This is a genomic window from Enterobacter sp. EC_50, from assembly GCF_019584525.1.
In the GTDB taxonomy this organism is placed as follows: Bacteria; Pseudomonadota; Gammaproteobacteria; order Enterobacterales; family Enterobacteriaceae; genus Enterobacter; species Enterobacter roggenkampii.
This window is the reverse complement of record NZ_VDAF01000001.1, coordinates 1-229,819: the sequence shown is the minus strand read 5'-3', so window position 1 is coordinate 229,819 and position 229,819 is coordinate 1. Positions and strand designations below refer to the sequence as shown.

Here is a 229,819-nt window from a genome sequence, read left to right as displayed (position 1 = left end):
TTCTGTAACGAAAAAACTTGATCTGTGTCAACATATGACGCATATTGCGTGCGGTTATTTTTTCGGCTCTGGTATACAGAATGACGTTGTATCAAAAGATGTTGGTTTTTTACGCAATTATGGCTTCCATCTGCGCGTTAATCACCTGGTTCCTCTCAAAAGACCGCAAACGTATCCGCCTGCTGAGCGCTTTCCTGGTGGGGTCAACCTGGCCAATGAGCTTTCCCGTTGCGCTGCTGGTCTCGCTTTTCTGAAGCACGCTTCCAGTTTTAAAAGATGAACATAGCATTCCTGATGTGATAGCTGTATAAATATACAGTTCATCATAAAAGGAGTGCTTATGAACAGTTTTTACTCGCAGCAGGCCGGTTGCACCGTGCGCTGGCACGACTTGCCCGGCTCTGGCGATCCCGTGGTGTTCATTCACGGGCTGGGCTGCGCCGCTTCCTATGAATATCCCCGCGTCGTTCGTGACCCGCTGTTTGGCGCACGCAGAGCGATTCTCATCGACTTGCCCGGCAGCGGCTACAGCGATAAGCCTGAGCACTACAGCTACAAAACCACCGACCAGGCGCACGTTGTGGCGGAGCTGATTGACCATCTTAAACTGGATTCCTTCTGGTTATACGGCCACAGCATGGGCGGCAGTATTGCTATCGAAACGGCGGGGCTTTTGGCTACGCGCGTGAAGGGGCTGATGGTGTCAGAACCCAATTTTCACGCGGGTGGGGGCATGTTCAGCCGGTCAATCGCGGCGCAAAGCGAGCAACAGTTTCTGGAACAGGGTTACGACGCCATGCTCAGCGCAGAAAAAACGGCGTGGGCAGGGTGCCTGCAGAGCAATGCGGCTTATGCCGTCTGGCGCGGTGCATCCAGCCTGGTGGCGGGCGTTGAACCGGAATGGGAAGCGCAGTTCCTGTCACTTCCTTGCCCGGTAACGTTGATTTTTGGCGAGCTCTCTCTGCCGGATGACGATGTGGAAAATCTGCAACAGAAAGGCGTTGAGGTAAAAATTATCCCTGCGGCGGGGCACTCTATGTCGTGGGAAAACCCCTCTGCGCTGGCGCAGGCATTAGCCGGGTGTATGACGATGTAATTATTGTACAATTTATCATCGTTGCGAAATGTAGGCCGGGTAAGCGCAGCGCCACCCGGCAAGAAGGCGGCTACATTATTAAAGCCCGTAGTGCCTGACGAGCGTCAGGCTGAACATCATGCGGGTGCTGGTAATCAATGTTCTCGATCGCGCGGCTATAGAGCGCGACCAGCCAGTCGTAAACGTACGCGGTAGCCGCATGGACCGGCTGTTCACCCAGACGCGTCAGGCGGGGCTCGGCGCTGCTCACCACCGGGGTGACGAAGATGGCCTGCCCCTTGCGGATGCGGCTTGCCGGGCGCGTCGCCACGGGCGTCTTGTCGTAACCCAGCCAGCCAATGAAATTGCCCATCACGGCATGCAGTTGCGCAGCGCTACTCTTATCCGCTTCGACAATTCGCTGCAGCTGCTGAGGCAGATCCAGCCGGTAGCTGGTGACCACCAGCACATCCGCAATTTGCTGCAATACCGCAGGATCCATCCCAAGACGGGCGGCTGTCGCCTCGTTGCGGCTCCACTGGCGCAGATGATTTATCCAGACTTTGTGCGCCAGGCGCGCTTTGTCTTTGGTCTGGTACAGACCGGCGCTTTCCTGGGCGTTCTCGGCAAACAGGTCAATGGTATCCGTAAATAGCCCGTTAACCTGCTCCTCGCGCGGCTGCTGAACGGCCAACAGCGTTTCAAAGGCCTTCAGCGGCGGCAGCAGGCCTTCAAGCAGCTCGCCGTGGCGGGCGGCACTGCTTTGCAGCGTGCGCACCATGTTTTCTGCCTGAGTGCGTCGGATACCTGGCTCCTCAACCAGCGGTGCCAGGTAGCTTTGCATCATCGCCGAGAGCTCCAGACGCAGCGCGTTTTTGAGCGTGCCGAGACGCTTCTGTCGCTGCGCGGGCAGCGTGGCCTGAGACAGCCACTCAATGACGCGCTGCATGCTGTGGCTGTCCAGAGCCTGCAGCGTGCCCCAGCGCAGGCCGGGCTTCCCGAGCAGATGCTGTACGGCTTCATCGAGATTCTGCCGGGTGGTAAAGCGAGCGTCGTGCGGGGTGATCGCCCATACCAGACCCAGCAGGGCAGATTCTTCCGCAGGCTGCGTCTCCCTGACCCAGTTCATTAACACTTTTGCTTTTTTGGCCGTCTGTTCGTGCTGCGCCGTCGCGTTGCAGATGACCAGCACATCCGGCTGGAGCTGTTGACGGTAGTGCTCAAGCAGCCACTGGGATTTTGCCTGGCGTAGCGGATCGGCATGGCGGTCTTCAAACACCGGGATATCAATGATATCGACATTATCCAGCGCGCCGTTCTCAACCGGAAGCACCAGCTCGCGGGTCAGGAAGGCCAGCACATCGACGGGGAGGCTGATGGCGTTCAGCATTTCACCGTTGTTCAGCGGATGGAGAAGCGTCTCTTGCGTATTCTGCAGCGCTACCGAGCCGTCGTGCGTCAGGAACTCTTCGCCAGGCAGCCCGAAGCTGTCCACCAGCAGGCTAAGGGGGGCCGCAATCTCGCTGGCATGGCTGGTCTGGTGCAGCACATGGGCCAGATTTAACCACTGCTGGGTCAGTTCCTGCTGCTCGCCCCACAGCAGCGACCAGACGCTGGCGCGGGTGCTGAGATCGAGCGAAGGCACCAGTTGGGCGAACTCGTGCCACAGGGCATCATCAATTTGCTGTTTCGCGGCGGGTACCGTGCTCTGCCAGAAGCGGGCAATCGCCCCCACGTCCTGCGCCGTGATGCCGGGCACGCTCTGCGGCTGGCGCAGACCGCGCCATTTCTCCAGGCGGGTCTCAATGACCGCCTTATCCACCGCGCGCATCTGCGGATGCAGCGTCGTGCGGGCAATAAACAGCTGCACCAGCTCGGCCTCGGTGACCAGGCTCAGGCGCAGCGGAAACGCCTCGTCAAGCGCTTCCGGGGTTTCCCGGGTGAAGCGGACGGCCATGTTGGTCAGGGCATGTCCCGGATTGATATGCGAAAAATAGTCAAAGGTGCGCTGGCCTGGCGTCACGTTCAGGCGTCCATTGCCGCTGCCGCACAGCGACAACAGCAGGTGCGCTTTCGCGCTCTGCGAATGGCCGTAAAGCCCGATGCTGCTCTGGCGGGTCATGGCGCGTTCAATGGCCTGCTCGCGCGCCTGCGCCGCGTTGATGCGGGCAAGCAGGGCGTCGGCATCGTTATCCAGCACGGGGGCGTTCAGGCGCGTCTCGTTGATCCACCCGATTAAGGCCTGAGTGGTGGTGGTCGTCGCTGTCATTTCAGGTATACGCTCCCGCTGTCGATCCAGTAGTGGCTGCCGCTGTGTCGGCGGTCGGCCAGGGTATTCAGTTTGAAGGTTAAGGCGTCAGGCGCCACCGGCGTGCCGTCCTGCAGCCAGGCATCGCTCAGCTCGAAGGCCTCCGGGCCTTCATGCTTGCTGCCGCCGCAGAGTTTGAGCCGCACGTTCAGCACGCCGTCGCCGGCAATCGCTTTTGCCAGTTCGGCCGAGTTAATGCTGAGCGTGTAGAGCGGCGTGGCCGGCCAGCGCGCGTTCGCCAGCTGGCGGAAGCCGAGGGTGACGTTACCGCGCAGCGGGAAGTGCAGACGCGCGTCAAGCTTCGCACCGGGTTTATCAAGATCGATATCCTGATACCAGACGTTTTCCTCGCGCAGGGTATTGACGGTGTTATCCAGCACGCCCAGATAGCGCACGGTGGAATACGCGCCAATGTCCGCGGCCTTAAAGTTGAAGCGCGGCAGACGCAGGTCAAGCGCCAGGCTGCAGAGCATGGCCCCCACGGCAGCGGTCGATTTCGGGTTGCCAATGCGTCCCTGCTGGCTGAACGGATACCACTCATGCACCTGGTATTTATCCAGCCAGACGATGCGGTTGACCGGCACCGGCTGCAGGTGGCGAATCAGCGCCTGAACCCCAGGCAGGCAGCCCGGGCGTCCGGTGATCAGCAGAATGTCGCAGCTATAATGGGAGATCGCCTCACACACCGCGTGGAGCGGGGAGGCCAGCGTAAACTGCCCGGCCAGCATCGCATCCTGCATTTCGCGGAAATTGACGTGCAGCGGCACGGCGAACAGGTCAAAAGCGTCAGAACCCGCAGGCAGGGCATGGTCGATCGCCTGCTGCAGATAGTTCATCACGTTGCGGGTCGGCTTCTGCGGCAGGAGATCGCCAAAGGTGGCGTGCAGACCAGCCAGCGGATCGTCAACGTCGCTGGACTCCCACCCGGCAAGAATCGCATGGCCAAGCGGCATAAACAGCTGCAGCGCCGTCTGCTGGCGCAGTACGGCCTGGGTATCAATGCGCCCGGAGTCGCCGAACAGCGAGGCCATCAGCAGCGAGGCGTCTGCGATACCGGATTTTTGCAGCTGCGTTTGCAGGGCGGGCAATACGTAGCGCTGAATCACGTCCAGAAGCGTGTCGTCGCCCGCCACCTTAAACCCTTCCCGGAACAGCAGCTGCGGGGTGATTTTGACGTTATTGCCGGAGCCGTCGTCCAGTTGGTAATGGGTGATCGCCATATCCGTTGTGCCGCCGCCGATGTCGATGGACGCGACGCGCAGCGCGCGTCCCGGCTGGCTGCCCGGCTCAGGCTCACGGTCCGGACGGGCAAGGGAGGCGAAGAAGGCCTCGGTCTGGCCGCCAAAGCGGGAGATGGCTTCGTTATACAGCCAGACCAGCTGACCGCAGCTGGCTTCATCCCACTCCATCTGGATTTCCGGTACCGGCACCACGCTTTTTTCCTGCTGTTTGCGGGTGACAAAATCCTCATCCTGCGGGTGCCAGCCCATCGCTTTCCAGACAATGGCGATGGCTTCAAACATGCGGCGTCGGAAGATCTCGCGCTCCTGCTTTGGCATGGCGGAGGGCAGCGTCAGGATCAGCGTGCGCAGCTGGCGCGGCGACGCCGGGAAGCCCAGGCGCAGGCGCGTGGCGACGCTGTTGATCTGCCCCAGCGCCTGTGCCAGCAGCTCGCACAGCATATGGGTCATCAGGGTGCTGCGGCTGTACTGCGGCGAGAAGACCGGCAGGCGCTCGTCCTGCGGCAGCGTGAAGAGCGGCTCGCCGTCATCGTTCATCAGGTTCATCAGCGGGAACGCGGTGGCAAGCGGTTCACGCTGGGTCTTGCTGTTCATCTGGCTAAAGCGCCAGTCCTGCACGACCGGGGTTTCATCCCACAGGTAGCGACGCGGGCTGGAGATACCGCTGTTGCCCTCGGTGCCCAGACGCTGCATCGCCAGCTTGCGGGCTTCATCACCTACGCGGACAATCGACGGCCAGACAAAGGCATCTTCGCGACCGCTTTCCACCGAGAAGTGCTGCTTGCCAAAACGCGCTTCCGAAAACTCGAGACGGCTGGTGAACAGCGGTTCGTTCAGAAACTGCGGCTCGCTGAGCGAGCGGACCTGCAGCTCGGCGGTCTGGCGCAGCCCATCGTTGGCATCGCCGTGGTCTTCAATAATGACGCCGCAGGTGTGGGTATTGCCCACGTCGAGGATCAGGTCGACCGGAATGGCAGGCGTGCTGAGCGTATGGGTGACAAATTTCACTTCCGGTACGGTGAGCTGTTCACCGAGCATGGTCAGCAGGTTAAGCCAGTGGGCCTGATATTCAAAACTGCGCATCGCCTGCTGCAGGTCGCGTTCAGAGCGGTTCTCAACGCCGTCGGCATACTGGGTAAACGCCTCGCGCAGCCAGCCGTCAATCCAGGTCTGATCGAGGAAACTGTCTACCTCGTTATCGCGCCACGCCAGCGCGAAGCGGGTCCCGTTCAGAATATCGTTTTCCACCGGAGAGAGCGCGGATGTGGCATGGTCGGCAATCTGGCTGTCAAGCGCGAGCGTGACGCGGTGCGTATTGCCTGCCGTGTCCGGGGTGTCAAGCTTGCGCACCTGAACGCGCGCCCAGTTATCCGGCCCTTCAACAAAGGTCCGCGGCGGGTTGAAGCGCAGGAACGGAACCGGAAGCCAGACGCCATCCAGTACCGCCAGCGACTGATGCAGCGGGATAGTGGTTTCCGGCTTGACCACTTCAGGCTGGCCGCCGTTCATGCCCGGCAGGGTATAGCGACCGTTGACCAGGTCGAAATCGAGGCGCAGTAGCGGGCCGTTCGCGGTTTTACGTACGAAGCGCCCGTTGCTGGCGGAGTCCTGCGGCGTCAGACCGAAATCGAGGAACTGCACGCCGCTGTTGGCAATAAGCGTGACGCTTTGTTTATAGTCGCAAAGATTTACCAGCATAGGATCAGGCACCTGCTTTCTTGAACGTCAGTGGGACGACGGTGTTGGCATCATAACGGGCGCGACATTCTGCGATATCGCTGGTGCCTGCTTTACAGGCCACTTCCGGCATCGGGTAGCGGGAACCGTCGGTGCAGCGGGCAGTACCGCGACTCTTAATCATCAGTTCGCCATTGCTGTGTAGGCCGGAGAAGACCTCCGCGCGGCAGACAATGTTGTCGCCGTGGACAACGCGGGCGAAACCTTTATTGTTCTGGATTTGATAGCGCAGCGAAGGCGGCTTGCCGGTCACCGGATCCTTCACGTCGAGGATGGCGCGCCAGGTGCCGTTCAGGAAGCGCGTCGATCCCGCTTTCACCTGATTCGCTTCCATCACCATGGCGTCTTTCGGAATGGCGACAATCACCACCGGAGCGGGTTGTGGCGCAGCTTCAGCCGGAGCCGCTTCTTTTTCTTTGCTGGCCACGACCTCCGCCTGATGCAGCGGTAGCTTCATCGCCAGCGGCTCAACCGCCTTGATCGGTTTTGGCGCAATCTCCACGGGTTCAGGTGTGGGAGCCGGAGCAGGCTCAGCGGAAGGCGCCTGTTTTGGCCACAGCAGCGGAGCGGCAACGGCGGCGACGATCACGGCGGCAACCGGCAGGGTCCACAGGGGAACGCGGCGCTTTTTCACGACGTTCGCTGGAGCAGGCGCCTGAACAGGTTGTGCAACGGCAGGGGCCGGTTCGGGCTCATACAGCTCCTCCGGCGTAATACGCACCACCGTGGATGGAGCGATCAGCGGCTCGTCAGCGTGCTCAAAGGTCATCACCGGCTCTGGCTCAGACTCGGGTTCAGGATCGTCAATCACAACGGGGGCTGGCTCAGGGATCAGCGATTCACGCAGGCAGTCGAGGACATCGTCGCGCGCGTTCTCGTTGAGGTTTACAAATCCCCAGAAACTGATGACCGGCTTTCCGTCCACCAGGAAGAGGAAGTTTTCGCCCGGGAACTGAAATGCCTTCGACAGCAGAGAGCCAAAAAGCTGTTGCGCGGTTTTAGGCGACTGCAGGCATTTCTTGCTTAATGACTCGACGCTGGCGAGCGTGTTTTCCAGATAGCGCAGGGCGCGATAGCGATCATCTTCATCGGCCGCTTTCCAGCTGGTTACGCTCCCTTCAACCGGGGAATACCAGTCCACGCGGTCGCCGCTGTCGTTGACCTGAGGAATCGCCAGACAGTCGACGATGGCCTGTTGTTTGCGCAACCGGAGCGCTTCCCGGATTTGCAACGCTGATTCGAAAACGGCTTGTCCGCCGCCGCCAACGGCCTGAAAATCATCCAGATTACCGCTGCGTAAAAGAGTTTTTGCCACGATTTGATCCCATATACTTCTTCACACCATTACTTTAACGAACCGAGGACGCAACCAAACGGAGGAAGAGACGCTAAAAGCGCCGATTTCTTGAGGCATAGAAAGTGACGGTTGTGCTTGACGAATAATGGCACTTAAGGCAAATCGGCTTTCTGGGCGCTGGCGGTTAAAACAGCAAAAACCGCGGCTTTAGAATAACCTGATAGTGTTTCGTTATTTGCCAGGTCAAAACGCCTGTGCTGTTATTACTGTCCTATATAATAAAACTGTCAGGGTTATAACCATGTCTACAGGGAAAACACTGCTCGCCCTTGCGCTGAGCGCGCTGTTACCAGCCGGTGCCGCATGGGCGGCAAATAACGACACCCTTATTTACTGTTCAGAAGCCTCCCCCGAGTCCTTCAACCCGCAAATCGCCAGCTCTGGCCCGTCTTTTGTGGCCAGCTCTCAGGTGCTGTATAACCGTCTGATCAATTTCGACCCGGTGAAAAACACCCCGGTGCCGTCGCTGGCGGAGTCCTGGACGATTTCGCCGGATGGCAAGACCTATACCTTTGCCCTGCGTAAAGGGGTGAAGTTCAACAGCAACAAATACTTCAAACCGACGCGCGACTTTAATGCCGATGACGTTATTTTCTCGGTCATGCGTCAGAAAGACCCTAAACACCCGTACCACAACGTGTCGCAGGGCAACTACGAGTACTTTAATGATGTCGGTCTCGATAAGCTGATCCAGGACGTTAAAAAGGTCGATGATTATCACGTCCAGTTCACCCTCAGCGAACCCAACGCCGCGTTTCTGGCCGACTGGGGGATGGATTTCGCCTCGATTCTCTCCGCGGAATACGCCGACGCAATGCTGAAAAAAGGCACGCCTGAAAACGTTGACACCTGGCCGATTGGTACCGGGCCTTACGTGCTGCAGCAGTACAAAGTGGATTCGCTGATCCGCTACGTCGCGAACCCTAACTACTGGGAAGGCGAGGTGCCGACGAAGCATCTCATTTTCTCCATTACGCCAAACGTGGAAACCCGCCTGGCGAAGCTGCAGACCAACGAGTGCCAGATTATTCCTGCGCCATCCCCGGTACAGTTTGACGCCATCAAGAACAACAAAGACCTGACGCTGCACGCCGTCGATGCGCTGAACGTTGGTTATCTGGCGTTTAATACCGAGAAAAAACCGTTTGATAACGTGCTGGTGCGTCAGGCGCTCAACTACGCGACTGACAAGAAGGCTATCGTTAATGCGGTGTTTATGGGATCGGGCACGGTGGCAAAATCACCGATCCCGCCAAATATGCTGGGCTTCAATAAAGACCTGAAGGACTACAGCTACGATCCTGAAAAAGCGAAAGCCCTGCTGAAGCAGGCGGGTCTGGAGAAGGGCGCGGAAGTCACGCTGTGGTCAATGCCGGTTCAGCGTCCGTATAACCCGAACTCGCGTCGTATCGCGGAGATGATCCAGAGCGACTGGGCAAAAGTCGGCGTGAAGGCCAAAATTGTCTCCTACGAGTGGGGCGAATATCTTTCCGGAATGCGTAAAGGCGAGCATGACTCCGCGCTGTTTGGCTGGATGTCCGACAACGGCGACCCGGACAACTTTGCCGACGTGCTGCTCGGCTGCAACAGCATTAAAACCGGCTCAAACGCCGCGCGCTGGTGCGATAAGGGGTATGATGGTCTGGTGCAAAAAGCGAAGCTGACCAGCAGCCCTGCCGAGCGCGCGAAGCTCTATGGCCAGGCGCAGGAGATTTTCTACCAGCAGGCGCCGTGGATTGCGCTCGCAAACGGGAAAACGTTCTACGCGACCCGCAGCAACGTGACCGGGTACAGCGTAAGCCTTATGGGCAGCGATTTCTCGAAAGCGAAGCTGAACTAAGCCTTTTTAGCCGGGTGGCGGCTACGCCTTACCGGGCCTACATTTGGCACCCGTAGGCCCGGTAAGCGTAGCGCCACCGGGCACATAACAAGGAGTGACAATGTCACATTTAAACGAAGTTATCGCCCGCGTCGATGCTGCCATCGAAGAGAGCGTGATTATCCACATGAACGAGCTGCTGATTGAATTAAGCGATGATGCAGAGCTCAGCCGTGAAGATCGCTACACCCAGCAGCAGCGTCTGCGCACCGCGATTTCGCACCACGGTAAGCAGCATAAAGAGGAGATGGACGCGCGTGAGGAACTGCTGACGAAAGGCGGCACCATACTGTAACCATCAAAACTGGCGTCGCGCCACCAGCCAGGCCCCGACCACCAGCATCACCGCGCCGCACACCGGGCCGATCAGGGCGCGCAGCGGGATGCCCTGGCTCCTCAGCACGTCCAGCACCAGCCCGCCAATCAGCTGGCTTGCGACCAGCACGGCGATGGTCGTCGCCGCGCCAACGTTCTGATAGCCGCTGATGCTGGCAAACACGAAAAACGACCCCAGCAGCCCCGGGATAAGCGTCCACCAGCGCACCGTTGCGGCGAGCTCGCTGAACCCGGCGACGCCCTGTTTTAGCAGCAGAATGCTGACAAACAGCACGATGCCGACCAGCGAATTCAGCAGCATCGCGATAAGAATGGTGGAGGAGGACTGGGTGATACGCACCATCAGGGTGTTTTGCACCACCAGGCCAATGCCCGCCGCCACCAGAAACGCCAGCGTCAGTGACTGATTCATGGGATCGCGTCCGGGTCGCTGCGCTCGTCCAGCTGCAGCTGCATAAAGGTTAAGTCCAGCCAGCGGCCAAATTTGGTTCCCACCTGCGGCATTTGTCCGGTCGTCACAAAGCCGAGCGTTTCATGGAGATGAATCGAGGCATGGTTTTGCGCTTCAATCCCGGCCACCATCACGTGTTTCCCGATGGCGCGGGCCTCGTTAATCAGCGCCTTCATCAGCGTGCGGCCAATCCCTTTGCCCTGATGGGCCGGGTGGACGTAGACCGAGTGCTCAACCGTATGACGGAAGCCGTCAAAGGCGCGCCAGTCGCCGAAAGAGGCGTAGCCGGTGATTACGCCGTCTTCCTCGCTCACCAGAACCGGGTAGCCCGCAAGCGAGCGCGCCTCAAACCAGGCGATGCGGTTATCGGTATCGACGGTTTTATCGTTCCAGATCGCGGCAGTGTGCAGCACCGCGTGGTTGTAAATCTCGCCTATCGCAGCGCAGTCTTCTTTGCAGGCATGACGAACGATCATGATGAAGCCTCTGTGTGTTGTTCACTATAGTATTACGTTATCGCTACGATATTACACAACTGTATCGCCCGATCGCTACGGCATAAGCCATATTTTTTTGTTATCAAAAGCCCATTGAATTGCCGTTCATACACTATAGTATGACGTCATGAACACCATAACAGACACAATGAATCAACGGATTAGCGCAAGAATTCGCCTTGAACGCGAGTCTCGCGGGTGGTCCCTGAGCGAGCTGGCGGACCGGGCAGGCGTCTCCCGCGCCATGATCCATAAAATCGAGCGCGGGGACAGTAGCCCGACAGCCACCTTGCTTGCCCGCCTGTCGGGCGCGTTTGGCATCAGCATGTCAACGCTGATTGCCCGGGCCGAAATGCAGGAGGGCAAGCTGCTGCGCCTGGCAAATCAGCCCGTCTGGCGCGACCCGCAGACGCACTACCTTCGCCGCCATGTTTCTCCCCGTACCGATCTGCCCATCGACCTTGTTCAGATTGAACTGCCTGCGGGCAGCGATGTTCCGATGCCGGCCTCTTCTTACGCGCTGGCGCGTCAGCTTATCTGGCTGCAGTCCGGTGAGCTGGTGTTTCAGGAGGGCGACACCCGCCACGAGATGCACGCCGGAGACTGTCTGGAGCTGGGGCCGCCTAATGACTGCCGGTTCATCAACGAGACGAATGAAACCTGCATCTATCTGGTTGTACGCCTCAATCAGTCTGGCTCGTAATGCTAATGCGATAACGCCGAACGTGAGCCAGGCTGTAATGACATTTGTACCAGAAGGAGATCCTGATGAATCACTCTGTTTCGCATAACCGCCGCTGGGTGCTGGCCTCTCGTCCACAGGGCGCACCGGTCGCGGAAAATTTTCGTCTGGAAACGCAGCCTGTTCCGGAACCAGGGGCGGGGCAGCTTCTGCTTCGTACCGTCTGGCTGTCGCTGGATCCTTATATGCGGGGTCGCATGAGCGACGCGCCATCCTATTCACCGCCGGTTGAGCTCGGTGCGGTGATGGTGGGGGGAACGGTCAGCCGCGTTGAACAGTCAAATCATCCCGACTACAAAGCCGGTGAATGGGTGCTGGGCTACAGCGGCTGGCAGGAATATGAACTCTCGGACGGCAGCGGCCTGGTGAAGCTGGGCGAAAATCCGTCTCATCCTTCCTGGTCGCTGGGCGTACTGGGTATGCCGGGCTTTACCGCCTATATGGGGCTGCTGGATATCGGGCAACCGAAAGCGGGTGAAACGCTGGTGGTGGCGGCGGCGACCGGCCCGGTTGGCGCGACGGTTGGGCAGATCGGCAAAATCAAAGGTTGCCGGGTGGTCGGCGTCGCCGGTGGCGCAGAGAAATGCCGCCATGCCGTTGAGGTGCTCGGGTTTGACGAGTGTCTGGATCACCACGCCGCGGATTTTGCCGACCAGCTCAAGCAGGCCTGCCCGAACGGCATTGATGTCTACTATGAAAACGTCGGCGGGAAAGTGTTTGACGCCGTGCTGCCCCTGCTGAACACCTCCGCGCGCGTGCCGGTGTGTGGCCTGGTGAGCGGCTACAACGCGACGGGCTTGCCTGACGGGCCGGACCGCCTGCCGCTTCTGATGGCGACCCTTCTCAAGAAACGCATTCGGATGCAGGGCTTTATCATCGGCCAGGACTATGGACATCGCATCCATGAGTTCCAGGAAGAGATGGGGCGCTGGGTGCAGGAGGGAAAAATCCACTATCGCGAACAGGTCACGGACGGGCTGGAAAACGCCCCCGAGGCGCTCATTGGCCTGCTGGAAGGACGAAACTTCGGCAAAGTCGTGATTCGCGTCGCGAGTGACAATAAATAAAGCGCAATATGGCGGGGTTTCCCGCCATATTTATTTGTGAAGATACGATATATTGTCTTTAATTACTGGACATGACTTTTCGCGCCATCATCCCCGATGAGCCCGAAAACGATAAAAAAAATGACGTTTGCTTTTTTTGCTGTTTTTTGTACTTCCCACCACCAGGCATGACGATACAGGATATATCGTACCGGCGCCGTTTTATTAAAACTGGCGTTTAAAAATAGCATTAAGTTTTAGCTACAGGAATTCCACATGCTTGATTTGGATCACTTAGAAAAAGCCCAAAGGGTTAGCCTTACCATGCAGGTTGAACACAGTTTGAAAGGGGCGTTAATTACAGGCTCTCTCAAACCAGGAGCACGACTGATTACGAAAGAGATTGCTGATAAATTAGGCACCAGTATTACGCCGGTCCGCGAAGCGCTGTTGCGCCTGGTCTCCTCAGGCGCGCTTCACGCCACGCCCGCATAGGCATTTCTGGTCCCTGAAGTGACGCTGGAGCGTTATAACGAGATTAACGCCATCAGAAAACAGCTTGAGCCAATGGCGGTCGCCGCAGCATGCCAGAAGATGTCAGACGGCAAGCTGGAGGCGTTGCGCAAAATGTCAGAGGCTTTCCATGAGGCCATGCGCAATGGAAACGTTCAGCAGGCATTGCATGCGAATCGTATCTTCAGGTTTACGCTTTATCAGTATGCGGAAATGCCTACGCTTAATGCCTTAATTGAACAGCTATGGGTCCGCATCGGGCCCTGCATGAACTACCTGCATCACGAACTTAACGACATCAAAACGGCAACGTATCACTATGACGAGCTTCTTTCGGCCCTTGAGCGGAGAGATGTTGATGCGAGCCAGAAGGCGATTGATAAGTTGATTGATGAAGCAGATTCTCTTTTACAGCGACAATATTTTAACTGAGAGATTATTTATTAGAGCGACTATATACCGCCGCTAATTATTTATCTGGTGAATAACTCCTGATGGCTTAATGCCATCAGGAGGGTTATTTCATTTATAAAATAAACTTTTCTTTTTTGCTTACTCGAAGCGATAAGAGACCGACAGCCCGACGCCATAGTTTCGGCCCGGTGCAGGCTCGTAATAACGACCGTTGGACTCGTTGACAATTACCGAGCCCGCGTACTCTTTGTCGAACAGGTTATCGACGCGGCCAAAGACGTCCATTCCCCAGTTGCCGTAGTTAAATTTATACCCGGTATTCAGTCCGACTACCGTATAGGACGGCGCTTTCGCGGTGTTTTCGTCGTCGGCCATGATATCGCTCATGTAGCGCACGTCTGTCCCCGCATACCAGCCTTCCTCCGGCTGCCAGCCAAACGAGGCGAAGCCCATGTTGCGCGCAATCCCCGGCATACGGTTACCGTTACAGTCTGCGTCGCTGCAGACGTTAGTCCGGTAGGTGGCATCCAGGTACGTCCACGCCATCTTCAGCTTCCAGCTCTCAGCGAACTGCTGATCCAGGGAAACTTCGACACCCTGACGACGGGTTTTCCCGGCATTTTTATAGGTTGTACGGCCGCCAGAACTGGAGTCCACCACGATCTCGTCATCCGTATCGGTGCGGAACAGCGCCGCCGTCAGCAGGCCGTTGCCGATGCGGGTTTTGCTGCCCACTTCATACGTATTATTCGTGGACGGCTTCAGGCCAATATTCAGACCGCCCTGGTTATCGGCGCGATAGGAGAGCTCGTTGATGGTTGGCGTTTCAAAGCCACGCCCTGCGGCAGCGTAGAGGTTCCACGCATCCGTCACCGCATACTTCACGGCGCCCGCCGGGAGCCACTTGTGGTAGCTCGCGTCACCGCTGTCATCGCCGTTGCCCGGCGTAACGTAGTGGTCGTTGGAATCAAACCAGACCGAACTGTAGCGGACACCCGCGTCGACAGAGAGTTTCTGCGTCAGCTGCCAGCTCGTTTGCAGATAAGGATCGACGTTCCACATCAGGTTGCGTTCGTCACGACGTTTATCGCCTTTGACGCCGTAGTCCGGCACGCCGTTGCGCATCACGAAGTTCTCGTATCCGCGACGGTCTTCGCTCATGTTTTCGTAGTTCAGACCGGTGGTGAAGGTCACCGGAACCAGCAGCTCGCCGCGGTGCGTCCAGCGGGTATCCACGCCCTGATAGTGGCGCTGCATATCAATCACCCCGCCGGAGTGAGTGGCTTTTAGCTGCGGCTGATACGGAATCGACTGGTACTGCGTCATTTCACGCTCGCCGGCGTACATCATCACGCTGAGGTCGTCCTGAGCGCTGAGCTGGCGATCGTAGCGCAGGCCGGCCTGGGTCTGCTTGATGGTCTTACGGGTGTTGTACTGATCGCCGCGCGGCGACTGACGCGGGTTGTCCCGCCACTCCTGGTAATTCAGTCCACCCGGATCGTTGGCCTTCATGTCCACGCTGTTGAAAATCAGCGTCAGCTTGCTGGCGTCGTCAATGCGCACACCCAGTTTGGCGTTAGCGAGATTTTTCCGCGCGCCGCTGTGGTCGCGGTAGCCTTTGGTGGTGAAGCGGGTGGTGGAGACGGTGTAATCCACGTCCCCGGCGTGGGTGCCGTCACCCATCGCGCCGGTGGCTTTCATGCCATAGCGCCAGGTCCCGTAACTGCCGTAATAGCTGCTGGCTTCAATGGTCGGCGGCTGCTGCCCGGTCTGGGTGTTGATGTTGATTACGCCGCCAGAGGCGTTGCCGTACAGGGCAGAGAAGGGACCGCGCAGCACTTCAACGCTCTCCACGCTGGAAAGGTCGATGTTGGAGGTCTGACCCTGTCCGTCCGGCATGGTGGCTGGAATACCATCGACGTACATACGGATACCGCGCACCCCAAAGGTTGAGCGGGCGCCAAATCCGCGCATCGAAAGCTGGAGATCCTGGGCGTAGTTTTGACGGTTCTGAATTTGCAGCCCGGGTACGCTGCCAAGGGATTCAGACAGGTTAATGCGGGGCGCGGCCTGGCGCATATCGTCGCCATTGACGACGCTGACCGCGGCCGGAGTATCGAGCTCCGATACGGTTTGCGGCGTGGCGCTGACGATCATGGTCTGTTCCTCTGCGCTCACGGCGGTGAGCGGCGCAAAAATAACAGGAACCAGCAGCAGCGGGAGAGAAGCCTTACGGGCAGAAATGATTTTCATGAATAAAACCGGTTGTGGTGTATAAACGAACCAAATGGAACATGTCCATATATGTTAAAGGTTTTGTAAAAGTTTTGAAAACTATAACCGCACATTGCGTTAATGGAAGGCGAAGCGGGAAAGAAAAACTCCACATTTAACACATTAATGATTACTATTCTCATTATCAAAAGACAATGCCATGACGTTGTCTGCCGGAAGTGATGTCAGCCCAACCCCACTTTTCAGAAAAGGAATTGATATGTCTTTACGTCAACTGTGCTCGCCGCGTCTGAGCCTGTCGCTGCTGTCTGCCACTTTACTGCTTGCCGGGACGTTCCAGGTGCATGCCGCCGAAGAGGTGCTGCGTAAAGCGGTGGGCAAAGGGGCGTATGAAATGGCCGTGAGCCAGCAGGAGAATGCGCTGTGGGTGGCAACCTCGCAAAGCCGTAAAACCGACAAGGGCGGGGTTGTCTACCGTCTTGATCCGGTCACGCTGGACGTGACGCAGGCAATCCATAGCGATCTGAAACCCTTTGGCGCCACCTTTGACAAGGCGACTCAAACGCTGTGGTTCGGCAATACGATCAACGGCGCGGTAACCGCGATTGATGCAAAAACGGGTGACGTAAAAGGGCGGCTGGTGCTGGACGGGCGTCAGCGCAGCGAAACCGTCAAACCGCTGCAGCCTCGCCAGCTGGTGGCAGATGACGCGAGCAACACGATTTACATCACCGGTGTCGGTAAAGAGAGCGTGATTTGGGTCGTGGATGGCGCCACGCTGAAGCTGAAAGAAACCATTGCCAATACGGGCACCTACAGCACCGGCCTGGCGCTGGATGCGCAGGCGAAACGTCTGTACACCACGAATGCGGACGGCGAACTGGTGACGATTGATACGGCCAGCAATAAAATTATTGCCCGTAAAAAGGTGCAGGATGACGGGAAGGAGCACTTCTACCTGAACCTGAGCCTCGACACTGCCGGTCAGCGCGCGTTCCTGACCGATTCAAAACAGCCGGAAGTGCTGGTGGTGAGCCTGAAAGACGGTAGCGTGATCGAGAAAATCGCCGCGGCGGAATCCCTGGCGGTCCTGTTTAACCCGGCCCGCAATGAAGCCTACGTGACGCACCGTGAAGCCGGCAAGGTAAGCGTCATTGATGGGAAAACGTATAAGGTGACGAAAACCTTCGACACTCCGGTCTACCCGAACAGCCTGGCGCTCTCTGCGGATGGCAAAACCCTGTACGTGACGGTGAAACAGAAATCCACCCGCCAGCAGGAAGCCACCCAGCCTGACGATGTGATGCGTATTGCTCTGTAAGATGGGATTGCCCGGTGGCGCTGCCGCTTACCGGGCCTACAAAACCATGAAATGTAGGCCGGGTAAGGCGAAGCCGCCACCCGGCTTTTTTATTAACGCGAGGTTTCTTCTACCAGCGGGGCGTCGTGTTTTTCATCGTCAGGATGAACCGGCGCGGTGCTGTGAATTTCATGAACGCGTTTACGCACGCCGAACCAGCCCGCAATCAGCAGAACGGCCAGCAGCGGAATGGTCGCGATGGTGTAGGTGCCGTTCGGGTAGTCGAAGGCCATCAGCACCAGCACGCTGAACAGGAAGAGCAGGGTGAGCCAGGAAGTCACCGGCGCGCCAGGCAGCTTAAAGCTGACGTCAGCAGCTTTGCCTTCTTTAATCGCTTTGCGCAGACGCATCTGGCAGACCACGATAAAGCCCCAGGACGCGATAATCCCCAGTGCCGCCACGTTCAGAACGATTTCGAATACCTGAGACGGCACCAGATAGTTCAGGAACACGCCGAAGACATAGACCACCAGCGTCGCCAGAATACCGGCGTACGGCACGTGCTGCTTGCTCATCTTGGACATGAACTTCGGCGCAGAACCGCCCATGGACATGGAGCGCAGGATACGGCCGGTCGAGTAAAGACCGGAGTTCAGGCTGGAGAGCGCTGCGGTCAGGACCACGATGTTCATGATGCTGCCCACGTACGGCACGCCCAGCTTCGAGAAGAAGGTCACGAATGGACTCTGGCCCGCCTGATAGGCGTTCCACGGCAGCAGCAGCACCAACAGCACCACGGAACCGACGTAGAACAGACCGATACGCCAGATCACGCTGTTGATGGCTTTTGGCACCATCGTCTGCGGATCTTTACATTCACCTGCTGCGGTGCCCACCAGCTCGATGGAGGCGAAGGCGAACACGACGCCCTGAACCAGCACCAGCGCAGGCAGCAGACCGTGCGGGAAGAATCCGCCGTTATCGGTTATCAGGTGGAAGCCGGTGGCATTGCCATCCAGCGGCTTACCGCTGCCGAGGAAGACGGTACCCACGACCAGGAACACCACGATGGCCAGCACTTTAACCAGCGCAAACCAGAACTCCATCTCCGCGAACCACTTCACGCCGATCATGTTCATGGTGCCGACAATCGCCAGCGCGCCAAGCGCAAAGACCCACTGCGGCACATCGCCAAACGCGCCCCAGTAGTGCATATACAGCGCAACGGCGGTGATGTCGACGATACCGGTCATCGCCCAGTTGACGAAGTACATCCAGCCCGCCACGTAAGCGGCTTTTTCACCGAGGAATTCACGGGCGTAAGAGACGAAGCTGCCGCTGGAAGGGCGATGCAGTACCAGCTCGCCCAGCGCGCGGAGAATGAAGAAAGAGAAGATCCCGCACACCAGATAGACCAGGGCGAGAGCCGGGCCAGCCATCTGCAGACGTGCACCCGCACCTAAAAACAGACCCGTTCCGATAGCGCCGCCGATGGCGATCATTTGAACCTGACGGTTGCCCATCGCTTTGTGGTAGCCCTCTTCGTGGGAGTTCAACCAGCGACGTTTAGCAGCGTGATGATCGGCTGCGCTTTTATTGCTTGTTTTCATTGAGTTACCTGTTTGCCTGTCTGAACCATTATCGTGATAGTCCTGCCTGGCAGAGCGCAATACAAACGATTGCTTCTGCGCAAACACATGTCGCCTTCCCAGTCATTCTGCGTATGGATAAGGCGAAACATGGCGAGGCATCCTACCTGCAATTCATAAGCGACGCAAAATATAACCGTGCCGAAAGTGATGCACGTCGAAGGAAATCGTGTGGTCAGAGCAGACGGGGATCACAACACGCTGAAACGTGATGAGTTTTTAGTCAAAACAATGGCGGGGTTGATTATTTAATCATCAGATTCTCTTAATTATTACCAGATGGTATAAATTTTTGCTGCTGCAGGGCATCGAGAAGTAACCTGAACGCGGTTGTGTGCTGCCGACGGCTCGGATAATAGAGGTGGTATCCTTCAAACGTGGGGCACCACGATTCAAGGACCCTGACCAGCCGTCCCTGATTCAGAGCGTCCAGAACCGAGGACTCGGGCACGTAGGCTAATCCGAGACCATTCTCCGCGGCGTCGATGCGCTGCGACAGGTTATTCAGCGTAAGCTGTCCGTCAACCCGCACGCGAAGCTCGCGCCCGTCGCGCTCAAATTCCCAGTCATACAATCCCCCTCGGGTGGGCAGGCGGAGATTGATACAGCGGTGTTCACCCAGCTGCTCCGGCACGAGCGGCACGCCAAAACGAGCCAGGTAATCCGGGGAGCCGACAACCGCCATGCGCATGTCCGGCGCAATCCGCACCGCAATCATGTCTTTTGCCACCTGTTCACCCAGGCGAACCCCCGCGTCGAAGCGGCCATCGACGATATCTGTCAGGCCATTGTCGACCGTCACTTCGACGTTAATGTCAGGATACTGCAGCATAAAAGCCTTCAGTACCGGCCAGAGGACGGCGTCCATCGCGTGCTCGCCGGCGACGATGCGGATAGCGCCTGCGGGTTTGTCGCGGGTGCTGCGAAGCGCCGTGAGTTCCTGTTCGATCTCCAGCAGATGCGGGCTGAGGCGCGAAAAAAGCTGCTCACCCGCGGGTGTCGGAACCACGCTGCGGGTTGTGCGGGTTAACAGGCGAACGTCTAATCGTGCTTCAAGCTTGCGCATCGCATGGCTCAGTGCCGATTGCGAGACGCCCAGCTGCGCCGCTGCGCGCGTAAAGCTGCGCTCGCGGGCCACCACCATAAAGGAGAGCAGATCGTTGAAATTATCTTTTAGCATCGCGGTTCTATTTATGAGTTTCAGTCATGTGTCCTATCTGATTATGCACCCTAATGCTGCGGAGTGCTTTGCGCTACTGTTAACGCAACAGTCAACGAGGAGCAAAAGATGAAAATTATCCGCAGCGGTTCATTACCTTCAGTACGAGGACCGGAAGCCTGGTTTACCGGGGCTGTTCGCATTGACGCGCCCTTTCAGGCGACCGAACCTGCCAGCGTCGGCGGGGCAACCGTAACCTTTGAGCCGGGCGCGCGCACGGCCTGGCATACGCATCCCCTGGGACAAACGCTGATTGTGACGCAGGGGCGCGGCTGGTTACAGGCGTGGGGCAAAGAGGCGGAAATCCTGAATCAGGGCGATATCGCCTGGATCCCACCCGGCGTGAAGCACTGGCACGGCGTAAGTGCGCAAACGGCGATGACGCATCTTGCCATCGCCGAAGCGGTAAACGGCAGCCCGGTAACATGGCTGGAAAAAGTGACCGACGAGCAGTACCCGAACGGCTAACCGCCATAAACGGCAATCGCCTGCTGCAGGCGCGTCGTCCGCTGCGTCAGGTGATTCGCCGCGTGAGTGACGTTATCTACCATCCCCGTATTGCTCTGGCTCATTGCGCCGATACGGGAGAGGGAGGCGTTGATCAGCGTCAGCGCCTGGGTTTGCTCCTGCGTAGCGTGGCCGATCTCCTTAATCAGGGAGGAGACCCGCAGCACGTTGTCGATCATAACCGTCAGCTGTGATTCGGTTTGTACCACCTTCTCCACGCCAGCGTTGACGCTGGCAACGTTTTTCTCGATCAGCGCTTTGATCTCTTTCGCCGCCGTCGCGGAGTGCTGCGCAAGATTGCGCACCTCAGCTGCGACCACGGCAAAGCCGCGGCCGGCTTCACCCGCGCGCGCCGCTTCCACGGCGGCATTCAGCGCAAGAATATTGGTCTGGAAGGCAATACGATCGATAACGCTGATAATATCGACGATCTGGCCGTTATCCTGCGAAACGGACTGCATCATACCGATGGTCTCTTTCATCATCGCTTCCCCGCAGTGGGCGCTGTCGCGGGTGCGATCCGCCATCTGAATCGCCTCGTTCGCGGTTTCGACCGTCTGCTTCACGGCGCTGGCGATCTCTTCCACCGCAGATGCGGTTTGCTGCAAGAAATCTGCGGTTTCTTCAGAACGCGCCTGCAGCGCCGCGCCTTCTTTCGCGACCTGCTGGCTGATGGTGCCAATACCGCTGATTTGCGCCCCGACATCATCAACCAGCGAGTTCAGGTTTAAACCAGACTGATTCACCAGGCGCATCATCAGCCCGATATCATCGATTCTGTCAAAATGGTAATAGTCCGTTTTACGTCCTGAAACCACGCGCTGCATCTGTTGAACAATGGATTTTACCGGCCGGGCGATCTGCGCATGGAGATAACAGGACAGCGCAGAAAAAAGCAGCACCAGAGTGGCGGCCTGAACGAGACGATCGCGGAATAAATACATCGCCAGGCAGGAAAGTAACGCCGTCGCAGTAATACCAAGCTGAATTCGTTTTCCGGTACTGAGACATTTAAAGAGCGACAAAAAGGAAAATATACCGCGCCGAACGAACAGTCCTTTATAAAAACGATGATGTTTTAATTCGTTATTACGCACTTTTGCATACAGTTTTTCACTGGCCGCGATCTCTTCCCGTGCGGGGATATTGCGCACCGAAATATAGCCGGTCAGGGATTCCCCCTGCCAGACCGGCGTCACGTTGGCCCGCACCCAGTAGTGATCGCCATTATGACGACGGTTCTTCACCAGACCTGTCCAGGTCTCACCCTGCTGGAGGGTAAACCACATGTCGCCAAACGCTTCGGCAGGCATGTCGGGATGGCGGATGAGGTTATGCGGTTCACCCAGAAGATGCTCTTCTTTATATCCGCTGGCTTCTATAAACGCGGAGTTAGCATAGGTAATATGACTTTTTATATCGGTGGTGGACATTAACGTCGAACCGGCGTTAAGCAAATACTCGTTTTGTGTAACGGGGGTGTTACGCCTCATGAGTAACTCCATGATGTTGTGCAAGAATAAAAAATCCGGAAAGCGCTCCGGCAAGATAAGTATGATTATTTTAATAACGGCCTGGATATATTCTCGCTGAAATTGAGACTCTCCGAAATACCCGGCATTCATTATTTTTAATCTGTTAATGTTGTCGAATGTAATAAAATTGAAAATATTTTAGTGAGTGTTATTTTGAATCGGCTTAAATAAATGACATAAGCCAAACTGCAAGAGGGAGATCGTCTCTCTGGAAAAATTGTCATGCTGAAATAGCGTTTCGTTAACAGGATGAAAACGCTATCATTTGGTCACATTTTCGTAAATACAGGGAGGCTGAGGTGAAAATTAACGTCATCGGTACCAGCGGGAGCGGAAAAAGCACGCTGGCGAAGCAGATTGCGACCGCGCTGTCTATTCCCTGTATCGAGATGGACAGACTCTACTGGCAGGCTAACTGGCAGGGCACGCCGGACAACGAGTTTCAGGCAAAGCTGGCGCAGGCGCTACAGGCTTCGTCAGACTGGGTGCTCGACGGTAACTACAACCGCACGCGACCGGTGAAATGGCGCAATGTCGATGTGGTGGTCTGGGTGGATTATGGGTTTACCCGCACCCTCTGGCAGGCCGTCACCCGAGCAATAAAGCGGGCCTGGCATAAACACGAGCTTTGGCCGGGAACGGGAAACAAAGAGAGTTTCCGACGCGCGTTCTTCAGCAGAGAATCCATTATCATCTGGACGATGAAAACCTGGCGTAACAACCGTACGCGCTATGAAGCCGACCTGCAAAACCCGCAATATAGCCATATTCGCTTCGTCCGCATTACCCGTCGGGAGCAGGTGGAAACGCTGATTGCCTCCTTAAAGTCTTATTCTTAGCAGGGTTTTATATATCTGTTTTCCGGCAAACCAAATGTAAATTAATTGTTTCTCAGTGGTGAATTGCGCCTTTAATAATGTCGACATGTTAAGTCAAACGAGAACGCAACATGTCATGGCGAATCAGCATTCTGGATAAAAGCCCCATCGCTGAAAACGAAACGGCTGCCGATGCACTGGCGCGTACCCTGGCGCTGGCGCAGCAGGCAGAAAATCTGGGCTATCACCGCTTCTGGATTGCCGAACACCACAACACCCCACAGCTTGCCAGCCCCTCGCCGGAGCTGCTGATTGCCTGGATCCTCGGGCAAACCACGCGCATCCGCGTCGGGTCTGGCGGCGTAATGCTTCAGCACTACAGCCCCTATAAAGTGGCCGAGAACTTCAACGTGCTGGCCGCGCTGGCGCCTGGCCGCGTCGATCTCGGCGTCGGGAAAGCCCCCGGTGGATTACCGCTCTCAACCCGCGCGCTGCAGCAGGGCCTGAATCAACAGGAAAAGGGCAGCTTCGCCGAACAATTGGCCCAGCTCGACCGCTGGATCCGTCCTGAGCATCACGCTATTGAAGAGGCCGTCCGCGCCACGCCGCTGCCGCCGTTGCCTGCTGAGGGTTTCCTGCTGGGCGCGAGTACCGAAAGCGCGCTGCTCGCCGCCAGGCTCGACTGGCACTTTGTGTTTGCCGCACACCTGAACGGTGACCCGGACCTGCTGCGCGAGGTGGTATCGACCTGGCGTGAGAACAGCGCGCGGGACGTGATAGTGGCGGTGCAGGCGATTGTCGCGCCGACGCAGGCCGAGGCAGACGCGCTGGCGCAGAAGGTCGAAGTGTGGGGCGTTGAGCTGGCAAACGGGCAGCGTGTCACCGTGGCCAGCGAAGAGCAGGCCTACGCGTTTGCGCGCCAGGCGGGCAGTGAGCCGGTGCGCATTGCACGCCGGGCGCAGTCGCTGCTGGCGGGCACCGCTGAGTCGGTAGTGGAACAGCTCAACGCGCTGCACCAGCAGTGGGGCATTGACGAATTTATCATCGACACGCCGGTGGCGGAGGGGGCAACGCGCGTCGCGTCGCTGCGTCTGCTTGCCGAGGCGCGTCTTAACAGGGAGGTCACCGTATGAGCTTTAGCGAACAGCTGATAGCCTGGCGCCGCGAGCTGCACCAGAACCCTGAGCTGTCCGGTCAGGAAGTGGAAACCACGGCACGCCTGCGCCAGTGGCTGACGAATGCCGGGATTACCCCACAGCCTTACGACCTGTCGACCGGGCTGGTGGCAGAAATCGGCTCGGGCAACAAACTGATTGCGCTGCGGGCAGATATTGATGCTCTGCCGATTGAGGAGCGCAGCGGCGTACCGTTTAGCTCACAGCATGCCGGGGTGATGCACGCCTGCGGACACGATATCCACACCAGCGTCATCCTCGGCGCCGCGTTAAAGCTGAAAGAGCGGGAGGCCTCGCTTAACGGCCGGGTGCGCATCCTGTTTCAGCCTGCTGAAGAGAACTTTGGCGGTGCGAAGAGCATGGTGCGGGCCGGTGCCCTGCGCGATGTCAGCGCGATTTTCGGTATGCACAACGAGCCTGGCCTGCCGGTCGGTGAGTTCGCCACCCGCGGCGGGCCGTTCTACGCCAACGTCGACCGCTTCGTGATCCGCATTACCGGTAAAGGCGCGCACGCCGCACGTCCTCATGAAGGCAACGACGCCATCGTGCTGGCAAGCCAGCTGGTAACGGCGCTGCAAAGCGTCGCCAGCCGTAACGTCAACACGCTGGATTCGGTGGTGCTGAGCGTAACCCGCATTGCGGGCGGCAACACCTGGAACGTGCTGCCGGAAAGCGTCGAGCTGGAAGGCACGTTGCGAACCCATCGCACGGAAGTGCAGCAGAATGTGAAAGCCCGCGTGGGTGAAATTGCCGCCGGGTTTGCCAGCGCCTTCAGCGCACAGATTGATATCACCTGGTATGCCGGGCCTACCGCGCTGGTGAATGACGAACGCTGGGCTGATTTTGCCACCTCGGTCGCGCGTGAGGCCGGATATGAAACCCGGCACGCGGAACTGCATATGGGCGGGGAGGATTTTGCGGTCTATTTGCAGTCTGTTCCCGGCGCGTTTGTCAGCATTGGCAGCAACAGCCCGTTTGGTTTACATCACCCGGCCTTTAACCCGGATGAAGCACTGATTGAGCCCGCCGCCCGCTATTTTGCACAGCTTGCGGAAAAAGCCCTGCAACACGTTTAATTCAGGAGAGGTAAAGATGTCTGCAACCCGACAACTGCGGCTGGGCACCATTCTGCATGGTGCATCCGGGAATATGTCCGCCTGGCGCCATCCTGCGGCGATTGCCGACGCCAGTATTAACTTTGACTTCGTGAAAGCGACGGCGTTAAAGGCCGAGGAAGGGAAGCTCGATTTTCTCTTCGTGGCCGATGGTCTCTATATCAACGAGAAATCGATCCCCCATTTTCTGAATCGGTTTGAACCGTTAACGGTGCTTTCCGCTCTGGCCAGCATCACCTCGCGTCTGGGGCTGGTGGGAACCTTATCCACCTCCTACAGCGAGCCCTTTACCACGGCGCGCCAGTTCGCCAGCCTCGATCACCTGAGCAACGGCCGGGCGGGCTGGAACGTGGTGACCTCACCGCTGGAGGGGTCGGCGAAGAACTTTTCCCGCGAAAAACACCCCGAGCATGCGCTGCGCTACCGGATTGCCGATGAGTATCTCGACGTGGTGAAAGGGCTGTGGGATTCCTGGGAAGGGGACGCGTTTATCCGCAACAAAGAGAGCGGCCAGTTTTTTGACCCGGCCAAACTGCATACGCTCGATCACCACGGTGACTTCTTCCAGGTCGCCGGTCCGCTGAATATTGGCCGCACGCCGCAGGGTCGCCCGATTGTCTTTCAGGCCGGGGCGTCGGACGACGGGAAAAAGCTGGCGGCGAAACATGCCGACGCCATTTTTACCCACCACGAGACCTTCGACGAGGCTAAAGCCTTTTATCAGGACGTAAAACAGCAGCTGGAAACAAACGGCCGCCGCGCGTCGGATCTCCATATTTTCCAGGGCGTTAGCGTGATTGTGGGGAAAGATGCCGATGACGTGGAACACCAGTACCAGACCACGGCGGCGCTGGTGTCGATTAATGACGCCCTCAATTACCTCGGGCGTTATTTCGAACATCACGACTTCAGCCAGTATCCGCTCGACGAGCCGTTCCCGGATATCGGCGACTTAGGCAAAAACAGCTTCCGCAGCACCACGGATGAAATCAAGCGTAACGCCCGCGAACGCAGCTTAACCCTGCGTCAGGTGGCGCTTGAAGCCGCTTCGCCGCGCCCGCGCTTTTCCGGCACGCCGGAGGAGGTGGCTGACGGTCTTCAGGCCTGGTTTGAAGGTTATGCCGCAGACGGCTTCATCATTCAGGGCGGTACGCCGGACACCTTCCCGCGCTTTGTTGACCAGGTGGTACCGATTCTGCAGTCTCGCGGCCTGTTCCGTACCGACTACCCGGGCACCACGCTGCGCGAAAGCCTTGGCTTAGATCAACCGAAAAACCAGTACACACAACAATAAAAGAGAACCCCGCTATGCAGAAATCATCGCTTGTTCTGGCGCTCGCGCTGGCCTTTACCCCTGCCGTCTGGGCAGAGAACGTCAATATTAACGGCACCGGCGTGAGCATCGAGGCCAATAAAACGCCGATTAACACCGCGAAAAATAGCGAGGCAGTGGCGCAGCTGCCGAAAGACTATCGCTTTGCCGTGCCGGGGAAATTTACCGTGGCGGTGGCGGGACTCAATCAGCCGCCGCTGACGGTCTTCTCCGACGACAACAAAACGCTGCTGGGGAGCGAAGTTGACGTCGCCCGTCTGGTGGCCGACAGCCTCGGGCTGGAGCTGAACGTGGTGCCCACCTCCTGGGAAGACTGGCCGCTGGGCGTCGCGTCCGGGAAATACGATGCCGCCATCAGCAACATCACCGTCACTAAAGAGCGCAAACAGAAGTTTGATTTTGCTACCTATCGTAAGGATTCCCTCGGCTTTTACGTGAAATCCACCAGCTCGATTACGTCGCTGCAGAAGGCGGAAGACATCGCCGGGCTGAAGATTATTGTCGGCTCCGGCACCAACCAGGAGGCCATCCTGCTGGCGTGGAATGCCGAAAACCTGAAGAAGGGACTGAAGCCCTTTACCCCGATCTACACCAAAGACGATGCGGCCCAAACCCTGGCGCTGCAGTCCGGGCGCGCGGATGCCTACTTTGGCCCGAACGTGATTGGCGCCTGGAAAGCGGCGCTGAACGGGAAAACCAAACTGGTGGGCAGCGTCGACGGCGGCTGGCCGAAGGCGGCGCACATTGCGGTGACGCTGAAAAAAGGCAGCGGGCTGGTTGAGCCGGTGCAGACCGCGCTGAACGGCGTCATCAAAAACGGCGATTACGACAAAGTGCTGAACCGCTGGGGTGAAGGGGTTGAGCGCATTCCGCAGTCCGAAGTGAACCCGGCGGGCCTGGGCGATTAAGGAGGCGTGATGAGCGAACGATTTCGTGATGTTTCACCGGAAGATGCCGAACTTCAGCCCATTATCGAGGGGCTGTTCGGTGAATATGCGGCCCGCTACGGGGACTACTTTTCTAAAGACGCGGAAGTGGAGCTCACCGAGTGGTATCTGGCGCCGCAGGGGCTGTTTATCGTCCTGGAGCGCGACGGGAAGATTATCGCCACCGGCGCGTACAAACCGTTCGACGAACGCACCGCGGAAATCAAACGCATCTGGACGGACAAAACCCTGCGTCAGCAGGGGCTTGCCGGGCGCGTGGTGCAGGAGCTGGAGCGCAGGGCGGTGCTGGCAGGGTACAGTCAGATCTACCTGACAACCGGCTTTCGCCAGCCGGAGGCGGTCAGGCTCTATCTCAGCCAGGGCTATCAGCCGCAGTTCGATCTGAACCGCGATCCGGAAGAGTATAGCCAGCCGCCGTTTGACGGTCGGCTGCGTTTTACCAAAACGCTGGTACGTGAAGCGTTCAGCAAAACCGCATGAGGAACGACGATGAGCAACGTTGAAACCATTAAGGTGGTCCCGGCGCGTTATCCGCTGCGGGCCGTCGGCGCCGCGGTGGCGCTGTTTGTCCTGGCGGTCGTGATTCAGTCAGTCGCCTTTAACCCGCGCTGGGAGTGGGCGGTGTTCGCCCGCTGGTTCTTCGACCCGGTGATCCTCGAAGGCGTCGGGCAGACCCTGCTGCTGACGCTGATCGGCACCGCGCTGAGCGTGGTGTTTGGCGGCATGCTGGCGCTGGCGAGACTCTCGTCATCCTGGCTGCTGAGCAGCCTCGCGTGGGCGTACATCTGGCTGTTTCGGTCGCTGCCGCTGATCGTCGTGCTGATCATCCTGTACAACTTTTCCTATCTCTACGACACGCTCTCGCTCGGCGTGCCGTTCACCGGCATCACCTGGGGCAGCTTTGAAACCATCAACGTGCTGGGGCAGTTCTCTACCGCCGTGGTGGGGCTAACGCTGGTGCAGAGCGCCTATACCGCCGAGATCATTCGCGGTGGTTTCCTCGGGGTCGATCACGGGCAGTATGAGGCCGCCGCCGCGCTCGGTCTGCCGGCCTGGCGCCGCACGGTGCGCATCATTTTGCCTCAGGCGCTGCGTACCATTCTGCCGTCGGGGTTCAATGAAATCATCAGCCTCGCCAAGGGCACAGCGATGGTCTACGTCCTGGCAATGCCGGAGCTGTTCTATACCATCCAGATGATCTACAACCGCACGCAGGAGGTGATCCCGCTGCTGATGGTCGGTGCCGCCTGGTACCTGGCGATCACCACCGTCCTGTCCGCTATCCAGTACGGTGTTGAACGCGCACTTGCCCGCAGCGAACGCCGCTCAGCGGTTAATCAGAACCGTGCCGCCCGTCGTACCCGTTCCGTCACCACCACGCCAGCACAGGAGCCTATCCATGCAAGCCTCTCCTGAAGGACATATCTCGATTACCGGCGTCAGCAAATATTTTGGACGCCATAAGGCGCTCGACAACGTGTCGCTTGAGATCCCGCCGGGATCCGTGACGGTCATCCTCGGGCCGTCCGGGTCGGGAAAATCGACGCTGCTGCGCACCATAAACCACCTGGAGCGCGTCGACGAAGGCTTTATTCAGATCGACGGGGACTACATTGGCTACCGTCGTCAGGGAGACAAGCTCTACGAGCTGAAGGAGAAAGAGATCCTCAAACAGCGCGTCAACGTGGGCTATGTGTTCCAGAACTTCAATCTCTTTCCCCATCTCACGGTGCTGGAAAACCTGATTGAGGCGCCCATCGCGCATAAAAAGCTCAACAAAAAAGAGGCGGTGGAAAGCGCGTACAGCCTGCTGGACGTGGTCGGGCTGCGGGATAAAGCCGACGCCTGGTCCCGCCATCTCTCCGGCGGCCAGCAGCAGCGCATTGCCATTGCCCGCGCGCTGGCGTTACGTCCCCGCGTGATGCTGTTTGATGAACCCACCTCGGCGCTGGACCCGGAGCTGGTAGGGGAAGTGCTGGACGTGATCAAAAAACTGGCCCGGTCCGGTACCACTCTGGTGGTAGTGACCCACGAGATCGGCTTTGCCCGTGAAGTGGCGGATCAGGTGGTGTTTATGGTCGACGGAAAAATCGTCGAGCAGGGCAGCAGCGACGCGGTGTTGAACCGTCCGTCGCACGCGCGAACGCGCCAGTTCCTGTCAAAAGTGCTGTAAGGAGCGCAGATGAAATACGGACTTCTGGCGGGACTGCTTTTTACGACGGCGAGCCACGCCAGCATCGATCTGAAAGCCAACGAGCAGCCGCTGCCGGTGACGGAGGATCGGCAGGCCGTGGCGAAGATCCCCGCCGGCTATAAATTCGTTGAGCCAGGTACGCTGACGGTCGCCGTCTCGATGCTGAACTCCCCGCCGCTGGCGCTGCTGGCCAGCGATAACCGCACGCGGATCGGCAGCGACCCGGATATTGCCCGCCTGCTGGCGGGCAGCCTGGGGCTGAAGCTAAAGCTGGTGCCGACGGCGTGGGAAGACTGGCCGCTGGGGATCGCTTCCGGGCGCTACGACGTGGCGCTGGTGAACATTGCGGTGACCGAACAGCGTAAAGAGAAGTTTGATTTTGCGACCTACCGCGTCGATTCGCTGGCATTTTCGGTGAAATCCACCAGCGAGATTCAGTCAATCAAAAGCGCGGAAGATCTGGCCGGGAAAAGGGTGATTGTCGGCTCGGGTACTAATCAGGAGCGCATCCTGCTGGGCTGGAACGAAGAAAATAAAAAGGCGGGGCGGGCGCCTGCGCTGCCGGTCTATCTTCACGACGATGCCTCGGGCAATCTCTATATCCAGTCCGGCAGGGCGGATGTGTTCTTTGGCCCCCAGTCGGTTTCATCCTGGAAAGCGGCGCTCACCGGCAAAACCCGCGTGGTCGGTTTAGGGCCGAAGAAAGCTTATGTCGCCACCACGACCAAAAAAGGCAATCAACTGGTTTATGCCCTGCAGGCCGCGCTGAACGGTGCGATTGAGCGCGGAGAGTACCAGAAGTTGCTGGCGCGCTGGGGCGAGCAGGGCGAAGCGGTGACGCAATCGGAGGTCAACCCGCCTGGGATAACCTACTAATGGTGCTCTACACTTAGGATTTTCACTCCTGAGGGGGCAACATGATTAAACTCTATGGCGTACCCGGCTGGGGCTCGGCAATCAGTGAGGTGATGCTGACCCTGGCTGATATCCCTTATCAATTCATCAACGTGGACGGGTTTGACCAGCCCGGTCCGCAGCGTGAATTGCTGCACAAGCTCAATCCGCTGTGCCAGGTGCCGACGCTGGAGCTGGAAAATGGTGCCATCATGACCGAAACGGCGGCGATTGCCCTGATGGTGCTCGACAGATGTCCCGATCTTGCTCCACCCGTGGGGCAGGCAGAGCGTCAGCAGTTTCAGCGTTTGCTCATCTGGTTCGTAGCCAACGTCTATCCCACGTTTACCTATGCAGACTATCCCGAACGCTGGGTGCCGGATGCGCCGGAACAGCTTCAGAAAAACTGCATCGAATACCGGAAATCTCTTTATTTGTGGTTCGAAAGCCAGCTTAAGGCTACCCCGTTTGCGCTGGGGGAACGGCTGACGCTGCTGGATGTGTATATTGCGGTAGCGCGCACCTGGGGGCCCCGTTACGCCTGGTTTGCCGAAAATACCCCTAAATTCACGGCGATTGCGGACGCCGTATGCCAGCGACCGGAACTGCACAAGGTGTTAAAGGCAAACAAAATTATCTGATAACGTGGAACCCACATTCACAACCGGAAGCCTGCACATGCCACACGTAGATATTAAATGTTTTCCCCGTGATTTAAACGACGAACAGAAAGCTGCTCTGGCGGCGGATATTGCCGACGTGATTATTCGCCATTTCAACAGCAAAGACAGTTCCGTGTCGGTGGCGCTGAAGCAGATCGCGCCTGAAGACTGGAAGGCGCAGGTCTGGGATACCGAAATTGGACCGAAGCTGGAGGAGCTTATTAAGAAGCCCGGGTATTCGATGTAAGATCTTCTGCCGGGGAGCGGATAAATCCTTCCCGGCTCGACTTCCCGTTTTTCGCAAAAATCGATAAAAATGCGTTTTGTCTTATCCGCTACAATTAACGTTTCTGACTGGCATATTATTCATCCTTAGGAAAGATCTCCAACAGAATCAATTAAGGACAGACACGTTAAAGGATCATTTTCTGATGACAAAATTACCCCGTTTTTCATTCGCCTTTCTTCATCCCCGTTACTGGCTAAGCTGGGCTGGCATTGCGGCTCTGTGGCTCATCATGCTGCTCCCTTATCCGCTTCTGTTCAGAATCGGTCATGGCCTGGGTCGACTGGCGATGCGCTTACTGCCTCGCCGCGTCGAGATTGCCCGCCGCAACCTGGAGCTTTGTTTCCCGGAGATGAAAAAGGATGAACGCGAGTCATTGCTGCAGCGTAATTTTGAATCGGTAGGAATGGGGGTAATCGAAACCGGAATGGCATGGTTCTGGCCTGCGTGGCGGGTAAAGAAATGCTTTACCGTGCAGGGGTATGAACACATGGAAAAGGCGAGGGCGCAGGGAAAAGGCGTGGTGCTGGTAGGGATACATTTTCTGACCCTTGAGCTGGGCGCGCGGATATTTGGCATGCTTAACCCCGGTATCGGGGTCTATCGTCCTAATAACAATGCTCTGCTGGACTGGCTTCAGACGCGCGGGCGCCTGCGCGCCAACAAAACCATGCTCGATCGCCATGATTTAAAGGGCATGATCCGCGCGCTGAAGCAGCATGAAATTTTGTGGTACGCCCCGGATCACGACTATGGCAAAACCAACAGCGTGTTTGTGCCGTTCTTTGCGGTGCCGGATGCCGCGACGACGGCGGGCAGCTATATGCTGGTCAAAAGCGCTAACCCTGCCGTTATCCCCTTTGTGCCGCGCCGCAGGGCGGATGGCACCGGTTACGAGCTGATTATTCTGGAGGATATCAGCGAGGCGCTGCAGGGCGGCGATAAAGAAGCCGTGGCGACGCAGATGAACAGGGCAATTGAGCAGGCCGTACGCATGGCCCCAGAGCAGTATATGTGGCTGCACCGTCGCTTCAAAACCCGTCCTGAAGGGGTACCTGACCGGTATGCCCGTCTGAAGCAGGCGGCAACTCGGGGTGATAGTCTCTCCGCCAGCGATTTTTCTGACCGCTCAGGTGTACAGCACTGACACCACAGCGATGCCCTCACCCTGCGGTGAGGGCATGACCGGCGCTACAGCGCGGATCGGCGGTACGGCGCATAGTCCGCCTGCCACCAGGTTTTCTCGATACGCGCCATCAGGGTTTCATCATCTAACGCTGGCGCCACGCCTTGTTCAATGGCGGCCCGGGCGACGGCAACGGCAATCTGGCGTGAGACCGTTTCAATCTGATCTACCGGCGGCAGCAATCCTCCTCTTTCCGTGGTCACGAGCGGAGACTGCGCGGCCAGGCTGCGGCTTGCTGCCATCAGCATCTCTTCCGTCACCCGGCGCGCGTTACAGGCCAGCACGCCAAGCCCAAGGCCCGGGAAGATATAGGCGTTGTTGCACTGGGCAATCTCATAGTGCGCATTCTCCCAGAATACCGGGGCGAACGGGCTGCCGGTGGCCACCAGCGCGGCCCCCTGGGTCCAGGCGATAAGATCCTGCGGCTGGGCCTCCGCCCGCGACGTTGGGTTCGAGAGCGGCATGATGATTGGGCGCGGACAGTGGCGATGCATCTCTTTGACGATCTCTTCACTGAACAGCCCCGGCTGGCCTGTAACGCCGATCATCACCGTGGGATGCGCGTTCTTCACCACGTCCAGCAGGGAAATATTCTTCGCGTCTACCTGCCAGCGGCTTACGGCGTCGCGCGCGGTAAGCAGGTTTTTCTGGAAATCGAGCAGGTTGGTCATGTCGTCGGTCAGCAGGCCGAAGCGATCGACCATAAAGATCCGGCTGCGGGCTTCCGGCTCGCTCAGGCCGTCATCGACCATCAGCGCGACAATTTTTTCAGCAATCCCGCATCCGGCAGAGCCGCTGCCCAGGAACACCACGCGCTGGTCGCGAATGCGCGTCCCCGCCGCGTGCGCCGCCGCCATCAGCGTGCCGGCGGTGACGGCTGCCGTGCCCTGGATATCATCATTGAAGCAGCACAGCTGGTCGCGGTAGCGCTGCAGAAGTCGGGTGGCGTTTTTCTGCGCAAAGTCTTCAAACTGCAGGAGAACGTTGGGCCAGCGCGCCTTAACCGTGCTGATAAACATATCCATAAACTCAGCGTACTGGTCGTCGCTGATGCGCGGGTGACGCCAGCCCATGTACATTGGGTCGTCGAGGTGTTGCTGATTATTGGTGCCGACATCCAGCATAATCGGCAGGGTGGAGGCCGGATGGATCCCTCCGCAGGCGGTATACAGCGACAGCTTGCCAATCGGTATGCCCATACCGCCGATACCCTGGTCGCCGAGGCCTAAAATGCGTTCTCCGTCCGTTACCACAATCACCCGAACGTCGTTGCGCGAGAAACTTTGCAGCATCTCATCAATGCGGTGGCGGTTAGGCCATGAAATAAACAAGCCGCGCGCGCGGCGATAAATCGTGGAGAAATGCTCGCAGGCTTCACCCACCGTCGGGGTATAGATAATCGGTAACGTCTCTTTCAGATGCGAACGCAAGAGGTTGTAAAAGAGGGTTTCATTGGTGTCCTGAATATTGCGCAAATAAACATGGCGGGAAATGTCGCTTTTAAAATGGCAGAACTGCACCCAGGCGCGCTCCGTTTGCTCTTCAATGGTTTCAACGTTATGCGGCAATAACCCATGCAGATTAAAATTATCCCGCTCTTCCTTAATAAAGGCGAGGCCTTTATTTAATAACGGATTTTCCAGCAGTACGGCGCCATTATAAGGCGTGTACAGAACGTCTTTACGAGACATGGTTAACTCCTGAATATTTAAACGAAACAGAAATAAGACGAGCAAAAACAGTGACTTTAAGGATGATAAAGACACGGAGTTTTCTGTGTTTTGTTGGGGAGCTAATTTAGCGCTTAGCTAACGGAGCAGGAGTGATAAGGGTCACATTATTTCTGGTTTTATTAATTTCAAAAGAATTGCATTGAATGTCATGAATAACTTTAGTTACATAATAATGAATTAAATTATTTAAAAGGAAAGGGCTGTTGTGTTCACATTTCTCTTCGAAAGCCCATGTTAATTTCACGCTGAGCCTGTTTTTGAGAAAAGGCCACCAAAGTCATTATTTTCTATTTAAGAACATTTATTCGAATCAGGAATAGTTTTCCGCTTATTCCTTTCTCTGTATATCCGAACACAAATTTCAGGTGATTATATGAAAGATAATCCTGTACCGACTTCCGCGCTGTCGACCTCGCGTTTTGCTTTTGGGCTGAACACGACCGAGGTGGGCGCGGTTCCGCTGATGCTGTTCGTCGGGATTGCCGCGATTGTGGCGACGTCCGCCTGGGCAGGGCTGCTGCCGAAAAATATGATTGGCGGACTGGCGGTCATCATGACCCTTGGCTTTGCGTTTGCCAAAGTGGGCCGTCAAATCCCCGTGCTGAAGGACATCGGCGGCCCGGCGATCCTGTGTCTGATGGTGCCTTCCGTGCTGGTCTATTTTGGCGCATTCGGGAAACAAACCCTTGATACGGTGCATCTGCTGATGAAGGAGGCGAATCTGCTCTATTTCGTCATCGCCTGCCTGGTGGTCGGCAGCATTCTGGGGATGAACCGGGTGCTGCTGATCCAGGGCATGATGCGCATGTTTGTTCCGCTGGTGGCGGGAACACTGATGGCCGTGCTGAGCGGGCTTATTGTGGGAACGCTGTTTGGGTATACGCCTTACCACACCTTCTTCTTTATCATTGTCCCTATTATTGGCGGTGGAATTGGCGAGGGGATTTTGCCCCTGTCTCTGGCCTATTCGGCAATCCTGGGGCAGACGCCGGACGTCTACGTGGCGCAGCTGGCTCCCGCTGCGGTCGTCGGAAATATCTTCGCCATTATTTGTGCCGGCTCGCTGGCGCGTCTCGGGACGAAACGTCCTGCGCTTTCAGGAAACGGCATGCTCACGCGGAGTAAAGACGACGCCAGCCTGTTCGCCGGGGCGCCTGGCGCTCAGCAGACGGATTTTCATTTGATGGGCGGCGGATTGCTGATGGTGTGCGCGTTTTTCATCGTCGGAGGCTTGTTTGAAAAACTGGTCCATATTCCCGGCCCGGTGCTGATGATCCTGATTGCCGTCCTGTGTAAATACTTCAGGGTGATCCCGGCCTCAATGGAGCAGGGGGCGCACAGCTGCTATAAATTCGTTTCGGCTGCGCTGGTCTGGCCGCTGATGATCGGCCTCGGGATGCTATACGTGCCGCTCGAAAGCGTGGTGTCGGTCTTCTCGGTGGGCTATGTAGTGGTATGCGGATCGGTGGTGATTGCGATGGCGCTGAGCGGCTACGTGATTGCGTCGCGTCTGAATATGTATCCGGTGGAAGCGGCAATTGTGACCTGCTGCCACAGTGGGCTGGGCGGCACGGGAGATGTGGCCATTCTGTCCGCCTCCAACCGCATGTCGCTTATGCCGTTCGCGCAGATCGCGACGCGTATTGGCGGTGCCTCAACGGTGATTTTCGCCACGCTGTTGATGGGCTGGATTATGGCGCACTGATTCGAATCGTCAGGATACTGAATCGCAACGACATTTACAGCGTGTGGCTGCGGTTCAGTCCTTTATAAAACTCACCGCGCTGTATAGAATTACCGCAGCCACAGCGACGGGATACCACACGATGACCGGAAGAGTTGATTATCAGATTGAAAAATATCTCCTGACCGAAGCTGCCGAACCGGAGCGCCTGACGCGCCAGTGGGCAGAGGTTCTGGAGGAGTGTCGTGAGCAAAAGGCCGGTGCAGAGGAGCGGCTGCGCCTCGCGTTGCTTAATGTGGATTACGTCACCAGCTTCGAGCTGCCCTTCAGGCTGCTTCTCACCCGTGCGCCCCAGTGGATGATGCCGTCAGAAAAGAGCTTCAGCTCAGTCAGAAAAATGTTCTGTTTAACGGCAAGCGCTTTGGCTGCGTCTACAGCCTTAAACGGGATCTGGACGGCATACCTGACGAGTTTACCTATCACCTGAAGACGCGGATCCAGCGCAGTGACGCCACGGGTGCGACGGAAGCGTCCTACCGGCAAATTGCCCAGCAGGTGAAAGCGCCAAAGGAACGCCTCAAACTGGCGCTGGACAACGGGCTGTCTGTAACCGCGCTCGACGGGCTTTTCTGGTTTGGCATTCAGCGCATCGCGGCTGATGTACAACGGTTACGCAAAACAGGGATGCGGATCGTGACGTCCAACGCCGAGGTGTTCGATACGCTTACCAAAACAACCCGGCAGGTCCCGGTCTATCGCCTGGAAGGGACTGAAATTACTTAACCTGCAGCAGGATCGCCATCAGCCCCGGAAAGCGGGTATCCAGATCGTCTCGTCGCAATGAAATCATGTTTTCGCGTCCCTGCGGACGCTGCCAGATGACCCCGCTGTCGCGCAATACGCGCCAGTGATGGGTCATCGTGGACTTCACCACATCTTCCGGGCGCAGCGCGTTACAGCTCAGTTCGCTGCCGTCGGCGAGCCGGCGAATAATCGATAGCCGGAGCGGGTTGCCGAGGGCAAAGAGCACATTTTCCAGCAGTATTTGTTCAGTTTCAGGGTGGTTAGGGATCATCGTTTTCCTGCGTATGGCGTCAGATTGAGCTATATCAACAATAGGTCAACCCTTAAAAAATAGTTCGATAATACTCGTACAATAGGACTATTATAGCAAACGAACGAATGCACGACCATCCTGGTCGTCACAAACACGTCATACTGACTAAGGAAATATCATGCCCCGACCCATTCCTCTCGAACGTTATCGCAACATCGGTATCTCCGCGCATATCGATGCCGGTAAAACCACCACCACCGAGCGCATCCTGTTTTATACCGGGATGAGCCACAAGCTGGGTGAAGTACACGATGGCGCGGCAACCACTGACTGGATGGCGCAGGAGCAAGAGCGCGGGATCACCATTACCTCCGCGGCGGTTAGCTGCTTCTGGCCAGGCATGGACAGAGGCTATGAGCCGCACCGGATTAACATCATCGACACCCCGGGGCACGTGGATTTCACCATTGAGGTGGAACGTTCCATGCGCGTCCTCGACGGTGCCGTGATGGTGTATGACTCCGTGGGCGGCGTGCAGCCGCAGTCGGAAACCGTCTGGCGTCAGGCCAATAAATATCACGTACCGCGTCTGGCCTTCGTCAACAAAATGGACCGTCCGGGTGCCGACTTCTTCCGCGTCGTGCGGATGATGCAGGAACGCCTGAAGGCCAATCCGGTGCCGATTGTCATCCCGGTGGGGGCCGAAGATCATTTCACCGGCGTGGTGGATCTGATCAAAATGCGCACCATTCTGTGGGACGATGCGACGCAGGGCATGGTGTTTACCTATGCGCCCGTGCCGGACGATTTAGCCAGTACCGCGCAAGAGTGGCGCGAAAAAATGGTCTCTGCGGCGGCGGAAGCCAGCGATGAACTGATGGACAAGTACCTGGAAACCGGCGACCTGACGGAAGCGGAAATTATTAAAGGGCTGCGTATTCGCACCATATCGGGCGAAATCCAGCCGATGCTCTGCGGCAGCGCGTTTAAAAACAAAGGGGTGCAGCGCATGCTCGATGCGGTGATCGAGCTGATGCCGTCGCCGCTGGACGTGCCGGCCATTGATGGCGTGGATGAAAAAGGGCAGCACGCGGAGCGTCACCCGAGTGATGATGAGCCGTTCTCGGCGCTGGCGTTCAAGCTGATGAGCGATCCGTACGTCGGGCAGCTAACCTTTATCCGCGTCTACTCTGGCGTGCTGCGTAAAGGCGACGCGGTGTATAACCCGGTGAAAGGGAAGAAAGAGCGCATCGGGCGAATCGTACTGATGCATGCCAACGATCGCCACGAGGTGGACGAACTGCGCGCCGGGGATATCGCGGCCTGCGTGGGGCTGAAAGACGTAACCACCGGCGACACACTCACCGATCCGAACGCCGTCATTACGCTTGAGCGCATGGAGTTCCCGGACCCGGTGATCTCGCTGGCGATTGAGCCGAAAACCAAAGGCGATCAGGAGAAAATGGGCATCGCGCTGCAGCGTCTGGCGGCGGAAGATCCGTCTTTCCGCCTGCACACTGACGACGAGTCCGGTCAGACCATTATCTCCGGGATGGGTGAGCTACACCTTGAGATTATCGTCGATCGCATGAAGCGTGAGTTTGGCGTCGAGGCAAATATCGGTCGTCCGCAGGTGACCTACCGTGAAACCCTGCGTAAAACGGTGAAGGACATCGAAGGCAAATTTGTCCGACAGTCCGGCGGTAAAGGCCAGTACGGCCATGTGGTCCTGAGTCTGGAGCCGCTGGAGCCCGGAAGTGGTTTTAAATTTGAAGATGCCACCAAGGGCGGCGTGGTGCCGCGCGAGTATATCCCGTCCGTTGAGAAAGGGCTGCGGGAAGCGATGAACAGCGGCGTGCTGGCGGGCTATCCGGTCGTCGATGTTAAAGCGACGCTGACGTTTGGCTCGTATCACGACGTCGACTCTTCGGAGATGGCGTTCCGCATGGCGGCGATCCTCGGCTTTAAAGAGGGCGCCCGCAGGGCGGATCCGGCGATCCTTGAGCCGATCATGCACGTGGAGGTGGAAACACCGGAAGAGTACGCCGGTAACATCATGGGCGATCTCTCTTCCCGACGCGGCATGGTGCAGGGGATGGCAGAACAGTACGGCAGCCAGATTATTCGCGCTGACGTGCCGCTGGCGGAGATGTTTGGTTATGCCACGACATTGCGCTCAATGTCCCAGGGACGCGCGACGTATACGATGGAGTTCCATCATTTTGCGGAAGCCCCGCGGAATGTTGCGGATGAGATTATTGCACGGCGTGCGAAGTAGTACGGTCACCCTCTCCCAATAGGGGGAGGGTTTTCTCAATCCAGCGCCTTCACCATCTTCCCGCTCGCCACAAACGTCCCGGCTCCAAGATGATGCAGGGTATTGAGCTTATCCCCGTCAAACTGCCAGCGTCCGGCAATAAACGCCCGCTCATCCGCTGCCGCTGAAACCACTTCACCAAACAGCGTGTCGTATTTCTCTGCCGCGGAGGTCACGGGTAATAACCGGCATTCCATCCACGCCAGGCATTTCTCTTCAATGACCGGCAGGCCGAGCTCCGGGCCATTCACGACCGGGATCCCGTAACAGTTGAATTTGTCCTCGTCGCGCCCGCTGACGCTGCCCACCGCGTAAGTCCAGTTGGCCGCCGCCACGCCGGGAATGACGATGCCAAATTTCCCGCTGCGTTCGATCAGCTCGCGTGACCAGGTACTTTTATCCACGACTATCGCGATGCGCGGCGGTTCAAACTCAACGGGCATGGACCATGCGGCGGCCATAACGTTACGTCTGTCGAGCGTTTCATCACGACTGGTAATCAGTACGGTAGGACCGTGGTTCAGCAGACGGCTGGCATGACGTAATTCAACAGGGCGAAAGTGGCTCATAGGATCTCCTCATCTGTAACGATGAGTATGACGAAAAAGCACGTAAATCAAAGTGAGCGCGTAGAATTAGTTTATAAACACAGCATCACTATCAAAGGAAACTGATATATGTCCCCCTTTCTGACCGCCTATTTCGCCCGCATCGGCTGGAAGCAACCGGCTTCTGCTGATATAGAGACCCTGCGCGCACTGCATTTACATCACAACTGCGCGATCCCGTTTGAGAATATCGATGTCGTCCTGCCGCGCGAAATTCATCTCGAAGACCAGTGTCTGGTCGACAAATTGCTGATTGCCCGTCGTGGGGGATACTGCTTTGAGCAAAACGGCCTGTTTGAGCGGGTATTGCGTGACGTCGGGTTTACGGTGCGCAGCGTGCTGGGACGCGTGGTATTAGCGAGCCCGCCGCAAATGCCGCCGCGCACGCACCGCCTGCTGCTGGTGGAGCTTAACGGTGAGCGCTGGATTGCGGACGTGGGGTTTGGCGGCCAGACGCTGACGGCGCCGATTCGTTTACTCGCTAACGAGGAGCAGGAAACGCCGCACGGTCTGTATCGTCTGCTGAGCGAGGGCAACGACTGGGTGCTGCAGTTCCGCCACCACGAGCACTGGCAGTCGATGTACCACTTTGACCTGACGACGCAGTATTTCAGCGATTACGTGATGGGGAATTTCTGGTCGGCGCACTGGCCGCAGTCGCATTTCCGCCATCATCTGCTGATGTGCCGCCATCTGCCGGACGGCGGCAAGCTGACGCTGACCAACTTCAACTTTACCCACTGGCAGAACGGTCATGTGGAGGAGCAGATCCATTTGCCGGATGCGGAGGCGCTGTATAAGCTGCTGCAGGAGCGGTTTGGCCTGGGCGTTGATGACCCGAAGCACGGCTTTACCCTGGCCGAGCTGACGGCGGTGATGGCGGGCTTTGATACACATCCGCAGGCCGGGAAATAGCCCGGTGGCGGCTACGCCTTACCGGGCCTACGGGTGACCGAACACAGGCCGCCACCCGGCAGGTTAGTTTAAACATCGTCAAAGGCATGCTGATATGGAAATCTTGTTGCGGAATAAATTCAGTTCAGTGGGAATGTTACTCGGGGTTATTGCACTGCTTCTCTCATTAGTGCAGTTCACCTTTGGTCCTTTTTCGACAAAGTCGACGGCGCTTGAAATTGTTGTGGCTGAAAAGGTTTCGGCGGTAAAAAAAGGGATCATTGCTGGCATAAAGGGAGAACAGCCGGCCGTTGAGGCAAAAAAGAAAGCGTTCGATATCGACAGCATTCTTATCAATAGCGGAATCATTTTATCCGTTGTGGCATTAGGGCTTGCCTTCACGGCTGGGATGCGCAAAGAGAACAGATGGGGGGTGAGTGGTGCACTGTTTTTTTCCGGGGCCACGCTCGCTTTTCATGCGGCGTTACTGGCTTTTGGTCTGATTGTCGCAGTGTTGCTTCTGCTGTTGGTTATTTCAGTCGTCAGCGGAAGTACTTTGTTCTGACATTGCGGCCCGGTGGCGTCTACACCTGACCGGGCCTACGTGCGTGTGAACGTAGGTCGGGTAAGGCGTAGCCGCCACCCGACAAATCAACGGCGCGATCTCACCACCTGATACCGCCGCGTAAAGTACTCAAACGGCGCGCTCCACACGTGCACCAGGCGGGTGAAGGGGAAGATGAGGAAGATCGTCATCCCCAGCACCAGATGCACGCGGAAGATCGGCGCCACGCCGCTCAGCATTTCTGATGAACCGCCCTTAAACGTCACAATCCCCTGCGCCCAGCCCACCAGCTTCATCATCTCGCTTCCGTCAGGATATTGCGCGGAGAAAGGAATGGTCGATAGCCCCAGAATGCACTGTATCAGCAGGATACTCATAATGATGATATCCGGCGTGGTGGAGGTGGCACGCACCCGCTGGTTGAACAAGCGGCGAATCAGCAGCATCGACCCACCAATCAGCGTCAGCACGCCGCAGATCCCTCCCGCAATCATGGCCAGCTGCTGCTTAACCGCGACGGGTAAAAACCAGGCGTACATCCAGTGTGGGGTTAACATGCCGAACAGGTGCCCGAAGAAGATCCCCAGAATCCCGATATGAAACAGGTTAGAGGCCCAGTTCATCCCGCGCTTGCTGAGCATCTGGCTTGACGAGGCGCGCCAGGTGTACTGCCCGTAGTCGTAGCGCAACCAGCTGCCGAGGAAAAACACGGTGGCGCAGATGTACGGATAAATGTCATAGAAAAACACGTTCAGGTAGTGTGTCATTTTGGGCCTCCGGCGCTGACGTCCACGTACTGCGGCGCGACGTCCTGGCTAAAGCGTCGTTGATATTGCTGCATCGGCGAGCTGTCGCACGATGTGGCGTTGTCTTCGATAAACTTCACCTGTTCCTCTTCCCACACGGCGTCAAGCGCCTGACGGGTATCATCCCGTTTTTCACCGGACACCTGTTTCGCCACGCTGTCGCTGGAAAGCCGCGTTCCCGCCAGCGCCAGCAGAGCGTCAAACAGCTGATAGTGCGCCACGCCGCGCTGCTTCAGGCGGCCGCCGATCAGCGCCAGGATCGGTGCGACGTTTTGCAGCCCGTCACGCGCTTCGTCGTCGGTGACGATGCTGAGATATTCCAGGTAGAGCGGCAGATAGTCCGGCAGCTCGCGGCAGTCCAGCTCAAGACCCGCTTTCTCATACTGGCTCATCAGGTCGACCATCGCCTGGCCGCGATCGCGGGACTCGGCGTGAACGTGCTCGAACAGCAGCAGCGACGTCGCGCGACCGCGCTCAAACACTTCGCACCATTCGGCCTGTTTATCCAGCAGCGGGGCGCTCAGGTGCTGGCGGGCAAACGGCAGCAGCATGGGCGCGTCCTGCGCAATTAACGAAAGCGCTTCATCACGGTTTTCCCACAGGGTCTCATCGGGATACTCGATCAGCAGCGCGATGATTTTGAGGATCTGCATTACTCTCCCTCCCCATGTTCGCGCACCTCGGTGATGTTGATCGCGTCGATGCGGCTGCTGTTGAAGAGGTTGAATTTCGTATCGGAGCCGTGGCAGCCGTCGCCGAAGGTGAAGCCGCAGCCGTTTTTCTCCGGGAAGGCGTCGCGTGCCATTTCGCGGTGGCTGGTCGGGATCACGAAGCGGTCTTCGTAGTTGGCAATCGCCAGATAGCGGTACATCTCCTCAACCTGCGCTTCGGTCAGGCCGACCTCTTCAATGGCGCGGGTATCGGTCACGCCTTCCACGGTCTGGGAACGCTTGTAGTGACGCATTGCCATCATGCGCTTCAGGGCGCGCAGCACCGGGCCGGTATCGCCCGCGCTGAGCATGTTCGCCAGATACTGCACCGGAATGCGCAGGCTTTCGACTGCGGGAAGAACGCCGTCGCTCTGCGGCAGGCCGCCGGCGTCCGCGTAGGACTGGATCGGCGACAGCGGCGGCACGTACCAGACCATCGGCAGGGTGCGGTATTCCGGGTGCAGCGGCAGGGCCAGCTTCCAGTCCATCGCCATTTTGTAGACCGGGGAACGCTGGGCGGCGTCAATCACGTTCTGCGGAATACCCTGCTTCAGCGCTTCCTCAATCACCGCCGGATCGTTCGGGTTGAGGAACACGTCGCACTGGCGCTCGTACAGATCGGTTTCATGCTCGGTGCTGGCCGCCTCCTCAATACGGTCCGCGTCATACAGCAGCACGCCGAGATAGCGGATGCGCCCGACGCAGGTTTCCGAGCAGACGGTCGGCTGGCCGGATTCAATGCGCGGGTAGCAGAAGATGCATTTTTCTGACTTGCCGCTCTTCCAGTTGAAGTAGATCTTTTTGTAGGGACAGCCGCTGATGCACAGGCGCCAGCCGCGGCATTTATCCTGGTCGATCAGCACAATGCCGTCCTCTTCGCGCTTGTAGATGGCGCCGCTCGGGCAGGTGGCCACGCAGCTCGGGTTGAGACAGTGCTCGCACAGGCGCGGCAGGTACATCATGAAGGTATTTTCGAACTGGCCGTACATCTCCTTCTGGATCTTCTGGAAGTTACGGTCGCGGGCGCGTTTTTCGAACTCGCCCCCCAGCAGCTCCTCCCAGTTGGGTCCCCAGACGATTTTGTCCATCCGCTTGCCGTCAATCAGCGAGCGCGGGCGGGCGGTAGGGAGGTGATCGCCCTCCGGCGCGCGGTGCAGATCCTGATAGTCAAAGGTAAAGGGCTCATAGTAATCGTCAATCTGCGGCAGGACGGGGTTGGCGAAAATCTTCGACAGCACGCCCATTTTGCCGCCGAGGCGTGGGGTCAGCTTGCCGTGAATGCCGCGGATCCAGCCGCCTTGCCACTCCTCCTGATCCTCCCAGTTTTTCGGGTAGCCGATCCCCGGTTTGGTCTCCACGTTGTTGAACCACGCATATTCCATCCCTTCACGCCCGGTCCAGACGTTCTTGCAGGTGACCGAGCAGGTGTGGCAGCCGATGCATTTATCGAGATTCAGAACCATGCCAACCTGTGAGCGTATTTTCATTTTTTCGCCTCCTGGACCTGATCCCGACCTTCGCCGTCCAGCCAGTTAATGTTTTTCATTTTGCGGATCATGATGAACTCGTCGCGGTTGGAGCCGACGGTGCCGTAGTAGTTGAAGCTGTACGCCAGCTGGGCGTAGCCGCCGATCATGTGCGTCGGTTTCGGGCAGACGCGGGTGACAGAGTTGTGGATCCCGCCGCGCCGTCCGGTCACCTCTGAGCCCGGAATATTCAGGATGCGCTCCTGAGCGTGGTACATCATGGTCATGCCCGGCGGCACGCGCTGGCTGACCACCGCGCGGGCGGTGAGGGCGCCGTTGGCGTTGAAGGCCTCGATCCAGTCGTTGTCCTCAATGCCCAGCTCGCGGGCGTCGGTTTCGCTGATCCAGACAATCGGCCCGCCGCGCGACAGGGTCTGCATCAGCAGGTTTTCGCTGTAGGTGGAGTGAATGCCCCATTTCTGGTGCGGCGTCAGGAAATTGAGCGCTTTTTCCGGGAAGCCGTTCGGCGGGATCTCGCGCATATGGGTGACGCTGCGGGTGTCAATCGGTGGACGATAGGCCACCAGACTTTCGCCGAAGGCGCGCATCCAGGGATGATCCTGATACAGCTGCTGGCGGCCAGACAGCGTGCGCCACGGGATCAGCTCGTGAACGTTGGTATAGCCCGCGTTATAGGAGACGTGCTCGCTCTCCAGGCCGGACCAGGTCGGGCTGGAGATGATTTTACGCGGCTGCGCCTGGATATCGCGGAAGCGGATCTTCTCATCTTCCTTGTTCAGCGCCAGATGGGTGTGATCGCGCCCGGTCAGCTCGCCGAGCGCTTCCCAGGCCTTCACCGCCACCTGGCCGTTGGTTTCCGGCGCGAGGGCGAGGATCACCTCGGAGGCATCAATGGCGGTTTCAATGCGCGGTCGGCCTTTCGCCGGGCCGTCGAGCTTGACGTAGTTGAGCTTGCCGAGGAAATCGACCTCGTTCTGGGTGTTCCACGATATGCCTTTTCCGCCGTTGCCGAGCGTGTCCATCAGCGGGCCGAGGGCGGTGAAGCGTTCGTACGTTTCCGGGTAGTTCCGCTCGACGACCGCGATGTTCGGCGCCGTTTTACCGGGGATCAAATCGCATTCCCCTTTACGCCAGTCCTGAATATCAAACGGCTGCGACAGCTCCGCCGGGGAGTCATGCTGTAGCGGCTGTAACACCACGTCGGTTTCGGTGCCGAGATGCCCGACGCAGACCTCGGAGAAGACGTTGGCGATGCCCTTGTAGATCTCCCAGTCGCTGCGGGACTCCCACGCCGGGTCGACGGCGGCCGAGAGCGGGTGAATAAACGGATGCATGTCCGAGGTATTCATATCGTCTTTTTCATACCAGGTGGCGGTCGGCAGGACGATATCCGAGAACAGGCAGGTGCTGGACATGCGGAAGTCGAGCGTGACCAGCAGGTCGAGCTTGCCCTCAATGGCGGCGGTCTGCCACTCCACTTCCTCAGGCTTCACGTCATCGGTTGAGCCCAAATCCTCGCCCTGAATCCCGCTCTCGGTGCCGAGCAGGTATTTCAGCATGTACTCGTGGCCTTTCCCGGACGAGCCGAGCAGGTTAGAGCGCCAGACGAACAGGTTGCGCGGGTGGTTCTTACCGCTGTCCGGCTGCTCGCAGGCGAAGCGGATCTCGCCCGATTTTAACGCCTGAACGGTGTACTCCTGCGGCGTCATGCCCGCCGCGTCCGCGCGGGCCTTTATGTGCAGCGGGTTGAGGTTGAGCTGCGGCGCCGACGGCAGCCAGCCCATGCGCTCGGCGCGGACGTTGAAATCAATCAGGTGGCCGGTGAACCTCGAGGCGTCCGCCAGCGGGGAGAGCAGCTCCTGCGCGGTCAGCTTCTCGTAGCGCCACTGGCTGGCGTGGTTGTAGAAGAAGGAGGTGCTGTTCATCTGGCGCGGCGGACGGTTCCAGTCCAGCGCGAAGGCCAGCGGCAGCCAGCCGGTTTGCGGGCGCAGCTTCTCCTGGCCGACATAGTGCGACCAGCCGCCGCCGCTCTGCCCGACGCAGCCGCAGAAGACCAGCATGTTGATCATCCCGCGGTAGTTCATGTCCATGTGGTACCAGTGGTTCACCCCTGCACCGAGAATGATCATCGACCGGCCGTGGGTTTTGTGCGCCGTGTCGGCAAACTCGCGGGCGATTTTTTCAATCAGCCGGGCGGGCACGCCGGTGATCTGCTCGCCCCAGGCGGGGGTATAGGCTTTGACCTGGTCATAGCTCTCTGCGGCGTTGCTGTCCTCCAGACCGCGATCGAGACCGTAGTTCGCCAGCACCAGATCGTAAACGCTGACTACCCGTTTCTCGCTGCCGTCGGCGAGGGTCAGGGTTTTGCTCGGCACGCGGCGCGTCAGCACCGGCTCCTGCTTCACGCTGCGGAAATGCGGGTTCTCGTTGCCGCCAAAGTAGGGGAAGGCGACATCGGCCACGCTGTCGTGGGTAATGAGCAGCGACAGCGTCAGTTCGGTGTCGTGGCCCGCAGCCTGTGGCTCCAGGTTCCATTTGCCTTTTTCTCTCCAGCGGAAGCCGATGGAGCCGTTTGGCACCACCAGGTTTCCGGCAATATCAAAGGCGACGGTCTTCCACTCCGGGTTATTGGCTTCCCCCAGCCCGTCGACAAGGTCCGAGGCGCGCAGCATACGCCCAGGCACGACGCGACCGTCTTCCTGCTCGTCCAACAGCACCAGCATCGGCATATCGGTATAGCGGCGGCAGTAGTTAAGGAAGTAGTCGCTCGGGTTATCGAGGTGAAATTCTTTGAGGATCACGTGGCCCATCGCCATGGCGAGGGCGCTGTCGGTGCCCTGTTTGGGGGACAGCCACTGGTCGCTCAGCTTCGCGACTTCCGAGAAGTCCGGCGTGATGGCGACGGTTTTGGTGCCCTTGTAGCGCACTTCGGTGAAGAAATGGGCGTCCGGAGTACGCGTCTGCGGCACGTTCGAGCCCCAGGCAATGATGTAGCTGGAGTTGTACCAGTCGGCGGACTCCGGCACGTCGGTCTGCTCGCCCCAGGTCATCGGCGACGCAGGCGGCAGGTCGCAGTACCAGTCGTAGAAGCTCAGGCAGGTACCGCCCAGCAGGGAAAGATAGCGCGTGCCGGCGGCGTAGGAGACCATCGACATCGCCGGAATAGGGGAAAAACCGGCCACGCGGTCCGGACCATAGTTTTTGATGGTCCAGACGTTGGCGGCGGCGATCAGCTGGTTCAGCTCTTTCCAGTTTGAGCGGATAAACCCGCCTTTACCCCGCGCCTTCCTGTAGCTTTGCGCCTTTTGCGGATCGCTCTGGATGGCGTCCCAGGCCAGCACCGGATCGGTATGCTGCGCCAGCGCCTCGCGCCACAGCTCAATCAGCCTGCGGCGCACCAGTGGGTATTTAAGACGGTTGGCGCTGTAGAGATACCACGAGTAGCTTGCGCCACGCGGGCAGCCGCGCGGTTCGTGGTTGGGCAGGTCAGGGCGGGTGCGTGGGTAATCTGTCTGCTGGGTTTCCCAGGTCACGAGGCCGTTTTTAACGTAAATCTTCCAGCTGCAGGAGCCGGTACAGTTCACGCCGTGGGTGGAGCGCACGATCTTGTCGAACTGCCAGCGCTGACGGTAGCCGTCCTCCCAGTCGCGGTTGGTGTTATATACCTGCCCGTGCCCGTTGGCGAAGCTGTCCCCCTTTGTTTTGAAATAACGAAAGCGATCCAACAGTTTGCTCATGACATTTCTCCTGCTTCGGACGTGTAGTTATTCTTGTTTTGCGGATTTGCGGCCATACACCAGCCAGGTAACGAGCACGCAGACGATGTAAAACACGAGGAACACCTTCATGGCGCCGACCGGCGATCCGGTCATTGCCAGCGAGGTGCCAAAGGCTTTGGGAATGAAGAACCCGCCAACGGCGCCGATAGCGGAGATAAAGCCCAGCGCGGCGGCGGTCTCTGTCACCGCTTCGTGCTGCGCCTGCTCGTCCGTGCCGCCCTGCTTTTTGACGCGGTCGAGCGTGATTTGGCGGAAAATAATCGCGATCATCTGGAAGGTCGACCCGCTGCCGAGCCCGGCGGTGAGGAACAGCCCCATAAAGACCAGGTAGAACGCGACGAAGCTGCCGGAGCCAGAGCCTGGGAGCGTCAGGAAGATCAGGGCGCTGAAGAGGGCCATAAAAACGAAGTTAATCAGCGTGACCCGCACGCCGCCCAGTTTGTCAGAGATCATCCCGCCCGCTGATCGCGCCAGCGCACCGATTAGAGGGCCAAAGAAGGCGAGGTGCAGAATGTTGACGTCCGGAAACTGGGTTTTTGACAGCATGGCAAAGCCCGCCGAGAAGCCGATAAACGAGCCGAAGGTCGCCAGATAGAGCAGGCTCAGCAGCCAGAGATGAAAGCGCTTCAGCACCGGGAGCTGGCTGGCGATAGAGGCCTTGGAGCTGGCGATATCGTTCATTCCAAAGAAGGCCGCAAGGGTGGCCAGCAGCAGCAGCGGCGCCCATATCCAGGCCGCATTGGCCAGCCACAGGGTGGAACCGTCATCCTGCGGTACGCCCTCCACGCCCAGGAAGGTAAACATCGGCAGGAAGATCACCAGCGGCGCGACCAGCTGCATCACGCTGACGCCCAGGTTGCCGAGCCCGCCGTTAATACCGAGCGCGCTACCCTGTTTTGCCTTTGGGAAGAAGAAGCTGATGTTGCCCATGCTGGAGGCAAAGTTGGCGCCTGCAAAGCCGCAGAGCAGGGCAATCACGATAAAGATCCAGTAAGGCGTCGCGGTGTTCTGAATGGCCATCCCCAGCCAGACGCAGGGAATGATCAGGATGACGGTACTCAATACCGTCCAGTATCGTCCGCCAAATATGGGCACCATAAACGAATAGGGGACGCGCAATATCGCGCCGGAGAGAGAAGGTAATGCCGTTAGCATAAAAAGTTGATCGGTGGTGAAATTAAATCCGACTTTATTCAGATTGACGGCAATGGCGCTAAATAACATCCAGACGCAAAATGCTAACAGCAAACAGGCGACAGAAATCCACAGGTTTCTTCGCGCGATATGTTTTCCTTTGTTTTCCCAAAATTGCACATTTTCCGGTTTCCAGTTACTTAACAGATGCGGATTACTCTTCTCACTTTGTTGTGACATATCACCCTCTTGCTCGCCAGAATGAAGAGAAAACAAATGAAAACAGCTAGATAGATGTGAGTGCGCTGGTTGGTTTATTGGATGTTTTTGGATACAACTGAAAGGATAGATAAAAAAGCGAACCCCTGAGATTCGAAAGGAAATATGGGTTCGCTTAATGTGTTACTAATTGTAAAACTCGCGGTAAATAATACTCCGTTGGGAGTATTAACCCAATTCGAGGGAGATAAGTTTATCGAGATGCTTATTAAACGCCGCATCGTCCATTTCGGGCATATTTAAAATCGTGATCCCATCAAGCCCGCAAACCAGCCCGATCAAACGCCAGGCAATATTTTCCGCGCGATCGGTAAGCGTAAAGGCGTTGGCCTCCGCCCCGGCGCGGATAATCGCCACGGTCTCCTGATGCCACATCTCCATGGTCAGGGCGTAAGCCGCGTTGATTTCAGGATCCCGGCTGGCGAGAATTTGAGCTTCCCGCCAGAGGCGAATGTAAGGCTCAAGCCCGCCGTCGTCACTGCCGAGCATGCTGTGCAGCCGTTCCCGCCAGCTGGCGTTTTCACCCACCACGTCGGCATCCAGCAGCTCGCGGATCACGCGCACAAAGGCCAGCGATTTTAGCTCGCCGCCGGAGGCGAAGTGGTGGTGGACCTGTCCGGTCGCGACGCCCGCTTCTGCGGCAATTCGCCGTACCGTCATGGCTGCCAGCCCCTCGGCCAGCGCCACGCGCATTGCGGCCTGCAGGATCGCTTCCCGTCTCTCTTCCTTGCTCAAATATTGCATTTTTTCACTACTCTCAATAGGAATGAAACGAGTGTAACAAAAAGCTGGACACGCGTTCAACTTTACGTAGGATCGCAATCTGGACATGTGTCCAGGTTTGAGATGAAAAGGAAATTTATGTTTCGTCAGTGGTTAGCGTTAGTGATTATCGTGCTGGTGTATATCCCGGTGGCGATTGACGCGACGGTGCTGCACGTAGCGGCGCCGACATTGAGCATGACGCTGGGCGCCAGCGGCAATGAATTATTGTGGATTATCGATATTTACTCGCTGGTGATGGCGGGAATGGTGCTGCCGATGGGCGCCCTGGGTGACCGCATCGGTTTTAAACGGTTGTTGATGATCGGCAGCACGCTGTTTGGCCTGTCATCGCTGGCGGCAGCGTTTGCCCCCTCAGCAGGGTGGCTGATCGCGGCGCGCGCCTCGCTGGCGATCGGTGCGGCCATGATCATTCCTGCCACTCTGGCGGGGATCCGCACGCTCTTTACCGACGCGAAAGATCGCAACATCGCGCTCGGCGTCTGGGCGGCGGTCGGTTCCGGCGGGGCAGCGTTTGGCCCGCTGATTGGCGGTATGCTGCTGGAGCATTTTTACTGGGGATCGGTGTTTTTGATCAACGTACCGATTGTGCTGGTGGTGGTGTCGCTGGCCGCGCGTTTTGTCCCCCGTCAGCAGGGCCGACCAGAGCAGCCGCTGAATATCAGCCATGCCATCATGCTGATTGTGGCGATTTTGCTGCTGGTCTACAGCGCCAAAACCGCGCTTAAGGGCGCTCTGGCGCCGTGGCTGGTGGCGTGTACCCTGCTGACGGGTGCCGTGATGCTGTTTATTTTTGTGCGCATCCAGCTGCGCGCCCGCGTGCCGATGATCGACATGCGCCTGTTCTGTCACCGCATCATTTTAAGCGGCGTGGTAATGGCGATGACGGCGATGATCGCCCTGGTGGGCTTTGAATTGCTGATGGCGCAGGAACTGCAGTTTGTCCATGGCTTTACGCCGTTCGAGGCGGGCATGTTTATGCTCCCGGTAATGGTGGCCAGCGGGTTCAGCGGACCGATTGCCGGTGTGCTGGTGGGCCGTCTGGGGCTACGCATTGTCGCTGCGGGTGGCATGGGGCTGAGCGCGGTCAGCTTTATCGGCCTGTCGACGCTCGACTTCAGCACGCAGCAGTGGCAGGCGTGGGGGCTGATGGTGCTGCTCGGCTTCAGTGCCGCCAGCGCGCTGCTGGCCTCGACCTCGGCCATTATGGCGGCCGCGCCGAAAGAGAAGGCGGCTGCCGCCGGAGCCATTGAAACCATGTCCTATGAGCTGGGGGCCGGGCTGGGGATCGCCATTTTTGGCCTGCTGTTGACCCGCAGCTTCTCGGCGTCGATTGCGCTGCCGCAGGGGCTGCATGCCTCGCTCGCCGATAAAGCCTCGTCATCGATTGGTGAAGCAATGAAGGTGGCGCAGGATCTGACGCCGTCCCTCGCGGAGCCGGTGATTGAGGCGGCGAAAAGCGCCTTTATCACCTCTCACAGCGTGGCGCTGGGGAGTGCGGGCGGAATGCTGCTGTTGCTGGCAGTGGGGATCTGGCTCAGCCTGGCGAAAGTGCCGAAGGGGTAAAACACGCCCGGTGGCGCTGCGCTTACCGGGCCTACGGGCGCGGTTGTCCGAGCCGCGCCACCCGGTTTATTGTTCCTGGGCCGCGGCCAACACGCTGTGCAACAGCACGTTTGCCCCTTTCTCTGACCACTTCGGCAGGATCCTTTCCGCTTCGTTATGGCTGATGCCCTTCACGCAGGGGATAAAAATCATGCTGGCAGGGGCAATTTTGCTCACATAGCAGGCGTCGTGTCCCGCGCCGGAGACCATCGGTTTCGCCGAGTAGCCCAGTTCCGCCACGGCCTTCTCCGTGCGGGCCAGACATTCGGCATCAAACGCGATGGGCGCGTAGTCAAAGATGCGCTCAACGACAGCCGCCACCCCGCGCAGGCTCAGGCTTTCAGCCACCTTATGCAGCGCTGCCTCCATGGCTTCCAGCGCCGTCTGCGCCGGATGGCGAAACTCCACGCTGCAGACCACCCGAGACGGCACGACGTTGCGCGAGTTTGGCGTAACCTGCGCCATACCGATCGTCGCCCGTCCGTCCGGCGCATGCCGATAGCCAATCTCCTCCACCTTCAGCGCCAGCTCCGCGAAGGCGGTCAGCGCGTCGCGGCGGCTGTGCATCGGCGTCGTTCCTGCATGGGCGGCAAATCCGTCCAGCGTCAGGGTGAACCAGCGCTGGCCCATTGCCGCGCGGACGAGCCCGATATCCAGACCTTCGTCCTCCAGAATCGGGCCCTGCTCGATGTGCAGCTCGTAGCAGGCGTGAACCGGAAACGCGCGGGCAGGGGCTTCACCCCGGTAGCCGATGCTTTCCAGGGCTTCACCCACGGTGATACCGTTGCTATCCGCGCGGGCATGGGCGTACGCTTCGCTAAATTGCCCCGTCCAGACCCCTGAAGAGAGCATGGCTGGCGCGAAGCGCGCGCCTTCTTCGTTGGTCCAGTTGACCAGCACAACGTCACGTTCTGTCTCAATGTGATGGTCGTTGAGGGTTCGCAGCAGCTCCAGCCCGGCCAGCACGCCGTAAACCCCGTCGTAGTTCCCCCCCAGCGGCTGCGTATCCACGTGCGAACCGGTCATGACCGGGGCAAGCTGCGGATTTTTCCCCGCACGACGGATAAACATATTGCCCATGCTGTCGACGTCACAGGTAAAACCGGCGTCCAGCGCCCAGTCGCGCAGCAGATGACGCGCAACGCGATCTTCCTCGCTCAGTGCCAGACGGGTGACGCCACCGGCGGGCGTGCCGCCGATCTGCGCCATCATCTCAAGCGTTGACCACAGCCGTTCGGCGTTGACGCGGATCATGGCTTGTCCTTACCGCTGCGGTAGCGGAAATCACAGCACGCGCCGCCCTGCATAATGGTGGTGGTGCGGGTTAGCTCTACGTCGGGTGCATAGCCCACGATGAATTTTTCATCGCGCGCGCAGGAGAGCAGGTGACCAATTTCGCCCAGCCCCATCTCGTGGTACATCTCCGCGTAGCGACAGCGGGTCACGTTGTAGTTGTACTGCTGGTCGTCGGCGTCAATCACCTTCACCTCCAGGGCGTTATCTTTCTCCCACAGATACTGCAGGGCGATAAAGCTCTTGATGTTTGCGCCGTTGGGTTCTTTGCTGGCAAACCCTTTGCCAGCGTCAATCGCGGCTTGCTCAATGGCCTCACCAATCACCGCCTGGGCGCGGTCTTTCCCTATCTCGCGCACCAGGATTTCATAAATTGGCTTAATAATTTCGGCTTCAATTTTGCGGCGGGCGAGAATGCCCAGCTCGTTATTATCACTCATCACATTGCCTCGCTGCGTTACTTCGCTTTTGCGCCGCCCAGCACGGTCTGCGGCTGCCATTTGCCGTCGACAACCTTATAGACCGTGAACGACGGCGATTTCAGGTTGCCCTCTTTATCAAACGCGATCTGTCCGGTAACCCCGGAATAGCTGATGGCGCGCAGGGCGGGCAGATAGTCGGACGGCTCAACGGAGTCTGCTTTTTCCATCGCCGCCACCAGCACGCGGGTGGCGTCATAGGCGAACGGGGCGTGCAGTTCGATATGGGTGTGGTAGCGGGACTGGTACGCCTGCTCGAACGCTTTACCACCCGGCATCTGGTCAACGGGCAGACCCGGCTCCAGCGCCACAACGCCTTCGCCTTCTTTCTGCGCCAGCTTGAGGAACGTCTGGCTGACGAATCCGCCTGCGCCCATCAGCGTGGCGTTCATGCCCAGCTGTTTGATGCGGCGCGCCAGCGGTGCGGCCTGGCTGTCGACGCCGCCGAAGAAGATCAGATCGGCGTTTTTACTGCGGATGGCGGTCAGTACGGCGCTGAAATCGACCGTTTTGTCATCCACGTACTGACGATCGACAATTTTCACGCCCTGGGCTTCCAGCGATTTTATAAACTGGTCTGCCAGACCCTGACCGAAGGCGGTACGGTCGTCGATCACCGCAATGCGTTTGGCTTTCAGGGTGTTAACCGCGTACTGACCGGCGAGCTGACCGCCGTCATCGTCGTGGCCCATCACGCGGAAGCTGGTGTCAAAACCCTGCTGGGTATAGGCATGACCGGTTGCGACCGGCGCCACCTGGGCAATACCCGCATCGTGATAAATGCGGGCTGCTGGAATGCTGGTGCCGGTGTTCCAGTGGCCGACCACGCCCGCCACGCCGCTATCCACCAGACGCTGCGCGACGGCTAGGGCAGTGCGCGGGTCGGACTGATCGTCTTCGGACTGCAGTTTGAAGGTCACCGCTTTGCCGCCGATGGTCGGGTGCTGCTTGTTGATGTCATCGATAGCCAGCTGCGCGCCGTTCTCCAGATCTTTCCCGATACGGGCAGACGGGCCGGTCAGCGGGCCTGCCAGACCGATGACCACGGTTTCACCGTCAGCGGCCCACGCGGACGTTGAGGCAAAGCTGCCGAGCAGAATAGCGGCGCTGAGCGCGCTGATTTTTACTGTTTTCATTGTATTTCCCTGATGTTGGCTGGTGTGGTTAAACGGGCATTTCGCCCAAATAAATCTGTGCAATCTGGTCGTCGTTGAGCAGCGCTGTCGATTCGCCATGATGAACAATGCTGCCGCTGTCCATCACCCACGCGCTGTCGGTCACCTCCAGCGCGAGCCGGGCGTTTTGTTCGATAAGCAGCAGGGCGACGCCGCGCTCGCGCAGCCCGGCGATCACTGCAAAAATGTTCTCGACCATCTTCGGGGCAAGGCCCATTGACGGCTCGTCGAGGATCAGCAGGCGCGGGCGGCTGAGCAGGGCGCGGTTAAGGGCCAGCAGCTGTTGCTCGCCGCCGGACAGCAGCCCGGCAAGCTGATGCTGGCGTTCGCCCAGACGCGGGAAACGCTCGAAAATTTCGTTCATTTCGCGCCTGACGGTGACAGTGTCACGCCTGAGCCAGGCGCCCATCTGCAGGTTTTCCAGTACCGTCATGCGGGAGAAGATCCCGCGGCCCTCCGGGACCATCACCAGCCCGTCGCGAAGCAGGGTCTCCGGGCTCTGTTTACGCACCGCTTTACCGCTGAAGTCAATGCTGCCGCTAAAGCTTTCCAGCCCGGTAATGGCGCGCACGGTGGAGCTTTTCCCCGCGCCGTTCGCGCCGATCAGCGTAGCCTGTTCGCCCTCGCGCAGGGTAAAGGAGACATCGCGTACGGCCTGAATGCCGCCGTAATGCACGTCCAGACGTTCCACCTTAAGTAATTCAGACATGAGCGTTACCTCCAAGCCAGGCGGCGACCACTGCCGGGTCGCGCCGCACGCTTTCCGGAGTACCGCTGGCGAGCGTTTTGCCGTAATCGAGCACCGTCAGGCGATCGCAGATGCCCATCACCAGCTTGACGTCATGCTCAATCATCAGCAGGGTTTTGCCGTCATCGCGGATGCGGATGAGCAGCTCGCCGAGCGCCACTTTTTCCGCCGCGTTCATCCCGGCGGCGGGTTCATCCAGCGCCAGCAGCAGCGGATCCGTTGCCAGCGCGCGGGCGATTTCAAGCCGACGCTGATGGCCATAGGCCAGGTCGCAGGCGCGATAGTGGGCGAACTGCGCAATGCCGGTATAGTCCAGCCAGTGCCAGGCCAGCTCGCGGGTCTGCTTCTCTTCTTCGCGAGCGCGTTTATGGCGGCTCAGCGCGGCCCACAGGCCGTTACGGGTGCGCACGTGGCGGCCCACCATCACGTTTTCCAGCACCGACATCTCGTTGAAGAGGCGCACGTTCTGGAAGGTGCGGGCAATCCCGGCGGCGGTCACTTTCTCTATCTGCTTCGGGAAGTAGGGCTTATCGGCAATCGAAAACTCGCCGCTGTCCGCCGGATAAAGCCCGGTGATCAGGTTAAAGCAGGTGGTTTTTCCCGCGCCGTTGGGGCCGATCAGCCCGTAGATCTCGCCTCTGTTCACGGTAATCGAAACGTCATCCACGGCAGTCAGCCCGCCGAAGCGTTTTGTCATGTTGCGTACGGTTAACAGACTCATGCCTTCACCTCCTTGTGGCGTACCGGCCAGATGCCGGACGGGCGCACCAGCATCACCAGCACCAGTGCCAGACCGTAAAACAGCTGTCGCAACACTTCAGGATCAATCAGCACCGTACCGAACAGCGCCTGCTGCACCGGCGCTGCCTGGCTGCGCAGCAGTTCCGGCAGGGCGGTAAGCAGTACCGCGCCGAGGATCACGCCCGGAATGTGCCCCATACCGCCCAGCACCACCATCGCCAGTACGGCAATCGATTCCTGTAACGTGAAGGATTCCGGGGAGACAAAGCCCTGAAACGCGCCGAAAAGCGCACCCGCCACGCCGCCAAAGGAGGCGCCCATCGCAAAGGCGAGCAGCTTATAGTTACGCACGTTGATGCCCATCGCACGGGCCACATCTTCATCCTCGCGGATGGCGTGCCAGGCGCGGCCGATACGGGAATGCTGCAGGCGCAGGCAGACGAAGACGATCGCGATAATCACCAGCATCAGCAGGTAGTACCACAGCCACAGCGCGGGTACTTTGAAACCAAACCAGTGGTATACGCCGCTAAACTTCAGGCCGAACAGGTTCAGCGTATCCACTCCGGTTATGCCCTTTGCGCCGTTGGTGATGTTCACCGGACGGTCGAGGTTACGCATCAGGATGCGGATAATTTCGCCAAAGCCGAGGGTCACTATCGCCAGGTAGTCCCCGCGCAGCTTGAGCGTAGGAGCACCGAGTAACATCCCGCAGACGGCCGCGACGAGGGCGGCCAGCGGAATAATGAGCAGATACGAGGTGTGCAGCCCGTCCGGGAACCAGACGCTGAGGATCGGAAACACCTCCAGCAGGTGCGGGGAGGCCATCAGTGCCGCGAGGTAGGCGCCGACCGCGTAAAAGGCGATAAAGCCCATGTCCAGCAGGCCGGTATAGCCGACCACAATATTAAGCCCGAGCGCCAGCATGATGTAGAGCAGGGCGAAGTCGATAACGCGCACCCAGTAGTTGCCGCCAAGCTGCGTGGCCACCACGGGCGCAATCAGCAGCGCGAGGCAGAACAGGCTCATGCCTGACCAGAATTTGCGCGTCGTCGCCGGGGTCTGGAGTTGAAGTGTTGTCATGGAATTCCTTACGCCCTGTTCGCCACGCGCTCGCCCAGCAGGCCAGCCGGACGGAAGACCAGCACCAGGATCAGCACCATAAAGGCAAAGACATCCTGATAGTTGCTGCCAAATACGCCGTGGGTCAGTTCACCCAGGTAGCCTGCGCCCAGCGCTTCGATAATGCCGAGCAGGATGCCGCCAATCATGGCGCCACGAATGTTACCAATGCCCCCCAGCACGGCGGCGGTAAAGGCTTTTATCCCGGGCAAAAAGCCCATCGAGAAGCTGGCGTTACCGTAATTGCTGGCCATCATCACGCCTGCCAGCGCGGCAAATACGCCGCCAATGGCAAACGTCAGGGTAATAATGGCGTTTGGGTTAACCCCCATCAGCGTGGCCACGCGTGGGTTTTCCGCTACGGCGCGCATGCCGCGCCCCAGACGGGTGTATTCCACCAGCAGCCACAGCCCGGTCATCACCGCCAGCGCAAGGACAACGGTGACGATACCGGTGACGGTGACGATGGCAGGAGGATGCGCTTCGCTGCCTGACGTGACGGCGATAGGGTCCATCGGCAGGATCTGCGGGAACATCAGCGGGTTGCGCGTCCAGATAATCATCGCCACGGTTTGCAGCAGGACCGAAACGCCGATACCCGAGATCAGCGGCGCGAGGCGCGGGGCGTTGCGCAGTCGACGGTAGGCAAAGCGTTCCACGGCCATCGCCAGCAGGGCGCAGACGGCCATGGCAATCATCAGGGCAACGCCGAGCTGCAACAGCTGCGGCATATGCGGGAAGGTGGTATTCAGGGCGTTAATGGCGGAGAGCGTGGTGAGCGCGCCGACCATCAGAATATCGCCGTGAGCAAAGTTAATAATGCGCAAAATGCCATACACCATGGTATAGCCCAGCGCGATCAGCGCGTAGATGCTTCCCAGCATCACACCGTTGATCAGTTGTTGTATGAGTGTATCCAACGTCTGTACCCGCAAAGTGCTCGTTCTGCGGCTACCATCCAATAAATGAATAAAATTGTAAAATACGCATCTATTATTTCTTATGATAAATAGATATTGTTCTATCTTTATGATTTATATAAATATAATGAAGACCTGTTTTTGTGTGAAAAGCCTAAAGAAATCAACATATGAATAAAACAGAACAATTGGTTGGCCTGCCTGCGTATGCAGAGAGCCGCCTTGCAAACGATCCGCCGCTTCGGGCTGTGCGTGCCTTTGAGGCCATCGCCCGGCTGGGCAGCGTCACGCTGGCCGCGCAGGAACTGGACATTTCTCCGTCGGCCGTCAGCCATCAGCTCAGGGTACTCGAAGGGTACCTGCAAATGCCGCTGACGGAGCGTCAGGGGCGCAGGCTGGTGCTGAGCCAGCACGGGCGTGAATACTACCGCTCGATCCGTGCGGCGTTTAACGTGCTGCGCCAGGCGACGGAGCACCTGGCGGAGCAGGCGCAAACGCGTCAGGTCACCATCAGCCTGATCCCGCTTTTTGGTATGGGGTGGTTTATCCCGCGCTTGCCTGCGTTTATGCGCGCCAATCCCCAAACCGAGATCAACGTGGTGTATGCCAACCATCGTAACTATCTGAGCGACGCATCGGATATGTCGATTCGTTTTGGCAACGGCCAGTGGGCGGGCTATCAGAGTGAAAAGCTGATTTCCGGACAGATGGTGCCGGTGTGCAGCCGCGCATTTTTGCGCATTCACGGCCATATCGACACGCCTGAGCAACTGCTGCAGATGCCGCTGCTGCACGATGAGGAGCGCACGACGTGGGCGCAGTGGTTTGTACAGCAGGGGGTGAAGCGTCCCGTTCGCCGTAGCGGTCCAATGTTTGAGGACGGTCTGCTGACGCTGGCGGGCGTACAGGCGGGTCTGGGGTGTGCGCTGATGCGGGAGCCGCTGATTGCGCCGTATCTTGAGAGCGGCGAGCTGGTGAAGATCTTTGACCTACCGATTGATGACGGACGCGACTATTACCTCTGCGTGCGCTCAGATTCAGAGATGACCGAGGACGGCAAGCTGCTGCAAAACTGGCTGCGACGGGCAGCGGGCGGGGAGTCGTCTGGCGGGTAAAAGAGGGCGATAAAAAAGCCAGCTGTTCAGCTGGCTTTTGGAGAGACAAGATTTAGAACTGGTAGGTCAGACCCAGCGCTACGATGTTGTCGGTACCGATGCCTGCCTGGCGAGTGAACGTGTTGTCATCGAGCAGGTTGATTTTGTAATCCACGTAGGTGGACATGTTTTTGTTAAAATAATAGGTCGTGCCAACATCGATGTATTTAACCAGATCCTGGTCGCCGAAGTTTTCGATGTCTTTGCCTTTAGACTGCAGGTAAGCGATAGACGGACGTAGGCCAAAGTCGAACTGATACTGGGCCACAACTTCGAAGTTTTGCGCCTTATTTGCAAAGCCGTAAATGTCGGTACGCTTGTTGTTAGAGGTACCGAAACGGGTTGCATTGTAGGTCTGAGAGTATTGCGCCGCGAGGTAAATGTTGTTCGCGTCGTATTTCACACCACCGCTGTATACTTCTGCGCGGTCGCCTTCACCGTATACGCCAGCCGCATTCTGGTCAGCGGTACGACGGGAGGAGGACATTGCACCACCTACGCTGAAGCCTTCGCCCAGATCGTAAGTCAGGGATGCGCCATAGCCGTCACCGTTCTGGTTCAGCAGGCTGCGGCCGCTGGTGTTTTCACCACTTACGCTGCCGTTTTTACCCTGATACTGCAGAGCAAAGTTCAGGCCGTCAACCAGACCGAAGAAGTCCTGGTTACGGTAGGTTGCCACGCCGTTAGCACGAGACTGCATGAAGTTGTCGGCACCATAGGTGTCACCGCCGAATTCTGGCAGAACGTCAGTCCAGGAGGTCACGTCGTAAATCACGCCGTAGTTACGACCGTAATCGAATGAACCTGCTTCCGCGAACTTCAGACCTGCAAACGCCACACGAGTCCAGGACTGGTTGTCGCCTTCGTCTTTGTTGCCCTGAATCTGGTATTCCCACTGGCCGTAACCGGACAGCTGATCGTTAACCTGGGTTTCACCCTTGAAGCCGATACGCATGTAGGTTTTATCGCCATCTGCGCCAGCATCATCAGAGAAATAGTGCAGACCTGTCACTTTACCGTACAGATCCAGCTTGTTACCGTCTTTGTTGTAAATTTCGGCAGCGTTAACAACGCCTGCTGCCAGCATGGAAGTGACTGCCACTGCAACTAATTTAAGTTTCATCTTAAATGTTCCTTATAATTTTTTTCGGTATTTCCTGAACCACTTTGAACGATTTCTAAACGAGGCTGTTCGTCAATGGCATGCTATTCTTAAAAATCTCGTAGTCTTATTTCAATAATAAGTTTCAAAATATTAGAGATAATTTCAATTAGTGTGATCTCGATCGTCTGAGAAGGCGATCATTCAAACAATGTGGTTGGAATTTATACGATTAATAGCTATTTAGTCAGTGGGATTATTGCTTTTACTATAATTTCTGATGGTTTTTGTTTATCGCGTTAAATTTCGCAATTTCCGAGGGTTTAATGAGGGTGGTATTGCTACTTTTCTTTAAAAACAATGGGTTGTTTTAATTTTTCAGCGTCTATTCCGCATATTATCATAAAACTGTCAGAGCTGAATTATTGCACGCCATGCTATCCATGGCGTTAATATTCATCACTCACTAATTTCACTGGGTTGTCAGTTTGTGTCAACTCGCTTCAGATGGCTTTACAGAAGGCGTTCAATATAAACCGAACTTAAACAGACGCTCTATTATCATGATAAATATTCTGATGCCTGATCACATTTTAAATTTATGTTAATTATGTTGCCGGGTTGAAATTCCCCCGGCCAGTCGAGCAGCGTTATTTTCGTGTGGCGTACCAGCAGAGCAACGACCCGGCGCAGACCATCAGCGCGCCTTGCCAGAACGAGAATGACAGGGGGGAGCTTAGCACCGCGGCGGCAAGCGCGGCAGAAAGCACGGGGGTAAAATAGGATACGGCAGCCAGAACCGTGACGTTACCGTGCAGGATGCCAATATTCCAGGCGGCGTAACCAAACCCAAGCGCGATACCGCACATAACCAGCTTCACGACTACCGGAAGCGTGAACACCATGTCGGGCTGATCGCTCAGGGCATATTTCACCCACAGACTCAGCGCGGTCAGCAAAACAAACAGGGTGATGCCGTTTTGCCCTTTCGCAAATTTGCTGGTGACGGTGCAATAGGCGGCCCAGATAAAGGCCCCGGCAAACGCCAGCGCATAGCTCAGAGGGCTGGAAACGACATTCCGGGTTATTTCCTCAAGGTGTAATCCTTCTTCGCCGCCCAATACCCAGCACACGCCCAGCAGCGAAATGAGCAAGCCGGGGATCACCCACAGGGTAGACTTTTGCCCGTTGAACAAAATCGCAAATACGATCGTCAGGCTCGGCCAAAGGTAATTGACCATGCCCACTTCAATCGCCTGCGATCGCGTTGCGGCATAGCCCAGCGACAGCGCCAGACATATTTCGTAGCTGACAAATAAAACGCTGCCGGCAATAAGATAGCGGGGAGAAAACCGTCGGATATCAGGAAATCCTACCGTCACCAGACACAGCAATCCGCTGAGGGTGTAAATCATCGCTGCACCGCCAACAGGGCCCAATCCCTCACTCACGCTGCGAATAAGGCCGACCATGGTGCTCCATAACAGTATTGCCGCCAGCCCAATAAGCGTTGCTCTCTTTCTGTCCATTACTCGCCATCACAATAAAAATTAAAGGAAAAATGTATCGCATTACGCCTGTCGCTGTCGTGAATTATTCTCTTAAGCCGTTAATCAAAAAGGGGTAATGAAACGTTGCGGAGGTGACTATTAAGGGGGGGAAGGCTGATGACCTTGATTTGACGCAAAAAAATCAGGGGCTTTGCTGTTAGTTTGCGGCGCGAAGTCTTTTCAGATAACGAGGACAGCAATGGACGTCAGCCGCAGACAATTTTTTAAAATCTGCGCGGGCGGTATGGCCGGAACAACAGCCGCAATGCTGGGATTTGCTCCCAAAATGGCGCTGGCTCAGGCACGCAACTATAAACTGCTGCGCGCCAAAGAGATCCGTAACACCTGCACATACTGCTCCGTGGGTTGTGGGCTTTTAATGTATAGCCTGGGCGATGGCGCGAAGAACGCCAGAGAAGCGATTTATCACATTGAAGGGGATCCGGATCATCCGGTGAGCCGCGGGGCGTTATGCCCGAAAGGGGCGGGGCTGCTGGACTACGTCCACAGCGAAAACCGCCTGCGCTACCCCGAATACCGCGCGCCTGGCTCCGACAAATGGCAGCGTATCTCCTGGGATGAGGCCTTCTCCCGTATTGCGAAATTGATGAAAGCCGACCGCGACGCCAACTTTATTGAAAAGAACGCGCAGGGCGTGACGGTCAACCGCTGGCTTTCCACCGGCATGCTATGCGCCTCGGCGGCCAGTAATGAAACCGGCATGCTGACGCAAAAATTTGTGCGCTCGCTCGGCATGCTGGCGGTAGACAACCAGGCGCGCGTCTGACACGGACCAACGGTAGCAAGTCTTGCTCCAACATTTGGTCGCGGTGCGATGACCAACCACTGGGTTGATATCAAAAACGCGAACGTCGTGGTGGTGATGGGCGGTAACGCCGCTGAAGCCCATCCGGTGGGGTTCCGCTGGGCGATGGAAGCGAAAAACAACAACGATGCGACGCTTATCGTCGTCGATCCGCGCTTTACGCGTACGGCATCGGTGGCCGATATCTATGCGCCGATCCGCTCCGGTACGGACATTACGTTCCTGTCCGGCGTGCTGCTGTACCTGATCGAAAACAACAAAATCAACGCGGAATACGTTAAGCACTACACCAACGCGAACCTGCTGGTGCGGGATGATTTTGCCTTCGAAGACGGGCTGTTTAGCGGCTATGACGCCGAAAAACGTCAATACGATAAAACGTCCTGGAACTATCAGTTCGATGAAAACGGCTATGCGATGCGCGATGAAACGCTCACGCATCCGCGCTGCGTGTGGAACCTGCTGAAGCAGCACGTCTCCCGCTATACGCCGGACGTCGTGGAGAACATCTGCGGCACGCCGAAAGCGGACTTCCTGAAGGTGTGTGAAGTGCTGGCTTCCACCAGCGCCGCCGACAGAACCACCACGTTCCTGTACGCGCTGGGCTGGACGCAGCACACCGTGGGCGCGCAGAACATCCGCACCATGGCGATGATCCAGCTGCTGCTCGGCAACATGGGCATGGCAGGCGGCGGCGTGAACGCGCTGCGCGGCCACTCAAACATTCAGGGCCTGACCGATCTCGGTCTGCTCTCCACCAGCCTGCCGGGCTACCTGACGCTGCCGTCTGAAAAGCAGGCCGATCTGCAAGCATATCTTGAGGCCAATACGCCAAAAGCGACGCTGCCGGATCAGGTGAACTACTGGAGCAACTATCCGAAGTTCTACGTCAGCCTGATGAAATCCTTCTACGGAGATGCGGCGCAGAAAGAGAACGACTGGGGCTTTGAGTGGCTGCCGAAGTGGGATCAGGCTTATGACGTCATCAAGTATTTCAACATGATGGATAAGGGCGACGTCACGGGGTATATCTGCCAGGGCTTCAACCCGGTGGCCTCCTTCCCGGACAAAAACAAAGTCGTTCGCAGCCTGAGCAAGCTGAAGTTCATGGTCGTTATCGATCCGCTGGTGACCGAGACCTCCACCTTCTGGCAGAACCACGGGGAGTCGAACGATGTCGATCCGGCCTCGATTCAGACCGAAGTGTTCCGCCTGCCGTCCACCTGCTTTGCGGAAGAGGACGGCTCTATTGCCAACTCCGGCCGCTGGCTGCAGTGGCACTGGAAAGGCCAGGACGCCCCGGGCGAAGCGCGTAACGACGGCGAGATCCTGGCCGGGATTTACCACCGCCTGCGCGAAATGTACCGCACCGAAGGCGGCAAAGGCGCTGAGCCGCTGCTGAAGATGAGCTGGCACTACAAGCAGCCGGATCGTCCTGAATCCGAAGAGGTCGCGAAAGAGAACAACGGCGTGGCGCTGGCGGATCTGTATGACGCGAACGGCAATCTGGTGGCGAAGAAAGGCCAGCTGCTGAACAGCTTCGCGCTGCTGCGTGACGACGGTACCACGGCATCATCCTGCTGGATCTACACCGGCAGCTGGACGGAGCAGGGTAACCAGATGGCCAACCGCGACAACGCTGACCCGTCAGGCCTGGGTAACACGCTGGGCTGGGCTTGGGCATGGCCGCTGAACCGTCGCGTGCTGTACAACCGTGCGTCCGCCGACGTGAACGGCAAGCCGTGGGATCCGAAGCGCATGCTGATCCAGTGGAACGGGACGAAGTGGACGGGGAACGACATCCCGGACTACAGCACCGCCGCGCCGGGCAGCAACACCGGGCCGTTTATCATGCAGCCGGAAGGGCTGGGGCGCCTGTTTGCCCTCAACAAGCTGGCGGAAGGGCCGTTCCCGGAACACTACGAGCCGATGGAAACGCCGCTCGGCACCAACCCGCTGCACCCGAACGTGGTCTCCAGCCCGGTGGTGCGGATCTACGAAGACGACGTGCTGCGCCTGGGCAAAAAGGACAAGTTCCCGTACGTAGGGACGACCTACCGCCTGACCGAGCATTTCCATACCTGGACCAAGCACGCGCGGCTTAACGCCATCGCGCAGCCGGAACAGTTTGTGGAGATAAGCGAAACGCTGGCGAAAGCGAAGGGCATCGCCAACGGCGACCGCGTGAAGGTGAGCAGCAAGCGCGGCTTTATCCGCGCGGTGGCGGTGGTCACCCGCCGCCTGCAGTCGCTGAACGTGCACGGCCAGCAGGTGGAAACCGTCGGTATCCCGTTGCACTGGGGCTTTGAAGGGGTGGCGCAGAAAGGCTACATCGCCAATACCCTGACGCCAAACGTCGGCGATTCCAACTCGCAAACGCCGGAGTATAAAGCGTTTCTGGTCAACATCGAGAAAGCGTAAGGAGCGATTAAATGGCGATGGAAACACAAGACATTATTAAACGCTCCGCGACCAACCCCATAACGCCCGCGCCCCGCGCGCGGGACTACAAGGCAGAGGTCGCCAAGCTTATCGACGTCTCCTCCTGCGTGGGCTGTAAGGCCTGTCAGGTGGCCTGTTCGGAGTGGAACGATATTCGCGACGAGGTGGGGCACTGCGTTGGGGTCTACGACAATCCGGCGGATCTGAGTGCCAAATCCTGGACGGTGATGCGCTTTAGCGAAACCGACCAGAACGGCAAGCTGGAGTGGCTGATCCGCAAAGACGGCTGCATGCACTGTGAAGATCCGGGCTGCCTGAAGGCGTGCCCGTCTGCCGGGGCAATTATTCAGTATGCCAACGGGATCGTCGATTTCCAGCAGGACAACTGCATCGGCTGCGGGTACTGCATCGCGGGCTGTCCGTTTAATATCCCGCGCCTCAATAAAGAGGATAACCGGGTATACAAATGCACCCTGTGCGTGGACCGCGTCAGCGTCGGGCAGGAGCCTGCCTGCGTGAAGACCTGTCCAACCGGCGCCATTCACTTCGGCACCAAAAAAGAGATGCTGGACGTGGCGCAGGAACGCGTCGATAAGCTCAAAGCGCGGGGCTACGACAAAGCGGGCGTTTACAACCCGCAGGGCGTGGGCGGTACGCACGTCATGTATGTGCTGCATCATAGCGACCAGCCGGATCTGTACCACAACCTGCCGAAGGATCCGGCGATCGATACCTCCATCAACCTGTGGAAAGGGGCGCTCAAGCCGCTCTCCGCGGCGGGCTTTATCGCCACCTTTGCCGGGCTGATTTATCACTACATCGGTATCGGGCCAAACAAAGAGGTGGATGACGACGAGGAGGAGCATCATGAGTAAGTCGAAAATGATAGTGCGCACCAAATTTGTCGATCGCGCCTGTCACTGGACGGTGGTGATCTGCTTCTTCCTGGTGGCGGTATCGGGAATTTCGTTCTTCTTCCCAACGCTGCAGTGGCTGACCGAAACCTTCGGTACGCCGCAGATGGGGCGCATTCTGCACCCGTTCTTCGGCGTGCTGATTTTTGTGGTGCTGATGTTTATGTTCGTGCGCTTCGTCCATCACAATATTCCGGACAAGCAGGATATCCCGTGGGTGAAAGGGATCGTTGAAGTCCTGAAGGGTAACGAGCACAAAGTCGCGAAGGTGGGGAAATACAACGCCGGGCAGAAGATGATGTTCTGGACCATCATGAGCATGATTTTTGTGCTGCTGGTGACCGGGGTGATGATCTGGCGTCCGTATTTTGCACACTACTTCCCGATACAGGTGATTCGCTACGCGCTGCTGATCCACGCGACGTCGGCCATCATTCTGATTCACGCCATCCTGATCCATATGTATATGGCGTTCTGGGTGAAAGGATCGATTAAAGGCATGATTGAAGGGAAGGTGAGCCGCCGCTGGGCGCAGAAACACCACCCGCGCTGGTACCGTGATGCGGAGCGACTGGAAGCGAAACAGGAAAGTACGGAAGGGATGAAGTAAGACCTGCGCCGTCGGCTTTGCCCGGCGGCGCTGCGCTTGCGCGGGCCTACTCTTCAAATCAGAACCGCTCTTCCACATACCGGAACGGATATTTTGTGGGTTTGACCTTGCCGATTTTGCGCTTCGGTAAATCCACCTTGTCGACGTGAATTTCTTTATACGGGATCTGCGAAAGCAGATGCGAAATAATATTCAGGCGCACGCGTTTTTTATCCTCTGAACGCGCCACAAACCACGGCGCCCAGGCGGTGTCGGTGGCTTCAAACATGGCGTCGCGGGCGCGGGTGTACTCGTCCCAGAGGTTAAAGGATTTAATATCCATCGGCGACAGCTTCCAGATCTTACGCCCATCGTTAATACGGTCGCGCAGGCGGCGCTCCTGCTCTTTCGGCGTCACCTCCAGCCAGTACTTCAGCAGGATAATGCCGGCATCGACCATCGCTTTTTCCATAACCGGCGCGCCGTCCAAAAATTTCTCCGCCTGTTCCTCCGTGCAGAACCCCATCACTCGCTCAACGCCCGCACGGTTATACCAGCTGCGATCGAAGATCACGATTTCGCCAGCCGAAGGCAGGTGGGGCACATAGCGCTGGAAGTAGAGCTGGCTTTTTTCTTTTTCCGTTGGGGCAGGGAGCGCAACAACGCGAAAGACGCGCGGGCTGACGCGCTCGGTGATCGCTTTAATGGTGCCGCCTTTGCCGGCACCGTCGCGTCCTTCAAAAACAATACACACTTTTAACCCTTTGGCGACGACCCACTGCTGGAGCTTAACCAGTTCGACGTGCAGGCGGCGGAGCTCTTTTTCATACTCTTTGGTCTTAAGCGGTGCATTCGATACGACATCAACAGCGACAGGGGTTTTCTTTTTGCTTCCCATGATTGTCATCCTCAGGTTGTCCGGTGCGGAAAAAGCGAGGCCGCACTATGAAGTGTAATCCACCTGAATTAATGGATTAACCTGTCAGCCATCTGATTTGAACTGGCTCACCATACAAGATTATTCAATAATGCCCGCTGCGAGTGATTAACCCGTGGTTGAGGTATGAAAAAGACAATATTTTCGTTGGCGCTTGGCACATTTGGCCTGGGCATGGCTGAATTTGGCATCATGGGCGTGTTAACCGAGCTGGCGCATGACACCGGTATTTCGATTCCCTCCGCCGGGAATATGATCTCGTTTTATGCCTTCGGCGTGGTGATTGGCGCCCCGATTGTGGCGCTTTTCTCCGGCAAGTTCTCGTTAAAAACCACGCTGCTGTTTCTGGTGGCGATGTGCGCTGTTGGCAATGCCCTGTTTACGTTTTCTACGTCTTATTTCTGGCTGGCGCTGGGGCGCCTGATTTCCGGTTTCCCGCACGGTGCGATTTTCGGCGTCGGGGCGATTATTCTGTCTAAAATTGCGCCGCCGGGAAAAGTGACGGTCGCGGTGGCCGGGATGATCGCCGGAATGACCGTCGCCAACCTGGTGGGTGTGCCGCTCGGCACCTGGCTGGGGCACCAGTTCAGCTGGCGTTATACCTTTTTCCTGATAGCCCTGTTCGATGCGCTGGTGATCCTCTCGGTGCTGATCTGGGTGCCGGACATTCATGACAAATCAGAAATTAAACTGACCGAGCAGTTCCAGTTCCTGAAGAAACCGGAGCCCTGGCTGATTTTTGCCGCCACCATGTTTGGTAACGCCGGTGTATTCGCGTGGTTCAGCTTCGTCAAACCGTTTATGGTCAACGTTTCTGGCTTCTCCGAAGGCATGATGACGATCATCATGATGCTGATGGGCCTTGGCATGGTGTTGGGCAATCTGTTGAGCGGCAAACTCTCGGGACGCTTTAGCCCGCTGCGCATTGCGGCGACTACCGACATGGTGATTGTCGCCTCGCTGCTGCTGCTTTTTGCCTGCGGTGAACTGAAAACGGCCTCGCTGGTGATGGGCTTTATCTGCTGCGCCGGGCTGTTTGCGCTCTCTGCGCCGCTGCAAATCCTGCTTCTGCAAAATGCGAAGGGCGGCGAGATGCTGGGGGCGGCCGGAGGGCAGATGGCGTTTAATCTCGGCAGCGCGATCGGGGCGTACTTTGGTGGGATGATGATTACCCTCGGCTTTAGCTGGCGCTACGTCACGCTGCCTGCGGCGTTACTCTCGTTCTCGGCTATGAGTGCATTACTGATCTACGGTTACCTGCGGGCCAGGCAGGCTCAGGCTAACGCTCGCGCGCTAGCCTGATGGAAGTCAGGCAAGCCAGGGCTCGCCCAGGGTCAGCATCAGGCGGTTGGCCCAGGCGAAGAACGCGGCGGACTGCACCAGATCAAGCTGGGCTAAGGTGTCCAGCCCCTCTTTTTCCAGCGCGGCAAGGTGCAGCGGCGTGGCGGCCGGCGGCGTAACCGACAGCGCTGCCGCAAAATTAATCTCCGCCTGCCAGCGCGCAGACTGCCCCTCGCTCAGGGACTGTCCCGGACGCACGGCCAGCAGGGCCTCTACCGCCGCGTCATCCTTAGACAGCTGGCTGGCTTTCCGCGCATGGACAGATGCGCAGTAAATGCAGCCGTTGATTTTACTGGCGACCGTTGCCGCCAGCTCGCGCTCGGCGCGCGGCAACCCCCCCGGCGTATAAAAAATCCCCCTATCCGTTAGCGTGCGCTGTTCAAGCACCGGCAGGTTGCGCCCCAGCAGGCGGAAATAGTCGGAATCGGTGTGGCCAAACTTCGCCAGGATCGCAACCTCGTCATCACGAAAATCCGCCAGCGGTTTGGCGGCGATCCACGGCTCCCAGCCCAGCTCCTGCTGGGTGAAGGCGACGGGAGCCGCCTTCCCGGTGGCCGTGGTGGCGGTCGTGTGCCAGACGCCAGCCGCCACCGGCGCATCGCTTTTGGCGACGGGCCTGTCGTTCAGCAGCCGCAGCCCGGCAATCAGTCGGCTCTGGAAGCTGACAAAGGCGATAAGCTGCGCCAGCGTCACGATGCCTTCCTTGCTCCAACCCGCCTGGGTCAGCGCCCTTAACGATGTCGGCGTGGCTTCGACGGGGGAGAAGGTCAGCAGGCGCGCGAAATTGAGCGCCGGGGTCAGACGGTCTGAGGTCGGGTCTGCCAGGCCAAACCCCGCATAGTGTGCGGCCAGCGCCTCCGCGTTGTGCCACCTGGCGACTTTTGCCGCGACGGCGAAGCGCTCGTCCAGCGCAAAATCGCTATCCTGCTGAGTGAATAAGATTTCGTAGCTGCCCTGGGCGTGGCGCGTGGCGGCGTCCCGCGTGGCGCGCGCCTCTGCCAGAGGGGAACCGAGTTTGATTTCCGCCAGCTCGGCGAGAATGTCGTGACTTAATGACATAGGTGTCTCCTCAAAGGATGTGGGGGGCAATATGTTCGGCGATCAGTTCGATAGAGCGCAGGGTGTCGCGATGGGTGGGCTCGACCGAATGGACCTGGAATGAGATGTCCGTGGCGCGCCGGAGAACGGAATCGGCCTGCAGCGAACGCAGCACCGTCTCGGGCGAACCGATGTGGGCGTCGAACTGGCGACGAAAATCGGTGACGGCGTCACCTTTAACCGTATGTCCGGCAGCGCGATGCTGCTGGGCCTGTCTGGTGAGACCCGGCGTCGCAACCTTCAGCGCGTAGTCATCGCTGTCGGCGACGAATGCCGTACGGGAGGCCAGAATACGCGGTGCGATACCGGCAGGCAGGGCCTCAAGGTAGGCATCCACAATCGGGTTCTGGATCGCGTCGAGCGTGAGATCCAACTGGTCTGCCGGACGCGGCTGCGTGCGGGAGAGCATCAAACCGTGTCCGGCCCGCGCGGCGCAAATGGCGCCGTCGACGGAAAAGGTGGCAATCCAGATCCTGTCAGCCAGCTGTGGCGCTGGCGGGTAGAGGTGGTTATCCGGATGGGTAAGCGAATCCCCGCGCCAGGCGCTCTGGATCACATGTAAATGGTCGGCAAAGGCCGCGCCGCGTTGTTCAAACGTCAGTCCGAACGGCAGGAAAGAGGTCGGCGTGCCGCCCGAACCAAAACCGACTTCGAGACGTCCATCGGCGAGTAAATCCAGCACCGCCGCATCTTCCGCCACGCGGAGCGGGTTTTCCATCGGCAGGGTGATGATGGCCGTGCCCAGCCGAATGGTTTCGGTATGCGCCGCCACGTGGGCCAGAAACAGCAGCGGCGACGGCAGGCCGCCTTCACTTTCGTGGAAGTGGTGCTGGGCAATCCAGGCGCTGTCAAAACCGTGGCGTTCGGCGTGGCGGATCTGTTCAGTTGCCAGACGATAGCGCTCTTTCGGCGTGGCGTCGTCAAGCAGGCGGGTGAAAAATCCCAGGCGTTTTCGCGTCATGCGAACTCCTCCGTAGCGGGTGAAAAATGGGGAATGGCGGCAATCAGCTCGCGGGTATAGTCGTTCTGCGGTGACGTGAATAAGGTCTCGACGTCACCGTGTTCGACCACCTGACCGCTGCGCAGCACCGTGACGCTGTGGGCGATCCGGCGAACGGTAGAGAGATCGTGCGTGATGAACAGGTAGGTTAATCCCAGCTGCTGCTGCAGCTGCTGAAGCAGCGCCAGGATCTGCGCCTGGACGGTGACGTCCAGCGCGGAGGTGGCTTCGTCCAGCACCAGAATGGTCGGCTCCAGGATCAGCGCCCGGGCGATGGCTACGCGCTGGCGCTGCCCGCCTGAAAGCTCTCTGGCGGTGCGGGTCAGGAGTTCGACGGGCAGGGCAACCCGCTGCGCCACGGTTTCCACCCGGGCCTTTCGCTCCGCCTTAGCAAGGCGAGAAAAGTTCTTCAGGGGCTCTTCGATGATCTCGAACAGCGTCTGACGCGGGTCGAGAGAGGCGAACGGGTTCTGGTAAACAAACTGGATCTTCTGGCGCAGCTGACGGCGGGCCTCGCGGCTGAGGTCGGTGGCATCAATATCATCAATAATGACCTGTCCGCTGTCCGCCTGTTCAAAACCCAGCAAAATACGGGCGAGGGTGGTTTTCCCGGAGCCGGATTCACCGACCAGCGCGTGCGTGCTGCCGCGCCTGACGTCAAACGTCACCCGATCCAGCGCCTGCAGCTGATGACCTTTACCCAGCGAGAACCGTTTGCTGATGGTGCGGGCGCGAATGGCCGGTGACGCGAGCGGGAGACCGGCTACCGGGGCGATGGTCAGGCGCTGGCCCTGAAGATCGCTCAGCAGCTGACGGGTGTAGGCGTGCTGCGGCGTGCGGACGATATCGGCGGTGTCGCCGTGCTCCTGAACCTCACCGTTGCGAAACACCAGCAGCCTGTCCGCGCGCTGGGCTGCCAGGGCCAGATCGTGGGTGACAAACAGAACGGCAGTACCCGATTCCCGGCGCAGGATATCCAGCAGGTCGAGAATGCGTTTTTGCACCGTCACGTCCAGCGCGCTGGTGGGCTCATCGGCAATGATGACGTCCGGGCTCAGGGCAATGGCGATGGCAATCAGCACGCGCTGTTTCATCCCGCCGGAGAGCTGATGCGGATACTGCTTCATGCGCTGTTCGGGGTGGCTCAGGCCGACCTTTTTCAGCAGGGCGAGCACCTGCTCGTCGCGTTGGGCGTGAGTCATCTTCTGGTGCAGCTGAATAATTTCCCCGACCTGCGCGCCGATCGTCTTTACCGGATTGAGTGAATTACCCGGATCCTGCGGAACCAGGCTGATTCGCGCGCCGCGAAGGGTATCGAGACGCTTCGCTGACCACCGGCTAATCTCCTCGCCGTTGAGCACGATTTTCCCCGCATCCCGACGGGCGTTATCCGCCAGCAGGCCAATGATCGCCTGCGCCGTGGTCGTTTTGCCGGAACCGGATTCGCCGACAAAGGCCAGCATTTCCCCCCGCCGAAGGGCGAAGCTGACGTTATGCACCACCTCGCGCCACTGGCGCGCGGTACGGTAGCTGATGGTCAGGTTTTCTACCGAGAGTACGGTCATTTCAGGCCTCCGCTGAACTGCTGGCTGATACGGTTGGTGGCCAGCACGACGGCGATGACGACCACGCCGGGGAAGGTGGTTAGCCACCAGGCGGTAGAGAGATAGTTACGGCCTTCGGCGATCAATAAGCCCCATTCCGGTACGGGCGGCGGGGTGCCGTAGCCGAGAAAGCTCAGCGTGGAGAGGGCCAGAATGGCCTGACCAAACTGCAGCGTGGCAAAGGCAAGGACGGCGGTTAAGGCGTTGGGCAGGATGTGTCGCCACAGCACCGCCAGGAACGTCCCGCCGCTGCCGAACGCCGCCTCGACATAATCCGTATGGCGGATGCGCACCACTTCACCGCGCGCGAGGCGGGCGAAGCTGGCAATAGAAGCCACGCCGACGGCAATGGCGGCGTTAACGGTGCCAAACCCGAGCAGAATAATGACCGTCAGCGAGAGCAGCAGAGACGGAATGGACAACAGCACGTCGACAAAACGCATCAGGAAAGACTCGACGCGTCCTGCGAACGCCCCGGCGATCACCCCGAGACCGGTGCCCACCACCAGCCCCATCGTGACGGCAGCGAGCGCCGCGCTCAGGGAGTGGGCCGCACCGTACACAATACGGGTGTAAACATCGCGGCCAAGCTGATCGGTGCCGAGCCAGTGGCCCGCCTGCGGTGCCAGACGTTGCGCTCCGGCGATGCCCTCAATCGGGCTGTAGTGGGTTAACAGGCCGGGCGCCACGGCGGCAAAAACCGCGAGAATAATCACCGCCCACGCCAGCCACAGTCCCGGCTGCCACGCGACGCCCTGCCAGCCGGGAACGCGTTTTCGCGCCGCGGCAGCGTAATCGACCAGGCTCATGATGCACCTCCGGTAACGGTTTGCAGGCGGGGATCCAGCAGCGGCATCAGCAGGTCCACCAGCAGATTGATCAGGACAAAGCCGAGGGCGGAAATCATCACCACCGCCTGAAGCACGGCGATGTCCTGGTTATTTACCGCCTGCTGGGTCAGCTGCCCGAGCCCGCTGCGGCCAAAAACGGTTTCCGTGATCAGCGCTCCGGCAATCAGCTCGCCCAGCAGCAGCCCGGCAATATTGAGTACCGGCAGCAGGGCGTTGCCGGTGACGTGACGCCACAGGACGGCGGTTTCACTCAGCCCTTTGGCGCGGGCCACGGCGACAAACGGCTGCGTCGCCACCTGGTCCAGGCTGCGCATCAGGATTTGCGCCAGCGGGGCGGAGATCGGGATCGCGACGGTCACGATCGGCAGGATCAGCCCCTGCAGCGGCGTCGGGTTAATCACCGGGATCAGCCGCAGCTGGAAAGAAAAGAGCTGGATGAGGGCAATCCCCAGCCAGAACGTCGGTAAGGAGATAAACAGGACCGGTAGAGACTGTAGGGTATTACTTAGCCAGCGCAGACCCGGCAGGCGCGACGCAAAGGCCAGCGCAAACGCCAGCAGGACCGCGAGTAAAAAGGCGGGCAGGGCGAGGCTCAGGGTATCCGGCAGATTGCTGGCAATCAGCTCGCTGACCGGCACGCCTGCCTGTAACGAGTAGCCGAAATCCCCGCGCAGCATCGCCAGCAGCGTGTGGCCGTATTGCTGCCACAGCGGGCTGTCCGCGCCGTAGGCCACGCGCATCTCCTCGATTTGCTCCGGGCTCAAGCCCAGGTCGGGGTTCTGAAATTTAATCAGCACCGCGTCGCCCGGCAGCACCTGGAGCAACACGAACGAGAGGGTAAAGGCGGCCCACAGCACCAGCAGCCCGTGCCCAAAGCGTTGAAGAAGTGCGTGGCGCATCGTCAGCTCCTCAGTGTTTCTCAAGCCACGCGCCGTAGAACGACGGGCGGCCGACCGCTTCAAAATTCACGCCTTTTAGCCACGGCGCACCGGCAAAGACCTGCGGCTCCTCGAAAATCGGAATGACGTAGGCGTTATCCAGCAGGTAGCGCTGGGCATCGCCGGTCAGCTGCAGGCGTTTTTGCGGGTCGACTTCGGCGGAGATATCCACCAGCAGCGCATTCAGCTTGTCGTCACGGAAGCTTTTGACCTTGTCGCTGGAGCCGCCTTTTTGCAGCAGCGCGTCGCGGTTAGCGGGGTAGAACATGCTTTTCACCACGTCAGGATCGGCGCGGCCCACTTCGGAGACGGTTAACGGGGTTTTCAGCGGATCAAGGTTATCCAGCGTGCGGCTGCCTGCGTCACCGGCTTTCACGCTCAGCGCCACGCCCACCTTACGCCACTGCTGGGCAACCAGCTGCAGCACCTCTTTGTTTTGCGGCTGCGGCAGGGATTCATACACCGTCAGCGCCAGCCGCTGGCCGTCTTTGGCGCGGATCCCGTCGCTGCCCGCTTTCCAGCCCGCCTCGTCCAGCAGCTGGTTAGCTTTAGCCGGGTCAAAGGTCAATTTGTCGCTGAGATCGACAAAGCCAGCGGCGGAATCGGCAATCACCGACTTCGCCTGCGTATAGTTAGCCGAGAAGAGGGTCTCAACCACCTGTTTTGCATTGGTGGCGTGCAGCAGCGCCTGGCGCACGCGAATATCGGAGACCAGCGGGTTATCCGGGCGGAAGCTGATGCTGTCGTTCACCCCGCGCGTTGGGGCGGCGTAGATTTTATAGCCCTGATCGGTCGCCTGCTTTTCGTCATACGCCTGCACCTGGCGAATAAAGTCGGCCTGACCGGCCAGCAGGGCGCCGACGCGCACGCTGTCTTCCTGAGTCACGATAAACTTGATGCCGTCCAGATTGGCCGGACCCTGCTGCGGCAGATTTTTTGGCCCCCATTGGTAATCTTTGCGGGCTTCCAGCGTCACTTCGCGACCCAGCTTCTCGTCCTTCACCACAAACGGGCCTGAGCCAATGATATGCCGGGCGTCACCCAGCTCTTCAAAATTGCGCTTGAGCGTGCTGAGCGAGACCAGGCCCGACCCGATGGTGGCGGTGCCCTGCAGGAATCCCGGTGACGGTTTTTTGAAGTAAAACTTCACGGTCAGCGGGTCGACCACTTCGCTGCGATCGTAGTATTGATCACTTCTGACACCGGCAGGCGCTGCGCCTTGTTACCTAAGCCGTAGGTATCAAAGTTTTTTGCTACGGCGTTGGCGTCCAGCGGCGTGCCGTCGGAGAAAGTGATCCCCGGGCGAATTTTGAAGGTGTATTCGGTTTTATCGGCGTTGGTGGTCCAGCTTTCGGCCACCCACGGTTCGACCTGCAGCGTCTTTGGATTTTGCCACGTCAGTTTGTCGGTGATCTGGTTCAGAATGCCGCCGTTCGGGTAGAAGCCGCCGGCGGGCGGATAGAGGTTGGTGTGCGCCTGTTGTTCCAGATAAATCAGCGTGCCGCCTTTGACCGGCGCATCGGCGGACCAGGCTGCGGTGGTCGTCAGAATCAGCGCCGTCAGCAGCGGCAGACGAAATGGGGTTTGCATGGTGAATTCCTTTGTTATCTTCTTGTTAGCGTCGGATTCATCATCGGGCGCGGGGGAAAACAAGGGAACAAAGGAATTAAGATAAGGATTGCCGGAAACTGAAAATATAAACGCCCCGTGAACGGGGCGAAAGCGGGAGCTAAACGAATTTCGCCAGCGGGTCCGCGGCGGCAAACGCGACCGCTTTATCCGCCGCTGGGGGGTAGATCAGCTCGTTAGTGATGGCGATCTTGATCTTTTTGGCGTCATCCCTGACTGACTTAACGACCTGATCCCAGCCCTCGGTATAAACCGCACCCCATCCGCCTAAATCCAGGCAGGTGACATAGCTCACCTGACGATAAGGGTAGGGATCAACGTTCAGCAGGCTGGCGGCAGCGTTATGTCCGGCAAATTTCCCTAGCTGGATCGCGTGCTGGCAGGTCATTAGCGCCGTGTTGCCCGCATCGTCTGTTTTGGCGTGAGCCATATCGCCGGTGGCATAGACGTCAGGATGTGCGGGGATCTGCAACGTCTCTGTCACAACCAGGCGGCCCTGGCTATCGCGTTCACCGTCTATCTGCAGGCTGAGGGGATTTGCCTCGACGCCTGCGGTCCAGACGACGGTCGCAGCAGCAATACGTTCACCGTTTTTCAGCGTTACGCCGTGAGCATCAATGGCTTCAACTTCACTCTTCAGCCGCCATTCAACGCCCAGCGCCTCACTCGCCTCTGCAATTGTTTTACGCAATGCGTCGCTATAACGGCCGCCAATGACTGGTCCTTTTTCAACTACGACTATTTTAATCTCCGTATTGTCGCCAAAACGGGCACGCAGTCGGGCAGGTAGCTCCGTTGCCAGCTCGATGCCGGTAAAGCCGCCTCCGCAGACTACCACGGTGTTGCGCTCGGGCGTGGAGGGACGTAACGCCAGTGAATCAAGGTGGCGCTCAAATACCTGTGCGGATTCCAGCTGGTCGATGTCAAAGGCGCAGTCAGCCAGGCCGGCAATCGGTGGGCGTTTGGTCTGGCTGCCCGTGGCGAGGATCAGCCTATCGTAGGAAGCCGTAGCATGAGCGCCATTGGACATCCGGTATAAAACGGTTTTCGCCGTGGTATCAATTTGTTCCGCGTGTCCGGCAATGAATGTGATATCAAGCTCGGCAAACAGGTCAGTCAACGGGGCGACCAGCGTTGACACCTTCTCCTCATAGAAGCGTGGCCGAACGCGCAGTTCGGGTAAGGGGGCCAGTACCGCAATCTCCAGACTGTTATTACCCTGCTGCTCAGAGAGACGTGCCGCGCTCACGGCTGCCCACATACCCGCAAAACCACTGCCTACGATTAAAATCTGCTTTTTCATATTCGATCCTTTCTCCCGCCAGGCTTCGTGCCTGACATAACTGCCACTATACTTGTCGGAGTTAACTCCGACAACTTCTTTCTGAGTTAAAAATCGTTATAATGCTCCGAACACTAATTCGGAGTTAACCATGGCGTTTTACAGTTCCGGTGTGGAATACGGCATTCACAGCCTGATGTGTATGGTGGATGCGAAGGGCAACGAGCGTGAGATGAGCGTCCGGGAGATGGCTGCCTTGCAGGGTGTCCCGTATGACTACCTCGGCAAAATCTTCACGCGCCTGTCACGTGCCGGGCTAGTCATCAGTACGGAAGGCAAGGGCGGGGGCTTTAAGCTGGCGCGTCCGGCGGAGCTGATCAGCGTGCTGGATGTGGCGCATGCCATTGACGGCGAGAAAAATATGTTCGAATGTCGTGAAGTGCGCCAGCGGCTGGCCGTGTTTGATGAAGCTCCGCCTGCCTGGGTCTGCGACGGCCCGTGCGGAGTACGTTCAGTCATGGACAGCGCGCAGCAGCGGATGGAAGAGGAGCTCGCGCGTCATACTATTCTCGACCTGGCGCGTAAAATGTACCGAAAAGCGCCGGACACCTTCCAGATTGAGGTTCAGGAATGGATTTCAGTTCGTCGTTCGTCGTAGCAATGAGCCGGGTAAGGCGTAGCCACTACCCGGCAAAAGGTGTTTACGAGCGTAAGTCGATCACCATACGGCCACGGATCTGGCCCTGTTCCATCTCTTTAAAGATGGCGTTGATGTCCTCGATAGGACGCATCGTCACTTTCGGCACCACTTTGCCCTCGGCCGCAAACTGGAAGGCCTCCTGTAGATCCTGACGGGTGCCAACCAGCGAACCCACCACCTGAATACCGTCCAGCACCAGGCGCGGAATGTCGAGGCTCATCGCTTCCGGCGGCAGGCCAACGGCGACCACGCGGCCACCGGCACGCACGGCATCTACCGCCGAGTTGAAGGCCGCTTTTGCGACGGCAGTGACGACTGCGGCATGCGCGCCGCCGGTTTTTTCCTGCACAATTTTAGCGGCATCTTCGCTGCGAGAGTTGATGGTTAAATCCGCACCCATGCTGGCTGCCAGCTTCAGCTGTTCGTCGTTCACGTCAAGGGCGATGACTTTGGCGTTAAAGACGTTTTTGGCGTACTGCAGCGCAAGGTTGCCCAGCCCGCCCAGACCGTAAATCGCAATCCACTGGCCCGGTTTAATACCCGACACCTTCACCGCTTTGTAGGTGGTCACGCCAGCGCAGGTAATGCTGCTGGCCGCCGCCGAATCCAGACCGTCCGGCACTTTTACCGCGTAATCCGCGGTGACGATGCACTCTTCCGCCATGCCGCCGTCGACGGAGTAACCGGCGTTTTTCACGTCACGGCACAGGGTTTCGTTGCCGGAATTACAGTATTCGCAGTGGCCGCAGCCTTCAAAGAACCAGGCCACGCTTGCGCGGTCGCCGACTTTCAGCGACTTCACGCCAGGGCCGACTTCTTTCACGATACCAATTCCTTCATGGCCCAGGATAACCCCGGTCTTGTCGCCAAAATCACCGTTCTTCACGTGAAGATCGGTATGGCTTACGCCACAGCACTCCATCTTCAGCAGGGCTTCCCCATGCTTAAGCGGGCGTAAGGTTTTTTCGGTGACGTTGACCTGGTGGTCCTGAGTGACAACAGCAGCCTTCATGTGTATCTCCTTGTTCATGATAAGAATCTGCATAGCAGGTGTAATACCCCTTAAGGATTAATACATTAGCCTGGTAATGCAAGGCTGCGGCAACATAATGTCATCATTTGATTCGATTTCAGATTAAGAATACGGCGATCCTCTAATAATTAAGGGGGGAAAATGCTGGCCCGGCGAGGCGCTCGCCGGGCGCAGACTTACAGCTGGGCTTCTATCTCCTCTATCTCTTTACGCCATTGTGCCTGGAGCTGCGGCTTTTGATGCTTCGGCTTGCGCGCCAGATCGTCTTCCAGCAGCGTTTCCAGCGCGACCAGGCGCTCAAGCAGATCGTCATACGGCGAGGGGGGAACTTCCCCAGCGGTGACGACGGGCGCGGCGGATGTCCCGAGCCCCGCGCTTTCACGCAGCCGCTCAAACACCGCTTGTGCATCGTGCCACTCGCTCAGGGTTCCCTCTTCAATCAGCCAGAAGCGGTTGCAGCTTTGGCTGATTAACTGACGGTCATGGCTGACCAGCAGCACGCCACCTTCGAACTGCTGAAGGGTGTGCGCCAGCGCCTCTTTGCCTTCCATGTCCAGGTGGTTAGTGGGCTCATCCAGCATCAGCAGGCTGTAGCGGGCAAGCGTCAGGCCCACGAACAGCAGGCGCGAACGCTCGCCGCCGCTGAGCGTGCTGACTTTCTGCCCATGGCGGGACCACGGGAACCCTGCGCTGATGAGCGCCATTTTGCGGTTCTGCGGATCCGGTGCAAAAGGTTCCAGCGCGTCGAGCAGCGTGGCGTCATCCGGCAGCTGATGCAGCGTCTGGTCGTAATAGCCCGGCGACACGCGCGGGTGCAGCTTCAACCCGTCGTGGGTCAGTTCATCGGTAAACTGTCGCCAGATAAGCTTCATCAGCGACGATTTACCGCAACCGTTACGACCGACAATCGCCACGCGATCGCCGCTTTTTAACCGCGCAACGTCGACGCTGAACAACGCAGGCAGGCCCGGGGCAGGGGGCACGTCAAGGTTTTCCATCTCCAGTAAACGGTCGGCCCGCAGCGCGTCGCCGCGTAGGGTTAGCGTCCACGGGCTACCTGCCGTGAGTTCCGTCTGGCTCTCCCTGAGCCGTTCGACCTGTTTTTTCATCTGTTTGGCTTTGCGGGCCAGGTCTTCGTTGTCGTAAACCTTACCCCAGGTCGCCAGACGTTTGGCGCTGGCGGTCACGCGGTCGATCTCCTTTTGCTCCGCCTTGTGGCGCTGCGCGTCGGTCTCATCTTTGGCTTCCAGCGCCTGACGTGCCGCCGTGCAGGGAAGGGCAAAGTAGTGCAGCGTTTTATCGCGCAGGATCCAGCTGCCGTTGGTGACGGCATCCAGCAGCTGTCTGTCATGCGAGACCAGCACAAAGCTGCCCGACCAGGTCTGTAAAAAGTGCTCCAGCCAGAGCATGGTCGGCAGGTCAAGGTGGTTGCTGGGTTCATCCAGCAGGAGCAGGTCCGGCTCGTGAATCAGCGCCCGGGCCAGCAGCAGGCGGGTGTGCTGCCCGCCGCTCAGCGTGGCGGAGTGCAGCGCCATATCCTGCGGCGTAAAGCCCATGCCTGCCAGCAGCGTTTCGGCTTTCCAGCGCAGGCTATCGCGCTCAGCAAAAGGCAGCTGTGCGAGTACGGCATCCAGCATGGTGAGCGGTAAAATAGCGTCCGGGAGATGTTGCTCCACGCGCGCCATCAGGCAATGCCCGGCTAGCGCTACTGTTCCGGCAGCAGGGGAATCCGTGCCGTCCAGCACCTTCAGCAGCGTACTTTTTCCGCAGCCGTTATCGCCCAGCAGGCCAATGCGGTCGCCTTTTTTCAGCGTAAAGGAGAGTGAGTCGAAGAGCGTGCCAAACGCCGTATCAACGCGTAAAGATTGTGCAGTGAGTAAAGTGCTCATTGTTGCTTACCCAAGAGTTACAGGCATGTTTATGCCTCGTCAAACATCGCTGACGATAACTCAGTAAGCCCGAGAGAAGGGATTTCAGGGGGTGGTGTCTTCGCTCAAGCCGAAGTTATCGCAGCACGATACCGATAACGCTTGAGCGGGTGCGATCACCAAATGTATGTGAAACATTGAAAATTTCACGATACAGCATAATTGGCCTCCTTATATATTCAGTGGGTTAATGGATGAAAGGAGTGTAGCGGGGGAAAAGGGGTTTGGCTAGTGGGTATTCGAGGGTGCGGTTTGTTGCCCTCACCCTGACCCACAGAGAGAGAGATATGCAAACTCGCTGGCTATAATTTAATCGCAGAATTGTTGTAACACGCTGATTAAAAAGAAGAGTAAAAATAGCATTTTGAAGTATATAAATTCCGGATTGCAAAATTCAACAATTCGGATTTTATTTAAGTTAATCCAGCATGATATGCATCATAAAGCTGATATTTATTTCCTCTATTGCTGTAGTCATTTATAACGATTAAAAAATAGAGGGATACTATGTTCAGATTATGTGAGATCTATGACTTTGAGCGAGATGCTACTCTTTTGGACTTCGAAAATATAGTGAGTCCAAAGCGGGGCTTGGAATTGGCATGTTATTACTATGTGTTAGACTACAGCGCGTATAAGTCAAGGTTATATTTTGATATACCTAATAGAAAATGGAATGGCGATAGGCATTTTGGTGAGAAATTTAAAAGGCAACCTTTAACGTACTATGATCCGATTTATGATGATTTAGAAAGGGAGTTGTTGCTCGGTCGAATAGTTGCTGTAGATACAGATAAACATTGGACTTGGTATAATAACCCTTTTTCTTTTGATGATAACGGTGAAATAGTTTACGAGCCGTTTATGCCTGGTTCTTGGGAATGTTCATTCCGTGATTCAGTGTTGAGCGCATATCATGTAGTGCTGGAGCGTAATCAACGTATCAAACCACGTCCTACACAGAAAATACAGTATGGCGCACCTGGATATGTTGAACCTGAGCAACATGCTCAGTCAGCAAAGACCATAAATAACAAGAATGTAGGGCGTCTGTTAGCCGCTGGCGGCGTTTATAATGGTAACGTTGAGGGATTTAGAAAGACTGCTGAACAACTGGGTGGAGAAGCTTTAGAAGGTTATAAAGGCGTTATGACCGATACTAACATTGGAATGGGTATAGCTGCTGCATCAATTCTTTTGGTAAAAAATCCTGCGATGGCTGAAGAACTAACAGGATTTTTAGGGAAAACAAAAAATACAAAAGTCTTCTTACAGAATGTAAAAGTTGAACAAATAAATTACTTACGCAGACCACGTGATGAATATTTATCACTTAGAAAAGAATTTGATAATACAGTCAGAAAAAATTTTATGAAAAGCTTATCAGTCGAACCAGGTATTGATCATTACTTTAATACTTCTCAAATTGAATTAATGGCACATGGAGGTGTTCCTGATTCCTGGCAGGTTCATTATAAATTACCTCTTGATGATGGGGGCGACAACAGTTTTGGAAATTTGATACTAATACAAACAAAGCCATATCATAATGCATTAACTGGGGCACAAAAATCCGTTACTAAAGATTTGATGCCAGGTCAAAGCATTGATACATTATGGCCTATGCCAAATGGAACATTTTTCAGTAAATAGGTGATGGAAATGGAAAATATAAGTTTTCAAGATATTGATAAATCAGTTGAAATTTTAAAAAAGAATATGATTAAATATCATTATAATATTGCAGCACCGCTTCCTCAAGAAATACAGGAATTTATTCAAAGCGACGTGCCTCCCGCAGACTGGAATGAAATAAAGAAAAATATACACAAAGACATAAAAACATTATTTGACGAAGTGGAGGAGGTTAAATATTTTTATACAAAAATTGATGGTTTAGAATTTAATGCAGCGACGATATATGGGTTCAGTCAGATTGCTGATGGGGAAATGCTGTGGTCAAATATCTATACAATGAACTTTTATAATAGAGATAATGAAATATTCATTGATCCGGACTTAAAAGATAACATTGTTATTGGTGAAGATAGTATGTCATATTTTTTATATAATATGGAATGTAAAACCTTTGAAATTAGAGATAAGATTGCCCCTGGCGTTCTAGAATCATTCATTGAATTCAACGGCATTCTGAAGTATATAATTAGAACGACAGAACTTTGAAGATAAAAAGGGACTCTATTGAGTCCCTTTGCTATTTTATTCCAGCGCACCATATATTGGTTCAGCAATCCAGCCATACGTAGCTGCCGGAAGCAAGCCACTAACCCCGTAAGGACGCAGCAGGGAACACTCCTGGGCTGGCGTGAAGATGAGTATCAGAAATTTGTTTTAACGGGCCAGGTTGAAGGTTAATAAAAATCCCGCCATTTTGGCGGGATTTTATTTTTTCAACTTTTAATAGAAGCTTTAACTTCTCAACATCATCATTGCTTAAAGCTCTTTTGAACTCCACACTTCCACATCATAAACAATCATAATGCTCATTTAGTAAACCGTTGCAGTGGGGACTTACCGATTTATGTACACTAATTGTTTGTTGCTTCTTCCAGCAAGAAGAATGAATATTCACTAAGATGAATGCATACGATAATGAGGCATTACAACACCCACAACAGCAGCCATTCAATTTTTTTTCAATGACTATTATTCGAGTAAGTGATTAAAAATATAAGCCTTTGTTTTAAATTTGTCTTATACGACCCTCTCCCACCGGGAGAGGGAACGGTCAAAGCGGATCAAATCGACGTACGGCGATAGCTGCGGTATTCAGGCTTCCAGAAGTTGTCGTCGATGGCCTGCTGCAGCGCGTCGGCAGAGGTTTTCACCGCCACGCCCTGCTGCTGCGCCATTTTACCCACCGCAAACGCGATAGCGCGCGACACCTTGTGAATGTCCTTCAGCTCGGGCAGAACCAGACCTTCGCCGTCGTTGACCAGCGGCGAGTGGCCCGCCAGGGTCTCGCTCGCCGACATCAGCATTTCGTCGGTGATGCGGGACGCGCCGGAGGCGATAACGCCCAAACCAATGCCCGGGAAGATGTATGAGTTGTTGCACTGGGCAATCGGATAGGTTTTATCCTTCCACACCACCGGATCGAACGGGCTGCCGGTGGCCACCAGCGCATTACCTTCGGTCCAGGCGATGATGTCCTGCGGCGTCGCCTCCACGCGGGAAGTCGGGTTAGACAGCGGCATCACGATAGGGCGCTCGCAGTGCTTGTGCATCTCGCGAATAATCTCTTCGGTGAAGAGACCGGTTTGCCCGGAAACGCCGATCAGAATATCCGGCTTCACGTTGCGCACTACGTCCAGCAGGGAAAGGACTTCGTTGTCGGTATCCCAGTTTTTCAGGTTTTCGCGTTTCTGCACCAGCTTCGTCTGGAACGGCAGCAGGTTGGGCATGCCGTCGGTCAGCAGGCCGAAACGGTCCACCATAAAGACGCGGGAGCGGGCCAGTTCTTCGCTTAAACCTTCGCGCTGCGTCTGGGCGATAATCTGCTCGGCGATACCGCAGCCCGCGGAGCCTGCGCCCAGGAAGACGATTTTCTGGTAGCTCAGCTGGCTTCCCGCCGCACGGCTGGCGGCGATGAGCGTACCCACCGTCACGGCCGCGGTGCCCTGGATATCGTCGTTAAAGGAGCAGATCTCATCGCGATAGCGGTTCAGCAGCGGCATCGCGTTTTTCTGCGCAAAGTCTTCAAACTGCAGCAGCACGTCCGGCCAGCGGTGCTTCACGGCCTGGATGAAGTCGTCGACAAACTGATAGTACTCGTCGTCGGTAATACGCGGATGGCGCCAGCCCATATAGAGCGGGTCGTTGAGCAGCTGCTGGTTGTTGGTGCCGACGTCCAGCACCACCGGCAGGGTATACGCCGGGCTGATGCCGCCGCAGGCGGTATACAAAGAGAGTTTACCGATGGGGATCCCCATCCCGCCAATGCCCTGGTCGCCGAGGCCGAGAATACGTTCGCCGTCGGTCACCACAATCACTTTGATATTGTGGTTCGGCACGTTCTGCAGAATATCGTCCATGTTGTGACGGTTCTGATAAGAGATGAATACCCCGCGGGAGCGGCGGTAGATCTCGGAGAAACGCTCGCAGGCGGCACCCACCGTCGGGGTGTAGATCACCGGCATCATCTCTTCGAGATGGTTTTGCACCAGGCGATAGAAGAGGGTTTCGTTGGTGTCCTGGATGTTACGCAGGTAGATGTGCTTGTCGATTTCCGTTTTGAAACCCTGGTACTGGATCCACGCGCGCTCTGCCTGTTCTTCAATGGTTTCAACCACTTCGGGCAGTAAACCCAGCAGGTTAAAGCTGCTGCGCTCTTCCATGCTGAAGGCGCTGCCTTTGTTGAGCAGGGGGAATTCGAGTAAAACCGGTCCGGCGTATGGGATGTATAAGGAACGATGTTTTTTCAGTTTGTTGTCCATGTCACTCACTCTTTTTATGAAGATCCGTCCCTGACACTGCTGTTTGTCATCTTTCTGGCCTGTGCGATGGGGTGCGGTCCGGCGGTATTATAAAGGAGCTAAATATTAATTACCGCAACACATAAACAAAAACACCACCGGGATTACCGATGGTGTTCTGGATCTCAGTCTGGAACTTACTTGCCCGCGTGGCGTTTTCTGCCGGTGGCGTGAGTGACTTGGGTTTCGTGGTCGCCTTCAATCACCACTTTGCGCTGATTAGAAAGCTTGTAGTTCAGTCCCAGAATATGGCGTGCCTGACGGTTCGATTTCATATTAACTCCTCAATCCTGTTGATAGTTTTAAGGACCACTTTGCTTACGCAAACGAAATGTAACCCCTTAGGTTGCAGATCCAGCTTAGCAGGTTTTTACAAGGGTGCGTTTTGCCCGCTGACGACGTAGTTAATGGTCTGCTGGTAGATGTCACTGAGGATGTCATTATCTGTGGATTCCACCCACTTGGTGAGTTCCATCAAAATGTCATCTTCAGTCACAGCACCGTGCTCGGCGTGAAGACCCTGTGCAATCGCGTTAACGAGTTCAGGTTGTGCTGCTGCGGTATTTGCCGGGTAATAAGTAAACATGCTGCCTCCGTGTCGTTGTCTGTTTAATGGTACGGCTCGCAAAAAATTTAATTCACAAACAGAATGGCAAATATTTTCACGGTTGTGGCTCAGATTCATCTTAGAAATAAAAATGACATAAGTGTATGCTTTTGTGTGCTTTTGAAATGCGGGGGTAAATCGACGTGGCGCTGAGAGAATATTATGACGGTGCTCCTGCTATCTCGAAAAAATAGCAGGAGCAGCGTTTAAATTACCACTTCATTTCGCCGGTATTCACCTTAGCGCTTAATTCCAGCGAGCTCTCTTCAGCCAGATTCGGATACTGTTTTTTCAGGGTGCTGATGACGCCCGCAGAATCTTTATGAACGGATAAGGCCTTTTCAAAGCGCTGGAGATAGTCACGGGTAAAATCAATCGCACCCGTCCCGGCTGGCGGGGTACCCAGATAGTGACCCGGGATCACGCGCTCGGGTTTGTGCGCCGCCATGTTCACCAGCGTTTCCTGCCACTGCTTACGGCTTTCCGCTGTCTGGGTGTCCGCCGTCCAGACGTGAATCCCCCAGGCTACGCCAGTGCCGCCGAGGATGGTCTTTGCGGACGGGATCCATACATAGGCCGCATAGCTGTCAGGCTGTTCGATGTCGATCTTCTCCCCGTCAACCATAAACGTGGTGGAGGCGAGAACCTGCGGGACGACCAGCTCCGTTGGCGCGCCGTCTTTCATCTGCGGACCCCAGAAGGCGAGCTTGGCGTCTTTGGTAGCCTTGATGTGATCAACCACGTGCTGCGTGGCCACCACTTTGGCGTTCGGGAAGGCTTTGACCAGCGGCTGCAGGCCAAAATAGAAATCCGGATCGCCGGAGGTGATCACAATCTTGTTCAGGGTCTTACCGCTTTGACGAATTTTCTCTACCAGCGCTTCGCCATCCTTCACGCTGAACTGCGCGTCAAACAGCACCGCCTCTTTCGGGCCGGAGACCAGCGTGGAGGAGACCGCGAAAATGCCTTTCTCCTGCGGGTTATAGGTATCAATGCTTAACGGCGCGGCAAAAACAGCCGGCGTGAAAAGGGAGGAAAGCAGGGCAAGGTGAGTGAATTTCATGCTGTTGTCTCTGTTGTTCAGGAATATCTCTATTGTACGGAAATTCGCATTTGCCAGAATTCCTGAAACAAGACATGCTTAGTTTCATAAATCGAGCAGATGGAGTTGATATGGATCGCGTGATTGCCGCTCAGGTTTACAACCGCATATGCGAGCTGGGAAGTTTGAGCGCGGCGGCCCGGGCGCTGGGTATTTCCCGCCCAATGGTGAGCCGCTACCTTGAACAGATGGAGAAATGGGCGGGCACGCGGCTGGTAAACCGCTCCACGCGCAAGCTGACGCTGACCGCGGCAGGCGAAAAGGTGCTGCAAAAAACGCGCACGCTCTCGCAGATCTCGCAGGAAATTGAAGGCCAGTCGGAAAAAGATCTCCCGTCTGGCACCCTGCGGGTGGCCTGCGCGCACTTTACCGCCATGCACCTGATTGCGCCGGTCCTGCCCGGTCTGCTCTCGCGCTACCCGCAGCTGCGCATCGAACTGGATGTGAACAACCATCCGGTCAGCCTGGTGGGAGAGCGCATTGACGTCGCCGTACGCATTACCGATAACCCTGAACCCGGCATGATTGCCCGTCGGCTGGGGGAGTGTCGCTCGGTCCTTTGCGCCTCGCCGGACTATCTGGCGCAGCATGGTACGCCCGGCAGCCCCGAAGAACTAGCCCGGCATAACTGCCTGCACTACAGCTTTTTTGCCGGGCAGTCCTGGCACTTCCTGACGCCGGAAGGCGAAAGCCTGAGCGTGGCCGTCAGCGGCAACCTGAGCGCCAGCATCTCTTCGCTGCTGATGGACGCGGCGATTAAGCACTGCGGTATCGCCATGCTGCCGGAGCGTGAGGCGCGAACCGCGCTGGAGCAGGGATGGCTGGTGCCGGTACTGGAGGCGCTGGAGCCGAAGCCGCTGGCCATCCACGGCATTTATCAGTCCCGGGAATACCAGCCTGCCGCGCTGCGGGCGTTCCTTGATGAGCTGGCCTGCTATCTGGCATGAGCGCGGCGTTTGCCGTCGTTTACTTAGCCTTTAGCCAGGGGGAGGCCGTGCTCCAGAAAATAATATCCGCCCCGAGATAATTTTCCGCGAACCGATCAAATTCTGCTTTGGTGAAGGGCTTGCCGGTCTCAGGGTTCTTATAGGTCAGGGTCGGTTCCTGAACCGCCATGGCGATAAGCGGCAGCGTCTGTTTATTTTTATGGAAGAAAGGATAGGCATTCTTCATATGCGCCTTGCGGTTGGGAACAATGTCCGGCCCACCGAGGCCGACACTGTTGGCGCTGGCATACGCAAAAAGACGCCCCATGTAGTTGTGGTCATTATCCCATTCGCACGGCCAGAAGTTCACGTATTGCACCACGTGTGATTTCTGAAAAGCCTTGCGCGCAAAGGCCAGGTTTTCCATTTCTCCCGCAAAATAGCTGTCGCAGGTAAATCCGGCGGGCAGATTTTTTTCGTCAAGATCGATGGCGGTTTCAGGCAGGTTTACGCCATATACCTCGCCATCAAAGCGTTTCGCGAGGGCGGCCAGCAGCGCCTGGTAGCGCTGGCGCACCTCGGGATCCCACTGACGCGCCACCCAGCCTGAACCGACCGGCTTGCCTTCGCCGGGGTTATCGAACTGCGGCGCAATCCCGCCTCCGTATTGCTTATCGTGCATCAGATAATCCGGCACGTAGCGCGCGTCCGCCTCAAAGAAACGGTCCTGAATCTGGATAAAAAGCTTTTTCCTGGCAGCCTTAAGACGCGCGAGATCCCGTTCAATGCGCGAGAAATCGTAGCGATCCTTCTCAGGCTCAAGCGCGCGCCAGTTGTAGACGATCTGTACGCCGCCGATATCGCTTCGCATAACGAGCGGGAACGCCGCGTCGAGCTCGCCGGAGCTGGTATAGATAAAGTTCTCGGGCGTTTTCGCCTGCAAAGACAACGATAGAGCGAGGGTAGCGATCGCAACGGCCATCCTGATTTTTAGCGCCATAGGTTTATCCTTTTTGTCGGTACAGCAGGTGTAAGTCCCGGAATTGTCTGTGTTCCAGGGGCAGTCAGATGCGTAGTCTATACTTAACCCTTTGTAAGCCAAAAGGAGAGCAAGAATGACTATTCATAAGCACGGTTCGGCACACTGGTCTGGCGACATTAAGCGCGGTAAAGGAACGGTTTCCACCGAGAGCGGCGTTCTCAATCAACAGCCTTATGGCTTTAATACCCGTTTTGAGGGTGAAAAGGGGACCAACCCCGAAGAGCTTATCGGCGCGGCACATGCGGCCTGCTTCTCGATGGCGCTGTCGCTGATGCTCGGCGAAGCGGGCTATACCGCCGACGCCATTGATACCACCGCGGATGTCTCCCTCGATAAAACGGACGGTGGTTTTGCCATCACCAAGGTTGCCCTGAAGAGCAAGGTGACCGTTCCCGGCATCGCCCCTCAGCAGTTCGACGGTATTATTCAGAAAGCCAAAGCGGGCTGCCCGGTTTCGCAGCTACTGAAAGCCGAAATTACGCTGGACTATACGCTTAACTAAGCCTCAGCCGGGCTGGTGCCCGGCTATCCCTTCAGCGCGGCGGGAAACACCTCCGCCAGCCAGGCAATAAACACCTTAAGACGGTGCGTCAGATGTCGATTCTGCGGGTATACCACGTGAAACGGGTACGCGGCAGGGCGCCAGTCGCCCAGGATCGGCGCCAGCGTTCCCGCCTGTAAATACGGCTTTGCCGAATACTCAAACGTCTGCACGATCCCCAATCCTGCCACGGCCGCCGCCAGGTGGGCATTACTTTCATTTATGCCGAGATAATGGGGGATATTGATTTCCATCGCCTCGCCATGCCGCCTGAAGCGAAAGGGAAACGCACGCCCGGTGACGGGCGAGAGGTAGCTAATGAGCTTGTGGCCGTTGCACAGCTCCTGTGGATAGGCTGGAACGCCATGGTTTTTCAGGTAGCCCGGCGTCGCGCAGGTGACCATTTCGGCGTTACCAATATGGCGAGCGATAAGGGTCGAATCGTCCAGCGGGCCGCCGCGGATCACGCAGTCTACGTTACCGCCGATCAGATCCACCGGACGATCGGCCACGCCAAGGTCGATGCGGATATCCGGGTAGCGCCGCATAAAGTCCGGCAGCAGGGGGATGAGCACGTCCCGGGCGGTGGAGCCGCCCACGTCAACCCGCAAATGCCCTTTGGGCGTCGCGCGGGAAACGCGAAACGCGGTGTCGATGTCTTCGATATCTATCAAGACCCTGAGCGCTTTTTCATAGTATTCCATCCCTTCCGGCGTCGCGACCACCCGGCGAGTCGTCCGGTGCAGGAGGCGTATCTCCAGATGCGTCTCAAGCGATTTCACCAGCTTACTCAGCGTGGCGATCGGCATGTTCAGCGAGTCCGCCGCGCGGGTAAAGCTGCCGGTTTCCACCACCCGGGTAAAGGCGCGCATCGCCATGAGCTGATCCATGAGATTCCCTCTGATTATTTCTGTATGTGAATAGTCATTTTCATTTTTGCTGGTTTTTCACTAATCCCGCAAGGGCTAAAGTTTGTCCAACGCAAACCCAACAAAAGGTAAATGACATGAACACGACTCTCTCAGGAAAAATCGCACTGGTCACAGGCGGCAGCACCGGCATCGGTCTTGCCACGGCGCAGGAGCTGGCGGCACAGGGCGCGAAGGTGTACATCACCGGACGACGTCAGGCCGAGCTGGACGCGGCGGTGGCTGAAATCGCTTCAACGGCAGTGGGCATTCGCGCTGACGTGTCAAAACTGGCGGACCTGGACGAGGTCTATGCCCGGATAGCCAAAGAAGAAGGCCGCCTCGATATTCTGTTCGCCAATGCGGGTGGCGGCGATATGCTGCCGCTGGGCGCGATTACCGAAGAGCAGTTTGACCGGATTTTCGGCACTAACGTCCGCGGGGTGCTGTTTACGGTGCAGAAGGCGCTGCCGCTGCTCTCCGCCGGATCCTCGATTATTCTGACCGGCTCGACGGTGTCCATTAAGGGGACGGCAAACTTTAGCGTCTACAGCGCCAGCAAGGCCGCCGTGCGCAACTTTGCCCGCTCCTGGGCGCTGGATTTGCAGGGCCGCGGGATCCGCGTCAACGTGGTGAGCCCGGGCCCGATCAAAACCCCGGGGCTTGGCGACCTGGTGCCGGAAGAACACCGTCAGGGGCTGTACGACGCGCTGGCCGCTCAGGTGCCGCTCGGCCGTTTAGGCGCGCCGGGTGAGGTGGGTAAAGCGGTGGCGTTTCTGGCCTCCGATGCGGCCAGCTTTATTAACGCCACCGAGCTGTTCGTGGACGGCGGGATGGCGCAAATCTAACCCAGACTGCGCCAGCAGCGGACGTCACGGCCCTCGCGAGAGGGCTGTAACGGCTGAGGACGCTCGCAGCCCTGCGCGGCCATCGGGCATCGGTCGCGGAAAAAACAGCCTTCGGGCAGACGGCGGTTGCCGGGAAGCTCCGTTTTGCGTAAGGCCAGCGTTTCATCCAGCGGTTCACCGGTGCGCGGAACCGAATCGAGCAGCAGGCGGGTGTAAGGATGGCGCGGCTCGCCAAGCACCTGCGCGGCGCTGCCCAGCTCCACAATCTGCCCAAGGTACATCACCGCCACGCGGTCGCTCATGTGCCGGACCACCGAGACGTTATGCGAGATCAACACGTAGGTCAGATTCCGCTGCTGTTGTAGCGTCACCAGCAGGTTGAGGATCTGCGCCTGCACGGAAATATCCAGCGCGCTGGTGGGTTCATCGAGCACGATGATATCCGGATCGGACGAGAGCGCCCGGGCGATGGCGATGCGCTGGCGCTGCCCGCCGGAGAAGGCGTGCGGAAGCCGGTCGAGATATTCCGGGCGAATGCCCACCTGCAGCGCCAGGTTTTCAGCCAGCTGGCGGCGGTCGCGCTCGCTGCTGCGCTTTTGCACCCACACCGGCTCGGTGATGATTCGCCAGACCGGCAGGCGCGGGTCAAGCGAGGAGAGCGGATCCTGAAACACCATCTGCATGCCGCCCGCGTGGTGCGCCCGCTGGCAGGCGCCGGTGCTGGGCTTAAGCATGCCCATCAGCAGCTGGGCCAGCGTGCTTTTCCCACAGCCGGATTCCCCGACAATGCCAAGCGTTTCTCCCCGACAGATCTCAAGGTCGAGCCCGTTGAGCGCATGGACCCGTTCCGTCACGCGGCCCAGCCAGTTTTTGCGCGCCGCAAAGTTCACGTGCACGCTATCCAGTTCCAGCAGTACATCAGACATGGGCTTTCTCCCGTTGTGGATACCAGCTGGCGGCCTGTTGGCCCTCTGCGCCGGTGGGCGCTAGGTGCGGCGTTTCGCTGCATTTCGCCCCGGCGGCAAAGCAGCGCTCGCGGAATGCGCATCCCTGCGGAAGCTGGCTGAGGTTGGGCACCGTGCCGGGGATGGCGGGAAGCAGGGCGCGCGGCTGGCCGTTTTCCGGCGCGCACTGCAGCAGACCAATAGAGTAGGGATGCACGGGCTGGTGGATCAGCGTTTGCGTGGTGCCGCTCTCGATCACGCTGCCCGCATACATTACATACACTCTGTCGCAGAGCTGGGACACCACGGCCATATCGTGGCTGATAAACAGCACCGAGGTGCCGCTGGCCCGCGCCTTGTGCTTCAGCAGGCGCAGCACCTGCAGCTGAACGGTGACGTCCAGCGCGGTGGTCGGTTCGTCGGCGACGATCAGCTCCGGCTCGCAGGAGAAGGCAAGGGCAATCATCACCCGCTGGCGCATGCCGCCGGAGAGTTCAAACGGATAGCGTGCCATGACCGCTTTCGCGTCCGGGATTTGCATCTCTTCCAGCAGGGTAATCGCCTTCTGCTGCGCCTCACGCCGGGAAAGCGGTTGATGCTGGCGGATCACCTCGACCATCTGTTTGCCAATCCGCCGCGTCGGGTTGAGGGCGGTCATGGGCTCCTGAAAAATCATCGCGACCTTTGCACCGCGCCACTGGCGAAGCTGTTTCTCGGACGCCGTCAGGACATTTTCGCCGAGTAATTTCACCTGACCATGATGAATGCGGTAGCTGCCTTCCGGCAGCAGACGCATGGCGAGCATGGCGGTCACGGATTTACCCGAACCGGATTCGCCCACCACGCCGACAATTTCACCCCTGCCGATCTCCAGCGAGACGTGGTTCAGCGCGTGGACCTCGCCGCGGAAAATCGGGAAGCTCAGATGCAGGTCTTCAATCTTGAGAACCGGGTCGGTCATCACTGTTTACCTCCTGACTTCGGATCCAGCAGATCGCGGATGCCATCCCCAAACAGGTTAAAGCCCACGGCGGTAATCAAAATCGCCGCTCCGGGAAACGCGCAGTACCACCACTGGTCCAGAACGTAGTTACGGCCGACGGCCACCATCGCGCCCCATTCGGCGGTCGGCTGCTGCGCGCCCAGGCCAATAAACCCCAGCGTGGCGGCCATCAGGATGGCGCTGCCGATGTCCAGCGACGCCTGCACGATCAGCGGCGGCAGGGCGTTGCGCAGGATATGCCAGCTGATCACATGCCAGCGGGATGCGCCAAAGGTGCGGGCCGCCTGTACGTAGGTAAACTGGCGCACCACCAGGGTTTGGCCGCGCGCCAGGCGGACGTAAAACGGAATGCGGACAATCGCAATCGCCAGCATGGCGTTAAACAGGCTTGGCCCGAGCGCGGCGGCCAGCGCCATGGTCAGCACCAGGGAAGGTATCGAGAGCATAATGTCCATCACCCGCATAATAATGGCGTCGCCGCGCCCGCCCAGCACGCCGGACAGACAGCCCAGCAGCGAACCGATGCCGCCCGCAATTACCACCACCGCCAGCCCGGCGGTAATGGACTGCTGGCTGCCCGCCAGCACCCGGCTGAACAGATCGCGGCCCACCTCGTCGGTACCAAACCAGTGCTGCGCGGACGGCGCCTGCAGGCGCGCGGTCAGATCCAGCGCGTTCGGGTCGTGCGGCGCGATCCACGGTGCGGCCACCATAATGAAAAGCATCACCAGCATAATGACGCCGCCAACCATCGTGAGCGGACTTTGGCGCAGCATCCAGAACAGCTTTGCCCAGTTGATGCGTTGTCTGGCGGTTTTCACCGGGACGGGCGTTTCCTGCGTTAACATCATTCGGCACCTCCGCGCCCGATTCGCGGGTCAATCCACAGGTAAAGCAGATCGACCACCAGATTAACCAGCACGTAGGCCAGCGAAACAACGACCGCAAAACCCATCACGGCGGGGAAATCGAGCGCCTGAATGGACGTCACCACCCAGGCGCCCATGCCCGGCCAGGCAAAGACGGTTTCGGTCAGCACGGCCCCATACAGCAGATCCCCCAGCGCCAGCCCGAGCACGGTAATCGACGGGATCATCGCATTCGGCAGGGCGTAGCGCAGGACGATATACCAGCCGGGCAGGCCGCTGGCGCGTGCCGTGCGGATGTAGTCCTCGCTAAGCTGCTCCAGCATCGCGGAACGGACCTGACGCGCCACGATGCCGAGATGCACAAATGCCAGCGTCAGCGAGGGCAAAATCAGGTGCTGCAGCGCATTGAAAAAGACCTCGCCGTTGCCTTCCAGCAGCGCGTCCAGCAGATAAAAGCCGGTGACGTGCGTCGGCGGATCGAGCCAGTCGTCCAGCCTGCCGCCGCCCGGCAGGATTTGCAGGTGCCCGTAGAACAGCACAATGACGCCCAGCCCAAGCCAGAAGGCCGGGGTGGAGATCCCGGTCATCGCCATTAAACGCACCAGGTGATCCAGCCAGCGGTTGCGGTACACCGCCGATAAAATTCCCAGCGGCACGCCGATGACCAGCGCCAGCAGGAGGGAACAAAAGGCCAGCTCCAGCGTGGCGGGGAAAAAGGCCTTCAGGTCTTCCGCAACCGGGCGTCCGGTCCGGATGGAGGTGCCTAAATCACCGTGGGCCAGGGCGTCCACGTAGCGGCCAAACTGAACGTAGAGCGGCTGATCCAGCCCCAGCTGCTGGCGAATGTTCTGCACGATGTCGTCGCTGGCGCGGTCGCCGGCCAGCAGACGGGCCGGATCGCCGGGGATCAGGTGTGAAATAATAAAAGTGATAATACAGACACCGGCCACCACCAGGAGTAACCCCCAGCAGCGCTGGCGCACGATGCTCCAGAACGTCATACACTTTCCCCCGGCGAAACGGTTACTTGCTCATGGTGGCGATGTTAAACACCTGCTCGAGCATCGGATTAAAGGTGAAGCCTTTGACCTCTTTGTTCATCGCCAGCTGGTAGTTCTTCTGGAACAGATAAACGTAGGCCGCCTCGTCGATGACCACCTTTTGCGCCTGCTGGTAATCTTTGGTGCGTTCCGCCTGGTCCGTGGTTTTCAGCGCGGCCTGCAGCAGGGAATCGACCTCTTTGTTCTCATAGAACGAACGGTTGCCCGGCAGACCTTTCTTGTCCGATTCGAACCAGTAGTTCATAAACATGTACGGGTCGGCAAAATCCGGGCTCCAGTTGCCGATGGCGATGTCGTAATCGCCTTTGCCGACGCGGTCTCGCATGGTGGCGTTGGCCAGTTTCTCCAGCTTGACGTTAATGCCGATCTTGCCGAGGCTGGCCTGAGTCGAAAGGGCGATAGGCTCCCAGTTTGGATCGTTGTCCGAGTAGAGGAAGGTCAGGCTGGCGGGCTTGTCTTTAACCTTCTCCAGGGCCGCTTTGGCTTTGGCCTCGTCGAGGCTGTACTGCATTGCCGTGGCGTCAAATCCCCACATGCCTTCCGGGATCGGGCCGCGCATCTGCTTGCCGTTGCCGCTCAGAATGCCTTTCACCATCCCCTCATAGTCCGTCGCCCAGGAGACCGCGCGGCGTAAATCCACCTGATTGAGCGGCGCTTTGCTGTTGTTGAGATAGAGATAGGTCACGCGCAGGGAGGGGTATTCCGCGACGGCGACTTTGCCTTCCTGCTTCAGGGCCGCCAGCTGATCGACCGGCAGGGAGTCGGCAATGTCCAGATCGCCGCGGGAAAGCTGCAGACGGCGCGACGCGCTCTCACCGATAATTTTCACCGAGACGCGCTTGAAGTGAGGCTTGTCGCCCGACCAGTGCGGGTTCGGCACCAGGATCAGCTGCTGGCCTTTCTGCCAGCTCTTCAGCATAAACGGCCCGGAACCGGCGGTGTTTTGCGCCAGAAAGCCGCGCGCGTCGTCCGCGGCATTGGCCTTCAGCACCGTCGGGTTAATGATGGAGGCGCCGTCGTTCGCCAGGGTGTAGAGGAAAGGCGCGAACGGCTGGCTGAGGGTGAATTTCACCGTGTGCTCATCAACGGCCTCCACTTTCAGATCTTTCGGGAAGGCCTCAGACGGCCCCTGGCCGAGCTTCAGCAGGCGCTCAAAGGAGAGTTTGACCGCCTCGGCGGTGACCGGCGTGCCGTCGGAGAATTTGGCGTTATCCGCCAGGGTAAAGGTCCACTCTTTCTGGTCGTCGGACGCCTTCCAGCCCGTCGACAGATCGCCCTCCACCTCGGTAGAGCCGGGCTTGTACTTGACCAGACGCTGGTAGGACGGATAGGTGACGGTCCAGTCGTTGTTATCGATGGTGATGGCAGGGTCGAGCGTTTGCGGGTCGGCGGCTTTACCGATCGCCAGCATGTCTTTCGGGACGGCGGCCAGCGCCAGCGGGGCGCTCAACGTCAGCGTGGCGGCAATCAGGGTCGTGAGAAGCGATGTTTTCATGGCAGTGCTCCATGTTAAAGAGGGGTGTGCGTCAGGGGAAAACAGGCAAAACGGTCATCAAGCAGCGGGTAGCTGGCGGCGTTCGGCAGTTCGAAGTGCCACCATTCGCTGCCGATCCCGACAAAACCGCCGCCGAACATGATGGCGTTCAACAGCAGACGGTTGCGCTGGGCGTGCGGCGGCACGGAAGGGTGATACGGATGCGAGCGGTCATGCATTTCGTCAAAACCGGCGCCCATATCCAGCACGGCGTTATGCTCGTCCATCAGGGTCACGTCGATGGCCGTGCCGCGGCTGTGGTTGGAGCCAATCGCCACGTCGACCACATATTCCGGGTTCGGGCAGGCCTCCCACAGCTGGGCCTGCGCCTGCTGCGGGCGATAGGCGTCGTAGACCACCAGCTTCAGCCCGGCCAGCGTGGCAATGCTGATGGCTTTTGCCAGCGCGGTAGCAGCATCGGTATGCAGCAGGCACAGCGCCTCCTGATAGATCGGGCGGCCTGTGATGTTGTCGGCGGTGGCGTACTTCAGATCGATATGCAGCGTGGGGAACGTCTTCGCCACATCAATCAGTTCACTCTCTACGGGCATAGCTCCGCTCCTTTAGCGTTCGAATTGACCAAACTCTTGTTGTAATTGTCGGTTTACCGCCAGGCGCGCCGGGAGCGCATCGCCCAGCGCTTCCACCACGCCCGACAGCAGCAGGTTGAACAGACAGCTCACGGGGGCAAGTGAATCCCAGAAATGACCGGTATCGGTTTTCACCTGCAGTAAATCCATCGGGTAATCCCGCGCCCACGGGCACCAGATGTCGGTGATTAAGGCCAGCGGAATGCCTTTCTCACTCGCGACGCGGCAGTACTGGCGGGCCATCGTGGAGTAGGTGCGCGTATCGGTCAGCACGACATAAGGGTGAGCAAACCCGGAGTTAAGGGATTCTACCCAGCTGCCGGAAGCGCCTTCGGCATAGCTCACCCGCGGGCGGAGGTATTCAAGGTGGCTGAAGAAGGCGTTGGCGATCCCGCGCGTGGACTGGATCCCCAGCACAAAGACCGCGTCCGCGTGGGCCAGATGGTGCACCACCTGACGAAAAGCGTCCGTTTGCGCCAGCTGATACACCTGCGTGATGGCGTCCACTTCCAGCGACAGGGCGTGCTGAAGGCGGTTGGGCAGGGGGCGCTGCTGCTGCCAGGAGTCGAGGCGCTCGTTCATGCCCCAGGGCTGATACGGATCGCGCAGGCTCTTTTTGGCATCTTCCAGGTTGCGATATCCCAGCTTGCGCAGGAAGCGTCCGACGGTGATCCCGCTGGTCCCGCTTGCTAGCCCGACGCTCTCCGCCGTTTCAAACGGGATTTGCGCGGCGTGCGCCAGCAGCCAGCTTCCGACCCGCTTTTCGCTGGGCGTGAGCTGGCTGAAGGTCGCCTCGATACGGCTTAACATCTCGGGTTTCGTCGTCATACCGCCTCGCTGTTAACAGGCTGTCAAAAGCTGAATATGTGTTACCGGGTTAACAGTGCATGACGCGTGCCATGTTCACAGAAGGGCGAAAACCCGCTGCGCAGTAAACTTCATGCAATATTTGGTTAACCAATGATCAACATTTGTGCAGCGTAGTTCACTTTTGGTGCACTGGCTGACCTGGCAGGGATGAATTTGGTGAATACGTCAGCCCGTTCACATTTTTGATAAGATAGAAATACAGTGAACATAAAAGGGATCCCGGCATGGCGAATTGGCCCTGGCGAGTCAGCGTGCGCCTGGTGGCGCTTGCAAAGAAAACAGGGATGGTCGTGGGGATCGTCCTGGTCGTCCTGCTGGCGGTGCGGGTCTATCTCTCGCAGCAGGGGCCGGAACTGCACCCGTGGCACACCTGGCGGGGAGATGAGATGTCCGTTCGCGAGCTGGATAACGCCGATTTTGCCGGGTACCTCGCCCGTGAAAAGGCGATTTTCACCGATCTGGATAACGCGGTGACGGCGAAAACAGCGGGCGAGGATCAAACTCCGTTAAACCGCTACTACCGCCAGAGCCTGGTGTGGCCCGGCCAGTTTGCCCCCGATGCCAACCGCTCCTTTGTGCTGATGCCAGCCGGGAAGCCGCGCGGCGCGGTGGTGCTGCTGCACGGCCTGACCGACTCGCCTTACAGCGTCAGGCACCTTGCCGTGAACTATCAGCAGCGCGGCTTTGTGGCCGTGGTCCCGCGTCTTCCCGGACACGGCACCGCGCCCGGCGCGCTGACGGACGTGGACTGGGAAATGTGGCTGGCAGCGACGCGGCTTGCCGTGCGGGAAGCCACGCGTCTGACGGGGAATAACGTGCCGCTGCATCTGGTGGGCTACTCCAACGGCGGGGCGCTGGCGATGAAGTATGCCCTCGATGCGCTGGAAGACCCTGCGCTGCGTAAGCCTCAGCAGATGATCCTGCTCTCACCGATGATCGGCGTGACGTCCTTTGCGCGGTTCGCCGGATTCGCCGGGCTACCGGCGCTGTTGCCGCCGTTTGCCAAAGCGGCCTGGCTGAATATCTCCCCGGAATATAATCCGTATAAATACAACTCGTTCCCGGTGAACGCCGCCCGCCAGTCGTGGCTGCTGACAAAGGCCCTGCAGGAGCAGATTGGCCGTGAGGCGCGGGAAAACAGGCTGGCGAATTTGCCGCCGGTGCTGGCGTTCCAGTCGGTGATGGACTCCACGGTCAGTACCCGCGCGGTGGTCAGCGGCCTGTTTGACCAGCTTCCGGCAAACGGCAACGAGCTGGTAGTGTTTGATATCAACCAGGCGGCGAGCTTCCGTCCACTCTTTAAACCGTCGTCCTGGACGGCCACCACGGCGCTGCTGCCGGTCGCGCAGCGGCGTTACGGTGTCACGATTATCACCAATGCCGGCGAGCACAGTTTCTCGACGGTGGCGAAAATCACGCCGGCAGGCAGCACGCAGGAGACGGTCGTGCCGCTTGCCCAGTCCTGGCCGCAGGATGTTTATTCCCTGTCGCACGTTGCGGTGCCGTTCCCGCCGGATGACGATCTCTATGGTCGTGAACCACGCGTGAAAAACCGATATGGCATCAGCCTGGGGACAATTGCGCTGTGGGGAGAGACGTCCGTGTTGAGCGTCGGGAAAGAGGCGCTTATGCGGGTCACCTCGAACCCGTTCTACGACTATTTGCAGGAGAGGATTAACAGCCGGATCGGGGACCAGAAAAAGTAATGTTCCCTTGTGGCGTGAATATGTTAGGTCGCATTGATTAAGTATGTTACATAGTAGCTTCAAGGCACCTCTCTTTATCACTGGAACCCCTTTTTGTGCTGACGACGCTGATCTACCGAAGCCACTTGAATTTATCCCGCCCGTCCACCGAACTGCGGGAGCTGGTGGAGCGCGCCAGGGGCCGCAACGTAAAACTGGACATTACCGGCGTCCTCCTTGCTAAAGGCAACGACGTTCTGCAGATCCTCGAAGGGTCGGAAGAGAGTGTGGTCAAACTGTTCCATAAAATCCGCGAGGACAAGCGGCACAGCGGGGTGGTAGAACTGCTGCGGGACTATGGTCCGCGCAGACGCTTCGAAAACGTCGGCATGCTGCTGTTCGACCTGCAAACGCAGTCGCCGAAAGAGGTGCTGCAGTCGGTGCTGCGCTATAGCAAGCTGGACAGCTATCTGACCTCCGACGATCGGGTGTTCAAATTTATTCAGACCTTTATAACCGGTAAACGTCCGGCCCCGTCGGGGGCACGCTACACCGCGGACAAATGGACGCTCTCGACCGAAACGCTACCCTTTGGCGAACATCTGGGCCTGATTGCCGGGCAAACCTGTCAGTTTGCGCTGCAGCCTATTGTCGAGCCCTCGGAAGGGAAAATCAGCTCCCTTGAGGCGCTTATCCGCGGCAACGACGGCGGCAGCCCGGAGCATTTCTTCAGCACCGTCGACCCGGACAACGTCTACGAAGTCGATCTCCAGACAAAAGCCTATGCCTTTGCGCTGGCGGAAAAGCTGGGCATTGGTAGCCATAAAATCGCGGTCAACCTGCTGCCCATGTCGCTGGTGAATGTCCCAGGCGCGGTGGAATTTCTGGTCGATCAGATTAAAAAACATGGCCTTCAGCCGGAGCAGGTGGTCATTGAAGTCACTGAAAACGAGATGATCTCCGGGCTCAACCAGTTTAACAGCGCCATCAAGCAGCTTCGCGGCGAGGGGATTGGCCTGGCGATCGATGATTTTGGCTCGGGCTATGCCGGACTTTCGCTGCTGACCCGGTTCCAGCCGGATAAAATTAAAATCGACCGGGAAATTGTCAGCAATATCCACCTGAGCGGCCCGAAGCAGGCGATTGTGCGCTCCATCATCAGCTGCTGCTCCGATCTTGAAATCACCCTGGTGGCGGAAGGTATCGAGAAAATTGAGGAGTGGTGCTGGCTCGAATCGGCCGGAATCCGCCGCTTTCAGGGATTCCTCTTTGCCCGGCCGCAGCTTAATGGCGTCGGCGATATCCACTGGCCGCATCTGGTGCGGTAAGCCAATTTTCCCTCCCGTTATTTCCCCTTTGCCCGGCCTGTGCTTAAATAGCTAAAACGGTTTAACATGGTTTAGCTACGAGGATCACATGAAGAAAATCTGGGTACTTGGCGATGCGGTAGTGGATTTGCTGCCCGATGGAGAAGGTCGATTACTGCAGTGTCCCGGCGGCGCGCCGGCGAACGTCGCGGTCGGTATTGCCAGGCTGGGCGGCCAGAGCGCCTTTATCGGCAGGGTTGGCGACGATCCTTTCGGGCGCTTTATGGCGAAAACGCTCGCTGACGAGCGGGTTGACGTGACGTGGATGCGCCTTGACCCGGCGCACCGCACCTCAACGGTGGTGGTCGATCTCGACGACCACGGCGAGCGCTCGTTTACCTTCATGGTGCGCCCGAGCGCCGATCTGTTTCTCGAACCCGCCGACCTGCCGTCGTTCAGCGCCGGGGAGTGGCTGCACGTCTGCTCCATCGCCTTAAGCGCCGAGCCGAGCCGGACTGCGACGTTTCAGGCGATGGCCGCCATTCGTGAGGCGGGCGGTTACGTCAGCTTCGACCCCAATATTCGCCCGGACCTCTGGCCGGATGAGAACGCACTGCATGGCTGCCTGGAGCAGGCCCTGCAAAGCGCCGACGTGGTGAAACTTTCGGTAGAAGAGCTGGCCTTTTTCACCGGCAGCGCGGAGGTCAACGTTGGTCTGGAGGTGCTGATGCAGCGCTGCCCGGCGCGTCTGGTGCTGGTTACCCAGGGAAAAGCGGGCGTAACCGCGTGGCATGAAGGTAGCGTAAAACACTACCCGGCAACGCCTGTGCAGTGCGTCGATACGACCGGTGCGGGCGATGCCTTTGTGGCGGGGCTGCTCTACGGGCTGGCCGCCGGACAGGACCTGACGCCGGTTATCGCGCTCGCCCAGCGCTGCGGCGCGCTGGCCACCACCGCCAAAGGGGCGATGACCGCGTTGCCCTGGCAGCACGACCTGTAATTTCTCCTCTCCTGGCCGCCATCCGGCGGCCTGAATTGTCGCCTCGATCACACTTACTAAATCGGTTTAGCAAAAAAGATTGCCGATCCAAAATTCACAGGTTTAGTATCAGCAACCTAAACCGGTTTAGCAATTTAGCACGTTTAATGACTTCTTTTAGGGATGCGACAAAATGTATAAAAAACGCAGACTTGCCGTGATGATAGGCATGCTGGCCGGAAGTACCTCTGTTTTTGCCCAGACGGATATGTCCAGTATTGAAGCGCGTCTTGCCGCGATGGAGCAGCGCCTTCAGGACGCGGAAACGCGCGCGCAGGTGGCCGAGAAGCGCGCTGCGGCAGCAGAACAAAAAACGCAGCAGCTGGTCGCCGCCCAGCAGCAGACGCAAACCACAACCCAGGCGGTGGCGCAGCGTACCGCCGCGCTGGAGAAAAAAGCGGATCAGAGCAGCGGGTTTGAGTTCCACGGCTATGCCCGCTCTGGCCTGCTGATGAACGATGCCGCCTCCAGCAGCAAAAGCGGCCCTTACCTGACCCCAGCTGGTGAAACCGGCGGTGCGGTGGGGCGTCTGGGTAACGAAGCCGACACCTACGTCGAGCTGAACCTGGAGCACAAGCAAACCCTGGATAACGGGGCGACCACGCGCTTCAAGGCGATGCTGGCCGACGGTCAGAGAACCTATAACGACTGGTCAGCCGATACCAGCGACCTCAATATTCGTCAGGCCTTCGCGGAGCTGGGCAACCTGCCTGATTTTACCGGCGCGCTGAAGGGCAGCACCTTCTGGGCGGGTAAACGCTTCGACCGCGACAACTTTGACATCCACTGGCTGGATTCCGACGTGGTGTTCCTGGCCGGTACCGGCGGCGGCGTTTACGACGTGAAGTGGAACGATTCGCTTCGCAGCAACTTCTCCATTTACGGCCGCAACTTCGGCAGCGTGGAGCAGACCGACAACAACGTTCAGAACTATATCCTCAGCATGAACCACTTCGCCGGCCCGTTCCAGCTGATGGTGAGCGGCCTGCGGGCGAAGGATAACGACGACCGTAAAGACACTAACGGCGATCTGATTAAAACGGATGCCGCCAATCACGGCGTTCATGCCCTGGTAGGCTTGCATAATGAGAGCTTCTACGGCCTGCGTGAAGGGACCGCCAAAACGGCGCTGCTTTATGGTCACGGGCTGGGTGCGGAGGTGAAAAGCATCGGCTCCGACGGCGCGCTGCTGTCTGAGGCGGATACCTGGCGCTTCGCAAGTTACGGTGTCACGCCGATCGGCGGTGGCTGGAGCGTTGCGCCCGCCGTTCTGGCACAGAGCAGTAAAGATCGCTACGTCAAGGGCGATAGCTATGAGTGGGTAACGCTCAACACCCGCCTGCTCAAAGAGGTCACCCAGAATTTCGCGCTGGCGTTTGAGGGAAGCTACCAGTACATGGATTTAAACCCGGAGGGCTATAAGGACCGCAACGCCGTGAACGGCAGTTTCTACAAGCTGACCTTTGCGCCGACGTTAAAAGCGAGCAAAATCGGCGATTTCTTCAGCCGTCCTGAACTGCGCCTGTTTGCCACCTGGATGGACTGGAGCAGCAAACTGGATAATTACGCCAGCGATGATGCCTTTGGCAGCAGCGGCTTCAACGCCGGCGGGGAATGGAACTTTGGGGTCCAGATGGAAACCTGGTTTTAACCCATCACGCTCCCGCCAGGCGGGAGCGTTTCGCACATCATAAAAAGAAGTCAGGCAGAGGTATTTATGGATTTTAATCAAATCGCCCGCGAGCTTATTCCGCTGCTCGGTGGCAAGGAAAACATCGCCAGCGCGGCGCACTGCGCAACGCGTCTTCGTCTGGTGCTGGTTGATGACGCGCTGGCGGATCAGCAGGCGATCGGCAAGGTCGACGGCGTAAAAGGTTGCTTCCGTAACGCCGGGCAGATGCAGGTGATTTTTGGCACGGGCGTGGTCAACAAGGTGTACGCCGCATTTATTCAGGCGGCGGGGATTAGCGAATCCAGCAAATCGGAAGCCGCGGATCTGGCGGCGCGCAAGCTGAACCCGTTCCAGCGCATTGCCCGCTTACTCTCCAACATCTTTGTGCCGATCATACCCGCGATTGTGGCGTCCGGTCTGCTGATGGGCCTGCTCGGCATGGTGAAAACCTACGGCTGGGTCAATGCGGATAACGCCATCTACATCATGCTGGACATGTGCAGCTCGGCGGCGTTTATCATTCTGCCTATTCTGATTGGCTTTACCGCCGCGCGCGAATTTGGCGGTAACCCGTACCTCGGCGCGACGCTGGGCGGCATTCTGACCCACCCGGCGCTGACCAACGCCTGGGGCGTGGCGTCGGGCTTCCACACCATGAACTTCTTCGGCCTTGAGATTGCGATGATTGGCTATCAGGGCACGGTATTCCCGGTGCTGCTGGCCGTCTGGTTCATGAGCATCGTCGAGAAAAACCTGCGCCGCGCGATCCCGGATGCGTTAGACCTGATCCTGACGCCGTTCCTCACCGTGGTTATCTCCGGCTTTATCGCCTTGCTGATTATCGGCCCGGCGGGGCGCGCTCTGGGGGACGGTATCTCCTTTATTCTGAGCACGCTGATCGCCCACGCGGGCTGGCTCGCCGGGCTGCTGTTCGGGGGACTTTATTCGGTGATTGTGATCACCGGTATTCACCACAGCTTCCACGCGATTGAAGCCGGGCTGCTGGGCAACCCGTCGATTGGCGTTAACTTCCTGCTGCCGATCTGGGCCATGGCGAACGTGGCGCAGGGTGGCGCCTGTCTGGCGGTGTGGTTCAAAACCAAAGATGCCAAAATCAAAGCCATTACCCTGCCGTCGGCGTTCTCTGCAATGCTGGGCATCACCGAAGCGGCCATTTTTGGTATCAACCTGCGCTTCGTTAAGCCGTTTATCGCCGCGCTAATCGGCGGTGCGGTGGGCGGGGCCTGGGTGGTCTCCGTGCACGTGTACATGACCGCCGTCGGGCTGACCGCCATTCCGGGTATGGCCATCGTGCAGGCCAGCTCGCTGCTGAACTATATTATCGGCATGGTGATTGCCTTCGGCGTGGCGTTTACCGTCTCACTGCTGCTGAAATATAAAACGGATTCTGAATAATGACGTTACCTTCCCGCTGGCCTGCGATCCTGCAGGCCGTTATGACAGGTCAGCCGCGGGCGCTGGCGGACAGCCACTATCCGCAATGGCACGCCGCGCCGGTGACGGGGCTGATGAACGACCCGAACGGGTTTATCTGGTTCGCTGGCCGCTATCACCTGTTCTATCAGTGGAACCCGCTGGACTGCGAGCACCGCTTTAAGTGCTGGGGGCACTGGAGTTCGGCGGACCTGGTGCACTGGCAGCATGAGCCGCTGGCGCTGATGCCCGACGAGGCGTATGACCGCAACGGCTGCTACTCCGGTAGCGCCGTCGATAACCAGGGCGTACTGACCCTGTGCTACACCGGCAACGTCAAGTTCGATGACGGCAGCCGCACCGCCTGGCAGTGCCTGGCCGTGGAGCAGCCGGACGGGACCTTCAGGAAGCTGGGGCCGGTGCTGGCGCTGCCGGAAGGCTACACCGGCCACGTGCGCGACCCGAAGGTGTGGCGGCACGACGGGGACTGGTACATGGTGCTCGGCGCGCAGGATGTGCAAAAGCGCGGCAAGGTGCTGCTCTTTAAATCAGCCGATTTGCACGCCTGGACATCCTGCGGGGAGATCGCCGGTCACGGGGTTAACGGCCTGTCGGACGCGGGCTATATGTGGGAGTGTCCGGACCTGTTTGCCCTCGACGGGACGCACGTCCTGATCTGCTGCCCGCAGGGGCTGGCGCGCGAGCCGCATCGCTACCTTAACACCTATCCGGCTACCTGGATGAGCGGGGCGTTTGACTATACAAGTGCCGCATTCGATCACGGCGAGCTGCACGAGCTGGACGCTGGCTTTGAATTCTACGCCCCGCAAACCACGCTGGCGGAAGATGGACGCCGCATCCTGATCGGCTGGATGGGCGTACCGGACGGGGAAGAGATGCTTCAGCCCACGCGGGCGCACGGCTGGATGCACCAGATGACCTGCCCGCGAGAATTGCGCTTCCGCGACGGCAGGCTCTGGCAAACCCCGGCGCGCGAGCTGGCGGCGCTGCGTGAAGATGAGCAGCACTGGCAGGGGTGCGCCAGCGACGCGCCCGAACTGGACGCGACGCGCCTGGAGTTTGAACTGGGCACCGCGCACGTGAGCGTCGATTTTGGCGGCGCGCTGCGCCTCACGCTCGATGAGCAGGGCGTGCGCCTGGAGCGCGCGAGCCTGAAAACCGGTGAAACATTGGCCCGCTACTGGCAGGGCGACGTCCGTTATTTGCGCGTCCTGTGCGACCGCTCCAGCGTCGAAATCTTCATTAACCACGGCGAAGGGGTGATGAGCAGCCGCTATTTTCCTGACCATCCGGCTCGGGTGCGATTCGAAGGTGCGTCCGATATCACATTACGCTACTGGTCGCTGCGCGCCTGCATGATAGAATGAGGGTTTTGGCAGCCGGATCTAAGTCGTTGTGAGAAAAACAAAACGCGTCACCATTAAAGACATCGCGGAGCTGGCGGGGGTGTCAAAAGCCACCGCCAGCCTGGTCCTGAACGGTCGCAGCAAAGAGCTTCGCGTGGCGGAAGAGACGCGCGAGCGCGTGCTGGCAATTGCAAAAGAGCACCACTATCAGCCCAGCATTCACGCGCGGTCGCTGCGCGATAACCGCAGCCACACCATTGGTCTGGTGGTCCCGGAGATCACCAACTACGGTTTTGCCGTCTTTTCTCACGAGCTGGAAACGCTGTGCCGCGAGGCAGGCGTGCAGCTGCTGATCTCCTGCAGCGATGAAAATCCGGGGCAGGAGACGGTGGTGGTGAACAACATGGTGGCGCGTCAGGTGGACGGGCTGATTGTGGCCTCCAGCATGCTCAACGACGCGGACTACCATAAGCTGAGCGAGCAGCTGCCGGTGGTTCTGTTTGACCGTCACATCAACGACAGCGCGCTGCCGCTGGTGATCACCGATTCCATCACCCCGACGACCGAACTGGTGGCGGACATTGCGCGCCAGCATCCGGATGAATTCTACTTCCTCGGCGGCCAGCCGCGCCTTTCTCCGACGCGCGACCGCCTGGAAGGGTTTAAGCAAGGGCTGCGTGAGGCCGGCGTGGCGCTGCGCCCCGAGTGGATCATTCACGGCAATTATCACCCGAGCTCCGGTTACGAGATGTTTGCTGAACTCTGCGCCCGCCTGGGGCGTCCGCCGAAAGCGCTCTTCGCCGCCGCCTGCGGGCTGCTGGAAGGGGTGCTGCGCTATATGGGCCAGCATAACCTGCTGCAAAGCGATATCAGGTTAGCCAGTTTTGACGATCACTATCTCTACGATTCGCTGACGATCCCGGTGGATACCATCCGCCAGGATAACCGACAGCTGGCGTGGCACTGCTTTGATTTGATTAGCAAACTGATCGAGGGAGAGGCTCCTGAACCGTTGCAACGCAAGCTGGCGGCCACCCTGCAGCGGCGCTATAAGTGAGCAATATAGCCCGGACCGATACATCAATAACTTTAATTAATTTAAGTTTTGGAATGGCCGATAACCATAAGGAATAATTCTCCTTGAGGTATTGGTTTATGTCGTTGAAAAAGTCGTCCCTGATAGTCCTGTTCTCGCTGCTTTTCTTCTTTGTTGTCAGCACCGTCACCAGCGTTGGCATCATCATTAAAAGTAATAATTCCCTGGATAACGTCAACAAAGAGATCCAGGTTGTGCTGTCCATTATTGACCCCATCAACCACAGCCGTACGCTGCGCGTGCGGGTGATGGAGTATGTGAAGATGGTGGAAGCGGGCAACGCGGCGGACGGCGCTGCAAAGCTGACCGCCGTGAAAGAGGCGCTGACCAAAGCGGACCACGCCTTTGCGGCCTTTATGGCGTCGCCGCGCCTGAGCGATGAAGCGCCGCTGGTCACTGCCTATCAGGATGCCTGGCAAAACTACCGCAACCAGGGGCTGGCGCCGCTGATCGACGCCGCCGAGGCGCACGATGTCGTCAAATTTAACGCGCTCATCCCGGAAGTCTCCCGCCTCGACCGCCAGTACGAGATCGTTCTCGACCAGGTGCTTTCCGTCCACCAGAAATACGCCAAAAGCCTGAACGAAGATGCGAGCAGTAGCTTCGTCTCCGGCCTGGCGATCGTTGCCGCTATCGCCAGCCTGTTTGTGGTGGTGATTATCGCCGTTAGCCTGCTGATGAAGCGCTTTGTCTTTGCGCCGATCAACCTGGCGCGCGAGCACTGCAGCCAGATTGCGGCAGGCAAGCTGGACATTCCGGTGCCGGTGAAGGGGGGGACAGGCAACGAAATCGACCATCTGATGGGCTCGATGGAGCAGATGCGTCAGGCGCTGCTGGCGACCATCGCCCAGGTGCGCGATGCGAGCCATACCGTGACGCACGCGGCCCAGGAGATTGCCTCCGGGAATATCGACCTCGCTTCACGCACCGAGCAGCAGGCTTCCGCATTAACCCAGACGGCGGCCAGCATGGAAGAGCTGAGCGCGACGGTGGCGAACAATACCGATAATGTGTATCAGGCCGGGAAGCTGGTGCAGGACGCGGTGAAAAATGCCCACACCGGTGAAGCGGTAACCCGTGAAGTCATCGACACGATGAATACCATCGCGGCGAACTCGAAGCGCATTGAAGACATCACCAGCGTGATTAACAGCATTGCCTTCCAGACCAACATCCTGGCGCTGAACGCGGCGGTTGAAGCGGCGCGTGCGGGCACGCAGGGCCGCGGCTTTGCGGTGGTGGCCAGCGAAGTGCGCACTCTGGCGCAGAAAAGCGCGGTGGCGGCGAAAGACATCGAAAGCCTGATCGCGCAGTCCGTTTCCAGCGTGAAAAACGGTGCGGAGCTGGTCAGCAGCTCGGGCGAAGTGATTGATTCGATCATTTCGTCGGTGAACAAAGTGAATACGCTGATGGAGCAGATCTCCGTCGCCTCTGAAGAGCAGAGCCGCGGGATCGGCCAGGTCGGGCAGGCGGTGACCGAGATGGACGGCGTCACCCAGCAGAACGCCGCGCTGGTGCAGCAGTCCGCGGCGGCAGCGGCCTCGCTGGAAGAGCAGGCGCAGCAGCTTTCACGGAGTATTTCGAGTTTTAGTTTGTCGGTGCAGGCTTGATGGTATTAAGGAGGCTCCTGAGGGAGCCTTTTATATTACTGTCATACATAAAGTCTTGCCTGCTTACTCTTTGAATTTGTTTCAGTACCACTTATTGTATTTCACATATATAACAGAAATAACAATCACCCAAACGACGCTGAGTAAAGCAGCATGCCCCGGTATAAACCGTACAAACAGATATATTCCAATTACAATAAGCAACGCAGGAACCAGATAAAAAAACGACTTCAAAAGCCATAAAATTGCTTGTTTCATTTCCGCAGTATCTCGTACAAGGCGTCGCCTATCACTTGCTCGTTATTATCCCCAGAGTTTACCTGATAAATGATTTCAGACATTTGTGGTTCGATTAAGAAGTATAACATCTCGATATTTTCTTTATAAAGTGCCTGGTAGTACTGCGGATCCTGAAATTTGAGTCGATTAGCCGCAGATGCTGCTACCTGAGCCTTTGAGTAAAGCGTTGCACCATTAACGAACCAAGTCGAGAATGAGTTCACAAGCCTGATATGATTTTGCTTAAAATCTTTGCTGTTGATGATCAGGTTCGCAAGAGTAAAGGAGAGGGCTAGCTTGCTGGCTTTAGCCGATGCATGGTCAGCAGCTTTACCCAACAAGTTATGGATATTAGTAATCAGGTCTGTGCTCTTTTGTTCGCCAAGTCTAATAAGAGTTTTCCTAAAATAGATTTCAACCATGTCTAAAGTGACATCTTTTCGGTTGTAAATTTCACCTAAGGCAAGGACTAAGCGTTTGTCTTCACGCCAGGTATCACGGCATGCGTTACGATAATACTCGTCTGGCATCAAACATGCCCCGTAGCTAACCAGGCGCTGCGTTCCCTGTTTCACCTTTTCCAGAGTTGCCATATGATCTTCATGCATGTCTCTAAGCGAGTTTGTTAGTGCAATAGCTAACTTTTTATTCGACTGCATTTTCAGTTGCAAATAGTTTTGTGCCATTTTATATAACCTTGCAGTATCATTACCTTATTATCATTGATCATGTTTGATAGAGGGGCAACATCGAAAATGGGAAAGCGCAAGAGTGCTCTGGTTTATGTCCTGACCGTCATTATTTTTTTGCTTATTATCCCTGAGATCATTCTGCGTGTATGCACGTCCGAGCAACTTGGCCGTCTCAGCGACTTCACCAGTTTAGGTGGCTTGTTAAATCCACTATTATCCTTGCTCATCTTCCTGGCACTGTTGTCAATCATACTGGCCGTCATTGCTATTGCATTGGTTAAGCGACTTCTTGGTACGCGATGATTTTCCTGCAAGCGACTCATAGCATCCGTCAGCCGTTACCGCTATGAGTCCAAATTCTGCAGCACAAAAAATTTTATTCTCCCCAGCAATATTTCCCTTCCTCATCCGTCTACCTCATCACACGCCATAATCAATTACTGTAAACGAGGTAAACACCATGAGAGATTTTGAACTGCACGGCAGAGGTCACGGGCGCGGATTCGGTCGCCACCGTATGGGTAAGGGCTTAATCATCGGCGCGGTAATTTTCATCGTGCTCGGCCTGCTGGTGATGTCCCTGTGGAACGCCTTGCTCCCGGCTATCCTCGGCGTGAAGGCCATCGGGTTTTGGCAAGCGCTGGGCATTCTGGTGCTGAGCCGCATTCTGTTCGGTGGGCTGGGGTTCCGCCCGGGGATGTTTGGCGCGCACCGCCGGATGCACGAGCGCTGGATGAACATGACGCCCGAGCAGCGTGAGGCGTTTATTCAGCAGCGCCGCGAAGGGTTCGGTCGCCACGGACGCGGCCACTGCGGCTGGCACGGTCATCGTGACGATAAGCGCGATGACGCTACGCCAAAAGCGCCGGACGCGGAGTGAGCGAGATGAAAGCCGGGGAGGCGGGCGGATCCATGCTGATGTCGGCGCTAAACGCCTGTCGCGCCCGGCTGAAAGCCTTCATTCGCGGACGGACGTCCGTGCGCGATGATGCCGACGACATTTTGCAGGAAGTGACGTATCAGCTGATGAAAGTGGAGCAGCCGGTCGAAAACGTTGCCGCCTGGCTGTTCCGCGCGGCGCGTAACGAGATGACCGACCGGGCGCGCAAAAAGCGTGAGGTGTCGCTCTCCGGCTATTTTACGGGCGAAGACGAGGGTTTTCCGGAAGACGAGCTGGCCGAAACCCTGTTCGGCGTACCGCACACGCCGGAGGAGGAGTACCTCAAGACGCTGCTGTGGGAAGAGCTGGGCCAGGCGCTGTCAGAACTCCCGCCGCCGCAGCGGGAGGCGTTTGAAAAGACCGAGCTCCACGGCTACAGCATTAAAATGCTGGCAGAGGAGACCGGCGCCAGCGAACAGGCGCTGTTATCCCGCAAGCACAAGGCGGTGCTGTTTCTGCGCACGCAGCTGCGGGACGTCTATGACGCGCTGACGGGCGAATAGCGGCGGCAGACAAAACCTTACACTTCCGGCACTTGTAGATTCATCACTATCGTTTATGATCGGGGCGTCTTGTCACTCTGGAATGTTATGCGCAACCGTCAGCTCCTCGGAAAATGGCTTTTGATTATCACCTGTCTCGCGATGGCGCTTTGCCTCGTGCAGCGTGCGGTGATGCTCAACCATTTTTTACAGGGACTGGATCCGCAGATTTCGCTGAGTACAGATGCCCCGGCTCAAACCAGCAACACTGAACAACCCGGCCCGTCGCCGTGTCAGCTCGGCGCGCACTCGCTGCTTTGCGCCCAGCCGCTGTTCTTCGACGGTGCGTTACCGGCCATTATTATCTTCTTCGCGCTGCTGCAGCTGTTGACGCAAGGGCGGGCACTGGCTCCCGCGGAACAGCCCGTTCAGGCACCACCTCCCCGAATACACCTTAAAAACTGCGTTTTCCGTGAATGAAAAACATCGTCACCACACGATAATTTTTCACTGTTCACGGAGTACAACATGGTTAACCTCTTCAGGGGATTCGTCTTCCTGTGGCTGTCCTGCATCGGCATTGTCCATGCGGCGGACACCGGCTGGCTGGTCTCCCCACAAAACGATCACGCCCGCATCCGCTTTCAGGCGGAGAGGGAGCAAACGCACATTAAGGGTCTGCTCACCGTTGAGCTAAAGCCCGGCTGGAAAACCTACTGGCGATCGCCGGGCGAGGGCGGCGTGGCGCCGAAAATCACCTGGCCGGACGGCGTAACGGACAGCTGGTCCTGGCCGGTACCGTCGCGTTTCGATATCTCCGGCATGACGACGCAGGGCTATCACGATAAGGTCACTATCCCGATCGTTCTCGACGGGGTGAAGAGCGACGCGCTCAATGGAACGCTCACGCTCTCCACGTGCAGCAACGTCTGCCTGCTGACGGACTACCCGCTGCATCTCGATTTTACCCAGCCGGTGGATGAGGGCTCCCGCAGCGCCTTCGAGCAAGCGATGCGCGCCGTGCCCGGCACGTCGGGCGTGTCTTCCAATCTGTCCGCCTGGCTTTCCGACGGCAATCTGGTGATTACCGGCACCACGGACGGGAAATGGGATAATCCGGGGATCTACTTTGACCCGCTGGAGGGTGACATTCTGCCCGGCGAGCCGGTCATTAAACATGACGGCACTGCGCTTCGGGTGACGGTGCCCGTGACCGACGAATGGGGCGATAAACCCGCCTCGCTGGCAGGCAAGTGGCTGTCGTTTGTGCTGACCAACGGCGATCGGGCGCAGCAAACCACCATGACCGTTGGGACAACGCCCGAAGAGACCTCCGCACCGGACGGGACGGGAAAAATGGTGCTCTTTGCGCTATTAGGCGGGCTGATCCTCAACCTGATGCCCTGCGTGCTGCCGGTAATGGGCATGAAGCTTAACAGCATCCTGCAGGCGGGCTCGGACAGGCGTGCCATCCGGCTGCGCTTTCTGGCCACCAGCGCCGGAATCCTCACCTCCTTCATGCTGCTGGCCGGGATGGTCACCGCGCTGAAGCTGGCCGGAGCGTCGCTGGGGTGGGGCATTCAGTTCCAGAACCCGTGGTTTATCGGCCTGATGGTTGCCGTGACCTTCCTGTTTGCGCTGAACCTGTTTGGGGCGTTTGAGATGCTGCTCCCTTCTGCCGCCGCAGGACGGCTGGCGACGGCAGGGGGATCGGGGATTGGCGGCAGCTTCTGCGAAGGGATGTTCGCCACGCTGCTGGCAACGCCGTGCTCCGCGCCGTTCCTCGGTACGGCGGTCGCCTTTGCCCTTGGCGCGCCGCTGCACGCCCTGTGGCTGATCTTCCTGATGCTCGGCGTGGGCATGAGCCTGCCGTGGCTGTTCGTTGCCCTGGTGCCGAAAGCGGCCATGCTGCTGCCGAAACCCGGCCGCTGGATGAACACGCTCAGGGTCATCCTTGGCCTGATGATGCTGGCCTCCAGCCTCTGGCTGGCGACGCTGTTGAGCGTGCATCTGGGCGAGGCGGTCAGCCAGATCGTGATGCTGGGGCTGACTGCCGTCGCGCTGGTGCTGTTTGCGCTAAAGGGGCAAAAATCTTCGCCGCTTTTCTGGGTGGTGGTCATCGCGCTGTCGGCGTTCGGCGGGTATCAGGTGCGCGGTCTGCTTAACGCGCCGCCTGACGCTCCGGCACAAAACGTTGCGCAGACTATCCCGTGGCAGCCGCTCAGCGAAGAGGCTATCGAGAACGCGCTGGCGCAGGGGAAACGGGTGTTTGTGGATATCTCCGCGGACTGGTGCGTGACGTGCAAAGTTAACGAGCACCGCGTACTGAGTCAGCCGGACGTGATTGCCGCGCTGCGCCAGCCGGACGTGGTGGCCCTGCGCGGGGACTGGAGCCAGCCGTCCGCGTTTATCGCGGATTTTCTGGCGAAGCGAAACCGCTACGCCATTCCGTTTAACGCGGTGTATGGCCCCGGCCTGCCTGATGGCGAGATCCTCTCGCCGCTGCTGGACAAGCGCACCCTGGTCACCACCCTGAACAACGCAAAAGGCTAACTGTGTCATGAAAAAATTCCTTATTACGCTTCTGCTCCTGCTGGCCCCGCTTCAGGTATTTGCCGCGCAGCCGCTGACGCCGGACCAGGAGCAGCGCGCGCAGAAGACAATCGCTGATTTCCTGTTTAACGATCCGAACTCCCCGCGCATCGGCGCGAAAAACCCAAAGCTCACCCTGGTGGTGTTTACCGACTACAACTGCCCGTACTGTAAAAAATTCGATCCGTACCTGGAGAAGATTGTCGAAAAACATCCGGATGTGGCGGTGGTCTTTAAGTTTTTACCTTTCCGCTCGGAAAGTTCGCTGACCGCCGCGCGCGACGCGCTAACCGTCTGGCGTGCGCATCCTGAGCAGTTTATGAAGCTGAACCACACCCTGATGGCGAAAAAGGGGTACCACGATGACGCCAGCATTCAGGAGGCGCAAAAGCGGGCGGGCGTGAGCGTGACGACGCCGGACGAGGAGAGTTTTCTGACGATCAGGCGCAGCCTCATTGTGGCGGAAAAAATGGGGATCCAGGGCACGCCTGCCACGCTTATCGGCGAGGGGCTGCTTCCCGGCTGGGTGCCGTTCGAACAATTCGACGAAATGGTCAGTGAAGCACTGAAAAACCGCTAACCTGAAGGGGGCGTAATGCCCCCGATAAACCGGAGAGGGAAATGAAAAAATTACTGTTACTTTCGGCGCTGGCGACGTCAGGGCTGGTACAGGCGGCTGAAGCCATACCGGAAGTGGTGAAGCAGTTCAGCGAGCAGCAGCAGATCAACATCATCAAGAAGCTGGATGCGCCGGGCGGGGCGCCAGCCTGGCTGGGGCAGTATCAGGATATGGGCGTGACGCTCTTTTTAACCCCGGACGGCAAACACGTCATTTCGGGCTATCTGTACGATGACAAAGGAAAAAACCTCAGCGAAGGCTATTTCCAGAACGAGATCTACGCCCCGATGGGACGCGAGATGTGGAAAAACCTCAACGCGGCGCATCCCCTGAAGGAAGGGGCGGATAGCGCCCCGCGCAAGGTCTTTGTCTTTGCCGATCCGTTCTGTCCGTACTGCAAGCAGTTCTGGTCCGAGGCGCAGCCGTGGGTGAAGGCCGGTAAGGTGCAGCTCAATACGCTGCTGGTGGCGTTCCTCAACCCCAACAGCGGACGCAACGCCGCCGCCATTCTGAATGCGAAAGATCCGGTTTCGGCCTGGCGCGAATACGAGCTTACCGGCGGCAAAAAACTGCCCAAGCCTGAAGGCGAGGCTTCCCGCGAAACGGTTGCGATCCTACAGAAACATCAGGCGCTGATGGACAGCCTCGGCGCTAACGCCACGCCTGCAATTTACTATCTGAATGCGGAAAACGAGCTGCAGCAGGTGGTGGGGATGCCGGATGCGCAGCAGCTCGAGGCGATGTTCGGGCCGAAGCCGTAAAAAACAGGCAGAAACGGGCGTTTCTGCCTGATCGTTACTTAGCTACCCCAGCGTCCACGGAGATAGTTTACCGCCTGCTGGGTCTGCGGCTGGTTCAGGTAATCTTCCCGGAACAGGATGGTGCCGTTGACGTTGGGCAGCGAATCGTTGAGATCGAGCTGCTTTTTCAACTCCGGCACGCCGCCCTGAACCGTCCAGTCCGGCTCTTTTTTCGACGGCTCGCCAACCTTGTAGAACGCAATGCCGATATACAGGCGAGTGTGGGTCGGCTTCACCACGTCGGCCCACCATCTGGTCAGCACGTCGTAGCGCGCGGCATCCCGGGAGAAGGGCCAGTAAATCTGCGGCGCGATGTAGTCCAGCAGGCCCTGCTGCACCCACTGACGCGTATCGGCGTAGGATTCATCATAGGCCGCGGCGCCGCGGGTGTCGGAGCCTGCCGGGTCAAAGGAGCGGTTGCGCCACACGCCCGCCGGGCTGACGCCAAACTCCACGTTGGGTTTTGTCTGCTTGATCGCGCGGGAGACCTGGACAATCAGCTGCTGCGTATTGTGTCTTCGCCAGTCGGCTTTTGAGGCAAACCCCTGGCCGTACTGCCGCCAGCTCTGCGCGTCATTGAGCGCGGATCCCGGCGATTCGGCATAGAAGTAATCATCAAACTGCACGCCGTCTACCGGGTAGTTCGCCACCACTTCGGTGACCACTTTGGTTATCCAGTCGCGCACCTCCGGAATGCCCGGGTCGAGCACAAAGCGGTCACCCGAGATGCGGACCCATTCCGGGTGCTGGACATAAACGCTGGACGGCGTCTGGTATGACGTCCGGTTCAGGGCGGCGATGGTGGACGGTTTGGTATTGGTCGATACGCGATAGGGGTTAAACCAGGCATGGACCTTCATGCCGCGCTTGTGCGCTTCATCAAGCATAAACTGCAGCGGATCGTACCCCGGATACTCACCGATGTTGCCGGTCAGCATATCTGACCACGGTAAAATTTTGGATGACCAGAGCGCCGTGCTGTCCGGCTTCACCTGAAAAAATACCGTGTTGATGCCGAGCTGCTTAAGGTTGTCGAGCTTTGCGATCAGCGCCTGCTTTTGCATCGCGATGCGCTGGTCCGCGCTGCGGCCATTCACCGAGGCCACCGGCGGCCAGTCGAGACGCGAGACGGTCGCCAGCCAGATCCCGCGCATCGGGGCGTTTGCCTGCGGCGTCGGTTTACTGACGGTGGGAAGAGGGGTAACCAGTGATTTGGGTGGTTTTGAGGAGCAGCTTACAAGTAAAAGCGCGCAGGCAGCCAGCGCACCAATCCGTTTTACGTGTCGCGTCATTTGCGTATTAGCTCTTGATAATCCTGCTGTTGGCCCAGGGATTAAAGGCGGGCGCCGCCTGCTCTGTATTTCCCTCATCGCTGAGAGAGTCCAGATACAGGGCTTCAACCTCCGCGCGCGCCCACGGGGTGCGGCGCAGAAATTTCAGGCTCGATTTAACGCTGGGGTCTTTTCTGAAACAGTTAATTTTGATGCGGTCACCCAACTCGCTCCAGCCATATTTCGCCACCAGGGCGTTGACCATCATCTCCAGCGTTACGCCATGCAAAGGATCTTTGGAAATATGTGCAGTCATAGGCGTCCGGATGTCTCGATTTTTAGGGGATTGGGGTAAACGCTGAAAGGGTACAAGAAAGCAGGGGAAGCGGCAATTTTCCTTTTCCCCTCGCTCACTTTATGACGGACTCCGTGCGCTGATTTTCGCCGACAATTTTTCCCGCGCTGTTTTCAATCGTAAACCGAATCGACACGTCGTCCTGGCCCGCGGGCGTGGCCGTGACCGCTTTTAGCATCGTTCCCGAGTCTGCTGCGATCGTCATCGTCGTCGTGCCTTTTGCCAGCACCTTATCGCGCTGGGTGATGCGCCAGCTCAGACGGCATTCGCGGCACGGTTTCCAGGTGTCGTTGATGGCCCACAGACGCACGGTCGCCGCCGCCCCGGATTGCCACTGCGCCGTGACGGGTTCAATGGACGGCAAAACAGGCTGGTAGGCGCGTTTTAAGGCGTAAAACCCGGCTTTAGGCTTACGCAGGTAGTCCACCACGCCCCAGTTGATGGAGGGCCAGGTTTCTACAAACATGAAGTGGAACAGGGCCGTCACCGGCTGGTAGCGCTGTCGACGGTAGCTCTCTGCCGCCGTGGCCACCAGCTGCGACTGGTACGCCTGAGTATTGCGGATCATCGCCTGAATGTTGTCCCCACGCGAAATACCGGCAAACTTAAAGGTCTGGAAGGGCTGAAAATTATGGTATTTCCAGACGGTCCAGCCGGGATCGTCAGCGGCGGTCGTTTTGGGCCAGAGTGACGCCGCCGGGATGATGGTTTTTAGCGTCGATAAGCGGGGAAGCGCCTGCGCGCCGAACTCGGTGATGATCCCCGTTTTGGCCGGAGCAAGCAGGTCGCGTACGGTACCAAAGTACCAGCCTGCCCAGTAATGCTCCTCAACGGCGGAGAAGCGGTGCACGATGCGCGAGGTATCTTCGACAAGCGTATCCGCCACCTTTTGCGTGAGTTCGCGATTCAGATCTTTATTCCAGTCCGGGAAGCGTTTTTCCATCCACGGCGAGTTCCACGGCGGTTCGTTATGCCCGCCCCAGACGATGATGGCGGGGGAATTGCCAAACTGTTCGATCATCTCCCGCGTCTGTCGAACCGCATTTTCCGTGAAAGCCGCACTGTTGTTGTAGCCCCACTGCAGCGGAACATCCTGCCAGATCATCATGCCCATCTCATCGGCCACGTCATACAACGCACGTCCGGCAACGTGTCCGTGCACGCGTATGGCGTTGGCATTCATGGCTTCCACCAGACGAAGATCGCGACGGTATTTTTCTCGCGTCATGGTGCTGAGCCAGGGGGAACCGATGTAATTACTGCCCTTAATGAAAAGGCGTTTGTCGTTAATGAGCCAGCCCTTATTGTCGGGCTGCTCGACGATCTTGCGCAGCCCGGTGCGGGTGACCGCCGTATCCATCAGGCCGTTTTCATCCCGAAATGCCACGCGAATGGTATACAGGTGGGGTTTTCCGGTACCGACGGGCCACCACAGTTTTGCCTTCGGCATGGGCAGCGTCAGCTGCACGGAATGGGCGCCGCTTTCGAGGGTAACCGGAAAGTCAGCCTGATAGCGCCTGCCGCTGAAGTTGGCGGGCGTGGCGGTGAGCCGCACGGTCGCCGGGCCCTGACCGAGCGCGCGATAGCGAATGTCTGCTTTCAGCGCGGGGTGCGTCAGCCCCTGTGACCAGTCTGGCCGCAGGATGGTCTCATCAAGGGTAGCGCCCCGGCTAAGATGCAGCCTCACCGGCGCCCAGATGCCGCCCGAGTTGGCGTCCTGTCCTTGCGGCGACCAGGCCCCGCCGGGACGCGTGTCATGCTGGTTAAGGATCCCCTTCATGACCGTTTTATGCAGCGGCCAGACCTTAGTGGGATCTTCGTAAGGGCTGTCCACCCTGACCACCAGTCGGTTGTGACGTTGTAACGCTTGACCGGCATCCAGCGAAAAGCGCTGAAAATAGCCCTCATGCTGGCCCAGCGGTTGGCCGTTCAGGGTGACCTCGGCCAGGTAGTCGACGCCGTCAAACACCAGGGTGCTCATTACGTCGGGCGGCTGCACGGGCAGGGAAAACGCGTGCTTGTACCACAGCGCGCCCTGGTGATCGTACCCGGCGCTGTACCAGTTGGCGGGGACCTGAAGCGGGCGCCAGCCTGATGCGGCAGGACGCGCGCTATCATTGGCGTCCTGAACCTGCCATTCTCCGGCCAGAGACCAGCTGACCGGCGCAGCGTTCGCCACCGTGTGGGTGGTCAACAGGGCAACGAGCAGCGCGCAGTTGCGAGTCATCATGCGTTTACCCCGCGCGCGTTGAGCCACGCCATCAGGCGCAGCGATTCCTTTTGAAGCTGCTGGTTTAGCGCCGCAAGCTGTTGCCCCTCCAGCGTGTGCGCCTCGCTCTCCAGCACCTGCAGCTGACGGGCGAGTCGCCCGAAATCCAGCGTGACGGCTTCTCCTCGCAGCTTGTGGGCGGCGCGGCGCAGCGCTTCACGATCGTCGCTGTCGATAGCCAGGGTGATGGCCTTCATGGCCTCCTCCAGCCCTTCGCCAAACAGGGCCAACAGCTCCTGAACCAGAACAGGGTCGTCAGCACACTGCTTCAGCAGGCGTGCTTCATCCGGGAAGGCGGAAGGGTCATCGTGGCGCGGGAGCACGCGAGCAATCTCCTCAGCGAGACGCTCCTGGCTGATGGGTTTGGCAATGTAGCCGTCGAACCCCATCTGAAGACAGCGCTCTTTATCCCCCTGCATGGCGTGTGCCGTCATGGCGACGGTGGGCTGCGCCGGTCCGGGCCGGGCGCGTTCTTCTTCACGCAGCAGGCGAATGGCGGTTTCACCGTCCATCTCTGGCATCTGAAGATCGATCAGCAAAACGTCCCACACGCCCGCGCGCCAGCGTTCCAGCAGTGCGACGCCATTATCGACGATCTGACAGGTGTGCCCGAGCCGCTCAAGCAGGCGCGCGGCGACCTTCTGGTTGACCAGATTATCTTCCGCAAGCAGGACCCTGAGCCCGGCTGTGTCCGGCGCGACGGTGGGCGCGGGCGCGCTTTCACTCACCGTCTTTGGTGCACGTTCAAACGCCGCGGCAATCGCCTGATGCAATTCATTCTGGGCGATAGGTTTGTGCAGGTAGTTCTGGATACCGATCCGCTTCAGCATATTGATATCAAAATGTCGGCTCATGGAGCTCAGCATGATGATATGGCTCTCAGCAACCTGCGGCAGCACCGAAAGTTCGAGAGCCAGCGACACGCCGTCCATATCCGGCATCTGCGCGTCCAGCAGGATCAGGGGCCATGCCGTTCCGGTTTTAACCCGGTTGATGGCCTCGCTGGCGTTATTAACGCAGGTGGGTTTCAACCCCATCTGGCTAAGCATGGCGGCCAATAGCCGCAGGTTGGTCGCGTTATCATCAACCACCAGCACGGGTTCCCCGTTAAAGCGATGGCTATGCCGGCGTTCCTCCGGGCCAGGCGCCTGGGCCGCAAGCGGTAGCACGAAGGAAAATTCGCTGCCTATCCCCGGCTCGCTGGAGACCGTTAATTCGCCGCCCATCGCCGCGACCAGTCGCGCTGAGATGGTTAGCCCGAGCCCCGTACCGCCATAGCGTCGAGTGGTGGAGTTATCCGCCTGGCTGAAGGCTTCAAAAATGGCTTTCTGCTTATCTGCCGGTATGCCAATGCCGCTGTCGCACACCCGGAAACGCCATCGATCCGCGCTATCGTCGGGCTCAACAATCAGGATAACTTCCCCTTGATGGGTAAATTTCAGCGCGTTACCCAGCAGATTGGTCAGGATCTGGCGCAGCCGCGCGCCGTCGACCAGCAGCACGTCGGGAACGTCGGGCGCAATATCGACCAGCAGCTCAATGCCTTTTTCGCTCGCCCCCGGCATGTGGGGGCGAATAAGCGACTGAATGAAGGGGCGGACCGGGACGGGCTCCGCCTCCAGCTCCACTTTGCCGGCTTCGATTCGGGAAAAGTCGAGAATGTCGTTGATGATATGCAGCAGAGACTGGGCAGAACTCATCACCAGCGTCAGGTAATCGCGCTGATCGGCACTGAGAGAGGTATCGAGGCACAGCTGGGTCATGCCAATAATGCCGTTCATGGGGGTGCGAATTTCATGGCTCATATTCGCCAGGAACGCGCTTTTCGCCTCATTGGCTTTTTGTGCCTCAATGGCCGAGGCGAACGCCTGAATTTCAGCCTCCTTGCGGCGCGTAATATCCTGCAGCGTGCCAATCACGCGCTCGGCGTTTCCCTCAATGGAGAGCGTGACCACCTGGCCGGAGAGCAGCATCCAGCGCAGACCTTCGGTAGGGTGATGCACGCGAATTTCGCATTCAAAGACCGGACGATGATCCTGCTTCGACGCGTGCAGCGCCTTGCGCAGCGCAGCGCGATCGTTCTCGTGGACCTGATTGAGCAGAAAACGCACCGGATATCGCCACTGGGTGCGCGACTGGCCCAGCATGGCAAGCAGGGTATCGTTGACCTGGAGCGTGTCGCCAGACACCTGCCAGTCCCAGATCCCGATATGGATGGATTCTGCCGTCAGCAGAAAATCGTCATGCAGCTGATGACGCGCCCGCTGTGCTTCATCCAGCTCCGTAACATCGCTGTGCAGGCTGACAATGCCGCCGTCCGCAAGGCGCTGGTGCTGGACGAAGATCCGCCGCTGGCCTGCCTGCCGCACTTCGCAGTGTTTATCCTGCCGACAGTTGCGCACGATCGACTCGCGCAGCGTCTGACGAAGGCCAGGGTCGACGTTGTAAACGGCGTCGATAAAGCGTTCCGCCAGCGACGCCAGCGTTGTGCCCACCTTCAGCCACGGGGTAATGACCGGATAAAAAAGGGCCACGTTGTGATTCCAGGCCTGCAGGCGTTCCTCGGCGTCATAAATCATGACGGCGGCCGGCAGCGCGTTAAGATCGTACGTGAATGCGCTCATCGTGATCCTCCTACGCGCGGTAGTGCAGTTCTGCCTGTCGGCGCAGGTATTCCAGCCCGGGCGCGATCGCCATGGCCCAGGCCGTCAGGATCTCATCGTCGCACTGCGGATCGCGCAGGCTCACGGTGTTCAACATCGCTTCGCGCCACAGGGCGAAAAAACGCGGCGGGAGGTGGAGACCGTCGTCACTTTGCTCCCGCGCCAGGCGCTCGAGAAAATCAGGCACGATTAACGCGCCGTCTACCGCAAGCATGGCGAAGAAACTCTTAAACAGAGTCTGCTGACCCTCGCTATCCGGCAGGCGAGAAAAATGCTGCTCCGTCTCGGGTGACATATGGACGAAGGCGTCATAGAACGTCTGAAAAAACGCCGTTTTATCATTATCCGGAAAGACGCGGTTCAGACTGGATTCAAACAGATCGCGGTAAAATTTCACGGCGTCCTCCTTACGGCATTTTCGCCCGGTAGACAGTGCCCGACGGGCGTATAGTCATCTGCCACACGGCGCGTAAAGTAGCTCTCTTTTTTAGCCCGGCGGGCGTCAAACAGGGGGCCCGCGTTGTGTTTAAAGAACAGGGCTTCCAGCACCGTGGCATTGGTAGAAAGGGTGAGCGCAGCGTTAGTATCGCCCGTGGCTTCCTGGCGGCCTTCGTACCAGCCTTTTTGCGGATCGTTAAGATGCTTTGTCACCGCCATCAGCACGTCGGTGTACGGGGTGTCCCACAGGGCCCACAGGGCAAAGACCGCTTTGGTCGATACCTGCGCGAAACGGGTGTAGTCCCGGCCATCGTCGCCGACAGAGTTCCAGGCATAGCCATTTCCCCAGACCGTATCCTGGATATGCCAGGGCGCCTGCGGGAGCGAGAAATCTGCCCTGGCCGTCAGGATCTTATCGGTCTCCCAGCGGCTCTTCTGGCTCAGCCAGACGTTTTCGGCCTGCTTGCGCAGGTGCTTTTGCCGATCGGCCGCAACGCCTTCGGGCTCCCAGCCAAACTCCAGGCCCGGCAGCATATAGGGAAGGGTGGTGATCAGGGAGGGCTGCCACGTGGTGCGCGGATCCCGGGCATCAACAGCCAGACGCCGTTGGGCGATGATGACGTGGTGCGCCGGGGGCGTAAACGCTTTCTCCGGGGAAAACCCCCACAGCTGAAACGCCGTTGCGGCATATTCGCTCTCGCCCAGGCGCAGCTCCTCGCGCACCACCGGCTGGCCGTTTTGCAGGGAAGATGACCACAGTTCGCCTTCACGATCGATGACCGGGCAGAAATTCCAGCGCAGGATGATTTTATCGAGGTATTCGCTGTACTGCGGTTCCCGCTCTGCGGTGAGGCGCAGGGCGAGCATCAGACGCGCCATGTCGCGCGCGGACCAGCCATTTTTAACCGGCTTGCCGCTAAAGTCGATCGGCGTCGCCGTCTGGCTGGAATAGAGTCGCCCGGGCGTCCGGGCCTCGGTCAGCATCAGGCGGTTGAGGGTGCCCATCAGCCGCGTCAGGCGAGCGTCATACTCGGCCTCCTCAATCAGCCCCAGCTCTTTGGCCGCCAGCAGGGCGATAAGCGTATCGCCCATTTGCCAGAGCGTGACGCGAGGCTGTTTGTCGCTGCCGTTGACCAGCCCGGTTTGCGGCTGGGTATTATTGACGAAATAGCGCCAGGCGATCGCCGCCCACGTCTGCTCTTCCGGCGTCAGGGCGGCAATGCGCGCGCTGGAGTGCCAGCCGCCACTGATGAGCCAGCGCCAGCCTGCGCCCTGATGGGCAAACAGCGCAAAGACGATCGCGCCTGCAAGGAGTAATCCCGCAAGCCCTCTGGCTATGGTTTTAAGCATTGCGCAGTCACCGGAGGCAGTTTAACGGGCTCGTCCACGCTGCATGACGCGCACTGACAGGCCTGGCAGGCGGGTTTGGTGCGCTGCGTGACGCCGGTCCGGTCGCACCAGCTTTTTACGGCCGGGGTGCTGGCAAGGAACGGGCGGCTGCGCAGCGCGTTGTTCTCTTCAAACTGATCGAGCAGCTTTCGATCCCACAGAGACGGGGCAAAATCCTTGCTCTTCGGGTTGTCGGTGTTGAAGGCCAGCAGTTTTCCCTCTTTTTTGAACAACAGGGCCTCCAGCATGATGCCGTTATTGTTCGCGGTGAACTCTTTAATCGGCCCGTCGCCGTTTTCATACAGCCCTTCGTAGTAGCCTTTTCCCTCTTCGTTGGCATTCTCAATGGTGTTCAGCAGGCGGTCGGTATAGGGGGAGTTCCACAGCACCCACATGCCCAGCGCCGCCTTCAGCGAAATCGCGGCAGCGTTAGGGACAAACTGGCCTTTATCGGTAATGGTGTTCCAGTTGTACCCGTCGCTGAAGACGGTGTCATAGACGAAGTAAGGGGCCTTATCGAGCTGGTGCTCGGAGCGCGCGGTCAGGACGCCGGTAATGGTATAGCGGTTCTCCTGAGCCTGATAAACGCGGTCGGCAAAGTTTTTCATCCACGTCAGGGAGTAGTCGCGCGGGGCGTTATCCCGGTCGGTCGGTTTATCAAAGCCGAACTCCAGCCCGTAGAGCAGGTAGGATTCCGTCACCACGTAGTTATGCTGCGACGTGTTGCGCGGGTCGCGCGTATCGTACGGGACCAGCACGCAGGAGATCTCGGCCAGCTCGTAAGGCTGCGGACGGCTGGCTTTGCAGGTATTGAACCCCCACAGCTGGAAACCGGCCGCGCCGTACTCTTCATAGCCCAGTCGACCTTCCTGAACGTACTTTGGCTGGCCGTTCTCCAGATAGGCTCCGTACAGTGTGCCGCAGGGGTCGATCGCGTGGCTGAAATCCCAGCCGAGCACCACGTTATCAATACTGTTGCCGTATTCCGGGTAACGCTCCTTGATGATTTTCAGCCAGACCAGCATTCGCCCGATATCCAGCGCCGAGAAGCCAATTTCGCCGGGCTTGTTGGTGTAGTCCACCTTCTGACCGCTGATGGTGTTATAGGCCTTGTTGGGCAGCTCGTTGCGGAACAGCACCAGGGTGTTTAACGTGGCGAGAAACTTCAGCATCCGGCGGTCAAATTCCGCTTTATCAATGATCCCCAGCTCGCGCGCCGCCGTCAGGGCGGCCAGATAGGAGGCGCTGTCCCACATGGTGGTGGAGGGATATTTGTTGACCGCATTCACCAGGCCCGTCGTGGGCTGATAGTTGGTGACGAAATACTGCCAGGCGTTTTTGGCGATGGTCATCTCCCGGGCCGTCAGCTCGCCGCTGCGCGGGGAGTAACCTGATGCAGGCAGCTCGGTGTCCGCACGCACGGTCGATAGCGCCAGCCAGCAGATCGTTATTCCCGTGAGCAGGTGGAAAAGGATCGGGGATCGTGGCTTCATGGCGTTGCTCCTGCTGAGGGGGATGTGTAGAGGCAGGCCAGACAGAGCATCTGGCCATGCGCGATGTAAGACAGACTTTCCAGCACAATGGCATTGGTATCGGCGTCCACGACGCCATTGACGCTGTTGTTGAGATTTAACCCGCGCTGCCAGCCTTTACCCGGCACCTGAAGCGGCAGAACCTGCTGGCGCAGCGCTTCGCTCCAGCTGTTGCGGAACAGGGCATACCAGGCAAACGCGGTGCGGGTGGAGGTCATCGCCACTTTCTCCGGCGCCTCGTCGCGCAGGTTACGCGCCTGTACCGGCTGCCTGTCCGGCAGATCGTTAACGTAATCCGGCGCGGGTTCGGCATAATCCGTGCTGACGGGGGGTTTTGGCGCGCGCAGGCCGTGGCGCCGCTGCTGGATCTGCATAATCCGCCACGCAATTTCAGCGCTCTGCGCATCAAAGCCCAGCTCAAGACCGGTTAACAGATAGGGGAGACTGATCAGCGAGGTTTGCTTGCCCCAGGGCGTGCGAAGCCCTTCATCGGGCACCATTACGCCATCCAGATCGATCATCTTTTGCCCTTCCGGCGGGTTGGTCACCGCGAGTCCTGCCGCGCTGTCAATCAGGCGCAGCGTATGGCTGGCATAGAGACGGTAGCCAAAAGTGTCCCGCTGTTCATCGTCGGCCAGCGTCCAGTGGTGGAGCGGCACCGCAGCCTGGCTTTGGGTGTTATTTTCAATCAGCGCCGCGGTGCGCCACACGCTCAACAAATCGCGGATGGCCGCCGCGTGCTGGGGATAGCGCCACAGCAGGGTCTGTAATGCCGTCAGCAGCCGGCTCAGACCGATTGCGGAGGCGTCAGGTTTGCCCAGGATCTTGAGCGTGTCCGCATGGTAATAGGCGGCGGGGAGACCTTTGTCATTGAGCGGCAGTTGCCCCAGCGTGAACACGGCGGTGCTGACCCTCTCGTCAAACTCATCGGTGGAAATGATATTGAGCTGCTCTGCGGCAGCGGTCGCAAAGAGGTAGCTTCCCACGCTCCAGAGGCTCAGCCAGGGTTCACCGTCGCTGGCGTTCGCCAGGCCGTTTGGCTGGGTATTATTCACGTAGTATTGCCAGGCGACCCGCGCCCAGATGGCTTCGTCATAGGTCAGCGCCCGTTTTGTGGGCAGCGGCGGGAAGTCTTTACTGAGTGCGATGCCGCCGCTGCTTTCCACGCGCGTGGGCATCTGTTTCTCCACCCAGACCACAATGGCAAAGCCGATCAGGAAGCCGAGCAAAATGGTGAGGTAGCTGCGCGCGGGCAGCAGGGCGTCACGTATCCTCATTGAGTGACCTCGTCCTCTTCAGCGGGCGTCCACATGGCCGCGAAAATCAGCGGCAGCATGGCGGCGATGTTCACCCCTCCCCAGAAAATATTGGTGACGTAGCCGGAGGGGTCGTCCACCTGCCCACGCGCCACCTGAATACCGCCCCAGATAAGCCCTGCGAGGGTCAGCACCACGATGGCAATCTGCGGCTTCACCAGGTAGAGAAAACGGCCCGTCTGCCGCTCTTTTGGCGTGACGTGAAATTTGATCTGCTCGCCCCGCAGCACCGTATTAAGCGCGCGCAGGTTCATGGAAAAGAAGGAAAGGTATGAGGCCCTGCCGTCCCAGGCCGAGATCCCCCAGGTGCCGAACATAAACGCCAGTTCAGAGAAGATAAAAAAGGGGAGAAAGTGGAGATAGAACGGCGTCGACCAGGCGGACACCGGCGGAATGCCGGTAAACAGATAGATAATGGGCGAAATCAAAAACACCGTGTTCCACACGCAGGCCATGTATGACCAGAAGGTGGTGGCATACATCAGCGTCTGGGGGAGTGAAAGCCTGAAGCGGCGACGGCTGAAGATGTTGTCATGAAACAAAATATCCAGCGAACCGGCGGCGTACTTAAAGCGCTGGATCATCCAGGTTAGCATATCCTGCGGAGAGAGCATCTTCGACTCAACCCGCGGATGCATAACCGAGCGCCAGCGCCGTGCGGCGTCACCGTGCAGCAGCACCGAGGTGTAAATATCTTCCGAGACGTGGAATTTGTAGGGGGTAAGCTCGGTGTCAAACGCCACGTGCGGACGCATTGCATTCTGCAGCGCGTCCCGGGTCTCCTCATCGCGAATGTCGCGCGTATGACGATGGATCTCCTCTTCGACGGACCAGACATAGCTTCTCAGCGCGGCCTGCATGACCGCCTCGCGACGGTGAATGGACGCTGCGCCGCAGCAGAAAGCCGCGTTCGCCCAGTTGCGCCGCCGCAGGATCACGTCATAGAACATGCGCGGATCGTTAAAAAACGGGTCGCGGCCAATCGTGATCGGGCCAACACACTTTTGAATCAGCCAGCCCAGGCCGTAGCCCACTTTTCCGGCTTTTCGCTGGCCCCAGCGCGACAGGTTTTCTCCTTCCGGAAGATCGAAGAACCACTGCGGCGTCTGCACCCAGGCCACGTCCGGATCGCGAAAATAGCCCAGCGTATGGCTGAGCAGGGTGGGAAATACCCGGGTGTCGGCGTCGCAGATAACAATAAAATCGCCGTCGGTTTGCTCAAGGCCGTTGCGCAGGTTGCCGGCCTTAAAGCCGATGTTGGTCTGGCGAGTGATATAGTTAACGCCTTCCTCTTCGCAAACGGCTTTCATCTCCGGGCGGCGGCCGTCATCAAGCACGTGGATGCGGTAGTCAATCGGGAACGGGTACGTCATCTTCAGGGCATCGCGAATGGACAGCCTGACCAGCTCGGTGTCTTCCGAGTAGGTGGCAATGAACAGATCCACCTTGACGGGACGGGGCTCTACGGCCTCCTCAGGCGACAGGCATTCGTTAATTTCGCCGGGCGGCGGACTCTGAGGCGGATCCTGTTCTTTCCACAAATTGATGGTAAACAGCACGGTGCCAATCCACGCCAGGGTTTCGGCGAGGACCAGCGGAATGGCATACCATAATGCGTCAGTATTCAGGGAGGCGGTCCAGCGCCAGTAAATATAATTAGCACCCAGAATAAGCGCCGCGACCGCTAACACCTGCCAGGTGAACATGACCCAGCGCGGTGTTGTTAACGGTTCCGGAGGACGACGATGTTCAAAACGGGAAAAATAAAAATCCATAGTTCCGGCGTTCCTGATTCCGTGAAAATGCAGACCCATTCTGCTGCGCAGACAGTTGCCCAAAAGCGAAAGAAAATAGCGATTAAACAAGATTTAAGATAAGTGTAGAACGCCGAATAAAAGTGTCCAGCCACGTTTTTATTAATATTTAGCGATGGTTAATTCAGCTTAAATTCTGCTTAATGATGTTTCATCGGTCGTCGATAAATTTCGGTTACTATTCCTTTAGGCTATCTACTTTATTTAGACCTTAATTTTCGTTTTCAGGCAAAGGACACCCTATGAGCCATGTTGCGCCGTCGGTAGCGCAAGAAGATGACGCTAAATCAACAGCATGGCGGTATGCCGTTGCAGGTGCCAGGGACCTGAGAATCGACTTTATGCGCGGCATTGCCCTCGTCATGATGGTCGTGGCGCATACGGAGGTGATGTCGGTATTTAATATATTCTCCTGGGAGCGTTTTGGGTTAACAACCGGTGCAGAAGGTTTTGTTATTCTCTCGGGGTTTATGCTTGGCATGCTGAACCGCGCGCGTCTGCAAAAAGTGGTTTTGCTCACGGTTTCCTGGGGGCTTTATCTCAGGGCATGGAAAATATATCGTGTAAATATCATTATCATAGTGTCGTTTATTCTTCTGGCCTATATCCCACATATTAATGTTTTCGAGGTCACCCATTTTACCGACCGTTTTTCGGGTGAAAGCTGGTCGCTTTATCCGGTTACGCCGCAAATAAAAGAGACCTGGTTCAACATTATCCTCTATTTGCAGATTGGCCCTCATCAGACGCAAATTCTGGGGCTGTATATCTTTTTGCTGCTACTCAGCCCGCTATTTTTGGGGATGCTGCAGAAAGGAAAAGTCTGGTGGCTGCTGGGGCTGTCGCTGCTGGTGTACAGCCTGTGGCAGCGCTGGCCGCTTCGGCTGACGCCGTCGGAATTCGAATTTGCCTTCCCGCTGCTCGCCTGGCAGTTCATCTTTGTGCTGGGCATGGCCAGCGGCTGGTATAAAGCCGAACTGCTCTCTTTCGCCCGGACGCCTCCGGGGAAAGGGGTGGTAGTGGCGCTGGTCATGGTGTCGCTGGTGCTGGGATTTGTCGCCCAGAACCATACCAACCCGTTTATGCCGCCCGCGCTGCTGATGCACGTCATCCCGCCTGACAGCTTCAATTCGTTTTATCACACCTGGGCGGCGAAGAACGGGCTGGGCCCGGTGAGGGTGCTAAACGATATCGCCCTGATGGTCACCGTCTACCTGGTGCTGACGTATTGCTGGACGCCGCTCAATCGCCTGCTGGGATGGTTCCTGATCCCGCTCGGCCAGCACTCGCTTTATACCTTTATTTTGCATGTGTACGTGGTGCTGCTGGTGAGCCAGTTCATCACCTTCGACTTATGGCGACATGCCTGGATAGAGAACACGTTAGTGCATGCGGCGGCACTGGGTATTTTGTGGCTGATGGCAAAATACGACGTCGGCGCACGCTGGATACCTAACTAAGGATGGCGGTTATGCGCGAAAAATGGCTTCTGGCGGGCGTGCTGCTCGCCGCGATCCCCGCCGCAGAGGCGGCGAAAAGCAGTGAAAATGAATCCCTGCGCGATAAGAACGGTGAACCTGTTCAGGCTGGCGTCTTTACCAGCCGCTGGGGGCGCCTGTTCTCGGGTAACGACAAGAAATTCTCAGGTGCGCTGAGCTTTAGCTCGGGACTGAAAGAGCAGTGGATGAGCATTCCCAACAGTTCAGACACCGCCACGGAAAAGAAAAAGATTAACCAGACGCTGAATCTCAGCCTTCAGTATTCCCCCTACAGCTTCTGGTTTGCCAACATTACGTCCCGACTGCCGGTCAGAGACACCAGCCGCTACACCGCCGATTTTCGCTACAGCTTCGGCTACGATGACTGGCACGCCAACACCGTCAGTCTGGTTTACAGCAACTACGGCGATAACCATTTCTGGACATCGGGCAGCCGACGACACACCTATTTCGAACAGGGCGCCTTCACGCTGGCCTACAAGTTTTCGCTACCGAAACCGGTCGAAAACACGCTCCTGATTAATAAAGGGGATTCTATCATTTGCCAGGTCGGGTACAGCTGGGTGCCGCGCTACTACGACCTCAGCAGCGATGACATCCGCAAAAATAAAAACGTCATGCTCGGCGGCTGCGGCTACACCTTCAAACAACATTTCTTCGTTCGCGCGACGGCATTCTGGTTCCCGGACAGCAGCCAGCAGCAGCCCTGGAACGGCGATTACAGCTACAGCTTCGGTTATGCCGGCTATACGCCGGGTTCGTTCTCCATCCAGTACGCGAACTATGCGGGAACGCGCTATCCGGGGCACGGCAACGGGAATGCAAAATTCAGGGAAGGGACCGTGAGCCTCATCTGGTTCTTACCGCTTTAGGAGGGATGTATGTCGGCGCTGCACGTGTTAATCGTTGAAGATTCGCTGATTTATCGTCGGTTACTCTCCCGAATGCTCACCCAGTGGGGGTATATCGTGAGCGAGGCGGAAAATGGCGTCGCCGCGCTGGAAATACTGTCCAGCCAGCCGATCAGCATGGTGATAAGCGACTGGGACATGCCGGAAATGGATGGACTCACGCTCTGTCAAACCATCCGCAACCGTCAGTTTGGCCACTACGTCTATGTCATTCTGCTCACGGCACGCGAAAATGCCGGGGATTTAACGCAGGGCTTTGATGCCGGAGCCGATGATTTTTTAAGCAAGCCGGTCGAGCAGGATGAACTGCGGGCGCGTCTGCACGCCGGGGTCCGTATTTTAACGCTGGAAGCGACCCTCGCGGCGCACAACAAGCGCCTGAGTGAAGCGTTGCACCAGATTGAACAGGATCTTGAACTCGCGGCGCGCGTTCAGCACTCCGTGCTGCCTTCGCACCGCTTACGCTTTGGGAACTACTTTTCCGACTGGCTTTTCATGCCGTCTGCGTGGGTCTCAGGCGATGTGTTCAATATTTTTCCACTCGATTCTCACATTGGGTTCTATTGCGTGGATGTGTCCGGTCACGGCGTGGGGGCCGCGATGATGTCCCTCGTGGTGGCGCGTCAGTTCTTACATGGCCGGGTGGTAGACCGTTTTTTGTTTACCGATCAGGGCGGCATTCAGTCGCCTGCGGAGGTGATCGGAATCCTGAACAGCCGCTTTTGCAGTGAAGAGAGCGACATTACCAGCTATTTCACCATTATCTACGGGGTGATCGATCCCGAGAGCGGACGAGGGGTGTTGTGTCAGGCCGGGCATCCTACTCCCGTCATTGTGAACGCAGACAGCGCCGTCACGTCCGTGGGCAACGGCGGCCCGCCGGTGGGGCTGATGCCTGACCTCAGCTGGGAGGACGTCGCGTTTACCCTCAATCCGGGGGATCGCTTATGCTTATTCAGTGACGGTATTACGGAGTGTGAGAACGTCAGCGGCGAGCAGTTTGGCCCGCAGCGTCTCGAACGCTGGCTTCATGACCATGCGCGACTTCCGGTTGACCAGCTCCTGGCGCGGTTCGGTGACCACCTGACCGGCTGGCGCAATGCAAATCGTGATGAACCGACCGCCTTAACCGATGACGTTTCACTGCTCGTGATCGAGCGTCAGGGAGAACAGAATGATTATTAACACTGAACGACTACCGCATGCCAACATCCTCACGCCCGCAGTCCGGCGGCTGGATGCCTCCGTTGCCGCGACGTTTAAAGCGTCCGTGACGGAAGAAATTGGCGACGATCGCAAGGCTTTGATTGTCGACTTCAGCAAAGTGGATTTTATCGACAGCAGCGGGCTGGGAATGCTGGTGTCGTTGTTTAAGCTGATGAACGGGAAAGGCGACATGGCGCTGTGCTCCCTGAACCCCGGGATCATGAACATGTTCACCCTGACCCGCATGGACCGCATATTCCGCATCTATCCGGACAAAAGCAGCGCGCTTGCGCAGCTGGGGCAGTAGATGCAGACGCCGGTGCAGGCAGAATTTCCGGCGGTGCTCGGTTCCCTGACGCCGCTGGCCGGCTGGCTGGAAGCGCGGCTGAGCGCGCTTCCCGTAGATGATGAGTGGCGTTTCGCGCTCGATCTCGCCGTCTGTGAGGTGGCGACGAATATCATCCGGCACGCGCTGCATGAGGATGCCTCACGCACATTCAGCGTACGCTTCGATATCCGCGACAGCGACGTCTGCATTGTTTTTACCGACGCGGGCGACGCGTTCCCGCTGGCGCGGCTTGAGGCCGCCAGGCGAGACCGTTTTTGTGAAATCTCGCCGCTGCTGGAGAGCGGTAGGGGGCTGATGCTCATTTTGCTGAGCGTCGATCGTTTCTCGGTGGAGCGCGCGGCGGGTGAAAATATTGCCACGCTTGAAAAGAAAATCAGCGTATGACCCGCGGGCCATACGCGCGTGATTTTATTTCTTATCGGCAAACAACTCCGGTGCCCACGGACGTGGATCCACTTCCATAAACGGCGCCCGTTCGAAGCGATCCTTCAGCGCCCACGGCACCGTGCAGTCGAAGATCGTCTTGCAGGAAATGCCGTTGCCGCGAATCGAGGTGCTGTAATCCGGCGACTGGGACGGATCCAGCTGGTGGCCGCGGATCCCAGGAATATTGGTGATGCTCACATCGCCCTGCATGCGGGTGGTCATCGCCCACAGGATGTCGTCGCTGTCGAAAATATCCACGTCCTCGTCGACCAGAATAATGTTCTTCAGCTCCGAATAGGTGGCTAAGGCTATAAGCGCCGCCTGGCCCTGACGTCCTTCGTCTGACGGCTGGCGTTTTTTCACCTGCAATATCCCGAGGAACTTGCCGCCGCCCGCGGTATGGGCATAGACGTTTTGCAGGAAGCCCGGAATAGCCTCCTCTACGGCATTGCGGATGCTGGCCTCAGTCGGCAGTCCGGCCAGCGTGGTATGTTCTTCCCCCGGTCCCACCAGCGTTTGCAGGATCGCGTGGTTGCGCATGGTCACGGCTTTCACTTTGATCACCGGCAGGGAGGGATTCGCCTCGCCGCAGTAGCCCGGGAACTCCGGCATCGCGTGGCCGGTGTTGGTGTGCTGATCCTCTCTCACGCGCAACCCCGGCAGCAGTTCACCTTCGATGATGATCTCCGCTCGCGCGATGGCTTTCTCTTTGACCGCCACGCCCTGCACCAGCTCAACCGGCTGCTGGCGCAGCGCCCCGGCGACGCCCAGCTCGTTGTAGCCAAACGGCGTGGTAGGGGCCTCAAAGCACGCGCCGATGTAGATGGCGGGGTCGAGACCCATGTTGATCGTCACCGGCAGCGGTTTTCCTGCCTCCTCCGCTTTTTTGCGGAAGACTTCGATATGGCGCCCGGCGGCAAGGAACATGGAAAGCTCGTCGCGCTCCTGAACGCAGAGGCGGTGGATGGTGACATCCGTCAGCGAGCTGTCTTCCGGATCGCTTGCCAGCACCAGCCCCAGACAGAAGAACGGACCCGCATCAATCGGCGTGTTGGTTGGGGCCGGAAGCAGCTTGCGCAGGTCGAAGTCAGGATCGTCAGCATAAAAGACCTGCTCCTGGCAGGGGGCCTGCGAGGCCGGAACGACAACCGGCGCAACCGGCTTTTTCACCGCCTGGCCGACGTGTTTTGCCAGTTCAGAGGGCTCGCAGCCTAACAGCAGCGCCGCGCGCTCGCGGCTGGCGTGCATGCCCACCAGGATGCGGGAGTGCGGATAGCCCTTCACGCTGTTGAACATCATGGCCGGGCCCGTACGGGTTGGACGTTTGACCGTGCCGCCTGCGCCGATATGGCGGTAGACGCCCGCCAGCTCCGCATTGGGGTCGACCGGACGATCGGTTTCAATGTACTGCCCTTCGTGGCGCTGCAGTAAGGCGATGGCGCTGCGGAGATCGTTAATCTGGTTTTCCATATTTTCCTCCCTCGGTTGAATACCTCCATTTTTATGGCAATGACCAATAGCATCAATTGCATCATTACTGTTAAATTGATAAGTAAATTGATATCAATTCAGGAGGTCGTCTCGTGCAGTTTCGCCAGATGCGCCACTTCATCGTCGTGGCCGAAGAGCTCCATATGCACCGGGCCGCCGAGCGTCTGAACATGGCGCAGCCAGCGCTGAGCCAGCAGATAAAGGCCCTGGAAGAACGCTTAGGCGTCACGCTTTTCAGCCGGGCGAACCGCCGCTTGACCCTGACGCCCGCGGGCGAAGCATTTCTCGTGAAAGCCCGGCTTGCCATCTCGCTGACCGAACAGGCGGTGCTGGACGCCAGACAAACGGCACGGGGCGAGCAGGGTGTGTTAAACCTCGGGTGCGTGTCGAGCGCGATGTTTGACGGCAGGCTGCCCGCCGCGCTGCGCCAGATGCACAGCCGCTGGCCCGCCATTACCATGTCGCTGATGACGGGAAACGTGCAGACGCTCTACGCCGCCGTGCAGAGCAACCAGCTGGATGTGGCCATCATCCGCGCGCCGCTGCCGTCGCTGCCGGACGATCTGCAAAGCCGCCCGTTCGCCTCGGAGAAAACGGTGCTGGCGCTGTATCGTCAGCATCCGCTGGCCGGGTCCGCCGCGCTGACGCTTTCGTCGGTGAAAGACGAAAAATGGATCTCCCTGCGCGACCCGGAGGGAATGGGGCTGGAGCAGTACTTCTATGACGCCTGCAGCGGGGCGGGCTTTCAGCCGGACGTGGTGCAAAACGCGACCGACGTGCCCACGGTCATCAGCCTGGTTTCGGCAGGGTTTGGGGTGGCGCTGCTTCCCGCCTCGGCAAAGGCGGTGAGCGTCGAGAATGTCGTCTACGTGGACATCCTCGACCGGCTGCGGGAGAGCGAACTCACCCTGGTTTGCCACCGGATTATACGCTCAGAAGTGCTTAAAAAGTTTCTGGTTACGCTCGATCACACCTGACGTCCTGCTGCCCGCAGCAGCTGCTCGCGTAGCCAGGCATTCGCCGGATCCTGGCTGTTTTTCGGGTGCCAGTACATGTTGATGGTAATGGGCTGGAGCGGCAGCGGTGGTGCAAAGAGATCCAGCGTGCTGGCAAACTGCTTCAGCATCCGTTCCGGCAGGGTGCACATCAGGTCGGTACCGGCAACCAGCGCAGGCGCCATAGCGTAGCTCTGGGTGGACATGGCAACGTGTCGCTGATAGCCCAGCCCGGCGAGGGTTTGGTCGACAAATCCGGTAAACGGATCGCCCGCCGACGACACCACCAGATGGGAAAGCGCGCAGTAGATCTCCAGATCTAACGCACCCGTTCCGCGCGGATGGCCTTTTCGCTGGGCGGTGGCAAACGCGTCGTCGAGGAGTTTGCGCCTTACCCACCCGTCATGGGCGCCCGCGCTCACGCCGATGTAGAGATCCACATCGCCGTTCTCCAGCTGCTGCGGCAGTTCGGCCATCTCGGGCAGGGCGAAGCGCAGGCGAATACCGGGAGCATCGGTACCCACCTGGTGAAGCAGCGCGGTGCCGAGCATCAGCGCCGGGTTTTCATGCAGCGCGATGACAAATGTCCGGCTGCTGGTTTGCGCGTCAAACGCGGTGGGCGCAAACATCGCGCTGATGCCGCGCAGCACGCCTGTCACATGCGGCCTGAGCGCTTCCGCGCGCGGCGTGGGTAACACCCCGCGTCCATGCGGGGAGGGAATGAACAGCGGTTCGCCAAACAGCGTGCGCAGACGCGCGAGACGGGCAGACAGCGCGGGCTGGCTGATGCCCAGCCGCGCGGCCGCATGGGTGATGTTCCTGTCCTGAAGCAGGGCGTCCAGCGTCAGGAGCAGGTCTATGTCCATGTCAGATATCCGCGTCATCTTATTTCGCGCTGCTGGCGTCCCGGTTTGTATAGGTCACAGGGACCCAGGCATAGCCGCCTTTCTCGCCTTTCGTCACATAGCCGATGCCCGGGAAAGGCAGATGGGGCGCGGCAATGAGGTCCTTGTTTTTCACAAAGTCAGCGAACGCATGCTCGCGTACGCTTGCCGCTTTGTTCTCGTCTTCATCGTAGGTGATGGTCACCGCAGGCTGCGGGAACTGGACCGCCGCGGCGTGAATGATGTCGCCGACAAAGGTGATCTTCTCGCCTTTGCTTGTCAGGGTGTAGAAGGCTGAACCCGGCGTGTGTCCGGGATGAACCGTGCCGGTAAGCCCCGGAAGAATCTCCGATGTGCCGCTAAACGGCACCACTTTCCCCGCGTCAAGGTAGGGTTTTAAGGTCTTCTGCGCGACGTCGAAGTAGTTCTTGCCGTAGCCGGTTTTCTTCTGATTGTCGTCGTTAAAGAAAAAGTCGATGTCCGGTTTGCCAACGAAAACGCGCGCGTTGCTGAACACCATCTTGCCGTCTTTCACCAGGCCACCCGCATGATCGGAGTGGGCGTGGGTCAGCAGGACTTCAGTGATGTCCTCGGGTTTTATTCCCTGCGTGGCGAGGCTCTCAACCAGACGTCCGCCGGTATCAGGACCAAAGAGCTGGCCCGAGCCGGTATCCACCAGGATTTTATGTCCGGGTATCGCAATCAGAAACGCGTTGATGGAGACCTCAGCCGGGTTGGTCTGGAAATTTTTTGCGAGCAGCGCATCAATGTTTTGCGGCGTTGTCCGGCGCAGCAGCTTGTGCAGATCCTGCGCGACGGTCCCGTCGGTAAACGAGGTGACAAGCACGTCGCCGACCTGCACGCTGTAACCGCCCGCCGGTTGTTTAACGACGTGCTGCGGCGTTTCTGCAGAGGCCTGGAGCGCAGGGTAGAAAAGCAGTGAGCTGGAAATCAGCGTGGAAAGAGCAAGTTTTTTCACGGTAAGCATACGAGTCTCCTTTGAAAGTGCTCATCTTACTGCTCCGTAAAATTATAAGAACCTGCCCAGAAATGATAGGACCTATAAACGGGATGGATAGGAAACCGAAGGGCCGGGAAGGCGCGCGATAGCTTTCCCGGCCCGTAAGACATTATTTTTTCAGCGGTGCGTTCCAGCTGTCCGGGGTGGCTTTGGACCATGAGCCATAAGCGGCATTAGGCAGCACAATCCAGTCGTTGCCGAAGTGTTCCGCGCTGGCCTCAACCAGTTCACGCTGCTGTTCGCTCGGCTTTTTGTTTTTAAACTGCACGGCGAAATCCGGCAGGCTGTCGCCGAAAAGCATCACGATCTGCTGCTTTTTGAGGATGCTCTGACGGCGCTCTTCCTTGCTGACCGTATCCAGCAGCACGCTTTCGTCAGATACCTGCGGCAGGCCGAGAGCGTTTAACGTCTTCAGCGTGTCGGCTTTGTTTTCCTGCATACGATCCGAGACATAGTAGATGCGGACCTTGCTTTGATTCACGTGGTCAAGAAACGCTTTCGCCCCCGGAATTAAGCCGGGTTTTCCCTGTTTCTCCCAGTCGCTCCAGGTGTCCCATTTCGTATAGTCGTGACACTGCTCCATGTCGCGCACCAGCAGAGGGGTGTTATCCAGTACCGTTTCATCCAGGTCCATTACCACGGCGTAATTTTCGGGCGTTTTCAGATCCTTTAACTTTTCGTTAAAACGCTCGGTGGCAAACCGATAGGTTTGCAGCTGAAGGGCCATAATCTCTGCCGATTTCTGCTGATAGCGCAGCGCCATTTCGTACGCTTTCGGTTCACACTGGTCGTGCTCCGCGGCCGTCGCCGCTGCCGTTGCACTCAAAACCGGTAATGCCAGCAGTAATGCCTTAGCCATTGAATTCACACTTCTTTCCTCAACACCGTGGTTAAAATCCCGAAAGCGTAATGAAATTCAGTGACAGAAATATGACCGTGATGTGGCAATGTGTTTCCGCTAGACCAGCATGTAATACCAGAACAGAGCGACCTCGTCTTTTTCCGGTAGGGCGTTGTAGAGATAACGATCGTATCCGCCCAGGGTAAATCCGTAGTGACGGTAAAACAGGCAGGCAGAGACGTTCACATTTTGTGTTTCAAGCCGTAATCCCGGCGCGTTTACGCTGCGGGCCCACACGTGCGCGGCGGCCATTAATTTATGCGCAGCGCCGGTTCTGCGTTTGGAGCGCTCAACGGCAATATAATCCACTGAAATAAATTTATTCCAGCCGACTGACGCGGTAATAAATCCGGCTATTTCACCGTCGTCCGTTTCCGCGACAAGAAATATGGCGTCCGGATTAACGCAGTGATTTTCAAGCGTTTGAATGTCGAGTTCGTAGGTTTTTATCCAAGGCTCTGCCACGGCTTCAATATGCAAATCACAGTGGATAAACGGCTCCCGGGCAATGTGACTAATGGTGAAAGAAAAGTCACAGCATTCAAGGCGTGCATAGTCGGTATTGAGTCCTTTTCGAATCTGCATAGTGTTCCCGTTAGTGAGTTATTTCATAAAGAATAGACGAAGCGGTTAAATTCGCTGAGCTCACGCACTTTTAATCCTGAACTAAGCTTGTACTTCGTTCCGCGTAAAATGTGGGTCATTCGAGGACAATGAATGGAATTCAGGACATTTCAAAAGCAGTGGGGTGCTGAGTTTATTTCCGATGACGTTGTACGTTTTCGCGTCTGGGCAGAAGGACAGAAAGAACTTACGCTACGTCTTGCCGCCACCGACGTGCCGATGACGGCAACCGGCGACGGATGGTTTCAGGCGGACGTCCCCGGCGTCAGGCACGGTGCAGAATATCAGTTTGTTCTTCAGGACGGCACGGCGGTGCCCGATCCCGCCTCGCGGGCGCAAAAGGGCGACGTTAACGGCCCCTCAGTCGTGATCGATCCCCGACGTTACCAGCCGGTCAACCGCGACTGGGCAGGGCGGCCGTGGGAAGAGACGATCATTTACGAACTGCACATCGGCACGTTTACCCCGGAGGGCACCTTCCGGGCGGCGATCGACAAGCTGCCGTATCTGGCGGAGCTGGGGATTACCCAGCTTGAAGTCATGCCCGTCTCCCAGTTTGGCGGTTCCCGCGGCTGGGGGTACGACGGCGTGCTGCTGTATGCCCCGCACTCTGAGTACGGCACGCCGGAGGATTTCCACGCGTTTATCGACGCCGCGCACGGGCTGGGGCTTTCCGTGGTGCTGGATATCGTGCTCAACCACTTCGGCCCGGAGGGGAACTATCTGCCTCTGCTGTCGCCCGCGTTTTTTGATGAGCATCGAATGACGCCGTGGGGCAACGGCATCGCCTACGAGCGCGAGCCGGTGAGTCAGTACATCTCCGACGCACCGCTCTACTGGCTGACGGAGTACCGTCTGGACGGCCTGCGCTTTGATGCCATCGACCAGATTAAAGACAGCTCCGGGACGCACATTCTCGAGGAGATTGCCGCGAAGATCCGCGAGGCGATCCCGCACCGGCACGTTCACCTGACCACGGAAGACAGCCGCAACGTGATTTTTCTGCATCCGCGCGATGAACAGGGCCACACGCCGCTGTTTACCGGCGAATGGAACGATGATTTTCACAACGCTGCCCACGTGTTTGCCACCGGTGAGACGCACGCCTACTACCAGGACTTTGCCTTTGAGCCGGAGAAAAAGTTCGCCCGGGCGCTGGCGGAAGGCTTTGTCTACCAGGGCGAGATTTCGCTGCAAACCGGCGAATCCCGCGGCGTGGAGTGCCGCACGCAGCCGCCGCAGTTCTTCGTCGATTTCATCCAAAACCACGATCAGACCGGCAATCGCGCCCAGGGCGAGCGGCTTATCTCCCTGGCGGGTGCCGACAAGACGCGGGTGCTGCTCGCCGCGCTGCTGCTTTCCCCCCATATCCCGCTGCTGTTTATGGGCGAGGAGTTTGGTGAAACGCATCCGTTCCTGTTCTTCACCGATTTTCACGGCGAACTGGCAAAGGCGGTGCGGGAAGGGCGCGCGAAAGAGTTTAGCGGCCATGCCGGGCACGATGAAACCGTCCCGGACCCGAACGACGTGAAGACGTTTATCCGCTCAAAGCTCGACTGGAACAAAATCGCCACCGACGAGGGCAAAACGTGGCTGCGCTATACGCGCCATCTGTTGACGCTGCGCCATCGCTATATCGTTCCGCTTCTGCATCCGGGCGGTGCCGTTGAGGGCCATGTGCTCAAGACCGCGCCCGGCATGGTGGCGGTGAGCTGGCGCTTCCCGTCAGGCACGCTTTCTCTGGCGCTAAATATTGGAACGAAGCCCGTCGACCTGCCCGCGCTCGCGGGGGAGACGCGCTTCGCCTGGCCGGAGCTCAACGACGTTTTACCCCCGAACGGTATTGTCGTTCGCTTTGCTGATGGAGAAGCATCGTTATGATCCCTTCCGCCACGTACCGTATTCAGTTCCGTAACGGCATGACCTTCGACCGCGTTGTGGCGCTGGTGCCGTATATGAAGGACCTCGGCATCAGCCACCTTTACGCGTCGCCCGTGTTCACTGCCACGACGGGGTCTACCCACGGCTATGACGTGACCAACCCGAATGAAATCGACCCCGCCATCGGCGGACGAGAAGGCTTTGACCGCATGGCCGCGGCGCTTAAGCAGGCCGGCATGGGGCTGATTCTGGACATTGTCCCGAACCATATGTCCACCTCGCTGGAAAACCTCTGGTGGCGTGACGTGATTGAATACGGCCAGCAAAGCCGCTATTTCCGCTATTTTGATATCGACGGGTCGAGGCCGCTGACGCTGCCGTTTCTTGGCGATACCTTTGATGCGGAGCTGGAGAAGGGAGCCATCACGCTAAAACGTGACCCTGTCACGAAAAAGGCCGCCCTGGTCTACTATGACGCCGAGTATCCGCTCAACCCGGGCACGTACAGCGAAGAAAAAAGCATTGCCGAGCTGCACGAGGCGCAAAGCTGGCGGCTGATGTCCTGGCGGGAGGCGCCGAAGCAGCTCTCATGGCGGCGCTTCTTTGAGATCACCGGGCTGGTCGGCGTTCGGGTTGAAGATGATGCGGTCTTCGACGACACGCACCGGCTGATCCTTGAGCTGGTCCACGCGGGCGTGGTGGATGGTCTGCGCATTGACCACGTCGACGGCCTGGCGGATCCGCTGGGCTATCTGCAGCGCCTGCGGCAGGCCGCCGGGCCCGACTGCTACATCACGGTCGAAAAGATTCTCGCCAAAGGGGAACAGCTCCCCGCTGACTGGCCGGTATCCGGTACCACCGGCTACGAGTTTATCGCCTCGCTGGCGGAAGTGCTGGTCGATGATGATAGCCTGTCGCGTCTGGAGAAAATTCACGACGAAACGCTCGGCGTGACGGTCGATCGCCACGCGGAGCTGCGCGATGCCAAAGGCCTGATGACCGATCGCAATTTCGAGGGTGAATTCACCACGCTGCTAAACCTTGCTGAGGATCTGGCCCGCCGCAATGAGGTTGCGCTGCCGCGCGAGAAAATACGCCACGCGCTGCGCGAGCTGCTTATTGCGTTTCCGGTCTACCGCACCTACGGCACTCGCGAGGGGTTAACCCCGCCGGACGTGGCGCTGCTCAACCGCGTGGTTGCCAGCGTGGAGACGTCTGAAGCCGCGCTCAGCCTGATCGTGCGCATTCTTACCGGCGACCTGCCGGAAGATTGCCGCGAGAGCGCCGCGCTGTTCAGGACCCGCTTCCAGCAGCTGACCGGGCCGTTGATGGCGAAGTCCGTTGAAGACACGCTGTTCTTTCGCCACAACCTTGAGCTTGCGCTCAATGAAGTGGGGGCCGACCCGACCCCGCGCGCGTTTTCCTTATCCCGCTTCCACCAGGAGATGCGCATTCGTCTGGCCCGTCAGCCCGACGCGCTGCTGGGCACCTCCACGCACGATACCAAGCGCGGGGAAGATGCCCGGGCGCGCCTTTACACCCTGACGGAAGCCCCGGAACGCTGGGGGGAAAATCTGGCCCGCTGGCGGCAGATGAACCAGACCCAGGTGCGTTTTCTCAATGACGGTACCGCGCCAAACGCCGCCGATACGTGGATGATCTACCAGGCGCTCGCGGGCGTCTGGCCCGCCACGCTGTCAGCGGATGACGCTGAAGGGCTTAAAGCACTCGAAACGCGGTTCCTCGGCTTCCTCGAAAAAGCGCTGCGCGAGGCGAAACAGCGCACCGACTGGATTGACAGCAACGAGAGCTATGAGAGCGTGGTGTTGAGCTACGCGCGGCACCTGCTTTCGCCGGACAACAGCCTGTTCCTGCACGATTTCAGCGAGGCGATGCAGCCCTTTATTCGCGCCGGGCTGATGAACAGCCTCAGCCAGACGGCGATCAAGCTGACGGCGCCCGGCGTGCCGGATATTTATCAGGGCAGCGAGGCGCTTAACTTCAGCCTTGTCGACCCGGATAACCGACGCGAGCCGGACTTTCCGGCCCTGGTGCAACACCTCAGCGCGGCGGATGCCGGGGTGTTTGACAACCCGGCCTGCTGGCGGGACGGACGGGTCAAACAGTTTGTTACCGCCACGCTGCTGCGGCTTCGACCGCACTACGACGCGCTTTTCCGCTACGGCGACTGGCTGCCGCTTAAGGTCACCGGCGAGCGGGAGGAGAACCTGATTGTTTATGCGCGCGTTAAGGACGAGGAGGTGCTGATTGTCGCCGTGCCGCGTCTGGTTTTTGGCATCACGGATAATCATCAGCTGTGGGTCAATACCACGGTGGCGATACCCGACGAACTGGCCGGGAAGCGCTATCGGGATCTGTTCAGCGGTGAGAGCCGCATTCTGCAAAAGACGCTGGATTTAACGTCAGAAAAGGGATGTGTACTGGTTCTGCTTACCTGCGAATAATCGTGGAGAACGAAAATGGCAAAGGATACAACGTTTGAAATTCGGGCCGGTCATGGCCAGCAGTTGGGGGCGAATTATGACGGGAAGGGCGTTAACTTCGCGCTGTTCTCCGCGCACGCTGAACGAGTGGAGCTCTGTCTGTTTGACCCGTCCGGGAAAACGGAAATCGCCCGGCTGGAGCTGCCGGAGTATACCCATGAGATCTGGCACGGCTATGTGCCTGACCTGAAGCCGGGCGCGCTGTATGGCTATCGCGTCTACGGCCCCTACGACCCGGAAAATGGTCATCGCTTTAACCCGCATAAGCTGCTCATCGACCCTTACGCTCGCGAACTGGTGGGTGACATCGACTGGAACGACGCCCATTTCGGCTATGAGCTGGGGCATGACGAGCTGGATTTGAGCTTTGATACCCGCGACAGCGCGCCGTTTACGCCGAAATGCAGGGTTATCGACCCGAACGCCTTTGACTGGCAGGACAACAACCGGCCGAACGTCCCCTGGTCGCATACCGTTGTCTATGAGAGCCACGTGAAGGGGTTTACCCAGATGAACCCGGCCATCCCGCCCGAGCTGCGCGGGACGTTTGAGGGGATGGGGCACAAAGCCTCGGTCGACTACATCAAAAGCCTGGGCATTACCTCGGTGGAGCTGCTGCCGGTTCACTGGTTCCCGGACGACCAGCACCTGCTCGACCGCGGCCTGAAGAACTTCTGGGGCTATAACACGCTGGGCTTTTTTGCTCCGGCGTCGCGCTACTACGGCCCGGCAGGGATCCAGGGCTTTCGCGATATGGTGCGCGCCTATCATGACGCGGGCATCGAGGTCATTCTGGACGTGGTATACAACCACACGGCGGAAGGGAACGAGCTTGGCCCGACGCTCTCGTTTAAGGGGATTGATAACTACAGCTATTACCGCACGCTGCCCGACCAGCACCGGTACTACATCAACGACACCGGGACGGGAAACACGGTCAACACCTCGCACCCGCGCGTGTTGCAGATGGTGATGGATTCCCTGCGCTACTGGGCGGAATCAATGCACATAGACGGTTTTCGTTTCGACCTCGGCACAATCCTGGGCCGCGAGCCCGAAGGATTTGACCCGCGCGGCGGTTTCTTCGACGCCATGACCCAGGATCCGGTCTTATCCCGACTGAAGCTGATTGGTGAACCCTGGGATATTGGCCCCGGCGGCTATCAGGTGGGCGGATTCCCGCCGGGCTGGGGGGAGTGGAACGACAAATACCGCGACACCGTTCGCGAGTACTGGAAGGGGGACAACGTCTCCACGGACTTTGCCGCGCGGCTGCTGGGCTCCGGCGATCTGTACGATCTGCGCGGACGTCGCCCGTGGGCCAGCGTCAACTTTATCACCGCCCACGACGGCTTTACGCTAAATGACCTGGTGTCGTACAACGAGAAGCACAACGCCGACAACGGCGAGGACAATAACGACGGGCATAACGATAACCGCTCGTACAACTACGGCGAGGAAGGGCCAACCGAGAACCCGGATATTATTGCTACCCGCGAACGGCAGAAACGTAATTTCCTCACCACGCTGCTGTTCTCCCACGGCACGCCGATGCTGCTGGCGGGGGACGAGTTTGGCCGCACGCAGAAGGGGAACAACAACGGCTACTGCCAGGACAGTGAGATCTCGTGGATAGACTGGAAGGGGCTCTCCGAAAACGACGCCGCGCTGCGCGAGTTTACCCGTCGTCTCATTGCCCTTCGCGCGCAACAGCCGCTGCTGCGCCGTGAAAGCTGGCGTGACGGGCTGGAGATCCGCTGGTTCAATGCCGGAGGCGGTCCGCAGCAGGCCGAGCAGTGGGATGAAGGCTCAACGCTCGGGGTCTCCATCAGCAGGCCGGATCTTCAGCAGGAGGACGGCATATGGCACGACGTGCTGATGCTGTTCAATCCGTTTGAAGGCACCGTGCCGTTCCAGATCCCGCAGTTTGGCGAAGGGGGATGGGTGCTGGAGCTGTCTACGGCGGATGATGCCGCCACCGGGACAGCGATCACCGAAACCGTTGAGTACGCGCTGGCCGGACGGAGCATTACGCTGTTCCGCCGTCCTTAGTTACAGTGACGCCGCCGCCCGGGCGGCGGTGTCATACAGGGAGGAGATCGTGCGTAACAGCTGCGCGGTCTCGCCAATCGACTTCCCGGCAATGCCGCTCTCCGCGTGGATCGCAATCAGACACGCCTCCCGCACGTCCCGGTATTTCATGCACAGCGCTTTCCCTTCCTCGGTGGTAGAGAAAAAGAGCTCTTTGCCCGCTTTCTCGCTCGTCACGTAGCCCGCTTTGACCAGCTTTTTCAGCGCATAGGTCACCACGTGGGTGTCTTCCACGTTGAGGACGAAGCAGATATCGGCCAGCTTTTTCTTGCGGTCGCGGTGGTTCACGTGATGCAGCAGCGAAACGTCAAAGGCGCCCATATCGGGCTCGCCGGCTGCCGTCATGCAGCGCACCATCCATTTGTTAAAGGCGTTGCCGGTCATGATCAGCGCATATTCCAGCTCTGATAACTCTGCGCAGCGCTCGGATACCAGATGGCGGGAAGAGACGATCCGGCCCTCGTTGATATCGTCGCGATCGGGTGAAGCACTCTTTTCTGAGGTCATAACGTTCCTTAGCCAGAAATGTAAACTCATCGATAAAATAAGAACATTTTATTGATAATTTGTTTACATGTTTTTGAGGTTCAGATATAGCTTTTTAGCGCAGGTTTTGCGAAGCCTGCCAACAAAACACAACATCGCTCGCCGCAAATTAAAAAAATAGCCGTCGGCGCGCAACGCTCACTTTCGATAGGGTAAACGTTATGGACGGTACTACGCTGCTGCCGCTGATCGGGATACCGATCGTGGTTATTGGTTTTGCACTGCGCTTCAACCCACTGCTGGTGGTCGTGGTGGCGGGGCTGGCGACGGGTCTGCTGGTCGGCATGGATTTCGGGATGCTGCTGGAGACCTTTGGCGAGAAGTTCGTCAATAGCCGATCGCTGGCCACCTTCATCCTGATCCTGCCGGTGATTGGTCTGCTGGAATATTACGGGCTAAAAGAGCGCGCCCAGGCCTGGGTGGCGAAGATCGCCAGCGCCACCTCGGCGCGTATTCTGATGCTCTATTTTGTCGCGCGTGAAGGCACCGCCGCGCTGGGCCTGATGTCGCTGGGCGGCCATGCCCAGACGGTGCGCCCGCTGCTGGCACCGATGGCCGAAGGGGCGGCGCTGAACGAATACGGCGAACTGCCGCAGCACATCCGCGACAAAATCAAAGCCCACGCCGCCGCGTGCGATAACATCGCGGTCTTCTTTGGGGAAGATATCTTTATTGCCTTCGGGGCGGTGCTGCTGATCGACGCGTTCCTGAAAGAGAACGGTATTCCGGGCATTGAACCGCTGCATATAGGCCTGTGGGCCATTCCCACCGCCATTGCGGCATTGATTATTCATATGACGCGCCTGCTGCGCCTCGATGCGAGCATCCGTCGCGACGTGATGGCCTGGCGGGCAGAGCAGGGTACGCAGGAGGCCGCGCAATGATGACGCTTATCACCATTAACCGCGTGTACTACCTGATTGGCTTTGTCGTAATGCTGCTGGTTGTCATGACCCTGCGCGATCGCGCCAACCCGAAGCGCTTTACCACCGCGCTGTTCTGGTTCTTGTTTGGCGGGATCTTCCTGTTTGGCGATCTGATGGTGCAGGAACTCGGCAAATCGCTGGCGTACCGAATTATCGGCGGCGGCGTTATCGTTATCGCGCTGCTGGCGGGGTTTGGCCTCGTCGGGAAAGGGCACTATAAAATGTCCACCGAGGAGGAGCGCGTCGCGTCGTCAAATCGGCTTAAAAACTGGCTGTTCCTGCCGGCGCTGATGATCCCGGTGGTGACGGTGCTGGGCACGTTATTCCTGAAGGGCGTTTCGGTCGGCGGCGTGTTTCTGCTCGATCAGAAGCAGCTCACCCTGGCGGCGCTGTGCGTGGCCTGCGTCGCGGCGATCCTCACCGGCTGGTGGCTGACCAAAGGCACGCCGCTCCATGCCGTTCGTCAGTCCCGTCGTCTTGTCGATACCATCGGCTGGGCGGTGATCCTGCCGCAGATGCTGGCCATGCTTGGCGGCGTGTTCGTGGTGGCCAACACGGGTGACTCGGTGCAGAAGGTGGTGAGCCTGTTTGTGAACCCGGATAACCGCTTCATGCTGGTGGTGATTTACTGCGTGGGGATGGCGCTGTTTACCATGATCATGGGTAACGCCTTTGCGGCCTTCCCGGTGCTGAGCGCGGGGATCGCCTTGCCGTTTCTGATCAACGTGCATCACGGCAACCCGGCGCCGCTGCTGGCGATTGGCATGTACGCAGGCTACTGCGGCACGCTGATGACGCCGATGGCCGCGAACTTCAATATCGTTCCCGCCGCGCTGCTGGAGCTGAAAGACAAATATCAGGTGATCAAGATCCAGATCCCGACCGCGTTAACCCTGCTGGTGGTGAACGTGTTCTTAATGTATTTCCTCGTGTTTCGCTAAGGAGCTGTCATGGAATTAACGCAACATCAAGCCGACGCGTTTGCCCGCATGCCTTTGACCTATTTGCGTCAGGAATACCCGAACCACATCATGCACCTGCTGAATGATGATGGTGACGTGCTGCCGCCGCGCGAGCTGCATCCCATTTTCTACGGCTGTTTTGACTGGCACTCGGCGGTGCACGGTTACTGGCTGCTGCTGCGCTGCGTGCGCCTCTATCCAGAATTACCGTGCCGGGACGCGATCGTCGCGCTTTTTGACGAACACCTGACCGAAGAGAACGTGGCGAAGGAGCTGGCCTATTTTACCGCGCCGTTCCGCGCCTCGTTTGAGCGGCCGTATGGCTACGGCTGGCTGCTGGCGCTGGCCCAGGAGCTGAAACAGTCGTCGCTGCCGCAGGCCGCAGGCTGGTACCAGACGCTGGAGCCGCTCACCCAGGACATTCGCAACCGGCTGGTGGATTACCTCGGCAAGCTCACCTATCCGATCCGCGTCGGGACGCACTACAACACCGCGTTTGCCCTCGCGCTGGCGCTGGATTATGGTCGCGCAGTGGGCGACAAGGCGCTTGAGCAGGCAATTCTGGCGGCGGCTGAGCGGTTTTATCTCGCCGACACGCGCTATCCGGCTCATTATGAGCCCGGCGGAGACGAGTATATTTCCGGCGCGCTGACGGAGGCACTGCTGATGAGCAAGGTGTCGGAGGGCTTCCCGGCCTGGTTTGACGCGTTTCTGCCGGAGGTGGGCGCCGTTACGACACTCATGAACCCGGCGGAAGTGAGCGATCGTACCGACCCGAAAATTGCCCATCTGGACGGGTTAAACCTTAGCCGCGCGTGGTGTATGAAGCACATAGCGAAAGCGCTTCCTGCCAGCCACCCGGCGCAACCGGCATTGCGCGAGGCGGTGACGAAACATCTGGCCGCCAGCGTCGGGCATGTGGTTGGCAGCCACTACAGCGGCGGGCACTGGCTGGCGAGCTTTGCGCTGCTGGCGCTGGAGTAAACAAACGCGCCGTCTTTCTTGCCGGGTGGCGCTGCGCTTACCCGGCCTACATTGTGCAACGCTTGCCTGTAGACCGCGCAGTGCGCAGCCTGCTCAGGCTAAATACCACCGAACCCGTCGAGGCGATGACGGCTAACCACAGTGCAACCTGGATAGCATGTTGATGGTCCCATCCTGCCGCCGCTCCCAGCAGAACGCCCACCACGGCGGCGCCGAGACACTGGCCGAATGTTCTGACGATCGACAACACGCCGGAGGCATAGCTGGCATGTTCCCGCGCGACGTTAGCGAGCATTTCCCGATTATTGGGACTCTGGAAGCAGCCAAAACCCATCCCGCATACCAGACTGCGCAGACAGATATTCCAGGCGGAAGGATTCTCCGGCAACGTGGCCAGCAGGACCAGCCCGCCGACAAAAACCATCAGCCCGAGGGTCGAGATGAGCGGCGCGGAGATCGTATCCGCCCAGCGACCCGCGTGCGGCGCGATCAGCACGATGCCAATCGGCCATGGGGTGAACAGCAGCGCGGACGCTACAGGGCTGTAGCCATATACGCTCTGAAACAGGAACGGCAGCGCGACAAACGTGATCCCCTGGCTCACAAACGAGGCCAGCGAGGTCAGCGCGGCGAGGGTGAAGCGCCCGTTTCTGAACATCACCGGCGGCAGTAACGGATGTTGCGCGCGCCGAATCCGCCAGGTAAAGGCGAGGGCGCTAACCAGCGCGAGAACGCTCCAGCAGACGGCCTGCAGACTAATGTGTTGCGCCACGTGCTGAAGGCTGTCGGCCAGCATGATCGCGGAACCTAACAGGACGGCTGAGAACACGGCGCCCGGCGCATCAAAGGGCGGTCTGTCAGCAACCGATTCCCGCGGCAAGGCTCGCCACGCCAGCAGCAGGGCGATGCTGCCCGGAATGAGGTTAATGGCGAACAGCCATTGCCAGCTCAGGGCGTCCAGTATTGTTCCACCGAGTACCGGGGCAATCGCCGTGCTGGAGGCGATAAGCAGGGCGTGCAGCCCCAGAATACGGCCCAGCAGTCGTCCAGGAAAAACGGAACGCAGGATCGCCGGCGCGATACTCAGGGTCGCCGCCCCGCCGATGCCCTGCAGAATTCGCATCCCGGTTAACATTTCCGGCGTTGTTGCCAGCGCGCAGCCGAGCGAGGTGAGCGTAAAGGTGGCAAGCCCGCTCAGAAAGACCGGGCGATAGCCCACGCGTGCCGCCAGCGCGGCGAAAATAGCCAGCGTCATCGCCGCTGACAGCAGATAACCGTTAGCGAACCAGACCGCAATGTTCGCGGGGACCTGCATCGCTCTAGCCATGGAGGGGAGCGCGATGTTGATCATGGTGCCGTCAAAGACGCCCATCAGCGTGGTGGTCATGACGGCGGCCAGGACCCGGGCGCGTTCATGCCCGGGTAAACCTTCATCGCCGGGCTGGTTGGTAAATAGCGTCATCGTCGTTACTCCGGATAAGAATAGTGATGACGAAACTATAATCATGCGCTATACAGGGCGGAAGACGCAGCATTTGCACTTAATCGTTGCATATAACGCTTTATCTGAGGAGCCATCGTGTCCGATCCTGACTTTAACCTTCTGGTTGCGCTCGACGTTTTGCTGGCCGAAGCCAGCGTGGCGGGCGCGGCGCGACGTTTAAACCTGAGCACCTCCGCCATGAGCCGCACCCTGAGCCGGCTGCGGGAGGTGACCGGCGATCCTATTCTGGTGCGGGCCGGGCGTCATATGGTGCTGACGCCCTGGGCCGAAGCCACCCGGGATCGCGCCAGAAGCGCCGTGCATGAGGCGAGGGCGGTGCTGCAGCCCTCCTCCGACACGCTGAAGGTGGAAAGCCTTGAACGGCTGTTCACTATTCGGGCCAATGACGGTTTTGTCGTGGCGTTTGGACCTATGCTCATAGCCGCGGTGGCGAGCGTTGCGCCCGGGGTCTGCATCCGCTTCGCTCCCAAACCTGAAAAAACGTCGCGCTATTTACGGGAGGGGCTTGTCGACCTGGAGATCGGCGTGCAGAGCAACATGGGGCCTGAAATACGGCTGCAAAGGCTCTTTCAGGATCGGTTTGTTGGCGCGGTGCGCAAGGGACATCCGCTCTCTTCACAGCCTGAGGTCAGCCTTGACGATTATGTTGCCTGGGGCCATGTAGTGGCGTCGCCTGATGGGGCGTTACACGGCTCTGTGGACGACGCGCTGGCGGAGCGGGGGATGAAACGAAAGATCGCCAGCGTGGTGCCTGGATTCCCGACGGCGTTATCCGTAGCGCTGGCCTCCGACCTGATTGCTATGGTACCGGCGTTGTACCTCCTTAATCAGGCGATGACCGAGCGCGTGCACGTCTTTGAACTGCCCTTTAAGACCCGCACTATTACGGTATCCCAGATGTGGCATCCGCGCATGGAGCGGGATCCGGCGCATCGCTGGCTCAGGGAAAAGGTCCTTGAAGTGTGCCGCGCGGTTTGCTGACGCTCAGAGTACTTTCCCCTGCACCGTGAGGATGAAGCGCGTCGACACCGCATCCGATTCCACGCGGACTTTTCCGTGGTGCGCGGTGACGATGGACTTCACGATGGCAAGCCCAATCCCGCTGCCTTCGCCCTTACGCTGCCTGGACGGATCGACGCGATAAAAACGGTCAAACAGCTTTGGCAGATGCGCCTGCGGGATCGGCGTGCCGGGGTTTTCTGTCACCAGCTCAACGTCGTTATCCCTTTTTCTGATGGAGACCGTTACCGCTTTCCCTTCCGGCGTATAGCGCAGGGCGTTGGAGAGCAGATTATTGATTGCTCTTCTGAACATCTGCGGATCGCCTTCTATCAGGCAGGGCATCCCGTTAAATTTCAGCGAGACGTGGCGTTCTTCCGCCCAGGCTTCGAAGAAATCGAAGACTTTCATCACCTCGGCGCTTAAATCAAACATCACCCGATCCGGGATGAGCTGATTATTATCCGCCTGCGCCAGGAACAGCATGTCGCTGACCATGCGGGTCATCCGGTTGTACTCTTCGAGGCTGGAGTAGAGGACATCTTCCAGCTCTTTCTGGGAGCGGTTCTGACTCAACGCAATTTCCGTTTGCGTCACCAGGTTGGTGATGGGCGTCCTGATTTCATGCGCGATGTCGGCGGAAAAATTCGCCTGCCGGGTAAAGACATCTTCAATTTTCCCAATCATATGGTTGAAGGAGATCACCAGCTGTTCCAGCTCAACGGGCACGCGGGACGGCTCCAGTCGCGCATCCAGATTTTCGGAGGTGATATTTTTAATGGCGGTGCTGACGTTACGCAGGGGCAAGTGTCCCTGGCGCACCGCGATACGAATCACCAGCACAATCAGCAGGCTGATCGCCGCGGCAATGGCAAAAAGATTCTTCTTCAGCGCCTCAAGGTAGTGGAGATGAAAATTAATCGAGAGCCCGATCAGCATGACGTAGTCCTGGATTTTGCCCTGCAGCGTTGCCCTGCCTGAGGAGGCGATAATCCGGTACGTTTCCATTTTCATGTCGGACCCGGCATGCATAGGGTTGACCGGGTCTTCTACCGTCCAGAGAAACACATCCTGTGCCTGACGGTGTTCGCTAAAGTTCGCTGTGTTCATCGCCGGGCGCAATGCCGCGCCTTGCGCCGAGCTGAACAGGGTATTGCCCTGCGGATCCAGAAGCAGGATGGCCACGTTGCGGTAGCTGGCGACCGACTCTTTGAGCTTGCTGATTTTCTTTTGGTCGGGATCGGCCGGAGACTGGAGGATGCGGTGCATTGCGCTGCTAATCTGCTGTAAGTCGCTGATATCCTGCTCGGCAAAGTGCTTCTCAACGGAGTGCAGCATAAACCAGGTAAAGGCGAAGAAGGCCAGTATGGTGGAGAGGCTGATAAAAAAGGTCAGCCGCAGCGCAAGCGAGAACGGGCGTCGGAGGGGCTTAACGGGCATCCGGCACCTCCAGCATATAGCCTACGCCGCGTACCGTCTGGATCAGCTTGGGTTCAAAATCGTTATCGATCTTTGCGCGCAGGCGCTTTACCGCCACATCTATTGCGTTCGTGTCGCTGTCAAAGTTCATATCCCACACCTGGGAGGCAATCAGGGAGCGGGGCAGCACCTCGCCCTGATGACGCATGAAAAATTCAAGCAGGCTGAACTCCTTGCTGGTTAACAGGATGCGATTGCCCGCCCGGCTGACCTTCCTCGACACAAGGTCAACCGTCAGGTCAGCCGCCTGAAGCTGGCTTTCCGCGATCACCGTATTTCCGCGTCTTAGCAGCGTCCTGACCCGGGCGAGCAGCTCCGCAAAGGCGAAAGGCTTAATCAGATAATCATCCGCGCCCAGCTCAAGCCCTTTAACCCGGTGCTCTATCGTCCCGAGGGCCGTGAGTAACAGGATGGGCATTCCTTTTCCGGCAGAGCGAAGCATGCGGACAATATCCCAGCCGTTCACGTCGGGCAGCATGATATCCAGAATCAGCAGGTCATATTCCGCGGTCATGGCGAGGTGGTACCCGGTCAGGCCATTATCCGCATGGTCCACGACAAATCCCGCTTCCGTCAGCCCTTTGCTGAGGTATTCCCCGGTTTTCATTTCGTCTTCAACGATCAGTATTTTCATCTTGCTCCCCAGACTGGCTGCTGATGACATTCTAGTGAGCCCGCGATCGTTAACAATGACTTACGCCATAAATGACAACATTGTCATTATCCTGTCACCGGTCAAACAGGATGCGTTCAGTAGAGTAGCCCTAAAAATCCTCTGGACTTGATTTGAACCGCTATGTTCCTGTTAAAACGACTCAGCATCACTACGGTATTTATCCTGGCAGGCTGCGTCTCGCTGGCGCCTGAATACCCGCGCCCGGCATCACCGATACCCCGGCAGTTTTCGCTCTCGCGCAACGACCTGACGCCCGCAGCGGCCGGGTATCAGGACACCGGCTGGCGCAACTTCTTCGTCGACCCTCAGATAGCTGGATTGATTACAGAAGCCCTGAAAAACAACCGCGATATAAAAATGGCCGCCCTGAAAATTGAAGAGGCCCGGGCGCAGTTCAACGTGACGGAGGCGGATCGTTATCCGCAGATGAATGGATCCGCGGGTATCACGTACAGCGGCGGGCTAAAAAGTGACAAACCGACCTCACGGCAGTACGACGCCGGTCTTGCGCTTAGCTACGAACTCGACTTTTTCGGCAAGATGAAGAACCTGAGCGAGGCCGACCGACAAAACTATTTCGCCAGCGAAGAGGCCCGTCGCGCGGTGCATATTCTGCTTGTCTCTAACGTGTCGCAGAGCTATTTCAACCAGCAGCTGGCGTATAAACAGCTGCGCATCGCGCGGGAAACGCTGAAAAATTACCGGCAGTCTTATGCGTTCGTTGAGCACCAGCTGGCGACGGGGAGCACCAACGTGCTGGCGCTGGAACAGGCCCGGGGACAGATCGAAAGCACGCAGGCAGAGATTGCCAAACGAGAGGGGGAGCTGGCGCAGGCCAACAATGCTCTGCAGCTGCTCCTCGGCACCTATCGCGGATTGCCGGGCGACAGCGGAATGAACGCCCGCGATATTGCGCCGGTAAAACTCCCGCCCCATCTTTCTTCAGCGATACTGCTGCAGCGCCCGGATATTATGGAGGCGGAGCATCAGCTTAAAGCGGCCGATGCCAATATCGGCGCCGCGCGTGCCGCCTTTTTCCCGTCAATTTCCCTGACCAGCGGGCTTTCAACAGGCAGTACGGAATTATCCAGCCTGTTTACCGCGGGCAGTGGGATGTGGAATTTCATCCCCAAAATTGAACTTCCGATTTTTAATGCGGGCAGGAATAAGGCCAACCTGAAGCTGGCTGAAATTCGTCAGCAGCAGTCGGTTGTGAATTACGAACAAAAAATACAGGCTGCCTTCAGGCAGGTTGCCGACGCGCTCGCGCTGCGGGACAGCCTCAACCAGCAGCTTGCTGCGCAAGAACGGTATCTTGATTCGCTAAATATTACCCTGCAGCGGGCCAGAGGATTATATACCAGCGGTGCGGTGAGCTATATCGAAGTATTAGACGCGGAACGGTCGCTGTTTTCCACGCAGCAAAATATTCTCGACCTTATTTATGCCCGGCAGGTTAATGAAATTAACCTCTTCACCGCGCTGGGCGGCGGTTGGGCCGAATAACCTCATTTAATTAAAAAGGATATTAAACATGCGCAATTCACTTAACGCCGTCGTATTTGGTGCAATCATTATGTTTTCTGCCGGTCTTCAGGCTGAGGTTCATCAGCACGCGGAGATGAGCGCTGCCAGCGAAGGTGCCTCAGAGCAGGTCATCACCGGGACCGGCATTGTGAAGGATATTGATATCACGAATAAAAAAGTGACGATTTCTCACGAAGCCATCCCGGAAATTGGCTGGCCCGCGATGACCATGCGTTTTACTTTTATGCAGGCCGACGCGAGTATTACTGCCTTAAAAGTCGGCAGTCACGTGAATTTCTCGTTTGTTCAGCAGGGCAATCTCTCTTTACTCAAGAGCATTAAATAGCGAGAAACGGCATGGCCTCATTAAAAATAAAATATGCTGCCGTGATAGTCGGCAGCCTTATTGCAGGAGGGCTGATATCGGTGACGGCCTGGCAGGCTCTTCATTCATCTGAAAAAACAGAAAATAGCGTCTCTGAAAGAACGGTGCTTTTCTGGTATGACCCGATGAAGCCTGACGTGAAATTCGACAAGCCCGGTAAATCACCGTTTATGGATATGGATCTGGTGCCGAAATATGCCGATGAGAATGATAAAAACAGTGACGGTATCCGTATCGATCCGACCCAGGTTCAGAACCTGGGATTAAAAACGCAAAAAGTGACGCGCGGAAAGCTGAATTATGCCCAGACGATCCCGGCCAACGTCAGCTATAACGACTATCAGTTTGTCATTGTGCAGGCGCGTGCGGAAGGGTTCGTTGAGAAAGTGTACCCGCTGACGATTGGCGATAAGGTGATAAAAGGCACGCCGCTGGTTGATATCACCATTCCGGACTGGGTCGAAGCGCAGAGCGAGTTCCTCCTGCTCTCCGGTACCGGCGGAACGCCCACGCAGATAAAAGGCGTTCTGGAGCGTCTGCGCCTGGCGGGTATGCCGGATGACGATATTCAGCGGCTGCGTGCGACCCGTACTATCCAGACCCGGTTTACCATCAAGGCGCCCATTGACGGGGTGATCACGGCCTTTGACCTGCGCACCGGGATGAATATTTCCAAAGAAAAGGTGGTGGCGCAGATTCAGGGGATGGATCCGGTCTGGATCGGCGCGGCGGTCCCTGAATCCATTGCTTATCTGCTCAAAGATACCTCGCAGTTTACTGTTTCGGTACCGGCTTATCCGGATAAATTCTTCCCGGTTGAAAAATGGCGTCTTCTGCCGAGCGTGGATCAAACCACCCGTACGCTGCAGGTGCGCCTGCAGGTCTCCAACAAGGATGAACTGCTGAAACCGGGCATGAATGCCTACCTGAAGCTGAATACCCAAAGTCAGGAAATGTTGCTCATTCCGTCTCAGGCCGTTATCGATACCGGGAAAGAACAGCGCGTTATTACCGTTGATGCGAACGGGAAGTTTGTACCGAAAAGGATCCACGTTCTGCATGAATCACAGCAGCAGTCCGGCATTGGTACCGGACTGGAGGAGGGGGAGTCGGTGGTGGTCAGCGGTCTGTTTCTGATTGACTCGGAGGCCAATATTACCGGCGCGCTGGAGCGCATGCGCCACGCTGAAGCCGCTGACGACGCGCATTCAGGCCATTAAGGAGACGATGATGATTGAATGGATTATCCGGCGTTCGGTTGCCAACCGTTTCCTGGTGATGATGGGCGCGCTGTTTCTCAGCGTCTGGGGGACATGGACCATCATCAACACCCCGGTCGATGCCTTGCCCGATCTGTCTGACGTTCAGGTGATTATCAAAACAAGCTATCCCGGCCAGGCCCCGCAGATTGTTGAAAACCAGGTGACCTATCCGCTCACCACCACCATGCTGTCGGTTCCTGGCGCGAAGACCGTGCGCGGTTTTTCACAGTTTGGTGATTCGTATGTGTACGTTATTTTTGAAGACGGGACCGATCTGTACTGGGCCCGCTCGCGCGTGTTGGAGTACCTGAATCAGGTTCAGGGCAAACTCCCCGCCGGGGTGAGTTCCGAAATCGGCCCGGACGCCACGGGCGTAGGCTGGATATTTGAGTATGCGCTGGTGGACCGCAGCGGAAAACACGATCTCGCCGAGCTGCGATCATTGCAGGACTGGTTCCTGAAATTTGAGCTGAAAACAATCCCGAACGTGGCCGAGGTGGCCTCCGTCGGCGGCGTGGTGAAGCAGTATCAGATTCAGGTTGACCCGTTAAAGCTGGCGCAGTTCGGCGTCAGCCTGCCGGAAGTTAAGCAGTCCCTTGAATCGTCTAATCAGGAAGCGGGGGGATCGTCCGTAGAAATCGCGGAAGCGGAATATATGGTGCGGGCCAGCGGCTATCTGCAGACCATCGATGATTTCAATCACATCGTCCTGAAAACCGGTGAGAACGGTGTGCCGATTTACCTGCGTGATGTTGCCCGCGTACAAACGGGGCCGGAAATGCGCCGCGGTATTGCCGAGCTGAACGGGCAGGGTGAAGTGGCGGGCGGCGTGGTGATCCTGCGTTCGGGTAAAAACGCGCGCGAGGTCATTACGGCGGTAAAAGACAAGCTGGAGACGCTGAAGGCCAGCCTGCCGGAAGGCGTTGAGATTGTGACCACCTACGATCGCAGCCAGCTCATCGACCGGGCCATTGATAACCTGAGCAGCAAACTTCTCGAAGAGTTTATCGTGGTGGCCATCGTCTGTGCGCTGTTCCTCTGGCACATTCGCTCGGCGCTGGTGGCGATTATCTCTCTGCCGCTTGGCCTGTGTATTGCCTTTATCGTCATGCATTTCCAGGGGCTGAACGCCAATATTATGTCGCTGGGAGGCATTGCCATCGCCGTCGGCGCGATGGTGGATGCCGCCATCGTGATGATTGAGAACGCGCATAAGCGGCTGGAAGAGTGGGATCACCAGCACCCCGGAGAGCAGATTGATAACGCCACCCGCTGGAAGGTGATTACCAACGCCTCTGTAGAGGTTGGACCGGCGCTGTTTATCAGCTTGCTGATCATCACTTTATCCTTCATTCCCATCTTTACCCTTGAGGGGCAGGAAGGGCGGCTGTTTGGTCCGCTGGCCTTCACCAAAACGTACGCCATGGCAGGGGCGGCCGCGCTGGCCATCATCGTGATCCCCATTCTGATGGGATTCTGGATCCGGGGTAAAATCCCATAAGCGCTAACTTAAGGGTTGTGGTATTACGCCTGATATGATTTAACGTGCCGATGAATTACTCTCACGATAACTGGTCAGCAATTCTGGCCCATATTGGTAAGCCCGAAGAACTGGATACTTCGGCACGTAATGCCGGGGCTCTAACCCGCCGCCGCGAAATTCGTGATGCTGCAACTCTGCTACGTCTGGGGCTGGCTTACGGCCCCGGGGGGATGTCATTACGTGAAGTCACTGCATGGGCTCAGCTCCATGACGTTGCAACATTATCTGACGTGGCTCTCCTGAAGCGGCTGCGGAATGCCGCCGACTGGTTTGGCATACTTGCCGCACAAACACTTGCTGTACGCGCCGCAGTTACGGGTTGTACAAGCGGAAAGAGATTGCGTCTTGTCGATGGAACAGCAATCAGTGCGCCCGGGGGCGGCAGCGCTGAATGGCGACTACATATGGGATATGATCCTCATACCTGTCAGTTCACTGATTTTGAGCTAACCGACAGCAGAGACGCTGAACGGCTGGACCGATTTGCGCAAACGGCAGACGAGATACGCATTGCTGACCGGGGATTCGGTTCGCGTCCCGAATGTATCCGCTCACTTGCTTTTGGAGAAGCTGATTATATCGTCCGGGTTCACTGGCGAGGATTGCGCTGGTTAACTGCAGAAGGAATGCGCTTTGACATGATGGGTTTTCTGCGCGGGCTGGATTGCGGTAAGAACGGTGAAACCACTGTAATGATAGGCAATTCAGGTAATAAAAAAGCCGGAGCTCCCTTTCCGGCACGTCTCATTGCCGTATCACTTCCTCCCGAAAAAGCATTAATCAGTAAAACCCGACTGCTCAGCGAGAATCGTCGAAAAGGACGAGTAGTTCAGGCGGAAACGCTGGAAGCAGCGGGCCATGTGCTATTGCTAACATCATTACCGGAAGATGAATATTCAGCAGAGCAAGTGGCTGATTGTTACCGTCTGCGATGGCAAATTGAACTGGCTTTTAAGCGGCTCAAAAGTTTGCTGCACCTGGATGCTTTGCGTGCAAAGGAACCTGAACTCGCGAAAGCGTGGATATTTGCTAATCTACTCGCCGCATTTTTAATTGACGACATAATCCAGCCATCGCTGGATTTCCCCCCCAGAAGTGCCGGATCCGAAAAGAAGAACTAACTCGTTGTGGAGAATAACAAAAATGGTCATCTGGGGCTTACAGGTGGCCATTCGTGGGACAGTATCCCTGACAGCCTACAAAACGCAATTGAAGAACGCGAGGCATCGTCTTAACGAGGCACCGAGGCGTCGCATTCTTCAGATGGTTCAACCCTTAAGTTAGCGCTTATGGGTAAAATCCCCGCCGAGACCCGTAACCCGCTGAACAGGCTGCTGATTAACGCCTATCATCCGCTGCTAATTCGGGTGCTCAACTGGCCCAAAACAACCCTGATGGTTGCGGCCTTATCCATCTTCACGGTGATCTGGCCCCTGAGCCAGGTAGGCGGCGAGTTCCTGCCGAAGATTAATGAGGGCGATCTGCTGTATATGCCCTCTACTTTGCCCGGCGTCTCTCCGGCAGAAGCGGCGGCATTGTTACAGACCACGGACAAGTTAATAAAAACCGTCCCTGAAGTGGCATCTGTCTTCGGCAAGACCGGCAAAGCCGAAACGGCAACGGATTCCGCGCCGCTCGAAATGGTGGAAACCACCATTCAGCTTAAGCCTGAGGATCGGTGGCGACCCGGGATGACGATTGACAAGATCGTTGAGGAGCTTGATAAGACCGTTCGTTTGCCTGGCCTTGCGAATCTCTGGGTTCCGCCCATTCGCAACCGCATTGATATGCTGTCGACCGGGATTAAAAGCCCGATTGGCATCAAGGTGTCTGGTACCGTTCTGGCTGATATCGACGCTACGGCGCAGAGCATTGAAGCGGTAGCCAAAACGGTGCCGGGCGTGGTGTCTGCCCTGGCAGAACGTCTGGAAGGCGGGCGCTACATTGATGTCGATATCAACCGGGAGAAAGCCTCCCGCTATGGAATGACGGTGGGCGACGTGCAGCTGTTCGTCTCCTCGGCCATCGGCGGTGCGACGGTGGGTGAAACGGTGGAAGGCGTGGCCCGCTATCCGATTAATATTCGTTATCCTCAGGACTACCGGAATAGCCCGAGCGCGTTGAAGCAGATGCCGATCCTGACGCCTATGAAACAGCAGATTACGCTGGGTGATGTGGCAGATATCAACGTTGTTTCAGGCCCCACGATGCTGAAAACGGAGAATGCCCGGCCTGCGAGCTGGATTTATATCGATGCCCGCGGCAGGGATATGGTGTCGGTGGTGAACGACATTAAGACGGCCATCAGCCAGAACGTGAAGCTCAGACCGGGTACCAGCGTGTCATTCTCCGGGCAGTTTGAACTGCTTGAGCACGCCAACAAGAAACTGAAGCTGATGGTGCCGATGACGCTGATGATCATTTTCGTTCTGCTCTATCTGGCGTTCCGTCGCGTGGATGAGGCCCTGTTGATCCTGATGAGCCTGCCGTTCGCGCTGGTCGGCGGGATATGGTTCCTGTACTGGCAGGGCTTCCATATGTCCGTGGCAACCGGCACCGGGTTTATCGCCCTGGCCGGGGTGGCAGCAGAGTTTGGAGTGGTCATGCTGATGTATTTGCGTCATGCCGTTGAAGCACATCCGGCGCTGTCCCGGCGCGAAACGTTCACTGAACAGGGGCTTGATGACGCCCTTTATCAGGGCGCCGTGCTGCGCGTGCGGCCAAAGGCGATGACCGTCGCGGTGATTATTGCCGGTCTGCTGCCCACTCTCTGGGGAACCGGGGCAGGCTCAGAAGTCATGAGCCGGATAGCGGCGCCCATGATCGGCGGGATGATCACGGCACCGCTGCTGTCACTGTTTATTATTCCTGCGGCGTATAAGTTAATTTGGTTGCGCAGGCATAAACCAGAGACAGCCGTTGGTGAAGATGACAGGGGAGTCAATACCTGATAAATTAGCTATTCAATAACCTATTCATAAAGCTATTCAAAACCATGATTAATCGATCCGAAACACTACGACAATTGCTGAGACAAGGCCCGGTATCGGTAAGGCAACTGACTGATATTATGGGTATTAGTCAGCCTACCGTTTCACGATCGATTAAAGCGCTTGGCGATGAGGTGGTTCGCATTGGCTCCGGTCCATCTATTCACTATGTGCTGCGGGATACACATCGAGGATTCAGTTCGGCTCCTGTCTACCGCATCACGGAAGAGGGTCAGGTTAAATCGCTGGGTAAACTCATTCCGGTTTATCCAGACGGTTTTGTAATGGCGCAAACGGACAATGTGTGCCTCCATAGCGATGGGTTGCCGTGGTGGTTGTTTGACATGCGGCCTCAGGGATACCTTGGCCGCGCGTACGCCTCGCGATTTTCATCCGAGCTGGGCCTGCCGCCAAATCCAGATAACTGGAGTGATACTGACGTTATCAGGGCTTTGCTCGCTCATGGGCACGATGCGGTGGGGAACCTGTTAATCGGAGAACAGGCGAGGAATCATTTTGTAGAGATGCCGTCGCCTGTTGCGGTGGACCGCGCAACCGCATACCCGTCGCTGGCGCAGGCCGTGAGCGCGGGCGAATTACCGGGCTCCTCTGCTGGGGGTGAACAGCCGAAGTTCTGTACTTATACAGAACGTGGCCACGTCATTGTGAAATTCACGGCACCGGACGATAACCCTGTAAGCGAACGCTGGCGAGACCTTTTGCTAGCAGAACATCTTGCGTTAAGCGTGCTTGGCGTCGAAACCGAGGTGTTTGATTTTGGCGGACAGCGCTTCCTTGAGATCCCGCGGTTCGACCGTACGGGACCCCTTGGTCGTAAGGGACTCTTTTCTTTACGTGCGCTCGAGGCGGAGTTTGTCGGCAGGGCAAGAGAATCGTGGCCGGTACTGGCGAATGAGCTGGCAAAGCAGGGCTGTGTTCACCAGGATGCGGTCGCCAGCACGTCAAGGCTTTGGGCGTTTGGTATGCTGATCGGCAATACCGACATGCACCACGGTAATCTGTCGTTTATCAGTTCCCATGGACGGCCTTACGATCTTGCTCCTGCCTATGACATGCTGCCCATGGGATTTGCCCCGAAATCAGGAGGCGCACTGGTGAATACGCTGCGTCCGGCTACGCTTATTGACGCGATCGCGGGAGAAACCTGGCATGAAGCACTGGCGCTGGCCGAGCGCTTTTATACGCTGGCCAGCAGTTGCGGCCGCTTTTCTGCCAATTTTGCACCATGTCTTGCCGCATTGCGCAGCCATCTGGACGAGGCGAGGTCAAGGATATCGCGTCTGGGATAATGGGGCGGGATGTTTACGAGGGGCAGGCTTAGCGTGGCATATGTGCATCGCGAGTCTGTCTGATCAGCTTGCGCCAGGCGCGATTATGCAGAGTAAATAGCAGCATCTTATAAAAGGCTGTGGAGAGGATAGCGCTACCACTAAGCAATAACATGACGATACTCACCAGTGCCGCAGTCAGACTGACGCCCGGAAAAGGGCTACCGATCAGCGCGGCCAGCAGATAGGCTGCCGTTAATACCAGGCTTATCACCGCCAGCGCAAGATGTATCCGTACGGCGCGCATGCTGCCTTTGCCAATCATGAACATCGTGACGCCGTTGATGCCAGCGAAAAGCAGGGCGACCAGCACAACCCACACGAATACGCGTTCAGCTGGCTGGCTGAGTGCGGCGAGTACGCCATAGCCCAACCACAGCTGCGGAATGGCGAAACTGACAATCACCCCGAGCGTACTGATCGCTGCCGGAATACCCATGGTATGTAGTCCCACAGGCTTACCCATCTGTTCGGACAATTGCGTCTTAAACTGCTGCAGCTGTGTCGGGGAGGCATTGCTCATGCTGTTGGCCAGCGCGTTACAGTGTTTCAGGCGAAGGGATAAAATTTTAATCATTTGATTATACGGCTTTTAAAAGAGTGAAGGCCCTGATTGATTTTATGATATCCGCTACGGGGCGATAAAGACGACATTGCATCGTCCCGCATGGAAGCGCTATTTCACAAACCCAGCGGCCTGGCCTCCTGTATGAACTCAATCAGAAGGCGAAGCCCGGTCGGCAGTTGCCGGCGGCTTGAATAATAGATATAAAAACCTTCCTCCAGCGGGGACCATTCCGTAAGCACCAGGCGGAGCCGTCCATCCTTCACATAGGGTGCAACAAGAGGCTCCGGAAAATACATCAGGCCGGCTCCGCCTAAGACGGCCACAAGGCCCGTTTCAGCCTGATTGACCGTCACAGAGCCTGGCACAGTGATTTGGTACGTTTCGCCGTCTCGCTCAAGTTCCCAGCGATAAATCCGATCGTCGCCGAGACGATTGCTTATACAGCGATGGTGTAATAAATCATCAGGATGTTCAGGCGTTCCGTAACGTTCCAGGTAGTCTGGGGATGCGGCGATAACCCAGCGAATATCGGCAGATAAACGCCGGGCAACCATGTCTTCCGGGACGGTGCCACCATAGCGGATACCGGCATCGAAGCCCGCATCAGTGACGTCAACCATACGGTTGCTGGCCACAATATCGATTTCAATATCGGGATAGCGATCCATAAACGCGGGCATAACTGGCGCAAGCAAAAGATTGGCCGCTTCAACGGCAGCATTGATGCGGATACGTCCGCCAGGGGTATTACGATACTTGTTAAGCGATTCAAGCGCGCCTTCTATTATGTCGAAAGGCTGAAGGACAGACTGAACCAGTTCTTCACCTGCTGCCGTAGGGGTGACGCTCTTGGTCGTGCGATTAAGCAGGCGAACCCCGAGCCGGGTTTCCAGCCCCTTCAGGGCATGACTAAGCGCTGATGCACTGACACCTAATTCAATGGCAGCACGGCTGAAACTGCGATGACGTGCAATAGCCATGAAATAAATGAGATCGGCAACATCAGCTCTGCTTATTTGCATACAGAATCCTTTTCCTTGTGCCTTAACGCCCGACTGCGTTGATACGGAAATGATATACACCATAGACCGATTAGCGCTAATCCGTTGCTGAATTTTTTTCACAAGTCCATCCACTCATCGCCTCTCACTGAAAACGGTGTGCTTCGTTATTCTTGAAAAGAATGAGACCCGGCAACGCCGGGCCAGGGAAGGGTGTTAACGGTTCTGTATTGCTGAAGGCGGCGTGAGTGAAGGGGGCGTATCAGGAAGCGGGGGAATGATCCCGTCGACGGGGTGCGGCAGATAGAGTGCCTCGAGTTCCGTGATTTCAGCATCGCTAAGTGAAAAGTCCAGTGCGCTGATAGCCGTGGAAAGATGTTCTGGTTTGGTCGCGCCAATGATCGGGGCTGCGATGACCGTTTTTGATAGCAACCAGGCAAGTGCAACATGGGCTCTTGGCACATGGTGCTTTTCAGCAATGCTGGCAACAACATCAATAACGGGCTTATCCAGAAGGGCTGCGTTCTCATACATTTTTAACGCAAAGGCATCGTTTTGCGTTCGTCGGGACGTGACACTCCAGTCGCGCGTGAGCCTGCCGCGTGCCATCGGACTCCAGGGGATCACTCCAACGCCCTGGTCTTCACACAGGGGCAACATCTCGCGCTCTTCTTCCCGGTAAAGCAGGTTGTATTGCGGTTGCATCGTGATAAATCGAGTCCAGCCGTTACGCTCTGCAGTATGCTGCATTTTTGCAAAGCGCCAGGCTTCCATAGATGATGCGCCGATGTAACGTACTTTTCCTGATTTAACGAGGTCATGCAGAGCCTCCATGGTCTCTTCAACAGGCGTGGAGTGGTCAAAGCGGTGAATCTGAAAGAGATCCACATAATCCATACCTAAGCGCATCAGGCTATCGTCAATAGACTGAAAAATGGCCTTGCGGGAAAGAAACCCGGTATTGGGTGAGTTGCGCCACGGAAAGAAGGTCTTTGTCGCCACAACGATCTCGTCGCGTCTGGCCATTTCTTTCAGCGCTTTTCCTGTGATCTCTTCAGAACTTCCGCCCGAGTAGATATTCGCGGTATCAAAAAAATTAATGCCCGCTTCAAGCGCCTGACGGATGAGCGGTCGTGACGCTTTTTCATCCAGGGACCAGGGTTGAGGCAGGCGTTCAGGTTCACCATAGCTCATACAACCGAGGCAAAGACGGGAGACTTGCAAACCGCTACGACCCAGATTCACATACTTCATTCTGTGTTCCTTCTTTTATTGCCAGCAATTCTGTATGTGACAGGGTATTGCACTGACATGAAGGGAACCAGCATGCGCCCTCGAATGGTGTTTTGAGTTTTTTTCACAAATCGTCGTTATCGACAGTGAAAGACGAGAAGCGAGAGGGTGGTCAGAATTAATAACAGATTGATGTATCGGCTCGTGATTGGCTATCAGATGTCATTTAACATAATATACATTATGCGCACTAACGTAAGTGGAGGCAAAATCTGCATTTCTGCGGTCATGATTGACCTGGTCCATTGAATCATGTGAAGCCACCTTTTCAAGCATGATTTGTGTCGAGGCCCCGCACGACCCAACGTCTACGTTTACACATGGTTGAAAGACGTTTGATATACTTCAGCCTTTGCCCACTGCTGCCGTAAACTTATGGAAATTGAATTAGATAAAAGCTTTAGAGAAAGGATTTTCCACGCGGTCATTTTTGAAGTCACGGCCAACATTATCATCGCGCTGTCGCTTGCCTGGCTGATGAACGTGTCGGTACTCCAGTCTGGCTCGCTGTCCGTGATATCCGCGCTTACCGCCACGGCCTGGAATTTTGTGTTTAACAAATTCTTTGACGCTCTTCAGAAAATTACCAGTTTGAAAGAACGTTCCTCGTCCGCGCGCTCCATGCGGCCTGTTTCGAAGCCGGACTTATCATCACGTTAATTCCTGTGGCCATGGTGATGCTGCATTTAACGATGACGGAGGCATTTTTTGTTGAGATTGGTTTGGTACTGTTTTTCCTGCCGTACACGATGCTGTTTAACTGGGTTTACGATTACCTGCGCTGGACATTTGTTGGACGGAAACGGTCTGCTATGTAACGAGATATCTGTCACATAGACGCACCTGTGCTCATATTCGACTCCTGCCACCTTCTATACTCTTCATTTCTCTATCGCTTTCAAGGAGTCGATAATGTTTGATCATGTGAAATTTGGCGTCAGCGATTATGAAAAAAGTAAAACCTTCTTCCTCGAGGCGCTTCGTCCGCTTGGTGTTGAACTCGTCGATGAAGGCGCGCCGGATTATGGTGTTGAGATGAGCTCTGGCGACGTTTCGCTTTGCCTTTTCCAGACAAATGACAAACCAGCGCCTCTGCATCTGGCGTTTGTGGCCAAGACCCGTCAGCAGGTAGATGATTTTTACCATGCCGCGCTGGGCGCTGGCGGACGTGATAACGGTGAGCCGGGGCTACGTTCCTATGGTGAAAATTACTATGCCGCTTTTGTCATCTCGCCTGATGGTCATAACATCGAAGCCGTATGCCATGCGCCGGAAAGTCATTTAGAAGCTAAATCCTGACAGCCAGTCGCTGGCTGTCAGAGGCTGTCACGATCTGAGGCCAGCACGACGGATACCCCCTTTTCCGATACCGCGCGGATCCACTCCTTATCTGTACCGTCTTCAACGATGATGGTATTCACTGATGATACATCGCCAATCACAAACGACGACGCGGTGTTGATCTTTTCCGGAGACGCCAGAACGACCGTTTCCGCGGCTCTGCCGGAAAATGCACGTTTGATGCATGCCTCTTCGAAATCGCCGGTTGTCAGCCCCGCATCCGGATGAATACCGGTCACGCCCATAAAGAACAGATCTGCATGAATATTCTCTATGCCTTCGATGGCCGCCGCGCCGACCGCAACAATCGAGTGTTTATACAACCGTCCGCCGATCAAAATCACCTCAATGGCAGGATGATCAACAAGCCCCAGAGCAATACTCGGGCTGTGCGTCACCACGGTGATGCGCAAGTCAGGCGGGAAAAAGGTAATCAGCTCCGAGGTTGTCGTGCCACCGTCGATAATCACCACCTGGCCTGATGAAATCAGCTGTGCCCCTTTCCGGGCCACCCTTTTTTTTGCATCCATCTTCATGGATTGCCGTTCGGCAAACGAAGCAATTGCGGAAGATGACGGTAGTGCGCCGCCGTGAACACGCTGCAAACGCCCTTCTGCCGCCAGCTCGCGGAGATCGCGCCGGATAGTGTCTTCAGAGACGTCGAAAAGAATGCTGAGCGCTTTTGACTGGACCTGACCTTCGGCACCCAGCTTTTCAAGGATCAATTGTTTTCGCTGACGAGTGAGCATCCTGTTTTCCTGATGTTGCATGTTTTGCCTTGAAAGTGCATGATATTGCTGTTTATGAGTATTACTCTACGTAAGGAGGAACAATCGTGCAATCAAAACGTGCAGATGTGCGCATCATTAACAGTGAAACCCTGTCAGATAACTGGTACATCCTTAAAAAATACACCTTCGACCTGCAGCGCCGTGATGGCGAATGGCAGCGGCAACAGCGGGAAGTCTATGACCGTGGCAACGGCGCGACGATTCTTCTCTACAACCGTGAGAAAAAGACGGTCATCCTGACGCGCCAGTTCCGCTTCCCTGTTTTTATTAACGGCCATGAGGACGATTTAATTGAAGCGGCGGCGGGATTGCTGGACAACATGGATCCTGAAAGCCGCATCAAAGCAGAAGCGGAAGAAGAGACCGGATTCCACGTTACGCGCGTAGAGAAAATCTTTGAAGCCTATATGAGCCCGGGCTCTGTCACGGAAAAACTCTATTTTTATCTTGCCGAGTATCAGCCGAAAGACAGAACCGGCGCCGGCGGCGGGATCAAGGCTGAGGGAGAAGATATCGACGTGCTGGAAGTGACGCTTGAAGAGGCATTACGCCGCATTGAAACCGGCAGGATTGTCGACGGTAAAACCATCATGCTGCTTTATCATATTGCCCTGAAAGGCATTCTGTAACCCACTGGTTTAAATCCTGATTTCAATTTGTATGAACCTGGGGGAAAAGCGTAAAACCTCCTAAATTTTGCAGCCTACTATATTTAGTGAACGATTTCGAAATTCGATAAAAACATCAACAATTCCCTAAGTCATCTGCATTTACCATTCAAAAATCCCAAACGTTCACGAGGCTGCCAGTTGAGGCAGCCTGTCTTATCTGTTGACTGGATTAAAATGCGACTCGCTACAGATAACGAAGCATATTATACTTGCTCCTCCACTCGTACAGGAGGCAGCAACTCACGTGAAGGATACATATTACAACGACTTAACGATCAATACGCAAATTCAGAGTGAGCTGGACGCGTTTTTTGAGGACTTCAAAGGGATCGTCTTCGCCTACGCCATTATGAACAAGAAAGATCCCTCACAGATGAGGATAATCAATAACAGTCCAGAGTGGTTTACTATCTACCTTGAAAAAAAATATCAGTTCATTGACCCTGTTATCATTCGGGCTTTGCGCTGTGTGGAAGATTTTTTCTGGGAAAGTGATGTTGTCCTGTCAGATGGTTATAACCTGACGCGTATTTTCGACGAAAGTGTCCAGTATGATATTTATCAGGGACAGACGTTTCCTCTGCATGACTATTTGAATAATCTTGTTGTCTTATCCGTCATCAGTCCTAAGCATTCTGGGATTGACATTGAAAAATATCGGCCGCATTTTCTACGTTTCCTTGTTCAGTTACACCAGAAGACACTCAATCTGTATAGTCAGCATCAGCAGAAAAAGAATGTTTTCCTGTCGCCACGTGAGCGCCAAATCCTTAAATGGGTCAGCGCCGGAAAAACGTACGCAGAAATTTCTGTTATATTGTCTATTGCTGAGCGCACCGTTAAATTCCATATGGGCAACATCATGAAAAAGCTCGGCGTGAATAATGCAAGGCACGCAATAAAACTTGGAACGGAACTCCGGTTACTGGAGGACTGAGCCTCAGCCACTGGTTATAAATGGCGTAAGTGCTCGAGCATTTCGCGAAGCCAGTGACTGGATTTGTCTTTGCTAATAATGTCTTCAATAATGCTGGTGCTGGCGGGCATATAAATATAGTAAATAACCTCGCCTTTTTCAGAAACACCGCGCTGAATAACTTCAACTTTCCAGTTCGCATGGCGAAATATGGCATACATTCCACGACTGGCTACAGCATACATTCCATGATATTTGTTCTTCATGCAATAAATATTCATTGCAAGAAACAATGCTTTACTGGCGGGCACGCCATGCAGACTTGCGGAATCTCGTATTTCTTTATCTAAAAATAAACGGCTCACTTCACAACAAGGAACATCTGCGGGAAAAATAATGGGGTTGTCGAAATAATTATGAAAAATTTCGCTTATCATTGTGGGCTGCGTTGCGTTAATAAATCGTGCGCCGCATAACAGTTGTCCATCATACATACCCAGTAAATATGTCGTGTTATGGGAATCAAATTGATCCTTCTCCATACCTTCGACGCATTCCACTTTCCAGTCGAGTCGGTCCCGAAACGTTTTTCTCCGGAGTCGGTAAAGTTCGCGCGCTAATGCTGGGGGTAAATCATCGTAGTCGTGTAAAAAAAATTCAATGACAGAATTCATGCTCTTGTTCCTGATAATAACACCTGAAACTATTATCACCTGTCTTTTAGGACAGCTTTCATTGTGCTGCATATTCCCTATACTTAAAAAGTACCTGACCACGAAGTTCTCGCAAAACTAAGCGGCCAAGAGGTCAAAGATCTACGAAACACCAGGGATATACCCATCGATGATTATCTAATATTTAAAGTTTCGGGTACAGAGCATAAGAAGCACTTTGCCGATAAAATATTAAAAAACAATAATCATAAAATAATTACAATAAATGTATTGCCCCTTAATCTTTTAAGGGGTAATATTTCCTTTTTATTATTTTTTTGCACCTCTCTTCATTTTCAGACTCTGCTGGCTTCATCTGGTCAAACACCCTCGCCAATACCGCTTTGCAGGCATCTGCCTGTGCTATTCTTGCAGAAACATGCAAAACGGAGAATTGATAATGGCCGACTGGAACCCTTCTCTTTACATGCAATTTGGCGCAGAAAGAACGCGTCCGGCCGCAGAACTGCTCGCCAGAGTTCCTCTGGATGAGGCCGCTACCATCGCGGATTTGGGCTGCGGACCGGGAAACAGCACCGCGCTGTTGAAGCATCGCTGGCCTTCTGCTCACATCACCGGGGTCGATAACTCCCCTGCCATGCTTGAGGAAGCACGCGCCGCCTTACCCGATTGCCATTTTGTTGAGGCCGATATTCGTCAGTACACGCCCGGCCAGCCGCTGAGCCTGATTTATGCCAACGCGTCGCTGCAATGGATTCCGGACCATTACGATCTCCTGCCGCATCTAGTCTCCCTGCTTAAGCTAAATGGCGTGCTGGCGATCCAGATGCCTGATAACTGGCTTGAACCCACCCATGTGGCGATGCGTGAAGTGGCGCTGGAGCAAGACTACCCAGATCGTGGCCGCGAACCGCTGCCGGGCGTACACGCTTATTACGATATTCTGTCTGAAGCTGGCTGTGACGTGGATATCTGGCGGACAACCTATTATCACAAAATGAGCTCTCATCAGGCGATTATTGACTGGGTAAGCGCCACCGGCCTTCGCCCCTGGCTTCAGGAACTGAACGAGAGCGAGCAGAAACGGTTCCTGAAACGCTACCATGAACTGTTGGAAGAGCAGTATCCGCTCCAGGAAAACGGGCAGATACTGCTGGCTTTTCCAAGGTTGTTTATCGTGGCTCAACGCCAGCCCTGATCCGATTATGAGCGGGCTTCTTTGAGCAGCTGCTGGATAACCTTTTCCTGTTGCTCATAGTCACCTTCGCCAAAGGCGGTATAGCGCAGCTGCCCTTTGGCATCAAAATAGTAATGTGCTGGCCAGTACTGATTGCCGAACGCATTCCAGATTTGATAGTTGTTATCCGTCACCACCCGATACGGCAGTTGCCATTTCTTCACCGCATTTTTAACCGACGACAGCGGTTTCTCCCAGGGATATTCCGGGGTGTGAACGCCAATCACCACCAGACCTTGCGGCTGGTACTTTGTGGCCCACTCCCGCACATGGGGGAGCGTATGCTGGCAATTAATGCAGTCCCACGTCCAGAAATCAATCAGTACAACCTTTCCACGTAACGATTCAGACGTGACAGTGTCACCGTTTATCCACCCTGTTCCACCGCTTAGCGAAGGCAGCTGGCTGCTGGGCTCTGTCATGACTACCGGCTGGAGCTTCACCGGCGCGGTGGCAGGTTTCGCCAGATTCAAGAGCGCCGTCTCAAGACGGTCCGCGACGCCGTTTGCCCCTTTCAGTAGCGAAGTCATCCCCGTCGCGTTCAGGACGACTGCGGCTAACATCGCCACCCCCGCACCCTGACGCAACTTCGCCATTAGCGCCGATTTTGCTCTCAGTGGTGCCATCAGCGAGCGTCCGCCGAACACGAGTAGACCCAGCATCAGCGCGCATCCGCTGCCATAGGCGGCAAGCAGTGCGCCTGTGGCGATGGCCGAATGCCCCGCAATATTAATGCTGAAAATCGCGCCCAGAATAGGCCCGGCGCAGGGAGACCAGAGCAGCCCAACCGCTAGCCCGGCCAGAAAAGCCGATGCCATTCCGCGCGTTTGCCCGCTACGGCTGTTGAGAACATTTCCCGCGATGACGGCCGGTCCCGCAATACGCTGGGCGAAAGACGGGAAAATCAAGGCCAGCGCGGCGGTGGCCAGAATGACGAGCGCGATCCAGCGCCCGACAATGGTTGCCTCTGTTATCCACTCGCTGGCGACGGTGACGACCATTGCCACCAGGGTGAACATCACGATCATCCCCGCAAGCAGGGCCAGAATATGCCGACGCTGCCCCTGGAAACCGGCGAACAGGAGTGGAATAACCGGGAGCGTACATGGGCTGAGCAGGCTTATCATCCCGCCCAGAAAAGCGATTACCAGAAACATAGTGACCTCACATGACATGTCCTGCGACACTGCAGTGAGGCTATTTCATCGTGCGGATGTGTTCAGGGTATGTGTAAACGCGTGGGTTTTGTCTGGCTCTGTATCGCCCAGGCCGGGAGATACAAAGCCGTACAATTCTACGAACGACGCGGTAGCGTAATGGCGACATCCAGTCCGCCCCCGGCGCGGTTCGCCAGCCTGAGTTTTCCTTCCAGCTGTGCGGTCAGCTGCGCGGCAATCGCCAGGCCGAGTCCTGTCCCGCCGGTATCGCGGTTACGCGAGGTTTCAACCCGATAAAACGGCTGCAGAACCGCCTCCAGCTCGGCTTCGGGGATTCCCGGTCCGTCGTCCATAATGTGAATAATGACCTCGCTGTCCGACGAAACGTCTATCGCAATCGCAGCACGCTCGCCGAATTTGAGGGCGTTATCCAGCAGGTTGGTCATCACCCGGCGAAGCGCCTGCGGCCGCGTGACGATGGGCAAGCGGGTTTCGCTTGCCGGAAAGTGCACGTTTTTACCGATGTCCTGATAATCGCAGGCGATGCTGTTGATCCAGGCGTTCAGCTCCAGCTTCAGTGACGTCTCCTCCAGTGATTCCGATGACCGGGCATACGCAATGCCCTCCCGCACCAGACGAGACATATTATCAAGGTCGTTCAGGAGCTTGTCGCGAAGTTCAGGCTCTCCGGTCATTTCGACGCGCAGCTTCATGCGGGTAATGGGCGTCTGGAGATCGTGAGAAATCGAGGCCAGGATCTGCGCGCGTTCCCGGAGATAAGACTGTATGCGCGCCTGCATGGCGTTGAAGGCATGCGCTGCCCGCTGCACCTCAAGCGGCCCTTTTTCCGTCATAGGCGTGCTGGCCGCCGGATCCAGCGCATCCACCGCGCGGGTAAAGTGTGAAAAAGGCCGTACCACCTGCCGCACGGCGATCCAGGCGCAGACGGCCAGTACGAGCAGCTGCAGGATGAGGACGACCGGTAGCCAGCTGGCGACGGGCGGCATGCGCGGGATCAGGTCAATGGTCAGCGGTGCGCCATCACGTAACGTAAGGTGGGCCTGAATATGTGAAATGGCGCCAGGAACGGCGGTAAAGCGAAGCGGGTAATGCGCGGCCAGCGTCGCTTTTAAGGTTCTGATGGCGTCCTGCGAACGCTTATCCGTCGGCGCTGCGCCGGGTTCCCCTGTGCCCAGGATATAACGATAGTTACCTCGTTCAAGCCGCGGCAGCCAGGCGGCGCGTTCGCTGGCCGGTAAGCGGTCTAAAATGGCGACGCTGGTTGCGACATCGTTTTCCAGATTACCGAGCATCACCGTGCGGGCGCTGTGCATGCGTTCAACCATGACCAGCGTCAGGCTCAGGGCGTTAGCCAGCAGCAGACCGGCCAGCACGACGAGCAGCAAACGGGCCAGCAGCGAGCGCGGCCAGATCGTCATTCGTTAACCTCTTTGATGGTCACCGGCATCGTAAAGACGTAGCCTTCGCTGCGCACGGTTTTGATATAGGCGGGCGTGCGGGCATCTTCATTGAGACGCTGGCGAACCCGGCTAACCAGCAGGTCGATTGAGCGTTCAAACAGCTCGGCGTCTCGCCCCTGCGTCAGGTTGAGCAATTGGTCTCGGGTCAGCACGCGCTGCGGATGGTCAAGGAAAACGCGCAGCAGACGATACTCCGCTCCGCTGAGCGCGACGATCACCCCTTCCGGGTCGATTAAGTGGCGAGCGACGGTATCGAGCTGCCATTCACCGAACATCACCAGACGCCCTGCTTCCGTCACCTGTAAATTGGGCGGCATCGCGCGAAAACGCCGTAAAATCGCTTTAATGCGCGCCAGCAGTTCACGCGCGACAAACGGCTTCACGACGTAATCATCCGCCCCCATTTCCAGACCCAGGATCCTGTCCGTCTCCTCGTTACGCGCGGTCAGCATCAGAATGGGCAAATCTTTATACTTCCCGACGCGCAGCTCTCGACACAGCGTAAGGCCGTCGTCACCGGGCATCATGATATCCAGCACTACCAGGTCGATATGCTGTTTATCCAGCACGGCACGCATCTCTTTGCCGTTCGCCGCGCCGGAGGCGCGATAACCGGACTTAATGAGATAATCGACAATCAGTTCACGAATATCCCTGTCGTCATCGACGACAAGGATATGGTCAATATGTTCCACCGAACTCTCCAGACCGAAGGGTAACGTACTGAAAATAGCACATTTCACAGCTTGTCCGCGTCGATAACCGCCTTAACGAAATCCTGCGGATCTTCCTGAGGCGGATTGTGCCCCACGGTTGCGCCGAAGGTGCGGTGCTCATATTTGCCGGTAAATTTAGCTGCATAGGCCTGCGGTGCCGGATGCGGCGCGCCGTTGTTGCCGCCTTCGATGGTGATCGTTGGTACGGTGATATTCGGTAGCGTGGCCAGTTTTTGCTCGTAGCGGTCGTATTTGCGCTCGCCTTTTTCCAGCCCTAAACGCCAGCGATAGTTACTGAGCGTCACCGCGACGTGGTCCGGGTTATCGAGGGATTTGGCGCTGGCGTTAAAGACCGCGTCGCTGAATTTCCAGTCAGGCGAGGCCTGCGACCAGATTAAGCGCGCAAAGTCATGCGTGTTTTTGGCATAGCCTTCCGCACCGCGCTCTGTCGCAAAATAGAATTGATACCACCACTGCTGCTCTGCTTTTGGCGGCAGCGGCTGTTTCCCAATCTGCTGGCTGCTGATGAGATACCCGCTCACCGACACCAGTGATTTTACGCGCTCTGGCCACAGCGCCGCGACGATATCCGCCGTCCGGGCGCCCCAGTCATAGCCTGCAAATACCGCCTGCCTGATATTCAGGGCATCCATCAGATTAACGATATCTTTCGCCATCGCCGAGGGCTGGCCATTGCGCGGTGTGTTTGCTGACAGGAAGCGCGTGGTACCGTAGCCGCGCAGAGACGGCACAATGACCCGGTACCCTTTTGCCGCCAGAGCCGGTGCAACCTCGGCGTAGCTGTGAATATCGTAGGGCCAGCCGTGCAATAAAATAACCGGCTGACCGTCCTTCGGACCAATGTCGACATAACCGACGTTCAGATCGCCAGCGTTAATTTGCTGGGGATGATCAAAGGCGGCCGCGAAATTCGTGCCGGTGGCTTCCGCCTGACAGGACATCACGGTGCCAAGCGAAACGGTCAGTGCGAGGGTTGAGTAAGCAAGTTTGCTGAACATGTTGGTATCTCCGGTTGAGTACAATTCACGGGGATATCACAACACCTCAATGTATAGCGGATATGTGCGAAAGCGGGTTTATTGCAAGCCTGTGTATGTATCCGGGACGCTGATACAGTGTGATACAAACACAGGCCTTGAAGTCTTAGAGGGAGAGACGGTAGCGGACGTAGTCGTCAGCTTCACCATATTTGTCATAAAGTTTACGCGCCGGGTTGTTCTCCCGGGTGACCCAGTACAGTTTCGACCACCCTTCGCGCTTGCCTTCCTCAATCAGAGCGTCAATGAGCGCCTTACCGGCCCCCGCCCCGCGTTCGGCAGCATCAACAAACAGATCTTCCAGGTAGCAGATGGGCGCGGTTGACCAGGTGCCTTCGTGCAGAACACACATTGCGAAACCGATGATCTTTTCGTCCTTCTCCACGACCCGGCAGAACATCGATGAATGCGCTGAGAGCGCCCTTTCCCACGTCGCTGCGGTGACGGATTCCTCGAGGTAGCAATCATAAAAATGGGTATAGCCGTCCCACAGCGGTCGCCATTGGGAATAGTCGTCTTTGCATAGAGGTCGTACCGTAACAGCCATGTTTTCCTCACATTACAGAGTAATCGCCATTTCAAAACAGCGTAAATCAGCCCCCGCCATACGCGAGTGATGATAGTTTTCGCGCAGCGTCACAAACCCCAGCTTCTGATAAAACGACTGGGCGTTAGGCGTTGCATCAAGCGTCAGGCGGGTTATCCCCCGGCTACGGGCCTCATGTTTGAGGGCCTCGATAATCCGGGTCGCCATGCCTTTGCCGGAGGCTGCGGGCAAGGTGAAAATCGCCTCCAGGCAATGGGTATCCAGATCGAGGTAGCCGGTTGCCGCAACATCGCCCTTTTCATCTTCAACCACGTAAAAAGGGTATTCAATGACCATTTGCCGATAGCGTTCGGGCATCAGATCGGGCGTCCAGCGCGCAATGACCTCAGCGTCGTAACTGGTTGTACAGCCGTGACGAATCGCCTGATTGCGTATATTCCAGAGTGTTTCGGCTTCCTGTGGCGTGGCTTTTCGTAATGTCATAACCTCCCCCTTTAACGGCTTTTTAGCCGCATTTCCCGTGCCAATCTGGCAAGACGCTGAGTACGACAATAGAGCGTAAACAGAACAAAGCCGCTGCCGTTCATCACCACCCGACAAAGTAACAGCGCGAAAGATGCAATGACGTGTGGCCAGAGGCTTCCATCATGAGAAAGCATGACATGTAGAACCTGAACGAGGGTCGTTATCAGCAGGATGATGAACAACGCCATAAAGCCCGACAATCCCGACGTCTTTCCACGAGCCAGTAGTAAGCTTGTCACAATGAGCGCGCCTGTCATCGTCAATGATGGTAAGAAAAAGCTCAATGCATGATGTAAAGGTGACAAACCCTGCAACGTGCTGAGAAAAGGCAAAAGGTTTAGCGCAAACGCCACTAAAAACAGAGGTAACAGCATAGCTACCGGGTAAGGATTTTGACGCGGAAGCTCGCAGAGGGGTCGCGAAAAATACCGTTCCAGCTCGGGAGTGGAATTATCCAGAAGGCGGGTATTACGACGAGCAATAGCCTCCTCTATATCTTTACCATGTTGCAGGAGATCCTGGAAAACCCGTCCGGTTAACAAACTCAAAAACTTCATCAGAATACCGCCAGTGACTGAATGGTACCGATAATGTATTTACCGGTCCGTGGTAAGTTACTGGGCGCTGCAATAACGCCGCTCACCGCACTTCCTGCCAATGCTGCGGCACTTGTTACCACTTGCCCAAGTTGTCGAGTGAGTTCTACCCCAGTGCTTTGAAATCGAAATCTGCAGCCCCTAAACCTGCCATTCGCGCATAATCATAACCGGGGAGATTGGTCTCAGGATTCATTCCAGGCAAAACCATACATTATTCCTTATGTGGGTAGGTAAGTTAGCCCAACTAATCTGATGGTAGTCGAACGCTCAGCAGAGCAAACTTTTGGTAGTAAATACGTTACAACGCAACTAAACAGAACGTCATATAGATGAAAATACCAGAACGCAAACAAAAGCATAACGCCTAAATAGGGAGATCCGCGCATGACGATACCGACGCTCATGACAGAACGCTTACTGCTAAAACCGCTGGTTGCCGAAGATGCCGTCCAGATACAAACGCTGTATCCGCGCTGGGAGATCGTCCGCTATATGGTCTCTTCCGTCCCCTGGCCCTACCCGGATAACGGCGCAGAAAACTATGTCAATAACGTGGCGCTGCCGGATGTGGCGAAAGGGATTGCCTGGTTCTGGAGCATCCGGCGACGTGAGGTGCCGGATGAATTGATGGGCATTATTTGCCTGTACGACGTCGAGGATAACAACCGCGGGTTCTGGCTCGCGCCGGAATTTCAGGGGCACGGATATATGCGCGAAGCCAGCATTGCGGCGACGGATTACTGGTTCAACACGCTAAACAAATCCGTTTTGCGGGCCCCGAAGGCCGCCGCCAACAGCCGCTCCCGTCGTATTTCGGACAGTAGCGGCATGCGGCTTATCAGAACGGAGAAGAAAGCCTACGTCAGCGGGATGCTGGACTCCGAGCTGTGGGAGATTACCCGCGACGAGTGGAACGCCCGTCAGGCCAGCTGATAGTGCTTATCCGGCATCAGCCTGTCCGGAATGTTCTCTTCATCGTTCATCTGCAGCAGATCGCGTTCCATCATGTTGCAGATGGCGTCCAGCGGCAGGTCGTTATCTTCTGTGCCAAACGGGTCTTCCAGCTCTTCCGCCAGGGTGTCCAGCGAAATAAAGGTATAAGAAATCAGCGCAGAGACAAAGGGCGTCATGTAGTGCAGGTCCACAACCAGCGCGAACGGCAGCATGATGCAGAACAGATATACCGTGCGGTGCAAAATCAGCGTGTAGGCAAACGGCACCGGCGTGGTCGCAATGCGCTCGCAGCCGGAAAGGACGATAGACATGTCGTTCAGACGGTTGTTCAGGCTATGGAACAGAATGTCTGAGAGTTGCCCGTTTCGCCGCCGCACGGCCAGCCATTCCCCCATGATCAGCAAAATACGGTTCGCCGGTGAGTTGGCGTCCATGACTTTACGTAAATCCTCCGCAGCAAGATAACGAGAGAGCTGCTCAGCGTTCAGTTCCCGGCGCAAGGTCATGCGCAGACAGTTGGCGAAAGCAATCTGCAGACGGACAAATTCGCCGAGGTGCTTATCGTCGGGTAAGGTGTTTTTTACCTCGCGAAACAGCGAGCGTGCCGCTATCATCAACTGCCCCCAGAGCAGCCTCGCCTCAACGTAGCGTGAATAACAGGCGTTGTTTCTGAAACCCAGAAAGATAGCGATCGCCACGCCGAGAATGCTGAATGGCGCCACGGTAAATTTGATACCGAGCGAGGTATACCACGGTAACATCAGGATAACGGCGATAGAGAGCAGGAAGTTGAGCAGCAATCGGGTATAGATCTTGGGAAGTACCGAACCGTGCCAGACAAAAATCAGTTGTAGCCAGTGCTGTTTAGGACGAACGATCATAGTGAGTTTCAGGCAAGAAAAGAGCGAGGCTATTAAACGTGATCCCCGTCACCGTTGCAAGCTTGTTAACGGGACATTGCATTTTCTCCCCTGATTAGCGAAATTCGCACGGTGCTGCATGTGCTTTTTAAAAACAAAGCACATAGTATGTTGTAACTAAATGGGCCTATTCAAACCCGGCCGAAGCCGGGTGAATGCATTAGCAAAGCGGTTTAACCGCGGCGCGCATGCCCTTAAGCAGAATGGCATCCAGATCCAGCGTGACCTGGTCGACAAGACCGCTTACCTGCGTCAAGTCCCGCTCCCAGTGGTCGCGTACGCTGAGCACCGACTGCACCAGTTCACGGGTGCTAAGCTGCCGATCGCGGTGCTGCGCCCACAGCTGCTGATAACGTTCCAGCCAGCGTGCATCATCCTGCACCGGATAGCTCTCCCCGTTACGCTCCGCGCGATAAAACGCGATCAATGCGGCCAGAGCAAACGTCAGGCGAGCCGGTAATTGCCCCGTCGCCTTCTGCCCTGCCAGCAGCTGCGGCAGGATGCGGGTACGGTATTTGGTCATACCGTTAAGCGCGATGGAGAGCAGCTGGTGTCTGATGTAGGGATTACGAAAACGTCCTGTCACCGCACTGGCGAACGATTCCAGCTCGTTACGCGGCAAATCGAGGACCGGGATGATCTCCTGATAAATCGCTTTTTCGACGAACGCGCAGATCTTCGCATCATTCATCGCCTCGCCTACCGTATCCAGCCCGGCCTGGAAGGCGACCGGCACCAGCGCCGTGTGCGCGCCGTTCAGAATGGCCACCTTGCGTTCTTTGTAAGGCCTGATGTCATCGACAATCAGCACGTTTAACGGGTACTTATCCAGACGAAGTTCGTGCGCAAGAGATGCCGGCCCCTGAATCACAAACAGATAAAAATGTTCGGCCGTGTCGAGGAACCCATCGTGATAACCCAGTTCAGCCTCCAGTGCGGCCGCTTCATCGCGGGGATAGCCTGTCACGATACGGTCAACCAGCGTCGAGCAGAAGCTGTTGGCGTCGTTGAGCCACTGAATAAAGGCAGCAGGCAGCGCCCACTCCTGCGCATAGCGCAAGACGAGTTCACGCAGTGCGTCACCGTTGTAGTCAATCAGCTCGCAGGGAATGATGATCCAGCCCTTGTCAGCCGCACCGTTGAAGTGGCTAAAGCGCTCAAACAGCAGACGCGTCAGCTTCGCCGGATAGCTCACCGCAGGGGCATCGTCGACGCTGTCACCCGCGTGGTAGCTGATACCCGCTTCGGTGGTGTTCGAGAATACAAACCGCATATCGGGATTGTGAGCCAGTTTCAGAAATGCGCCATAGTCGTCATAGACGCTGATTTCCCGGTTAACGGAGCGGATCAGCCGGGCCTCGCTCACCGCCTCGCCCTGCTCATTCAGGCCACGAACGATCGTGGTGTACAACCCATCCTGGGTACTTAACGACGGCGGGAAGTCGCTCTGAATCGGGCGAACGATTACCACGCCAGCGTCAAGATCGGTATGTTCGTTTAACAGGTCAATTTGCCAGTCGACAAACGCACGCAGGAAATTGCCTTCACCAAACTGAATGATGCGTTCTGGATAGTGCGCACCGGGAAAATCACGACGGTTGAGCGTGTTCACAAGGGGGTTCCTTTTATGATTAGTCATACAGCCTGATAAGATTGGTGCGATAACTTATCAAAACTTAACGACCAGAAACCCTGTTTTGATCAATCCGCGGTGCGGTTGTGCAAAATAATTATAAGAACTTATAAAACACAGAGGTGGCGGTCATGGCGCCGTCAGGCATCAGCGCGTAGCGCGGGATCTCACCAACCTTTTGCCAGCCGGCACGCAGGTAGAAGGTTTCGGCCCCGCTGCCGGTGGAGGTATCGAGCACCAGCACAGAAATGTCTCTGGCCCGGGCCTCAGCCTCCAGCGCTTCCATTAACGCCATTGCGGCCCCTTTTCGACGCGCTTTTTCATGCACCAGCAGCTTCGCCACATCCGCCCGGTGCGGCTGGTTTTCCGGCTGGTCTGCGATCAGCTGCACCGTTCCAATGACCCCGTCCTGCGCATCGACGCAGGCAAGCACCAGCCGCTCGCCTCGTGCGACGCTTTCGGCAATACCGCGCCAGAAAGTACGGGCCTTGTCGAGGCTAAAAGGGAGCATAAAGCTGACGGATGCCCCGCCGTTTACGCAGTTTTCGAGGATCCCGGCCAGCGCATCAAGATGGATGAGGATCTCTTCCCGGGTGAGGGTTTTGATTTGCAGTGAGGTATTCATTGTTTTTCCTTACGTTGAATACGCTCACTTTGGGTTTAACAACTTATTAACGCAAGCGGTTCGGACATAGGCTTTTATTATGTCACCGGGCCCGCTGGCGCTGCTGCTTCATGGCATACATCTTTTCATCGGCATCTTTTAACCACTGCTGCAGGTCGTTGCCGTTATGATCGAATTCACTGAGCCCCCATGAGAAGTGTAGCGACCACGGGTGAAGCTTGCGGGCGTTATAGCTTTCCACCTGCTCGGCGAGATACTGCATGGCTATCCAGGCGCCCTGCTCGTCGGTATCCGCGAACAGCACCGCGAACTCATCCCCGCCAAAACGCACCAGCATATCGGCCTCACGGAAAGCGCTGCGCATCAGCTGCGCCATAACTTTAAGCGCCTTATCGCCCTCTTCATGCCCGTAGCGATCGTTAATCTCCTTAAAGCGATCCAAATCCAGCCAGCCGAGCGTCAGCGGCTCCGCCCGGCGTCGGGCAACGGAAAGCGTGAATCTCACGAGCTGATTAAAGCCGCGACGGTTGAATAAGCCGGTTAACTCATCCGTGGTCGCCGCGCTGATGGCGGCAAACTCATCTTCTGCCAGCGCGCCCAGGTCTCCCAGCACGGCAAGATCGGCCGCCGAGAACTCACGGGGGGCGTAATCAATCAGACACAGCGAGCCCACGCTGGCGCCGTCACGCAGGCGCAGCGGGAAGCCCGCATAAAAACGCACGCGAGGTTCACCCGCCACCAGCGGATTATCCGCAAAACGATCGTCCTGCAGCATATCCCCTACCACCAGCGGTGCTTCGGTGAGGATCGTATGGCCACAAAACGAGATATTACGCGGAACGGTGTCAGGCGCCTTGCCATCGGCCGACTTCACGATTAGCGAGTGCTCATCAATGAGGTTGACCATTGCCAGCGGCACCTGGAAGAAGCGCTTCGCCAGACGCGTAAGCCGGTCAAACGCCGGGGAACTGTCGATCTCAAGCAGACCTGATTCGCGCAGCGAGTTCAGTCTGTCTGTTTCATTTTCAGGGGTTGCAGGTGCTTTCATAATGTCTCCTGACGTAAAGCGTTACTCAAAGCGTAGCTTAAACAGTGACATTGTCAGTGTTCTGACAGTCTGTTAAGCCACTTGCTATTCACGTCAATGCCTTATGACGATTAACGCAGCTCTGTTTCATGCCCGGTGGCGGCAGTAATATGCTCGTCCGCGACCCGGGCGCTGGTACGATTTCGACCCGCTTTTTTTGAACGATAGAGGTGATCGTCCGCTTCGGTCATGAGTTTGTTGAAGACCTCGGTCAACTGCCATGCCTCCGCCTTCCCGCTTCCAAGGCCAATACTGACCGTCAGAGAGAGCGTTTGCTGACGCCATGTAAAAGGATGGTTAGCGACGGTAGTTCTGATACGTTCCGCCAGTTCATAACCGTGTCGAGCGTCGCCAGAGTTGACCACCACCGCGAACTCTTCCCCGCCCATACGCGCGACCATCCCGTCTTCACCGACCACCTGCTGAACCTGCCGGGCGAATGACGCCAGCACGCGGTCGCCACACTCGTGGCCGTAGTTATCGTTGATGCTTTTGAAGTAATCGATATCCAGCAGCATAACGGTCAGGAAACGCGAATGGCGGTGCGTCTCTTCGTGTTTTAACGCCTCATAAAGTCCGGAACGCGAATAAACCTGCGTTAAAAAGTCATAATCCGCCCGCAGGGAAACCTGACGGATCAGAGAATTAATGGCTGCCATGCTGACGGAAACCAGCACCGGACAGATCGCCATCGTGGCAATACCCAGCCGGGCAGAAAACATCATTGGGGTGGTCAGCGGTGTCGCCACGGCAATATTAATCACCGAGTTGGCGACCAGAATAATTTCAATGGCGCCCGTGACAAACGTCAGCAAGCAGGTCACAGGCAATGGGTAGCGTACCGCACACCAGATAAGCGCAGGCAGTGGAAAAGAGAGGCTCCCCGCGCCGCCAATCACGACTGACGCGACCACCGAGACGATCAGCGCAATAACCGGTAATAGCTGCTCCAGACGTAACCTGAATTCGCGCACGGGCATGCCTATCGTGAGCATACACGGCACAACAAGCACGCCGGTTGAGAACTGCTCGCTAAACCAGTCGGCAAAGAGCGGCCAGAAGGTGTGGCTGTCAATCCCGACCGACCCTACCGCGCCGAGCAGTGCGCACAGCAGCGCAGCAATCAGGCAGTAGTTGAACAGGCGTAATGCGTTAAGCGGATCCGGGGTTTTCTTCATCAGCCGCCTGTCACGCTGAATCAGCACGGCGACCACGACGATAAAGACCATGTTAGACAGGTTGATCACCACGGAGGCTATCCCCCAGTTGGTCGTCACCGCGTCGTACATCAGCATGGCGACATAGGATACCGCGTAGTAATGCAGGCGATTCAGAAAAACATAGCGGGCAAAGATCCCTGCCATCACGCCGTTGAGGGGCCAGAACAGCGACAAAGCCTCCACGAGACGTAATTCCGCACCCACAAAATAGAACAAAGTGGTGAGGATAAAGATCGTCGATGCATTTCGCAGCGGCGTGTCAGGCTGGAACGGCCTGAAAGCGGTAAGAGCAGAACGCATTAAATTTCATTCCATATGAAAGCTTATGGCAGTTATTGCGGTCGTCAGCACGATCGGCGCTCACTTAGGATGAATCTATAACACAAATATAACGGGATCATAACTCGTCAAATTTAGGCGTTCATCTGGAGCACCAGCCAGTGGTGAATCACGCTGACGATATACTGCTGCTGCTGCGCGGTGAGCTGAACACCGTGAGGAATATTATGCCATTTCGCCAGACAGCCCCGACAACAGGTGGCGGTGGCATGCTGGGCGATAAATACCGGGTGACCGCGCATGGGCGTCTGTTTGCCGTCATTCGCGGGTTGTGCAGGGGCAAGGCGCTTTTCGACAAAATCAGCGGCATGCTGATCAATGGTATCGGGGCCTTTGTCCCAGCAATACTGCCGTTCCTTATCGCCTAAGCGGAAGCGCGAGCGAAACGTCGATCGCGCCAGACGGGAAAAAAGGGGATCCAGGTCAGACATCAGTAAACGGAACGTCCCATACGCTGGGTCAGTTTCTCCAGAACCGCGACACCGGCAAGGGAATTTCCCGTTTCATCCAGCTCGGGGCTCCAGACCGCAATCGCCATTTCATGCGGTACAATCGCCACCACTCCGCCGCCCACCCCCGACTTGGCCGGGAGGCCAACGCGCCAGGCAAACTCGCCGGCGTTTTGATACATCCCGCTGGTTGCCATCAGCGCGTTGACCTGGCGCGCCTGCAGAGGAGAAACCACCTCCTGATCGAGGTGCGGCGCGTGCCCCTGATGCGCAAGGAACAGGAACGTCTGAGCCAGCTCAACACAGCTCATTTTCAGGGCGCAGTAGTGGAAATAGTTTTGCAGGACGGTCGCCACGTCGTTATGGAAGTTGCCGAAGGATTTCATCAGCCACGCGATGGCCGCGTTACGGGCAGAGTGTTCGAACTCCGAGCGGGCCACCACCGGATCGTAGGCAATGTCGTCAACCCCCGAGAGCTGGCGTACTATCTCCAGCATTCGCTGACGCGGCGCGCTGAGGCGGCTCTGCAGCATATCGCAGACCACCAGCGCCCCGGCGTTGATAAAGGGATTTCGCGGTTTACCCTGCTCGATTTCAAGCTGAAGCAGCGAGTTAAAAGGCTGGCCGGACGGATCTTTACCCACGCGCTGCCAGATTTCGTCTTCTTCATACTGGCGCATCGCCGCAACCAGACTGAGCACTTTCGAAATGGACTGAATGGAAAAACGTTCTGTTGCATCCCCTGCCTGGAATCGCTGTCCGTCGATGGTGCAGATAGCAATACCCAGCTTATTCCCGCTGACCGAGGCAAGGGCCGGAATATAGTCGGCAACCTTCCCCTTTCCAATTAACGGACGAACCTGCGCCAGAATCTCGTCCAACATCTCATTATGGATGACCGCAGCCACACTTTGCTCCTTGCCCTCAGGCTAAAACGGGCTGCGAGTATAACAGAGGCTTATGTATTGCGTCAGGCGCTAAGACGAAAACGCGAAACGGCCTGCAATAAAAGATCGGATTGCTTTTGCAGCCGCTCAGAGGCCTCCGAGGCGTCAGAGACCAGCAGGTCCGTCTGACGGGAGACCTGGTTCAGCGCCTGAAGCTGACGCGTCATCAGGTGAATACGCTCTCCCTGACTGAGTGTGGCGGTGGAGATCTCATTCAGCAAACTGCTCAAATTGCCCACCAGACCGGTGACCTGCTGCAAATTCTCTTCCATCAGGGTGACGGCACGGGAACCGTCTTCGATACCCTGCAGTGAACGGTTGATCAGCTCCTGAATGGTCTGCGTCGAGTGGCTGCTCTTTCTGGCCAGGAGTCCAACCTCGCGGGCGACGACGGCAAACCCGCGCCCCTGATTTCCGGCATGGGCGGCCTCAATGGCGGCATTCAGCGCCAGGATGTTCGTCTGAAACGCCACGCTGTCGATCATCGCCACGATCCCGCGCATCTCAGACGATCGGTCGACGATCGCCTGCATAGACGCGTTTACGGTCGACATCATCTGGTCGCCGCCCACGGCTGCCTGGCGTGCTTCATCGGCCCGGGAGCTGGCGAGTCTGGCATAGCCGGTATTCCCTTCCACGTGGCTTTCCAGCGCCGCAATATGCGCCGTCACATCCTCAAGCTCTTTCGCCTGACGTGCCGACTGCTGATACAGCTTCTGGTTACCCTGCGCCAGAGAGTCAATGTTCTCCACCATGGTAGCCGTGGCGTGGCTGACCTGCGTCACCAGCTGCTGCAGGCCGTGCTGCATCGTGGCAATGCTGTCGCTAAGCTGCCCTATCTCCCGGTTGAAGCGCATGACGTTCGGCGGCGTGCCGGAGAGATCCCCTGCTGCCAGCCGGTTGATATGCGCGATGAGCCGACGCAGCGGCGTAATCACCCATCGGGACATACCGAACCAGACGACAGCGGCAATGGCGACTAACAGCAACGGGGCAAACAGGAATAACGTTTGCAGGTCAGAAAGCTGCGCCATGAGGCTCTGACGCCCCTGCATGGCCTGCTTCTCGCTTGCCTGCTGGTAGCGCGCATAGTTGTCGTTAAAATCGGTCTGAAAAGCCTGCGCCGGGACGGCAAAAAAAGCGTCGATGGTATTGGTTTTGACCAGACCTTCCGCCTGCTCTTTGATCGCGCCGTAGAAGAGCTGATAGCTGTTTACCAGGGCGTCGTCTTTCGGTGGATTCAGCGCCAGCCAGGCCTTCCACGCCTGCTGAGACACCGTCAGCGCCTTTTGCGCGTCATCCATCAGGCTGTGCCAGCTTCCGTCGGATCCGGTCTCTTTATCCTGCATAAACCATACCCCGGAGCGGTTAAGGAGATCGCTTGCCGCCAGCAGAGAGACGCGGGCCAGATCCAGCTTGCTCTGCTGCTGCCACGCCAGCAGGTTTTGCTGCTCGTTGCGCTGGGCTTCGTTCAGGGAGGCGTTAAGCAGGAATGACGAGGAGAGCTGCAGCGCGGAGAAAAGGCCAATAATGCAAAAGATCCCTGTCAGCAGGCCAAAGTGACGGGGAGTGAGACGCTGCGCAATACGGCGAAAAATTTGCGTTAGGTTCATAATTAGCTTCATTTACAAGGCGTTAGACGCGAGCGAGTCTACGAAATGAAAATGACAGAACCATTGCAGATTAATGACAACGGCCCTCGAGATGAGGGCCGACATCGCGGGATTACACGCGATCCTTCCACACCGTCTGCACGTTGCAGAACTCGTGCAACCCAAAGTGGGAAAGTTCGCGGCCAAAGCCACTTTTCTTCACGCCGCCAAAGGCCACGCGCGCATCGCTGGCGCTAAAGCCGTTGATAAACACCCCGCCGCACTCCAGCTCGCGGGAGAAGGTTTCTGCCAGCGCATCACTGGCGGTAAAGACCGTGGCAGACAGGCCAAAATCGCTGTCGTTGGCCAGCATCAGGGCATGCTCCGCGTCTTTCGCGATAGTAATGGCCGCGACCGGACCAAACAGCTCCTGCCGGAAGGCCGTCATCGCCGGGGTGACGTTCGCCAGCACGGTTGGGGCGTAATAATTCCCCTCACCGCTGATTTTCTCACCGCCCAGCAGCAGCGTTGCACCTTCCGCCAGCGTCGCCTGCACCTGCTGATGGAGTTCATCGCGCAGGTCAAAACGCGCCATCGGGCCAATATAGTTTTCTTCCTGGTCCGGCGCGCCCAGCTTCAGCGCAGCAACCGCGTCGACAAAGCGCTGGGTAAAGGTCTTCGCAATACCCTCTTCCACAATGAAGCGTTTGGCCGCCGCGCACACCTGCCCGGTATTCTGGTAGCGGCCTGCTACCGCCGCCTTCACGGCAAGATCCAGGTCGGCATCGTTGAGGACGATGAACGGGTCAGAGCCGCCCAGCTCGAGAACACATTTTTTCAGCGCGGCCCCCGCCTGAGCACCAATGGCAGCCCCGGCACGCACGCTGCCGGTGACGGTCACCGCCGCAATACGACGATCGTTAATCGCCTGGCTGACGCCGTCATTGGTGGCGTTTACCCAGCCGAACACGCCTTCAGGAAAACCGGCATCCGCAAAGATCTGCGCGATAAGCTCCGCCGAGCCGAGGACGTTGGGCGCGTGTTTAAGCAGATAGCTGTTACCTGCCAGCAGAATCGGCACCGCGCCGCGCAGCACCTGCCAGAGCGGGAAGTTCCACGGCATGACCGCGAGGATCGGCCCCAGCGGACGGTATTCAATGACCGCATTCTGGTTTTCGACCAGCGTCGGTTCCGCGTGCAGCATCGCCGGGCCGTGCTCGGCGTACCAGTCGCACAGGCCGGCGGATTTTGCCACTTCTGCCCGCGCCTGCTGAATGGGTTTGCCCATTTCACGGGAGATCGTCTGCGCCATCTCTTCAGCGCGATGACGCAGCGCGGCGCCAAGATCGCGCAGCTTTTGCGCCCGGTGGGAGACGCTTTCGCGACGCCACAGGCGATAGCCCGCATCGGACTGAGAAATCGCGCGGTCAACCTGTTCCGACGTCGCCCACGGATACGCGGCGAGGGTTTCACCCGTTGCCGGGTTGACAGAGAAGGCATGTGTTGCAGAGGAATAAGTCATGGTGCTCTCCACGTTTTTCGGTTGATTCATTGTGGCTCACTCTGCTATTTCTTAAAAATGAATAATACTAACCACCTTATTCACGAAACGAGAACGCTATGGATTTAACCCAGCTTGAAATGTTTAACGCCGTCGCGCTGACGGGCAGTATCACCCAGGCGGCGCAGAAGGTGCATCGCGTGCCGTCAAACCTGACGACCCGCATCCGCCAGCTGGAAGCCGATCTTGGCGTTGAGCTGTTTATTCGTGAGAACCAGCGTTTGCGTTTATCCCCGGCTGGCCATAACTTTTTGCGCTACAGCAAGCAGATCCTCGCCCTGGTGGATGAAGCGCGCATGGTCGTCGCGGGGGATGAGCCGCAGGGGTTATTTGCCCTTGGCGCGCTGGAAAGTACCGCCGCCGTGCGCATTCCTGAAACGCTGGCACAGTTTAACCAGCGCTATCCGCGCATTCAGTTTGCCCTTTCTACCGGGCCGTCCGGGACGATGATTGATGGCGTACTGGAGGGAACCCTGAGCGCCGCCTTTGTCGACGGGCCACTGTCGCACCCGGAGCTGGAAGGAATGCCGGTCTACCGGGAAGAAATGATGCTGGTCACCCCTGCCGGGCAGGCGGAAATCTCACGCGCCGCGCAGGTGAGCGGCAGCGACGTTTATGCCTTTCGCGCCAACTGCTCTTATCGCCGGCACCTGGAGAGCTGGTTTCACGCTGACCGCGCCGCGCCCGGCCGCATTCACGAGATGGAGTCCTATCACGGCATGCTCGCCTGTGTTATTGCGGGCGCAGGCATCGCGCTGATGCCGCGCTCGATGCTGGAGAGTATGCCCGGGCATCATCAGGTTGAAGCCTGGCCGCTGGCAGAAAACTGGCGCTGGCTCACCACCTGGCTGGTGTGGCGACGCGGGGCAATGACCCGCCAGCTGGAGGCCTTTATAGCGCTGCTAAACGAACGTCTTCAACCAGCGCCTTCTCCATAAACAGGCTGAGCGGATCGTCAACGTACGGAGGAAACGCCGGACGCAAATCGTATCCGCACTGTTCATAAAGACGCACCGCGGCGCGCTGCTTGATGCCCGTCTCCAGCCGTACCGTATGGCAATGACGGCTCAGGGCCTCATCTTCCAGGGCGGCCAATAGCGTCTCCCCAAGGTGCTGCCCACGATGGGCCGGATCGATATAGACCCGCTTCATCTCCCCCGTACCGTCGCCGTTGAGCACGATGGCGCCACAGCCAACGGCCTGAAGCTGCTGGTCGCGAATGACCATCAGGATCAGCGACGTTTCCGGCAGCGCAGCCAGATCGATCAGATGATTGCTTTCGGCGGGATAGAGTTCGCTCTGATAGCGGTCCAGCGCCGCGATCAGGCTGAGAATGTCCGGGTGACGTGCAGATTCAGAGGTAATAGAATACATGGCAGGCTCCTTGCTTTTTTTGTGAGGCTAAATGTCAACATAGCGCAGGCCTGCCAGGGTGCTTCATACAATTAACTTATCGTACCGCTCCGTTAGCGCAAAAAGATTTTCCCTTTCAGGTACAGGGTGGCCTGACCGCCAATCAGCACGCGGTCGCCCTTCATTTCGCAGCGCAGATCCCCGCCACGGTGCGCCCCCTGGTGGGCATAAAGTGACGTTTTACCCAGCTTTTCGCTCCAGTATGGGATCAGCATGCTGTGGGCGGATCCGGTAACCGGATCTTCCGGCACCCCTTCCCCCGGGCAGAAGAAGCGGCTGACGAAGTCATATTTTTCGCCCGGTGCCGTCACGCAGACCATTTTATCCAGCGGGATCATCGCCCCAATATCCGGCGTTAACGCTTCCACCTGCTGCTGGCTCTCCAGCACCACCAGGTAATCACGTCCGACGCGCACCTCTTTTGCGTCTGGGATGCCCAGCGCGCTAAACAGCAGCGCAGGTGGGTTCTCGACCACCTCCGTTGACCACGCGGGGAAGTTCAGCGTCAGCCAGTCGCCGCTGCGTTTGACCGTCAGTTCGCCCACGAAGCGCGTGGTGAAGGTAATTTCAGTGTGCGGATAGTCAAGGTATTCGAAAATAACGTGCGATGCGGCAAGCGTAGCATGGCCGCACAGGTTAATTTCATCGAGCGTGGTAAACCAGCGCAGTTCAAACCCACCGTCGGTGCGTACAAAAAAGGCGGTCTCAGACTGGTTATGCTGCTGCGCCATTTTGAGCAGCGTCTCGTCCGGCAGCCACGCTTCCAGAGGACATACCGCTGCCGCGTTGCCGCCAAAGGTTTTGTCGCTGAAGGCATCCACCAGATAAAAATCAATTTCCTGCATTGTCTCTTCCTCTCTTGTTATGGGTTATTTAGCGCAGAAAAACTGTGCCTTTCAGATAAAGTGAAGCCTGCCCGCTCATCAGCACGCGCGAGCCTTTCAGCTCACAGCGCACGTCGCCGCCGCGCGCGGAAACCTGACGGGCAAGCATGGCTGTTTTCCCCAACCGTTCACCCCAGTATGGGATCAGCATGGTGTGCGCGGAGCCGGTGACCGGGTCTTCCGGAACGGATACCCCGGGGGAGAAAAAGCGGCTGACAAAATCGTATTCCCCCTCACCCCGTGCCGTCACGCTCACCTTATGCTCGCCCGGCGTCATCGCCGAAAAGCGTGGCGCGAGCGCTTCAACCTGCTGGCGATTGTCCAGCACGATCAGCCAGGCGCGCCCTTTGCGGGCTGCAACGTAATGACGGATACCGAGCGCCGAGAGCATCTCCGGCGGCGGCGTATCTTCATGGGTTGGACATGCCGGGAAGTCCAGCGTCATCCACTCCCCCTCCCGGCTGACCGTCAGGCGGCCAGAGGCGGTATCAAAGTGGATCCGCGAGTCGGGGTATTCCAGTTCATTAAACAGAACGTACGCGGCGGCAAGGGTGGCGTGGCCGCAGAGATTGACTTCGGTAAGCGTGGTAAACCAGCGTAGCTCAATGCCTCCTTTAGTGCAGACGAAAAAGGCCGTTTCCGACTGATTATGCTGCTGTGCCATTTTCAGCAAGGTCTCATCGGGTAACCATTCCTTGAGCGGACAAACGGCGGCCGGGTTGCCGCCAAACGTGGTATTGCTGAACGCATCGACCAGATAAAAATCAATCTCCTGCATTGTCTTACCGCCTGTTTTTATTGTGTTGTTCTTTTATATTCAATGAAAACAGCGCTCCCGGCTACCGCTTTCATAAGGTAAATATTGAGATCTGCGTCACATAGTGGTTGAGTTTTCGCCATTCAACGTTTTAAGATCGTCTCCTCTTCTTTTCAGCAACGAATCTCCGACATCCCTATGACAACGAACACAGTTTCCCGCAGGGTTGCGTGGCTACGCGTGGTCACGCTGGCCATTGCCGCGTTTATTTTTAACACCACAGAATTTGTGCCGGTTGGGCTGTTGTCTGACATCGCTAACAGTTTCCAGATGGAAACGGCGCAGGTGGGCATTATGTTGACCATTTACGCCTGGGTGGTGGCGCTGATGTCCCTGCCGTTCATGCTGCTGACCAGCCAGATAGAGCGGCGCAGGCTGCTGATCGGTCTGTTTGTCTTGTTCATCGCGAGCCACGTGCTGTCGTTTATGGCGTGGAATTTTACGGTGCTGGTCATCAGCCGCGTCGGTATCGCCTTTGCCCATGCGGTGTTCTGGTCGATCACCGCGTCGCTGGCGATTCGCCTGGCACCGGCGGGTAAACGCGCGCAGGCGCTAAGCCTGATTGCTACCGGTACCGCACTGGCGATGGTGCTGGGCCTGCCGATTGGCCGCATCGTGGGGCAATACTTCGGCTGGCGTACCACCTTCTTCGCCATCGGCATGGGCGCGCTGGTGACGCTGGTGTGTCTGATTAAGCTACTGCCCGCGCTGCCGAGCGAGCATTCCGGCTCGCTGAAAAGCCTGCCGCTGCTGATGCGTCGCCCTGCGCTGCTGAGCATCTACCTGCTGACCGCCATCGTGGTAACGGCCCATTACACGGCGTATAGCTACATTGAACCGTTTGTGCAGGTGGTAGCAGGCTTTAGCGCCAACTTTGCCACCGTCTTACTGCTGATCCTCGGCGGCGCGGGGATTATTGGCAGCGTGCTGTTCGGCAAGCTGGGTAACCGGCATGCCTCCTCGCTGGTAAGCAGCGCTATCGGCCTGCTGCTGGCCTGTCTGCTGTTGCTGATGCCCGCCGCGGGCAGTGAAAGCCATCTGGCGATCCTCAGCCTGTTCTGGGGCGTGGCGATCATGATTATTGGCCTGGGCATGCAGGTGAAGGTGCTGGCCCTGGCGCCGGATGCGACGGACGTCGCCATGTCGCTGTTCTCGGGAATTTTCAATCTGGGGATTGGCGCGGGTGCGCTGGTGGGAAACCAGGTCATCCTGCACGTATCGATGTCGGCGATTGGCTATCTGGGTGCCATTCCGGCGCTGATGGCGCTGATCTGGTCCGTGCTTATCTTCCGTAAGTGGCCGGTGGCGCTGGAGGAACAGGGGCAGCACGGGTGAGGTTTGTTTGTGCCGGGTGGCGCTGCGCTTACCCGGCCTACAAAAAGACGGATTTCGTAGGCCGGGTAAGGCGAAGCCGCCACCCGGCAATGAACTTAATGGTAAGTCTTAATAATCTCCAGCACGCCGTTAATAATAAACTGCACGCCCATACAGACCAGTAAGAAGCCCATCAGACGGGAAATCGCCTCGATACCGCCCTTGCCTACCCAGCGCATGATGGCGCCGGAGCTGCGCAGCGATGCCCACACGATAATCCCGATAATCGCAAAAATCAGCGGCGGTGCCACCGTCAGCACCCAGTCCGGGAAGGTTGCGCTGTCACGCACCGTCGACGCGGAGCTGATGATCATCGCGATGGTCCCTGGCCCCGCCGTGCTCGGCATGGCAATCGGCACGAAGGCGATATTCGCGCTCGGTTCGGTTTCCAGTTCTTCCGATTTGCTGGTCGCTTCCGGCGACTCATGCGCTTTTTGCGCCGGGAACAACATGCGGAAACCGATAAAGGCCACGATCAGCCCCCCGGCGATACGCAGGCCGGGGATGGAAATCCCGAAGGTATTCATCACCAGTTGCCCGGCGTAGTAAGCCACCATCATGATGGCAAACACATACACCGAGGCCATCATCGACTGATGATTGCGCTCGGCGCTGTTCATATTCCCTGCCAGCCCGAGGAAAAGCGCCACCGTCGTTAACGGGTTAGCCAACGGCAGCAAGACCACCAGCCCAAGGCTGATTGCTTTAATCAAATCCAACATAGTGCGTTGTCGTCCTTATCCATATTTAACACAGCAATTATAGGGGGAAAGTGTGACATTCAGCCATGGGCGCAACGTAACGATTATTTTCCTTCTGAAAAGATAACAGGAAGTTATCCCTATGATTTGAAACACCTTAAAAAAAGTTCATGAAACGTTTTAGCAATTCGTGGCATCGGCTGATTCATTCAGTTGACTTATACTTGCCTGAGCAATAATATCTGCCGTGACTAATTACTTGCCAGGGCAACCATTGTGAAAAGCACCAGTGATATCTTTAACGACGTTGTTCCGCTGGGTCGTCTTATTCATATGGTCAATCAGAAAAAAGATCGCCTGCTCAATGACTATCTGTCACCGCTGGATATCACCGCAACACAGTTCAAAGTGCTGTGTTCCATTCGCTGCGAAGTGTGTATCACGCCGGTTGAGCTGAAAAAGGTGCTCTCTGTCGATCTGGGTGCGTTAACCCGCATGCTCGATCGTCTCGTCTGCAAAGGATGGATAGAACGAAGCCCTAACCCGAATGACAAACGCGGCGTACTGGTGAAGCTGACCAGCGATGGCGCGGCCATGTGCGAGCAATGTCATCAATTAGTAGGACAAACACTGCATCAGGAACTAACAAAAAACTTAACGGCAGATGAAGTGGCAACCCTTGAGCTTTTGCTGAAGAAAATCCTGCCGTAAACAGAAAAAAGAGGTATGACGATGTCCAGACGCAATACTGACGCTATCACCATTCATAGCATTTTGGACTGGATCGAGGATAACCTGGAATCGCCGCTCTCCCTTGAAAAAGTGTCAGAGCGTTCGGGTTACTCCAAATGGCACCTGCAACGGATGTTCAAAAAAGAGACCGGCCATTCATTAGGTCAATATATTCGCAACCGCAAGCTGACGGAGATTGCCCAGAAACTGAAAGAAAGCAATGAGCCGATCCTTTATCTGGCGGAGCGTTACGGATTTGAATCGCAGCAAACCCTGACGCGTACGTTCAAGAACTATTTTGACGTGCCGCCTCATAAGTACCGAATCACCAGCGTGCCGGGCGAATCCCGATACCTGTATCCGTTAAAACACTGTAGTTAATCATCGCCTGTCACAGACGTAACCGAGGAAATCATGAAAGTTATCGCCTCCGCCGCCCTCGCCTTGCTGGTGCTGTTCTCCAGCCAGACCTTCGCGGAGCAAACCCCTCGTGCAACGCAGCAAAATAATCCTGATACGATGATTTTGCCGTCCGCACATGACCAGTCGCCCTATGATTTCAACCATATGGGTGCTGGTAGCGACAAATCCGACGAATTAGGCGTGCCTTATTATAATCAGCACGGCTTCTGATTCGTTTTTGCCCCGCAGACGCGGGGCTTTTTTATGCCTTTTCGCTTACCCGCGTCGTCCGACGAACCCGCAGACCAAACACGTTAATGTACAGCCCGGCCATGATCAGCACGGCACCGAACAGCTGCAGCGCGCTTAGCGTTTCATCCAGCAATATCGCCGCACTGGCAAGCCCTACCACCGGCACCAGCAGAGATAACGGCGCAACGCGCCAGGTCTCATAACGCCCCAGCAGCGATCCCCAGATCCCGTAGCCCACAATGGTGGCGACAAAGGCCAGATAGACGAGAGACAGGATCGTGGTCATATCGATGTCGACCAGACTGTTCAGCATCACCGCCGGACCGTCCAGAATACTCGACGCCAGCAGAAACGGGATAACCGGGATCAGTGCGCTCCACACCACCAGCGACATCACCGCCGGGCGCGCCTCGTGCTGCATGATCAGCTTGTTGAAGATATTCCCGCAGGCCCAGCTCAGCCCCGCCGCCAGCGTCAGCATAAACCCGAGCAGCGCCACGTGCTGACCATTCAGGCTGGCCTCGATCAGCACCAGCACGCCAAACACCGCCAGCGTGATCCCCGCCAGCTGTTTGCCCTGCAGGCGCTCGCCAAACACAAACGCCCCGAGAATAATGGTAAAGAACGCCTGCGCCTGTAACACCAGCGAGGCCAGACCGGCCGGCATACCGAACTTGATGGCGCAAAAGAGAAACGCGAACTGGCCAAAGCTGATGGTCAGACCGTAGCCCAGCAGCAGTTTAAAGGGGATCTTTGGACGCGCCACAAAGAAGATGGCCGGGAAAGCGACCAGCATAAAACGTAAGCCGGCCAGCATCAGCGGCGGCATGTTGTGCAGCCCCAGCTTAATGACCACAAAATTGAGCCCCCATACTACGACCACCAGCAGTGCCAGCAGCCCGTCTTTCCGCGTCATATCCCGCCCCTGAATTATTAATAATTTGTTAACACTTCAAGGTAACAGAAAAAAGTGCGTCACGAGAAGATCATTATTTCTGGCAGGCAGCTGAAGCACTTAGGGATAAATCGGGTGCTATACAAGCCCCTTATGTCATGGTAATCCTGTTAACACACATCGAATAAAAGCATAAGCAACTGTCGGGCAGGAATATGAAACCATCTCTCAGGCGCTCAACCGCAGCGCTGCTGGCATCGTCATTGTTATTAACCATCGGTAGAGGGGCAACGCTGCCGTTTATGACCATCTATCTCACGCGCGTCTACAGCATGAGCGTCGAGAATATTGGTTATGCCCTGACCGTGGCGCTGACCATTGGCGTGGTATTCAGCCTGGGATTTGGCATTCTGGCCGATAAGTTTGATAAAAAACGCTACATGCTGATCGCGATTGTGGCGTTTATCGCCGGATTTGTGGCGATCCCGCTGGTCAATAACGTCACGCTGGTGGTGCTGTTTTTTGCGCTGATCAACTGCGCCTACTCCGTCTTTTCGACGGTGCTGAAAGCCTGGTTCTCCGACGTACTGACCTCCAGCCAGAAGGCGCGGGTCTTCTCGCTGAACTACAGCTTCCTGAACATTGGCTGGACGGTCGGCCCGCCGATTGGCACCTTGCTGGTGATGTACAGCCTGCAGCTGCCGTTCTGGCTGGCAGCCTTCTGTGCCGCCCTGCCGCTGGGCTTTATCCACTTCTTTGTGCAGAAAAGCGTGGCGTTAGATACCGCCGAGGAGAAGACGCCGTGGCAGCCGTCGGTCTTGCTGAAAGATCGCGCGCTGTTCTGGTACACGCTCTCTGGCCTGCTGGCGTCGTACGTGGGCGGGTCGTTCGCGAGCTGTATTTCGCAATACGTTCTCGCTGCACATGCGGACAGCGATTTCGCCGAAAAGGTGGTCGCCGTGGTGCTGCCCGTTAACGCTGCCGTGGTGGTAACGCTGCAATATGCGCTGGGCCGTAAGATCTCAGCCAGCAATATCCGCCCGCTGATGTCCCTCGCCACCCTGTTTTTTATCGTGGGGCTGGGCGGCTTTATGCTCTCCGGGGAAAACCTGGTTTACTGGGGCATCGCTGCCGCCATCTTTACGCTGGGTGAGATTATCTATGCCCCGGGTGAATACATGCTGATTGACAACATTGCGCCACCGGGAATGAAGGCGAGCTATTTCTCCGCGCAGGCGCTGGGCTGGCTCGGCGCGGCGGCAAACCCGATGATCACCGGTATCATCCTGACCAACCTGCCGCACTGGTCGCTGTTTGTGATTATGATGGCCGCGATTATTGTGGCGTGGCTGATGATTTTGCGCGGGATGAGCGTGAAGGCATGGTGCGAGTCACCCAAAGCGGCGTAGCAAATGTAGGCCGGGCAAGGCGAAGCCGCCACCCGGCAATAAAGCATCAGTGGTGCAACATCTCCTCCACCACCTGCTCTTTATACATCTCGTTCGGATAATAGGTCGGCCAGTTATCCATCTCTTTCAGCAGCGCCTCGTGGGAGGTATTGCCCATGAAAATATGGAAGTGCGAAGAGGCCTTCGGTCCGATGGTATGGTCGCTGAACTGCACGAACTTCGGCGCCTTGCTGCCGGCATCCTTGCACTCAAAGAGATAGCGCACGCCTTTCTTGCCCGATGCGTAGGTCAGAATTTTGTAGCCGCTGTAGTCATACTGACAGCTGCTGACCGCCTTGCCTCTGTGGAATTCCATCACGTTATTTTCAATGCCGATGGCATCCACGTCCGTGGCATATCCCGTGCGGTAGTAGGCTTTCACCTCGTCAAAGGTTTTGCTTTTATCCTTCTGCGCTTTCTGCTTAAAGACCGGATCCAGCGAACCATCGAGCAGGAACGGATAGACCGACTGCCAGGTCCCGTCCCAGTCAGACAGCGCTCTGTCCTTAACGTCTTTATCCTCAAACACGCCGTTCGCCGCCTTCTGTTCCGCTTCGGTCATCTGATGGCCGTGCGAGTGAGCAAACAGCTGGCCGCTGACCAGCAGCGCCCCCAGAGTCATGGCAAATTTTCCAATATGTGCAGCCAAAGTAACGCCCTCATTCCGTTTTATAAGAATGGGGATGTTATATTATAACATTTCAGATCGCAACCAGGCCGCGCACCCCCTCCTGCTCCATATTTTCACCCCGCCCGCGCTGAATAATGGTGCCGCGGGACATCAGCAAATAGCTGTCGGCCAGCTCGGCGGCAAAGTCGTAAAACTGCTCAACAAGCAGGATCGCCATGTCGCCTCTGTTTGCCAGGGTGCGGATCACGTGGCCGATCTCTTTAATAACGGAAGGCTGTATGCCTTCGGTCGGTTCATCCAGGATAAGCAGCCGCGGACGACTCGCCAGCGCGCGACCAATCGCCAGCTGCTGCTGCTGACCACCCGAGAGATCGCCCCCGCGACGGTGCTTCATCTCTTTGAGCACCGGGAACAGCTGCCAGATCTCCTCCGGCACCTGCTTCGCCTCGCGGGCGGAAAACCGCGATAGCCCCAGCAGGAGATTCTCCTCCACGGTCAGGCGCGGAAAAATCTCGCGTCCCTGCGGGACATACGCCACGCCAGACTGCACCCGCTGGTGCGGTTTGCTGTGGGTAATCGTTTTCCCCTGCCAGATGACCTCCCCGGTTTTCGCCGGGATCAGCCCCATCAGACACTTCAGCAGCGTGGTTTTCCCCACGCCGTTGCGCCCCAGCAGACAGGTGACTTCGCCGGTGATGGCCTCAAAGCTCACGCCGCGCAGGATATGGCTGCCGCCGTAATACTGATTCAGTTCGTTGACCTGTAGCATTCCCTCTCCTTAACGTCCCAGATAGACCTCAATCACCTGCTCGTTGGCCTGAACTTCGCGAAGCGACCCTTCCGCGAGCACCCGCCCCTGATGCAGCACCGTCACGTGGTCGGCAATCGTTTCAACAAAGCCCATATCGTGCTCCACCACCATCAGGGAGTGTTTGCCCGCCAGCGTTTTGAACAGCTCTGCGGTGTATTCCGTTTCCGCGTCGGTCATTCCGGCGGCGGGTTCATCCAGCAGCAGCAGATGCGGGTCCTGCACCAGCAGCATGCCGATCTCCAGGAACTGTTTCTGCCCGTGGGAAAGCAGCCCGGCCCGTCGGTCGCGCTCCGCGCTAAGGCGCAGCAAAACCAGCATCTCGTCGATCCGGTCACGCTGCTCCCCATTGAGTTTTGCCCGCAGGCTCGCCCAGACGGATTTATCCGTTTTCATGGCGATCTCCAGGTTTTCCCACACCGTCAGCGCTTCAAAAACCGTGGGCTTCTGGAATTTACGCCCGATGCCCTGGCGGGCGATGGCCGCAGGCTCCAGCGCGGTCAGGTCGATGGACTGATCGTAAATCGCCCTGCCGCTCTTTGGCCGCGTTTTGCCGGTGATGACGTCCATCAGCGTGGTTTTACCCGCACCGTTGGGGCCAATCACGCAGCGCAGCTCGCCCACGCCGATATTCAGCGAGAGATCGGTCAGGGCCTGAAAACCATCAAAATTGACGTTAATGGATTCAAGCTGAAGCACCGGGTCAGTCTGGTCCCGGTAGCGATCGCCGGGCAGCTGGCGGGTAAATAATCCTTCCGTTGGCTGCATTATTTCTCTCCCTTACGCAACAGACCGTAGACGCCGCGCGGCAAGAACAGCGTGACGGCGATAAAAATCAGCCCCAGAAACAGCTGCCAGTACTCCGGCATCGCGACGGTGAAGAAACTTTTCGCCCCGTTCACCAGCGCCGCGCCAATCACCGGCCCCACCAGCGTGCCGCGCCCGCCCAGCGCCACCCAGATGGCCGCTTCTATCGAGTTCGTCGGCGACATTTCACCGGGGTTAATAATGCCGACCTGCGGCACGTACAGCGCCCCCGCCAGACCGCACAGCACGGCAGAAAGCGTCCACACCAGCAGCTTGAACCCGCGCGGATCGTAGCCGCAAAAGGTCAGGCGGTTTTCGGCGTCGCGCACGGCGGTCAGGATGCGGCCAAACTTGCTTTTCGCCAGCGCAAACCCGGTGCCCAGGGCCAGAAGCAGCAACAGCACGGTCGCCAGGAACAGCGCGATGCGGGTGGTCGTTTCCGTTACCGAAAACCCGAGCAGCGTGGTAAAACCGGTAAAGCCGTTATTGCCGCCAAACCCGGTTTCGTTGCGAAAGAACAGCAGCATCCCGGCATAGGTCAGCGCCTGGGTCATAATCGAGAAATAGACCCCTTTGATCTTCGAGCGGAAGGCAAACCAGCCAAACACCAGCGCCAGCAGGCCCGGCACCAGCACAATCAGCACCAGCGCCCAGGCAAAGTGCTGGGTGCCCCACCAGAACCAGGGCAGCTCGCTCCAGGAGAGAAACGACATGAACGCGGGCAGACCGTCACCTGACGCCTGGCGCATCAGGTACATGCCCATCGCATAGCCGCCCAGGGCGAAGAAGAGGCCGTGCCCAAGGGACAGCATGCCGGCATAGCCCCACACCAGATCCAGCGCCACCGCCACGATGGCATAGCAGAGGATTTTGCCAATCAGCGTCAGCATCCAGGTCGACAACGCCAGCGGATGCGTCGCAGGCAGTAAGGCGAAAAACGGCAGTATCAGCAAACACACCACCAGCAGGCTGCCCGTTATCTGCGTGGTGCGTGGCGCTTTGCGCGCCAGCGTTAAGGTCAGCGGCTGGCTCATCAGTCAATCACCCTCCCTTTCAGCGCAAACAACCCCTGCGGGCGTTTCTGAATAAACAGCACGATCGCCACCAGAATCACGATCTTGCCCAGCACCGCCCCCATCTGTGGTTCAAGGATTTTATTAAAGATCCCCAGACCAAACGCCGCGGCCACGCTGCCTGCCAGCTGGCCTACGCCTCCGAGCACCACCACAAGGAAGGAGTCGATGATATAGCCCTGGCCCAGCTCCGGCCCGACGTTACCGAGCTGCGATAGCGCCACGCCGCCTAACCCCGCAATCCCGGAGCCAAGCCCGAACGCCAGCATATCGACGCGCCCTGTTGGTACCCCGCAGCAGGCGGCCATGCTGCGGTTTTGCGTCACCGCCCGCACGTTAAGCCCCAGACGGGTTTTATTCAGAATGAGCCAGGTAAAGAACAGCACCAGCAGCACGAAGCCCAGCACCACGATGCGGTTCCACGGCAGCGTCAGGTTGGCAAAAACCTGCACCCCGCCGGAGAGCCATGCCGGGTTCGCCACCTCCAGGTTCTGGGCACCAAAGGTCATGCGCACCAGCTGGATAAGCATCAGGCTGATGCCCCACGTCGCCAGCAGCGTTTCCAGCGGACGACCGTACAGATGACGGATCACCGTGCGCTCCAGCACCATTCCAATGCCCGCCGTCAGGCAGAACGCGACCGGCAAGGCGATAACGGGATAGAGCGCCAGCCACTGGGGCGCAAGCCCGGCCATCGCCTGCTGCACCATCCAGGTCGCATATGCCCCCAGCATCAGCATCTCGCCGTGGGCCATGTTAATCACGCCCAGCAGGCCGTAGGTGATAGCCAGCCCCAGCGCGGCCAGCAGCAGCACCGACCCAAGGGACAGCCCCATAAACGCCTGGCCCAGCAGGTCGCCCCACATCAGGCGGTGTTGGATCTGGCTAAGACTCTCTTCTGCGGCCGCGCGCACCGCGCTATCCGGCTCCGTCTGTGGCAGGGTAAACGGGGTAAGCCTGGACTGCACGTCCGGATCGTCTGACTGGCCTAACAATTCGACGGCCTTGCGGCGCACTTCCGGCTGCGGGCTGGCCAGCTGGAGATTCGCGACCGCCAGCAGCAGCGCCTGACGCGCCACGGCGTCCGTCTCATCGTTCACACGCTTTTCCAGAAAAGCGAGCATCCCGGGCTGGGCATCGCGCTGCAGCTGACGCGCCGCCGCCCGCCTTTCGGTGACACTGTCACTCACCAGCTGATGCGTGGCGATAGCGGTTGCTGCCAGCACGCGCAGCCGGTTCGTCAGGCGCACGGCTTTGGTTGGGCCCTCTGCCGTCTGACTGTCCCCTAGCGGGATGACGTTGCCATCGCGTTGTGCAAAGGCGTGCTTTTGCGTATCGACGTAGAGATTTTCCTTTTGTAGCGCCTCAAGGAGCGGCAGTCTTGACGCATCCGGTGCAGCGGCCCACTGCGTCAACAAATCCGCCTGCTGGCTGCGGCTGGCGGCAACAAAACGATCGGCATCCGATGCCTGCACCATCCCTGGCAGCAGTCCGGAAAGCCATACAAGAGCGATGAACAGGCGCATGGCGTTCATGACGTTTCTCCCTGCGGTGATGGCTTAGTTGCTGGCGGTTTTCATCGGCTGGTCGGGTTTTTTATCATTCCCGGCGATGAACGGGCTCCACGGCTGGGCGCGTACCGGCTGTTCGGTCTGCCACACCACGTTGAACTGACCGTTGCCTTCGATTTCACCGATCATGACCGGCTTGTGCAGATGGTGGTTGGTGGCATCCATGGTGAGCGTAAAGCCTGACGGCGCCTTAAAGGACTGACCGGCCATCGCCGCACGCACTTTGTCCACATCGGTAGTGCCCGCTTTTTCCACCGCCTGCGCCCACATGTGAATACCTACGTAGGTGGCTTCCATCGGATCGTTAGTTACGACGGTATCGGCGTTCGGCAGCTTGTGCGCCTTCGCATAGGCTTTGTAATCCGCTACAAACGCCTGGTTAGTCGGGTTATCCACGGACTCAAAGTAGTTCCAGGCTGCCAGGTTACCCACCAGCGGTTTGGTGTCGATCCCGCGCAGCTCTTCTTCCCCCACGGAGAACGCCACCACCGGCACGTCCGTCGCCTTCAGCCCCTGGTTAGCTAGCTCTTTGTAGAACGGCACGTTGGAGTCGCCGTTGATGGTCGACACCACGGCGGTTTTGCCGCCCGCGGAGAATTTCTTGATGTTGGCGACGATGGTCTGGTAGTCGCTATGGCCAAACGGGGTATACACCTCTTCAATATCCTTATCCTCCACCCCTTTCGAATGCAGGAACGCGCGCAGGATCTTGTTGGTGGTGCGCGGATAGACGTAGTCAGTGCCCAGCAGGAAGAAGCGCTTCGCCGCGCCGCCGTCTTCACTCATCAGGTATTCCACCGCCGGGATGGCCTGCTGGTTCGGCGCCGCGCCGGTATAGAAGACGTTTGGCGACATTTCCTCGCCCTCATACTGCACCGGATAGAACAGCAGGCCGTTCAGCTCCTCGAAAACCGGCAGTACGGATTTGCGCGACACCGACGTCCAGCAGCCGAATACCACCGCCACTTTATCCTGGCTCAGCAGCTGACGGGCCTTCTCGGCAAACAGCGGCCAGTTTGAGGCCGGATCCACCACCACCGGCTCCAGTTTCTTGCCCAGCACGCCGCCTTTGGCGTTGATCTCATCGATGGTCATCAGCGCGACGTCTTTCAGCGGGGTTTCAGAGATGGCCATGGTGCCGGACAGCGAATGCATGATCCCCACCTTGATGGTATCGGCCGCCTGCGCGCCAAAACTCATCCCCATCGCCACGACGGACGCGGATAACGCAAAAGCTTTTAATAAGGTACGACGCTGCATATTTTCACTCCTGAAAAAGAACGCTGTGCGAAAACGTCCGGTACGGCGTGGACGCGGAAAAAAAGTGTCAGCGAAGCAGGAGCAAAAAGAGTGCCAGAATGGAGAAAGCGCTATTTCTGGGAGGGGAACGCCGGATGTAAAGAGAACGACTCAGAATGGTACAGCGCTGCACTTTTATAATGCAGCGCCGTATAACGGGGTTACCAGACTTCGCTGGCAATCTGCGTGACCAGCCGGACTTTGTCCCACTGCTGGGCTTCGCTCAGGCTGTTGCCCTCTTCGGTCGAGGCAAAACCACACTGCGGGCTAAGGCAAATCTGCTCTTTCGCCACGTATTTCGCCGCCTCCTCAAGACGGGCTTTAATTCCCTCCGGATTCTCCAGCTCGCCGTTTTTTGTAGTGATAAGACCCAACACCACCTGCTGTTTGCCCGGGCGAACAAAGCGCAGGGGCGCGAAATCCCCGCTGCGGTCGTTATCATATTCGAGGAAGAAGGCGTCAACGTTGACCGTTCCGAACAGCACTTCCGCTACCGGCTCGTAGCCGCCTTCGGAAATCCAGGTGGAACGGAAATTGCCGCGACAGACGTGCAGTCCGATGGTCAGATCGTCCGGCTTGCCCTCCAGCGCCTTGTTCAGCACGCGGGCATAGATGCGCGCCAGCTCATCGGCGTCGTCGCCGCGCTCGCGGATCTGACGGCGCTGGTCGTCCGAACAGAGATAGGCCCAGACGGTATCATCCAGCTGCAGATAACGGCAGCCCGCGTCGTAGAAGGCCCGGATGGCATCGCGCCACGTGGTCGCCAGGTCATCGAAATAGACGTCAAGGTCCGGATAAACGGTCGCATCAATGTCTTTGCGACCGCCGCGGAAGTGCAGCACGCTTGGGCTCGGAATGGTCATTTTTGGCTGGGCGTTACCGCTGATGCTTTTCAGATAGCGGAAATCGTCCAGCATCGGGTGCTCGCCAAAGCCCAGCTTGCCGGTGACGCGCACGCCGTGGGCTTTGGTTTGCACGCCGTTAAACTGGATGCCCTGCTGGGAATCGTAACGCTCAACGCCCTGAAGACCGTCGAAGAAGTCGAAGTGCCACCAGGCACGGCGAAACTCACCGTCGGTCACCACATGCAGGCCGCACGCACACTGCTGCTCGACGACGTGGCGAATGGCCTCGTCCTCCACCGCGCGAAGCTGCCCGGCATCAATCTCACCGCTGGCAAATTTCAGGCGAGCCTGCTTGATGGCATCCGGGCGTAAAAAACTGCCGACTACGTCGGCGCGGTACGGGGCGTGGTGTCGTTGCATGGAAATCTCCTCAGTCTGCCGGCGATAATTGCCCGCAGTGATAATTCATTATTTGAAGCTTTGGACTTCTGGATGTCTAAATGTCCAAAAACAATGTCATACCTCACCGGTGCCGGCAAACGAGAAAATTTCACGGGTGTTGAAAAAAATTCATCATCACAGCGCGGCGACGGACGCCTCGCTGGCAAACGCGTAGCGTTCATCTTCCCAGCCGGTGATGCCGCCGAGCATGATTTTGACCGGCAGCCCGAGACGCGCCAGCTTCAGCGCGGCTCTGTCCGCGCCGTTACAGTGCGGCCCTGCGCAGTAGACGACAAACAGCGTCCCTTCAGGCCATTGGGCCATGCGCTCAGCGGTCATCTGGCTCCACGGCATATGCAGAGCGCCCGGCACATGGCGACGGGCAAACTGCTCCGGGCTCCCCACCACGTGCAGCAAAACAAAGTCCTGCTCATTATGCGTGATGGCATGATGCACATCGGCGCAGTCGGTTTCGACGCTCAGGCGACGCAGAAAATGGGTAACGGCTTCCTGCGGTTCGGCAGCCGGAAATTCAGTAACATAGCTCATGATCCTTCCTCATCTTTGGCGTTTGTGTTAACACTACTCTATCCACAAATTCAGCTCATGAATGCGCTCGCTTATGCCAGAAAACAGCAAAAAGATGACAACGTTAAGACAGATTGCCCGCCCGAAGGTGGTGGTGCTGGCGTATGACGGTCTGTGTACCTTTGAGTTTGGGGTGGCGGTGGAAATCTTCGGCCTGCCGCGGCCCGAGCTGGGTGACGACTGGTATCGTTTTGCCGTGGCAAGCGTTGATGACGGTGAGCTTCGGGCGACAGGCGGGATCCGCATCATTACCGATGGCGATCTCTCCCTGCTTGCGTCTGCCGATCTGATCGTGGTACCGGGCTGGCGGGGGATGGACTCGCCGGTCCCGGACGCGCTCTGCAACGCATTACGTCAGGCCAGCGCGCGGGGCTGTCAGCTACTCTCCATCTGCTCGGGCGTGTTTGTGCTGGCCGCCTCCGGTCTGCTCAACGGACGCAAAGCCACGACGCACTGGCGCTACATTGAGACGCTTAAAGCCCGCTACCCTGACATCGACGTGGTCGAGGATGTGCTCTACCAGGACGAAGGCGAGATCCTGACTTCCGCAGGCAGTGCGGCGGGGATCGATCTCTGTCTGCACGTCGTGCGTCGGGATTTCGGGATGGAAACCGCCAACAGCGTGGCGAGGCGGCTTGTCATTCCCCCTCACCGGGATGGATCTCAGCCGCAACAGCTGAGCCGCCCGGTAGCGCAGCTGCGGGAAAGCCAGCGCCTCGGTCAGCTGTTTGATTTTCTGCACACGCATCTTACCGAGCCGCACAGCGTCGACTCGCTGGCGCGTCGTGTCGGTATGAGTCAGCGCACGTTTCTGCGTCGCTTCGAAGCGGCAACGGGAACGACGCCTGCCCGCTGGTTACTCAATGAGCGCCTGCTGTGGGCGAAAGATTATCTGGAAAGCAGTCGTTTAAGCATCGACAGCATCGCGGAACAGACCGGGTTTGGTCAGGCATCAACGCTGCGTCATCATTTTCGCCAGCAGTTCGCGATTTCCCCGGCCCAGTACCGTAAACAATTTTCTCATGCCGGTACTGCCCGCTGAGGCGTCAGTCTTTTGGTTTCGCTGGAATACGGAGAACCTGATGGTCACCACACACGTTTTTATCGCAACCAGTCTTGATGGCTACATCGCCCGACACAATGATGATATCGACTGGCTGCTGCAGCGCGATGACCCGAATGAGGATCATGGCTACACGGCGTTCATCGCGGACAAAGACTGGATCGTGATGGGCCGGGGGAGCTATGAGAAGGTGCGGACCTTTGAGACATGGCCTTATGACCGGCCCGTGCTGGTGCTCTCCCGACAGCTGGCCGACACGCCCGTACCCGACGCGCTGAGGGGGAAAGTACAGTTTTCCGGCCGCACGCCAAAGGAGGTGCTCGACGATCTGGCGAGGCAGAACGCCCGTCGCGTCTATCTCGATGGTGGGCAAGTCATACAGTCGTTCCTGCGAGAAGGACTGGTGGCCGATATGGTGATCACAACCGTTCCTGTCCTGCTCGGTTCGGGAAAATCGCTGTTTGGCGCCCTTCCCGGGGATATCGATTTGACGCTGGTCTCCAGCCGCTGCTTCCCTTCGGGTCTGGTGCAGTCGCACTATCGGGTGACGCCATAACCCCACGGCCAACACCGCTACGTTATGCGCAAAAAAAACCGCCAAAAAATGGCGGTAAATGCTTGCATGGATAGATTTGTATTTTGGTCTCTACGTCCCGACACTCCATGGCCGGGCTGCGGATCCCATACAACCTAACATTCGTTGTCTTAACGAAGGTTAAACAGCCTTTTTAACCCGCACTGGTAATGATCTCTGATGAGATGCAGCGCGCCTGAAATCATACTCTTTGACATTCCCTTTGCGCTAATTTGAACTTTTGAATAATAACCATAATAAATAATCGGCATCATTAAGCCGCAATGTTATTCGGCGGTGACCTCATGGTTAAAAAAGGTTTATCTCTCGTGATGCTTATCTGTGCCCTCTTTTCGGGCCAGCTTATGGCCGAGCACAAAGGACATGAATATCTGTGGGTAAAGAATGTGGATCATCAGCTGCGTCATGAAGCCGATAGCGATGAATTGCGAAGCGCGGCGGAGGAGTCGGCGGAGGGTTTGCGCGAACACCACCTGTGGCAGAAATCGCGCAAACCGGACACGCACGTTCGGTAGTTAGCTGCCCTTGCGTTTTGGCAGGGTTTTCATCAGATCGTCCGGGCTGACGGACGCCACAATACTGCCGGGCTGCGGCATTTTGAAGATGTGGTTTTTCATCTTGCCAATCACATGCATTTCGCAGGGACGGCAGTCAAATTTGAGGGTCAGCACTTCGTCACCGTTTACGAGCTGCATAGGCGTGGCCTTCCAGCTCTTGATGTTGCCTTTCGCCTGCTTAGGACACAGGTTAAACGCGAAACGAAGGCAGTGTTTGGTGATCATCACCGGCACATCGCCCTTCTCCTCATGCGCTTCATAGGCCGCGTCGATCAGCTGCACGCCGTGGCGATGATAGAATTCACGCGCTTTATGGTTGTAGACGTTGGCGAGGAAGGATAAATGCGTATCCGGGTAGACGGGCGCAGGAACGGTTTCCGCTTTACGGCTAGCGCGCGGGTAGTTCGCCAGGCGCGCGTCATCCAGCATCTCGGCGGTTTCACGGCGGAACTGGTTGAGCAAACTGTTCGGCACAAACAGGGCATCCGGCAGGTTGACCTCAACGTTGCGGGCGTAGTAAATCGTCTGCCCCAGCTTCGCGACGCCATCCTTCAGGCTGTTGAGCGCTTTCTCCGCGTTGTTTGCCACCTCGAACAGGCCATCAAGCGTATGCGTTACGCTGATGCCGTCTTCACAGGTCATGGTCAGAATCAGCTGCTCTTCCCAGCCGCCCAGTTCAATATCCACCGCAATACGACGTTCGCTGGAGGTTTTCAGCAGCGCCTGCTGCCAGTTATGATCGAGGTTACGGTTAAGCGCCGCGTTCGGTCGCGCCTTGTAGAGATCGGCCGGCATTTCATTCGGCCATACGCGGTAGCGGTTCTCACCGGTTTTCTCCACCGTGTTGGCGCGGAAGCCCACGACCTCACGCTTAATCATCACGTTAAGGCCATCGCCGTTCGCCAGCGGCTCCGTCACCGCAACATCAAGGTGATCTTTCGCCACTTTCAGCACTTCACCCACCGGCAAACCGATAAACTTCGGTGAGTCAAACGCGCCGATATCCCCTTTACGGGCATTCACGAAATAGTCCGTGCTGCCGCGGTGGAACGTTTTGTCCGTCGACGGAATAAAGAAATGCTCGGTACGACCGGCCGACGCGCGCGCCAGGTCACCGCGATCTTCGATGATGGCGTCCAGCATCTGGCGATAGTGCGCGGTGATGTTCTTCACGTAGCTCATATCTTTATAGCGCCCTTCGATCTTGAAGGAACGCACGCCCGCGTCGATCAGCGCGCCCAGGTTGGCGGTCTGGTCGTTATCCTTCATCGAGAGCAGGTGTTTTTCAAATGCCACCACGCGGCCCTGATCGTCTTTCAGGGTATACGGCAGACGGCAGGCCTGAGAGCAGTCGCCGCGGTTGGCGCTGCGGCCCGTCTGCGCGTGGGAAATGTTGCACTGGCCGGAATAGGCCACGCACAGCGCGCCGTGGATGAAGAATTCAATCGTCGCGTCTGTCGCCTGGTGAATATCGCGGATTTGATTCAGGTTCAGCTCGCGCGCCAGAACGATCTGCGAAAAGCCGACGTCGGAGAGGAACTTCGCCTTCTCTACCGTGCGGATATCACACTGGGTACTGGCGTGCAGTTCAATGGGCGGAATATCCAGCTCCAGCACGCCCATATCCTGAACGATCAGGGCATCCACCCCGGCCTGATAGAGATCGGTAATCAGACGTTGCGCAGGCTCCAGCTCATCATCATGAAGAATGGTGTTCAGGGTGACGAACACCTTCGCCCCGAAACGGTGGGCGAACGGCACCAGCTCAGCAATATCGCTCAGGCTGTTGCTGGCGTTATGGCGGGCACCGAAGCCCGGGCCGCCAATGTAGACGGCGTCTGCGCCATGAAGGATCGCTTCACGGGCAATGGCGGCGTCACGGGCCGGGCTTAAAAGTTCAAGATGATGGGATTGCAGGCGCATACTTCGTCGTTATCCGTTATGGTCAAAATGGCGGCTATTGTAGTCAGAAGTCTGCGTCAGCGAAACAGTTTTGCGTAGCCTCAGCGGGGATAATGAATGAGGGAGTGAAAATGCACCGTCCGGTCGCTGCTGTTGCGGTAGGCGTGCGGTTTATCGCCGGCAAAACGGACGCCGGAATCGGCTGAAATCGTCTGCCACTTGCCCTCGAGCTTCATCTCCAGCTCGCCGCTGACCACCACCACATGTTCAATCACCCCCGCCTCATGCGGCGTGGATTCACTCAGGGCGCCGGGGGCCAGGGTAATGGAGAAATAATCAAACCGGAGCGCCTCGTCCCACGGAAAGAGCGGCTTGACGACCATCGCCTGCTGCTGCGGGTCAAACACCGCCTGCCGGTCCGCCTCCGGTGTAATGAAGGCGGAAAACGGCACGTTCAGTCCCGTGGCAATTTTCCACAGCGTCGACACCGTGGGGCTGGATTCATTTCGCTCGATTTGCCCGAGCATGGCCTTTGATACGCCGGTTTCGTCCGCCAGCTTCGACAGGCTCCAGCCCCGTGCCTGGCGTAATGTTTTCAGTGTTGCTGCAAGGTGTTGTGTGATGTCCATATTTCCTCCTGACGACGAGCATACCACTTGTACGCTATAACGCACAGTGTTACCTTACCCCGGACGTTATAACGCACAACGGAGTTTTCATGCGCCCTTCCTCTCATTTTGTTCCGGTCATACTGGCTGGATTTGTCGCCGTTCTGGTGGGTTACGCCAGCTCGGCCGCCATCATCTGGCAGGCCGCCGCCGCGGCTGGCGCCAGCGCGCAGCAGATCGCAGGCTGGATGACCGCGCTGGGGATTGGGATGGGCGTCAGCACGCTGGTGCTTTCCTGGTGGTACAAAGCGCCCGTGCTGACCGCCTGGTCAACGCCCGGCGCGGCGCTGCTCGCCACCAGCCTGCACGGCGTCACGCTGGCGGAAACCATCGGCGTGTTCATCTTTGCCAACGCGCTTATTTTGCTCTGCGGCATCACCGGGCTTTTCGCCCGTCTGATGACGCTGATCCCCTATTCGCTTGCTGCCGCCATGCTCGCCGGGGTACTGCTGCAGTTTGGCCTGCACGCGTTTGCGCATCTTGAGGGGCACTTTCTGCTGTGCGGCAGCATGATTGCGGCATGGCTGATCGCCAAAGCGCTGTCGCCGCGCTATGCCATCGTGGTCACGCTGCTGGTGGGCGGTATCGTGGCCTGGGCCGGTGGTGACGTTGTCACGGATAAGCTCACGCTTTCACTGGTGATGCCCGAATTTATTGCGCCCGCCTTCACCTTCACCAGCCTGGTGAGTATTGGCTTGCCCTTCTTCCTGGTCACCATGGCCTCACAAAACGCGCCGGGGTTCGCCACGATGAAAGCCTCCGGTTACCCGCTGGCGGTCTCACCGCTCATCATCGTGACGGGGGGACTGGCGCTGCTGTTTTCTCCGTTTGGCGTCTTTTCTATCTGCATTGCGGCCATTACAGCCGCCATTTGTCAAAGCCCGGATGCACACCCGGACGCGGATAAACGCTGGCTGGCGGCCATCGCAGCCGGCGGGTTTTATCTGCTGGCGGGAATTTTCGGTGGATCCATTACCGGGCTGATGGCCGCGCTGCCGCTCAGCTGGATCCAGACGCTGGCCGGTCTGGCGCTGCTGGGCACCATCAGCGGGAGTTTATATCAGGCGCTGAGTCACGAAGCGGAGCGCGACGCGGCTATCGTCACATTTCTGACGACCGCAAGCGGCGTCACGATCCTGGGCATCGGTTCGGCGTTCTGGGGGCTGGTGCTGGGCGGGGTATGTTACGCCCTGTTTTCACGCGCTCGCCGCGCGTAGCTGCGACGGCGTCATGCCCGTCGCGCTGCGAAAGCGGTTGCTGAAGTGGCTGGCGGAGTTAAACCCGCAGGCCAGCGCAATGTCCGTCAGTGGCATGGAGGTATGCTGCACCAGCTCTTTCGCCTTGACCATTCGCCTGTGCATCACGTACTGATGCGGTGCCAGCCCCGTCGACTGGCGGAACATGCGGGCAAAATGGTATTCGCTGAGGGCGGCCTGCACCGCCAGCTCGGCCAGCGTCAGGGGCTGCCCGAGGTTCTCTTCGATAAAGGCGAGGACGTTGCGCAGCACGAACGGCGATAACCCGCCCGTAACGACCGGCAGCTTCCACTGCACGTTTGAGTAGTTTTGCAGCAGATGGGTCAGCAGCAGCGTGGAGGCCGTGCTCAGGGTGAGCTGGTTGGCGTGCTGCTGCCAGTCACAGCCCAGTAAAAACTGGCGATACAGCGTGGTGATCTTCGGGTCGCTGCCAAAAATACGCTCGTCCAGGGTCAGCGAAAGCGGCCGCTTATCCCAGATTTTTTCTCCCACGTCGCGCAGGTGTTCATCGGTGCAGTAGAGATGTACAAACGACAGGTCATCGCGGATATCCCACGTCGATTCGCTCTCTTTGGGCATCAGGCAGAAACGGTCCGGCCCCCCGCCGTTCTTCCAGCCTCCTGGCGTTTTTTGATAGCTTTCGTAGCCGTCCGCCACGTACAGGCTGAGAGTATGATGATTGCTCTTTACGGTGATCGTGTCGTGCTTGTTGTACCACGCGGCCAGCTGGATACCCGAATTCAGCGAGACGGTTTCCCGCAGGACTGCATTCTGTTGGCAAAGCGTTTCAAAGGTATCGTAAGCGTGAGACATAACCGTTAGCGCGTGAAGAATCGGAATATCAGTCTAAGAAGAGTTGTCGCCCGTTGCCAGTCCCTCCAGAAGAAAAAAGCGCAAGATTTTGCAAGTCTGCCGCAAGCGGGTGAAAGCCCGTTACGCATCTCAGCGTCATACTGCGGGCTTCCGCGGTTTAAGAAGAGACAACTATGAACGCATTATTATACGGACTCGTGGTCATTATCTGGGGAACCACCTGGATTGCGATTTTCCTGCAGCAGGGCCCCGTCGCGGCGCCGGTGTCGATCTTCTGGCGCTTCGCCGTCGCCAGCCTCACCATGATGGTGGTGTTACTCGCCCTGCGTCGCCTGCGCACGCTAGCGCTTCGGGATCATCTTTTTTGCCTGCTTCAGGGATGCTGTGTTTTCTGCTTTAACTTCTGGTGTTTTTACACGGCAGCGGCACATATCAATACCGGACTGGAGTCGGTGATCTTCTCCATGGCGGTACTCTATAACGCCATTAACAGCTTTATTTTCTTCGGACAGCGCCCGCCCGCGCGTTTCTGGACGGCGGCGGCGCTGGGGCTGGTTGGGATTGTCACCCTCTTCTGGGACGATCTGCTGGCCAGCGGCTGGAGCGCGTCACTCCTGACGGGCATTGGCCTTTCCGCACTCGGCACGTATGGGTTCTCGCTGGGTAATATGATCAGCATGCGCCATCAGCGCAGAGGCCTGGAAACCATGACCACCAACGCCTGGGCGATGCTCTATGGCACGCTGGTGATGGGCTGTATTGCGCTGTTCAGAGGCGATAGCTTTGTGCCGGAATGGACGGTGAGCTATCTCGGCGCGCTGGTGTATCTGGCCGTGTTTGGCTCGGTGATTGCGTTTGGCGCCTACTTCACGCTGGTGGGACGTATTGGCCCGGGCAAAGCGGCCTACAGCACGCTGCTCTTTCCGCTGGTGGCGCTCTCCATCTCCACGGTGTATGAAGGCTACGTCTGGCATGTCAACGGTATCGTGGGATTAGTGCTGATTCTGGGAGGAAATATGGTGATGTTTACCAAACCGGAAACCTGGTTCAGACGCTTACGAATGGCATAAATAAAACGGCCTGCATTACGCAGGCCGTTTTATTTTATTTCGCGGTCTTTTTCACATCAAACATGGTGGCGTCCGTCGCCATGTCATCAACAACCTGCTTCAGCGTCGCAAAGGTCATTGGTGTGTTTTCGTTATTCAGCTCTTTACCTTCGCCTTTACGTACCACCTTCATGACCGGTTTATTAGTGGCCGCATCGATCAGCTCGCCTTCAAAGAAGAGATGCGTATCCATGGTGCGGTGTCCGGTTGCCATCTGCGTCCCGGCAACCACCAGCGCAACAGGCACCACTTCATAGAACTGCAGCCCCTCTTTCTGCGAACTCACCCCGGTAATCGCGCCACGGAAAATCAGGCTGTGTTTACCCGGCGTGGTGACAACTGGCTTACGCGTACCAATCGCCGTTTTCATTTTGTTATTGGTGTAATTCAACAACTCATCAAGCGTTTTTTGCCCAATTTGCGTGGTGGGTTTTGGCGTTGGATAATAGGTAATTGGCGTCCAGAGAATGCTGTCGTAATTGGCTTCGTTATACGAAGGATCGACCCAACGCAGCGTCGGTTTTCCCGTCGCCGAGGTCGTTTGCTGTAAGCCTGAATAATCTTTTAAAAAGCCGGAGTATTGTTCCGGAGCGGCGACTTTTGAAGAACAGCCCGCCAACGCCAACAGACCAGTAAGCACTGCAACTTTAAAAAAAGTTTGAGTACGCATGATAGTTTTCCATGTTATCTGCAAGTATGCATTTGAAGTTATAGCAAAAGTCTGGCGGGTTTGTTGTGACAAAAAATGATGCCGGGAGCACAAATTGCAAAAAGATTGCCCGGACGCATGCCGGGCAGTGAAAAATTACTGATTTATATCCACTTGCCAGAACAGATGTTTGCCAAACGGGTCGATTTCATAGCCCTTCACCTCCTTGCGCACCGGTTCGAAAATCGTTGAATGCGCAATCATCACCGCAGGCATCTGGTCATGCATCATCTGCTGAGCCTGTTTATACAGCGCCACGCGTTTATCATGATCGGTTATCGATTTGGCTTCAGCAACGATCTTATCAAACGGCTTATAGCACCATTTCGCCGAATTTGAGCCACCGTTCGCCGAGGTGCAGGTAAAGAGCGGGCCGAAGAAGTTATCCGGATCGCCGGTGGCCGTCGTCCAGCCCATCAGCGCGGCCTGATGTTCCCCGCCCTTCACACGCTTAAGGTATTCGCCCCACTCGTAGGTAACGATTTTGGTCTGTACGCCAATTTTCGCCCAGTCCGCCTGAATCATCTCCGCCATGCGTTTCGCATTCGGGTTATAGGGCCGCTGGACCGGCATCGCCCATAAATCGATGCTGACGCCGCTGGCAAAGCCGGCCTCTTTCAGCAGCGCTTTGGCTTTTTCAGGATCGTAGTCGTAATCCTTAAGCTCGCTGTCGGCGCTCCAGACGCCCGGCGGCAGCAGGTTCTTCGCCGCCGTTCCGGTACCGTGGAACACCGCGTCAATAATGGCTGGTTTGTTGATGGCCATCGCCAGCGCCTGACGGACCTTCACGTTATCCAGCGGCGGCTTCTGCGTGTTGAACGCCAGAAAACCGGTGTTCAGTCCGGCTTTGCTCATCAGGTTGATATCTTTATTGGCCTTCATGCGCGGCAGATCGGCCGGGTTCGGGAACGGCATCACCTGACATTCGTTCTTCTCAATTTTGGCAAAACGCACGGAGGCATCCGGGGTGATGCTAAACACCAGTCGGTCCAGCTTCGATTTCCCCTGCCAGTAGTCGGCAAACGCCGTGAACAGGATCCGGGAATCCTTCTGATACTGCGCCAGCTTAAACGGCCCGGTGCCGATGGGCTCCATATCCACCTTCTCCGGCGTGCCCGCTTTCAGCATCGCGTCGGCATACTCCGCCGAAAGGATTGAGGCAAAATACCAGGCCAGATCGGCGACAAACGGCGCTTCCGGGTGCGCCAGGGTAAAGCGCACGGTGTGGTCATCGACTTTATCAATGGCGGTTATCAGGCTGCCGAACTCCAGGCTTTCGAAGTTGGAGTAGCTGCCGTTAGAGACGTTGTGGTAGGGATGATTCACGTCTTTCTGGCGCATAAACGAGAAAATCACGTCGTCGGCGTTAAAGTCGCGGGTTGGCGTGAAGGATTTATTGCTCTGGAACTTCACGCCCTGACGCAGATGGAAGGTGTAAACCTTGCCGTCGTCGCTCACCTCCCAGCGCTCCGCCAGGCTCGGCACCAGCTCCGTGGTGCCGGGTTTGAAATCGACCAGACGGTTATAGACCGGCACGGCGCTGGCGTCGACGCTGGTTCCCGAGGTGTAAAGCTGAGGGTTAAAGTTTTCCGGCGATCCTTCGGAACAATACACCAGCGTTTTCGCGGCGACGGCGGAACTGACCGTGAGCGCCGCAAGCGCCAGCGCAATAGTTGTGAGTTTGCTTGTCATCATTTATTCCTGTCTTTTTAATTCGACGGCTAATTAATTCTTTTGCCATTTCATAAATAACATTAAAGTGAAGTGGCAAACACCCGAAAAATAAATAAGGAACAAATCACTATGGGCTCGCCGCTTTCCAGACAATTAACGCACCGTTTTTTCCGCTATCTCGCGATCACCAGTCAGAGCGATCCCAGAGTCAAAACTCTGCCCTCAACGCCGGGCCAGCACGACATGGCGCGCGAGCTGGCGCAGGAGCTGGCACAGCTGGGGTTAGACGATATTGTGATTGATGAATTTGCCACGGTAACGGCGGTAAAAAAAGGCAACGTGCCCGGTGCGCCGCGCATCGGCTTTATTACCCATATTGATACCGTCGACGTGGGACTTTCACCGGATATTCATCCACAAATATTAACGTTTACCGGTGAAGATCTCTGTCTGAATAAAGAGAAAGACATCTGGCTGCGGGTAGAGGAGCACCCAGAAATTCTGGCTTATCCGAACGAGGAGATTATTTTCAGCGACGGAACCAGCGTATTGGGTGCCGATAATAAATCGGCGGTCACGGTGGTCATGACGGTGCTGGAAAACCTGACGGCGGAGCATCGGCATGGGGATATCGTCGTGGCGTTTGTGCCTGACGAAGAGATCGGCCTGAACGGTGCAAAAGCGCTCGATCTTAAGCGCTTTGACGTCGACTTCGCCTGGACTATCGACTGCTGCGAGCTGGGGGAAATTGTCTACGAAAACTTTAATGCGGCAGCCGCGGAAATCCGCTTTACCGGCGTGACGGCGCACCCGATGTCCGCGAAAGGCGTGCTGGTAAATCCCCTGCTGATGGCGACTGACTACATCAGCCATTTTGACCGCCAGCAAACGCCCGAGTGCACCGAGGGACGTGAAGGCTATATCTGGTTTAACGGCATTCAGGCCGGACAGAACGAGGCCGTTCTTAAGGCCAATATCCGCGACTTTGACAAGGAGCGCTTTGCCGCGCGCAAGCAGCAGATTGCCGACGTGGCCGCGCTGATTGCCGCCCAATATCCGACGGCCAAAGTGGACTATCGCATTGAAGAGACCTACAGCAATATCAGCAATGCGATTGGCGAAGACCGACGCGCCATCGATCTGATGTTCGAGGCGATGGAATCGCTCGGCATCACGCCGAAACCGACGCCGATGCGCGGCGGCACCGACGGCGCGGCGCTCTCGGCTAAAGGGCTACTCACCCCGAACTTCTTCACCGGGGCGCATAACTTCCACTCGAAGTTTGAATTCCTGCCGCTGTCGTCGTTTGAGGCGTCTTATAAGACTGCCCTGCAGATCTGCCTGCTGGCCGCCCGTTAAGCGGGCTTGCGTGCCAGCATCGTGGCAAAGCGCAGCTTGATGCGGTTGCCGTTTTCATCGGTGCGGTGCAGTTCGCCAACGTCCTCGTTGTATTTGAGCAACTGCCAGCCTTCATAGTAGTTGCTCAGCTCACCGCTCCTGAACGCAAACGGGAAGCCGACCGTGCAGGGGTAGTCTGCCGTATCCATGGCGGCAACGATCAGATTGTAACCGCCCGGCGTCGTGCAGCGCTGCATATTGGCGATAAGGCCCGGGATGGTTTTTGCCTCCAGGAACATCAGCACCACGGTAGAGAGAATAAAATCGTACTGGCCGTCAAAGCTCAGGTTGTTCAGATCCTTAATCGCGGTATGCAGATTAGCGATCCCTTCTTCCGCCTTGATGCGCTCGATATTGTCGATGCTCATCGGGTTCTTGTCCCACGCGGTGACATCGTAGCCGTTGGCTGCAAGATAAAGGCTGTTACGGCCGTTGCCGCAGCCCAGATCCAGCGTTTTACCGGGTTTCACGATCTCCGCGCTGTACAGCACTTCTGAATGGGTACGCGTTAAGCCATATTTCTCAGTGAAGTAATTCTCATCGACGGTCATTATTGTTCCTCGGATTGCATAAGCTGCGCTTTATCAGCACGAACCAGAAGTTTGCCCTGAAGCAGCAGAATCAATGTACGCACCAACAGCCACCCAATAATCGCGTTGGTGAAGATAAACAGCGGCACGGCAATGGCGTGAAAAAAGCCCGTCGGACTGCTTTGTCCCAGATGCAGACCCGTGGTTGCCAGGGCCGATACGCCAAAGGAAAAACTCCAGAATGAGGCATTGAACGGCTGGGACAAATACCATGGCATCAGGCGGAGCATAAATAGCAGCTGCAGCAGACCATAGCCGAACAGCATTTTCGCAAACGTATCCGCCTGACCGCCATTTACGCTGAACCAGGCGCTACATGCCACCAGCGCGGGCGCCAGTTGAATACCCAATGAAGTACGCAGTGCGGAGGGCAGTTCTCCTGCACTACGAAGACGCTGAAGAATAACCGGTTCCAGGCTGAGCCAGGAAAAGACGCCTGCGCCAAGGAAGACTAACCCTACATCGTTGAAGCCCAGGGCACCGCATGCCATCGCGCTGATAAAATTATTCGCCACCGTAGGCAGATATAATCCAGGCGTGGTCGCCTCTTGCGGATGTTTCCCGCGCCATAACCCGGCGCTTTGCCAGGCGGAGTATGCAAGCTGCACCACCACGCCAATGCCAAACAATGCCAGTGACACCGCGCGAAACCAGGGGACAAAGCCGATGGCGACCAGCATCGTGGTGGCCGGGAAAAGGCTGACAAAACTGCTCATCACCGGGTGCCGCATCTCTGCCAGCACGCTGCGGGGGAAACGGATCGCACGCGTCACAAACGCGACCGTTAAAAGAAACCAGCATATCACCGCAAGGGCTACGAGGCCCTCACCCGGCCAACGCGTCACTGGCCAGAGGGTGCTGGCGTATCGCCAGGCGAAACCCATCCCGATGATGCCAAGCACCATGCCAAAATACCCTGCGGGCAAGTTAAGTACCTGTTGGGGTTTGTTAAATTTATTCATTTATTTTAATTTTTAAAATGTATTTTAAATGCCATTTTAAGCGGTTTCTGCAGCGGATGCCAGCGAAACGAAAAGCCGAAAATTTGCTACGTTTAGCTGAGATGCTAACCAGAGATCAAACGATGAAAAAGTACCGGCTCAGCGATGAAACCCGCCTCTGGCAATGGAAAAACGGCGAAACCACTCATGCCACCACGCTGCGGCAGATCATCGCCACGGCGGACTTTAACGACGTGGCGGTCGGCACGAGAGGCGGCTGGATTGACGATGAGCGCGCCCTCGCACAGGACGGCGACTGCTGGATCTACGATGAAAACAGCGTGGTGTTCGCCGGGGCAACCGTATCCGGCAACGCGCGTCTTACCCTTCCATGCATCATTAGCCATGACGCGCATATCGGCGGCAGCTGCTGGCTGGACGGCGCGGAGGTTAGCCACGGGGCGCGAATAAGTGACAACGTCACTATTCAGCAATCCTGCGTACGGGGCGAGTGCCATATCTACGGCGACGCGCGCGTGCTGCATCACAGCGTGGTCATTGCCGCCAAAGGGCTGACGCCGGACCATGAACGGATTCTGCAAATCTACGATAAGGCGACGGTGAGCCAGTCGCGCATTGTGCACCAGGCGCAAATCTACGGCGAGGCGATGGTTAATTTTGCCTTCGTGGAACACCGGGCCGAAGTCTTCGACAACGCGATCCTCGAGGGTAACGAACTCAACAACGTCTGGGTGTGCGACTGCGCGAAAGTCTACGGCAACGCCCGCGTGATAGCCGGTTTCGACGACGATGCCATCCCGACGGTGCGCTACAGCTCGCAGATTGCGGAGAATGCCGTGGTTGAAGGCAACTGCGTCATCAAGCATCACGTCCTGATTGGCGGTCAGGCATGGCTGCGCGGCGGGCCGATCATGCTGGATGATAAAGTGGTGATCCAGGGGCGCGCGCGAATCAGCGGGGATGTGCTTATCGAGCATCGGGTTGAAATCACCGACGATGCGGTCATAGAAGCGTTTGCTGGCGAGAGCATTCATCTGCGCGGCGAAAAAGTGATAAACGGCGACCAGCGCATCACCCGCACGCCGCTGCTGGGTGCGTTATAGGGTATAAATCCTGCCGTAGATATTCACGTCGTCAAAGCGGCCATTCAGGTATTCCGCTTCCCGCAGGCACCCTTCCAGCGTAAAACCGTTGCGCACGGCAACGCTGTTGCTTTGCTGATTCGCCACCCGACACTTGATCACAAAACGGCGGATCTCACCGCGTTCAGCGTAGTAGCGCATAAACGCCTGCAGTGACTGAGAGAGAATGCCCTGACCCTGGTGGGCTTCATCCAGCCAGTAGCCGATGTAGCCGGCTTTGTTGGTCGGTTCAATCGTGTTGAACGACAGGACGCCAACCAGCGCATCATCCTTGAAGATCAGAAACATTTTGGCGTAGCCGCGCTGGTGAAGCATCTGGTTGCTCTGCACGTTGCGGCGGGTATCCTCTTCGCTGCCCACGTGCTGCGCCCAGTCAAAGGCTGTTTGCAGAAAGGCTCTGTTTTTAACAACGAGATTGTGCAGGTCGGCGGTGTAGCGCTCTTCGACGGCGCGAAGTTCGATATCCTGGGTGACGGGGATGATTTCTGAAGACATGGTGCCTCTCAATTGCCGGGTGGCGCTAGCGCTTACCCGGCCTACGTTTCGAAACTGTAGGCCGGGTAAGGCGAAGCCGCCACCCGGCACAATCCCACAAGGGTTAACGCATTACCCTGTCGTCAACGTACTGACGTTTATCCGGCGCCGGCGGGAAATACTGATACAGCCAGGTTTCACTGATGGCGTCGCCCTGACAGCGCAGGAACAGGCGCATATCCACCGGCTCCGTCGAATCCGACGTCGGGTACCAGTCAAACAGAATGCGATAGCCGTCAAACGGCTCAACGTAGAGGATCTCTACCTGCTTCGCTTCACCGCTGGAGAGCGTAATCACCGGCTCGATGCCTTTTGGCGCAGCGGCCTTCAGGTCGCCACCGACGAAGTCAATCGCAAAGCGACGGGCCCACACTTTCGGGTAGTTTTCCCCTGGAGCCCAGCCTTCCGGGAAGCCGCCCATGCCGGTGCGGGTCGCATAAACGTTCGCCAGCGGGGAGCGCACCGGCGGCATCGCGCTCCAGTAGAGGCGATATTTAAAGTCCAGCTCGTCGCCCGCTTTGACGGCTTTTTCCGGCTGCCAGAAGCAGACCACGTTATCCAGCGTTTCACCGGTGGTCGGGATCTCCATCAGGCCAACCGCGCCTTTACCCCAGTCGTTACGCGGTTCCACCCACAGGCTTGGGCGCTTGTTGTACCATCCCATCACGTCCTGATAGTGCGAGAAATCGCGATCGAGCTGCAGCAGCCCGAACCCTTTCGGGTTTTTATCCATATAGGCATTGAACTGCAGCTTCTGCGGGTTGTTCAGCGGACGACAAATCCACTCCCCGTTGCCGCGCCACATCGCCAGGCGGTCGGAGTCGTGAATTTGCGGGTGAATGGTGTCGCACATGCGGCGTTCGTTATTGCCGCAGCTGAACATGCTGGTCATCGGCGCAATGCCGAGCTGCTTGATGTCCTTACGCGCATAGAGGTGGTTTTCCACCTCCATGATCACCTGGCTCTTCTCGCAGTGGATCACGAACTTATAGGCGCCGGTGATGCTCGGGCTATCCAGCAGCGTATAGACGGTAAAGGTGGTGTCGCCGGGCTTGACGGTTTCAAACCAGAAGGCGGTAAAGTCCGGGAACTCTTCCGGCGTGTCGGTAAAGGTGTCTACCGCCAGACCGCGGGCGGAAAGGCCGTACTGGTAGGTGTCGTCCACCGCGCGGAAATAGCTGGCCCCCAGGAAAGAGACGATATCGCGACGCGCCAGCTCCGGCGCCTTAAACGCGCGGAAGCCCGCAAAGCCGAGATCGCTTTGCCCTTCCAGCTGTTTGGTATCCACGCCCGTTTCACCGTAGCTGAACAGCTCAGGACGGAAGTGGATCTCGCGCGCCATAGAGGTCGACTGGTCCAGCGAGAACATCCGCACGCGGCGGCGGAACCCCATTCCCATGTGGAAGAACTGCACGTCCAGCTGACGCCCTTCAATGTTGTTCCACAGAGACTGCTTTTCGTCGTAGCGAATGGCGTTGTACGCCTGCGGCGTCATGGTTGCCAGCGTCTCCGGCAGCGGACGCGGCGCGCCACCCCACGGGGTTTTCGCCAGGTCATGCGCCATGGATTGCAGTACGGAGAAGTCAAAACGACGGCTCTGGCCGTCAGCAATGTCAGAGTCGGCAGCGTATGCCGCTTTGGAAAACAGGGAAGCAAGGCCGGATGTGCCGCTCAGGGCTGCCACTGCCAGCGAGCCTTTTAGAAAACGTCTGCGATTCATGCCTGGAAAAACGTCCTTATGGTCGTGTGAATGTGTTCCGCGCTCGGCGAAATGACGGCAAGAAAGAACGCACAGCCTAAACAAAAATGGTTAAGAATCCAATTGTTGGCCGGTGATTATATGAACAAAGTGAGAAATATTTTCTGTCGACCAGAACGGCCCGAAAGTGGTGTAAAGAAAGCCTGGAAAATGTGTATAAAAATGCCCCGTCAGGACATCAGCTGACGGGGCCAATGAGGCGGTTATTTTACGCTGACATCGATACCCGGGAAGTACTTATCAGCGAGTTTGGCGATCGTGCCGTCGGCACGTACCTTATCAATTGCGGCATCAAGCTGCTTTTTGGTGGCCTCGTCACCTTTGCGCAACCCAAAACCGATCCCGCTGCCGAGGATGGTGTCGTCAGACACCGGTTTGCCGATGAAGCCAAACCCTTTTCCCTGCGGCTTGCTGAGGAAACCTGCCTGCCCGGCCGCGGACATGACCAGCGAGGCGTCGATACGGCCATTCAGCAGATCGCCCCAGGCCATATTCTGATCTTTATACGACACCACGGTGACACCCTGCTTTTCCCAGTGCTCTTTGGCATAGGTTTCCTGAATGGAGCCCTGCAGCACGCCGATGGTTTTCCCCTTCAGCCCTTCAGGCGTCGCCTCGACCGCCGTCCCGGCCTTGCCGACCAGCTGCGACGGAATACGGTAGATCGGCTGGGTAAAATCAATGCTCTTGCGGCGCTGCTCGGTGATATTCATCGCCGAGTTGATGGCGTCGAATTTCTTCGCCACCAGCCCCGGGATCAGCGCATCAAACGAGGTTTCCACCCAGCTGCACTTCAGCGCTGCCGCTTTACAGATGGCATTCCCCAGCTCAACGTCAAACCCTTCCAGTTCGCCTGCCGCATTGCGGCTTTCAAACGGCGGATATTCGGCTTCCAGACCGTAACGCAGCTCGGACGCTGCGAAGGAGGAAAAGGTACACAGCAATCCCATGCCGACAACTAGCGCGCGTAATTTCATTTCAAACTCCTCAGAGCCTATCCCAGTAGGCGTAATTGTTGAAGACAGTTTGGTACCGGACAGCGCACAGAAACCGGAACGTACATGTAGTACGTGAGGATTTCGAGCACTGCCCGGTGCCAAAATGGCGAATAAAATAGCCTAATGGGATAGGCTCAGCGTGGTTTAACCTGACACAGGGCTTGAGCACCTGCCCGTAACGTCGCCTCATCTTTCGCAAAAGAGAGACGAATCAATTTATTATCCGTACCGTCCGCATAAAACGCCGACAGCGGAATGGTGGCTACACCGTACTCAACGATCAGCCGTTTCACCAGCTCGCTGTCGCGCTCGTCGCTGAACTGGCTGTAGTCCGCCAGCATGAAGAACGAGCCGGCGCTTGGCAGCAGCGTAAACGGCGAATCGGCCAGCAGACTCTGCAGCAGATCGCGCTTGCGCTGGTAAAACGCCGACAGCGACAGCCAGGTTTGCGGGTCAACCATATGTTCAGCAAACGCGTGCTGCATTGGCGTATCGGCAGAGAACATTAAAAATTGATGGACTTTACAAATCTCGTCCATCAGTACCGCCGGTGCAACACAGTAACCCACGCGCCAGCCGGTGACGTGATACGTTTTTCCGAAAGAAGAAATAATCACGCTACGCTCCGCCAGCTGCGGGTGCGTAGCCATCCCGTGGTGCGGCTCACCGTCAAACACCACGTGTTCGTACACTTCGTCAGACAAAATAATGATGTCAGTATTGCGGGTCAGCGCCGCCAGCTGCTGCAGATCGTCGGCGGAGAAGACCTGACCGCTCGGGTTGTGTGGCGTATTGATGATAATCATGCGCGTGCGCGGGGTGATCGCGGCGCGAACCTCGTCCCAGTTCACGGCAAAATCCGGCACGGTGAGCCTGATGGCAACCGGCGTTGCCCCCTGCAGGCGGACAATCGGCGCGTAGCTGTCAAATGACGGCTCAAAGTAGATCACCTCATCGCCCGGATGCACCAGCCCGCTGATTGCCGAGTAGAGCCCTTCGCTGGCGCTGGCGGTCACCAGCACCTCGCGGCCCGGGTCATACTGCGTGCCGTAAAGCGTGGCAATTTTATCGGCAATGCGCTCTTTGAGCGTCTGCAGGCCGGTCATCGACGCGTACTGGTTATGCCCTGCCTCCATCGCGCGGGTGACGCCCGCAACAAGCTTCGGGTCGCAGGAAAAATTCGGTGCGCCCTGAGAAAGGTTTATCGCGTTATGCTGCGCCGAGAGCTGGCCGATAACGGTAAAGATCGTGGTGCCCACATCGGGCAGTTTGGAGCGCGTTTGCACAGGCGTTTGTAAAGTCATCCTCTTTCCCTTCTCATGGACATTGCATAACTATTCAAACAACATCTCTGTTGTCGGGACAATCGAATTGTTGTCATAATAGCCATGAGAAAAATGCATAGCTGAGGTGTTTTCATGTCGCGCCGTTCGCTCCCGCTCAATGCCATCGACGCATTTTTAGTCACCGCGCGTCACCTGAATCTCACCCATGCTGCCGCAGAGCTTTGTCTGACGCAGGGGGCCGTGAGCCGCAAGATAGCCTCCCTCGAGGCCTGGTTTGGCTTTCCGCTTTTTGAACGCCACGCGCGCGGCCTGCGCCTCTCTTCACAGGGCTGCGCCCTGCTCCCGGAACTGCAGTCTGCGTTCGAACACTTGCTGACCGTGGCCGACCAGGCCCGCAGCCAGCAAACCGTGATCAGGCTCAAGGCGCCCACCTGCGCCATGCGCTGGCTGGTGCCGCGCCTGCTGGAGGTGGAGCGTGAGCAGCCGGATCTGCAGATCGCCCTGACCACCACCACCGATCATAACGTCAATTTCAAAACCGAATCTTACGACGCGGCCATCGTGTTCGGCACGCACATGAGCGCAGGCGACCTGCTGTTCGAAGAGGCGCTCACCCCGGTGATAAGCCCGGTGCGGGCGGGTGCCGCACTGGGTTCGCTGACGTTCCTGCACCCGACAAGGGATAAGACAGACTGGTCGCTGTGGCTGACGAAACAGGAAGGTCCGGGCTTTGCCATGCACAAAAATCAACACTTCGACACGATGGATCTCGCCATCACGGCCGCTATTCAGGGGCTGGGCGTTGCCATTGCCGACGAAACGCTGGTGGCCGAAGATGTCCGCGCGGGAAGACTGATGCGGCCTTATGAAACCAGCATAAAAACCGGCGCGAGCTACCGGCTGGTGCTGCGCGAAACGCCAGGGGAGGAAAATGGGCTGGCGGCGTTTCGCGCCTGTTTGCTTAATCGAGGCTGACGTGGTGCTTCATCACCCGTTTGAAGAGGCTCATCCGGGCGCGCATAAAGCGGTTTTCAAGCCTGAAACCTGCATGTTTATTCACGCCAATGCGTAACAAAACGTCCCGCCCTTTTCGGCATGCGGGCCAGTGCGTCGGCCCGGGCAGGATCTCGTGAGGTCCTGCGTCTCGCGCAAAGCTCACCCAGTAATCGGCCACCTGAGCAGCAAACTGCACATCCCGTTCGTTGACATACTGGCGTGAAGGCTCCACCTGGCCGAGGGTATCAAAGACGTAAGGCACTTCATTGCCGTGCCACGCGCCGTTGATATAGGTGGCATGTTCCGCTTCCGCGACATAGTCAAACCAGTAACGCCAGCACAATCCGCCGACGCGCTGCTGCGCCTGCATCACGACGTAGCCCATCGTAGTGAACGCCATGTCGCGGCACACCTGCCTGCCCAGCTCCTCATCGCCTTTGACGCCCGGATAGAGCAGCTTAATCAGCCCCAGCCCGAAGCGTCGCTCCCGGCGAAGCTTCTGGATTTGCCCGGCGAGATCGATGCCAAACACCGCCATCACGCTGGCCTCATCGCTGTTCGAGCCGATCATTACCGGCACGGGGTGCTGGCGAGCGGCGAAAAAGACGTCCAGCATCGCTTCAGGCAGAACGCAATCCCCGACGATGGGGGCCGGAGCAATGTTCAGCGGCGCGGTGAGCGGCCAGAACGCCTCCGGCGGAATGTCGCGCAGCTGCTCGGCTGTCGCCTTTTCCAGGCCAAAATGGGCGGCCAGCGCCTCCCCTTTTTGCAACGCCTGCTCTCGCGGCGTGTCCGGCAAGGTGTACCCGCTTTGCACAATCGCCTTATGGAACAATCCTTCTGCAAGCGGAGAGGCCAGCAGAGAGAGCACGCTGCGCGCGCCCGCGGATTCGCCAAACAGGGTCACGTTAGCGGGGTCGCCACCAAATGCGGCGATATTGTCCCTTACCCATTCGAGGGCGGCGATCTGATCCAGCAGGGCAAAATTATGCACCACGCGATCTTCTTCGCCTTCCAGCGCGGGATGGGCAAAAAAACCAAGATGACCGAGACGGTAGTTGATCGTCACCACAACCACGCCGCGCGTGGCCAGCGCTTTGCCGTTATAGGGCGGTAAGCCACCCGCACCGATGGTAAAGCCGCCGCCGTGCAGCCAGACCATAACCGGAAGCGGCTCGGCGCGCTCTGTGGGAGACCAGACGTTCAGATAGAGGCAGTCTTCCGAGAACTGACCGGGATCGCCCCCGCCCAGCTCCTGGCAATATTCGCTGCTTTGCCAGCTTGAGGCCGAAAAGGCGGTAGCCTCGCGAACACCATCCCACGGCTCAGGATGCCGCGGGGAGCGCCAGCGCCACTCGCCAACGGGCGGTGCGGCATAAGGAATACCGCACCAGACATGGACATTTTCATCGGTTAAACCAGAGAGTGCGCCCTGGCGCGTTTCAACCACAGGGGCGGAAGGATTTTGCATAACGACCTTATTTTTTCCATCACACCCCAGCAGAGTAACGATTTCAGAGCAAACCGCAACGCTGTTTGCTGCGCGTTTCAGCCTCCTCATAGAGGGTAAATTCGTCATACACCGGGCAGCCAAGGGCCGCTTCAAACGCATCGCGGCTGGCGTTACCATGGCTGCGGGCCTGCGTTTCGTTCCCGAGATTGGACTGGAAAATCCCCGCGGCGCTGACCGGGAGGAAATCTTCGTAGGTGATCGGCTGTGCGACGACCCATCCGCGCTCGATCAGCGGCTGCGGATCGTCGCCCGGCCGGAACGCATGGCGATGCGCTTCACCCGCTGGCGTCAGACGGTAGCGGAAATACGCCAGCTCCTGACGGCGCATTAACAGTTCGCTGTCAGGGAAGGCGCTAAAGATCTCCTGCAGATGCAGCTGGTGCGTCAGGTTATCTTTGCCGGTACCAGCCTGGGCAAGGAGGCTATCGTACAGTTCCCGGCCTTTCGGGGTCAGCGCCACGCCGCGCTGCTCAATCTCACCGAAGCGCGCGGTGTGGGTGCCTTTGTGTTCACCGGCAAACAGCACCGGCTCTTCCAGCGCCTTGAAACTGGTTTGACGCAGCAGGACGGGCACCTCGCGACGCGGCGGCCCTTCAATCAAAATTTTCGGCTCAATACCGTACTTCGGCATCAGCTCCTGCACCCGGTCAATATCCAGCGTGCGCGGCGTCAGGTGGTTAATATGGCAGCCCGGGAAGCAGACCACATCGGCGATCAGCCGGTGCTCGTTATGCAGCGCGTGATAGGTCTCCTGATCGACCGTCGCATGGCGGTGCCAGCGGAAGGTTTCCAGCGCTTCCTGCACAAACTCCTGCGCCTGCTCGACGGTAAACTGCCCTTCCGATTCATACAGATCGAGAAGCGCCAGACAGCGCGGGGTGAAGATGTTTCGGTGAGACAGAATTTCCGCCGCACGTTCGCGCAGCGCGACGTTTTCAATCAGCTCAAGGCGCAGCAGCGACGTAAAGATACGGAACGGATTACGGCACAGCGCCGCATCATCAATCGGCCGAAATGCCGTTGAATGGACCGGCACCCCCGCCTGGGAGAGATCGTAATAGCTGACCGGGTACATCCCCATAATGGCAAACATACGGCGCAGGGTTGAAAGTTCTTGCGCACTGCCGACGCGGATGGCCCCGTGACGCTCGACGTTCAGACGCGCAAGCTCATCGGCGTTTGCCAGTTGTTCATGTAATAGTGGATCATTTTCCAGCACCGCCAGGTTTACGTCCGCTACCAGTTCAAGCAAGGTGCCGTACTGCGGAACTTCCTGCTGGTACATCGCCGACATAGCCTGCGAAAAGTGTTCCCGAATGTCATCAGCCGTGATGGTGTTCGCCATGATGTCATGCCTCCAGTGAATATTACCTGGAGTGTAGAGAAACCCGTTCCTTCCGGGGGGAAAGATTTCTGATTTGTGATCTTAAGACGACAGTGGTCAAACCGTGTGCGACTGGCCTCTGAACAAGCTTTAACGAAACCGCCCTTTCGCGCCTGTCGCTTTTTATCCAGGATTTTCCTTATAATTATTTATGGTTTCGCTTTCTAAATAGATGCGCGGAATAGTAGATCACTGAAAGGGAACTCAGCCCGGATTGTGCGATCTGATCAATCGCCAAACCAACCAAAACCACCAACCGGACTGAGCGATGCCGATCATAGCACCAATACCCCGTGGCGAACGACGCCTGATGCAGAAAGCTATTCATAAAACGCGCGATAAAAATCATGCCCGCAGACTCACGGCCATGCTGATGCTTCATCGGGGTGAACGGGTCAGCGATGTTGCCAGAACTCTCTGTTGTGCCCGTTCATCCGTTGGTCGCTGGATTAACTGGTTTACGCACTCAGGTATTGAAGGCCTGAAATCCTTACCCGCAGGGCGCTCCCGACGCTGGCCTTTTGAACATATCTGCACCCTGTTACGTGAGCTGATAAAGCATTCTCCCGGCGATTTTGGTTATCAACGTTCACGCTGGAGCACCGAATTACTGGCATTAAAAA

General features: G+C 57.5%; 203 protein-coding genes and 7 pseudogenes. 94 read left to right on the top strand and 116 right to left on the bottom strand.

Translation table 11 applies throughout. From position 1 onward, the window contains the following. Window positions 1-80 precede the first annotated feature (80 nt). Both FHC48_RS01050 and FHC48_RS01045 read left to right on the top strand, forming a co-directional pair. Window positions 81-254: a GhoT/OrtT family toxin gene (locus FHC48_RS01050; RefSeq protein ID WP_013096478.1), complete on the top strand. Its 174-nt coding sequence runs from the start codon at window positions 81-83 to the stop codon at window positions 252-254. A gap of 86 nt (window positions 255-340) precedes the next feature. Beyond that, the gene (locus FHC48_RS01045) at window positions 341-1,096 is read left to right on the top strand and encodes an alpha/beta fold hydrolase (protein WP_049121312.1); all 756 of its coding nucleotides are present in this window, start codon (window positions 341-343) and stop codon (window positions 1,094-1,096) included. A 70-nt stretch (window positions 1,097-1,166) separates the two neighbouring features. Here FHC48_RS01045 and FHC48_RS01040 read toward each other — a convergent pair whose 3' ends face one another. Genes FHC48_RS01040 through FHC48_RS01030 form a run of 3 tightly spaced genes read right to left on the bottom strand, consistent with a single transcriptional unit; the run spans window position 1,167 to window position 7,676 of the window. After that, on the bottom strand, window positions 1,167-3,344 hold the full coding sequence (locus FHC48_RS01040; protein ID WP_220420488.1) for a virulence factor SrfC family protein: 2,178 nt from the start codon (window positions 3,342-3,344) through the stop codon (window positions 1,167-1,169). Then, a complete protein-coding gene (locus FHC48_RS01035; RefSeq protein ID WP_059363589.1) occupies window positions 3,341-6,322 on the bottom strand; it encodes a virulence factor SrfB in 2,982 nt (993 codons plus the stop codon). The genes FHC48_RS01040 and FHC48_RS01035 overlap by 4 nt, the downstream gene beginning before the upstream one ends. A gap of 4 nt (window positions 6,323-6,326) precedes the next feature. After that, window positions 6,327-7,676 (bottom strand): SrfA family protein, encoded by a 1,350-nt coding sequence (locus FHC48_RS01030; RefSeq protein WP_059363590.1) that lies wholly within the window; start codon window positions 7,674-7,676, stop codon window positions 6,327-6,329. A gap of 283 nt (window positions 7,677-7,959) precedes the next feature. Between FHC48_RS01030 and FHC48_RS01025 the strand changes: the two genes are divergently transcribed. Next, a complete protein-coding gene (locus FHC48_RS01025; protein WP_059363592.1) occupies window positions 7,960-9,558 on the top strand; it encodes an ABC transporter substrate-binding protein in 1,599 nt (532 codons plus the stop codon). Window positions 9,559-9,658: 100 nt separating this feature from the next. After that, the gene (locus FHC48_RS01020) at window positions 9,659-9,892 is read left to right on the top strand and encodes a YdcY family protein (RefSeq protein WP_059363594.1); all 234 of its coding nucleotides are present in this window, start codon (window positions 9,659-9,661) and stop codon (window positions 9,890-9,892) included. 3 nt (window positions 9,893-9,895) lie between these two features. On the opposite strand, the gene FHC48_RS01015 is transcribed toward FHC48_RS01020, so the two are convergent. Together FHC48_RS01015 and FHC48_RS01010 are read right to left on the bottom strand one after the other, a co-directional pair. Beyond that, window positions 9,896-10,345 carry a DMT family transporter gene (locus FHC48_RS01015; protein WP_023292297.1) on the bottom strand — a complete coding sequence of 150 codons (450 nt, stop codon included), beginning with the start codon at window positions 10,343-10,345 and terminating at the stop codon, window positions 9,896-9,898. Beyond that, window positions 10,342-10,860 (bottom strand): GNAT family N-acetyltransferase, encoded by a 519-nt coding sequence (locus FHC48_RS01010; protein WP_023292298.1) that lies wholly within the window; start codon window positions 10,858-10,860, stop codon window positions 10,342-10,344. The genes FHC48_RS01015 and FHC48_RS01010 overlap by 4 nt, the downstream gene beginning before the upstream one ends. A gap of 148 nt (window positions 10,861-11,008) precedes the next feature. On the opposite strand from FHC48_RS01010, the gene FHC48_RS01005 reads away from it, so the two are divergent. The 3 genes and pseudogenes from FHC48_RS01005 (at window position 11,009) to FHC48_RS00995 (ending at window position 13,614) form a co-directional block, all read left to right on the top strand. After that, a complete protein-coding gene (locus tag FHC48_RS01005; protein ID WP_045352451.1) occupies window positions 11,009-11,584 on the top strand; it encodes a helix-turn-helix domain-containing protein in 576 nt (191 codons plus the stop codon). Window positions 11,585-11,649: 65 nt separating this feature from the next. Next, on the top strand, window positions 11,650-12,690 hold the full coding sequence (locus FHC48_RS01000; RefSeq protein ID WP_021240240.1) for an NADP-dependent oxidoreductase: 1,041 nt from the start codon (window positions 11,650-11,652) through the stop codon (window positions 12,688-12,690). Between the two features lie 255 nt (window positions 12,691-12,945). Then, window positions 12,946-13,614 (top strand): annotated as a pseudogene (locus FHC48_RS00995) (GntR family transcriptional regulator). 120 nt (window positions 13,615-13,734) lie between these two features. Here FHC48_RS00995 and pqqU read toward each other — a convergent pair. Next, window positions 13,735-15,849, bottom strand: coding sequence for a TonB-dependent receptor PqqU (gene pqqU, locus FHC48_RS00990; RefSeq protein WP_039025307.1), 2,115 nt, complete (start codon window positions 15,847-15,849; stop codon window positions 13,735-13,737). A gap of 241 nt (window positions 15,850-16,090) precedes the next feature. Between pqqU and FHC48_RS00985 the strand changes: the two genes are divergently transcribed. Beyond that, entirely contained in the window at window positions 16,091-17,152 is a 1,062-nt protein-coding gene (locus FHC48_RS00985) for a YncE family protein (protein ID WP_059363596.1), read from the top strand. Window positions 17,153-17,244: 92 nt separating this feature from the next. Here the strand turns inward: FHC48_RS00985 and ansP are convergent, their stop codons facing one another. Both ansP and FHC48_RS00975 read right to left on the bottom strand, forming a co-directional pair. Beyond that, on the bottom strand, window positions 17,245-18,741 hold the full coding sequence (gene ansP, locus FHC48_RS00980; protein WP_008501774.1) for an L-asparagine permease: 1,497 nt from the start codon (window positions 18,739-18,741) through the stop codon (window positions 17,245-17,247). 304 nt (window positions 18,742-19,045) lie between these two features. Next, window positions 19,046-19,960, bottom strand: a complete 915-nt coding sequence (locus tag FHC48_RS00975; RefSeq protein ID WP_044596521.1) for a LysR family transcriptional regulator — start codon at window positions 19,958-19,960, stop codon at window positions 19,046-19,048. Window positions 19,961-20,068: 108 nt separating this feature from the next. Here FHC48_RS00975 and FHC48_RS00970 point away from each other — a divergent pair, with 108 nt between their 5' ends. Then, complete coding sequence (locus FHC48_RS00970; RefSeq protein ID WP_059363598.1) at window positions 20,069-20,467, top strand: cupin domain-containing protein; 399 nt, start codon at window positions 20,069-20,071, stop codon at window positions 20,465-20,467. On the opposite strand, the gene FHC48_RS00965 is transcribed toward FHC48_RS00970, so the two are convergent. After that, entirely contained in the window at window positions 20,464-21,999 is a 1,536-nt protein-coding gene (locus FHC48_RS00965) for a methyl-accepting chemotaxis protein (protein ID WP_059363599.1), read from the bottom strand. The two genes, FHC48_RS00970 and FHC48_RS00965, sit on opposite strands and share 4 nt — an antisense overlap. Window positions 22,000-22,340: 341 nt before the next feature. Between FHC48_RS00965 and FHC48_RS00960 the strand changes: the two genes are divergently transcribed. From FHC48_RS00960 to FHC48_RS00905, 11 genes and pseudogenes are all read left to right on the top strand, one after another. Further along, window positions 22,341-22,880 (top strand): AAA family ATPase, encoded by a 540-nt coding sequence (locus FHC48_RS00960; protein ID WP_059363600.1) that lies wholly within the window; start codon window positions 22,341-22,343, stop codon window positions 22,878-22,880. Between the two features lie 110 nt (window positions 22,881-22,990). Further along, window positions 22,991-23,992: an LLM class flavin-dependent oxidoreductase gene (locus FHC48_RS00955; RefSeq protein ID WP_048992004.1), complete on the top strand. Its 1,002-nt coding sequence runs from the start codon at window positions 22,991-22,993 to the stop codon at window positions 23,990-23,992. After that, window positions 23,989-25,110, top strand: a complete 1,122-nt coding sequence (locus tag FHC48_RS00950; RefSeq protein ID WP_059363602.1) for an amidohydrolase — start codon at window positions 23,989-23,991, stop codon at window positions 25,108-25,110. The genes FHC48_RS00955 and FHC48_RS00950 overlap by 4 nt, the downstream gene beginning before the upstream one ends. A 16-nt stretch (window positions 25,111-25,126) precedes the next feature. Further along, a pseudogene (locus FHC48_RS23410) lies at window positions 25,127-27,390 on the top strand (NtaA/DmoA family FMN-dependent monooxygenase). 9 nt (window positions 27,391-27,399) lie between these two features. Continuing rightward, window positions 27,400-27,909, top strand: coding sequence for a GNAT family N-acetyltransferase (locus FHC48_RS00935; protein ID WP_008501765.1), 510 nt, complete (start codon window positions 27,400-27,402; stop codon window positions 27,907-27,909). A gap of 9 nt (window positions 27,910-27,918) precedes the next feature. Beyond that, on the top strand, window positions 27,919-28,845 hold the full coding sequence (locus tag FHC48_RS00930) for an amino acid ABC transporter permease (RefSeq protein WP_023327573.1): 927 nt from the start codon (window positions 27,919-27,921) through the stop codon (window positions 28,843-28,845). Continuing rightward, window positions 28,829-29,602 carry an amino acid ABC transporter ATP-binding protein gene (locus FHC48_RS00925; protein WP_046092133.1) on the top strand — a complete coding sequence of 258 codons (774 nt, stop codon included), beginning with the start codon at window positions 28,829-28,831 and terminating at the stop codon, window positions 29,600-29,602. Before FHC48_RS00930 ends, FHC48_RS00925 begins: the two co-directional genes overlap by 17 nt. 9 nt (window positions 29,603-29,611) lie before the next feature. Continuing rightward, entirely contained in the window at window positions 29,612-30,499 is an 888-nt protein-coding gene (locus tag FHC48_RS00920; protein WP_220418719.1) for an ABC transporter substrate-binding protein, read from the top strand. A 41-nt stretch (window positions 30,500-30,540) separates the two neighbouring features. Next, a complete protein-coding gene (locus tag FHC48_RS00915) occupies window positions 30,541-31,158 on the top strand; it encodes a glutathione S-transferase family protein (protein ID WP_059363606.1) in 618 nt (205 codons plus the stop codon). A gap of 37 nt (window positions 31,159-31,195) precedes the next feature. After that, the gene (pptA, locus tag FHC48_RS00910; protein WP_008501760.1) at window positions 31,196-31,426 is read left to right on the top strand and encodes a tautomerase PptA; all 231 of its coding nucleotides are present in this window, start codon (window positions 31,196-31,198) and stop codon (window positions 31,424-31,426) included. A gap of 184 nt (window positions 31,427-31,610) precedes the next feature. Further along, window positions 31,611-32,612, top strand: a complete 1,002-nt coding sequence (locus FHC48_RS00905) for a Kdo(2)-lipid IV(A) acyltransferase (RefSeq protein ID WP_059365206.1) — start codon at window positions 31,611-31,613, stop codon at window positions 32,610-32,612. Window positions 32,613-32,656: 44 nt separating this feature from the next. Here FHC48_RS00905 and FHC48_RS00900 read toward each other — a convergent pair whose 3' ends face one another. Next, on the bottom strand, window positions 32,657-34,342 hold the full coding sequence (locus FHC48_RS00900; protein WP_059365207.1) for an NAD-dependent malic enzyme: 1,686 nt from the start codon (window positions 34,340-34,342) through the stop codon (window positions 32,657-32,659). A 415-nt stretch (window positions 34,343-34,757) separates the two neighbouring features. Between FHC48_RS00900 and FHC48_RS00895 the strand changes: the two genes are divergently transcribed. Then, the gene (locus tag FHC48_RS00895) at window positions 34,758-36,089 is read left to right on the top strand and encodes a 2-hydroxycarboxylate transporter family protein (RefSeq protein WP_023327567.1); all 1,332 of its coding nucleotides are present in this window, start codon (window positions 34,758-34,760) and stop codon (window positions 36,087-36,089) included. Window positions 36,090-36,210: 121 nt separating this feature from the next. Continuing rightward, a pseudogene (locus tag FHC48_RS00890) lies at window positions 36,211-36,851 on the top strand (DNA-binding protein). On the opposite strand, the gene FHC48_RS00885 reads toward FHC48_RS00890, so the two are convergent. Further along, window positions 36,844-37,143: a helix-turn-helix transcriptional regulator gene (locus FHC48_RS00885; protein ID WP_008501755.1), complete on the bottom strand. Its 300-nt coding sequence runs from the start codon at window positions 37,141-37,143 to the stop codon at window positions 36,844-36,846. The pseudogene FHC48_RS00890 and the gene FHC48_RS00885 sit on opposite strands and share 8 nt — an antisense overlap. Before the next feature lie 160 nt (window positions 37,144-37,303). On the opposite strand from FHC48_RS00885, the gene fusA reads away from it, so the two are divergent. After that, window positions 37,304-39,403 carry an elongation factor G gene (gene fusA, locus FHC48_RS00880; protein WP_059365208.1) on the top strand — a complete coding sequence of 700 codons (2,100 nt, stop codon included), beginning with the start codon at window positions 37,304-37,306 and terminating at the stop codon, window positions 39,401-39,403. A 35-nt stretch (window positions 39,404-39,438) separates the two neighbouring features. Here the strand turns inward: fusA and FHC48_RS00875 are convergent, their stop codons facing one another. Beyond that, complete coding sequence (locus tag FHC48_RS00875) at window positions 39,439-40,011, bottom strand: flavin reductase family protein (protein WP_008501752.1); 573 nt, start codon at window positions 40,009-40,011, stop codon at window positions 39,439-39,441. 108 nt (window positions 40,012-40,119) lie between these two features. On the opposite strand from FHC48_RS00875, the gene nhoA reads away from it, so the two are divergent. Both nhoA and FHC48_RS00865 read left to right on the top strand, forming a co-directional pair. Then, entirely contained in the window at window positions 40,120-40,965 is an 846-nt protein-coding gene (gene nhoA / locus FHC48_RS00870; RefSeq protein WP_059365209.1) for an N-hydroxyarylamine O-acetyltransferase, read from the top strand. A 94-nt stretch (window positions 40,966-41,059) separates the two neighbouring features. Then, the gene (locus FHC48_RS00865) at window positions 41,060-41,509 is read left to right on the top strand and encodes a hypothetical protein (RefSeq protein WP_021240215.1); all 450 of its coding nucleotides are present in this window, start codon (window positions 41,060-41,062) and stop codon (window positions 41,507-41,509) included. An 86-nt stretch (window positions 41,510-41,595) separates the two neighbouring features. Here the strand turns inward: FHC48_RS00865 and narI are convergent, their stop codons facing one another. The 6 genes from narI to FHC48_RS00835 all read right to left on the bottom strand — a co-directional run bounded on the left by narI (window position 41,596) and on the right by FHC48_RS00835 (window position 50,448). Further along, window positions 41,596-42,276, bottom strand: coding sequence for a respiratory nitrate reductase subunit gamma (gene narI, locus FHC48_RS00860; RefSeq protein WP_014883923.1), 681 nt, complete (start codon window positions 42,274-42,276; stop codon window positions 41,596-41,598). Continuing rightward, window positions 42,273-42,968, bottom strand: coding sequence for a nitrate reductase molybdenum cofactor assembly chaperone (narW, locus tag FHC48_RS00855; protein WP_059358831.1), 696 nt, complete (start codon window positions 42,966-42,968; stop codon window positions 42,273-42,275). The genes narI and narW overlap by 4 nt, the downstream gene beginning before the upstream one ends. Beyond that, a complete protein-coding gene (gene narH / locus FHC48_RS00850) occupies window positions 42,968-44,512 on the bottom strand; it encodes a nitrate reductase subunit beta (protein ID WP_008501747.1) in 1,545 nt (514 codons plus the stop codon). Before narH ends, narW begins: the two co-directional genes overlap by 1 nt. Further along, window positions 44,509-48,249: a nitrate reductase subunit alpha gene (locus FHC48_RS00845; RefSeq protein ID WP_059365210.1), complete on the bottom strand. Its 3,741-nt coding sequence runs from the start codon at window positions 48,247-48,249 to the stop codon at window positions 44,509-44,511. Before FHC48_RS00845 ends, narH begins: the two co-directional genes overlap by 4 nt. A gap of 27 nt (window positions 48,250-48,276) precedes the next feature. Continuing rightward, a complete protein-coding gene (locus FHC48_RS00840) occupies window positions 48,277-49,665 on the bottom strand; it encodes a NarK family nitrate/nitrite MFS transporter (protein ID WP_025910957.1) in 1,389 nt (462 codons plus the stop codon). A gap of 207 nt (window positions 49,666-49,872) precedes the next feature. After that, complete coding sequence (locus tag FHC48_RS00835) at window positions 49,873-50,448, bottom strand: TetR family transcriptional regulator (protein ID WP_021240211.1); 576 nt, start codon at window positions 50,446-50,448, stop codon at window positions 49,873-49,875. A gap of 117 nt (window positions 50,449-50,565) precedes the next feature. Here FHC48_RS00835 and FHC48_RS00830 point away from each other — a divergent pair, with 117 nt between their 5' ends. Next, window positions 50,566-52,053, top strand: coding sequence for an MFS transporter (locus tag FHC48_RS00830; RefSeq protein ID WP_119312120.1), 1,488 nt, complete (start codon window positions 50,566-50,568; stop codon window positions 52,051-52,053). Between the two features lie 66 nt (window positions 52,054-52,119). Here FHC48_RS00830 and FHC48_RS00825 read toward each other — a convergent pair whose 3' ends face one another. From FHC48_RS00825 to FHC48_RS00795, 7 genes are read right to left on the bottom strand one after another with little or no spacing between them, the layout of a single operon-like run. Next, window positions 52,120-53,346, bottom strand: a complete 1,227-nt coding sequence (locus FHC48_RS00825; RefSeq protein WP_059364470.1) for a Zn-dependent hydrolase — start codon at window positions 53,344-53,346, stop codon at window positions 52,120-52,122. Continuing rightward, complete coding sequence (locus tag FHC48_RS00820) at window positions 53,343-53,825, bottom strand: L-2-amino-thiazoline-4-carboxylic acid hydrolase (protein ID WP_059364468.1); 483 nt, start codon at window positions 53,823-53,825, stop codon at window positions 53,343-53,345. Before FHC48_RS00820 ends, FHC48_RS00825 begins: the two co-directional genes overlap by 4 nt. Window positions 53,826-53,842: 17 nt before the next feature. Beyond that, the gene (locus FHC48_RS00815; protein WP_220420487.1) at window positions 53,843-55,000 is read right to left on the bottom strand and encodes a branched-chain amino acid ABC transporter substrate-binding protein; all 1,158 of its coding nucleotides are present in this window, start codon (window positions 54,998-55,000) and stop codon (window positions 53,843-53,845) included. Window positions 55,001-55,028: 28 nt separating this feature from the next. Continuing rightward, window positions 55,029-55,748 (bottom strand): ABC transporter ATP-binding protein, encoded by a 720-nt coding sequence (locus tag FHC48_RS00810; protein WP_059364467.1) that lies wholly within the window; start codon window positions 55,746-55,748, stop codon window positions 55,029-55,031. Continuing rightward, on the bottom strand, window positions 55,741-56,508 hold the full coding sequence (locus tag FHC48_RS00805; protein WP_059364465.1) for an ABC transporter ATP-binding protein: 768 nt from the start codon (window positions 56,506-56,508) through the stop codon (window positions 55,741-55,743). Before FHC48_RS00805 ends, FHC48_RS00810 begins: the two co-directional genes overlap by 8 nt. Beyond that, the gene (locus FHC48_RS00800; RefSeq protein WP_059364464.1) at window positions 56,505-57,611 is read right to left on the bottom strand and encodes a branched-chain amino acid ABC transporter permease; all 1,107 of its coding nucleotides are present in this window, start codon (window positions 57,609-57,611) and stop codon (window positions 56,505-56,507) included. Before FHC48_RS00800 ends, FHC48_RS00805 begins: the two co-directional genes overlap by 4 nt. A gap of 8 nt (window positions 57,612-57,619) precedes the next feature. Continuing rightward, on the bottom strand, window positions 57,620-58,570 hold the full coding sequence (locus FHC48_RS00795; protein ID WP_025910974.1) for a branched-chain amino acid ABC transporter permease: 951 nt from the start codon (window positions 58,568-58,570) through the stop codon (window positions 57,620-57,622). A gap of 170 nt (window positions 58,571-58,740) precedes the next feature. On the opposite strand from FHC48_RS00795, the gene FHC48_RS00790 reads away from it, so the two are divergent. Then, window positions 58,741-59,685: a LysR substrate-binding domain-containing protein gene (locus FHC48_RS00790; RefSeq protein ID WP_008501734.1), complete on the top strand. Its 945-nt coding sequence runs from the start codon at window positions 58,741-58,743 to the stop codon at window positions 59,683-59,685. A 52-nt stretch (window positions 59,686-59,737) separates the two neighbouring features. Here FHC48_RS00790 and FHC48_RS00785 read toward each other — a convergent pair whose 3' ends face one another. Beyond that, entirely contained in the window at window positions 59,738-60,847 is a 1,110-nt protein-coding gene (locus tag FHC48_RS00785) for a porin OmpC (RefSeq protein WP_023344209.1), read from the bottom strand. 629 nt (window positions 60,848-61,476) lie between these two features. Continuing rightward, complete coding sequence (gene yddG / locus FHC48_RS00780) at window positions 61,477-62,355, bottom strand: aromatic amino acid DMT transporter YddG (protein ID WP_023292335.1); 879 nt, start codon at window positions 62,353-62,355, stop codon at window positions 61,477-61,479. A gap of 220 nt (window positions 62,356-62,575) precedes the next feature. Between yddG and fdnG the strand changes: the two genes are divergently transcribed. From fdnG to fdnI, 3 genes are read left to right on the top strand one after another with little or no spacing between them, the layout of a single operon-like run. Beyond that, complete coding sequence (gene fdnG / locus FHC48_RS00775) at window positions 62,576-65,623, top strand: formate dehydrogenase-N subunit alpha (RefSeq protein ID WP_119312118.1); 3,048 nt, start codon at window positions 62,576-62,578, stop codon at window positions 65,621-65,623. A gap of 11 nt (window positions 65,624-65,634) precedes the next feature. Next, on the top strand, window positions 65,635-66,519 hold the full coding sequence (fdxH, locus tag FHC48_RS00770) for a formate dehydrogenase subunit beta (protein WP_059364461.1): 885 nt from the start codon (window positions 65,635-65,637) through the stop codon (window positions 66,517-66,519). Then, window positions 66,512-67,168: a formate dehydrogenase-N subunit gamma gene (gene fdnI, locus FHC48_RS00765; RefSeq protein WP_220420486.1), complete on the top strand. Its 657-nt coding sequence runs from the start codon at window positions 66,512-66,514 to the stop codon at window positions 67,166-67,168. Before fdxH ends, fdnI begins: the two co-directional genes overlap by 8 nt. A gap of 58 nt (window positions 67,169-67,226) precedes the next feature. Here fdnI and ppk2 read toward each other — a convergent pair whose 3' ends face one another. Beyond that, window positions 67,227-68,045 carry a polyphosphate kinase 2 gene (gene ppk2, locus FHC48_RS00760; RefSeq protein WP_023327546.1) on the bottom strand — a complete coding sequence of 273 codons (819 nt, stop codon included), beginning with the start codon at window positions 68,043-68,045 and terminating at the stop codon, window positions 67,227-67,229. Window positions 68,046-68,210: 165 nt separating this feature from the next. On the opposite strand from ppk2, the gene araJ reads away from it, so the two are divergent. After that, complete coding sequence (gene araJ / locus FHC48_RS00755; RefSeq protein ID WP_023292340.1) at window positions 68,211-69,386, top strand: MFS transporter AraJ; 1,176 nt, start codon at window positions 68,211-68,213, stop codon at window positions 69,384-69,386. A gap of 6 nt (window positions 69,387-69,392) precedes the next feature. Here araJ and FHC48_RS00750 read toward each other — a convergent pair whose 3' ends face one another. The 7 genes and pseudogenes from FHC48_RS00750 to FHC48_RS00720 form a co-directional block, all read right to left on the bottom strand. Further along, window positions 69,393-70,484 carry an alkylhydroperoxidase domain protein gene (locus tag FHC48_RS00750; protein ID WP_220420485.1) on the bottom strand — a complete coding sequence of 364 codons (1,092 nt, stop codon included), beginning with the start codon at window positions 70,482-70,484 and terminating at the stop codon, window positions 69,393-69,395. A gap of 10 nt (window positions 70,485-70,494) precedes the next feature. Beyond that, on the bottom strand, window positions 70,495-71,484 hold the full coding sequence (locus FHC48_RS00745) for a putative FMN-dependent luciferase-like monooxygenase (RefSeq protein ID WP_059364459.1): 990 nt from the start codon (window positions 71,482-71,484) through the stop codon (window positions 70,495-70,497). Continuing rightward, on the bottom strand, window positions 71,481-73,088 hold the full coding sequence (locus tag FHC48_RS00740) for an ABC transporter ATP-binding protein (RefSeq protein ID WP_059364455.1): 1,608 nt from the start codon (window positions 73,086-73,088) through the stop codon (window positions 71,481-71,483). The genes FHC48_RS00745 and FHC48_RS00740 overlap by 4 nt, the downstream gene beginning before the upstream one ends. Further along, a complete protein-coding gene (locus FHC48_RS00735; protein WP_059364454.1) occupies window positions 73,085-73,936 on the bottom strand; it encodes an ABC transporter permease in 852 nt (283 codons plus the stop codon). Before FHC48_RS00735 ends, FHC48_RS00740 begins: the two co-directional genes overlap by 4 nt. Beyond that, complete coding sequence (locus FHC48_RS00730; RefSeq protein WP_059364453.1) at window positions 73,933-74,877, bottom strand: ABC transporter permease; 945 nt, start codon at window positions 74,875-74,877, stop codon at window positions 73,933-73,935. The genes FHC48_RS00735 and FHC48_RS00730 overlap by 4 nt, the downstream gene beginning before the upstream one ends. A gap of 10 nt (window positions 74,878-74,887) precedes the next feature. Then, window positions 74,888-76,506, bottom strand: a pseudogene (locus FHC48_RS00725) (TIGR04028 family ABC transporter substrate-binding protein). A 139-nt stretch (window positions 76,507-76,645) separates the two neighbouring features. After that, on the bottom strand, window positions 76,646-77,848 hold the full coding sequence (locus FHC48_RS00720; RefSeq protein WP_059364451.1) for an NAD(P)/FAD-dependent oxidoreductase: 1,203 nt from the start codon (window positions 77,846-77,848) through the stop codon (window positions 76,646-76,648). Between the two features lie 130 nt (window positions 77,849-77,978). Between FHC48_RS00720 and FHC48_RS00715 the strand changes: the two genes are divergently transcribed. Beyond that, on the top strand, window positions 77,979-78,485 hold the full coding sequence (locus tag FHC48_RS00715; protein WP_028013240.1) for an Rrf2 family transcriptional regulator: 507 nt from the start codon (window positions 77,979-77,981) through the stop codon (window positions 78,483-78,485). Window positions 78,486-78,528: 43 nt separating this feature from the next. Here the strand turns inward: FHC48_RS00715 and adhP are convergent, their stop codons facing one another. Continuing rightward, on the bottom strand, window positions 78,529-79,539 hold the full coding sequence (gene adhP / locus FHC48_RS00710) for an alcohol dehydrogenase AdhP (RefSeq protein ID WP_059364450.1): 1,011 nt from the start codon (window positions 79,537-79,539) through the stop codon (window positions 78,529-78,531). A 197-nt stretch (window positions 79,540-79,736) separates the two neighbouring features. Beyond that, entirely contained in the window at window positions 79,737-81,449 is a 1,713-nt protein-coding gene (locus tag FHC48_RS00705) for an ABC-F family ATP-binding cassette domain-containing protein (protein WP_119312117.1), read from the bottom strand. A gap of 654 nt (window positions 81,450-82,103) precedes the next feature. On the opposite strand from FHC48_RS00705, the gene FHC48_RS00700 reads away from it, so the two are divergent. Together FHC48_RS00700 and FHC48_RS00695 are read left to right on the top strand one after the other, a co-directional pair. Beyond that, on the top strand, window positions 82,104-83,141 hold the full coding sequence (locus FHC48_RS00700) for an HNH endonuclease (protein WP_145975734.1): 1,038 nt from the start codon (window positions 82,104-82,106) through the stop codon (window positions 83,139-83,141). Window positions 83,142-83,144: 3 nt separating this feature from the next. After that, window positions 83,145-83,672: a YrhA family protein gene (locus FHC48_RS00695; RefSeq protein ID WP_059364932.1), complete on the top strand. Its 528-nt coding sequence runs from the start codon at window positions 83,145-83,147 to the stop codon at window positions 83,670-83,672. Between the two features lie 575 nt (window positions 83,673-84,247). Here the strand turns inward: FHC48_RS00695 and FHC48_RS00690 are convergent. The 4 genes from FHC48_RS00690 to FHC48_RS00675 form a co-directional block, all read right to left on the bottom strand. Beyond that, a complete protein-coding gene (locus FHC48_RS00690) occupies window positions 84,248-85,945 on the bottom strand; it encodes an NAD-dependent malic enzyme (protein ID WP_008501715.1) in 1,698 nt (565 codons plus the stop codon). Window positions 85,946-86,121: 176 nt separating this feature from the next. Then, window positions 86,122-86,259 carry a stationary-phase-induced ribosome-associated protein gene (gene sra, locus FHC48_RS00685; protein WP_008501714.1) on the bottom strand — a complete coding sequence of 46 codons (138 nt, stop codon included), beginning with the start codon at window positions 86,257-86,259 and terminating at the stop codon, window positions 86,122-86,124. Between the two features lie 95 nt (window positions 86,260-86,354). Next, window positions 86,355-86,570: a biofilm-dependent modulation protein gene (gene bdm, locus FHC48_RS00680; protein WP_013096534.1), complete on the bottom strand. Its 216-nt coding sequence runs from the start codon at window positions 86,568-86,570 to the stop codon at window positions 86,355-86,357. A 232-nt stretch (window positions 86,571-86,802) separates the two neighbouring features. Continuing rightward, the gene (locus tag FHC48_RS00675; RefSeq protein ID WP_046092164.1) at window positions 86,803-87,654 is read right to left on the bottom strand and encodes a Vmh family MBL fold metallo-hydrolase; all 852 of its coding nucleotides are present in this window, start codon (window positions 87,652-87,654) and stop codon (window positions 86,803-86,805) included. Window positions 87,655-87,764: 110 nt separating this feature from the next. Here FHC48_RS00675 and FHC48_RS00670 point away from each other — a divergent pair, with 110 nt between their 5' ends. Further along, window positions 87,765-88,640, top strand: coding sequence for a LysR family transcriptional regulator (locus FHC48_RS00670; RefSeq protein ID WP_059364934.1), 876 nt, complete (start codon window positions 87,765-87,767; stop codon window positions 88,638-88,640). A gap of 19 nt (window positions 88,641-88,659) precedes the next feature. Here FHC48_RS00670 and FHC48_RS00665 read toward each other — a convergent pair whose 3' ends face one another. Next, a complete protein-coding gene (locus FHC48_RS00665; RefSeq protein ID WP_059364936.1) occupies window positions 88,660-89,619 on the bottom strand; it encodes a hypothetical protein in 960 nt (319 codons plus the stop codon). Window positions 89,620-89,734: 115 nt separating this feature from the next. On the opposite strand from FHC48_RS00665, the gene FHC48_RS00660 reads away from it, so the two are divergent. Beyond that, complete coding sequence (locus tag FHC48_RS00660) at window positions 89,735-90,163, top strand: OsmC family protein (protein ID WP_008501708.1); 429 nt, start codon at window positions 89,735-89,737, stop codon at window positions 90,161-90,163. 23 nt (window positions 90,164-90,186) lie between these two features. Here the strand turns inward: FHC48_RS00660 and FHC48_RS00655 are convergent, their stop codons facing one another. Then, window positions 90,187-91,092 carry a LysR family transcriptional regulator gene (locus tag FHC48_RS00655; protein WP_059364938.1) on the bottom strand — a complete coding sequence of 302 codons (906 nt, stop codon included), beginning with the start codon at window positions 91,090-91,092 and terminating at the stop codon, window positions 90,187-90,189. A 116-nt stretch (window positions 91,093-91,208) separates the two neighbouring features. Between FHC48_RS00655 and FHC48_RS00650 the strand changes: the two genes are divergently transcribed. After that, entirely contained in the window at window positions 91,209-91,958 is a 750-nt protein-coding gene (locus tag FHC48_RS00650) for an SDR family NAD(P)-dependent oxidoreductase (protein ID WP_008501706.1), read from the top strand. Here the strand turns inward: FHC48_RS00650 and FHC48_RS00645 are convergent. The 7 genes from FHC48_RS00645 to FHC48_RS00615 are packed head-to-tail and all read right to left on the bottom strand — an operon-like array spanning window position 91,955 to window position 98,787. Then, complete coding sequence (locus FHC48_RS00645) at window positions 91,955-92,884, bottom strand: ABC transporter ATP-binding protein (RefSeq protein WP_059364940.1); 930 nt, start codon at window positions 92,882-92,884, stop codon at window positions 91,955-91,957. The two genes, FHC48_RS00650 and FHC48_RS00645, sit on opposite strands and share 4 nt — an antisense overlap. After that, window positions 92,877-93,863, bottom strand: a complete 987-nt coding sequence (locus FHC48_RS00640) for an ABC transporter ATP-binding protein (protein WP_220418721.1) — start codon at window positions 93,861-93,863, stop codon at window positions 92,877-92,879. Before FHC48_RS00640 ends, FHC48_RS00645 begins: the two co-directional genes overlap by 8 nt. Further along, complete coding sequence (gene ddpC, locus FHC48_RS00635; protein WP_059364944.1) at window positions 93,863-94,756, bottom strand: D,D-dipeptide ABC transporter permease; 894 nt, start codon at window positions 94,754-94,756, stop codon at window positions 93,863-93,865. The genes FHC48_RS00640 and ddpC overlap by 1 nt, the downstream gene beginning before the upstream one ends. Further along, window positions 94,753-95,775 (bottom strand): ABC transporter permease, encoded by a 1,023-nt coding sequence (locus FHC48_RS00630; RefSeq protein WP_008501701.1) that lies wholly within the window; start codon window positions 95,773-95,775, stop codon window positions 94,753-94,755. The genes ddpC and FHC48_RS00630 overlap by 4 nt, the downstream gene beginning before the upstream one ends. Before the next feature lie 22 nt (window positions 95,776-95,797). Further along, window positions 95,798-97,330 (bottom strand): ABC transporter substrate-binding protein, encoded by a 1,533-nt coding sequence (locus FHC48_RS00625; protein ID WP_059364946.1) that lies wholly within the window; start codon window positions 97,328-97,330, stop codon window positions 95,798-95,800. 14 nt (window positions 97,331-97,344) lie between these two features. Next, entirely contained in the window at window positions 97,345-97,920 is a 576-nt protein-coding gene (gene ddpX / locus FHC48_RS00620; protein WP_025911023.1) for a D-alanyl-D-alanine dipeptidase, read from the bottom strand. A gap of 12 nt (window positions 97,921-97,932) precedes the next feature. Then, window positions 97,933-98,787 carry a MurR/RpiR family transcriptional regulator gene (locus FHC48_RS00615; RefSeq protein WP_023327526.1) on the bottom strand — a complete coding sequence of 285 codons (855 nt, stop codon included), beginning with the start codon at window positions 98,785-98,787 and terminating at the stop codon, window positions 97,933-97,935. A 266-nt stretch (window positions 98,788-99,053) separates the two neighbouring features. On the opposite strand from FHC48_RS00615, the gene FHC48_RS00610 reads away from it, so the two are divergent. The 8 genes from FHC48_RS00610 to FHC48_RS00575 all read left to right on the top strand — a co-directional run bounded on the left by FHC48_RS00610 (window position 99,054) and on the right by FHC48_RS00575 (window position 110,039). Continuing rightward, window positions 99,054-100,535, top strand: a complete 1,482-nt coding sequence (locus tag FHC48_RS00610; RefSeq protein ID WP_059364948.1) for a carboxylesterase — start codon at window positions 99,054-99,056, stop codon at window positions 100,533-100,535. A gap of 95 nt (window positions 100,536-100,630) precedes the next feature. Continuing rightward, on the top strand, window positions 100,631-101,842 hold the full coding sequence (locus FHC48_RS00605; RefSeq protein WP_059364951.1) for a diguanylate phosphodiesterase: 1,212 nt from the start codon (window positions 100,631-100,633) through the stop codon (window positions 101,840-101,842). An 88-nt stretch (window positions 101,843-101,930) separates the two neighbouring features. Next, window positions 101,931-102,821, top strand: a complete 891-nt coding sequence (locus FHC48_RS00600) for an aminoimidazole riboside kinase (RefSeq protein ID WP_032651896.1) — start codon at window positions 101,931-101,933, stop codon at window positions 102,819-102,821. Between the two features lie 172 nt (window positions 102,822-102,993). After that, the gene (locus tag FHC48_RS00595) at window positions 102,994-104,511 is read left to right on the top strand and encodes a carbohydrate porin (RefSeq protein WP_059364953.1); all 1,518 of its coding nucleotides are present in this window, start codon (window positions 102,994-102,996) and stop codon (window positions 104,509-104,511) included. A gap of 66 nt (window positions 104,512-104,577) precedes the next feature. Further along, on the top strand, window positions 104,578-105,948 hold the full coding sequence (locus tag FHC48_RS00590; protein ID WP_023619263.1) for a sucrose-specific PTS transporter subunit IIBC: 1,371 nt from the start codon (window positions 104,578-104,580) through the stop codon (window positions 105,946-105,948). Further along, window positions 105,948-107,354, top strand: a complete 1,407-nt coding sequence (locus FHC48_RS00585) for a sucrose-6-phosphate hydrolase (protein ID WP_119312116.1) — start codon at window positions 105,948-105,950, stop codon at window positions 107,352-107,354. The genes FHC48_RS00590 and FHC48_RS00585 overlap by 1 nt, the downstream gene beginning before the upstream one ends. Before the next feature lie 28 nt (window positions 107,355-107,382). Then, on the top strand, window positions 107,383-108,390 hold the full coding sequence (locus tag FHC48_RS00580) for a LacI family DNA-binding transcriptional regulator (RefSeq protein WP_059363062.1): 1,008 nt from the start codon (window positions 107,383-107,385) through the stop codon (window positions 108,388-108,390). 98 nt (window positions 108,391-108,488) lie between these two features. Next, window positions 108,489-110,039, top strand: coding sequence for a methyl-accepting chemotaxis protein (locus FHC48_RS00575; RefSeq protein WP_220420484.1), 1,551 nt, complete (start codon window positions 108,489-108,491; stop codon window positions 110,037-110,039). A gap of 254 nt (window positions 110,040-110,293) precedes the next feature. Here the strand turns inward: FHC48_RS00575 and FHC48_RS00570 are convergent, their stop codons facing one another. Next, window positions 110,294-111,004 (bottom strand): hypothetical protein, encoded by a 711-nt coding sequence (locus tag FHC48_RS00570; protein WP_059363066.1) that lies wholly within the window; start codon window positions 111,002-111,004, stop codon window positions 110,294-110,296. A 69-nt stretch (window positions 111,005-111,073) separates the two neighbouring features. Between FHC48_RS00570 and FHC48_RS00565 the strand changes: the two genes are divergently transcribed. The 7 genes from FHC48_RS00565 to dsbG all read left to right on the top strand — a co-directional run bounded on the left by FHC48_RS00565 (window position 111,074) and on the right by dsbG (window position 116,404). Beyond that, the gene (locus FHC48_RS00565) at window positions 111,074-111,313 is read left to right on the top strand and encodes a hypothetical protein (RefSeq protein WP_059363067.1); all 240 of its coding nucleotides are present in this window, start codon (window positions 111,074-111,076) and stop codon (window positions 111,311-111,313) included. 157 nt (window positions 111,314-111,470) lie between these two features. Next, on the top strand, window positions 111,471-111,890 hold the full coding sequence (locus tag FHC48_RS00560) for a hypothetical protein (RefSeq protein ID WP_021240169.1): 420 nt from the start codon (window positions 111,471-111,473) through the stop codon (window positions 111,888-111,890). Between the two features lie 5 nt (window positions 111,891-111,895). Continuing rightward, complete coding sequence (locus FHC48_RS00555) at window positions 111,896-112,453, top strand: RNA polymerase sigma factor (protein WP_084833560.1); 558 nt, start codon at window positions 111,896-111,898, stop codon at window positions 112,451-112,453. An 87-nt stretch (window positions 112,454-112,540) separates the two neighbouring features. After that, a complete protein-coding gene (locus tag FHC48_RS00550) occupies window positions 112,541-112,912 on the top strand; it encodes a hypothetical protein (RefSeq protein WP_059363073.1) in 372 nt (123 codons plus the stop codon). Between the two features lie 48 nt (window positions 112,913-112,960). Then, window positions 112,961-114,985 (top strand): protein-disulfide reductase DsbD, encoded by a 2,025-nt coding sequence (locus FHC48_RS00545; protein WP_220418724.1) that lies wholly within the window; start codon window positions 112,961-112,963, stop codon window positions 114,983-114,985. 7 nt (window positions 114,986-114,992) lie between these two features. Further along, entirely contained in the window at window positions 114,993-115,604 is a 612-nt protein-coding gene (locus FHC48_RS00540; RefSeq protein WP_023292370.1) for a DsbA family protein, read from the top strand. 41 nt (window positions 115,605-115,645) lie between these two features. Next, window positions 115,646-116,404, top strand: coding sequence for a thiol:disulfide interchange protein DsbG (dsbG, locus tag FHC48_RS00535; RefSeq protein ID WP_059363637.1), 759 nt, complete (start codon window positions 115,646-115,648; stop codon window positions 116,402-116,404). A 38-nt stretch (window positions 116,405-116,442) separates the two neighbouring features. Here the strand turns inward: dsbG and FHC48_RS00530 are convergent, their stop codons facing one another. The 9 genes from FHC48_RS00530 to FHC48_RS00490 form a co-directional block, all read right to left on the bottom strand. Beyond that, on the bottom strand, window positions 116,443-117,735 hold the full coding sequence (locus FHC48_RS00530; protein ID WP_023344174.1) for a glycoside hydrolase family 10 protein: 1,293 nt from the start codon (window positions 117,733-117,735) through the stop codon (window positions 116,443-116,445). 7 nt (window positions 117,736-117,742) lie between these two features. Next, a complete protein-coding gene (locus FHC48_RS00525) occupies window positions 117,743-118,030 on the bottom strand; it encodes a VF530 family DNA-binding protein (RefSeq protein WP_023292372.1) in 288 nt (95 codons plus the stop codon). Between the two features lie 94 nt (window positions 118,031-118,124). Beyond that, complete coding sequence (locus tag FHC48_RS00520) at window positions 118,125-120,296, bottom strand: glycosyl hydrolase 2 galactose-binding domain-containing protein (RefSeq protein WP_394851500.1); 2,172 nt, start codon at window positions 120,294-120,296, stop codon at window positions 118,125-118,127. Beyond that, entirely contained in the window at window positions 120,296-122,962 is a 2,667-nt protein-coding gene (locus FHC48_RS00515; RefSeq protein WP_220418725.1) for a response regulator, read from the bottom strand. The genes FHC48_RS00520 and FHC48_RS00515 overlap by 1 nt, the downstream gene beginning before the upstream one ends. A 10-nt stretch (window positions 122,963-122,972) precedes the next feature. Continuing rightward, entirely contained in the window at window positions 122,973-123,398 is a 426-nt protein-coding gene (locus FHC48_RS00510) for a globin (protein WP_008501676.1), read from the bottom strand. Further along, the gene (locus FHC48_RS00505) at window positions 123,395-124,789 is read right to left on the bottom strand and encodes a DUF3131 domain-containing protein (RefSeq protein ID WP_039025523.1); all 1,395 of its coding nucleotides are present in this window, start codon (window positions 124,787-124,789) and stop codon (window positions 123,395-123,397) included. The genes FHC48_RS00510 and FHC48_RS00505 overlap by 4 nt, the downstream gene beginning before the upstream one ends. Next, on the bottom strand, window positions 124,774-126,321 hold the full coding sequence (locus FHC48_RS00500; protein ID WP_059363640.1) for a DUF3131 domain-containing protein: 1,548 nt from the start codon (window positions 126,319-126,321) through the stop codon (window positions 124,774-124,776). Before FHC48_RS00500 ends, FHC48_RS00505 begins: the two co-directional genes overlap by 16 nt. Next, complete coding sequence (locus tag FHC48_RS00495) at window positions 126,318-127,637, bottom strand: DUF3131 domain-containing protein (protein WP_059363642.1); 1,320 nt, start codon at window positions 127,635-127,637, stop codon at window positions 126,318-126,320. Before FHC48_RS00495 ends, FHC48_RS00500 begins: the two co-directional genes overlap by 4 nt. Continuing rightward, the gene (locus FHC48_RS00490; RefSeq protein WP_220420483.1) at window positions 127,634-129,451 is read right to left on the bottom strand and encodes a glycosyltransferase; all 1,818 of its coding nucleotides are present in this window, start codon (window positions 129,449-129,451) and stop codon (window positions 127,634-127,636) included. The genes FHC48_RS00495 and FHC48_RS00490 overlap by 4 nt, the downstream gene beginning before the upstream one ends. 281 nt (window positions 129,452-129,732) lie before the next feature. Between FHC48_RS00490 and opgC the strand changes: the two genes are divergently transcribed. The 5 genes from opgC to FHC48_RS00465 are packed head-to-tail and all read left to right on the top strand — an operon-like array spanning window position 129,733 to window position 133,839. After that, window positions 129,733-130,950: an OpgC domain-containing protein gene (opgC, locus tag FHC48_RS00485; RefSeq protein WP_023327506.1), complete on the top strand. Its 1,218-nt coding sequence runs from the start codon at window positions 129,733-129,735 to the stop codon at window positions 130,948-130,950. Between the two features lie 11 nt (window positions 130,951-130,961). Beyond that, on the top strand, window positions 130,962-131,861 hold the full coding sequence (locus tag FHC48_RS00480) for a hypothetical protein (RefSeq protein ID WP_008501670.1): 900 nt from the start codon (window positions 130,962-130,964) through the stop codon (window positions 131,859-131,861). Window positions 131,862-131,870: 9 nt separating this feature from the next. Then, complete coding sequence (locus FHC48_RS00475; protein ID WP_059363643.1) at window positions 131,871-133,085, top strand: PP2C family protein-serine/threonine phosphatase; 1,215 nt, start codon at window positions 131,871-131,873, stop codon at window positions 133,083-133,085. Beyond that, entirely contained in the window at window positions 133,075-133,413 is a 339-nt protein-coding gene (locus FHC48_RS00470; RefSeq protein ID WP_023292380.1) for an STAS domain-containing protein, read from the top strand. The genes FHC48_RS00475 and FHC48_RS00470 overlap by 11 nt, the downstream gene beginning before the upstream one ends. After that, entirely contained in the window at window positions 133,414-133,839 is a 426-nt protein-coding gene (locus tag FHC48_RS00465; RefSeq protein ID WP_021240154.1) for an ATP-binding protein, read from the top strand. 24 nt (window positions 133,840-133,863) lie between these two features. Here the strand turns inward: FHC48_RS00465 and FHC48_RS00460 are convergent, their stop codons facing one another. After that, window positions 133,864-135,351 carry a UbiD family decarboxylase gene (locus FHC48_RS00460; RefSeq protein ID WP_059363644.1) on the bottom strand — a complete coding sequence of 496 codons (1,488 nt, stop codon included), beginning with the start codon at window positions 135,349-135,351 and terminating at the stop codon, window positions 133,864-133,866. 113 nt (window positions 135,352-135,464) lie between these two features. On the opposite strand from FHC48_RS00460, the gene FHC48_RS00455 reads away from it, so the two are divergent. Next, window positions 135,465-136,349 (top strand): LysR substrate-binding domain-containing protein, encoded by an 885-nt coding sequence (locus tag FHC48_RS00455; RefSeq protein ID WP_045354115.1) that lies wholly within the window; start codon window positions 135,465-135,467, stop codon window positions 136,347-136,349. On the opposite strand, the gene FHC48_RS00450 is transcribed toward FHC48_RS00455, so the two are convergent. The 4 genes from FHC48_RS00450 to FHC48_RS00435 form a co-directional block, all read right to left on the bottom strand. After that, window positions 136,340-137,251, bottom strand: a complete 912-nt coding sequence (locus tag FHC48_RS00450) for a LysR family transcriptional regulator (protein ID WP_059363645.1) — start codon at window positions 137,249-137,251, stop codon at window positions 136,340-136,342. The genes FHC48_RS00455 and FHC48_RS00450 overlap by 10 nt on opposite strands. 1 nt (window position 137,252) lies before the next feature. After that, window positions 137,253-138,239: an MBL fold metallo-hydrolase gene (locus FHC48_RS00445; RefSeq protein WP_049121219.1), complete on the bottom strand. Its 987-nt coding sequence runs from the start codon at window positions 138,237-138,239 to the stop codon at window positions 137,253-137,255. A 142-nt stretch (window positions 138,240-138,381) separates the two neighbouring features. Next, window positions 138,382-139,131, bottom strand: a complete 750-nt coding sequence (locus FHC48_RS00440) for a 5'-nucleotidase, lipoprotein e(P4) family (protein ID WP_259281105.1) — start codon at window positions 139,129-139,131, stop codon at window positions 138,382-138,384. Between the two features lie 99 nt (window positions 139,132-139,230). Further along, window positions 139,231-139,758 carry a GNAT family N-acetyltransferase gene (locus FHC48_RS00435; RefSeq protein WP_059363649.1) on the bottom strand — a complete coding sequence of 176 codons (528 nt, stop codon included), beginning with the start codon at window positions 139,756-139,758 and terminating at the stop codon, window positions 139,231-139,233. Between the two features lie 132 nt (window positions 139,759-139,890). Between FHC48_RS00435 and treZ the strand changes: the two genes are divergently transcribed. The 3 genes from treZ to glgX are packed head-to-tail and all read left to right on the top strand — an operon-like array spanning window position 139,891 to window position 146,234. Then, on the top strand, window positions 139,891-141,678 hold the full coding sequence (gene treZ / locus FHC48_RS00430; protein WP_220418726.1) for a malto-oligosyltrehalose trehalohydrolase: 1,788 nt from the start codon (window positions 139,891-139,893) through the stop codon (window positions 141,676-141,678). Further along, a complete protein-coding gene (gene treY, locus FHC48_RS00425; RefSeq protein WP_059363651.1) occupies window positions 141,675-144,143 on the top strand; it encodes a malto-oligosyltrehalose synthase in 2,469 nt (822 codons plus the stop codon). Before treZ ends, treY begins: the two co-directional genes overlap by 4 nt. Before the next feature lie 15 nt (window positions 144,144-144,158). After that, window positions 144,159-146,234: a glycogen debranching protein GlgX gene (gene glgX / locus FHC48_RS00420; RefSeq protein ID WP_119312114.1), complete on the top strand. Its 2,076-nt coding sequence runs from the start codon at window positions 144,159-144,161 to the stop codon at window positions 146,232-146,234. Here glgX and FHC48_RS00415 read toward each other — a convergent pair whose 3' ends face one another. Beyond that, the gene (locus FHC48_RS00415; protein ID WP_021240146.1) at window positions 146,235-146,780 is read right to left on the bottom strand and encodes a winged helix DNA-binding protein; all 546 of its coding nucleotides are present in this window, start codon (window positions 146,778-146,780) and stop codon (window positions 146,235-146,237) included. A gap of 200 nt (window positions 146,781-146,980) precedes the next feature. Here FHC48_RS00415 and FHC48_RS00410 point away from each other — a divergent pair, with 200 nt between their 5' ends. From FHC48_RS00410 to FHC48_RS00400, 3 genes are read left to right on the top strand one after another with little or no spacing between them, the layout of a single operon-like run. Further along, window positions 146,981-147,703: a DUF969 domain-containing protein gene (locus FHC48_RS00410; RefSeq protein ID WP_021240145.1), complete on the top strand. Its 723-nt coding sequence runs from the start codon at window positions 146,981-146,983 to the stop codon at window positions 147,701-147,703. Further along, window positions 147,700-148,686 (top strand): DUF979 domain-containing protein, encoded by a 987-nt coding sequence (locus FHC48_RS00405; protein ID WP_021240144.1) that lies wholly within the window; start codon window positions 147,700-147,702, stop codon window positions 148,684-148,686. The genes FHC48_RS00410 and FHC48_RS00405 overlap by 4 nt, the downstream gene beginning before the upstream one ends. Window positions 148,687-148,695: 9 nt before the next feature. Beyond that, window positions 148,696-149,691, top strand: coding sequence for a DUF2891 domain-containing protein (locus FHC48_RS00400; RefSeq protein ID WP_032674812.1), 996 nt, complete (start codon window positions 148,696-148,698; stop codon window positions 149,689-149,691). A gap of 46 nt (window positions 149,692-149,737) precedes the next feature. On the opposite strand, the gene FHC48_RS00395 is transcribed toward FHC48_RS00400, so the two are convergent. After that, a complete protein-coding gene (locus FHC48_RS00395; protein ID WP_059363653.1) occupies window positions 149,738-151,153 on the bottom strand; it encodes an MFS transporter in 1,416 nt (471 codons plus the stop codon). A gap of 117 nt (window positions 151,154-151,270) precedes the next feature. Between FHC48_RS00395 and FHC48_RS00390 the strand changes: the two genes are divergently transcribed. Beyond that, complete coding sequence (locus tag FHC48_RS00390; protein WP_044596447.1) at window positions 151,271-152,176, top strand: LysR family transcriptional regulator; 906 nt, start codon at window positions 151,271-151,273, stop codon at window positions 152,174-152,176. Window positions 152,177-152,179: 3 nt separating this feature from the next. Here the strand turns inward: FHC48_RS00390 and FHC48_RS00385 are convergent, their stop codons facing one another. Further along, the gene (locus tag FHC48_RS00385; RefSeq protein ID WP_059363655.1) at window positions 152,180-153,634 is read right to left on the bottom strand and encodes a Cu(+)/Ag(+) sensor histidine kinase; all 1,455 of its coding nucleotides are present in this window, start codon (window positions 153,632-153,634) and stop codon (window positions 152,180-152,182) included. Further along, complete coding sequence (locus tag FHC48_RS00380; RefSeq protein ID WP_008503517.1) at window positions 153,624-154,307, bottom strand: copper/silver response regulator transcription factor; 684 nt, start codon at window positions 154,305-154,307, stop codon at window positions 153,624-153,626. Before FHC48_RS00380 ends, FHC48_RS00385 begins: the two co-directional genes overlap by 11 nt. Window positions 154,308-154,469: 162 nt before the next feature. On the opposite strand from FHC48_RS00380, the gene FHC48_RS00375 reads away from it, so the two are divergent. The 7 genes and pseudogenes from FHC48_RS00375 (at window position 154,470) to yjjJ (ending at window position 163,366) form a co-directional block, all read left to right on the top strand. Next, a complete protein-coding gene (locus tag FHC48_RS00375) occupies window positions 154,470-155,855 on the top strand; it encodes an efflux transporter outer membrane subunit (protein ID WP_059363657.1) in 1,386 nt (461 codons plus the stop codon). 28 nt (window positions 155,856-155,883) lie between these two features. After that, window positions 155,884-156,222, top strand: a complete 339-nt coding sequence (gene cusF, locus FHC48_RS00370; protein ID WP_039266412.1) for a cation efflux system protein CusF — start codon at window positions 155,884-155,886, stop codon at window positions 156,220-156,222. Between the two features lie 11 nt (window positions 156,223-156,233). Then, window positions 156,234-157,481 carry an efflux RND transporter periplasmic adaptor subunit gene (locus FHC48_RS00365; protein WP_059363659.1) on the top strand — a complete coding sequence of 416 codons (1,248 nt, stop codon included), beginning with the start codon at window positions 156,234-156,236 and terminating at the stop codon, window positions 157,479-157,481. A 10-nt stretch (window positions 157,482-157,491) separates the two neighbouring features. Continuing rightward, window positions 157,492-159,021 (top strand): annotated as a pseudogene (gene silA, locus FHC48_RS00360) (Cu(+)/Ag(+) efflux RND transporter permease subunit SilA); the annotation flags it as partial. A 53-nt stretch (window positions 159,022-159,074) separates the two neighbouring features. Further along, window positions 159,075-160,187, top strand: a complete 1,113-nt coding sequence (locus FHC48_RS00355; protein ID WP_001300563.1) for an IS4-like element IS421 family transposase — start codon at window positions 159,075-159,077, stop codon at window positions 160,185-160,187. A gap of 165 nt (window positions 160,188-160,352) precedes the next feature. Beyond that, window positions 160,353-162,017 (top strand): annotated as a pseudogene (locus FHC48_RS00350) (CusA/CzcA family heavy metal efflux RND transporter); the annotation flags it as partial. A gap of 44 nt (window positions 162,018-162,061) precedes the next feature. Beyond that, window positions 162,062-163,366, top strand: a complete 1,305-nt coding sequence (gene yjjJ / locus FHC48_RS00345) for a type II toxin-antitoxin system HipA family toxin YjjJ (RefSeq protein WP_059363664.1) — start codon at window positions 162,062-162,064, stop codon at window positions 163,364-163,366. Between the two features lie 28 nt (window positions 163,367-163,394). Here the strand turns inward: yjjJ and FHC48_RS00340 are convergent, their stop codons facing one another. The 3 genes from FHC48_RS00340 to FHC48_RS00330 form a co-directional block, all read right to left on the bottom strand. Beyond that, on the bottom strand, window positions 163,395-163,982 hold the full coding sequence (locus FHC48_RS00340; RefSeq protein ID WP_021240134.1) for a hypothetical protein: 588 nt from the start codon (window positions 163,980-163,982) through the stop codon (window positions 163,395-163,397). 104 nt (window positions 163,983-164,086) lie between these two features. Beyond that, complete coding sequence (locus FHC48_RS00335) at window positions 164,087-164,995, bottom strand: LysR family transcriptional regulator (protein WP_032651774.1); 909 nt, start codon at window positions 164,993-164,995, stop codon at window positions 164,087-164,089. A 195-nt stretch (window positions 164,996-165,190) separates the two neighbouring features. Next, entirely contained in the window at window positions 165,191-166,228 is a 1,038-nt protein-coding gene (locus tag FHC48_RS00330; RefSeq protein WP_059363666.1) for an aldo/keto reductase, read from the bottom strand. 414 nt (window positions 166,229-166,642) lie between these two features. On the opposite strand from FHC48_RS00330, the gene FHC48_RS23405 reads away from it, so the two are divergent. From FHC48_RS23405 to FHC48_RS00320, 3 genes and pseudogenes are all read left to right on the top strand, one after another. After that, window positions 166,643-166,927, top strand: a complete 285-nt coding sequence (locus tag FHC48_RS23405) for a chlorhexidine efflux transporter (protein ID WP_259281104.1) — start codon at window positions 166,643-166,645, stop codon at window positions 166,925-166,927. Next, a pseudogene (locus FHC48_RS23400) lies at window positions 166,906-167,085 on the top strand (chlorhexidine efflux transporter); the annotation flags it as partial. The gene FHC48_RS23405 and the pseudogene FHC48_RS23400, both read left to right, overlap by 22 nt. Before the next feature lie 94 nt (window positions 167,086-167,179). After that, window positions 167,180-167,566 carry a VOC family protein gene (locus FHC48_RS00320; protein WP_021242482.1) on the top strand — a complete coding sequence of 129 codons (387 nt, stop codon included), beginning with the start codon at window positions 167,180-167,182 and terminating at the stop codon, window positions 167,564-167,566. 17 nt (window positions 167,567-167,583) lie between these two features. On the opposite strand, the gene FHC48_RS00315 is transcribed toward FHC48_RS00320, so the two are convergent. Next, window positions 167,584-168,357 carry a DeoR/GlpR family DNA-binding transcription regulator gene (locus tag FHC48_RS00315; RefSeq protein WP_059364033.1) on the bottom strand — a complete coding sequence of 258 codons (774 nt, stop codon included), beginning with the start codon at window positions 168,355-168,357 and terminating at the stop codon, window positions 167,584-167,586. Window positions 168,358-168,443: 86 nt separating this feature from the next. Between FHC48_RS00315 and FHC48_RS00310 the strand changes: the two genes are divergently transcribed. Then, window positions 168,444-169,028, top strand: coding sequence for an NUDIX domain-containing protein (locus FHC48_RS00310; RefSeq protein WP_059364032.1), 585 nt, complete (start codon window positions 168,444-168,446; stop codon window positions 169,026-169,028). A 286-nt stretch (window positions 169,029-169,314) separates the two neighbouring features. Then, window positions 169,315-170,007, top strand: a complete 693-nt coding sequence (locus tag FHC48_RS00305; RefSeq protein WP_008503218.1) for a LuxR family transcriptional regulator — start codon at window positions 169,315-169,317, stop codon at window positions 170,005-170,007. Between the two features lie 14 nt (window positions 170,008-170,021). Here FHC48_RS00305 and FHC48_RS00300 read toward each other — a convergent pair whose 3' ends face one another. Further along, the gene (locus FHC48_RS00300; RefSeq protein WP_032674790.1) at window positions 170,022-170,660 is read right to left on the bottom strand and encodes an acyl-homoserine-lactone synthase; all 639 of its coding nucleotides are present in this window, start codon (window positions 170,658-170,660) and stop codon (window positions 170,022-170,024) included. Between the two features lie 439 nt (window positions 170,661-171,099). On the opposite strand from FHC48_RS00300, the gene tam reads away from it, so the two are divergent. Then, window positions 171,100-171,858 (top strand): trans-aconitate 2-methyltransferase, encoded by a 759-nt coding sequence (tam, locus tag FHC48_RS00295; protein ID WP_059364031.1) that lies wholly within the window; start codon window positions 171,100-171,102, stop codon window positions 171,856-171,858. A 5-nt stretch (window positions 171,859-171,863) separates the two neighbouring features. Here tam and FHC48_RS00290 read toward each other — a convergent pair whose 3' ends face one another. The 7 genes from FHC48_RS00290 to FHC48_RS00260 all read right to left on the bottom strand — a co-directional run bounded on the left by FHC48_RS00290 (window position 171,864) and on the right by FHC48_RS00260 (window position 177,938). Further along, window positions 171,864-173,054, bottom strand: a complete 1,191-nt coding sequence (locus tag FHC48_RS00290; protein ID WP_220418729.1) for a cytochrome c biogenesis protein/redoxin — start codon at window positions 173,052-173,054, stop codon at window positions 171,864-171,866. Window positions 173,055-173,191: 137 nt separating this feature from the next. Beyond that, window positions 173,192-174,493, bottom strand: coding sequence for an ATP-binding protein (locus FHC48_RS00285; protein WP_059364028.1), 1,302 nt, complete (start codon window positions 174,491-174,493; stop codon window positions 173,192-173,194). Further along, entirely contained in the window at window positions 174,490-175,230 is a 741-nt protein-coding gene (locus FHC48_RS00280) for a response regulator (protein WP_047748919.1), read from the bottom strand. The genes FHC48_RS00285 and FHC48_RS00280 overlap by 4 nt, the downstream gene beginning before the upstream one ends. 44 nt (window positions 175,231-175,274) lie before the next feature. Continuing rightward, window positions 175,275-176,270, bottom strand: coding sequence for an alpha/beta fold hydrolase (locus FHC48_RS00275; RefSeq protein ID WP_021242489.1), 996 nt, complete (start codon window positions 176,268-176,270; stop codon window positions 175,275-175,277). Between the two features lie 145 nt (window positions 176,271-176,415). Then, a complete protein-coding gene (locus tag FHC48_RS00270) occupies window positions 176,416-176,856 on the bottom strand; it encodes a GNAT family N-acetyltransferase (protein WP_021242490.1) in 441 nt (146 codons plus the stop codon). A 12-nt stretch (window positions 176,857-176,868) separates the two neighbouring features. Next, window positions 176,869-177,339, bottom strand: a complete 471-nt coding sequence (locus FHC48_RS00265) for a GNAT family N-acetyltransferase (protein ID WP_008503210.1) — start codon at window positions 177,337-177,339, stop codon at window positions 176,869-176,871. Window positions 177,340-177,350: 11 nt separating this feature from the next. Next, the gene (locus FHC48_RS00260) at window positions 177,351-177,938 is read right to left on the bottom strand and encodes a hypothetical protein (protein WP_059364026.1); all 588 of its coding nucleotides are present in this window, start codon (window positions 177,936-177,938) and stop codon (window positions 177,351-177,353) included. Between the two features lie 426 nt (window positions 177,939-178,364). On the opposite strand from FHC48_RS00260, the gene FHC48_RS00255 reads away from it, so the two are divergent. Beyond that, a complete protein-coding gene (locus FHC48_RS00255; RefSeq protein ID WP_220420482.1) occupies window positions 178,365-178,913 on the top strand; it encodes a GNAT family N-acetyltransferase in 549 nt (182 codons plus the stop codon). Here FHC48_RS00255 and FHC48_RS00250 read toward each other — a convergent pair. The 9 genes from FHC48_RS00250 to sad form a co-directional block, all read right to left on the bottom strand. Further along, window positions 178,901-179,815, bottom strand: a complete 915-nt coding sequence (locus FHC48_RS00250; RefSeq protein WP_220420481.1) for a bestrophin family protein — start codon at window positions 179,813-179,815, stop codon at window positions 178,901-178,903. The genes FHC48_RS00255 and FHC48_RS00250 overlap by 13 nt on opposite strands. 199 nt (window positions 179,816-180,014) lie before the next feature. Beyond that, window positions 180,015-181,466, bottom strand: coding sequence for a tagaturonate reductase (locus FHC48_RS00245; RefSeq protein ID WP_059364022.1), 1,452 nt, complete (start codon window positions 181,464-181,466; stop codon window positions 180,015-180,017). Window positions 181,467-181,584: 118 nt separating this feature from the next. Next, complete coding sequence (locus tag FHC48_RS00240) at window positions 181,585-182,112, bottom strand: GNAT family N-acetyltransferase (protein WP_059364020.1); 528 nt, start codon at window positions 182,110-182,112, stop codon at window positions 181,585-181,587. 82 nt (window positions 182,113-182,194) lie between these two features. Continuing rightward, a complete protein-coding gene (locus FHC48_RS00235) occupies window positions 182,195-183,160 on the bottom strand; it encodes a sensor domain-containing diguanylate cyclase (protein WP_021242497.1) in 966 nt (321 codons plus the stop codon). A gap of 110 nt (window positions 183,161-183,270) precedes the next feature. Beyond that, a complete protein-coding gene (locus FHC48_RS00230) occupies window positions 183,271-184,719 on the bottom strand; it encodes a GGDEF domain-containing protein (protein ID WP_021242498.1) in 1,449 nt (482 codons plus the stop codon). 113 nt (window positions 184,720-184,832) lie between these two features. Then, window positions 184,833-185,189 carry a DUF4186 domain-containing protein gene (locus FHC48_RS00225; protein WP_021242499.1) on the bottom strand — a complete coding sequence of 119 codons (357 nt, stop codon included), beginning with the start codon at window positions 185,187-185,189 and terminating at the stop codon, window positions 184,833-184,835. After that, a complete protein-coding gene (gene glsB / locus FHC48_RS00220; protein ID WP_008503201.1) occupies window positions 185,189-186,115 on the bottom strand; it encodes a glutaminase B in 927 nt (308 codons plus the stop codon). Before glsB ends, FHC48_RS00225 begins: the two co-directional genes overlap by 1 nt. Window positions 186,116-186,177: 62 nt before the next feature. Then, the gene (locus tag FHC48_RS00215; RefSeq protein ID WP_021242500.1) at window positions 186,178-187,767 is read right to left on the bottom strand and encodes a methyl-accepting chemotaxis protein; all 1,590 of its coding nucleotides are present in this window, start codon (window positions 187,765-187,767) and stop codon (window positions 186,178-186,180) included. A 112-nt stretch (window positions 187,768-187,879) separates the two neighbouring features. After that, window positions 187,880-189,268, bottom strand: coding sequence for a succinate-semialdehyde dehydrogenase (sad, locus tag FHC48_RS00210; protein ID WP_031275251.1), 1,389 nt, complete (start codon window positions 189,266-189,268; stop codon window positions 187,880-187,882). Between the two features lie 98 nt (window positions 189,269-189,366). Here sad and FHC48_RS00205 point away from each other — a divergent pair, with 98 nt between their 5' ends. Further along, the gene (locus tag FHC48_RS00205; protein WP_021242502.1) at window positions 189,367-190,245 is read left to right on the top strand and encodes a putrescine utilization regulator PtrR; all 879 of its coding nucleotides are present in this window, start codon (window positions 189,367-189,369) and stop codon (window positions 190,243-190,245) included. Here the strand turns inward: FHC48_RS00205 and FHC48_RS00200 are convergent. The 3 genes from FHC48_RS00200 to FHC48_RS00190 form a co-directional block, all read right to left on the bottom strand. Continuing rightward, entirely contained in the window at window positions 190,199-190,681 is a 483-nt protein-coding gene (locus tag FHC48_RS00200) for a GNAT family N-acetyltransferase (RefSeq protein ID WP_023292427.1), read from the bottom strand. The genes FHC48_RS00205 and FHC48_RS00200 overlap by 47 nt on opposite strands. A gap of 92 nt (window positions 190,682-190,773) precedes the next feature. Continuing rightward, window positions 190,774-191,565: a PhzF family phenazine biosynthesis protein gene (locus FHC48_RS00195; protein ID WP_021242504.1), complete on the bottom strand. Its 792-nt coding sequence runs from the start codon at window positions 191,563-191,565 to the stop codon at window positions 190,774-190,776. A 28-nt stretch (window positions 191,566-191,593) separates the two neighbouring features. Further along, window positions 191,594-192,382, bottom strand: a complete 789-nt coding sequence (locus FHC48_RS00190) for a PhzF family phenazine biosynthesis protein (RefSeq protein ID WP_023344136.1) — start codon at window positions 192,380-192,382, stop codon at window positions 191,594-191,596. A 177-nt stretch (window positions 192,383-192,559) separates the two neighbouring features. On the opposite strand from FHC48_RS00190, the gene FHC48_RS00185 reads away from it, so the two are divergent. Beyond that, window positions 192,560-193,756 carry a sugar transporter gene (locus FHC48_RS00185; protein WP_023344135.1) on the top strand — a complete coding sequence of 399 codons (1,197 nt, stop codon included), beginning with the start codon at window positions 192,560-192,562 and terminating at the stop codon, window positions 193,754-193,756. Between the two features lie 95 nt (window positions 193,757-193,851). On the opposite strand, the gene FHC48_RS00180 is transcribed toward FHC48_RS00185, so the two are convergent. Then, window positions 193,852-194,517 carry a MarC family NAAT transporter gene (locus FHC48_RS00180; protein ID WP_008502235.1) on the bottom strand — a complete coding sequence of 222 codons (666 nt, stop codon included), beginning with the start codon at window positions 194,515-194,517 and terminating at the stop codon, window positions 193,852-193,854. A gap of 255 nt (window positions 194,518-194,772) precedes the next feature. On the opposite strand from FHC48_RS00180, the gene marR reads away from it, so the two are divergent. From marR to marB, 3 genes are read left to right on the top strand one after another with little or no spacing between them, the layout of a single operon-like run. After that, complete coding sequence (marR, locus tag FHC48_RS00175) at window positions 194,773-195,207, top strand: multiple antibiotic resistance transcriptional regulator MarR (RefSeq protein WP_008502236.1); 435 nt, start codon at window positions 194,773-194,775, stop codon at window positions 195,205-195,207. Window positions 195,208-195,228: 21 nt separating this feature from the next. Further along, complete coding sequence (marA, locus tag FHC48_RS00170) at window positions 195,229-195,609, top strand: MDR efflux pump AcrAB transcriptional activator MarA (protein ID WP_072253890.1); 381 nt, start codon at window positions 195,229-195,231, stop codon at window positions 195,607-195,609. Window positions 195,610-195,642: 33 nt separating this feature from the next. Next, window positions 195,643-195,861, top strand: coding sequence for a multiple antibiotic resistance protein MarB (gene marB / locus FHC48_RS00165; RefSeq protein ID WP_008502238.1), 219 nt, complete (start codon window positions 195,643-195,645; stop codon window positions 195,859-195,861). Between the two features lie 31 nt (window positions 195,862-195,892). Here marB and eamA read toward each other — a convergent pair whose 3' ends face one another. Then, window positions 195,893-196,798 (bottom strand): O-acetylserine/cysteine exporter, encoded by a 906-nt coding sequence (gene eamA / locus FHC48_RS00160; RefSeq protein WP_023327461.1) that lies wholly within the window; start codon window positions 196,796-196,798, stop codon window positions 195,893-195,895. Window positions 196,799-196,992: 194 nt separating this feature from the next. Between eamA and ydeE the strand changes: the two genes are divergently transcribed. Beyond that, complete coding sequence (gene ydeE / locus FHC48_RS00155; RefSeq protein WP_023292430.1) at window positions 196,993-198,186, top strand: efflux MFS transporter YdeE; 1,194 nt, start codon at window positions 196,993-196,995, stop codon at window positions 198,184-198,186. A gap of 46 nt (window positions 198,187-198,232) precedes the next feature. On the opposite strand, the gene zinT is transcribed toward ydeE, so the two are convergent. From zinT to FHC48_RS00115, 8 genes are all read right to left on the bottom strand, one after another. Continuing rightward, on the bottom strand, window positions 198,233-198,874 hold the full coding sequence (zinT, locus tag FHC48_RS00150; RefSeq protein ID WP_023617552.1) for a metal-binding protein ZinT: 642 nt from the start codon (window positions 198,872-198,874) through the stop codon (window positions 198,233-198,235). A 52-nt stretch (window positions 198,875-198,926) separates the two neighbouring features. After that, the gene (gene urtE / locus FHC48_RS00145) at window positions 198,927-199,625 is read right to left on the bottom strand and encodes an urea ABC transporter ATP-binding subunit UrtE (RefSeq protein WP_008502242.1); all 699 of its coding nucleotides are present in this window, start codon (window positions 199,623-199,625) and stop codon (window positions 198,927-198,929) included. 9 nt (window positions 199,626-199,634) lie between these two features. Next, window positions 199,635-200,432 (bottom strand): urea ABC transporter ATP-binding protein UrtD, encoded by a 798-nt coding sequence (gene urtD, locus FHC48_RS00140; protein ID WP_008502243.1) that lies wholly within the window; start codon window positions 200,430-200,432, stop codon window positions 199,635-199,637. Then, window positions 200,432-201,505 carry an urea ABC transporter permease subunit UrtC gene (gene urtC, locus FHC48_RS00135; RefSeq protein ID WP_059364015.1) on the bottom strand — a complete coding sequence of 358 codons (1,074 nt, stop codon included), beginning with the start codon at window positions 201,503-201,505 and terminating at the stop codon, window positions 200,432-200,434. Before urtC ends, urtD begins: the two co-directional genes overlap by 1 nt. Next, on the bottom strand, window positions 201,505-203,079 hold the full coding sequence (gene urtB / locus FHC48_RS00130; protein ID WP_059364014.1) for an urea ABC transporter permease subunit UrtB: 1,575 nt from the start codon (window positions 203,077-203,079) through the stop codon (window positions 201,505-201,507). The genes urtC and urtB overlap by 1 nt, the downstream gene beginning before the upstream one ends. Window positions 203,080-203,103: 24 nt before the next feature. Next, window positions 203,104-204,375 carry an urea ABC transporter substrate-binding protein gene (gene urtA, locus FHC48_RS00125; protein WP_008502246.1) on the bottom strand — a complete coding sequence of 424 codons (1,272 nt, stop codon included), beginning with the start codon at window positions 204,373-204,375 and terminating at the stop codon, window positions 203,104-203,106. Window positions 204,376-204,575: 200 nt separating this feature from the next. Then, window positions 204,576-205,679, bottom strand: a complete 1,104-nt coding sequence (locus FHC48_RS00120; protein ID WP_023327455.1) for a cobalamin-independent methionine synthase II family protein — start codon at window positions 205,677-205,679, stop codon at window positions 204,576-204,578. A gap of 156 nt (window positions 205,680-205,835) precedes the next feature. Next, window positions 205,836-206,249, bottom strand: coding sequence for a rhodanese-like domain-containing protein (locus FHC48_RS00115; RefSeq protein WP_008502248.1), 414 nt, complete (start codon window positions 206,247-206,249; stop codon window positions 205,836-205,838). A gap of 73 nt (window positions 206,250-206,322) precedes the next feature. Between FHC48_RS00115 and ftrA the strand changes: the two genes are divergently transcribed. From ftrA to FHC48_RS00100, 3 genes are all read left to right on the top strand, one after another. Further along, complete coding sequence (ftrA, locus tag FHC48_RS00110) at window positions 206,323-207,330, top strand: transcriptional regulator FtrA (protein WP_220420480.1); 1,008 nt, start codon at window positions 206,323-206,325, stop codon at window positions 207,328-207,330. A gap of 40 nt (window positions 207,331-207,370) precedes the next feature. Continuing rightward, window positions 207,371-207,907, top strand: a complete 537-nt coding sequence (locus tag FHC48_RS00105; protein WP_059364285.1) for a dihydrofolate reductase family protein — start codon at window positions 207,371-207,373, stop codon at window positions 207,905-207,907. A 323-nt stretch (window positions 207,908-208,230) separates the two neighbouring features. Next, window positions 208,231-208,461, top strand: coding sequence for a DUF2554 family protein (locus FHC48_RS00100; RefSeq protein WP_059364337.1), 231 nt, complete (start codon window positions 208,231-208,233; stop codon window positions 208,459-208,461). Here the strand turns inward: FHC48_RS00100 and FHC48_RS00095 are convergent, their stop codons facing one another. Together FHC48_RS00095 and FHC48_RS00090 are read right to left on the bottom strand one after the other, a co-directional pair. Continuing rightward, complete coding sequence (locus tag FHC48_RS00095; protein ID WP_021242519.1) at window positions 208,462-210,426, bottom strand: U32 family peptidase; 1,965 nt, start codon at window positions 210,424-210,426, stop codon at window positions 208,462-208,464. Between the two features lie 80 nt (window positions 210,427-210,506). Then, the gene (locus FHC48_RS00090) at window positions 210,507-211,034 is read right to left on the bottom strand and encodes a helix-turn-helix domain-containing protein (RefSeq protein ID WP_008502254.1); all 528 of its coding nucleotides are present in this window, start codon (window positions 211,032-211,034) and stop codon (window positions 210,507-210,509) included. Window positions 211,035-211,123: 89 nt separating this feature from the next. On the opposite strand from FHC48_RS00090, the gene FHC48_RS00085 reads away from it, so the two are divergent. After that, window positions 211,124-212,290 carry a benzoate/H(+) symporter BenE family transporter gene (locus FHC48_RS00085; protein ID WP_220418731.1) on the top strand — a complete coding sequence of 389 codons (1,167 nt, stop codon included), beginning with the start codon at window positions 211,124-211,126 and terminating at the stop codon, window positions 212,288-212,290. On the opposite strand, the gene FHC48_RS00080 is transcribed toward FHC48_RS00085, so the two are convergent. Continuing rightward, window positions 212,270-213,142, bottom strand: coding sequence for a helix-turn-helix domain-containing protein (locus tag FHC48_RS00080; RefSeq protein ID WP_021242522.1), 873 nt, complete (start codon window positions 213,140-213,142; stop codon window positions 212,270-212,272). The two genes, FHC48_RS00085 and FHC48_RS00080, sit on opposite strands and share 21 nt — an antisense overlap. A 173-nt stretch (window positions 213,143-213,315) precedes the next feature. Between FHC48_RS00080 and FHC48_RS00075 the strand changes: the two genes are divergently transcribed. Next, the gene (locus tag FHC48_RS00075) at window positions 213,316-214,212 is read left to right on the top strand and encodes a DMT family transporter (protein WP_059364290.1); all 897 of its coding nucleotides are present in this window, start codon (window positions 213,316-213,318) and stop codon (window positions 214,210-214,212) included. A 34-nt stretch (window positions 214,213-214,246) separates the two neighbouring features. Here FHC48_RS00075 and FHC48_RS00070 read toward each other — a convergent pair whose 3' ends face one another. Both FHC48_RS00070 and FHC48_RS00065 read right to left on the bottom strand, forming a co-directional pair. Beyond that, complete coding sequence (locus tag FHC48_RS00070; protein ID WP_008502258.1) at window positions 214,247-214,921, bottom strand: DUF3313 domain-containing protein; 675 nt, start codon at window positions 214,919-214,921, stop codon at window positions 214,247-214,249. 135 nt (window positions 214,922-215,056) lie between these two features. Beyond that, complete coding sequence (locus tag FHC48_RS00065) at window positions 215,057-216,652, bottom strand: ABC transporter substrate-binding protein (RefSeq protein WP_032663535.1); 1,596 nt, start codon at window positions 216,650-216,652, stop codon at window positions 215,057-215,059. 111 nt (window positions 216,653-216,763) lie between these two features. Here FHC48_RS00065 and pepT point away from each other — a divergent pair, with 111 nt between their 5' ends. Beyond that, complete coding sequence (gene pepT / locus FHC48_RS00060; protein ID WP_059364292.1) at window positions 216,764-217,993, top strand: peptidase T; 1,230 nt, start codon at window positions 216,764-216,766, stop codon at window positions 217,991-217,993. Here pepT and tehB read toward each other — a convergent pair. Next, entirely contained in the window at window positions 217,990-218,583 is a 594-nt protein-coding gene (gene tehB / locus FHC48_RS00055) for a tellurite resistance methyltransferase TehB (RefSeq protein ID WP_045353998.1), read from the bottom strand. The genes pepT and tehB overlap by 4 nt on opposite strands. After that, window positions 218,583-219,584, bottom strand: a complete 1,002-nt coding sequence (gene tehA / locus FHC48_RS00050; protein WP_059364295.1) for a dicarboxylate transporter/tellurite-resistance protein TehA — start codon at window positions 219,582-219,584, stop codon at window positions 218,583-218,585. Before tehA ends, tehB begins: the two co-directional genes overlap by 1 nt. 122 nt (window positions 219,585-219,706) lie before the next feature. On the opposite strand from tehA, the gene ydcK reads away from it, so the two are divergent. Next, window positions 219,707-220,687, top strand: coding sequence for a YdcK family protein (ydcK, locus tag FHC48_RS00045; protein ID WP_059364297.1), 981 nt, complete (start codon window positions 219,707-219,709; stop codon window positions 220,685-220,687). Here ydcK and rimL read toward each other — a convergent pair. From rimL to FHC48_RS00025, 4 genes are all read right to left on the bottom strand, one after another. Next, window positions 220,682-221,221, bottom strand: a complete 540-nt coding sequence (rimL, locus tag FHC48_RS00040) for a 50S ribosomal protein L7/L12-serine acetyltransferase (protein ID WP_032651826.1) — start codon at window positions 221,219-221,221, stop codon at window positions 220,682-220,684. The genes ydcK and rimL overlap by 6 nt on opposite strands. Window positions 221,222-221,324: 103 nt before the next feature. Further along, complete coding sequence (locus tag FHC48_RS00035; protein WP_021242530.1) at window positions 221,325-222,980, bottom strand: glucan biosynthesis protein D; 1,656 nt, start codon at window positions 222,978-222,980, stop codon at window positions 221,325-221,327. A 242-nt stretch (window positions 222,981-223,222) separates the two neighbouring features. Further along, on the bottom strand, window positions 223,223-223,996 hold the full coding sequence (locus tag FHC48_RS00030; RefSeq protein WP_021242531.1) for a transporter substrate-binding domain-containing protein: 774 nt from the start codon (window positions 223,994-223,996) through the stop codon (window positions 223,223-223,225). 155 nt (window positions 223,997-224,151) lie between these two features. Further along, window positions 224,152-225,321, bottom strand: coding sequence for a pyridoxal phosphate-dependent aminotransferase (locus FHC48_RS00025; protein WP_059364299.1), 1,170 nt, complete (start codon window positions 225,319-225,321; stop codon window positions 224,152-224,154). A gap of 114 nt (window positions 225,322-225,435) precedes the next feature. Between FHC48_RS00025 and FHC48_RS00020 the strand changes: the two genes are divergently transcribed. Next, a complete protein-coding gene (locus FHC48_RS00020; protein ID WP_008502268.1) occupies window positions 225,436-226,278 on the top strand; it encodes a LysR family transcriptional regulator in 843 nt (280 codons plus the stop codon). Here the strand turns inward: FHC48_RS00020 and FHC48_RS00015 are convergent. Both FHC48_RS00015 and FHC48_RS00010 read right to left on the bottom strand, forming a co-directional pair. Beyond that, window positions 226,265-227,770 (bottom strand): carboxylesterase/lipase family protein, encoded by a 1,506-nt coding sequence (locus tag FHC48_RS00015; protein WP_059364301.1) that lies wholly within the window; start codon window positions 227,768-227,770, stop codon window positions 226,265-226,267. The genes FHC48_RS00020 and FHC48_RS00015 overlap by 14 nt on opposite strands. Before the next feature lie 43 nt (window positions 227,771-227,813). Continuing rightward, complete coding sequence (locus tag FHC48_RS00010) at window positions 227,814-229,157, bottom strand: VOC family protein (RefSeq protein ID WP_059364303.1); 1,344 nt, start codon at window positions 229,155-229,157, stop codon at window positions 227,814-227,816. A 307-nt stretch (window positions 229,158-229,464) separates the two neighbouring features. Between FHC48_RS00010 and FHC48_RS00005 the strand changes: the two genes are divergently transcribed. Next, a partial coding sequence (locus FHC48_RS00005; RefSeq protein ID WP_220420479.1) for a helix-turn-helix domain-containing protein occupies window positions 229,465-229,819 on the top strand: 355 nt, incomplete at its 3' end.

What these genes read in the sequence shown, in the direction of transcription:
- FHC48_RS01050 (WP_013096478.1), top strand. Translation starts at nt 81, where the DNA reads ATGACGTTGTATCAAAAGATGTTGGTTTTTTACGCAATTATGGCTTCC.
- FHC48_RS01045 (WP_049121312.1), top strand. Translation starts at nt 341, where the DNA reads ATGAACAGTTTTTACTCGCAGCAGGCCGGTTGCACCGTGCGCTGGCAC.
- FHC48_RS01040 (WP_220420488.1), bottom strand. Translation starts at nt 3,344, where the DNA reads ATGACAGCGACGACCACCACCACTCAGGCCTTAATCGGGTGGATCAAC.
- FHC48_RS01035 (WP_059363589.1), bottom strand. Translation starts at nt 6,322, where the DNA reads ATGCTGGTAAATCTTTGCGACTATAAACAAAGCGTCACGCTTATTGCC.
- FHC48_RS01025 (WP_059363592.1), top strand. Translation starts at nt 7,960, where the DNA reads ATGTCTACAGGGAAAACACTGCTCGCCCTTGCGCTGAGCGCGCTGTTA.
- FHC48_RS01020 (WP_059363594.1), top strand. Translation starts at nt 9,659, where the DNA reads ATGTCACATTTAAACGAAGTTATCGCCCGCGTCGATGCTGCCATCGAA.
- FHC48_RS01015 (WP_023292297.1), bottom strand. Translation starts at nt 10,345, where the DNA reads ATGAATCAGTCACTGACGCTGGCGTTTCTGGTGGCGGCGGGCATTGGC.
- FHC48_RS01010 (WP_023292298.1), bottom strand. Translation starts at nt 10,860, where the DNA reads ATGATCGTTCGTCATGCCTGCAAAGAAGACTGCGCTGCGATAGGCGAG.
- FHC48_RS01005 (WP_045352451.1), top strand. Translation starts at nt 11,009, where the DNA reads ATGAACACCATAACAGACACAATGAATCAACGGATTAGCGCAAGAATT.
- FHC48_RS01000 (WP_021240240.1), top strand. Translation starts at nt 11,650, where the DNA reads ATGAATCACTCTGTTTCGCATAACCGCCGCTGGGTGCTGGCCTCTCGT.
- pqqU (WP_039025307.1), bottom strand. Translation starts at nt 15,849, where the DNA reads ATGAAAATCATTTCTGCCCGTAAGGCTTCTCTCCCGCTGCTGCTGGTT.
- FHC48_RS00985 (WP_059363596.1), top strand. Translation starts at nt 16,091, where the DNA reads ATGTCTTTACGTCAACTGTGCTCGCCGCGTCTGAGCCTGTCGCTGCTG.
- ansP (WP_008501774.1), bottom strand. Translation starts at nt 18,741, where the DNA reads ATGAAAACAAGCAATAAAAGCGCAGCCGATCATCACGCTGCTAAACGT.
- FHC48_RS00975 (WP_044596521.1), bottom strand. Translation starts at nt 19,960, where the DNA reads ATGCTAAAAGATAATTTCAACGATCTGCTCTCCTTTATGGTGGTGGCC.
- FHC48_RS00970 (WP_059363598.1), top strand. Translation starts at nt 20,069, where the DNA reads ATGAAAATTATCCGCAGCGGTTCATTACCTTCAGTACGAGGACCGGAA.
- FHC48_RS00965 (WP_059363599.1), bottom strand. Translation starts at nt 21,999, where the DNA reads ATGAGGCGTAACACCCCCGTTACACAAAACGAGTATTTGCTTAACGCC.
- FHC48_RS00955 (WP_048992004.1), top strand. Translation starts at nt 22,991, where the DNA reads ATGTCATGGCGAATCAGCATTCTGGATAAAAGCCCCATCGCTGAAAAC.
- FHC48_RS00950 (WP_059363602.1), top strand. Translation starts at nt 23,989, where the DNA reads ATGAGCTTTAGCGAACAGCTGATAGCCTGGCGCCGCGAGCTGCACCAG.
- FHC48_RS00935 (WP_008501765.1), top strand. Translation starts at nt 27,400, where the DNA reads ATGAGCGAACGATTTCGTGATGTTTCACCGGAAGATGCCGAACTTCAG.
- FHC48_RS00930 (WP_023327573.1), top strand. Translation starts at nt 27,919, where the DNA reads ATGAGCAACGTTGAAACCATTAAGGTGGTCCCGGCGCGTTATCCGCTG.
- FHC48_RS00925 (WP_046092133.1), top strand. Translation starts at nt 28,829, where the DNA reads ATGCAAGCCTCTCCTGAAGGACATATCTCGATTACCGGCGTCAGCAAA.
- FHC48_RS00920 (WP_220418719.1), top strand. Translation starts at nt 29,612, where the DNA reads ATGAAATACGGACTTCTGGCGGGACTGCTTTTTACGACGGCGAGCCAC.
- FHC48_RS00915 (WP_059363606.1), top strand. Translation starts at nt 30,541, where the DNA reads ATGATTAAACTCTATGGCGTACCCGGCTGGGGCTCGGCAATCAGTGAG.
- pptA (WP_008501760.1), top strand. Translation starts at nt 31,196, where the DNA reads ATGCCACACGTAGATATTAAATGTTTTCCCCGTGATTTAAACGACGAA.
- FHC48_RS00905 (WP_059365206.1), top strand. Translation starts at nt 31,611, where the DNA reads ATGACAAAATTACCCCGTTTTTCATTCGCCTTTCTTCATCCCCGTTAC.
- FHC48_RS00900 (WP_059365207.1), bottom strand. Translation starts at nt 34,342, where the DNA reads ATGTCTCGTAAAGACGTTCTGTACACGCCTTATAATGGCGCCGTACTG.
- FHC48_RS00895 (WP_023327567.1), top strand. Translation starts at nt 34,758, where the DNA reads ATGAAAGATAATCCTGTACCGACTTCCGCGCTGTCGACCTCGCGTTTT.
- FHC48_RS00885 (WP_008501755.1), bottom strand. Translation starts at nt 37,143, where the DNA reads ATGATCCCTAACCACCCTGAAACTGAACAAATACTGCTGGAAAATGTG.
- fusA (WP_059365208.1), top strand. Translation starts at nt 37,304, where the DNA reads ATGCCCCGACCCATTCCTCTCGAACGTTATCGCAACATCGGTATCTCC.
- FHC48_RS00875 (WP_008501752.1), bottom strand. Translation starts at nt 40,011, where the DNA reads ATGAGCCACTTTCGCCCTGTTGAATTACGTCATGCCAGCCGTCTGCTG.
- nhoA (WP_059365209.1), top strand. Translation starts at nt 40,120, where the DNA reads ATGTCCCCCTTTCTGACCGCCTATTTCGCCCGCATCGGCTGGAAGCAA.
- FHC48_RS00865 (WP_021240215.1), top strand. Translation starts at nt 41,060, where the DNA reads ATGGAAATCTTGTTGCGGAATAAATTCAGTTCAGTGGGAATGTTACTC.
- narI (WP_014883923.1), bottom strand. Translation starts at nt 42,276, where the DNA reads ATGACACACTACCTGAACGTGTTTTTCTATGACATTTATCCGTACATC.
- narW (WP_059358831.1), bottom strand. Translation starts at nt 42,968, where the DNA reads ATGCAGATCCTCAAAATCATCGCGCTGCTGATCGAGTATCCCGATGAG.
- narH (WP_008501747.1), bottom strand. Translation starts at nt 44,512, where the DNA reads ATGAAAATACGCTCACAGGTTGGCATGGTTCTGAATCTCGATAAATGC.
- FHC48_RS00845 (WP_059365210.1), bottom strand. Translation starts at nt 48,249, where the DNA reads ATGAGCAAACTGTTGGATCGCTTTCGTTATTTCAAAACAAAGGGGGAC.
- FHC48_RS00840 (WP_025910957.1), bottom strand. Translation starts at nt 49,665, where the DNA reads ATGTCACAACAAAGTGAGAAGAGTAATCCGCATCTGTTAAGTAACTGG.
- FHC48_RS00835 (WP_021240211.1), bottom strand. Translation starts at nt 50,448, where the DNA reads ATGCAATATTTGAGCAAGGAAGAGAGACGGGAAGCGATCCTGCAGGCC.
- FHC48_RS00830 (WP_119312120.1), top strand. Translation starts at nt 50,566, where the DNA reads ATGTTTCGTCAGTGGTTAGCGTTAGTGATTATCGTGCTGGTGTATATC.
- FHC48_RS00825 (WP_059364470.1), bottom strand. Translation starts at nt 53,346, where the DNA reads ATGATCCGCGTCAACGCCGAACGGCTGTGGTCAACGCTTGAGATGATG.
- FHC48_RS00820 (WP_059364468.1), bottom strand. Translation starts at nt 53,825, where the DNA reads ATGAGTGATAATAACGAGCTGGGCATTCTCGCCCGCCGCAAAATTGAA.
- FHC48_RS00815 (WP_220420487.1), bottom strand. Translation starts at nt 55,000, where the DNA reads ATGAAAACAGTAAAAATCAGCGCGCTCAGCGCCGCTATTCTGCTCGGC.
- FHC48_RS00810 (WP_059364467.1), bottom strand. Translation starts at nt 55,748, where the DNA reads ATGTCTGAATTACTTAAGGTGGAACGTCTGGACGTGCATTACGGCGGC.
- FHC48_RS00805 (WP_059364465.1), bottom strand. Translation starts at nt 56,508, where the DNA reads ATGAGTCTGTTAACCGTACGCAACATGACAAAACGCTTCGGCGGGCTG.
- FHC48_RS00800 (WP_059364464.1), bottom strand. Translation starts at nt 57,611, where the DNA reads ATGACAACACTTCAACTCCAGACCCCGGCGACGACGCGCAAATTCTGG.
- FHC48_RS00790 (WP_008501734.1), top strand. Translation starts at nt 58,741, where the DNA reads ATGAATAAAACAGAACAATTGGTTGGCCTGCCTGCGTATGCAGAGAGC.
- FHC48_RS00785 (WP_023344209.1), bottom strand. Translation starts at nt 60,847, where the DNA reads ATGAAACTTAAATTAGTTGCAGTGGCAGTCACTTCCATGCTGGCAGCA.
- yddG (WP_023292335.1), bottom strand. Translation starts at nt 62,355, where the DNA reads ATGGACAGAAAGAGAGCAACGCTTATTGGGCTGGCGGCAATACTGTTA.
- fdxH (WP_059364461.1), top strand. Translation starts at nt 65,635, where the DNA reads ATGGCGATGGAAACACAAGACATTATTAAACGCTCCGCGACCAACCCC.
- fdnI (WP_220420486.1), top strand. Translation starts at nt 66,512, where the DNA reads ATGAGTAAGTCGAAAATGATAGTGCGCACCAAATTTGTCGATCGCGCC.
- ppk2 (WP_023327546.1), bottom strand. Translation starts at nt 68,045, where the DNA reads ATGGGAAGCAAAAAGAAAACCCCTGTCGCTGTTGATGTCGTATCGAAT.
- araJ (WP_023292340.1), top strand. Translation starts at nt 68,211, where the DNA reads ATGAAAAAGACAATATTTTCGTTGGCGCTTGGCACATTTGGCCTGGGC.
- FHC48_RS00750 (WP_220420485.1), bottom strand. Translation starts at nt 70,484, where the DNA reads ATGTCATTAAGTCACGACATTCTCGCCGAGCTGGCGGAAATCAAACTC.
- FHC48_RS00745 (WP_059364459.1), bottom strand. Translation starts at nt 71,484, where the DNA reads ATGACGCGAAAACGCCTGGGATTTTTCACCCGCCTGCTTGACGACGCC.
- FHC48_RS00740 (WP_059364455.1), bottom strand. Translation starts at nt 73,088, where the DNA reads ATGACCGTACTCTCGGTAGAAAACCTGACCATCAGCTACCGTACCGCG.
- FHC48_RS00735 (WP_059364454.1), bottom strand. Translation starts at nt 73,936, where the DNA reads ATGAGCCTGGTCGATTACGCTGCCGCGGCGCGAAAACGCGTTCCCGGC.
- FHC48_RS00730 (WP_059364453.1), bottom strand. Translation starts at nt 74,877, where the DNA reads ATGCGCCACGCACTTCTTCAACGCTTTGGGCACGGGCTGCTGGTGCTG.
- FHC48_RS00720 (WP_059364451.1), bottom strand. Translation starts at nt 77,848, where the DNA reads ATGAAAAAGCAGATTTTAATCGTAGGCAGTGGTTTTGCGGGTATGTGG.
- FHC48_RS00715 (WP_028013240.1), top strand. Translation starts at nt 77,979, where the DNA reads ATGGCGTTTTACAGTTCCGGTGTGGAATACGGCATTCACAGCCTGATG.
- adhP (WP_059364450.1), bottom strand. Translation starts at nt 79,539, where the DNA reads ATGAAGGCTGCTGTTGTCACTCAGGACCACCAGGTCAACGTCACCGAA.
- FHC48_RS00705 (WP_119312117.1), bottom strand. Translation starts at nt 81,449, where the DNA reads ATGAGCACTTTACTCACTGCACAATCTTTACGCGTTGATACGGCGTTT.
- FHC48_RS00695 (WP_059364932.1), top strand. Translation starts at nt 83,145, where the DNA reads ATGGAAATGGAAAATATAAGTTTTCAAGATATTGATAAATCAGTTGAA.
- FHC48_RS00690 (WP_008501715.1), bottom strand. Translation starts at nt 85,945, where the DNA reads ATGGACAACAAACTGAAAAAACATCGTTCCTTATACATCCCATACGCC.
- sra (WP_008501714.1), bottom strand. Translation starts at nt 86,259, where the DNA reads ATGAAATCGAACCGTCAGGCACGCCATATTCTGGGACTGAACTACAAG.
- bdm (WP_013096534.1), bottom strand. Translation starts at nt 86,570, where the DNA reads ATGTTTACTTATTACCCGGCAAATACCGCAGCAGCACAACCTGAACTC.
- FHC48_RS00675 (WP_046092164.1), bottom strand. Translation starts at nt 87,654, where the DNA reads ATGAAATTCACTCACCTTGCCCTGCTTTCCTCCCTTTTCACGCCGGCT.
- FHC48_RS00670 (WP_059364934.1), top strand. Translation starts at nt 87,765, where the DNA reads ATGGATCGCGTGATTGCCGCTCAGGTTTACAACCGCATATGCGAGCTG.
- FHC48_RS00665 (WP_059364936.1), bottom strand. Translation starts at nt 89,619, where the DNA reads ATGGCGCTAAAAATCAGGATGGCCGTTGCGATCGCTACCCTCGCTCTA.
- FHC48_RS00660 (WP_008501708.1), top strand. Translation starts at nt 89,735, where the DNA reads ATGACTATTCATAAGCACGGTTCGGCACACTGGTCTGGCGACATTAAG.
- FHC48_RS00655 (WP_059364938.1), bottom strand. Translation starts at nt 91,092, where the DNA reads ATGGATCAGCTCATGGCGATGCGCGCCTTTACCCGGGTGGTGGAAACC.
- FHC48_RS00650 (WP_008501706.1), top strand. Translation starts at nt 91,209, where the DNA reads ATGAACACGACTCTCTCAGGAAAAATCGCACTGGTCACAGGCGGCAGC.
- FHC48_RS00645 (WP_059364940.1), bottom strand. Translation starts at nt 92,884, where the DNA reads ATGTCTGATGTACTGCTGGAACTGGATAGCGTGCACGTGAACTTTGCG.
- FHC48_RS00640 (WP_220418721.1), bottom strand. Translation starts at nt 93,863, where the DNA reads ATGACCGACCCGGTTCTCAAGATTGAAGACCTGCATCTGAGCTTCCCG.
- ddpC (WP_059364944.1), bottom strand. Translation starts at nt 94,756, where the DNA reads ATGATGTTAACGCAGGAAACGCCCGTCCCGGTGAAAACCGCCAGACAA.
- FHC48_RS00630 (WP_008501701.1), bottom strand. Translation starts at nt 95,775, where the DNA reads ATGACGTTCTGGAGCATCGTGCGCCAGCGCTGCTGGGGGTTACTCCTG.
- FHC48_RS00625 (WP_059364946.1), bottom strand. Translation starts at nt 97,330, where the DNA reads ATGAAAACATCGCTTCTCACGACCCTGATTGCCGCCACGCTGACGTTG.
- ddpX (WP_025911023.1), bottom strand. Translation starts at nt 97,920, where the DNA reads ATGCCCGTAGAGAGTGAACTGATTGATGTGGCGAAGACGTTCCCCACG.
- FHC48_RS00615 (WP_023327526.1), bottom strand. Translation starts at nt 98,787, where the DNA reads ATGACGACGAAACCCGAGATGTTAAGCCGTATCGAGGCGACCTTCAGC.
- FHC48_RS00610 (WP_059364948.1), top strand. Translation starts at nt 99,054, where the DNA reads ATGGCGAATTGGCCCTGGCGAGTCAGCGTGCGCCTGGTGGCGCTTGCA.
- FHC48_RS00600 (WP_032651896.1), top strand. Translation starts at nt 101,931, where the DNA reads ATGAAGAAAATCTGGGTACTTGGCGATGCGGTAGTGGATTTGCTGCCC.
- FHC48_RS00595 (WP_059364953.1), top strand. Translation starts at nt 102,994, where the DNA reads ATGTATAAAAAACGCAGACTTGCCGTGATGATAGGCATGCTGGCCGGA.
- FHC48_RS00590 (WP_023619263.1), top strand. Translation starts at nt 104,578, where the DNA reads ATGGATTTTAATCAAATCGCCCGCGAGCTTATTCCGCTGCTCGGTGGC.
- FHC48_RS00585 (WP_119312116.1), top strand. Translation starts at nt 105,948, where the DNA reads ATGACGTTACCTTCCCGCTGGCCTGCGATCCTGCAGGCCGTTATGACA.
- FHC48_RS00575 (WP_220420484.1), top strand. Translation starts at nt 108,489, where the DNA reads ATGTCGTTGAAAAAGTCGTCCCTGATAGTCCTGTTCTCGCTGCTTTTC.
- FHC48_RS00570 (WP_059363066.1), bottom strand. Translation starts at nt 111,004, where the DNA reads ATGGCACAAAACTATTTGCAACTGAAAATGCAGTCGAATAAAAAGTTA.
- FHC48_RS00565 (WP_059363067.1), top strand. Translation starts at nt 111,074, where the DNA reads ATGGGAAAGCGCAAGAGTGCTCTGGTTTATGTCCTGACCGTCATTATT.
- FHC48_RS00560 (WP_021240169.1), top strand. Translation starts at nt 111,471, where the DNA reads ATGAGAGATTTTGAACTGCACGGCAGAGGTCACGGGCGCGGATTCGGT.
- FHC48_RS00555 (WP_084833560.1), top strand. Translation starts at nt 111,896, where the DNA reads ATGAAAGCCGGGGAGGCGGGCGGATCCATGCTGATGTCGGCGCTAAAC.
- FHC48_RS00550 (WP_059363073.1), top strand. Translation starts at nt 112,541, where the DNA reads ATGCGCAACCGTCAGCTCCTCGGAAAATGGCTTTTGATTATCACCTGT.
- FHC48_RS00545 (WP_220418724.1), top strand. Translation starts at nt 112,961, where the DNA reads ATGGTTAACCTCTTCAGGGGATTCGTCTTCCTGTGGCTGTCCTGCATC.
- FHC48_RS00540 (WP_023292370.1), top strand. Translation starts at nt 114,993, where the DNA reads ATGAAAAAATTCCTTATTACGCTTCTGCTCCTGCTGGCCCCGCTTCAG.
- dsbG (WP_059363637.1), top strand. Translation starts at nt 115,646, where the DNA reads ATGAAAAAATTACTGTTACTTTCGGCGCTGGCGACGTCAGGGCTGGTA.
- FHC48_RS00530 (WP_023344174.1), bottom strand. Translation starts at nt 117,735, where the DNA reads ATGACGCGACACGTAAAACGGATTGGTGCGCTGGCTGCCTGCGCGCTT.
- FHC48_RS00525 (WP_023292372.1), bottom strand. Translation starts at nt 118,030, where the DNA reads ATGACTGCACATATTTCCAAAGATCCTTTGCATGGCGTAACGCTGGAG.
- FHC48_RS00520 (WP_394851500.1), bottom strand. Translation starts at nt 120,296, where the DNA reads ATGACTCGCAACTGCGCGCTGCTCGTTGCCCTGTTGACCACCCACACG.
- FHC48_RS00515 (WP_220418725.1), bottom strand. Translation starts at nt 122,962, where the DNA reads ATGAGCGCATTCACGTACGATCTTAACGCGCTGCCGGCCGCCGTCATG.
- FHC48_RS00505 (WP_039025523.1), bottom strand. Translation starts at nt 124,789, where the DNA reads ATGCTTAAAACCATAGCCAGAGGGCTTGCGGGATTACTCCTTGCAGGC.
- FHC48_RS00500 (WP_059363640.1), bottom strand. Translation starts at nt 126,321, where the DNA reads ATGAAGCCACGATCCCCGATCCTTTTCCACCTGCTCACGGGAATAACG.
- FHC48_RS00495 (WP_059363642.1), bottom strand. Translation starts at nt 127,637, where the DNA reads ATGAGGATACGTGACGCCCTGCTGCCCGCGCGCAGCTACCTCACCATT.
- FHC48_RS00490 (WP_220420483.1), bottom strand. Translation starts at nt 129,451, where the DNA reads ATGGATTTTTATTTTTCCCGTTTTGAACATCGTCGTCCTCCGGAACCG.
- opgC (WP_023327506.1), top strand. Translation starts at nt 129,733, where the DNA reads ATGAGCCATGTTGCGCCGTCGGTAGCGCAAGAAGATGACGCTAAATCA.
- FHC48_RS00480 (WP_008501670.1), top strand. Translation starts at nt 130,962, where the DNA reads ATGCGCGAAAAATGGCTTCTGGCGGGCGTGCTGCTCGCCGCGATCCCC.
- FHC48_RS00475 (WP_059363643.1), top strand. Translation starts at nt 131,871, where the DNA reads ATGTCGGCGCTGCACGTGTTAATCGTTGAAGATTCGCTGATTTATCGT.
- FHC48_RS00470 (WP_023292380.1), top strand. Translation starts at nt 133,075, where the DNA reads ATGATTATTAACACTGAACGACTACCGCATGCCAACATCCTCACGCCC.
- FHC48_RS00465 (WP_021240154.1), top strand. Translation starts at nt 133,414, where the DNA reads ATGCAGACGCCGGTGCAGGCAGAATTTCCGGCGGTGCTCGGTTCCCTG.
- FHC48_RS00460 (WP_059363644.1), bottom strand. Translation starts at nt 135,351, where the DNA reads ATGGAAAACCAGATTAACGATCTCCGCAGCGCCATCGCCTTACTGCAG.
- FHC48_RS00450 (WP_059363645.1), bottom strand. Translation starts at nt 137,251, where the DNA reads ATGACGCGGATATCTGACATGGACATAGACCTGCTCCTGACGCTGGAC.
- FHC48_RS00445 (WP_049121219.1), bottom strand. Translation starts at nt 138,239, where the DNA reads ATGCTTACCGTGAAAAAACTTGCTCTTTCCACGCTGATTTCCAGCTCA.
- FHC48_RS00440 (WP_259281105.1), bottom strand. Translation starts at nt 139,131, where the DNA reads ATGGCTAAGGCATTACTGCTGGCATTACCGGTTTTGAGTGCAACGGCA.
- FHC48_RS00435 (WP_059363649.1), bottom strand. Translation starts at nt 139,758, where the DNA reads ATGCAGATTCGAAAAGGACTCAATACCGACTATGCACGCCTTGAATGC.
- treZ (WP_220418726.1), top strand. Translation starts at nt 139,891, where the DNA reads ATGGAATTCAGGACATTTCAAAAGCAGTGGGGTGCTGAGTTTATTTCC.
- treY (WP_059363651.1), top strand. Translation starts at nt 141,675, where the DNA reads ATGATCCCTTCCGCCACGTACCGTATTCAGTTCCGTAACGGCATGACC.
- glgX (WP_119312114.1), top strand. Translation starts at nt 144,159, where the DNA reads ATGGCAAAGGATACAACGTTTGAAATTCGGGCCGGTCATGGCCAGCAG.
- FHC48_RS00415 (WP_021240146.1), bottom strand. Translation starts at nt 146,780, where the DNA reads ATGACCTCAGAAAAGAGTGCTTCACCCGATCGCGACGATATCAACGAG.
- FHC48_RS00410 (WP_021240145.1), top strand. Translation starts at nt 146,981, where the DNA reads ATGGACGGTACTACGCTGCTGCCGCTGATCGGGATACCGATCGTGGTT.
- FHC48_RS00405 (WP_021240144.1), top strand. Translation starts at nt 147,700, where the DNA reads ATGATGACGCTTATCACCATTAACCGCGTGTACTACCTGATTGGCTTT.
- FHC48_RS00400 (WP_032674812.1), top strand. Translation starts at nt 148,696, where the DNA reads ATGGAATTAACGCAACATCAAGCCGACGCGTTTGCCCGCATGCCTTTG.
- FHC48_RS00395 (WP_059363653.1), bottom strand. Translation starts at nt 151,153, where the DNA reads ATGACGCTATTTACCAACCAGCCCGGCGATGAAGGTTTACCCGGGCAT.
- FHC48_RS00385 (WP_059363655.1), bottom strand. Translation starts at nt 153,634, where the DNA reads ATGCCCGTTAAGCCCCTCCGACGCCCGTTCTCGCTTGCGCTGCGGCTG.
- FHC48_RS00380 (WP_008503517.1), bottom strand. Translation starts at nt 154,307, where the DNA reads ATGAAAATACTGATCGTTGAAGACGAAATGAAAACCGGGGAATACCTC.
- FHC48_RS00375 (WP_059363657.1), top strand. Translation starts at nt 154,470, where the DNA reads ATGTTCCTGTTAAAACGACTCAGCATCACTACGGTATTTATCCTGGCA.
- cusF (WP_039266412.1), top strand. Translation starts at nt 155,884, where the DNA reads ATGCGCAATTCACTTAACGCCGTCGTATTTGGTGCAATCATTATGTTT.
- FHC48_RS00365 (WP_059363659.1), top strand. Translation starts at nt 156,234, where the DNA reads ATGGCCTCATTAAAAATAAAATATGCTGCCGTGATAGTCGGCAGCCTT.
- FHC48_RS00355 (WP_001300563.1), top strand. Translation starts at nt 159,075, where the DNA reads ATGAATTACTCTCACGATAACTGGTCAGCAATTCTGGCCCATATTGGT.
- yjjJ (WP_059363664.1), top strand. Translation starts at nt 162,062, where the DNA reads ATGATTAATCGATCCGAAACACTACGACAATTGCTGAGACAAGGCCCG.
- FHC48_RS00340 (WP_021240134.1), bottom strand. Translation starts at nt 163,982, where the DNA reads ATGATTAAAATTTTATCCCTTCGCCTGAAACACTGTAACGCGCTGGCC.
- FHC48_RS00335 (WP_032651774.1), bottom strand. Translation starts at nt 164,995, where the DNA reads ATGCAAATAAGCAGAGCTGATGTTGCCGATCTCATTTATTTCATGGCT.
- FHC48_RS00330 (WP_059363666.1), bottom strand. Translation starts at nt 166,228, where the DNA reads ATGAAGTATGTGAATCTGGGTCGTAGCGGTTTGCAAGTCTCCCGTCTT.
- FHC48_RS23405 (WP_259281104.1), top strand. Translation starts at nt 166,643, where the DNA reads ATGGAAATTGAATTAGATAAAAGCTTTAGAGAAAGGATTTTCCACGCG.
- FHC48_RS00320 (WP_021242482.1), top strand. Translation starts at nt 167,180, where the DNA reads ATGTTTGATCATGTGAAATTTGGCGTCAGCGATTATGAAAAAAGTAAA.
- FHC48_RS00315 (WP_059364033.1), bottom strand. Translation starts at nt 168,357, where the DNA reads ATGCTCACTCGTCAGCGAAAACAATTGATCCTTGAAAAGCTGGGTGCC.
- FHC48_RS00300 (WP_032674790.1), bottom strand. Translation starts at nt 170,660, where the DNA reads ATGAATTCTGTCATTGAATTTTTTTTACACGACTACGATGATTTACCC.
- tam (WP_059364031.1), top strand. Translation starts at nt 171,100, where the DNA reads ATGGCCGACTGGAACCCTTCTCTTTACATGCAATTTGGCGCAGAAAGA.
- FHC48_RS00290 (WP_220418729.1), bottom strand. Translation starts at nt 173,054, where the DNA reads ATGTTTCTGGTAATCGCTTTTCTGGGCGGGATGATAAGCCTGCTCAGC.
- FHC48_RS00285 (WP_059364028.1), bottom strand. Translation starts at nt 174,493, where the DNA reads ATGACGATCTGGCCGCGCTCGCTGCTGGCCCGTTTGCTGCTCGTCGTG.
- FHC48_RS00275 (WP_021242489.1), bottom strand. Translation starts at nt 176,270, where the DNA reads ATGTTCAGCAAACTTGCTTACTCAACCCTCGCACTGACCGTTTCGCTT.
- FHC48_RS00270 (WP_021242490.1), bottom strand. Translation starts at nt 176,856, where the DNA reads ATGGCTGTTACGGTACGACCTCTATGCAAAGACGACTATTCCCAATGG.
- FHC48_RS00265 (WP_008503210.1), bottom strand. Translation starts at nt 177,339, where the DNA reads ATGACATTACGAAAAGCCACGCCACAGGAAGCCGAAACACTCTGGAAT.
- FHC48_RS00260 (WP_059364026.1), bottom strand. Translation starts at nt 177,938, where the DNA reads ATGAAGTTTTTGAGTTTGTTAACCGGACGGGTTTTCCAGGATCTCCTG.
- FHC48_RS00255 (WP_220420482.1), top strand. Translation starts at nt 178,365, where the DNA reads ATGACGATACCGACGCTCATGACAGAACGCTTACTGCTAAAACCGCTG.
- FHC48_RS00250 (WP_220420481.1), bottom strand. Translation starts at nt 179,815, where the DNA reads ATGATCGTTCGTCCTAAACAGCACTGGCTACAACTGATTTTTGTCTGG.
- FHC48_RS00240 (WP_059364020.1), bottom strand. Translation starts at nt 182,112, where the DNA reads ATGAATACCTCACTGCAAATCAAAACCCTCACCCGGGAAGAGATCCTC.
- FHC48_RS00235 (WP_021242497.1), bottom strand. Translation starts at nt 183,160, where the DNA reads ATGAAAGCACCTGCAACCCCTGAAAATGAAACAGACAGACTGAACTCG.
- FHC48_RS00230 (WP_021242498.1), bottom strand. Translation starts at nt 184,719, where the DNA reads ATGCGTTCTGCTCTTACCGCTTTCAGGCCGTTCCAGCCTGACACGCCG.
- FHC48_RS00225 (WP_021242499.1), bottom strand. Translation starts at nt 185,189, where the DNA reads ATGTCTGACCTGGATCCCCTTTTTTCCCGTCTGGCGCGATCGACGTTT.
- FHC48_RS00215 (WP_021242500.1), bottom strand. Translation starts at nt 187,767, where the DNA reads ATGAACCTAACGCAAATTTTTCGCCGTATTGCGCAGCGTCTCACTCCC.
- sad (WP_031275251.1), bottom strand. Translation starts at nt 189,268, where the DNA reads ATGACTTATTCCTCTGCAACACATGCCTTCTCTGTCAACCCGGCAACG.
- FHC48_RS00205 (WP_021242502.1), top strand. Translation starts at nt 189,367, where the DNA reads ATGGATTTAACCCAGCTTGAAATGTTTAACGCCGTCGCGCTGACGGGC.
- FHC48_RS00200 (WP_023292427.1), bottom strand. Translation starts at nt 190,681, where the DNA reads ATGTATTCTATTACCTCTGAATCTGCACGTCACCCGGACATTCTCAGC.
- FHC48_RS00195 (WP_021242504.1), bottom strand. Translation starts at nt 191,565, where the DNA reads ATGCAGGAAATTGATTTTTATCTGGTGGATGCCTTCAGCGACAAAACC.
- FHC48_RS00190 (WP_023344136.1), bottom strand. Translation starts at nt 192,382, where the DNA reads ATGCAGGAGATTGATTTTTATCTGGTCGATGCGTTCAGCAATACCACG.
- FHC48_RS00185 (WP_023344135.1), top strand. Translation starts at nt 192,560, where the DNA reads ATGACAACGAACACAGTTTCCCGCAGGGTTGCGTGGCTACGCGTGGTC.
- FHC48_RS00180 (WP_008502235.1), bottom strand. Translation starts at nt 194,517, where the DNA reads ATGTTGGATTTGATTAAAGCAATCAGCCTTGGGCTGGTGGTCTTGCTG.
- marA (WP_072253890.1), top strand. Translation starts at nt 195,229, where the DNA reads ATGTCCAGACGCAATACTGACGCTATCACCATTCATAGCATTTTGGAC.
- marB (WP_008502238.1), top strand. Translation starts at nt 195,643, where the DNA reads ATGAAAGTTATCGCCTCCGCCGCCCTCGCCTTGCTGGTGCTGTTCTCC.
- eamA (WP_023327461.1), bottom strand. Translation starts at nt 196,798, where the DNA reads ATGACGCGGAAAGACGGGCTGCTGGCACTGCTGGTGGTCGTAGTATGG.
- ydeE (WP_023292430.1), top strand. Translation starts at nt 196,993, where the DNA reads ATGAAACCATCTCTCAGGCGCTCAACCGCAGCGCTGCTGGCATCGTCA.
- urtE (WP_008502242.1), bottom strand. Translation starts at nt 199,625, where the DNA reads ATGCTACAGGTCAACGAACTGAATCAGTATTACGGCGGCAGCCATATC.
- urtD (WP_008502243.1), bottom strand. Translation starts at nt 200,432, where the DNA reads ATGCAGCCAACGGAAGGATTATTTACCCGCCAGCTGCCCGGCGATCGC.
- urtC (WP_059364015.1), bottom strand. Translation starts at nt 201,505, where the DNA reads ATGAGCCAGCCGCTGACCTTAACGCTGGCGCGCAAAGCGCCACGCACC.
- urtB (WP_059364014.1), bottom strand. Translation starts at nt 203,079, where the DNA reads ATGAACGCCATGCGCCTGTTCATCGCTCTTGTATGGCTTTCCGGACTG.
- urtA (WP_008502246.1), bottom strand. Translation starts at nt 204,375, where the DNA reads ATGCAGCGTCGTACCTTATTAAAAGCTTTTGCGTTATCCGCGTCCGTC.
- FHC48_RS00120 (WP_023327455.1), bottom strand. Translation starts at nt 205,679, where the DNA reads ATGCAACGACACCACGCCCCGTACCGCGCCGACGTAGTCGGCAGTTTT.
- FHC48_RS00115 (WP_008502248.1), bottom strand. Translation starts at nt 206,249, where the DNA reads ATGAGCTATGTTACTGAATTTCCGGCTGCCGAACCGCAGGAAGCCGTT.
- ftrA (WP_220420480.1), top strand. Translation starts at nt 206,323, where the DNA reads ATGCCAGAAAACAGCAAAAAGATGACAACGTTAAGACAGATTGCCCGC.
- FHC48_RS00105 (WP_059364285.1), top strand. Translation starts at nt 207,371, where the DNA reads ATGGTCACCACACACGTTTTTATCGCAACCAGTCTTGATGGCTACATC.
- FHC48_RS00100 (WP_059364337.1), top strand. Translation starts at nt 208,231, where the DNA reads ATGGTTAAAAAAGGTTTATCTCTCGTGATGCTTATCTGTGCCCTCTTT.
- FHC48_RS00095 (WP_021242519.1), bottom strand. Translation starts at nt 210,426, where the DNA reads ATGCGCCTGCAATCCCATCATCTTGAACTTTTAAGCCCGGCCCGTGAC.
- FHC48_RS00090 (WP_008502254.1), bottom strand. Translation starts at nt 211,034, where the DNA reads ATGGACATCACACAACACCTTGCAGCAACACTGAAAACATTACGCCAG.
- FHC48_RS00085 (WP_220418731.1), top strand. Translation starts at nt 211,124, where the DNA reads ATGCGCCCTTCCTCTCATTTTGTTCCGGTCATACTGGCTGGATTTGTC.
- FHC48_RS00080 (WP_021242522.1), bottom strand. Translation starts at nt 213,142, where the DNA reads ATGTCTCACGCTTACGATACCTTTGAAACGCTTTGCCAACAGAATGCA.
- FHC48_RS00075 (WP_059364290.1), top strand. Translation starts at nt 213,316, where the DNA reads ATGAACGCATTATTATACGGACTCGTGGTCATTATCTGGGGAACCACC.
- FHC48_RS00070 (WP_008502258.1), bottom strand. Translation starts at nt 214,921, where the DNA reads ATGCGTACTCAAACTTTTTTTAAAGTTGCAGTGCTTACTGGTCTGTTG.
- FHC48_RS00065 (WP_032663535.1), bottom strand. Translation starts at nt 216,652, where the DNA reads ATGACAAGCAAACTCACAACTATTGCGCTGGCGCTTGCGGCGCTCACG.
- pepT (WP_059364292.1), top strand. Translation starts at nt 216,764, where the DNA reads ATGGGCTCGCCGCTTTCCAGACAATTAACGCACCGTTTTTTCCGCTAT.
- tehB (WP_045353998.1), bottom strand. Translation starts at nt 218,583, where the DNA reads ATGACCGTCGATGAGAATTACTTCACTGAGAAATATGGCTTAACGCGT.
- tehA (WP_059364295.1), bottom strand. Translation starts at nt 219,584, where the DNA reads ATGAATAAATTTAACAAACCCCAACAGGTACTTAACTTGCCCGCAGGG.
- ydcK (WP_059364297.1), top strand. Translation starts at nt 219,707, where the DNA reads ATGAAAAAGTACCGGCTCAGCGATGAAACCCGCCTCTGGCAATGGAAA.
- rimL (WP_032651826.1), bottom strand. Translation starts at nt 221,221, where the DNA reads ATGTCTTCAGAAATCATCCCCGTCACCCAGGATATCGAACTTCGCGCC.
- FHC48_RS00035 (WP_021242530.1), bottom strand. Translation starts at nt 222,980, where the DNA reads ATGAATCGCAGACGTTTTCTAAAAGGCTCGCTGGCAGTGGCAGCCCTG.
- FHC48_RS00030 (WP_021242531.1), bottom strand. Translation starts at nt 223,996, where the DNA reads ATGAAATTACGCGCGCTAGTTGTCGGCATGGGATTGCTGTGTACCTTT.
- FHC48_RS00025 (WP_059364299.1), bottom strand. Translation starts at nt 225,321, where the DNA reads ATGACTTTACAAACGCCTGTGCAAACGCGCTCCAAACTGCCCGATGTG.
- FHC48_RS00020 (WP_008502268.1), top strand. Translation starts at nt 225,436, where the DNA reads ATGTCGCGCCGTTCGCTCCCGCTCAATGCCATCGACGCATTTTTAGTC.
- FHC48_RS00015 (WP_059364301.1), bottom strand. Translation starts at nt 227,770, where the DNA reads ATGCAAAATCCTTCCGCCCCTGTGGTTGAAACGCGCCAGGGCGCACTC.
- FHC48_RS00010 (WP_059364303.1), bottom strand. Translation starts at nt 229,157, where the DNA reads ATGGCGAACACCATCACGGCTGATGACATTCGGGAACACTTTTCGCAG.